Annotated in this window: 161 protein-coding genes and 2 pseudogenes; 100 read left to right on the top strand and 63 right to left on the bottom strand. The window is 69.5% G+C overall.

Translation table 11 applies throughout. The annotated features are described in order from the left end of the window. Positions 1 to 454 precede the first annotated feature (454 nt). Both BCD48_RS27170 and BCD48_RS27175 read right to left on the bottom strand, forming a co-directional pair. Positions 455 to 1,630 carry an acyl-CoA dehydrogenase family protein gene (locus BCD48_RS27170; RefSeq protein WP_071051227.1) on the bottom strand — a complete coding sequence of 392 codons (1,176 nt, stop codon included), beginning with the start codon at positions 1,628 to 1,630 and terminating at the stop codon, positions 455 to 457. Positions 1,631 to 1,679: 49 nt separating this feature from the next. After that, positions 1,680 to 2,576 (bottom strand): SDR family NAD(P)-dependent oxidoreductase, encoded by an 897-nt coding sequence (locus tag BCD48_RS27175; RefSeq protein WP_241842029.1) that lies wholly within the window; start codon positions 2,574 to 2,576, stop codon positions 1,680 to 1,682. Between the two features lie 128 nt (positions 2,577 to 2,704). Between BCD48_RS27175 and BCD48_RS27180 the strand changes: the two genes are divergently transcribed. After that, positions 2,705 to 3,817, top strand: coding sequence for an acyl-CoA dehydrogenase family protein (locus tag BCD48_RS27180; RefSeq protein WP_071051229.1), 1,113 nt, complete (start codon positions 2,705 to 2,707; stop codon positions 3,815 to 3,817). A gap of 225 nt (positions 3,818 to 4,042) precedes the next feature. Beyond that, the gene (locus BCD48_RS27185) at positions 4,043 to 4,807 is read left to right on the top strand and encodes a FadR/GntR family transcriptional regulator (protein ID WP_071051230.1); all 765 of its coding nucleotides are present in this window, start codon (positions 4,043 to 4,045) and stop codon (positions 4,805 to 4,807) included. A 52-nt stretch (positions 4,808 to 4,859) separates the two neighbouring features. On the opposite strand, the gene BCD48_RS27190 is transcribed toward BCD48_RS27185, so the two are convergent. From BCD48_RS27190 to BCD48_RS27225, 8 genes are all read right to left on the bottom strand, one after another. Beyond that, entirely contained in the window at positions 4,860 to 7,184 is a 2,325-nt protein-coding gene (locus BCD48_RS27190) for a CaiB/BaiF CoA-transferase family protein (protein WP_198543414.1), read from the bottom strand. A gap of 107 nt (positions 7,185 to 7,291) precedes the next feature. Further along, on the bottom strand, positions 7,292 to 7,936 hold the full coding sequence (locus BCD48_RS27195) for a TetR family transcriptional regulator (RefSeq protein WP_131804111.1): 645 nt from the start codon (positions 7,934 to 7,936) through the stop codon (positions 7,292 to 7,294). Positions 7,937 to 8,122: 186 nt separating this feature from the next. Then, positions 8,123 to 8,902 (bottom strand): SDR family NAD(P)-dependent oxidoreductase, encoded by a 780-nt coding sequence (locus tag BCD48_RS27200; RefSeq protein ID WP_071051232.1) that lies wholly within the window; start codon positions 8,900 to 8,902, stop codon positions 8,123 to 8,125. A gap of 67 nt (positions 8,903 to 8,969) precedes the next feature. After that, the gene (locus BCD48_RS27205) at positions 8,970 to 9,731 is read right to left on the bottom strand and encodes an ABC transporter ATP-binding protein (protein ID WP_116271683.1); all 762 of its coding nucleotides are present in this window, start codon (positions 9,729 to 9,731) and stop codon (positions 8,970 to 8,972) included. Continuing rightward, complete coding sequence (locus tag BCD48_RS27210; RefSeq protein WP_241842019.1) at positions 9,728 to 12,502, bottom strand: branched-chain amino acid ABC transporter permease/ATP-binding protein; 2,775 nt, start codon at positions 12,500 to 12,502, stop codon at positions 9,728 to 9,730. Before BCD48_RS27210 ends, BCD48_RS27205 begins: the two co-directional genes overlap by 4 nt. Positions 12,503 to 12,575: 73 nt before the next feature. Then, the gene (locus tag BCD48_RS27215) at positions 12,576 to 13,808 is read right to left on the bottom strand and encodes an ABC transporter substrate-binding protein (protein ID WP_071051233.1); all 1,233 of its coding nucleotides are present in this window, start codon (positions 13,806 to 13,808) and stop codon (positions 12,576 to 12,578) included. 367 nt (positions 13,809 to 14,175) lie between these two features. Next, the gene (locus BCD48_RS27220) at positions 14,176 to 15,444 is read right to left on the bottom strand and encodes an amidohydrolase family protein (protein WP_071051234.1); all 1,269 of its coding nucleotides are present in this window, start codon (positions 15,442 to 15,444) and stop codon (positions 14,176 to 14,178) included. A 135-nt stretch (positions 15,445 to 15,579) separates the two neighbouring features. Next, positions 15,580 to 16,365, bottom strand: a complete 786-nt coding sequence (locus tag BCD48_RS27225; RefSeq protein WP_071051235.1) for an IclR family transcriptional regulator — start codon at positions 16,363 to 16,365, stop codon at positions 15,580 to 15,582. 100 nt (positions 16,366 to 16,465) lie between these two features. On the opposite strand from BCD48_RS27225, the gene hutH reads away from it, so the two are divergent. The 5 genes from hutH to hutI all read left to right on the top strand — a co-directional run bounded on the left by hutH (position 16,466) and on the right by hutI (position 23,466). Beyond that, entirely contained in the window at positions 16,466 to 17,995 is a 1,530-nt protein-coding gene (gene hutH / locus BCD48_RS27230; protein ID WP_241842020.1) for a histidine ammonia-lyase, read from the top strand. Positions 17,996 to 18,031: 36 nt separating this feature from the next. Beyond that, positions 18,032 to 19,690, top strand: coding sequence for a urocanate hydratase (gene hutU, locus BCD48_RS27235; RefSeq protein ID WP_071051237.1), 1,659 nt, complete (start codon positions 18,032 to 18,034; stop codon positions 19,688 to 19,690). Further along, complete coding sequence (locus BCD48_RS27240) at positions 19,687 to 20,889, top strand: allantoate amidohydrolase (RefSeq protein WP_198543416.1); 1,203 nt, start codon at positions 19,687 to 19,689, stop codon at positions 20,887 to 20,889. The genes hutU and BCD48_RS27240 overlap by 4 nt, the downstream gene beginning before the upstream one ends. A 91-nt stretch (positions 20,890 to 20,980) precedes the next feature. Next, positions 20,981 to 22,294 (top strand): formimidoylglutamate deiminase, encoded by a 1,314-nt coding sequence (locus BCD48_RS27245; RefSeq protein ID WP_071051238.1) that lies wholly within the window; start codon positions 20,981 to 20,983, stop codon positions 22,292 to 22,294. After that, complete coding sequence (gene hutI / locus BCD48_RS27250; protein WP_071051239.1) at positions 22,291 to 23,466, top strand: imidazolonepropionase; 1,176 nt, start codon at positions 22,291 to 22,293, stop codon at positions 23,464 to 23,466. The genes BCD48_RS27245 and hutI overlap by 4 nt, the downstream gene beginning before the upstream one ends. A gap of 188 nt (positions 23,467 to 23,654) precedes the next feature. On the opposite strand, the gene BCD48_RS27255 is transcribed toward hutI, so the two are convergent. Beyond that, the gene (locus BCD48_RS27255) at positions 23,655 to 25,076 is read right to left on the bottom strand and encodes an aromatic amino acid lyase (protein WP_071051240.1); all 1,422 of its coding nucleotides are present in this window, start codon (positions 25,074 to 25,076) and stop codon (positions 23,655 to 23,657) included. 170 nt (positions 25,077 to 25,246) lie between these two features. On the opposite strand from BCD48_RS27255, the gene BCD48_RS27260 reads away from it, so the two are divergent. The 5 genes from BCD48_RS27260 to BCD48_RS51585 are packed head-to-tail and all read left to right on the top strand — an operon-like array spanning position 25,247 to position 29,532. Beyond that, positions 25,247 to 25,969 (top strand): IclR family transcriptional regulator, encoded by a 723-nt coding sequence (locus BCD48_RS27260; protein ID WP_071051241.1) that lies wholly within the window; start codon positions 25,247 to 25,249, stop codon positions 25,967 to 25,969. Next, positions 25,966 to 27,066: an ABC transporter ATP-binding protein gene (locus BCD48_RS27265; protein WP_071051242.1), complete on the top strand. Its 1,101-nt coding sequence runs from the start codon at positions 25,966 to 25,968 to the stop codon at positions 27,064 to 27,066. Before BCD48_RS27260 ends, BCD48_RS27265 begins: the two co-directional genes overlap by 4 nt. After that, complete coding sequence (locus tag BCD48_RS27270; RefSeq protein ID WP_241842021.1) at positions 27,063 to 27,761, top strand: ABC transporter permease; 699 nt, start codon at positions 27,063 to 27,065, stop codon at positions 27,759 to 27,761. The genes BCD48_RS27265 and BCD48_RS27270 overlap by 4 nt, the downstream gene beginning before the upstream one ends. Beyond that, on the top strand, positions 27,758 to 28,528 hold the full coding sequence (locus tag BCD48_RS27275) for an ABC transporter permease (protein ID WP_071051243.1): 771 nt from the start codon (positions 27,758 to 27,760) through the stop codon (positions 28,526 to 28,528). Before BCD48_RS27270 ends, BCD48_RS27275 begins: the two co-directional genes overlap by 4 nt. 56 nt (positions 28,529 to 28,584) lie before the next feature. Then, on the top strand, positions 28,585 to 29,532 hold the full coding sequence (locus BCD48_RS51585; RefSeq protein ID WP_071051244.1) for a glycine betaine ABC transporter substrate-binding protein: 948 nt from the start codon (positions 28,585 to 28,587) through the stop codon (positions 29,530 to 29,532). A gap of 392 nt (positions 29,533 to 29,924) precedes the next feature. On the opposite strand, the gene BCD48_RS27285 is transcribed toward BCD48_RS51585, so the two are convergent. Genes BCD48_RS27285 through BCD48_RS54130 form a run of 3 tightly spaced genes read right to left on the bottom strand, consistent with a single transcriptional unit; the run spans position 29,925 to position 32,095 of the window. After that, complete coding sequence (locus tag BCD48_RS27285) at positions 29,925 to 30,338, bottom strand: Zn-ribbon domain-containing OB-fold protein (RefSeq protein WP_131804112.1); 414 nt, start codon at positions 30,336 to 30,338, stop codon at positions 29,925 to 29,927. Positions 30,339 to 30,340: 2 nt separating this feature from the next. Further along, positions 30,341 to 31,561 (bottom strand): thiolase family protein, encoded by a 1,221-nt coding sequence (locus BCD48_RS50820; protein WP_131804113.1) that lies wholly within the window; start codon positions 31,559 to 31,561, stop codon positions 30,341 to 30,343. A 21-nt stretch (positions 31,562 to 31,582) separates the two neighbouring features. Beyond that, entirely contained in the window at positions 31,583 to 32,095 is a 513-nt protein-coding gene (locus BCD48_RS54130) for a hypothetical protein (protein ID WP_241842022.1), read from the bottom strand. Between the two features lie 47 nt (positions 32,096 to 32,142). On the opposite strand from BCD48_RS54130, the gene BCD48_RS54135 reads away from it, so the two are divergent. Next, on the top strand, positions 32,143 to 32,526 hold the full coding sequence (locus BCD48_RS54135; RefSeq protein WP_241842023.1) for a helix-turn-helix domain-containing protein: 384 nt from the start codon (positions 32,143 to 32,145) through the stop codon (positions 32,524 to 32,526). On the opposite strand, the gene BCD48_RS27295 is transcribed toward BCD48_RS54135, so the two are convergent. Continuing rightward, entirely contained in the window at positions 32,447 to 33,031 is a 585-nt protein-coding gene (locus tag BCD48_RS27295) for a TetR/AcrR family transcriptional regulator (RefSeq protein ID WP_071051247.1), read from the bottom strand. The genes BCD48_RS54135 and BCD48_RS27295 overlap by 80 nt on opposite strands. Positions 33,032 to 33,380: 349 nt before the next feature. Continuing rightward, positions 33,381 to 34,949 (bottom strand): class I adenylate-forming enzyme family protein, encoded by a 1,569-nt coding sequence (locus BCD48_RS27300; protein WP_083419276.1) that lies wholly within the window; start codon positions 34,947 to 34,949, stop codon positions 33,381 to 33,383. 431 nt (positions 34,950 to 35,380) lie between these two features. Between BCD48_RS27300 and BCD48_RS27305 the strand changes: the two genes are divergently transcribed. After that, complete coding sequence (locus tag BCD48_RS27305) at positions 35,381 to 36,559, top strand: CaiB/BaiF CoA transferase family protein (protein ID WP_071051249.1); 1,179 nt, start codon at positions 35,381 to 35,383, stop codon at positions 36,557 to 36,559. Between the two features lie 179 nt (positions 36,560 to 36,738). Here the strand turns inward: BCD48_RS27305 and BCD48_RS27310 are convergent, their stop codons facing one another. Both BCD48_RS27310 and BCD48_RS27315 read right to left on the bottom strand, forming a co-directional pair. Further along, complete coding sequence (locus BCD48_RS27310; protein WP_071051250.1) at positions 36,739 to 37,506, bottom strand: enoyl-CoA hydratase-related protein; 768 nt, start codon at positions 37,504 to 37,506, stop codon at positions 36,739 to 36,741. Continuing rightward, entirely contained in the window at positions 37,506 to 38,906 is a 1,401-nt protein-coding gene (locus BCD48_RS27315; protein ID WP_491677176.1) for an acetyl-CoA hydrolase/transferase family protein, read from the bottom strand. The genes BCD48_RS27310 and BCD48_RS27315 overlap by 1 nt, the downstream gene beginning before the upstream one ends. A gap of 355 nt (positions 38,907 to 39,261) precedes the next feature. On the opposite strand from BCD48_RS27315, the gene BCD48_RS27320 reads away from it, so the two are divergent. From BCD48_RS27320 to BCD48_RS27380, 13 genes are all read left to right on the top strand, one after another. After that, complete coding sequence (locus tag BCD48_RS27320) at positions 39,262 to 40,872, top strand: SMP-30/gluconolactonase/LRE family protein (RefSeq protein ID WP_071051252.1); 1,611 nt, start codon at positions 39,262 to 39,264, stop codon at positions 40,870 to 40,872. 8 nt (positions 40,873 to 40,880) lie between these two features. Continuing rightward, positions 40,881 to 41,726 carry an SDR family NAD(P)-dependent oxidoreductase gene (locus BCD48_RS27325; protein ID WP_071051371.1) on the top strand — a complete coding sequence of 282 codons (846 nt, stop codon included), beginning with the start codon at positions 40,881 to 40,883 and terminating at the stop codon, positions 41,724 to 41,726. Positions 41,727 to 41,826: 100 nt separating this feature from the next. Beyond that, positions 41,827 to 43,209, top strand: coding sequence for an aromatic ring-hydroxylating oxygenase subunit alpha (locus BCD48_RS27330; protein WP_071051253.1), 1,383 nt, complete (start codon positions 41,827 to 41,829; stop codon positions 43,207 to 43,209). A 63-nt stretch (positions 43,210 to 43,272) separates the two neighbouring features. Further along, the gene (locus BCD48_RS27335; RefSeq protein WP_071051254.1) at positions 43,273 to 45,099 is read left to right on the top strand and encodes a flavin-containing monooxygenase; all 1,827 of its coding nucleotides are present in this window, start codon (positions 43,273 to 43,275) and stop codon (positions 45,097 to 45,099) included. A 42-nt stretch (positions 45,100 to 45,141) separates the two neighbouring features. After that, positions 45,142 to 46,065: an SDR family NAD(P)-dependent oxidoreductase gene (locus BCD48_RS27340; protein WP_071051255.1), complete on the top strand. Its 924-nt coding sequence runs from the start codon at positions 45,142 to 45,144 to the stop codon at positions 46,063 to 46,065. Then, on the top strand, positions 46,062 to 47,768 hold the full coding sequence (locus BCD48_RS27345; protein WP_071051256.1) for a thiamine pyrophosphate-binding protein: 1,707 nt from the start codon (positions 46,062 to 46,064) through the stop codon (positions 47,766 to 47,768). The genes BCD48_RS27340 and BCD48_RS27345 overlap by 4 nt, the downstream gene beginning before the upstream one ends. 133 nt (positions 47,769 to 47,901) lie before the next feature. After that, positions 47,902 to 49,335, top strand: coding sequence for an aldehyde dehydrogenase family protein (locus BCD48_RS27350; protein WP_071051257.1), 1,434 nt, complete (start codon positions 47,902 to 47,904; stop codon positions 49,333 to 49,335). Positions 49,336 to 49,664: 329 nt separating this feature from the next. Next, the gene (acuI, locus tag BCD48_RS27355) at positions 49,665 to 50,648 is read left to right on the top strand and encodes an acrylyl-CoA reductase (NADPH) (RefSeq protein ID WP_071051258.1); all 984 of its coding nucleotides are present in this window, start codon (positions 49,665 to 49,667) and stop codon (positions 50,646 to 50,648) included. A 13-nt stretch (positions 50,649 to 50,661) separates the two neighbouring features. Then, positions 50,662 to 51,885 carry an FAS1-like dehydratase domain-containing protein gene (locus BCD48_RS27360; RefSeq protein ID WP_071051259.1) on the top strand — a complete coding sequence of 408 codons (1,224 nt, stop codon included), beginning with the start codon at positions 50,662 to 50,664 and terminating at the stop codon, positions 51,883 to 51,885. A gap of 3 nt (positions 51,886 to 51,888) precedes the next feature. Next, positions 51,889 to 53,607: a class I adenylate-forming enzyme family protein gene (locus BCD48_RS27365; protein WP_071051260.1), complete on the top strand. Its 1,719-nt coding sequence runs from the start codon at positions 51,889 to 51,891 to the stop codon at positions 53,605 to 53,607. Positions 53,608 to 53,721: 114 nt separating this feature from the next. After that, positions 53,722 to 54,558, top strand: a complete 837-nt coding sequence (locus tag BCD48_RS27370; RefSeq protein ID WP_071051261.1) for a TauD/TfdA dioxygenase family protein — start codon at positions 53,722 to 53,724, stop codon at positions 54,556 to 54,558. Beyond that, complete coding sequence (locus tag BCD48_RS27375; RefSeq protein ID WP_071051262.1) at positions 54,555 to 55,298, top strand: SDR family NAD(P)-dependent oxidoreductase; 744 nt, start codon at positions 54,555 to 54,557, stop codon at positions 55,296 to 55,298. Before BCD48_RS27370 ends, BCD48_RS27375 begins: the two co-directional genes overlap by 4 nt. Before the next feature lie 191 nt (positions 55,299 to 55,489). Continuing rightward, entirely contained in the window at positions 55,490 to 56,086 is a 597-nt protein-coding gene (locus BCD48_RS27380; protein ID WP_071051263.1) for a carboxymuconolactone decarboxylase family protein, read from the top strand. 167 nt (positions 56,087 to 56,253) lie between these two features. On the opposite strand, the gene BCD48_RS27385 is transcribed toward BCD48_RS27380, so the two are convergent. From BCD48_RS27385 to BCD48_RS27410, 6 genes are all read right to left on the bottom strand, one after another. Beyond that, the gene (locus BCD48_RS27385) at positions 56,254 to 56,679 is read right to left on the bottom strand and encodes a hypothetical protein (RefSeq protein ID WP_071051264.1); all 426 of its coding nucleotides are present in this window, start codon (positions 56,677 to 56,679) and stop codon (positions 56,254 to 56,256) included. A gap of 388 nt (positions 56,680 to 57,067) precedes the next feature. Continuing rightward, complete coding sequence (locus tag BCD48_RS27390) at positions 57,068 to 57,874, bottom strand: NAD(P)-dependent oxidoreductase (RefSeq protein ID WP_071051372.1); 807 nt, start codon at positions 57,872 to 57,874, stop codon at positions 57,068 to 57,070. A gap of 203 nt (positions 57,875 to 58,077) precedes the next feature. Continuing rightward, on the bottom strand, positions 58,078 to 58,902 hold the full coding sequence (locus BCD48_RS27395) for an SDR family oxidoreductase (protein ID WP_071051265.1): 825 nt from the start codon (positions 58,900 to 58,902) through the stop codon (positions 58,078 to 58,080). After that, positions 58,892 to 59,917, bottom strand: coding sequence for an alpha/beta hydrolase (locus tag BCD48_RS27400; protein ID WP_071051266.1), 1,026 nt, complete (start codon positions 59,915 to 59,917; stop codon positions 58,892 to 58,894). Before BCD48_RS27400 ends, BCD48_RS27395 begins: the two co-directional genes overlap by 11 nt. Positions 59,918 to 60,229: 312 nt before the next feature. Further along, positions 60,230 to 61,015 carry an SDR family oxidoreductase gene (locus tag BCD48_RS27405; protein ID WP_071051267.1) on the bottom strand — a complete coding sequence of 262 codons (786 nt, stop codon included), beginning with the start codon at positions 61,013 to 61,015 and terminating at the stop codon, positions 60,230 to 60,232. A gap of 32 nt (positions 61,016 to 61,047) precedes the next feature. After that, positions 61,048 to 61,719 carry a TetR/AcrR family transcriptional regulator gene (locus BCD48_RS27410; protein WP_071051373.1) on the bottom strand — a complete coding sequence of 224 codons (672 nt, stop codon included), beginning with the start codon at positions 61,717 to 61,719 and terminating at the stop codon, positions 61,048 to 61,050. 89 nt (positions 61,720 to 61,808) lie between these two features. On the opposite strand from BCD48_RS27410, the gene BCD48_RS27415 reads away from it, so the two are divergent. From BCD48_RS27415 to BCD48_RS27425, 3 genes are all read left to right on the top strand, one after another. Further along, complete coding sequence (locus tag BCD48_RS27415; RefSeq protein ID WP_071051268.1) at positions 61,809 to 62,573, top strand: carboxymuconolactone decarboxylase family protein; 765 nt, start codon at positions 61,809 to 61,811, stop codon at positions 62,571 to 62,573. A 113-nt stretch (positions 62,574 to 62,686) separates the two neighbouring features. Next, on the top strand, positions 62,687 to 63,091 hold the full coding sequence (locus BCD48_RS55030; protein WP_083419277.1) for an MBL fold metallo-hydrolase: 405 nt from the start codon (positions 62,687 to 62,689) through the stop codon (positions 63,089 to 63,091). Positions 63,092 to 63,457: 366 nt separating this feature from the next. Continuing rightward, the gene (locus tag BCD48_RS27425) at positions 63,458 to 64,807 is read left to right on the top strand and encodes an ABC transporter substrate-binding protein (protein ID WP_071051270.1); all 1,350 of its coding nucleotides are present in this window, start codon (positions 63,458 to 63,460) and stop codon (positions 64,805 to 64,807) included. 179 nt (positions 64,808 to 64,986) lie between these two features. Here BCD48_RS27425 and BCD48_RS54140 read toward each other — a convergent pair. The 5 genes and pseudogenes from BCD48_RS54140 to BCD48_RS27445 form a co-directional block, all read right to left on the bottom strand. Next, a pseudogene (locus BCD48_RS54140) lies at positions 64,987 to 65,143 on the bottom strand (acyl-CoA dehydrogenase family protein); the annotation flags it as partial. A gap of 286 nt (positions 65,144 to 65,429) precedes the next feature. Continuing rightward, positions 65,430 to 65,990 (bottom strand): dihydrofolate reductase family protein, encoded by a 561-nt coding sequence (locus BCD48_RS27430; RefSeq protein WP_071051271.1) that lies wholly within the window; start codon positions 65,988 to 65,990, stop codon positions 65,430 to 65,432. A 450-nt stretch (positions 65,991 to 66,440) separates the two neighbouring features. Continuing rightward, positions 66,441 to 66,809 carry a nuclear transport factor 2 family protein gene (locus BCD48_RS27435; RefSeq protein WP_198543417.1) on the bottom strand — a complete coding sequence of 123 codons (369 nt, stop codon included), beginning with the start codon at positions 66,807 to 66,809 and terminating at the stop codon, positions 66,441 to 66,443. A 455-nt stretch (positions 66,810 to 67,264) separates the two neighbouring features. Continuing rightward, positions 67,265 to 67,549 carry a hypothetical protein gene (locus BCD48_RS56870; RefSeq protein ID WP_071051272.1) on the bottom strand — a complete coding sequence of 95 codons (285 nt, stop codon included), beginning with the start codon at positions 67,547 to 67,549 and terminating at the stop codon, positions 67,265 to 67,267. 41 nt (positions 67,550 to 67,590) lie between these two features. Continuing rightward, positions 67,591 to 68,787, bottom strand: a complete 1,197-nt coding sequence (locus BCD48_RS27445) for a cytochrome P450 (protein ID WP_241842024.1) — start codon at positions 68,785 to 68,787, stop codon at positions 67,591 to 67,593. Between the two features lie 439 nt (positions 68,788 to 69,226). Between BCD48_RS27445 and BCD48_RS27450 the strand changes: the two genes are divergently transcribed. Further along, on the top strand, positions 69,227 to 70,810 hold the full coding sequence (locus tag BCD48_RS27450; RefSeq protein WP_071051274.1) for a sulfatase family protein: 1,584 nt from the start codon (positions 69,227 to 69,229) through the stop codon (positions 70,808 to 70,810). Positions 70,811 to 71,031: 221 nt separating this feature from the next. On the opposite strand, the gene BCD48_RS51590 is transcribed toward BCD48_RS27450, so the two are convergent. After that, positions 71,032 to 71,205, bottom strand: a complete 174-nt coding sequence (locus BCD48_RS51590; RefSeq protein ID WP_157910573.1) for a hypothetical protein — start codon at positions 71,203 to 71,205, stop codon at positions 71,032 to 71,034. 157 nt (positions 71,206 to 71,362) lie between these two features. Here BCD48_RS51590 and BCD48_RS54145 point away from each other — a divergent pair, with 157 nt between their 5' ends. From BCD48_RS54145 to BCD48_RS27470, 4 genes are all read left to right on the top strand, one after another. Beyond that, a complete protein-coding gene (locus BCD48_RS54145; RefSeq protein ID WP_071051275.1) occupies positions 71,363 to 75,160 on the top strand; it encodes a DUF2309 domain-containing protein in 3,798 nt (1,265 codons plus the stop codon). Between the two features lie 47 nt (positions 75,161 to 75,207). Beyond that, a complete protein-coding gene (locus BCD48_RS27460) occupies positions 75,208 to 76,743 on the top strand; it encodes a proton-conducting transporter transmembrane domain-containing protein (protein WP_071051276.1) in 1,536 nt (511 codons plus the stop codon). Between the two features lie 5 nt (positions 76,744 to 76,748). Next, positions 76,749 to 78,134 (top strand): proton-conducting transporter transmembrane domain-containing protein, encoded by a 1,386-nt coding sequence (locus BCD48_RS27465; RefSeq protein ID WP_157910574.1) that lies wholly within the window; start codon positions 76,749 to 76,751, stop codon positions 78,132 to 78,134. A 426-nt stretch (positions 78,135 to 78,560) separates the two neighbouring features. Next, complete coding sequence (locus tag BCD48_RS27470) at positions 78,561 to 79,796, top strand: cytochrome P450 (RefSeq protein ID WP_071051278.1); 1,236 nt, start codon at positions 78,561 to 78,563, stop codon at positions 79,794 to 79,796. A 158-nt stretch (positions 79,797 to 79,954) separates the two neighbouring features. Here the strand turns inward: BCD48_RS27470 and BCD48_RS27475 are convergent, their stop codons facing one another. Then, entirely contained in the window at positions 79,955 to 81,049 is a 1,095-nt protein-coding gene (locus tag BCD48_RS27475) for a phosphotransferase family protein (RefSeq protein ID WP_071051279.1), read from the bottom strand. Positions 81,050 to 81,222: 173 nt separating this feature from the next. Next, a complete protein-coding gene (locus BCD48_RS27480; RefSeq protein ID WP_157910575.1) occupies positions 81,223 to 82,224 on the bottom strand; it encodes an SDR family oxidoreductase in 1,002 nt (333 codons plus the stop codon). A gap of 267 nt (positions 82,225 to 82,491) precedes the next feature. Here BCD48_RS27480 and BCD48_RS27485 point away from each other — a divergent pair, with 267 nt between their 5' ends. From BCD48_RS27485 to hrpB, 3 genes are all read left to right on the top strand, one after another. Next, on the top strand, positions 82,492 to 83,505 hold the full coding sequence (locus BCD48_RS27485) for an LLM class F420-dependent oxidoreductase (RefSeq protein WP_071051280.1): 1,014 nt from the start codon (positions 82,492 to 82,494) through the stop codon (positions 83,503 to 83,505). Positions 83,506 to 83,850: 345 nt separating this feature from the next. Beyond that, complete coding sequence (locus BCD48_RS27490) at positions 83,851 to 85,944, top strand: molybdopterin-containing oxidoreductase family protein (protein WP_071051281.1); 2,094 nt, start codon at positions 83,851 to 83,853, stop codon at positions 85,942 to 85,944. A gap of 183 nt (positions 85,945 to 86,127) precedes the next feature. Beyond that, on the top strand, positions 86,128 to 88,836 hold the full coding sequence (gene hrpB, locus BCD48_RS27495) for an ATP-dependent helicase HrpB (RefSeq protein WP_071051282.1): 2,709 nt from the start codon (positions 86,128 to 86,130) through the stop codon (positions 88,834 to 88,836). A 490-nt stretch (positions 88,837 to 89,326) separates the two neighbouring features. Here hrpB and BCD48_RS27500 read toward each other — a convergent pair whose 3' ends face one another. After that, the gene (locus BCD48_RS27500) at positions 89,327 to 90,226 is read right to left on the bottom strand and encodes an NmrA/HSCARG family protein (protein WP_071051283.1); all 900 of its coding nucleotides are present in this window, start codon (positions 90,224 to 90,226) and stop codon (positions 89,327 to 89,329) included. 118 nt (positions 90,227 to 90,344) lie between these two features. On the opposite strand from BCD48_RS27500, the gene BCD48_RS27505 reads away from it, so the two are divergent. From BCD48_RS27505 to BCD48_RS27515, 3 genes are all read left to right on the top strand, one after another. After that, positions 90,345 to 91,058, top strand: coding sequence for a TetR/AcrR family transcriptional regulator (locus tag BCD48_RS27505; protein ID WP_071051376.1), 714 nt, complete (start codon positions 90,345 to 90,347; stop codon positions 91,056 to 91,058). Between the two features lie 670 nt (positions 91,059 to 91,728). Continuing rightward, the gene (locus BCD48_RS27510) at positions 91,729 to 94,032 is read left to right on the top strand and encodes a molybdopterin guanine dinucleotide-containing S/N-oxide reductase (RefSeq protein WP_071051284.1); all 2,304 of its coding nucleotides are present in this window, start codon (positions 91,729 to 91,731) and stop codon (positions 94,030 to 94,032) included. Between the two features lie 470 nt (positions 94,033 to 94,502). Further along, positions 94,503 to 95,102, top strand: coding sequence for an ATP-binding protein (locus tag BCD48_RS27515; protein WP_241842025.1), 600 nt, complete (start codon positions 94,503 to 94,505; stop codon positions 95,100 to 95,102). A gap of 145 nt (positions 95,103 to 95,247) precedes the next feature. Here the strand turns inward: BCD48_RS27515 and BCD48_RS27520 are convergent, their stop codons facing one another. The 3 genes from BCD48_RS27520 to BCD48_RS27530 are packed head-to-tail and all read right to left on the bottom strand — an operon-like array spanning position 95,248 to position 97,056. Then, positions 95,248 to 95,493, bottom strand: a complete 246-nt coding sequence (locus BCD48_RS27520; protein ID WP_071051286.1) for a MoaD/ThiS family protein — start codon at positions 95,491 to 95,493, stop codon at positions 95,248 to 95,250. A 19-nt stretch (positions 95,494 to 95,512) separates the two neighbouring features. After that, positions 95,513 to 96,526 carry a GTP 3',8-cyclase MoaA gene (moaA, locus tag BCD48_RS27525; protein ID WP_083419282.1) on the bottom strand — a complete coding sequence of 338 codons (1,014 nt, stop codon included), beginning with the start codon at positions 96,524 to 96,526 and terminating at the stop codon, positions 95,513 to 95,515. Continuing rightward, positions 96,523 to 97,056 (bottom strand): molybdenum cofactor biosynthesis protein MoaE, encoded by a 534-nt coding sequence (locus BCD48_RS27530; RefSeq protein ID WP_071051287.1) that lies wholly within the window; start codon positions 97,054 to 97,056, stop codon positions 96,523 to 96,525. The genes moaA and BCD48_RS27530 overlap by 4 nt, the downstream gene beginning before the upstream one ends. Before the next feature lie 306 nt (positions 97,057 to 97,362). Between BCD48_RS27530 and BCD48_RS27535 the strand changes: the two genes are divergently transcribed. Further along, positions 97,363 to 98,334, top strand: coding sequence for a helix-turn-helix domain-containing protein (locus BCD48_RS27535; protein WP_071051378.1), 972 nt, complete (start codon positions 97,363 to 97,365; stop codon positions 98,332 to 98,334). Here the strand turns inward: BCD48_RS27535 and BCD48_RS27540 are convergent. After that, positions 98,313 to 101,147, bottom strand: coding sequence for an MFS transporter (locus tag BCD48_RS27540; RefSeq protein WP_083419284.1), 2,835 nt, complete (start codon positions 101,145 to 101,147; stop codon positions 98,313 to 98,315). The two genes, BCD48_RS27535 and BCD48_RS27540, sit on opposite strands and share 22 nt — an antisense overlap. Positions 101,148 to 101,539: 392 nt before the next feature. Between BCD48_RS27540 and BCD48_RS27545 the strand changes: the two genes are divergently transcribed. Further along, positions 101,540 to 102,007, top strand: a complete 468-nt coding sequence (locus tag BCD48_RS27545; protein WP_071051288.1) for a hypothetical protein — start codon at positions 101,540 to 101,542, stop codon at positions 102,005 to 102,007. Positions 102,008 to 102,360: 353 nt separating this feature from the next. Here BCD48_RS27545 and BCD48_RS27550 read toward each other — a convergent pair whose 3' ends face one another. Continuing rightward, the gene (locus tag BCD48_RS27550; protein WP_071051289.1) at positions 102,361 to 103,497 is read right to left on the bottom strand and encodes a Fic family protein; all 1,137 of its coding nucleotides are present in this window, start codon (positions 103,495 to 103,497) and stop codon (positions 102,361 to 102,363) included. Between the two features lie 652 nt (positions 103,498 to 104,149). Further along, entirely contained in the window at positions 104,150 to 104,779 is a 630-nt protein-coding gene (locus tag BCD48_RS27560) for a TetR/AcrR family transcriptional regulator (protein ID WP_071051291.1), read from the bottom strand. Between the two features lie 50 nt (positions 104,780 to 104,829). Between BCD48_RS27560 and BCD48_RS27565 the strand changes: the two genes are divergently transcribed. Further along, the gene (locus BCD48_RS27565) at positions 104,830 to 106,344 is read left to right on the top strand and encodes an MDR family MFS transporter (RefSeq protein ID WP_071051292.1); all 1,515 of its coding nucleotides are present in this window, start codon (positions 104,830 to 104,832) and stop codon (positions 106,342 to 106,344) included. 309 nt (positions 106,345 to 106,653) lie between these two features. Here BCD48_RS27565 and BCD48_RS27570 read toward each other — a convergent pair whose 3' ends face one another. Next, positions 106,654 to 107,217: a TetR/AcrR family transcriptional regulator gene (locus tag BCD48_RS27570; protein ID WP_157910576.1), complete on the bottom strand. Its 564-nt coding sequence runs from the start codon at positions 107,215 to 107,217 to the stop codon at positions 106,654 to 106,656. 109 nt (positions 107,218 to 107,326) lie between these two features. On the opposite strand from BCD48_RS27570, the gene BCD48_RS27575 reads away from it, so the two are divergent. Together BCD48_RS27575 and BCD48_RS27580 are read left to right on the top strand one after the other, a co-directional pair. After that, a complete protein-coding gene (locus BCD48_RS27575; RefSeq protein WP_071051380.1) occupies positions 107,327 to 108,157 on the top strand; it encodes an SDR family NAD(P)-dependent oxidoreductase in 831 nt (276 codons plus the stop codon). A 700-nt stretch (positions 108,158 to 108,857) separates the two neighbouring features. Next, positions 108,858 to 110,432, top strand: coding sequence for a diguanylate cyclase domain-containing protein (locus tag BCD48_RS27580; protein WP_349308053.1), 1,575 nt, complete (start codon positions 108,858 to 108,860; stop codon positions 110,430 to 110,432). 359 nt (positions 110,433 to 110,791) lie between these two features. Here the strand turns inward: BCD48_RS27580 and BCD48_RS27585 are convergent, their stop codons facing one another. The 3 genes from BCD48_RS27585 to BCD48_RS27595 form a co-directional block, all read right to left on the bottom strand. Beyond that, complete coding sequence (locus BCD48_RS27585; protein ID WP_071051295.1) at positions 110,792 to 111,214, bottom strand: SRPBCC family protein; 423 nt, start codon at positions 111,212 to 111,214, stop codon at positions 110,792 to 110,794. A gap of 328 nt (positions 111,215 to 111,542) precedes the next feature. Beyond that, the gene (locus BCD48_RS27590) at positions 111,543 to 112,832 is read right to left on the bottom strand and encodes an ABC transporter substrate-binding protein (protein ID WP_083419287.1); all 1,290 of its coding nucleotides are present in this window, start codon (positions 112,830 to 112,832) and stop codon (positions 111,543 to 111,545) included. Between the two features lie 47 nt (positions 112,833 to 112,879). After that, positions 112,880 to 113,641, bottom strand: a complete 762-nt coding sequence (locus tag BCD48_RS27595) for an SDR family oxidoreductase (RefSeq protein WP_071051296.1) — start codon at positions 113,639 to 113,641, stop codon at positions 112,880 to 112,882. Positions 113,642 to 114,367: 726 nt separating this feature from the next. Here BCD48_RS27595 and BCD48_RS27600 point away from each other — a divergent pair. The 22 genes from BCD48_RS27600 to BCD48_RS27705 all read left to right on the top strand — a co-directional run bounded on the left by BCD48_RS27600 (position 114,368) and on the right by BCD48_RS27705 (position 140,122). After that, complete coding sequence (locus BCD48_RS27600) at positions 114,368 to 115,063, top strand: TetR/AcrR family transcriptional regulator (protein WP_071051297.1); 696 nt, start codon at positions 114,368 to 114,370, stop codon at positions 115,061 to 115,063. A 397-nt stretch (positions 115,064 to 115,460) separates the two neighbouring features. Beyond that, on the top strand, positions 115,461 to 117,203 hold the full coding sequence (locus BCD48_RS27605; protein ID WP_241842026.1) for a diguanylate cyclase domain-containing protein: 1,743 nt from the start codon (positions 115,461 to 115,463) through the stop codon (positions 117,201 to 117,203). Positions 117,204 to 117,809: 606 nt separating this feature from the next. Further along, the gene (locus BCD48_RS27610) at positions 117,810 to 119,831 is read left to right on the top strand and encodes an ABC transporter permease (protein ID WP_071051298.1); all 2,022 of its coding nucleotides are present in this window, start codon (positions 117,810 to 117,812) and stop codon (positions 119,829 to 119,831) included. Continuing rightward, positions 119,828 to 120,679: an ABC transporter ATP-binding protein gene (locus tag BCD48_RS49730; protein WP_071051299.1), complete on the top strand. Its 852-nt coding sequence runs from the start codon at positions 119,828 to 119,830 to the stop codon at positions 120,677 to 120,679. The genes BCD48_RS27610 and BCD48_RS49730 overlap by 4 nt, the downstream gene beginning before the upstream one ends. Further along, positions 120,676 to 121,410, top strand: a complete 735-nt coding sequence (locus BCD48_RS49735; RefSeq protein ID WP_071051300.1) for an ABC transporter ATP-binding protein — start codon at positions 120,676 to 120,678, stop codon at positions 121,408 to 121,410. The genes BCD48_RS49730 and BCD48_RS49735 overlap by 4 nt, the downstream gene beginning before the upstream one ends. Positions 121,411 to 121,584: 174 nt before the next feature. After that, positions 121,585 to 122,295: a TetR/AcrR family transcriptional regulator gene (locus BCD48_RS27625; protein ID WP_071051301.1), complete on the top strand. Its 711-nt coding sequence runs from the start codon at positions 121,585 to 121,587 to the stop codon at positions 122,293 to 122,295. A gap of 570 nt (positions 122,296 to 122,865) precedes the next feature. Further along, positions 122,866 to 124,116, top strand: coding sequence for an amidohydrolase family protein (locus BCD48_RS27630; protein ID WP_071051302.1), 1,251 nt, complete (start codon positions 122,866 to 122,868; stop codon positions 124,114 to 124,116). Further along, entirely contained in the window at positions 124,116 to 125,324 is a 1,209-nt protein-coding gene (locus BCD48_RS27635) for a CaiB/BaiF CoA transferase family protein (RefSeq protein ID WP_071051303.1), read from the top strand. Before BCD48_RS27630 ends, BCD48_RS27635 begins: the two co-directional genes overlap by 1 nt. 29 nt (positions 125,325 to 125,353) lie before the next feature. Next, positions 125,354 to 126,655, top strand: coding sequence for an acyl-CoA dehydrogenase family protein (locus BCD48_RS27640; protein ID WP_071051304.1), 1,302 nt, complete (start codon positions 125,354 to 125,356; stop codon positions 126,653 to 126,655). Between the two features lie 56 nt (positions 126,656 to 126,711). Continuing rightward, positions 126,712 to 127,701, top strand: a complete 990-nt coding sequence (locus BCD48_RS27645) for a phosphotransferase family protein (RefSeq protein WP_071051383.1) — start codon at positions 126,712 to 126,714, stop codon at positions 127,699 to 127,701. A 235-nt stretch (positions 127,702 to 127,936) separates the two neighbouring features. Then, positions 127,937 to 128,785, top strand: coding sequence for an LLM class F420-dependent oxidoreductase (locus tag BCD48_RS27650; RefSeq protein ID WP_071051305.1), 849 nt, complete (start codon positions 127,937 to 127,939; stop codon positions 128,783 to 128,785). Positions 128,786 to 128,900: 115 nt separating this feature from the next. Further along, positions 128,901 to 129,347 (top strand): Zn-ribbon domain-containing OB-fold protein, encoded by a 447-nt coding sequence (locus BCD48_RS27655; protein ID WP_083419290.1) that lies wholly within the window; start codon positions 128,901 to 128,903, stop codon positions 129,345 to 129,347. Then, on the top strand, positions 129,344 to 130,501 hold the full coding sequence (locus BCD48_RS27660; protein WP_071051306.1) for a thiolase C-terminal domain-containing protein: 1,158 nt from the start codon (positions 129,344 to 129,346) through the stop codon (positions 130,499 to 130,501). Before BCD48_RS27655 ends, BCD48_RS27660 begins: the two co-directional genes overlap by 4 nt. 190 nt (positions 130,502 to 130,691) lie before the next feature. Continuing rightward, a complete protein-coding gene (locus BCD48_RS27665; RefSeq protein ID WP_071051307.1) occupies positions 130,692 to 131,930 on the top strand; it encodes an ABC transporter substrate-binding protein in 1,239 nt (412 codons plus the stop codon). 256 nt (positions 131,931 to 132,186) lie between these two features. Continuing rightward, a complete protein-coding gene (locus BCD48_RS27670; protein ID WP_071051308.1) occupies positions 132,187 to 133,011 on the top strand; it encodes an SDR family oxidoreductase in 825 nt (274 codons plus the stop codon). Positions 133,012 to 133,198: 187 nt separating this feature from the next. Continuing rightward, positions 133,199 to 133,963 carry an SDR family NAD(P)-dependent oxidoreductase gene (locus tag BCD48_RS27675; RefSeq protein ID WP_071051309.1) on the top strand — a complete coding sequence of 255 codons (765 nt, stop codon included), beginning with the start codon at positions 133,199 to 133,201 and terminating at the stop codon, positions 133,961 to 133,963. Next, positions 133,963 to 134,943 carry an NADPH:quinone oxidoreductase family protein gene (locus tag BCD48_RS27680; protein WP_071051310.1) on the top strand — a complete coding sequence of 327 codons (981 nt, stop codon included), beginning with the start codon at positions 133,963 to 133,965 and terminating at the stop codon, positions 134,941 to 134,943. The genes BCD48_RS27675 and BCD48_RS27680 overlap by 1 nt, the downstream gene beginning before the upstream one ends. 453 nt (positions 134,944 to 135,396) lie before the next feature. Further along, a complete protein-coding gene (locus BCD48_RS27685; RefSeq protein WP_071051311.1) occupies positions 135,397 to 136,344 on the top strand; it encodes an ABC transporter ATP-binding protein in 948 nt (315 codons plus the stop codon). Then, entirely contained in the window at positions 136,341 to 137,174 is an 834-nt protein-coding gene (locus BCD48_RS27690) for an ABC-2 transporter permease family protein (protein ID WP_083419291.1), read from the top strand. The genes BCD48_RS27685 and BCD48_RS27690 overlap by 4 nt, the downstream gene beginning before the upstream one ends. A gap of 73 nt (positions 137,175 to 137,247) precedes the next feature. Beyond that, positions 137,248 to 138,414, top strand: coding sequence for a sensor histidine kinase (locus tag BCD48_RS27695; RefSeq protein ID WP_491677178.1), 1,167 nt, complete (start codon positions 137,248 to 137,250; stop codon positions 138,412 to 138,414). Beyond that, a complete protein-coding gene (locus tag BCD48_RS27700) occupies positions 138,411 to 139,112 on the top strand; it encodes a response regulator (protein WP_071051313.1) in 702 nt (233 codons plus the stop codon). Before BCD48_RS27695 ends, BCD48_RS27700 begins: the two co-directional genes overlap by 4 nt. 68 nt (positions 139,113 to 139,180) lie before the next feature. Continuing rightward, positions 139,181 to 140,122, top strand: coding sequence for an MBL fold metallo-hydrolase (locus tag BCD48_RS27705; protein ID WP_071051315.1), 942 nt, complete (start codon positions 139,181 to 139,183; stop codon positions 140,120 to 140,122). 74 nt (positions 140,123 to 140,196) lie between these two features. Here the strand turns inward: BCD48_RS27705 and BCD48_RS27710 are convergent, their stop codons facing one another. From BCD48_RS27710 to BCD48_RS27720, 3 genes are all read right to left on the bottom strand, one after another. Further along, entirely contained in the window at positions 140,197 to 140,949 is a 753-nt protein-coding gene (locus BCD48_RS27710) for an LmeA family phospholipid-binding protein (RefSeq protein ID WP_071051317.1), read from the bottom strand. 481 nt (positions 140,950 to 141,430) lie between these two features. After that, a complete protein-coding gene (locus BCD48_RS27715; protein WP_071051319.1) occupies positions 141,431 to 141,871 on the bottom strand; it encodes a VOC family protein in 441 nt (146 codons plus the stop codon). Positions 141,872 to 141,917: 46 nt separating this feature from the next. Beyond that, positions 141,918 to 143,174, bottom strand: a complete 1,257-nt coding sequence (locus tag BCD48_RS27720; RefSeq protein WP_071051321.1) for an amidohydrolase family protein — start codon at positions 143,172 to 143,174, stop codon at positions 141,918 to 141,920. A 277-nt stretch (positions 143,175 to 143,451) separates the two neighbouring features. Here BCD48_RS27720 and BCD48_RS27725 point away from each other — a divergent pair, with 277 nt between their 5' ends. The 8 genes from BCD48_RS27725 (at position 143,452) to BCD48_RS27765 (ending at position 154,313) form a co-directional block, all read left to right on the top strand. Beyond that, positions 143,452 to 144,072 carry a TetR/AcrR family transcriptional regulator gene (locus tag BCD48_RS27725; RefSeq protein ID WP_071051323.1) on the top strand — a complete coding sequence of 207 codons (621 nt, stop codon included), beginning with the start codon at positions 143,452 to 143,454 and terminating at the stop codon, positions 144,070 to 144,072. 857 nt (positions 144,073 to 144,929) lie between these two features. Continuing rightward, positions 144,930 to 146,150, top strand: coding sequence for an ABC transporter substrate-binding protein (locus tag BCD48_RS27735; RefSeq protein ID WP_071051326.1), 1,221 nt, complete (start codon positions 144,930 to 144,932; stop codon positions 146,148 to 146,150). Between the two features lie 214 nt (positions 146,151 to 146,364). Next, entirely contained in the window at positions 146,365 to 148,647 is a 2,283-nt protein-coding gene (locus tag BCD48_RS27740) for an MFS transporter (RefSeq protein ID WP_071051328.1), read from the top strand. Beyond that, positions 148,644 to 151,511 carry an ABC transporter permease subunit gene (locus BCD48_RS27745; RefSeq protein WP_071051329.1) on the top strand — a complete coding sequence of 956 codons (2,868 nt, stop codon included), beginning with the start codon at positions 148,644 to 148,646 and terminating at the stop codon, positions 151,509 to 151,511. Before BCD48_RS27740 ends, BCD48_RS27745 begins: the two co-directional genes overlap by 4 nt. Positions 151,512 to 151,595: 84 nt before the next feature. Next, positions 151,596 to 152,132, top strand: coding sequence for a hypothetical protein (locus tag BCD48_RS27750; protein WP_131804115.1), 537 nt, complete (start codon positions 151,596 to 151,598; stop codon positions 152,130 to 152,132). A gap of 399 nt (positions 152,133 to 152,531) precedes the next feature. Beyond that, the gene (locus BCD48_RS27755) at positions 152,532 to 153,122 is read left to right on the top strand and encodes a TetR/AcrR family transcriptional regulator (protein ID WP_071051331.1); all 591 of its coding nucleotides are present in this window, start codon (positions 152,532 to 152,534) and stop codon (positions 153,120 to 153,122) included. A 148-nt stretch (positions 153,123 to 153,270) separates the two neighbouring features. Then, a complete protein-coding gene (locus BCD48_RS27760) occupies positions 153,271 to 153,981 on the top strand; it encodes a type 1 glutamine amidotransferase domain-containing protein (RefSeq protein WP_071051332.1) in 711 nt (236 codons plus the stop codon). Further along, positions 153,978 to 154,313: a TfoX/Sxy family protein gene (locus tag BCD48_RS27765; RefSeq protein ID WP_071051333.1), complete on the top strand. Its 336-nt coding sequence runs from the start codon at positions 153,978 to 153,980 to the stop codon at positions 154,311 to 154,313. Before BCD48_RS27760 ends, BCD48_RS27765 begins: the two co-directional genes overlap by 4 nt. 145 nt (positions 154,314 to 154,458) lie before the next feature. Here BCD48_RS27765 and BCD48_RS27770 read toward each other — a convergent pair whose 3' ends face one another. After that, positions 154,459 to 155,388, bottom strand: a complete 930-nt coding sequence (locus BCD48_RS27770) for a TetR/AcrR family transcriptional regulator C-terminal domain-containing protein (RefSeq protein WP_071051334.1) — start codon at positions 155,386 to 155,388, stop codon at positions 154,459 to 154,461. Positions 155,389 to 155,490: 102 nt separating this feature from the next. Here BCD48_RS27770 and BCD48_RS27775 point away from each other — a divergent pair, with 102 nt between their 5' ends. After that, positions 155,491 to 156,678: an FAD-dependent monooxygenase gene (locus BCD48_RS27775; protein ID WP_071051335.1), complete on the top strand. Its 1,188-nt coding sequence runs from the start codon at positions 155,491 to 155,493 to the stop codon at positions 156,676 to 156,678. Positions 156,679 to 157,277: 599 nt separating this feature from the next. Here BCD48_RS27775 and BCD48_RS27785 read toward each other — a convergent pair. Together BCD48_RS27785 and BCD48_RS27790 are read right to left on the bottom strand one after the other, a co-directional pair. After that, entirely contained in the window at positions 157,278 to 157,832 is a 555-nt protein-coding gene (locus tag BCD48_RS27785; RefSeq protein WP_071051337.1) for a Uma2 family endonuclease, read from the bottom strand. A gap of 481 nt (positions 157,833 to 158,313) precedes the next feature. Beyond that, the gene (locus BCD48_RS27790; protein WP_198543418.1) at positions 158,314 to 159,714 is read right to left on the bottom strand and encodes a CdaR family transcriptional regulator; all 1,401 of its coding nucleotides are present in this window, start codon (positions 159,712 to 159,714) and stop codon (positions 158,314 to 158,316) included. 25 nt (positions 159,715 to 159,739) lie between these two features. Here BCD48_RS27790 and BCD48_RS27795 point away from each other — a divergent pair, with 25 nt between their 5' ends. From BCD48_RS27795 to BCD48_RS27840, 9 genes are all read left to right on the top strand, one after another. Continuing rightward, positions 159,740 to 160,681 carry a substrate-binding periplasmic protein gene (locus BCD48_RS27795; RefSeq protein WP_198543419.1) on the top strand — a complete coding sequence of 314 codons (942 nt, stop codon included), beginning with the start codon at positions 159,740 to 159,742 and terminating at the stop codon, positions 160,679 to 160,681. 36 nt (positions 160,682 to 160,717) lie between these two features. Further along, complete coding sequence (locus tag BCD48_RS27800) at positions 160,718 to 161,458, top strand: amino acid ABC transporter permease (protein ID WP_071051339.1); 741 nt, start codon at positions 160,718 to 160,720, stop codon at positions 161,456 to 161,458. Next, on the top strand, positions 161,455 to 162,345 hold the full coding sequence (locus tag BCD48_RS27805) for an amino acid ABC transporter ATP-binding protein (protein ID WP_283240620.1): 891 nt from the start codon (positions 161,455 to 161,457) through the stop codon (positions 162,343 to 162,345). Before BCD48_RS27800 ends, BCD48_RS27805 begins: the two co-directional genes overlap by 4 nt. Then, positions 162,338 to 163,681 (top strand): NAD(P)/FAD-dependent oxidoreductase, encoded by a 1,344-nt coding sequence (locus tag BCD48_RS27810; RefSeq protein WP_198543420.1) that lies wholly within the window; start codon positions 162,338 to 162,340, stop codon positions 163,679 to 163,681. The genes BCD48_RS27805 and BCD48_RS27810 overlap by 8 nt, the downstream gene beginning before the upstream one ends. A 60-nt stretch (positions 163,682 to 163,741) precedes the next feature. Continuing rightward, positions 163,742 to 165,202 carry an ethanolamine ammonia-lyase subunit EutB gene (gene eutB / locus BCD48_RS27815; RefSeq protein WP_071051340.1) on the top strand — a complete coding sequence of 487 codons (1,461 nt, stop codon included), beginning with the start codon at positions 163,742 to 163,744 and terminating at the stop codon, positions 165,200 to 165,202. 101 nt (positions 165,203 to 165,303) lie between these two features. After that, positions 165,304 to 166,074 carry an ethanolamine ammonia-lyase subunit EutC gene (gene eutC / locus BCD48_RS27820; RefSeq protein ID WP_071051341.1) on the top strand — a complete coding sequence of 257 codons (771 nt, stop codon included), beginning with the start codon at positions 165,304 to 165,306 and terminating at the stop codon, positions 166,072 to 166,074. Between the two features lie 739 nt (positions 166,075 to 166,813). Continuing rightward, positions 166,814 to 167,239 carry a hypothetical protein gene (locus BCD48_RS27830; RefSeq protein WP_071051343.1) on the top strand — a complete coding sequence of 142 codons (426 nt, stop codon included), beginning with the start codon at positions 166,814 to 166,816 and terminating at the stop codon, positions 167,237 to 167,239. Between the two features lie 330 nt (positions 167,240 to 167,569). Further along, entirely contained in the window at positions 167,570 to 168,871 is a 1,302-nt protein-coding gene (locus BCD48_RS27835; protein WP_116271686.1) for a Dyp-type peroxidase, read from the top strand. A gap of 78 nt (positions 168,872 to 168,949) precedes the next feature. After that, positions 168,950 to 170,026, top strand: a complete 1,077-nt coding sequence (locus BCD48_RS27840; protein WP_071051344.1) for a YVTN family beta-propeller repeat protein — start codon at positions 168,950 to 168,952, stop codon at positions 170,024 to 170,026. A 217-nt stretch (positions 170,027 to 170,243) separates the two neighbouring features. On the opposite strand, the gene BCD48_RS27845 is transcribed toward BCD48_RS27840, so the two are convergent. Continuing rightward, on the bottom strand, positions 170,244 to 171,092 hold the full coding sequence (locus tag BCD48_RS27845; RefSeq protein WP_071051345.1) for an LLM class flavin-dependent oxidoreductase: 849 nt from the start codon (positions 171,090 to 171,092) through the stop codon (positions 170,244 to 170,246). Positions 171,093 to 171,167: 75 nt separating this feature from the next. Continuing rightward, positions 171,168 to 171,935, bottom strand: coding sequence for an SDR family NAD(P)-dependent oxidoreductase (locus BCD48_RS27850; RefSeq protein WP_071051346.1), 768 nt, complete (start codon positions 171,933 to 171,935; stop codon positions 171,168 to 171,170). Between the two features lie 387 nt (positions 171,936 to 172,322). Here BCD48_RS27850 and BCD48_RS27855 point away from each other — a divergent pair, with 387 nt between their 5' ends. Continuing rightward, positions 172,323 to 172,616 (top strand): hypothetical protein, encoded by a 294-nt coding sequence (locus BCD48_RS27855; protein WP_241842028.1) that lies wholly within the window; start codon positions 172,323 to 172,325, stop codon positions 172,614 to 172,616. 92 nt (positions 172,617 to 172,708) lie between these two features. Continuing rightward, positions 172,709 to 173,158, top strand: coding sequence for a DUF1931 family protein (locus BCD48_RS27860; RefSeq protein ID WP_071051347.1), 450 nt, complete (start codon positions 172,709 to 172,711; stop codon positions 173,156 to 173,158). Between the two features lie 490 nt (positions 173,159 to 173,648). Here the strand turns inward: BCD48_RS27860 and BCD48_RS27865 are convergent, their stop codons facing one another. Then, on the bottom strand, positions 173,649 to 173,846 hold the full coding sequence (locus BCD48_RS27865; protein ID WP_198543421.1) for a BON domain-containing protein: 198 nt from the start codon (positions 173,844 to 173,846) through the stop codon (positions 173,649 to 173,651). A 121-nt stretch (positions 173,847 to 173,967) separates the two neighbouring features. Then, on the bottom strand, positions 173,968 to 174,336 hold the full coding sequence (locus BCD48_RS27870) for a hypothetical protein (protein ID WP_071051348.1): 369 nt from the start codon (positions 174,334 to 174,336) through the stop codon (positions 173,968 to 173,970). Positions 174,337 to 174,737: 401 nt separating this feature from the next. On the opposite strand from BCD48_RS27870, the gene BCD48_RS27875 reads away from it, so the two are divergent. The 12 genes and pseudogenes from BCD48_RS27875 to BCD48_RS27920 all read left to right on the top strand — a co-directional run bounded on the left by BCD48_RS27875 (position 174,738) and on the right by BCD48_RS27920 (position 188,153). Further along, positions 174,738 to 176,747, top strand: coding sequence for an erythromycin esterase family protein (locus tag BCD48_RS27875; RefSeq protein WP_071051349.1), 2,010 nt, complete (start codon positions 174,738 to 174,740; stop codon positions 176,745 to 176,747). A 63-nt stretch (positions 176,748 to 176,810) separates the two neighbouring features. After that, positions 176,811 to 176,981, top strand: a pseudogene (gene ligD, locus BCD48_RS56875) (non-homologous end-joining DNA ligase LigD); the annotation flags it as partial. Next, the gene (gene ligD, locus BCD48_RS56880) at positions 176,899 to 177,570 is read left to right on the top strand and encodes a non-homologous end-joining DNA ligase LigD (protein ID WP_491677177.1); all 672 of its coding nucleotides are present in this window, start codon (positions 176,899 to 176,901) and stop codon (positions 177,568 to 177,570) included. The pseudogene ligD (BCD48_RS56875) and the gene ligD (BCD48_RS56880), both read left to right, overlap by 83 nt. Continuing rightward, on the top strand, positions 177,525 to 179,438 hold the full coding sequence (dnaK, locus tag BCD48_RS27880) for a molecular chaperone DnaK (RefSeq protein ID WP_071051350.1): 1,914 nt from the start codon (positions 177,525 to 177,527) through the stop codon (positions 179,436 to 179,438). The genes ligD (BCD48_RS56880) and dnaK overlap by 46 nt, the downstream gene beginning before the upstream one ends. A 7-nt stretch (positions 179,439 to 179,445) precedes the next feature. Further along, a complete protein-coding gene (locus BCD48_RS47360) occupies positions 179,446 to 180,120 on the top strand; it encodes a nucleotide exchange factor GrpE (RefSeq protein ID WP_083419302.1) in 675 nt (224 codons plus the stop codon). Between the two features lie 6 nt (positions 180,121 to 180,126). Next, complete coding sequence (locus BCD48_RS27890) at positions 180,127 to 181,080, top strand: DnaJ C-terminal domain-containing protein (RefSeq protein WP_071051351.1); 954 nt, start codon at positions 180,127 to 180,129, stop codon at positions 181,078 to 181,080. Then, entirely contained in the window at positions 181,077 to 181,463 is a 387-nt protein-coding gene (locus tag BCD48_RS27895; protein WP_071051352.1) for a chaperone modulator CbpM, read from the top strand. Before BCD48_RS27890 ends, BCD48_RS27895 begins: the two co-directional genes overlap by 4 nt. Continuing rightward, the gene (clpB, locus tag BCD48_RS27900) at positions 181,454 to 184,090 is read left to right on the top strand and encodes an ATP-dependent chaperone ClpB (protein WP_071051353.1); all 2,637 of its coding nucleotides are present in this window, start codon (positions 181,454 to 181,456) and stop codon (positions 184,088 to 184,090) included. Before BCD48_RS27895 ends, clpB begins: the two co-directional genes overlap by 10 nt. A gap of 88 nt (positions 184,091 to 184,178) precedes the next feature. Continuing rightward, entirely contained in the window at positions 184,179 to 185,045 is an 867-nt protein-coding gene (locus BCD48_RS27905) for an LLM class F420-dependent oxidoreductase (protein WP_071051391.1), read from the top strand. A 128-nt stretch (positions 185,046 to 185,173) separates the two neighbouring features. Beyond that, positions 185,174 to 185,704, top strand: coding sequence for a phosphate-starvation-inducible PsiE family protein (locus BCD48_RS27910; RefSeq protein WP_071051354.1), 531 nt, complete (start codon positions 185,174 to 185,176; stop codon positions 185,702 to 185,704). A 273-nt stretch (positions 185,705 to 185,977) separates the two neighbouring features. Then, positions 185,978 to 186,427, top strand: a complete 450-nt coding sequence (locus tag BCD48_RS27915) for a thioredoxin family protein (protein WP_198543422.1) — start codon at positions 185,978 to 185,980, stop codon at positions 186,425 to 186,427. A 13-nt stretch (positions 186,428 to 186,440) separates the two neighbouring features. Further along, the gene (locus BCD48_RS27920) at positions 186,441 to 188,153 is read left to right on the top strand and encodes an FAD-dependent oxidoreductase (RefSeq protein ID WP_071051355.1); all 1,713 of its coding nucleotides are present in this window, start codon (positions 186,441 to 186,443) and stop codon (positions 188,151 to 188,153) included. An 824-nt stretch (positions 188,154 to 188,977) separates the two neighbouring features. Here BCD48_RS27920 and BCD48_RS27930 read toward each other — a convergent pair. From BCD48_RS27930 to BCD48_RS27975, 10 genes are all read right to left on the bottom strand, one after another. Further along, entirely contained in the window at positions 188,978 to 189,625 is a 648-nt protein-coding gene (locus tag BCD48_RS27930; RefSeq protein WP_071051357.1) for a TetR/AcrR family transcriptional regulator, read from the bottom strand. A 71-nt stretch (positions 189,626 to 189,696) separates the two neighbouring features. Further along, positions 189,697 to 190,434: an ABC transporter ATP-binding protein gene (locus tag BCD48_RS27935; RefSeq protein WP_071051358.1), complete on the bottom strand. Its 738-nt coding sequence runs from the start codon at positions 190,432 to 190,434 to the stop codon at positions 189,697 to 189,699. Next, complete coding sequence (locus BCD48_RS27940) at positions 190,431 to 193,394, bottom strand: branched-chain amino acid ABC transporter permease/ATP-binding protein (RefSeq protein WP_071051359.1); 2,964 nt, start codon at positions 193,392 to 193,394, stop codon at positions 190,431 to 190,433. The genes BCD48_RS27935 and BCD48_RS27940 overlap by 4 nt, the downstream gene beginning before the upstream one ends. Before the next feature lie 69 nt (positions 193,395 to 193,463). Then, positions 193,464 to 194,096: a hypothetical protein gene (locus BCD48_RS27945; RefSeq protein ID WP_071051360.1), complete on the bottom strand. Its 633-nt coding sequence runs from the start codon at positions 194,094 to 194,096 to the stop codon at positions 193,464 to 193,466. A 92-nt stretch (positions 194,097 to 194,188) separates the two neighbouring features. Then, complete coding sequence (locus BCD48_RS27950) at positions 194,189 to 195,439, bottom strand: ABC transporter substrate-binding protein (protein ID WP_071051361.1); 1,251 nt, start codon at positions 195,437 to 195,439, stop codon at positions 194,189 to 194,191. Positions 195,440 to 195,747: 308 nt separating this feature from the next. Beyond that, positions 195,748 to 196,983 (bottom strand): crotonyl-CoA carboxylase/reductase, encoded by a 1,236-nt coding sequence (ccrA, locus tag BCD48_RS27955; protein WP_071051362.1) that lies wholly within the window; start codon positions 196,981 to 196,983, stop codon positions 195,748 to 195,750. 269 nt (positions 196,984 to 197,252) lie between these two features. Continuing rightward, complete coding sequence (locus BCD48_RS27960; protein ID WP_071051363.1) at positions 197,253 to 197,729, bottom strand: allene oxide cyclase barrel-like domain-containing protein; 477 nt, start codon at positions 197,727 to 197,729, stop codon at positions 197,253 to 197,255. 116 nt (positions 197,730 to 197,845) lie between these two features. Continuing rightward, positions 197,846 to 198,718 (bottom strand): LLM class F420-dependent oxidoreductase, encoded by an 873-nt coding sequence (locus BCD48_RS27965; RefSeq protein WP_071051364.1) that lies wholly within the window; start codon positions 198,716 to 198,718, stop codon positions 197,846 to 197,848. A 35-nt stretch (positions 198,719 to 198,753) separates the two neighbouring features. Beyond that, complete coding sequence (locus tag BCD48_RS27970) at positions 198,754 to 200,271, bottom strand: acyl-CoA carboxylase subunit beta (protein ID WP_083419297.1); 1,518 nt, start codon at positions 200,269 to 200,271, stop codon at positions 198,754 to 198,756. 25 nt (positions 200,272 to 200,296) lie between these two features. After that, positions 200,297 to 202,663, bottom strand: a 2,367-nt coding sequence (locus tag BCD48_RS27975) for an acyltransferase domain-containing protein (RefSeq protein ID WP_131804116.1), incomplete at its 5' end; no start/stop codon positions are given.

Genomic DNA, 202,663 nt, shown 5'->3' on the forward strand with positions numbered 1-202,663 from the left:
CTCGGACGCCCGCCCGGGACGATCAGCGGGCCGACGTCTGGAGTCCCGTGCCGGATCGGCCTAGCCGATCCGGCAGGTCCGGGAGGCATAGTCCAGAGACGGAAGAGCAGCGACGATGGCTAAATGATCACCAGGACTGGTTGAACCTGGCGTAGTGAGCTTGGCCCCTGAGCACGGACACCGCACCTGAAGCGACCCTTGGCCGCCAGGGAAGGTGTCGACCATGGCCGCACCACTCCCGCCAGCGCGCGGTCGAGCTCGCCCGCCGTCTGTACGATCAGTCATGAATATCGGGTTCAGGGAGCCCGATCAGGCCTGTGACCTGCAGCGACAGGGGCCACGGGTGTTGGGGATGTTTGTCGCGTACACCCAAGCGCGGGTCGAGCATCCCCAACACAAGCGGCGAGTTGCGTCGGCTTTCCCGACAGTCCCGCTGGCCCCGCCAGGTCAGAGCTCAGGCGGGTTCCTTGGGGAGGCCGAGGGCGCGTTCGGCGAGGATGGTGCGCTGGATCTCGTTGGCGCCGCCGTAGATGGTCTCGGCGCGGCTGTTGAGGAAACCGCGCTGGAAGGCGTCAAGGGCGTAGCCGTCGCCGACGATCTCCGCCGACGGGCCGAGCAGCTGCATCGAGAGCTCGCCGAGCCGCTGGTGCCAGGTGGCCCACTGCAGCTTGGAGACGGACGACTCCGAGCCGAGGTCGCCGGTCCGGGTGAGCGTGCTGATCATCCGCAGGTTGGTGTAACGGACCACCTCGAGACCGATCCAGGCATCCGCGAGCCGCTGCCGGACCAGCGGGTCGGCGGTGCGGCCCCGGTCGCGCAGCACGTCGACGAGCGAGCGCAGCTCGCGGGCGAACATGTACTGGTAAGGCAGGGTGGTGAGCAGCCGTTCCGCGCCTACGGTGCCCATCGCGACCTTCCAGCCGCCCTCGACCCCGCCGACCACCAGGTCAGCGGCGGTCCGCGCGCCGGTGAGGAACACCTCGCAGAACTCCCGGCTGCCGACGATGTTGCGGATCGGCCGGATGTCGACGCCGGGCTGGTCGGCGGGGACCAGCAGCATCGAGATGCCGCGGTGCTTCGGCACGTCCGGGTTGGTCCGGCACAGCACGTACAGCCAGTCGGCGGTGTCGCCGAACGTCGTCCAGATCTTCTGACCGTCGATCACCCACTCGCCGCCGTCGCGCACGGCGCGGGTGCGCAGCCCGGCGAGGTCGGAGCCGGCGCCGGGCTCGGAGAACCCCTGGCCCCAGAACTGTTCGACGCGGGTGATCGCGGGCAGGAAGCGGGCCTTCTGGGCGGGGGTGCCGTGGCGCAGCAGCGTCGGGCCGAACAGGTCGCGGCCCTGGACGCCGACCCAGTAGGGCGCGGCCGCGGCCGCGTGCTCCTGGAGGAAGACGATCTCCTGGTCGACGGTGCCGCCGCGGCCGCCGTACTCCTCGGGCCAGCTGATGTTGAGCAGCCGGGCGTCGGCCAGCTCGTGCTCCCAGGCCAGCCGCAGGTCCCAGTGCTCGTCGTCCGTCGGCCCCCCGACGCCGCGGTGGCGGGCGAACTCGCCGACCAGATGGTCGGCGAGCCAGTCGCGCACCTCGGCCCGAAACTCGGCGTCCGCGGGGCTGTCCTTCATGTCCATGGGGTCTCCTGTCCGTCGCCGCCGGCACCGCGCGGGTGGGCCGCGTGCGTCACGCGAACGCGACCCGCCCGGTCGGGGCGACGCCGAGCACGGGCGGCAGCCCGTCGACCAGTTCCTGCGCGCTCACCGCCGCGCCGGCGGTGCCGACGTACTCGCCGGCGACGGCCCAGCCGCGCAGGCGCTGCACCCGGTTGCCGTCGACGCGGAACACCTGGCCGGTGATCCAGGCCGACGCCTCGGAAGCGAGGTAGACGACGACGCCGGAGGCGTTCTCCGGGGCGCGCGGGTCGAAGCCGCTGGCCGTCGCCTCGGCGCCGAGCGGGATGCCGGCCGTCATTCGGGTCGCGGCCAGCGGGGAGATCGCATTGACCGTGACGCCGTAGCGGCGCATCTCCATGGCGGCGATGGTGGTGAGGCTGACGATGCCGGCCTTGGCAGCGCCGTAGTTGGCCTGGCCGACCGTGCCGAACAGGCCGGTACCGGAGGTGGTGTTGATGATGCGGCCGCTGACCGGCTCGCCGCGCTTGGCGGCGGCCCGCCAGTAGGCGCAGGCGTGCCGGGTGAGCGCGAAGGAGCCCTTGAGGTGGACGGCGACGACGGCGTCGAAGTCTGACTCGGTCATCGCGAACAGCATCCGATCGCGGATGATGCCGGCGTTGTTGACGACGACGTCGAGCCGGCCGAACTCCTTCACGGTGCGCTCGACCAGCGCCTCGGTCGCGGCCCAGTCGGTGACCGACCCGTGGTCGGCGATGGCCCGCCCGCCGCTGGCGGTGATCTCTGTGGCGACCTCCTGGGCCGGGGACTCGGCGGTCTGTTCGCCGTGCAGGCCGGCCCCGAGGTCGTTGACCACGACCGTCGCGCCGGCCGCCGCCAGTGCCAGGCAGTGTGACCGGCCGAGGCCGCGCCCGCCGCCGGTCACGATCGCCACCCTGCCGTCGAGCATGCCCACGGGCAACCCTCCCAGATCGCGGGTTAATCAGTTAACTTATCTATCTAGACTAAGCATAGGAGGCGGCATGGGCTGGGGCCAGCGGCCCGCCCGTTGCCCCGACTGACGGCGGAGGAGAACCCGTGAACTTCGCGTTCAGCGAGGAACATGACCAGCTGCGCCAGATGGTCCGTGACCTGCTGGGCGACGCCTCGCCGGAGACCGAGGTCCGCCGCCTGATGGAGACCGAGACCGGACTCGACCCGGCCGTCTGGGGGCAGCTCGGCGAGCTCGGCCTGCTCGGGCTCGCGGTGCCCGAGGAGTTCGGTGGCGCGGGCTACGGCTTCGTCGAGGTCGGCATCGTGCTGGAGGAGGCCGGGCGGGCGCTGCTGTGCGCGCCCTACCTGTCGAGCGTGGTGCTGGCGACGTCGGCGCTGCTGCTCGCGGACGACGACTCCGCGAAGAAGGACTACCTGCCAGGCCTGGCAGCGGGCACCCTGCGCGGCACCCTGGCTCTGACTGAGGACCCGGGGCGGTGGGACGAGGGCGGTGTGACGGTGTCCGCCCGTCCCCGCGACGGCGGTTGGTCGCTGTCCGGGTCCAAGACCTACGTCCTGGACGGCCACACCGCCGACCTGATCGTCGTCGCCGCCCGGACCGGTGCCGGCGTCAGCCTGTTCACCGTGGCCGGCGACGCGCCGGGTCTACGACGCGAGGCGTTGCCCACCATGGACATGACCCGCAAGCAGGCCCGGCTCACCTTCGACGAGACGCCGGCTCGGCTGCTCGGCGCGGAGGGCGCCGGCTGGCCGGTGCTGGCGCGGGTCCTCGACCTGGCGGCCGTGGGGCTGGCCGCGGAGCAGGTGGGCGGTGCCGCCCGGGTGCTGGAGATGGCCGTCGACTACGCGAAGGTCCGCGTCCAGTTCGGCCGTCCGATCGGCTCGTTCCAGGCCATCAAGCACAAGTGCGCCGACATGCTCGTCGACGTCGAGTCGGCGCGGTCGGCGGCCTACTACGGTCTGTGGGCCGCCGGGGAGCGCAGCGAGGAGCTCGCCGCCGTCGCCTGCGTCGCCAAGTCCTTCTGCTCCGACGCCTACTTCCGCTGCGCGGGCGAGAACATCCAGATCCACGGCGGCATCGGGTTCACGTGGGAGCACCCGGCCCACCTGTACTTCAAGCGGGCGAAAGGCTCCCAGCTGCTGTTCGGCGACCCGACCTACCACCGGGAGCTGCTGGCCCAGCGCGTCGGCATCTAGCGCCAGGACGGTCCGTCAGGCGGGAAGCCAGCCCGTGGCGCGCCTATCGGTGGCGGCCTGGTATGACCAACACCCGCGCCGGCCCGATGCGCCGGGACGCCGCTCCGGTGGTGGCCCGGCGTGCCGGATAGACTTCTACTTGTACACCTCATTTAGAGAACCATTCCGGGAACAGAGCGTCCCACCGGCCGTGCCCGCGGGTGGGCCAGGCGATCGGAGGACGGCGTGGCGAAGGCCAGCCAGGTCCGGGCTCCCAAGGCCGGCGAGCTCATCGCGGGCCAGCTGCGGCAGCAGATCATCCGCGGCACCCTGGAGCCCGGCGCGGTACTGCCGAGCGAGACCGTCCTGTCGACCCAGTTCGGGGTGTCGAAGCCGACGATGCGCGAGGCGTTCCGCATCCTGGAGGCCGAGCGGCTCATCGAGGTCCGCCGGGGCGCCAACGGAGGGGCCCGGGTGCAGGTGCCGGACACCGGGGCGGCCGCCCGCTACGCCGGCGCGATCCTGCAGCACCGGCGCGCCACGCTCAGCGATGTCTACGCGGTCCGCGCGCTGTTGGAGTCCAAGTCCGCGGGGATGCTCGCCGGCGCGCGTCGGGACGACGCCGTGGCGCGGCTAGAGAAGCTGCTCGGCGCGGAGGAGGCGGCGCTCGGCGCCGGCCAGGACGACGAGTTCCTCGCCGCCGACGAGGCGTTCCACCTCGGCGTCGTCGAGCTGACCGGCAGCGAGACACTCAGCCTGCTGGTCCAGATGCTCTACAACATCGTCAAGGCGGCGGTGGCCTCGTCGAGCGAGGTCCACCGGCGCAAGGCCGACTCCGAGGCTCAGCGGGCACGGACGCACCGCAGCCACGTCCGGCTCGTCGAGATCCTCAAGGACGGCGGTGAGCCGGCCGAGGTCGAGGCCTACTGGAACCGCCACCTGACCACGGTGGCCGCGTTCCTGCTGGCGGACCTGCCCGCCGAGACGGCGCTCGACCTGCTGCTGACCTGACCCTCCGACGGGCCGTCACGGCCCGGGCGCGGCCGCGCCGCGCGATCAGCCGTCAGGGGCCCATGACCCGCGGCGCGAGGTCCCAGCGCCGCTCGATCTCGTCCGTGTGCTCGCCCAGCAACGGCGGACGCGGGTAGACGGGGTCCGGGCAGGAGCGCAGCCGGAACGGTGAGCCGACCAGGGTGAGCTGGCCCAGCCGAGGGTGCTCGACTCCGCGCAGCGCACCCCGAGTCACGAGATCGTCGTCCGCGGCGAGGTCACTCGCGGCCGCCGACAGGCCCGCCGGCACCCCGGCGGCCGTCATACGGGCGACGAGGGACGCCGCGTCGTGGCGGCTGGTGTAGGCGGCGACCAGGGCATCGACCTCGGCCCTGCGAGCCACCCGGGCTCTCGACGCCCGCAGGGCCGGGTCCGCGGCGGCCGGGCCGAGCAGGTCCGCGAGGGCGGCCCATTCCTCGTCGGTGCGGGCGGCCACCGCCACCCACCTGCGGTCCAGGGTCGGGAAGCAGTCATACGGGGCGGCGAACTCGACGGTGTTGCCGGCGCGCAGCGGCCGGCCGCCCCGGGAGGCCGCCAGCACCAGGTGGCCCTGCAGCACGACGAGCGCGTCACGGGCGGCCGCGTCGACGGTGACCCCACCGCCACCGTCCCACGCGTGCAGCAGCCCGGCGAGGACACCGAGGGCGCCGTTGGTGCCCGCGCGCAGGTCGTTGGTGTCGCGGATGTCCGACGGGGGCGCGTCGGGGTAGCCGGTCATCGCGCCGAGACCGCCCTCGGCGTTGAACACCGACGCGTAGCCGGGCCGGTCAGCGTCGAGGGCGTCCGCGCCGAAGCCGGACAGTGACAGGATGACCAGGTCCGGCCGGTGGACGCGCAGCGTCTCGTCGCACAGGCCCAGCCTGTCGCGCACACCCGGGCGATAATTCTCGACCAGCACGTCGGCGGCCTCCACGAGCCGCAGGACACGCTCACGGCCGGCGGGCGACTTGAGGTCGGCGAGCACCGAGCTCTTCGCCTGGTTGAGGTCCATGAACCGAATCGACGAGTCGAGGTCGGCGCCCGCGTTGGCCATGTCCCGGCGGAAGAGGTCCGGCGCGGTCGGGGACTCGACCCGCACGACGTCGGCGCCGAGGAACGCGAGCAGCTCGGTGGCGTACGGCCCGGCGGCGACCCAGGTCAGGTCGACGACCCGCAGCCCGCTCAGCGGCAGCCGCCCGGCCGACAGCGCGGGCGGCGTCGCGCCCTCCCCCGCCCTGGCGGCGTGCTTCTCAGCGGGCCGGACGAGGAAGGAGCGCGTGGGCGCCACCCCGCCGCCGACGACCGGGCCGAACAGACCGCGGGAGGCGATCGCCGGGTCGGCGGCGAGCTCCCCGGGCTCGAGGAACGGGCCGCCGGGACAGCCGGCTTCCAGCAGGACACGCCGGACCGCCTCGCGGGTCACCGTCGACGTCCACGACTCCAGCTCGTGGGTCAGCACGGTGGCGTTGTCGTAGCGGCGGCCGCGGTCGGCGAACCGCGGGTCGTCGGCCAGCTCGGGCCGGCCAAGGACCTGGCAGAAGGAGCGCCAGTGCCGTTCCTCGACCGGGCGGATCGCGACCCAGCCGTCGAGGCAGCGCAGCGCGCCGGCGTAGTCGTAGCCACGGTAGGTGCGGTCGTAGTCGCGGCCTTCGAACCACGCCCGGGACAGCGTCGTGCGGTTCAGGCCACGCTCGACCTGGTCACCGGCGACCTCGACGACGTCACCTGTGCCCCGGCGGCGCCGGCCGGCGAGGGCCGCGAGGGCGCCGACCGCGGCGGTGAGGCCCGCGTCGTGGTCGGCGAGGAAACGGCCCGCCCGGACCGGCGGGCGGTCGGGGAACAGCCGGTAGACGTTCTCGCTCGGCAGCGTCGCACCCTCGCCGCCGGCGTGGTACGCGGTCAGCTCGCTGGCCGGACGGTCCGCGGCGGAACCGGTCAGGCCGTGGCCGGTGACCGAGACGATCACGAGTGCCGGGTGCCGCCGGGTCAGGTCGGCCAGGTCGACGCCGAGCGCGGCGAGCTCGGCCGGGGTGTGGTCGTCGACGAGGACGTCGACAGCGGCGGCGCCGGCCCGCAGCAGCCGCGCGTACTCCTCGGGTGTGCTCGCCGTGCGCGCGTGCTTGCCGCGGTTGGCGTCGTCGTACAGGCATCGGGCGGTGGACGCCGGGCCGTCGGCGAGGGCCAGCAACGGGTCACCGCCCGGCGGTTCGAGCCGCGACACGTCCGCGCCCAGCCAGGACAGCACCTGCGCGCACCACGGCGCCGCGACCCAGCGGCCGGTGTCGAGCGCCCGGACGCGGGCCAGCGGCCGAAACCACTCGTCACGCGCCGCCACGGCCGGCTTCGTCTCCACCACCACGACCCCCAACATCGCACAATTAGTTAGCTAAATAATAGCCTTCTCTGTGCGAGCGGGCGGCGCCAAACCGGCCGTGCCGGAGGACGAGCGCCGTCGGTGCGGTGTCGCTACGGGAGCTGTCGCGGCGCCGCGGCGGCGGAGCCGCGTACCGGCCCGAAACCGGCCTCGAGGACGTCGAACGCCTCGGTCAGCAGCGCGGTCAGGCTCCGCTCACCGCGGGCGGCGAGCCAGCTGGCGAAGACCGCCTGCGCGGTGGCCAGCATGCTGACCGCCACGACCTGGGAGGTCACCCCGTCGTCGGCGCCGCCGGGCAGACGGCTCGCGACGAACGCGGCCAGCTCGCCTGCGCAGCGGGTCTCGTACGCGACGTCGCGCGCGGCGGCGCCGGCGCTGCCGGTGAGGACCTGGCCGATCCGCACCACACGATCGACCTGGGCCGGGTCCATGTCGGCGGTCCGCAGGAAGGCCGCCCGCAGCGCGCGCACGCCGTCCTCGTCGGCCGGACGCGCCAGGGCGGCGCGGATCAGCCGGTCGAGCAGCCGGCGGTGGAAGCCGCGGACCACGTCCACCTTCGTCGGGAAGTAGCGGAAGAAGGTCCGTGACGAGGTCCCTGCCGCCGCCGCGATCTCCTGGACGGTCACCGCGTCGAAGCCGCGCTCGACGAAGAGCGCCATCGCTGCGTCCTCGATCTGGCTCTCGGCGAAGCGCCGCTGCCGGTCGACGAGCCTGGAGGCCGCCAGATCGTCGGCCACCAGCCACCCCCAGTCCGACTCGCGACCCTGGCCGCGTGCGGAGAATCCGGCCCACGCGTCCCCGGCGCGGATCGGCCGCCGCGGCCGCCGGGACGCGCGGGCACGCCAGGGTCGACGGACGTCCACCGTAGCGGACCAGACGCGGGTGGCCGGCCGGCCCCACGCCGGCGGCCTCGCAGCAGCCCATCAGTCCAGGTGCGGTTGGTGCAGGGCGGCGGTGGCGCCGCCGTCGACCGGGAGGGCGATGCCGGTGACGTAGGACGACTCGTCAGAGGCGAGCCAGAGCGCGGCGTCGGCGATGTCTCCCGGCTGGGCCGTCCGGCCGAGTGGTATCTGCCGTCCGTAGGCCGCGAGCCGCTCCTCGGTACCAATCCAGTGCCGGAACGCGGGGGTCGCCACCGACCCCGGCACGATCGCGTTGACCCGCACCCCGTACATGCCGTACTCGACGGCGGCGGAGCGGACGAGGGCGAGGATCCCGGCCTTCGCCGATCCGTACGGCGCGGTCCCCGGGACCGCGCCGACCCCCGCGGCCGACGACGTGCAGATGATCGAGCCACGGCCGGCCGGCACCATGACCCGCAGCGCCTCCCGGACACAGGCGAACATCGAGGTCAGGTTGAGTTCCAGGTCCGCACGCCAGCCCTCGTCGGCGATCGTCAGCAGCGGACCCTGGGCCAGGCCGTTGCCGGCGTTGCTGTGGAAGACGTCGAGCCGGCCGGTGTCGGCGACCGTGGCATCGACGAGCGCGGCGACGAACCCCGCGGCGGTGACGTCACCCGGGTGTACCCGCGCGCCGCCACCATCCTTGGTGACCAGCGCCGCGGTCTGTTCGGCCCGGTCGGCCGCGAGGTCGTTGACGACCACGTACGCGCCCTCAGCGGCAAACCGCAGCGCCGTCGCCCGGCCGATCCCGGAACCGGCGCCGGTGACGACCGCCGTGCGGCCCCCGAGACGTTCTCCCATTGCCTGCCTCCTCTGGCCTCGGTCCCCCGCGGGTGACCCGGCATCGGCCGGGTCCCGTCTCGCGCGCTCAGGACCCCGCGTAGTGCTGGAACAGGTCCGCGTCACTGAGCGCCGCGGCCGGCCCGAAGTAGGCGATCTGGCCGCGGCGCATAACGTAGGCGGTGGTGGCGAGCTCCAGCGCCCGGGTGACGAACTGGTCGACCACCAGCAGCGCGGCGCCGGCCGCAGGCAGCGTGGCCAGGAACACGAACACCTCGTCGACGACCTTGGGCGCAAGGCCCAGCGAGGCCTCGTCGACGAGCACCAGCCGTGGGTCGCGCACGTAGGCGCTTACCAGGGCGAGCATCTGCTGCTCGCCGCCGCTGAGGGTGCCGGCGGTCTGCGCCAGGCGGCGGCCGAGCACGGGGAACGCCCCGACCGCGCGGTCCACGGCTGCGGCCTCCTGGCCGCGAGGTGCCTGCATCCGCAGGTTCTCGCGGACCGAGAGGGAACGGAAGACACCCCTGCCCTCCGGCACGTGGCACAGGCCGGCGGCGAACCGCCGGTGCGTGGCCAGCGTCGTCACGTCCCGACCCAGCAGGGTGACCGTGCCGCGGCTCGCCGGCAGGAAGCCGCACACCGCGCGCAGCAGCGTGCTCTTCCCCGCGCCGTTCGGGCCGACGAGCGCCGTCACCTCGCCGGCCGGCACGGTCAGCGACACGTCGCGCAGCACGGTGGTCCGGTCATAGCCGGTCGTCAGGCCGCTCACGACAAGGGCCGGCTCAGGCCGCGACGGCTCCGTGGGGACCTGGCCGCCCACGGAGGCGACCTCGGGGCTCGCGGTGCTCACGCGTTCTCCCGTTCGGGCACGGCCGGCACGACCACCGCGTCGGATCCGAGGTAGGCGGCCTGCACGAGCGGGCTGGCGGCCACCACCGCCGGCTCCCCCTCGAACAGCAGCCGGCCGAAGTCCAGCACGTAGACGTACTCGCAGATCGTGAGGACGAGGGACATGTCGTGCTCGACGAGGAGGATCCCGCAGCCGCGCTCGGCGACCACCCTGCGCAGGACCTCGTCCAACGCCGCCGTCTCGGCGCGGTCGAGGCCGGAGGAGGGCTCGTCGAGAAGCAGGACGTCGAAGGGGCCGGCGAGGCCGCGGGCGAGCTCGACCAGGCGGCGCTGACCGGTGGACAGCGCCCCGGCCTGCTGTCCGGCGAGATCGGCGATGCCGCACAGGTCGAGCGCGCCGAGCGCGGCGGCCCGGCTCTCGCGGCGCTGACGCGGAGTCGCCGCCAGCTGCGCCCAGACGTGGCCGCCGGCCAGGCTGGCCTCCCGCCCGAGGGCGACGTTGTCGGCGACCGTGAGCGAGTCACCGAGCTGCATCCGCTGGAAGGTGCGGCCGAGGCCGGCCCGGCCGCGGGCAGCCGGGCCGAGCCCGGTGATGTCCTGGCCGTGCAGGCCGATCCGGCCGGACACCCGGCGGTTCAGCCCACTGCAGGCGTCGAACGTCGTCGTCTTCCCCGCGCCGTTCGGGCCGATCAGGCCGGTGATCCGGCCCAGCGGCGCGGCGAACGACAGCCCGTCGACGGCGACCAGCCCACCGAACCGGACCCCGAGGCCGGCCACCTCGAGCCCGGCCCGCGGTGCGCCGTCCTGCTCGCGGGCCGGGGCGGCAGGCTCCCGAACGACCGGCCCGGCCGTCACGGCGGCCGCCGTGGCGGCCGCGGGCGCCAGCGCCGGGCCGGCCAGCGCCCGCGCGGGCCGGCTGAACCGGTCGAGGACGGCCCGCAGCCGTTCCGGCATCGCCGGGTGGCCGCCCTGGACCGCGATCTGGACGGCGAAGAAGCCGAAGATGACGTTGAGCCAGCTGGTGGTGTCGGCCCCGGTGAGGTAGGCCGGGATCGCCGACGTGATGCCGATGAAGATCGCGTACCAGGGCTCGCCGAACGGGGCGAGCGCGAGCACCGCCACCAGGACCAGGGAGTAGAAGGCGGTGTAGTTCGTGTCGTTGGAGACCGCGAAGTGCACGGAGCCGCCGTACAGGATGCCGCCGATGGCCGCGAAGAACGCGGAGACACAGAAGACGATGACCCGGGTGGTGTTCGTCGACAGGCCCATCGTCATCACCGCGACCGGGGCCTCGGCCAGGCCGCGCAGCATCCGCCCGAGCCGGGAGGCGTGCAGCGCGACCATGACGAGGGCCGTGACGACGACGAACGCCAGCACGACGTAGTAGTAGGCCCGGTCCCCCGTCGCCACCGAGGGCCGGGGCATCGCGCGGCCGTCCTGCAGGACGGTGAACATGAAACCCCGGGCGTAGGCCAGTCGTTCGACGAGGATCCCGAAGCCGAACGTCGCGAGGGCGAGGAACAGCCCGGACAGCCGGATGGCCGGGATCGCGACGATCGCGCCCACGGGCACGGCGACCAGGGCGCCGAGGAGCACGGCCACCAGCCAGGGCACCCCGTGGCCGACGGCGAACTGGGAGAACGCGACCGCGCCGATCGCGGCGAAGACCGACTGGCACAGCGAGACCTGGCCGGAGGTGCGCACCAGCAGGCCCAGCGCCAGGACGATGACCATCTGGGTCAGGCCGATGGTGTAGAACCCGAGCTTGTCGGCGCCGACGACCAGCGGGACGAGCGCCAGCACCGCGAGGACGACCACCGCGGTCGCCGCCCGGACGGGCGTCGGCGCGTGGTAACGCAGCCGCGGTCGTGCCTCGGCGGCCGGACCCGTCGCGAGCCTGTTCTTCGGGGTGACCAGCAGGACGACGAACAGGACGATGAACGGCAGGCTGGCGGGCAGCCCCGACAGCCAGCTCACGTCGAGGATGTACTTCTTCGACAGGTCGGAGCCGACGCCGAGGAGCAGGCCGCCGGCGAACGTCAGCGGGATGTTCGAGAAGCCGCCGATGGCGGCGGCGCCGAACGCCTGCACGACCAGGAACGTCAGGCTGATCGCGTTGAGCCCGATGAACGGCAGGACGAGGACCCCGGACAGCGCGGCGAACGTGGTGCCGACCGCCCAGGAGATCCGTCGGACCCGGACGGGGCTCGTGGCCTGCATCGACAGCAGGTCCGGGTCGTCGACGACGGCGCGCATCGCGAGGCCCGTCCGCGACCAGCGGAAGACCGCGAACAGGAGGGCCACGGCGAGGACCGCCACGAGGGTGACCCACAGCTGCGGGTACTGGACGTTGACCCCGCCGACCCGGAAGCTGCGGCTGGCCATCGGCAGGAAGTGCCGCACCCGGATCGTGTCGGCGCCGTACCAGATGGTTGCCAGGCCCTGGACGACGAGGATCATCCCCACCGTTCCGACGATCTTCATTGCGGTGCCGCGCGACGCGAGGCCGCGCGCGATCCGCTCCATGCCCAGCCCGAGGACGGGCCCGGCGACGAGAACGGACACCGCCAGGGCCGGCCAGACGCCGAGGCCGAGGTCCAGGTGCAGCCAGTAGAAGAGGTAGGCGGCGGCGGTCGCCATGGCGCCATAGCCGAAGTTGAAGATGCCCGACGTCTTGTAGGTCAGGACGAGGCCGGTGCCGGCGAGCCCGTAGATGGAGCCGGTGGCAATACCGCTGATGATGAACGGTAAGAACGCGTTCAGGGGAATCACCTCTCGCGAGCGAACACCCGGAGGGAGGGCCGGCGCGACGGTCCCCGGCCCTCCCTCGGACGGCTCGTCGGGATCAGCTGCTGGCGTTGGCGCAGACGGTTTCGGCGCCGGCGGGGGCGGTCGTCTTGCCGTCCGCGATGCCGATGACGAAGGCGCACGGGTGGGCGCCGAAGCTGACGGGCTTGCCGGCGGTGAAGGTCACCGGGTTGGCGAGCAGCCCGCCGAGGGTCTCACCGTTGAAGGTGTTCAGGCCGGTCGTGACGTCCTTCGCGGTGACGGTCGCGCCGGGCGTCCCGAGCGCCTTGTGGATGGCCTCCAGCCCGCTCCAGGTGTACGACGCCGTGCCCTCCGCCCAGTTGTCATCCTTGGCGAACCGCTTCATCGCCGCGACGAAGGCGGTCGCGCCCGGGGTGTTCAGCGCCGACGGGAAGACGTGGGCCGGGCCGAAGGCGGTGAAGTCGGGGATGCCGAGCAGGTCCTTGCCGACGGCCTGGGCCGAGGTGCCGAAGGTCGGGTTGTAGCCCTGCGACTGGCAGTCCTCGACGAACTTGGCCGCGGCCGCGGTGGTGAAGTTCAGCTGGGCGTAGTCCACCTTCTCCTGCTGGAGTTTGAGGCATTCCGCGGTGTAGCTCGTGGCGGTGGAGCTGATCGCCAGGGAGGTGAAGCCGACACCCGCCTTGGCGGCGGCGGCCTCCAGTGGCGCGTTCGCCTGCTGGCAGGCGGCGACCTCGCTGCAGTAGAGGTCCGCGAACTTGGTCGCCTTGCCGTACTTCTTGGCGACGAAGACCTGGTCGCTCAGACCGGACAGCACGTCGGTCACGGTGGGGTACATGCCGGCCTTGGTGTACCAGTCGGTCGCGTTGGCAGCGCCGCTGACCAGCGGGATCCCGGCGGCGATGACCGCGTCGGCGAAGGCACTGACCTCGTTGTCGGACGAGACGACGATGGCGACCGCCTTGTCGTCGATCAGTCGTTTGGCCGCTGCCTGCGCCTGCGCGGGGTCGCCCTTGTCATCCTCGACGAGGATCTTCACCGGGTGGCCGTTGATGCCGCCCAGCTGCTCGTTGACGTAGCGCTCCCAGGCCGGGCCGACGGTCGCGCCCTGGCTGCTGGAGCTCGCCTGCGCCCCGGTGAGCGAGCCGATGACGCCGATGTTGATCGGCGACCCGGTGGGTGCCGGCGCCGTCGTCTCGCTGGCCGCGGGACCCTTCGAGTCGTCGGACCCGCCGCACGCCGCGAGCAGGGTGGTGGCGCCGACGGCGACGACCGCTAGCCGGGCCCCGATGCCTAACTTCCCGTACCTCACTGTTACCCAGCCTCCTCTGACCAGCGCGATCCCCCGCGCCGCTCCCCAGCTCAGCCCGCCGTCTCGACATCACGCCAGGTGGTGCGAAGGACGGTAGGGGCCATGCGATCACATAGCAAGACATCAGACAGATTATTTATCTTTTTAAACGATGTTGCGATATGGGTTGGCTTTGGGTGCCGGGGACAGCCAGCCACCAGACGGGTGGGTCAGAAGCACACGGGCGACAAGACAAGACGCGGCGGCCGCTCCGGCGTGGCGGCCGCCGCGCCGGCACATGGGCGAGGGCGGTGACACGCGCCTCGTGGGCCTCTCGCGGGCGTGTTGACGCGCTCGCATCGCGCCAACACGGCTCACTCGGTGGTTCTCAGCGCACGGCCACACCCTCATCGAGGTGGCCAGCGGCCGACTCAGGGCCGTCGATGTCGCGGCCGTCGGTGAGGCCGAAGCGCTCCAGGCCGTAACACCGGATCGCGTTTCCTCGCGCCAGCAGCCAGGTCTCCTCGTCGGACAGACCGGCCTGGGCCACCGTCTTCTCCAGGACCGCGAGCGAGTGGGGCCAGGTCGAGTCGCCGTGCGGGTAGTCGACCTCGAACATGATCTGCCGGATGCCGATCACGTCCCGTTGCAGCAGCCCGGCCACGTCGTCGTAGACGCAGCCGTAGAGCCGGTCGGCCAGGTAGCTGCTCGGCGGCCGGGTGATCAGGTTCTCGACATTGCCGTAGACGGGACGCTCGTTCCACACCTGGTCGAGGCGTTCGAGCAGGTAGGGCATCCAGCCGACCTGGCCCTCGGACAGCGCGACCTTCAGCGTCGCGAACCGCTCCAGCAGGCCGCTGGTCAGCCAGTCGCAGAACGCGTGCGCGGCGCCCTGGTAGGTGAGCGCCAGCGACACCGCCCGCGGCGCGTCGGGAGAGGTCACCGGGAAGGTCGAGGACGACCCGATGTGCAGGTTCACCACCGTTCCGGACTCCTCGCAGGCCGCGAACAGCGGGTCCCAGTGACCGGTGTGGATACTCGGCAGCCGCAGTCGGGTCGGGTTCTCGGAGAACGCGACGGCGTAGGAGCCCTTGGCCGCGCACCGGCGGACCTCGGCGGCGGCGAGCTCGGGGTCCCACAGCGGGATCAGGGTCAGCGGGATGAGCCGGCCGTGGCCCGCGCCGCCGCACCACTCGTCGATCATCCAGTCGTTGTAGACCCGGATGCAGGCCAGGCCCAGTTCGCGGTCGGCGCACTCGTGGAAGGTCTGGCCGCAGAACCGCGGGAACGTCGGGAAGGCCAGGGACGCCTCGGTGTGGTTGGCGTCCATGTCCGCCAGCCGCGCGGACTGCTCGAAGCAGCCCGGACGGATGTCGTCGTAGAGCATCGGGTCCCAGTGGGCGCCCAGCCAGTTCTGGTCCTTGCCCGCGGCGGCGAAGCCTGGCAGGATCGCCGCCTGCTTCCCGTCGAAGTGCCACACGTCGGCCCAGCCGCCGTCATCGGTCTGCTCCCACGCGCCGCGCGGCCCCGTGCCAAACCGGCCTCGGACGCGCTGGAGCACGGGCGCGGCCGCGGCGAAGCGGGCCGGAAGCCTGCTGGTCCACAGGTCACCCGGCTCCAGGACATGGTCGTCCACCGAAATGATCTTTGGCGTCATGCGAGCAGAACCTCCGTCCCCGCGGCCAACCCGCATCGTCAAGGTAGAACAATAAGCTAATTGATTAGACGATACAAGTCCGCGATCGTCCAGCGACCGCACGCCGGAGCACACCGCTGGTCGGGCGTCCCCGCCTCAACGGCTCATCCGCCGTGGAACAGCGCGTTCGCCGGTGAGCCGGGAGGCGACAAGGTCAGCCGTCTCGGCGACGAGGCCGACGATCCTGTCCCGAGCGGCGTCTGTGACCTCCGCCATGGGGTAGGTAACGGCGACGGCGGCAGCCGGCCGCCCGTCGCGGGTGAGCACGGGTACCGCCACGGAAGCAAAACCGGGCGTAACCTCACCGTCCTCCTCCGCGTGACCGCGCCGGCGAACGTCAACGAGCACCCGCCGTAGAGCGGACAGAGTCCATGGCCCCACGTCGTGGCGCAGCACGAAGGCGTCCCGGTCGGGGAACAGCGCCCGCACCTGGGCCGCCGGCAGGACCGCGAGCATGGCACGGCCGCTTGCGGTGAGGTGGGCGGGGAGCCGGACCCCGACATCGGTGATCAGCGGAGGGCGTCGCGGTGCCCGCTCTTCGATGACGTATACGACCTCCCGCCCGTGAAGCACCGCCAGGTGGGCCGTGTGCCCCGCCCGGTCGACGAGGTTGGCCAGAGGGACCCGGGCAAAGCGCTGAAGCGGAACCTGCCGCGAGTAGCCGCTTCCGAGCTCGTAGGCGCTCAGCCCCAGGCTGTATCGACGTTCATCAGGAAGGCGCACGACGAAGCCCTCGGCCATCAGCGTGGAGAGCAGATGGTAGGTGGTGGAGCGCGGGAGCTTCAGGTCCCGGCTGATCGTGGCGGCGGCCACCGGTTGGGGCTGACGGCTCAGGTGGCGCAGGATCGCGAGCACCTGCGCTGCGGCCGGAACGTTGCTCACCTTGCGCCCGGGCGTCGACTGTCTGGGATCACAGACACATTGTGCTCTCCGGGTATGGCGCCCGGAGGGCAGGAGCGTGTGGACTCGTGGTGTGGAGGACGTGACTATCGGTGTGGGGGGGCTGACCGAGGACGACGTCGTGTCCGTGGCCCGCGGCAACGCCCGAGTCCGCCTCTCCCCCGAGGCGCTCGAGGCGATCGCTCAGGGCCGCGTGGTGATCGATGCCCTGGCCGCCGGCGCTGAACCCCACTACGGCGTTTCCACTGGCTTCGGCGCACTGGCCACCCGGCACATCCCGGTGGGATTGCGCGCCCAGCTGCAACGCAGCCTGGTCCGCTCGCACGCCGCCACCTCGGGACCCGAGGTCGAGCGGGAGGCCGTCCGGGCGATGATGCTGCTGCGGCTCTCCACCCTGGCCACGGGCCGGACCGGCGTCCGCCCGGCGGTGGCGCAGACCTACGCGGACCTCATCAACGCCAGCATCACGCCCATCGTCCGCGAGTACGGCTCTCTCGGCTGCTCCGGGGATCTCGCGCCGCTCGCGCACTGCGCTCTGGCGGCTACCGGCGAGGGCGAGGTCCGCGACGCCGACGGTGCGGCGGTTCCCGCCGCCGCCGCTCTCGCGGCGGCCGGGATCGAGCCATTGGTGCTGCGGGAGAAGGAGGGCCTCGCCCTCATCAACGGCACCGACGGGATGCTCGGCATGCTGGCCCTGGCCTGCCACGACCTCGCCCTCCTGCTGCGCACCGCGGACATCTCCGCGGCGATGAGCATCGAGGCGCTTCTCGGGACCGATGCCGTGTTTGTCCCCGAGCTGCAGGCACTACGACCGCATCCCGGCCAGGCTGAGAGCGCCAAGAACCTCCGCGCCCTGTTGTCCGGGTCGCCGATCATGGCCAGCCACCGGAGCCCGGACTGCGCCCAGGTGCAGGACGCCTACTCGCTTCGGTGCACCCCGCAGGTGCACGGCGCGGCCCGGGACACCGTGACCCACGCACGGCTCGTCGCCTCCCGCGAACTCGCCAGCGCCGTCGACAACCCCGTACTCACGCTCGACGGCCGCCTGGAGAGCAACGGAAACTTCCACGGAGCGCCCGTGGCGTACGTCCTCGACTTCCTCGCCATCGTCACCGCCGACGTCGCGTCGATGTCCGAGCGCAGGACGGACCGCATGCTCGATGTGCATCGCAGCCAGGGCCTTCCGGCGTTCCTTGCCGACGATCCCGGCGTCGACTCCGGACTGATGCTCGCCCAGTACACCCAGGCCGGCATCGTCTCCGAGCTGAAGCGTCTGGCCGCGCCGGCATCGGTCGACTCGATCCCCTCGAGCGCCATGCAGGAGGACCACGTCTCGATGGGGTGGTCGGCCGCGCGCAAGCTGCGCCGTTCGCTCGACGGCCTGACCCGGGTGGTCGCCATCGAGATCCTGACGGCGAGCCGGGCACTCGACCTGCGCGCCCCGCTGGCTCCCGCCGCCGGTACCCACGCTGTCCGGGACCTCGTGCGGACCGTCACCGGGGGACCCGGTCCGGACCGCTACCTCTCCCCCGAGATCGAGGCTGTCGGGGGCCTGGTGGCGTCCGGCAGCGCCCTGGGCGCGGCTGATGCCGCCTGCGGCCCTCTCACCTGACCCACCACCGTCCAGCCCGTCCCAAAGGAGTCCCCGATGTCCGGCCCCCGCCCCGTACGGTCTCCTCGCGGGACTACATTGACCGCCCGGTCCTGGCAGACCGAGGCGCCGCTGCGGATGCTGCAGAACAACCTCGACCCCGAGGTCGCGGAGCGACCCGACGATCTCGTCGTCTACGGCGGCACCGGACGGGCCGCGCGAAGCTGGGACGCCTTCGACGCCATGATCCGGACGCTGACGACGCTGCGCGAGGATGAGACGATGCTCGTCCAGTCGGGCAAGCCGGTGGGCGTGCTGCGGACCCACGAGTGGGCCCCTCGAGTGCTGATCGCCAACTCCAACCTCGTGGGCGACTGGTCCACCTGGCCGGAGTTCCGGCGGTTGGAAGCGCTGGGCCTCACCATGTACGGGCAGATGACCGCGGGATCCTGGATGTATATCGGGACCCAGGGCATCCTGCAGGGCACCTACGAGACGTTTGCCGCGGTGGCTGACAAGCGGTTCAACGGGACCCTCACCGGGACGCTGACCCTCACCGGTGGCTGCGGCGGGATGGGTGGCGCGCAGCCGCTCGCCGTCACCCTCAACGGGGGCGTCTGCCTCATCGTCGACGTCGACCACTCCCGGCTCCAGCGCCGGGTGGAGCACCGTTACCTCGACGAGGTCGCGCCGGATCTCGACACCGCCATCGCCACTGTCCTGCGGGCGAAAGCGGACCGCCGGGCGCTGTCCGTCGGGGTCACCGGCAACTGCGCCGAGGTCTTCCCGGAACTGCTGCGCCGCGGGCTCGCCGTCGACATTGTCACCGACCAGACCAGCGCGCACGACCCACTCGCCTACCTCCCCGAGGGCGTCGCCGTCGAGGACTGGCACGACCTCGCCGAGCGCAAGCCCGAGGAGTTCACCAACCGGGCCCGGGCAGCGATGGCCAAGCACGTGCAGGCGATGGTCGAGTTCCAGGACGCCGGCGCGGAGGTGTTCGACTACGGCAACTCGATCCGGGAGGAGGCCCGCCTCGGCGGGTACTCCCGGGCCTTCGAGTTCCCCGGCTTCGTGCCCGCCTACATCCGGCCGCTGTTCTGCGAGGGCAAGGGGCCGTTCCGCTGGGTTGCCCTGTCCGGCGACCCGGCCGACATCCACGCCACCGACGAGGCCGTCATGAAGCTCTTCCCCGACGACGACCGGCTCCAGCGGTGGATGCGTGGAGCGCGGGAACACATTGCCTTCCAAGGACTCCCGGCGCGCATCTGCTGGCTCGGCTACGGCGACCGCGATCGCGCCGGGGCGAGGTTCAACGAGATGGTGGCCTCCGGGGAGCTCACGGCCCCCATCGTCATCGGCCGGGACCACCTCGACACCGGCTCGGTCGCCTCCCCCTACCGCGAGACCGAATCGATGCTCGACGGCTCGGACGCCATCGCCGACTGGCCGCTCCTCAACGCGCTGGTGAACACCTCCTCGGGAGCCACCTGGGTCTCGATCCACCACGGCGGCGGGGTCGGCATCGGCCGGTCCCTGCACGCCGGCCAGGTCACCGTGGCCGACGGCACGGAACTGGCCCGGCAGAAGCTCGAGCGGGTCCTGAGCAACGACCCGGCGACGGGCATCCTCCGCCACGCCGATGCCGGTTACGGCAGAGCCGACGACGTCGCCCGCGCCACCGGGGTGCGGATGCCCATGCGGGAGGGCTCGTGACCTTCGAGGCCATGTGGGGCGACCTCTCGCCGGTCGGCCGCGCGGCGGCCACCGGCGGATACCGGAGGTTCGCCTGGACGTCCGAGGACAGCACGCTGCGGCACTGGTTCACCGGAGAGGCGGCGGCCCGCGGTCTCGATGTCGTCACCGACCGCGCCGGCAACCTATGGGCCTGGTGGGGAAACCCCGACGCCGGAACCCCGGGGGTCGTGATCGGTTCTCATCTCGACTCGGTGCCCGACGGCGGCGCGTTCGACGGGCCGCTCGGCGTGGTATCCGCCTTCGCCGCCGTGGACCAACTGCGGGCCAGCGGCTTCCGACCAGCAGCCCCGGTGGGTATCGCCTGCTTCTCCGACGAGGAAGGTGCCCGGTTCGGCATCCCCTGCACCGGCTCGCGCCTCATCACCGGAGCCCTTCATGCCGACAGAGCCCGCGCGCTGCGCGACGGCGACGGCATCACGCTGGCAGAGGCGATGGCGCTTTCGGGCCACGACCCGCGGCAGGTCGGACCGGACCCGGAAGCGCTGCGGCGCATCGGGATGTTCGTCGAGCTGCACGTCGAGCAGGGACGCGGCCTCGCCGATCTCGGCCGCCCGGTGGCGGTGGGCTCGTCGATCTGGCCGCATGGCCGGTGGCGCCTGGATCTGGAGGGTGAGGCCAACCACGCCGGCACCACCCGGCTCGCCGACCGCCGGGACCCGATGCTCGACCTCGCGCACGTCGTCACGACCGCACGGACATCCGCCAGCATCGTCGGGTGCGTGGCCACCGTCGGGAAGGTGCAGGTGATCCCGAACGGGGTCAACGCGATCCCGTCCCGGATCACCGCGTGGCTCGACGCCCGCGGCCCGCAGGAGGATCACGTCCGTTCCGTCGTCGGTGCCGTCGCCACGGCCGCGGGCTCCGATCCGGTCGAGGAGTCCTTCACCGCGGCGACGGATTTCGATGCCGTGCTCGTCGGCCGGCTGGCGAAGCTGCTCGGCGACGCCCCCGTACTCGGGACAGGCGCCGGTCACGACGCCGGGATCCTGGCCCGGGCGGGAATCCCCACGGCGATGCTCTTCGTGCGCAACCCCACCGGGGTCTCGCACTCCCCGGCCGAGCACGCGGAGACCGCCGACTGCCTCGCGGGGGTCGACGCCCTGGCTCAGGTCCTCGAAGACATAGCCGCTAGAGGGCCAAAGGGTGTGCGAAAATGATCTTTCTTCGCACACCCGGCCGGGGTTCCTGCCGGATCGCGAAGCGATCTGGTAGGTCCGCATCATCCCCAGGATCACTGAGGCGCGCGGGATGAGGTGGTTCGCCGCCGACGCCGTGCTGGCCACCGGCCCGGCGCGGAACGTCACTTTCGAGGCCGCTGACGGCCGGTTCACCAGCATTCGACCCGGCACCGAGCCGGGCGACGCCGTCCGACTGCCCGGCGTCGTGCTGCCCGGCTTCGCCAACGGCCACAGCCACGCCTTTCACCGCGCTCTGCGGGGGCGGACCCACGACGGCCCCGGCGACTTCTGGAGCTGGCGGCACGCGATGTACACCGTCGCCGGGCGCCTGGACCCGGACAGCTACCTGACCCTCGCCCGCGCGACCTACGCCGAGATGGCGCTGGCGGGAATCACGTCGGTCGGCGAGTTCCACTACCTGCATCACGCCTGCGGCGGCACCCCCTACGCCGACCCGAACGCGATGGCGGAGGCCCTGCGCCAGGCCGCCACCGACGCCGGCATCCGGCTCACCCTCGTCGACACCTGCTACCTCGCGGGCGGTCTTGGAAGCGACGGCCACACGCCGCTTTCGGGACCGCAACTGCGGTTCGGTGACGGCACCGTCGACGCCTGGGCGGAGCGGGTCGACCTGCTCCGCCCGTCGGAGCGGATGCGGGTGGGGGTGGCGGCGCACTCGGTGCGGGCAGTACCTCGGGAGGCGCTCCCCACCGTGGTCTCGCAGGCGCGGGGGCGGCCGCTGCACGTCCACCTGTCCGAGCAGCCCGCCGAGAACGAGGCCTGCGCCGGGTTCTACGGATGCACCCCGACCGCTCTGCTCGCGGAGGCCGGCGCGCTCGGGCACACCACCACGGCGGTCCACGCCACCCACCTGACCTCCGGCGACGTCGGCCTCCTGGGCCGCTCCGGGACCACGGTCTGCCTGTGCCCTGGTACCGAGCGCGACCTCGCCGACGGCATTGGGCCGGGCGGGGCGCTGCGCGACGCGGGTGCGCCGCTGAGTGTCGGCAGCGACCAGAACGCCTCCATCGACCTCTTCGGAGAGATCCGCGGGGTGGAGGAGCACGAGCGACTGACCTCGTTGCGGCGCGGCCGCTTCGGACATGACCAGCTCCTGGGCTTCCTCACCGACCACGCGGCGATCGGCTGGGATGCCGGCCGGCTCGAGGTGGGTGGCCGGGCCGATCTCGTGGCCGTGCGGCTCGACACGCCGCGTACCGCGGGGGTGGCGGCCGAGCGGGTCCTGATGGCCGCGACCGCCGCGGACGTCGACACCGTCGTGGTGGACGGCCGGACCGTGGTGACGGGCGGACAGCATGTCCTCGGCGACGTCGGCCGGCTACTCGGAGAGGCGATTTCAGCTGTGTGGGAGCAGGAACGATGAGCAGCACCCTCGTCGGCGGAATCGGCGAGCTGGTCACCAACGACCCTTCGGTCGGTGACAGATCCACCCTTGGCATCCTGACGGACGCCGCCGTCGTGGTTTCGGACGGCCGGGTCCGCTGGGTGGGTCGCGAGGCGGAGGCGCCGGCGGCGGACCGTCGCGTGGATCTCGGTGGGCGCGCGGTGATCCCCGGCTTCGTGGACTCCCATGCGCATCTCGTGTTCGCCGGCGACCGGTCCGCCGAGTTCGCCGCCCGGATGGCCGGAGCCCGCTACAGCGGCGGCGGCATAGCCACCACGGTGGCGGCCACCCGTAGGGCGACCGACGAGCAGTTGCGGACCTTGCTCGCCACGCGGATGACGGAGATGCACACGCAGGGAACCACGACGGTGGAGGTCAAGAGCGGTTACGGCCTCACCATCGCGGACGAGGTCCGGGCGCTGCGGCTGGCGCGGGAGGTCACCCCCGAGACCACGTTCCTGGGGGCGCACGTCGTGCCCCCAGGGACCGATCGAGCGGACTACGTGAGGCTGGTGTGCGGGGAGATGCTCACCGCCTGCGCCCCCTACGCCCGGTGGATCGACGTCTTCTGCGAGCCGGCCAGCCCAACCGCGTTCGATGGCGACGAGGCACGCGCGATCCTGCTGGCGGGCCGGAGGACCGGACTCGGCCTCCGGGTCCACGGCAACCAGCTCTCAGCCGGGCCCGGGGTGCAACTGGCTGTCGAGCTGGGATGCGCGAGCGTCGACCATTGCACGCATCTGACCGACGCCGACGTCGACGCGCTGGCCGGCGGGTCCACAGTGGCGACGCTGCTGCCTGGCGTCGAGTTCTCCACCCGTTCCCCCTACCCCGACGCCCGGCGGCTGCTGGCAGCCGGCGTGACCGTGGCGCTGGCCACCGACTGCAACCCCGGCAGCTGCTACACGTCGTCGATGCCGCTGATGATCGCGCTGGCCGTCCGGGAGATGTCCATGACCCCGGCCGAGGCCCTGTCCGCGGCCACAGTAGGTGGGGCACAAGCCCTGAGGCGCAACGATATCGGAGTCCTTGCTCCCGGCTACACGGCCGATCTTACGGTGCTGGACGCCCCCAGCTATCTGCACCTGGCCTACCGCCCCGGCGTCCCTATCGCCCGCGCCCTCGCTCTTCCCGGTCGGTCCCACCAGTGATCCTGGGGACAACCGGACCTACCAGCAGACCTCCCAGATCACGACCTCCCAGATCGCTGACCTCCCAGATCGACTGCGTCGATCCGGCGGGGACCCTGTCGCCGATCTGGCAGGGACCCCGTTCGGCGATCCGGCAGGAACCCCGGCCGGGTATGCGAAGAAAGATCATTTTCGCATACCCTTTGGCCCTATAGGAAGCTGAGGAGCCGTTCGGCCATCTCGAGGTCGACGGTGAGATCGCGGTCCTCGGCGCCGCGGGGGAGGTCCGCCACCGCCGACCATGCGGCGTGCAGTCCCGTCGGCAGCGCGGCCTCGGCGGCAGCCGACCGGGCCTGGAGCCGGAGGCACCGGACCGCCGCGACCAGCTCTCCCGCAAGCACAGTGCGCAGCCGGATCGCTGTCTGGGCAGCCTGGGAGGCAGCCAGGGAGGCGAAGCTCGCGTCCTCCTCCACCCCGCGGGACAGTGTGACCGACTGCAGGCTGGCCGGGCTGGCGAGGGCCCGCATCTCCGCCAGCGCCGAGGCGACCACGTACTCCGCAATCATGATCCCCGACGCCGCCGGGGTGCCCTCGCCGAGGAACGGCGCGAGGCCGGTGTAGGCCGGCTCGGCCAGCATGGTGAGCCGGGTGAGCGAGAGGTGCGCCGACTGGGACGCCGCCAGGACGACAGCGTCCAGTGCTTGACCGAGGTAGGAGGCGTGGAAGCCGCCGTGGTGGGCGATGCCATGGGCGGCCGAGACGATCGGGTTCTCCGAGCCGGTGTTCACCATCCGTGTCACCACGTCCGAGAGCGTGGCAAGGCTGTCAAGGAAGACGCCGTGCACCTGGGGCAGGCTGCGCAAACCGAACGGGTCCTGGATCCGCGCCCCAGCCGGGGTGCCGGCAACGAGCTCACGCATGCGGACACAGACATGCCGCGCGCCAGGGAAAGGCGTGGCCACCTCTACCGCGGGAGCGAACGCCTCGATGTTCCCGGTCACGCCGACGAAGGTCAGTGCCGCGACGACGTGAGCCGCCTCGGCCAGCGCAAGCAGGTCGGCACACGCGAGCGCGGCATCGGCGAGAGTGGCCGCGCTACTGGACAGGAACGGGACGGCGTCCCCGCTGCCGACGACGACCGGGCGGCGGATCGGATTTGTCGTCATTACCTGCCCGCTGATGGCCAGGGCGGTGACGGCGAGCGCCGAGAGATCACCCGTACCAATGCTTCCCAGCTCTCGTACCGGTGGAAGCGCATCCAGCTGGAGCAGGTCGGCCAGGGCATCGAGGAGATCCGGTGACGCACCGTTGCCGTCCGCGGCCAACTGGTTCAACCGCACGACCAGCATCGCCCGGACCCGCTCGGCGGAGCGCAGCGAACCGCCCGACGTGGCGTGGCTGAGGATCAGACTCCGGGCCCCGGCCTCGGGGTCCGAGACCGTTTGGACGCGGTTGGCTCCGACCCCGGTCGTACGCCCGTAGATCGGCCTCTCGGACGAGGCGGCGTTCGCAAACGCCTGGGATCGCCGAACACGTTCGCGCGCTTCCTCTCCCACGCGCACCGGCGTGAGCCGCCGCGCGACCGCGACGATGTCGTCGATCCGGAGACTGCTGCCGTCAATCTCGATCATGGCGTTGCTCCTGAGCCGCCGCGGCGACAGATCGTTCTGTTTCATTCGCGAAAACTGTCTGGCGACCCTCTTGGACCCAGAGGCCCTACATGGCATCTTATCGTCCAATGGCAGGCTACTTCCACCAGATGGAAGCAGCCAGGGCTTCGGACGGGAGGGCGTGAGGCTGCATGCCACTCGACGCCGAGGAGGAGTTCGCCATCGCCACCGGCAGCACTTCGACTCGCACGGTGGATCGCGCCTTGCTCCTGCTCTCCGAGGTGTGCGAACAGGAGTCACTCTCCTTGTCCGAGTGCGCCCGACGGGCCCACCTACCGGCCAGCACGGCACTGCGGCTCCTGCGCACGCTCGAACGTGCCGGGTTCGTGTCGCGCAACGGCGAGGGAAGTTTCGGAGCCGGCCCGCGACTGATCCAACTGGGTGCGACCGCCATCGGGCGCAACACCTTGGTGAGGATCGCCACGCCTGCGCTGCACCGCATCGTGGCCGCCACGGGCGAGTCGGCCTACCTTTCGATGCGCGCGGCCCGCGACAGCGCCATCTACGTCGCGATGGTGGAGGGCACCCACTCTGTGCGGCACACGAGCTGGATCGGCCGAACGGTGCCGATGGCCGGGCTCGCGGTGGGGCGCGCTCTGATGGACGACGTCCCGCCGTCGGGCTACGTCGCCGAGCGCGACCGCCTCGAGCCCGACGTGACCGCCATCGCGGCACCCGTCCGGCATCCGGGAGGGGTCGCAGGGGCCTTCAGCGTCCTCGGCCCGAGCTACCGCATCGACGACAACACGATGCACGACTACGGGCGAATCGTTGCCCAGGAAGCGCGGCTACTGAGTGCCCAGCTCGGAACGCCCAATCCCCCACCGACGGCGGAACAGGACACAGGGACATGATCAGATTTGACACAGTGTCGAAGCACTACCCCGATGGAACCGTCGCCGTCGACGAGCTGAACCTGGTAGCGCCGTCTGGGCAGATCACAGTGCTCGTCGGACCGTCCGGCTGCGGGAAGACCACCAGCCTGCGAATGATCAACCGGATGATCGAGCCGACCTCCGGCTCGATCTGGATAGACGATGTCGACACGGCTGGTATGGCCACCCACGAGCTGCGCCGCCGGATCGGCTACGTCATCCAGCACGCCGGGCTCTTTCCGCATCGCACGATCGTCGACAACGTCGCCGCTGTCCCGTTGCTGCTCGGGCACAACAAGAAGCAGGCGCGAACCCGTGCTGTCGAGCTCCTCGAACGGGTAGGGCTACCGGCCCACTTCGCCAAGCGGTACCCCGCGCAGCTGTCGGGCGGCCAGCAGCAACGTGTCGGGGTGGCCCGAGCCCTCGCCGCCGATCCACCGGTGATGCTCATGGACGAGCCGTTCTCCGCGGTCGACCCCGTCGTGCGCGAGCAGTTGCAGGACGAGTTCCTCCGACTGCAGGGAGACCTCGGCAAGACCATCGTGTTCGTCACCCACGACATCGACGAAGCGATCAAACTGGGCGACCAGGTCGCGGTGCTGAGGGTCGGCGGGCGGCTCGCGCAGCTCGCTCCCCCGCAAGAGCTGTTGAGTCGACCCGTCGATGCCTTTGTGGCGGGATTCGTGGGGCGGGACCGCGGCTATCGCGCGCTCGCCTTTACCAGCGCCGGAACGCTCTCTACCCACGCCGAGCAGACCGTCGCGCTGGGCGGCCCCGTGCCCTCGGGCTCCGACGACGGCACCTGGATCCTCGTGGTCGACGCCGCGGGCACGCCGCACGGCTGGCTGAATCTCGAACACCTGCGCGCCGGCGAAGAGACGGTGACCGAGGAGATGCTCTACCGCGGAGGCACCCTCGCCACCCAGGGAGGAACCCTGCGGGCGGCGCTCGACGCCTGCCTCTCGTCGCCGTCCGGGCGCGGCGTCGTCGTCGACGCCAGTGGTTGCCTGATCGGCTCCGTCACGGCACGCGAAGTCCTCGATCTCATTGAGGCCCGGACGGCGATGGCATCGTGATCTCCGCGGCCGGCACAAGCTCCAGCTCTTCCCCGCTGCACTTCATCGGGTATTTTATGGACCATCGCCACGAGGACCTCGGGTGGCTGTGGTCGCACACGTGGCTCTCGGTGCTCCCGGTGGTGATCGGGCTCGCGATCGCGCTCCCTCTCGGCTGGCTCGCGCGACGCCACCGGTTCGTCTACCCACCGCTGATCTCGATCACCGGTCTTCTCTACACGATCCCTTCGATCGCGTTGTTTGTCATGATCCCGCCGATTCTCGGCTTGAGTTCACTCGACCCGATCCAGGTGCCGATCGCTCTCACCGTCTACTCGGTGGCCCTGCTGGTGCGGGTCGTGGCCGACGGGCTCGCCTCGGTGCCCGAGGAGACGCTGCAGGCCGCCAGCGCCATCGGATACAAGGATCTGGGTCGCTTCTTCAAGGTGGAGCTCCCCATCGCCGTACCCGTCATCACGGCGGGCGTGCGGGTGGCTCTGGTGGCCAACGTCAGCATCGTCGCCGTCGCCGGGACGATCGGAATGTCAAACCTCGGGCAGCTGTTCACGACCGGTTTCCAGCTCTCGACCCCCACGCCGTACTACCCGCCGATCGTTCTCGGGATCGTGCTGTGTGTTCTGCTCGCCCTCGTGCTCGACGGCCTGGTCCTGCTGCTGAACCGGATACTCGTCCCGTGGCGGAGGGTTGCCCGATGATCATCACAAGGGTCTTCAACTGGCTCACCGACGGCGACAACTGGAAAGACAGCCATCTGAACACCGGCATTCTCACCCAGCTCGAGGCGCATATCCGGTTCACGGGGATCGCTCTCGCCGTCGCCATCCTGATCGCGCTTCCCCTGGGCATGCTCATCGGCCACACCGGACGCGGCACCTGGTTGGTCTCGGCGGCCAACGCGGTCCGTGCCCTTCCCACGGTGGGCGTGCTGGTGCTGCTGACCGTGATCATCGCTCCACACTTCCACGGCCGTACGGACACCGGGTACCTGATCCCCACCGAGATCGTCCTGGTTCTGCTCGCCGTTCCACCCATCCTGGCGAACACCTACGCCGGGATCGACAACGTCTCCCCGGCGGTGCGCGACGCCGCGGCCGGCATGGGCATGACCGGTCCACAGGTTCTCTTCCAGGTCGAGCTGCCGTGCAGCCTCCCTCTCATCTTCTCCGGACTCCGGTCGGCAACCCTCCAGGTGATCGCGACCGCGACCATCGCCTCCTACGTTCCTCTCGGCGGTCTCGGGCGATTCATCTACGACGGCCTCGCGCAGCAGGACTATCCGCAGATGATCGGCGGAGGCGTGCTGGTGGCCGCTCTCGCGCTGACCACGGATCTCATTTTCGCGACAATCCAACGCTACGCGGTCTCGCGAGGAATCACCGGACGGTTCCCCCGCGGGAGGCCGGCCGTGGCCTCGGAAGTCCAGTCGGCCGTCCTGACAGGGCCGGAAGTATCCCACGCCTGATCTCTTCCGGAACCACATCCGAATGAGTCGTACCTCGACGCAACCAGGGAGAAAAGATGAAGCGGAAATTCCTTAGATCAGTCACGGCCGTCGCCGCCGTCGCCGCGGTCGCCGCCGTCGGCCTGGCGGCCTGCGGGTCGAGCGACTCGCCCACCGCGAGCGGCAAGAGCGTCGCGAGCGGGTTGATCCTCGGCGGTCCGCCGGAGTTCAAGACGCGGGCCGACGGCGTGCCCGGCCTGGAGAAGAACTACGGCGTCACCTTTGGTAAGTTCACCGTTACCGACACCGGTGGCCCGGTCACCGTGACGGCTCTGAAGAACGGGCAGATCGACGCGGCCGACCTGTTCACCACTGACCCCTCGATCGCGGCCAACGACTTCGTGATTCTCACCGACCCGAAGAGCAACTTCGCGGCCCAGAACATCGTGCCGGTAATCAACAAGGCCAAGGCGACGGACGGCGTCAAGACGACTCTCAACGCCATCCAGGCCAAGCTCACGACGTCCGGGCTCTCGGCGCTGCTCACCAAGGTGCAGACGGACAAGCAGGACCCGGATGCGGTGGCCAGGCAGTGGCTGTCCGACAACGGTCTTGCCGCCACCGGCACCGCGGCCTCGGGCGTCAGCCTGACCATCGGTTCCGCCAACTTCCCGGAGAACGTGATCCTCGCCGAGATCTACGCGGAGGCGCTCAAGGCGCAGGGCGCCTCAGTCAAGACCACGCTGAACATAGGCAGCCGGGAGAAGTACTACGCGGCGCTCAAGGACGGCTCGCTCGACCTGTTCGCCGAGTACACCGGCACGCTCCTGCAGTTCATCGACGCGTCCGCCACGGCCACCAGCTCCGCCGACGTGTACGCCGCGCTGGCAAAAGCCCTGCCCGCCAACCTGATCGAGCTCGACCAGGCGACCGCCCAGGACAGCGACGCCATCGTCGTCACCAAGGCGACGGCGGACAAGTACCACCTCGTCTCCATCGCCGACCTGGCCAAACTGGCCAGCTGAACCCCGCGGCCGCGCTCCAGCCCGTCCAGTACCGACCGCTCTGGTTCGGTCGGTACTGGACGGTGGTTGCACACAGCTACCCAGCCCGTCGAGCGAGACCGCACGACCTCCCAGCATGACGCGGCAAGGTCACCCACCGCGCCCCTGGGGCCGGTCGGACGGGCGCTCACAGCCGGGTTGGCGGCGGGGCCTCCTGCTCGGGCCCCGGGAATCGGATCGGCACCGTCGCACGCTCGACACCGTCCCGTGCGGCGGTCGCCTGGTCGGGTGCCCCGCCGACCAGCGACTGCGTCCGGTGCGAGCGCCAACCCTGCCCCCTTGGGCCCGCCGCCGGTAGACCCGCGGGGCCGTGGACGGCGCTGCGCCGCGGGTTGTCGACGTGCACAGCCACACTAGCGGGCGTGCTTGCGGAAGACCGGGAGGCGGAAGGCGCCGGCGTCGTCTTCGCACTCGATGAACTCGACCTCGACGGGCATGGCCGGCGTCATCTCGTCTCTGGTGAAGCCGACCGGATTGCTGACGAAGAGCGGGCCTTCGTCAAGCTCGACGAGGATGGTGTCCCAGGGCAGCGGGATCTCCCAATGGTACCGGTGCTCGAACGTGGCCCAGCTCACGAGCTCGCCGGTACCGGCGACACGTCGCCAGTCCAACTCGTCACCGCCGCAGTGCGCGCACCGCGTGACCGGGGGCCAAGCGAAGGAGCTACAGCCAGTACACCGCTGCAGCCGCAGCTCGCCCCTGTTGCAGAACTGCCAGAACTCGTCGTGGACACCCCCGAGAAACCGGTTCGGTCTGCGCTCGGGCACGGTCACCCTCCCCGCGTGAACAGGAGCGGGTGCGCGGACTCGGTCGTCGCCATCGAGAACAACGACGTCGTCACGTCGTCGACCTGACGGCCACCCGCCTCGTGGCGCAGCTGGCGGACCGCCTCCACGACATGGTTCCACCCGTGCATGTACGCCTCGGACAGCAAGCCGCCGCTCGTGTTCGTCGGCAGCGCGCCACCGAGGTCCATCTGGCCGTCCTTGCAGAACTCCAGGCCGGTACCGGCCTCGGCGAAGCCGTAGCCCTCAAGCTGCTCCACGAGGTGGATGCTGGATGCGTCGTAGCCCTGGAAATGACCCACGTCGGAACGGGCGAGGCCGGCCATCTCGAACGCCTGCCGCCCAGCCTCGGCGAAGTGGAGGCGAAGGCGCTCGCGCACCAGTTGGTGCATCTTCGCCGGGCCAGTCCTGGCGTGACCCCAGCCAGCCACCTCGACGGGGACATGCGGGAGGTCGGTCGTCATGCCCGTCCTGCGCATGATCAGGCAGACGGCCCCGTTGTTCACAAGACAGATGTCGAAAAGGCGCAACGGCCGGACGATGTAACGAGACGTGAGGTAGTCGTCGATCGTGAGCCGCGCCCGCATGATCGCGTTCTCGTTCCGCCCCGCGTGGCGCCGCAACGTCATGGCGACGCTGCCCAGGTCTGCCTCGGTCGCGCCGAAGGTGTTCATGTAGTGCTGGAAGATGAAGGCCCAGTGGGCAGCCTGGGAACTCCAGCCCCAGGGCGTGAAGTAGTAGTACGAGACCGGCGTCGCGCCCTCGTCACCGTAGGTCGCTCCGCCGTACACCCGTTGGGACGCCCTCGGCGCGGCGGCGTAGACGAGGGCGATCGTGTCGCATCTCCCCTCGGCGAGCGCCACCACGGCCGGCGGGATGACATGATCCATGATGTTGCCCTTGGCAACGGCGTACCGCGGCCGGATCCCCAACGCCTCCGCCACCTCCCGCGGCGCAGGGCCCCCGTACATGAAGCAGGCGTTCACGCCGTCGATGTCGTCACGCCCCAACCCCGAATCCGCCAGCGCCCGCTCGAAGGCCACCGCGGCAAGAGACAAACCGTCGGGTGCGACATACGTCGCTTCCTTCTGCCGGCCCGCCCGGTAGTCCTTGGCGTAGTCCGACTCGCCGACGCCGACGATGGCGGCCACCCGGGAAAGCTCCCGAGCGGGCTCCGTGAAACCCTCCGTAATCACCACTCCCACTTCTTCACCTTGATGCCGAGCTCACAGCTGAACGTCCGCCAGTCCTGAGCGATGGCCAGTCCTTCCTATTCCGGTGAACCCTCGGTGACGGCGCGGGCGGCGGCGATCAGGTGCGAGGGTCACGTCGCTTCGCGTCCGGCTGTTGCCTGCCACTGTGCCGCCGGCTGTTCGATCCGGTAGAGCCGTGCCGCGTTCTCCCCACAGGATCTTCCGGCGCGCTCCGGTCTCGACCTGCCTGAGCCCCGCGGTGATGGTCTCCTGGATGTTCTCGAACAGGCAGGTGGTGCGCGGGAAGTCGGTCTCGAACAGGATGCTGTCAACCGGCAGCAGCTCGAGGAAGTTCTTTGGCGCCGCCGACTTGCGCCGACGGACTCTGCTTGCAAACCGGACCCGGCCGCGTCCTGTCGGCTCATCATCGGTGAGTCGACCCGTGGCCGTCCTTGCAGGTTCGGCCAAGTGTCTGCCAATTTCGGCCAGACCTGTGTGCGCTGCCACCGCCGCCCCGGTGATCCGTGAGATGATCCAGTAAGCCAAGCGGTGGCCGATCAGCCGGACGTCGAACGACCCGATGCGCGGCCGGCATGTCCTGGCGCCGGTACCTCTTGGAAAGCCGGCTGCTGAAAGCCATAGCTCTGCTGGCCCAGGACGGCCAGAACGAGAACGTCAGCACCGTCGCACTCGCCGTCGGCCTCCAGAGCGTGAGCGCCTTCACCCGCGCGTTCGGCCAGTACACCGGGAGACGCCGACCGGCTACCGCGAGCGCGTCCACTCCAGCTGAACCCGTTCAGGCGGCGAACCGGATGGTGGAACCCCACCCCGGCGTGGCAGAAAGGGGCAAGCACTTGACCGTAGGCGCAAACCGGCGCTCCTGGACGGAGGACACCGTCAGGCCGGCGCCCTCATGCCCTGGAGAACGAACAAAGTCATTTCCCGGTGCAGCTCCGACACCGCGTCCTTTCCGTTGATCGGCAACGTCCGCTCCGCTGCGATGGTCATCGCCCCGAGGATGGCCGCCGCCACTGCGCGCGGCCTGGCGACCGGACGCAACGATCCGTCTGCCGCGCCCTCCTCCAGCAGCTTCACCACGGGCCGCAGGTAGGCACGCGACGCCCGCTCGATGAGTTCGGGACGTCGCGTGGCTCGACCAAGATCAAGCTGGAGCGCCCGAAGCGCGACCGGATAGGTCGCGTATATGTCGATCTGCGCGTAAATGACTCGGTCCAGCCGCTCCGCAGCGTTCCCCGGCCCGTTCAACGCGGTCGAAATAGCTTCCTCGAACGCATCGAAAACGACGCCGCACATGTGCGAGAAAACTGCTTCCTTGCCTTCGAAATGATAGTACAACGTCGCCCTCGGAATACCGGTGGCGGCCGAGATCTCGCTCATCTTCGCCCCGTCGAGGCCACGTTCGGCGAACAGTTCGGCGGCCGCCATCACCTTGGCCGAGATCGAATCCGGAACTGGTCGCATCGGACGTGTACCTCCCGGCTGGGGCAGCTCCTCGACAGAGCGTTTAAAATCCGATTCTATACGGCCGTCCTTGCGGCCGAGCAGGTTGGTCGCTGACGGTCACGTCACGCGCCGACGCGCCGCCCGCCGATCAGCCAGGTCAGGGCCCCGACAACGGGCGCCAGGACGACCCCGACCCGACCTGTCGTCAGCGCCCGGTCACCCGCCGTCGACAACGACGGTCCGCCCCGGTGACGTACTTCCGGGGTCGCCGGCGAGCCACCGGAGGGCGCCGACCACGTCGGCGGCGGTGCCTTCCTGTGGCAGCGGCCTCGCGGATCGCGACGTCGCAGGCCGCGGCGCCGACTGGTCAGGTAGCGCTGGGACTCCGGTGCCGGTCGACGAGCTCAGGCAGCCCGGCGCGTTGCACCTTGCCCATGGCGTTCACCGGCAGAGCGTCCACCTGCGACCAGATCTCCGGAACCTTGTACGGCGAGAGCTCGCGCCGGCACAGCTCGTCGAGCGCCACGAGGTCGAGCGGCGGGCCGGCACTCTCGACCACGGCGGCCACCCGCTGCCCGAGGCGCTCGTCGGGCACCGCATACACGGCGACCCTGGCGACGTCCGGATGCGTCGCGATGACCCGTTCCACCTCGAGCGGGTAGACGTTCGCGCCGCCCCGGATGATGACCAGCTTCTTGCGGTCCAGCACCGTCAGCCATCCGGCGGCGTCGACGGTCCCGATGTCGCCGGTGGGGACAGGGCCTGGCTCGATGGGTCGGACGCCGCCGCGCTCCCAGTAGCCGAGCAGCGGCGTCCATCTGCCCGCCCAGGCGCCGGCGGTGGTTCCGCTCAGCCGCAGCTCGCCGAGGTCACCCGCCGGCAGGCGGCGGCCCTCGTCGTCGTAGGCCGCGACGTCATAGTGCCCCAGCACCTGCCCGCTCGCGCGCGGACGCCACTCGTCTCCGGGCGGGTCGATCGACACCACGGTCGGCGCCTCGGTCAGGCCGTAGGTGACCCGGGGAACCAGCCCGTGCGCCGCGGCGAACGCCTCGCGCAGCGCGTCCGGGGTGTCGCTGCCGCCGCTCCACACCTCCCGCAGCGAGCCGAGGTCGAGGTCAGGGCGCCCGGCGAGGTCATAGAGCTGCGCGGGCGCGCCGTTCCACACCGTGACGCGCCGCGTGGAGATCCATTCCGCTACCCCTTCGAGGTCGCGCCGGTTCATGATGACGGCGCACCCGCCGGCCTGCGCGGTGAGCAGTGTGGACAGCACCATCAGGTTGAGGATCGTCAACGGGAAGCTGTCGCCCTTGCGCAGCTCGGGTCCCCAGCCTCGGGTCGCGACGAGGACCGCACCCGGAAGGAGCAGGTTGCGCTGGCTGTGCACGACCGCCTTGGGGCGGCCCGATGTCCCACTGGTGAACGCGATCCCGGCCGGCGCATCGAGGTCCAGCTCGACCGCGGGGGCCGCCTCGTCGTGGGCGAGGAGCTCCGCCCACCGATCGGGGTCGACACAGTCCGGCGAGGTCAGCCGGCAACGCGGTCCGGCCAGCACGACCGTTGGCTCGCAGAGGTCGTACAGATCCTCCTGCTCGGTCGCGGCGAGCGCCTCGCCGACCCCCGCCCAGACGGCCCCGATCCGTTGCGCGCCGTGGAAGGCCGCGACGATGTCCAGATCGTTGGGCAGGCAGGCGGCGACACGGTGACCGGGGCGTACCCCCAGCGACCACAGAGCGCCGGCCGCCCGTCGCGCCTGGCCGCCGAGCTCGGCGTACGACCACATGCCGGAGAACGCCTCGATCGCGGTGGCATCCGGGCGCGACGCGAGCGCCGCGTCCAGCACCTCGGCGATCGTGCCAGGGGCAGCCGCCCCCCGGCCAGCCGTCGCGGCCCCGGGGGCGCGATCCGGGCGCTGCGCTGAGTCGCGTGTGCTGTTCACGACATCTTGATACAACTATTCTTACAGGGATTCATCCGACACCCTCGATGGGCCCCTCTGAGGGACCGTCCGCCACCCGGATGCGGCTCGCGCCGGGAGCGACGACGGCGGTGCGCCGGTGCGCGCACCGGTCGGAGTCGATGATGCCTCAAAGCGCGTCAGATCCCTCTGGACGAGCCACGGGGCTAGCCAGCAGCGGGCGTCAGGACGCGCGGCACCGATAAAGCAACGCGAGCTGCGAGGAGTTCGCCTCGTTCCGGCTCCGATGGTCCGGCGAGCGCAAAACAGACGACCACCACAGCGATGGCGGTCTCTTCATCTAGGAGTGGTCGACACGTGACGGAAAATCGCTCCTGTGCTTCATACACCGGCTCGCGGCTGGTCACCGACCGCCGTAAGCGCCACGGCACGATACGTCGAGGCGCCGCGGCATGACGCACTCAGGTCCGCTGTCCGGAGTACGTGTCGTCGATCTGACCTCGATGGTCATGGGCCCCTACTGCACCCAGATCATGGCTGACATGGGCGCCGACGTCATCAAGATCGAGATTCCCGCCGGCGATAACACCCGCTACATCTCGGTCGGGCCGGAGCCGGGAATGGCGGGTGTCTTCGTCAACGTGAACCGCGGCAAGCGCAGCGTCGTCCTGGACCTTCGGTCCGACGAGGCCAGGGAAACGCTACGTGCCCTCATCCGACGCGGCGACGTGTTCATCCACTCGATGCGCGCGAAGGCGATCAACAAACTCGGGTTCGGTTACGAGGACGTGGCCACGCTCAACCCGTCGATCATCTACACCAACTGCTACGGCTACGGCCGCCGCGGCCAGGACGCGAATCTGACCGCCTACGACGACACCATCCAGGCGGAATGCGGCCTGCCGTCAGTACAGGAGCAGCTCACCGGCGAGGCCAGCTACGTCGGCACCATCATGGCCGACAAGATAGGCGGACTAACTGCCCTGTACGCCACCATGATGGCGCTGTTCCACCGCGAGCGGACCGGCGAGGGCCAGGAGGTCGAGGTCAGCATGTTCGAGACCATGGCCGCGTTCATGCTGGTCGAACATGCCAACGGCGCGATGTTCAGCCCTCCCCTGGGCCCAGCGGTGTACCCCCGCGCGGTCACCCCCAACCGGAAGCCCTACCGCACCAAGGACGGCTACATCTCCGCGCTGGTCTACAACGACAAGCAGTGGGTCGCGTTCGTCAATGCCGTGCGGCCGAGCTGGGCGGGCGAGCACTTCGCGACCCTGGAGCAACGAGCACGCCAGATCGACACCGTCTATGCCCGGCTGGCGGAGACCTTCCTGGAGCACACGACGCAGGACTGGCTCGATCTGCTCCGGTCCCTTGACATTCCCGCCGCACCCGTCCGCACCCTCGACGAGCTGTTCGACAACCCGCATCTGAATCAGGCGGGATTCTTCGAGACGGTGGATTCCCCGAATGGACCGGTGCGTTTCCCTGGCACACCGACGTGGTTCTCCCGGACCCCCGGCTTCATCGCCGGCCCTGCTCCCCGGCTCGGCGCCCACACCCAGGAGGTGATCGACGAGCTTGGTGCCACCGCGGAAGGGGCGGTCATCACCGGGCGGGCCGAGAGCTGACGGCGGTGGGCGACGCGGTCCCCCACCGCCCTTCGGTCACCCGCGGCCGTGCGGTCATCTCCCGGGTGGAGAGCGACCGCGGCGAGGTCGCGCGATGCGCCGCGTATCCGTCGCTGTCCGCGGCCGAGTGGAGCCGGCGCGGTCAGGGCGACGTCGCGGCAGTTGCTCGTACTGCCTGTTCAGTGTCCGATCCACCGGGGGGCACGCTTCTCCGCGAACGCCCTGGGCCCTTCCTGGGCGTCCTCGCTGTTGTAGCAGTGCTCGGAGGCGTACCTGGCGGCCTTCAGGGCCGCCGAACGCCCCATTTCGGTAGCGATCATCACCGTTTCCCGCGCGGCCCGCACCGAGAGCGGAGCGCCGGCGAGAATCTCACCGGCCAGCCCGAGCGCGGTGTCCATCAGCGCCACGGGTTCGGCGAGGCGGTTGACGAGCCCGATCTCGTGGGCCCGCCGCGCGGTGATCGGCCGGCCGGTGAGCAGGATCTCCATCATGATCCGCTGCGGAATCATGTGTATCAGCGGCGAGGCCCAGGGCGAGCTTCTGCCGACCTTGACCTCGGTGACCGCGAACCGCGCGCTGGTGCTGGCGACACAGAGGTCGCAGGCCTGCGCGATCATCCAGCCGCCGGCGAAGGCGACTCCGTTGACCGCCGCGATGGTGGGCTTCGACAGTTCGACCGTGTCGTACGGGAGGGCAAACATGTCGCGCGGCGGCACTCGCATTCCGGTCGCCACCATCTCCGTGAGGTCTCCGCCGGCGCAGAACGCCTGCTCGCCCGCGCCGGTGAGAATCGCGACGCGCAGCGCCGCCTCGCGCTCAAAGCGATACCAGGCGGCATCCAGGCCCTCGCGGACGTCGCGTGCCAGGCAGTTCCGGGTCTCGGGCCGGTTCAGGGTGATGACAGCGATGCCGTCGTCGCGGGCCTCGAACAGCACGGCCTCACTCATCAGAAACCTCTCCGCTGAATCGTGTCGGCTTCCCGGGCCAGCTCCTCCTGAAAGGAGGGATGAGCGACGGCGATCAGCCGGCGGGTCCGCTCGGCGAGGGTCTGGCCCCTGAGCTCGGCCGCACCGAACTCGGTGACGATCACGTCGACGTCGCTGCGCGCGGTGGTGACTGGCCCGGAGAGCCGGGCGGTGATCCTGCTGACCGTGCCGTTCTTGGCGGTGGCAGGCAGGGCGATGATGGCGTGGCCGCCCGGCGAGCGTGCGCCGGCGCGCACGAAGTCCACCTGGCCGCCGGTGCCGCCGAGGTACGCCGAGCCGTTCTGCTCGGCGTTCACCTGGCCGGTCAGGTCGACCTCCATCGCCGAGTTGATGGTCACCAGCCTGTCCAGCTGCGCGAGCACGCCGGCGTCGTGGGTGTAGGACGTCGCGCACATGCGGATCCGCGGGTTGTGGTCGGCGAACTCGTAGAGGCGTCTGGTGCCGATCAGCGCGCCGTTGATCGAGACCCCGGTGTCGATCCGCTTGCGCGCGTTGGTGACGACACCCGCTTCGACCAGTTCGATCAGACCATCGCCGAGCATGCCGGAGTGCACGCCCAGATCCGTGCGATCGTGCAGTTGGCGGAGGATGGCATCCGGCACGGCGCCGACCCCGGTCTGAATGACCGAGCCGTCCTCGATGTAGGTGGCGGCGTGCTTCGCGATGGCCTCATCGATCTCGCCGATCTTCGCCGCCGGCACCTCGACCGGGGGCCGCGAGACCGGCACGGCGTAGTCGATCTCGGATGCGGACACGTGCTCGCCGTGGGTGAACGGCACCTGGTCGTTCACCTCCGCCACGACGACGCGCGCATTCGCGACGGCCGCCCGCACGTAGTCGCTGATCAGGCCGAGACTGTGGTGCCCGTTCGCGTCGGCCGGGCTCACCTGGACGAAGGCGACCTCACACCCGATCAGCCCGGTCTCGATCATCGGCCCGACCTGGCTGACGTGACAGGGGATGACGCTGAGCCTGTGCGCCTTCGTCAGCGAGCGCAACACGCCGATCGCACCCATGCTGGACAGCGAGAAGCTGTTGGTCGCCGCCGGCGTGAACAGACCGGAGAAGCTGGTGGCGATGAAGGCCGAGAGCCCGTCGATGCCGCGGCCCTGCTCTATCAACGCCTCGACCAGCGAGGTCGGCTCACCGCAGGCCTGGCCCATCACGATGCGGTCGCCGGGGCGCAGGACCTGGCTGAGGTCGAGGTCGCCGGCGGCGGAGATCACCTTCATACGTCTCCAGTTCTCGGTTCGGTCCTTCTCCGACGCAGTAGGGCCTGGGTAGACCGGGTCCGCGCTGGCCTGACCGACCCGGCTGCCCGCGCTCGACGAGGCGCCACCGCGGCGGTCGGATATGGACACTTGGACCCCAAGTATGGAATGGTAGTCCAACTTCTGGTCGTCGAGCGTCGGGAGAGGTGAGGATGATGGGCTGGCCCGCCGCAGGTGACCGAGGCGGCGCCGCGCCGGTGCTCGGTTCCGACCGCGCCGCCCGGGTCAGCGCGGGATCTGGCCCTACCGTTGGACCGGGCGGGCAGCCCCACCCGGCGGTCATTTCCACCGTCACGCGACCGTTCGGCGCGCCTGCTCTTCACAGTCCGCCGCGAAAAAGCTCCTCGTATTCAGATCCACCAGACCCGGGCCTTGCTGAGCGAGTTTCTCGTACACCCACGCCAATAGTCTTCCTTAACGACGATGTTTCTGGGAGCCCGTCGCCATGTTGCTGCAAGGGGGGCGCTACACCAGCCCCACGTCCACCAGCCTCGCTGAGGGATGGAGCCTGGAAAGACTCACCCCACCGAGCCGATTATTCGGTGCGAACGGGCTGCGTACCGGTCCCGACGGCCGTATCTACGTAGCCCAGGTCGCCGGCAGCCAGATCAGCGCGCTCAACGTCGACACCGGCGAGTTAGCCACGGTAAGCGCGCAGGGCGGCGACATCGTCGCGCCCGACGATGTCGCCTTCGACGCCCAAGGCAACCTCTACGCCACGGAGTACTACGACGGGCGCGTGGCCGTGCGCGAGACCGACGGCAGCACTAGGGTGCTGCGCGACGACGTGCCGGGCGCGAACGGCATCACCATCCACCAGGGCCGGCTGTTCATCGACGAATGCCGCATCGGCGGCCGCCTGCTGGAGATGTACGCCGACGGCAGCGCTCCCCGGGTGCTGGTGGAGAACCTGCCGATGCCCAACGCCATGGAGTTCGGTCCGGACGGCAAGCTCTACTATCCGGTGCTGGGCACCAACGACATCTGGCGGATCGACGTCGACGGCGGCGAGCCCGAGCGGGTCGTGGGCGACCTGGGCGTCCCGGACGCGGTGAAGTTCGACGCCGAGGGCTACATCATCTCCACCCAGGTCGGCACTGGCGAGGTGCTGCGGATCAACCCCCGCAACGGTGAGCGCACCACCCTGGCCAGCATCGCTCCTGGGCTGGACAACCTGACCTTCGTCGGGGACCGGCTGTTCGTGTCGAGCTTCACCGGGCAGATCACCGAGATCCTCGGCGGCGGTGGCGGAACCCGACAGGTGCTGCCCGGCGGGCTGACCTGGCCGCTGGACCTCACCGTGGGGCCCGACGGCATCCTGTACGTCTCCGATGGCACCTACTTCTACTTCCTGCCGCCCGGCGGCGACCTGCGGATGATGGGCTTCCTGTTCAGCCCCGGCTGGCCGGGATACATCCGCGGGGTAACCGCCGTCGGTGAAGGCGAGTTCATCGTCTCCACCTCGAACGGCCAGCTCGCGCGGTGGCGGCCAGCGGCCATGGAACACGACATTCTGGCCGGCGAAACCGAGCCGTTCGACCAGCTCTACGGCGTGGCGATCGGGCCGGACGGCGGCGTGGCGGCCGCCGAGCTCGGCGCCGGCCGCGTGGTGTCCGTGCGGGGCGGGCAGGTCGCGACCCTGGCCTCCGGGCTGGACCGGCCGATGGGCGTGGCGTTCGCCGGGGACGGCACCTGCCTGGTCTCCGAGTCCGGCGCCGGTCGGGTCGTCTCGGTCGCCAGCTCCGGCGTCGACACGGTGGTGGACGGCCTGGAGACACCGCAGGGCATCCTCGTCCGCGACGGGAAGCTCCTGATCGTGGATGCGGGCGCCAAGTCGCTGGTCAAGGTCGACCTCGGCAGCAAGTCCCGGGCCACGATCGCCCGCGATCTGCCGGTCGGTCCCCCGCTCGGGGTCGAGCCCAAGCCGCTGAAGGGGCTGCAGCCGTTCTCCGGTCCGCAGGGCCTCTTCGCCGGAATCGCCGCCGGGCCGGACGGCACGATCTACCTGTCCGCTGACGCCGAGGGCAGCGTCCTGGCCTTTCGCCAGGACGGGTGAGCGCCCTCATGGCCAACGACCTCATCGACCTCGGCGGACGTGTCGTCATCGTCTCCGGCGCGGCCGGCGGTGGCATCGGTACCTCGGTGGTGAGCCTGGTCGCCCGCGCCGGAGCGACCGTCATCGCGGTGAGCCGGTCCCCGGTGAACCTCGACACCCACATCAAGCCCCTGGTGGCCCAAGGGCTCGCCGTCGTCCCGGTCGCGGCCGACGCCGCCACCGACGAGGGCGTCGCGACCGCGATGGCGGCCGCGGCAGAGGCGGACGGCGAGCTGTACGGGCTGGTCAACGTGGCCGGCGGCGCCGCGACGTCGACCTGGATGCCCTCGACCCGGGTCACCCGGGACGACTGGCGCGACCTGTTCACGTGGAACCTCGAGACGATGTTCTTCATGAGCCAGGCCGTCGCCGCCGAGCTGAAGCAGCGGGGCCGGCCGGGATCGATCGTCTCGATCTCCTCGATCAGCGGCCTGAACACCGCGCCGTTCCACATCGGCTACGGAACCGCCAAGGCCGCGCTGGTGGCGGCGACCCGCACCATGGCCGTCGAGCTGGCCCTGGACGACATCCGGGTCAACGCGGTCGCCCCCGGTGTGACCGCGACCCCAGCCTCGCGCACCTACGTCGACGAGGACCCCGAACGCGACGCCCGCGCCATCGCCATGGGCCGGCGCGCCCGCCCGGAGGAACAGGCCGGAGCGATCCTCTTCCTGCTGTCCGACCTGTCCTCCTACATCACCGGGCAGACGATCCTGGTCGACGGCGGTCTCAATCTGAAATGGACCCACCTCGGCGCCGACAACACCTCGCTCTTCCTCAAGGACGAGGGATTTCGCGCCGCTGTCACGCGCTGACCCAGGACGATCTCACCAGCGTTTCCTCCGACACCAGTCGTAACCGAGGCGCCGACCCACCCATGTACCGATTATCTCCCGGCGCGGGTTGGAGAATGTCATGACCGAAACTGTCGACAACGTCCAGCGGGCGGTTTCCGCGCCGGCGGAGGCGCTGGCACGACCGATGACAATCGGCGTCGAGGCCTATCTCTCCGAGGAGTACGCCCGGGCCGAGCGAGACAAGCTGTGGACCAATGTCTGGCAGCAGGTCGGCCGGGTCGAGGAGATTCCCGGGGTCGGCGACTTCCTGACCTACGAGATCCTCGACGACTCGCTCATCATCGTACGCACGGCGGCGGACAGGATCCGCGCGTACCACAACGTCTGCTCGCACCGTGGCCGCCGGCTGGTGGACACCCCGGACGGCGCTCGTAACGCACACGGGCAGCGCCGGCAGTTCGTCTGCGGCTTCCACGGCTGGCGGTACAGCCTGGAGGGCGAGAACACCTTCGCGGCCGAACGCGAGGACTGGCCGTGCGGGCTGACCGACGAGGTCATCAGCCTCAAGCAGGTCCAGGTCGACACCTGGGGCGGCTGGGTCTGGATCAACCTCGACCCGGACTGTGAGCCGCTGCGGCAGTATCTCGAGCCCGCGGCCACCCTGCTCGACCCCTTCCAGCTGGAGAACATGCGCTATCGCTGGCGGAAGTGGCTGGTCTTCGACTGCAACTGGAAGGTCGCCCTCGAGGCCTTCATGGAGACCTACCACGTGCCGTACACCCACCCGGAGTTCATGAACTTCGGGAACTTCCTCGGGTGGGCCCGGGCGCAGGGCAAGCACAGCAACATCGGCTACGACGCGCCCAAGGGCATGGACGAGAACCAGGCAAAGCTGCGGGTCGGCAGCGGCCCCGACGCCCGGCGCTCGACGATCGAGCTGCAGAACTTCACCTGGGAGAACTCGAACACCAACACCACTCGGACCCTTGTCGACGCCGCGCGGCGGCTGACCGAGGAGCTGCCGGAGGGAACGCCGCCCGGTGAGGTCCTGGCGCACTGGTTGGCCTCGGCGCGCCGCGACGACGCCGCGCGCGGAGTGATCTGGCCGACCGTCGACCCGCGGGACGTCGCCCAGGCTGGCACGGCGTGGCAGATCTTCCCGAACTTCCAGATCGGCCACGCGCTGAACAACATGCTGTGCTACAGCGCCCGGCCGTTCGGCTACGACCCCGACAAGTGCATCTTCGAGGCCGCGGTGTACGAACTCTTCCCTGCCGGCGAGGAGCCGGCGACCGAGTGGGAGTTCACGCCCGCGGACGACCCGCGCTGGCGCACCGTCCTGCCGCAGGACTTCTCCAACATGGCCGCCGTCCAGCAGGGGATGAAGTCGCGCGGCTTCTCCGGCCCGAAGCCGAACCCGTACCGCGAGCGCAGCGTGGTGAACCTGCATCACAACCTGGCCACGTACATGGGAACGGGTGCGCCGAGCGATCTCGCCTGATCGCCGGAAACGCCGTCCCCACGACGAACGACCCGCACAAGAGCCCTGAGGCGAGGACTTCGCATGCAGAACTGCGCACCCACGCAGACGCCAGAGATCGACCATGACGCGCTGCGGACCAGGTACCTGGCGGAGCGGGACAAGCGGATCCGCCCCGAGGGGCAGAAGCAGTACCTCGTGGCCGAGGGCGACTTCGAGGAGTTCTTCGAGGCCGACCCGTACACGCCGACCGTGCCGCGCCCGCCGATCTCGGAGAGCATCGACGTCGCGATTCTCGGCGGCGGCTGGGCGGGGCTCACCGCCGGCGTCCGGCTCAAGGAGGCCGGTGTCACCGACTTCCGGATCCTCGAGCACGCCGGTGACTTCGGCGGCGCGTGGTACTGGAACCGCTACCCCGGCATCCAGTGCGACACCGAGAGCTACTGCTACCTGCCGCTACTCGAGGAGACCGGCTACATCCCGAAGGAGAAGTACGCGCGCGGGGACGAGTGCTTCGAGCACGCGCAGCGCATCGGGAAGCATTTCGGCCTGTACGACAAGGCCATCTTCAGCACGCGGATCACGTCGCTGGAGTGGGATGGGTCGATCAAGCGGTGGCGTATCGGGACCAACCGGAACGACGACATCCGCGCCCGCTTCGTCGTCATGTGCCAGGGCCCTTTCAACAAGCCGAAGCTCCCCGGCGTCCCCGGCATCGAGGAGTTCAAGGGCCACACGATCCACACCGCTCGCTGGGACTACCAGTACACCGGCGGCGACCTGTTCGGCGGCCTCGACAAGCTCGCCGGCAAGAAGGTCGCCGTGATCGGCACGGGCGCGAGCGGTATCCAGGCGATCCCGCACATCGCCGAGACCGCCGAGCACCTCTACGTCTTCCAGCGCACAGCGTCCTCCATCGCCGAGCGCGGCGACGTCCCCACCGACCCCGAATGGGTCAGGACCCTGCGGCCGGGGTGGCAGAAGGAGCGGCAGCGCAACTTCCACACCGCGGCGTACGAGGCCTTCGCCCCAGGCCAGCCCGACCTCATCTGCGACAACTGGACCGAGATCAGCCGCAATCTGCAGGCGCATCTGGACGCCACCAACGGCTGGGCCGCGCTGGCGGACCCGGTGACGTTCATGGAGCTTCGGGAGATCGTCGACTACCAGGTGATGGAGCGGCTTCGTCAGCGCATCGACGCCGCCGTCGACGACCCGGCGACCGCGGAGGCGCTGAAGCCCTACTACCGGTTCCTGTGCAAGCGGCCGTGCTTCAACGACGCCTACCTGCCGACCTTCAACCGCCCGAACGTCTCCCTCATCGACGTATCGAGGTCGAAGGGCGTCGAGAGGATCACCACGGGCGGCATCATCGCCGACGGCGTGGAGCACGAGGTCGACTGCATCGTCTTCGCCAGCGGTTTCGAGATCACCACGGATCTCGACCGCAGGCTCGCCATCCACCCCTTCACCGGCCGCGACGCCCTCTCGCTTTACGACAACTGGGCCAAGGGCTACCGCACCCTGCACGGCACGATGACGCACGGCTTCCCCAACCAGTTCTTCACGGGGTACATCCAGGGTGGTATCACGGCGGCCGTGCCGGCGATGTTCGAACAGCAGGCCGTCCACATCGCCTACATCATCAAGGAGACGCTGACTCGCGGCGCCTCCGTCGTGGAGCCCACCGCGGAAGCCCAGGACGAGTGGGTCGCGACGATCCGGGCGTCCGCGATCGACAACACCAACTACGCCCGGGAGTGCACCCCCGGCTACTACAACAACGAGGGCGAGCAGGAGATCCGCTCGGTTCTCGGCGACCCCTACTGGCCCGGCTTCTACGCCATGGAGGAGCTCCTTCAGAGCTGGCGCGACGCGGGCGACCTGGCAGGCCTCGAGCTGGACAAGTGACGAACACCGGGCCGGTGGCTCCTGTCGTGAGAGGAATCTCCCGTGGCTGAACTGAGATTCGACGACCGCGTGGCCGTGGTGACCGGTGCCGGTCGGGGCCTGGGCCGTGCCTATGCCCTGTTACTCGCCGCGAAGGGGGCGAAGGTCGTCGTCAACGACCCGGGCGTGAGCACGCGCGGCGACGGCGTCGACGCGGGTCCCGCGCAGGAGGTCGTCAAGGAGGTCGCGGCGGCCGGCGGAGAGGCCGTCGTCTCCACCGACTCGGTGGCGACCCCGGCGGGCGGCCAGGCGATCATCCAGGCGGCACTGGACCACTTCGGCCGGCTCGACGTCCTCATCCACAACGCCGGGACCCACCGCCCGGCGTCGCTGTCGGAGATGGCATACGAGGACTTCGAGGCCGTCGTGGACGTCCACCTGCGGGGTGGCTTCCACGTGGTCCGGGCCGCGTTCCCGCTGATGTCCCAGGCGGGCTACGGCCGGGTGGTGCTGACCTCGTCGATCGGCGGCCTGTACGGCAACCACGGGATCGCCAACTACGCCACGTCGAAGGCGGGCATGATCGGACTTTCCAACGTGGTCGCGCTGGAGGGGGCGGCCTCGGGCGTGAAGTGCAACGTCATCGTCCCCGCCGCGGTCACCAGGCTGGCCGAGGGGATCGACACCTCGGCCTACCCACCCATGGGACCGGAGCTGACGGCGCCGGCGGTGGGCTGGCTGGCGCACGAGTCCTGCTCGATCACCGGCGAGATCCTGGTGTCGATCGCCGGCCGGCTGGCCCGGGCCTTCGTCGGCGAGAGCCCGGGGGTCTACCGGCCCTCCTGGACGGTCGAGCAGGTCGCGGCGGACATCGAGCGCATCCGCGACGTCCGGGACCCCTGGGTGCTGCCGGTCGTCCCCTCGGCCCACGTCGACCACATCGTCAACAGCTTCGCGATGGCCACGAAGGGGTCTGACCACCAATGAAGGTGAAAGTCTACGAGCGCATCCTGCACCTGTTCGAGGCCGAGGGAATCAACACGATCTTCGGCATTCCGGACCCGAACTTCGTGCACATGTTCCACCTGGCCGAGGAACGCGGCTGGAACGTGGTCGCCCCGCACCACGAGGAGGCCGCCGGCTTCATGGCGGAAGCGGTCTCCCGGATGACCGGCAAGGCCGCCGTGTGCGTCGGCACGCTGGGCCCGGGTGTCGCCAACCTGGCCGGCGCGATGATGTGCGCGAAGGTCGAGAACTCGCCGGTCATCTTCCTGGGCGGCCAGCGTGCCCGGATCACCGAGCAGCGGGTCCGGCGCGGCCGTATCCAGTTCGTGCGGCAGGCCGAGCTCTTCGAGCCCTCGGTCAAGTACTGCGCCAGCATCGAGTACCCGGACCAGACCGACGAGGTCGTCCGCGAGGGCCTGCGCAGGGCGCTGTCGGGAACTCCCGGCCCGGTCTACATCGAGTACCCCTCCCACATCATCCAGGAGGAGCTCGACGTACCTCCGGCGGCGGAGCCCAGGAAGTACCGCCTGGTCAACCAGACGGCCGGCGCGGATGTGATCGCCGAGGCGGCGGAGCTCATCCGCGCGGCCAGGCAGCCGATCATCCTTGTCGGCCACGGCGTGCACACCGCCCGGGCCGGGGAGTCGGTCAGGGCCCTCGCGGACCTGATGGCCTGCCCGGCAATCCAGACGTCCGGCGGCACCTCGTTCATCAAGGGGCTCGAGGACCGTACCTTCCCCTACGGCTTCTCGTCGGCGTCGATCGACGCCGTCGTGAAGTCCGACCTGTGCCTCGCCATCGGCACGGAGCTCGGCGAGCCGGCCCACTACGGCCGGGGACGGCACTGGGTCGCGAACGAGGCCAACCGCAAGTGGATCCTCGTCGAGCAGGACCCCGCGGCGATCGGCGTCAACCGGTCGATCGACGTGCCGCTCGTCGGTGACCTGCGCGCGATCGTCCCGCAGCTCGTCGAGGCGCTGAGGGACACGCCGCGGACCGCGACGCCGGAGCTCGCGGCCTGGATCAGGCAGGACGCGGACCAGCTGGCGGAACTGGCGGAGACGGCGCCCTCGGGGATGTCCCCCGTGCACCCGGCCCGACTGATCGTCGAGGCGACCAAGGACTTCCCGGCGGATGGCATCATGATCCGCGACGGCGGCGCCACCACGATCTTCGGCTGGACCTACTCGCAGGCGAAGCCGCATGACGTGATCTGGAACCAGAACTTCGGGCACCTCGGCACCGGGCTTCCCTACGCCATCGGCGCCTCGGTGGCGGACGACGGCAGGCGCCCCGTGATGCTGGTCACCGGCGACTCGTCGTTCCAGTTCCAGATCGCGGAGCTGGAGACGGCCGCCCGCCTGAACCTGCCGCTGGTCTGCGTCGTGGCCGTCGACTACGCCTGGGGTCTCGAGGTGGGCGTCTACAAGCGGACCTTCGGCCAGGGTTCGCTGGAGACGGGCACGCACTGGAGCACGGCGACGCGCTTCGACAAGGTCGCCGAGGGCTTCGGCTGCTACGGCGAGTACGTCGACCGCGACGAGGACATCGCCCCCGCCATCAAGCGGGCCTGGGCCAGTGGCAAGCCTGGCGTCATCCACGTGGTGGTCGACCCGAAGGCGAACTCGGAGGAGATGCCGAGTTACGACGAGTTCCGTACCTGGTACGCGGAGGGAACGCAGTGACCCGCCGCGCCATCCGGTCGTTCGACAGTTCAGCGGGACGAACGGGGAGCGATCAGGATTTTCCGTCGCGCCGCCGGCGGCCTCAGTCCCCGGAGACACGGTTGGGCCTCTCACGAGCGGAAGCGGCGGAGACATGCGCGAATATCTGAAGTTCTACATCGGCGGACAGTGGGTCGACCCGGCCGAGTCGCGGACGTTCGACGTCGTGAACCCCGCGACCGAACAGGTCGCCGGGAAGGTCGCCGCCGGCTCGGCCGCCGACGTGGACCGGGCGGTCGTGGCCGCCCGCGCGGCCTTTCCCGGTTACGCGGCGACGAGCGTCCAAGAACGGGTCGAGCTGCTCCAGAACATCCTCGACGTGTACCAGAAGCGCGCGGCCGACCTCGGCGTGGCACTGACGGAGGAAATGGGTGCGCCGGCCACGCTCGCGGGCGGGTTCCAGGTCGGTCTCGGCGCCGGGCACCTGACGACGGCGATCGAGAACCTCAGGAACTTCGCGTTCGAGGAGCAGCGTGGCGCCACGCTGGTCGTCAGGGAGCCGATCGGGGTCTGCGGCCTGATCACGCCGTGGAACTGGCCGATGAACCAGATCGCGGTGAAACTCTTCCCGGCGCTTGCCACCGGCTGCACCGTGGTGCTCAAACCGTCGGAGCGCTCGCCGTTCACCGGGCAGATCTTCGCCGAGATCCTGGCGGCGGCCGGCATCCCCGCCGGTGTCTTCAACCTGGTCCAGGGCGACGGGCCGGGCGTCGGTGTGCCGCTGTCGTCGCACCCCGATGTCGACATGGTGTCCTTCACCGGTTCGACTCGGGCTGGCGTCGAGATCGCCCGCAACGCCGCGCCCACCGTCAAGCGGGTGACTCAGGAGCTGGGCGGCAAGGGCCCGAACATCCTGCTCGACGACGAGACCTTCGTCGAGAACGTCGTCAAGGGCGTCGGCGGCGTGATGGGCAACTCCGGCCAGACCTGCAGCGCGCCGACCCGGATGCTGGTGCCGAGCGCGCGGATGGACGAGGCCATCGCCATCGCGCGGACGGCGGCCGAGAACACCACGGTCGGCGACCCCAACACCGAGGTCGCGATCGGGCCGGTGTCGTCGGGCTCCGCGTTCGACAGGATCCAGACGCTGATCCAGAAGGGCATCGACGAGGGCGCCACGCTGGTGGCCGGCGGCACCGGACGTCCGGACGGGCTGACGAAGGGCTTCTACGTCAGGCCCACCGTCTTCGCCAACGTCACGAACGACATGACCGTCGCTCGGGAGGAGATCTTCGGGCCGATACTGGTGATCATCGGCTACGACAGCCTCGACCAGGCCGTCGAGATCGCCAACGACACCGAGTACGGCCTGTCCTCCCAGGTCGCCGGCAAGGACCTCGCGCAGGCCCGGGCGGTGGCGCGGCGGATCCGCTCGGGCTGGGTGGTGGTCAACGACGCGTTCGACTTCCAGGCCCCGTTCGGGGGCTACAAGAAGAGCGGTAACGGGCGCGAGTGGGGCGACCTCTCCTTCCACGAGTACCTCGAGACGAAGGCCATTCTCGGATACTCGCCGGAGGAGGCCGGCTGATAGAATGAAAGATGGTCCGACTACTGTCCGACCGCGGCACCAGGTGTTAACCAGGCCCGCCCAAGGGAAGATCCTCCGCATTCTTCGCCTCGTTTTCCGACCTGAGACGCTGACTGCGCCGTAGTTTTTGTTTAAACCCGGAGAAGTGGCAGCCAGGGCGCCGTACGAACAGCCGTCCACGCTCACGGCGTGGGTACCCGCGGACCTGGTTTCACTGGGCCGAGCCGCGCCTCCAAGTCGGCTCCACAAACCTGGTTCGATCGCAGGTGGCACGGGATCGCCGAGTTTGGCGCGCGCTTTTGACAGACCGAGGAGGGACAGAATCTCCGATGTTTTCCGCGATTCTGATCGAGAAGGGCCACGCGGGGCAGACGGCCACGGTCACGAACCTCGACGAGGCAGCGCTCCCCGATGGGGACGTCACCATCGACGTGGAGTATTCCACGCTGAACTACAAGGACGGCCTCGCGATCACCGCGAAGTCGCCCGTGGTTCGAAAGTTCCCGATGGTGCCGGGCATCGACCTCGCCGGCGTCGTCACCGACAGCACCCACGCGGACTGGAAGAAGGGCGACCTCGTGGTGCTCAACGGCTGGGGCGTAGGTGAGACCCACTGGGGCGGCCTCTCCCAGCGCGCCCGCCTCAACGGGGACTGGCTCGTGCCGCTGCCGTCCGTCTTCACCTCCCGGCAGGCGATGGCGATCGGCACCGCCGGATACACGGCGAGCCTCTGCGTGGACGCCCTCCTGAACCACGGTGTGCGCCCGGAGCAGGGCGAGGTCCTCGTGACCGGGGCGACGGGTGGTGTCGGCAGCGTGGCTGTCGCGCTCCTGGCGAAGGCCGGGTTCAAGGTCGCCGCCGCGACCGGGAAGGCGACGGAGGCCGAGTACCTCCGGCGGCTCGGCGCGGCGACGGTCATCGACCGCTCCGAGCTGGGCAGCGCCGGGCGCCCCATGCAGAAGGAGCGGTGGGCGGGCGTCGTCGATTCCGTCGGCAGCCACACGCTGGCGAACGCCTGTGCGCAGACGCGGTACGGCGGCGCGGTCGCCGCGTGCGGTCTGGCCCAGGGCATGGACTTCCCGGCGTCGGTCGCCCCGTTCATCCTGCGTGGCGTGTCGCTGCTCGGCGTCGACAGCGTGATGGCGCCCGCGGGGCCTCGGCTCGCCGCCTGGGACCGCCTGGCGCGAGACCTGGGTGTACAGGCGCTCGACGTGATTGCCGAGGAGATCGCGCTGGCGGACGCGATCGCCGCGGCGGACCGGTTCCTGGACGGCAAGGTGCGGGGCCGCATCGTCGTCGACGTCAATCGATAGTCGGGAGTGCAAGATGACCAAGAAGGCCACCAAGCCGGAGATCGTCGAGCTCGACCTCTCCGATGTCGATCACCGGTTGGGTAAGCCGGTCGGCGGCGGGCAGTTGTGGGATCCGTGCAGCTCCTCGGACATCCGCCGCTGGGCGATGGCGATGGACTACCCCAACCCGTTGCACTGGGATGAGGAGTTCGCCCGCAGGTCCAGGTTCGGTGGACTCGTCGCGCCACAGTCCATCGCGGTCGGCCTGGACTTCGGGCACGGCGTGGCGCCCGCCTGCGTGGGATACATCCCCGGCAGCCACCTGATCTTCGGGGGCGAGGAGTGGTGGTTCTACGGCTGTCCCGTCCGGGCCGGGGACAAGCTCTTCCAGGAGCGGCGCTTCCACGACTACAAGGTCGCTGAGACCAGGTTTGCCGGGCCCACGATGTTCTCCCGCGGAGACACCGTCCACACCAACCAGCACGGCGCGTTGGTGGCCCGCGAGCGTTCGACCGCGATCCGGTACCTCGCCTCCGAGGCCGGGAAGCGCGGGATGTACGAGAACCAGCTCGGCGAGAAGAAGAGCTGGACGTCCACCGAGTTGGCGCAGATCGAGAAGGCGCGTCACGGCTGGCTCCTGTCGAACCGCCTCGGCGTGTCGCCGCACTTCGACGAGGTGAAGGTCGGCGACACGCTGCCGCGGCGTGTGATCGGCCCGCACAGCATCGCAAGCTTCACCACCGAGTACCGCGCGTTTCTGTTCAACATCTGGGGCGCGTTCCACTGGACCACGCCGCCCGGCATCGAGGATCCGTGGGTAAACCAGGACCCGGGCTGGGTGGAGGGCTTCAGCTTCGACGAGGAAGGCGCCCGGATCGACCCGCGCCTGCGTGACGGCCTGTACGTCGGTCCCTCGCGCGGCCACATCGACGCCGACAAGGCCAGCGAGGTCGGCATGGTGCGCGCCTACGGCTACGGCGCCACGATGGGCGCCTGGTGCACCGACTACCTCAGCTACTGGGCCGGCCACAACGGCATGGTGCGCCACTCCAAGGCGAGTTTCCGGCTGCCCGCCTTCGAGGGTGACGTGACCTACTTCGATGCCGAGGTCGTCGGCAAGGAGACGGACTCGGTCTGGGGCATGCCGCTCGTCCAGGTGAAGCTGCGCCTCACCAACCAGGACGGCGGCGTGCTGGTGGACTGCACGGCCGAGGTCGAGCTTCCGTTCGGCAGCGACCGGGAAGCGACAGAGGCCTAGACGATGGGTGCACAGACGGACGGCCCGCCTGCCGGCACGCCCTCGCTCGTGTGGGGCCTCCCACTGAGCGAGGAGCCGGGGCTCGGGCCGCTCACGCTTCCCGGCTTCCTGCGCGAGGTCACCACGAGGTACCCGGAGCGCGAGGCGCTCGTTCTGCGCGCGGCCCGGGGCGTCGAACGCTGGACGTACGCCGAGCTTTGGGAACGCGCCATCGAGGTGGCGAGCGCCCTGCGGGCGTGCGGCGTGGGCAGGGATACCCGGGTGGGCGTCCTGATGACCAACCGTCCCGAATGGATCTCCGCGGTGTTCGGCACGGCACTCGCGGGCGGTGTGGCGGTCGCGCTCAGCACGTTCTCGACGCCTGCCGAGCTCGATCACCTCCTGCGGGCTTCGGCAGTCTCCGTGCTCCTCGTCGAGCGCAAGGTGCTGACGAAGGACTTCGTCAGCGTCCTGTTCGAGCTGGAATCGGAGATCGCCAAGGCCGCTCCCGGCACGTTGCAGTCGGCGAGGTTCCCCTTCCTGCGCCGTCTCGTGGCGCTCGGCGAGTCCGCGCCGGGCGAGACGGTCGAAACCTGGGACGGGTTCCTGGCCCGTGGCCGCGACCAGCCGCGCGAACTGGTCGAGGCGACCGGCGCCGCGACGAACCCGTGCGACGCCGCCCTGATCTTCTTCTCGTCGGGCACCACCAGCAGGCCGAAAGGCATCCTGAACTCCCATCGCGGGGTCGCCGCGCAGTTGTGGCGATTCGGGCGCCTGTACGGGTTCACCCCGGCGGACCACGTCCGCTGCTGGACCGCGAACGGGTTCTTCTGGTCCGGCAACTTCGGCATGGCACTGGGCGGAGCCTTCTCCAGCGGCGGCAGCCTGGTGCTGCAGCCCACCTTCGTCCCCGGTGAGGCGCTCGAGCTCATGCAGGCGGAGCGGGTGAACTTCCCGTTCGCCTGGCCGCACCAGTGGGCGCAGCTCGAATCGGCGCCCAACTGGGATCAGGCGGACCTCAGCAGCATGCGGTTCGCGGACGTCAACACCGCGATCGCGCGGCACCCGACGGTGTCGACCACGTGGACCGAGCCGGGCCACGCCTACGGGAACACCGAGACGTTCACGATCTCGACCTGCTTTCCGGCCAACACCCCGCACGAGACGCACCAGAACAGCAGTGGCCCGCCACTGCCGGGAAACACGCTCAAGGTCGTCGATCCGCTCACCGGTGCCGTCGTTCCGCGCGGCGAACGGGGCGAGATCTGCGTGAAGGGGCCCACGCTCATGCTGGGCTACCTCGGCACGCCGCTCGACGAGACGCTCGATGCCGAGGGCTTCTTCCGCACCGGTGACGGCGGCTATCTGGACGACGCCGGGCTGCTCTTCTGGGAAGGCAGGCTGACGGACATCATCAAGACCGGCGGCGCGAACGTCTCACCGCGCGAGGTGGACGAGGTGCTCGCCGGCTGTCCCGGCGTCAAGGTGGGGCGCACCGTCGGCGTGCCGCACGAGACGCTCGGTGAGATCGTCGTCGCCTGCGTCGTCCGCCATGAGGGCGCGACCGTCGACACCGGGGAGATTCGCGGGTTCCTGCGGGACCGCCTGGCGAGTTACAAGGTCCCGCGGCACGTTCTCGTGTTCGACGAGGACGACATCGTCCTCACCGGCAGCGCGAAGATCAAGATCGGCGATCTCCGCCAGTTGGCCACCCAGCGGCTACAGAGCTCGGGCTCGGGCTGACGTACGCCGGATGAAGACCGTCCGTCTCAGGCCGTTATCCGGCACAGTCCAGAAACCGCGCCCCCTGATCATTCCATGACGAGTCGACCGTTCGAGGCAAGGAAGGAGCGACGAATGGCCACGATTGCGACGGAGAAGCTGGGCGCGTTTGTCGGCGCCGAGGTGGTGGGCATCGATGTCGACCGCCTGCTGAACGACGAGGACGTGCCGCGGGCGGTCATGGCGGCGCTAGAGGAGAACGGCGTCCTGCTGTTCCGCGAGCTGCACATCGACGACGCGGCGCAGGTCGCGTTCTGCCGGCGGCTGGGCGAGCCCGTGCGCTTCAAGGGCTACCGGATCCCGGAGATCATGGAGATCAGTTTCGATCCGGGAAACCCGAACGTCGAGTACTTCCGGAGCAATGACCTCTGGCACATGGACGGAGCCCTGGACGGAAGTGCGCCGCCGAAGGCCTCGGTGATGAGCGGGCACGTCGTGACGTCAGAGGGCGGCGAGACGGAGTTCGCCAGCGCGTACGCCGCCTATGACGACCTCTCCGCCAAGGAGAAGGAGCGGTTCGCGAAGCTGCGGGTGATCCACACGTTCGAGGCGGTCCAGCGGCTCAGCTATCCGAACCCGACCCCCGAGCAGCTGGCGGAGTGGAACTCTCCGTCGCGGCCACCGCGTGAGCACCCGCTGGTGTGGGAGCACCGCTCGGGGCGGCGTTCACTGGTGTTCGGGGCGACGACGGCGCACGTGGTCGGCATGGACCCCGAAGAGAGCCGGGCCCTGCTGGATGATCTGGAGCACCGGGCCACCACGCCAGACCGGGTGCTCCGGCACACCTGGTCGGTCGGGGACATGGTGATCTGGGACAACCTGGGCCTCGTCCACCGGGCCTGCCCGTTCGACCGCGGCACGCCGCGTGAGATGCACCGCAGCACGCTCCTCGGCGACGAGCCGATCCAGTGAGCGGGCGCACGGCCATCGTCACCGGTGGCGCCTCGGGCATCGGTGCGRCCATCGGCCGGCGGCTCGCGGCCGACGGAGCCCTGGTGGCGCTCCTCGACCGCGACGGTGCGGCCGCCAAGGCGTTGGCCGCCTCGATCCAGGCCGCGGGTGGCAAGGCCATCGGGGTGGCCGTCGACGTGGCGGACCGCGCGACGATCGACGCGGGGGCCGAGGAGGTACGGTCGCGGCTGGGCCGGTCGACCATCCTGATCAACAGCGCCGGGATCTCTCCGCACGGCCCGTTCCTCGAGACCACCGCCGACCTGTGGAACCTGACCCTCGCCGTCAACCTCACCGGCACCTTCCACTGCTGTCAGGCGGTCCTCCCCGACATGATCGAGGAGGGCTGGGGCCGCATCGTCAACATCTCCTCGTCGAGCGTCCACAGCGGCGCGCCCCAGATGGCCTCGTACGTCGCCGCCAAGTCAGGCGTCGTCGGCCTCACCAAGGTTCTCGCTCGCGAGTTCGGCCGCATGGGCATCACCGTCAACACCATTCCGCCCGGCTTCATCGACAGTCCCATGCTGCGCCAGACCGAGAAGGACGGCCTCATGAACGTCGAGCAGCAGACCAGCGCCACCCCGGTCGGCCGCATCGGACGACCCGAGGACATCGCCGCCGCGTGTGCGTTCCTGGTGAGCGAGGAAGCCAGCTACATCACCGGCCAGACCATCGGCGTCAACGGCGGTCGCAACACCTGACGACGCCGGGCTGAATTTCATGTCCTCAGCGAGCCGCCGCAGAAGGCTGCGCGGGCCCAGCTCGCCGGCTCGCTGAGGCCTGCCAGCAGGTCGGGCCACGAGTCCGCGTTCTCGGCTTCAGATCAGCGGAGCCGACTCCGTGTCCGCCCCGCGCGTGACGGATTGACACAACACTACAGAGGGTGGGGACGATGGCTCGGATTTCACCTCAGCCAAGTTCGGACTGGTCCCAGGAACTGAAGACCTTCGTCGAGGAGTTTCGCGCTTCCACCGCCGCCAAGCGCACCACTCCGACCGCCAGAGGGGGCATCCGCCCTGCCGGAGCCAACGTGATCGGCACGTTCGCGCGCCACCCGGATCTGGCGAAGGCGTTTCTCGTCCTCAACGGCCACGTCCTCTATGGGTCCACACTATCGAGCCGGCAGCGAGAGCTGCTCATCCTCCGCGTCGCCGCGCTGCGGAAATGTGACTACGAATGGGCCCAGCACGTGGTCCTTGCCGAGGACGCCGGCATGACCGCCGACGAGATCTCCCGGATCATCGAAGGTCCAGGAGCGCCCGGATGGGCGCCGGCCGACCAGATCCTGCTCGAAGCGGTCGACGAGCTGATCGACACGGCCGAGGTGAGCGCTGACACCTGGAAGGTGCTGGCCCAGGACCTCGACGAGCGCCAACTCATGGACCTCGTGTTCACCGTCGGCACGTACGAGCTCGTCGCCATGGCCTTTCGGTCGTTCGGCCTGGGCCCCGAGCCCGAACTCGTTCCGTACCTGCCCACCGGCTGGTAGCCGGCCACCCCATCCAACACGACGGGCGGGTGCGGGCGATCGGCGTGTCCAACTTCAGCGCCGAGCACCTCGACAACCTCATCGGACGCACCGATGTGGTCCCCTGACCTCACCCCACAGCGCGGGCAATGACCACAGACCCTGAGATCATGGCCGCGATCCCGGCGTCACCGATCGGCGCGAAACAACCCTGTGACGCAGGCTCTACGACGGCGGGGCCGGACCAGGCCATCGAGCGCGACGTGTATCTCGTTGCGGAGCTGGACGGCCAGCCCGCGGGCCGTGGCAGCGGCCACGTGGAGCCGATTCCGTAGCGTCTCCGCGGAGATCGGGCGCTGCTGGTATTGCGGCCAGTGCAGCACGTCCTCCGCGCGCGCCCGGTGAAGCAGGCCCTGCCTGCGGGCCTCGCCACCGGCTTCGCGCAATGACGGGCTAACCACCCGCATTTCGCCGCACGTCGTTCGGTCCTCGGTCGCGGATTCCAACGGCTGATCTTCCAAAGCCTGCGCGGCAGAAAAGTCGGCCGTCCGCGTATTGGAACAGTGCGCGGCGGCCTTCGTAATCTGCACGGCGTGCAGGAGGCCGGCGCCCATGGTCTTCGAGAACGTCGCGGCCGACGGTGAGCTGGTTCGGCTGCGAGCCCGGACGCGGGACGCGCCGGTGGCCTGGCCGGTCTGCGGGGCCGTGTCATCGCGGGTACACGACCATGCCGACTGGACATTGGGTGACATACCGGGCGTCGGGCGGTCGTGGTCGTGCGGGTCCGACGCCTCGTGTCGCACGCGGGGTTGCCGCTAGACGTTCCGGGAGGAGGTCTCGGGCGTGCTGGAGCGTTACCAGCGGCGTACCAGGCGTCTGGCCGGGCAGGTCGGGGCGGTGGTCCGGGAGTTGGCCGGCCGGCCGAGCGGCCAGGTCCTGTCCGCGGTGGCTGTCCGCCTGTCCTGGCATTCCGCGGCGAGGGCGACGGGTGGCGGAGGTGGCTCATGGATGGGCGGCGGTGGTGAATCGGTGCGCGACGTCGAGGAGTTCGTGGCCGGGGGCGTTGCCGAGTAGTTCGGTCATCAGGTGGACGTCTTTGACCAGCGGGGGGCCGGCGGGTGAGGCGGCGACATTGGCGGTGGAGCCGGCGCGTAGCCGCAGTCCGGAGGCGATGCAGGCTGAGCTGCTGGTCATGAGGACCGCGGCGAGGCCGGCGGGGTCGACGCCGAGGGACGTGCCGGCTTGCAGGGCGTCGTCCGTGAGTGTGATCTGGGCGGCGAACAGGGTGTTGTTGATGAGCTTGGCGTGGGAGCCCGCACCGATCGCGCCGAGGTGGATGACGTGGTTGGACAGGGCTGACAGGAGGTCGTTGACGTCGGTGAGGGCGGCGGCGTCTCCGCCAATCATGATGGTCAGCTCGCCGGTCTGGGCTCGTGGGGCGCCGCCGCTGACGGGCGCGTCGAGGACGCGTACGTGGTGTGTCGCGGCGCGTTCGGCGATGGCGCGGATCTGGGTGGGCGACACGGTGCTGTGCACGAGCACGACGGCGCCTGGGCGCAGTGTCTCGGCCAGGCCGGCCGGCCCGAACATGACCTCCTCGACTCCCGCGGCGTCGAAGACGCACATGCCGACGGCGTCGACCGCTGCGCCCATGGCGGCCGGGGTCGCCGCGATGGTGGCGCTCGTGCCTCGGAACGGTTCGATCGAGGCAGCGCGGCGGGCGTAGACCGTGAGGTCGTGCCCCGCGGCCTGGAGCCGTTGCGCCATGGGCAGTCCCATGCTGCCGAGACCGATGAACCCGACCTTCACCATGTCCTCCTGGTCTGGGTAGCCGCTGGCCGTTCGCCGTGTTCCCACGGGGTCTGTGGCTTGTTCGGGCCGGCTGGGTCTTCAGGTGTGGCTGGTCTGGAGCCCTGCCACCCATGATGACCGGTCGCGGCTGGCGGTGGCGGATGGCTACGTTGGTCCCCCGTGGGCATCGTGGCCGGGGGCCGTGGTGCCTCACACCTCAGTTAGCCGAGCTGTCCTGTCTGGATGGCGGCGACGGTGCCGCCGTCGACGAGCAGGTCGGTGCCGGAGAGGAAGCTGGCGGCGGGGCTGAGGAGGAACTCGGTGGCTGCGGCGATGTCGGCGGGTGTTCCGAGCCGCTTCGCGCTGGAGATGTTGATCATCATCTGCATGTGGCCGCCGTGGTCGGTCGCGAGTTCCGCGGTGCTCATCGGGGTGGCGATGACGCCGGGGCTGATGGAGTTGATCCGGGCGCCGTGGGCGCCCCAGGTGGTGCTGGCGGCCTGTACGCGGATCTGGTTCGCGCGCTTGGCGAAGGTGTATGCCTGGCCGCTGTCGGGAAACTGGTCCGGGCTCGCCGCCGGGAGTGCCAGCAGCTCGCTGGCCGGGGCCGTGGCGAGGGCGCGAGCCACGTCCGGCGCGAGGGGTGGGGCGAGGTGGCCGGCCATGCTGGCGATCACGACGCCCGCCGCGCCTGGGGCGACGACGTGGGCGAACTCCTCCAGGACCAGGGCGACGCCGAGCAGGTCGACGGCCAGGACCGCTCGTACCGGAGCCTGGGCGGGGGACAGCCCGGCGGTGTGGACCACGGACCGGACCGGGCCCAGGGAGGCCGCGTGCTTGGCGAGGGCCACCACCGACTCACGGGAGGTGACATCGACGACGGCGGTGGCCGCCGCGTAGCCCTCGGCCTCCAACTGCCCGGCGACCGTGTGCAGGATCGCCTCGTTGACGTCGGCGATCAGAACCTGGGTGCCGGGACCGATACGTCGGGCGATCGCCTGTCCCATCGCCCCGATACCGATCACCACCGTGACGTCACGTTCCATTGTCTGTGTCCCTGAAGGACGTCCGGCCGCGGCCGGCGGTAGCGACTGGCAGCGTTCGGACCCACCGTGCGAGGCGGTTCCAGAGGTCGTGGCGGGTGCCGGCGGTGTTGTGGCAGTGCGCGGACCTCGGGAGCCGGAACAGGGTGATGTCGTCGGAGGAGCTGTAGGCGCGGGCTTCGTCGTGGTGGTCCGGGGTCGAGTCCCGTTCTCCGAGGCCGATGAAGACCGGGCAGCGGATTCGGCCGGCGTGGTCGGAGGCGATGTACGGGACGATCGACAGCGGCCCGGTCACGCCGGGAAGGTGGGTGCTGGTGAGGTCGTCGGCGGCGATGACGTCCGCGGGGACGTCGTCCCAGTAGAAGTGGCGGCGGATCGCGGGATCGGTGCGGTCGGACAGGAACGGTTCGTCGAAGGCACCGGCCCGGGCCGGGACCATGATGGCCTCCAGGCTGGGGATCCTGGTGCGGTCGTTTCCGACGAGATGGGCGGCGAAGGGGCCCACCGTGCCGTAGCCGAGCGGAGCGATCGCATCGAAGCTGCCATGCAGTGACTGTTGGAAGATGGCGAGCATGCCGCCCATGGAGTGACCGACCGCGACGACCGGGCCGATGTCGATCGGACCGAGGCCGGGCAGGAGCGTGCCTTTCGCCGCGCGTTCGACCAGGTCGGTCAGCGCCGCGTTGTTCGCCGCGGCAACGACGTCGGGGGTGAGCTCGGCGGCTCGCGGGTGGCGGGAGCTCTCGCCGGTGGCGAGGTGGTCGACGGCGATGACGAGCATGCCCTGGGCAGCGAGGTGCTCGCCGAAGCTGTAGCCGGTGCGGCCGGGGACGTCGAGATGCCAGTAGGCCTTCGTGTAGCCACCGCCGGGAAGGCAGAACAGCAGCGGCACCGGGCCATCCGTCGACGCCCGCGGTGGGAAGATCCACGTCGCGATGTAGTGGTCGCCGTCGATCGGCACGCGGCCGGTCACGTCGACGACGACGGTCGGCGGGGCGGACGCGGCCGGCGCGCTCATCGGGCGCCCCCTCGCGTCAGCGGCTCCATGCCCCCGGCCCGGCCCCGCACCGCCGTAGACGGCGCAGTGGCCTGCGGGCGGTGCGCCCAGGCGGTGAGCTCGTAGTCGTCCCCGACGGTCCGCGGTAATAGCCCGTCGCGCCGCATTTCGACTCCCACGTATTCGTTTCCTGCCATCGGACAACCTCCTCGGATGCTGCTGTTGCTGCGTGCGTGCAGTGGTCGTGAAAAGGCACCGCAGCTGACACCGTTCACGGTCACGCCGGGAACAGATCGACAGACGCCCGGTCCGGGTATTGGAGCAGGGCCGGCGTTAGGCGTGTTCCGCGATGATCTTGTCCAGGTAGGCGTCGATGTCGGCGGCATGTTCGCGTAGCTCGTGTGCGGCCTCGGGGGCGGTGAGGACCAGGAACCGGTTCGTCGCGACGGCGTCGGCGACCAGTTCACCGACCATGTCGGCGTCGACGACGGGGAAGCTCGGGCCGCGGGGTGGCGTGGGGGTGCCGAAGAAGCTGACCTGTTCGATGATGTTGGTGGCGACCCCCGCGGGGCACAGGCAGGTCACTCCGATGCCCCGAGGCCGCAGACTGATGGCCAGTCCCTCGGAAAGGCCGACGATGGCGTGTTTGGTCGCCGTGTAGGGGAGGCGGTCGTAGCCGTAGGGCAGCAGCCCGGCGGTGGACGCGGTGTTGACGATGTGTCCGGATCCCTGCGCGAGCAGCACCGGCAGGAACACCAGGTTGCTGCGTACGACGCTGAGAAGGTTGACGTCCACGACGCGTTGCCACGCCTCGAAGGGAATCTCCTCGACGGCGCCGACCGCGAGGATGCCCACGTTGTTCATTACGACGTCGACCCGACCGAACCGGTCGACGGCAAGATCACGGACGGCTTCCAGGTCGCCGAGGCTGGTGACGTCGCACCGGGCGGCGGCGGCCTGGGCGCCGATCTCGGCGGCCACGGAGTCCGCGCGGTCAGCGTCGATGTCGGTGACCACCACGCGGGCGCCGCGGCGGGCGAGGGCGCGTGCCGCGGCACGTCCGATGCCGCTACCACCGCCGGTGATCACGGCCACGGCACTGCTCAGATCAACACTCACGAGTCACTCATCGCGCAGGGTCACCTGTCTCGTCAGAGGAACGGCGGCCAGATCAGGCTGGCCGGGTCGGTGTCGTCGAGGGCGGCGAGGGTCGCTGGGGACACCGGCGCCGAGAGGAAACCGACCAGGCCGTCGAGCAGGTCGGTGACCGCGACGGCAAAAGGGACCACCGGCCGGTCCGCGGCGCGCGCCAGCTCCCGGTCCGCGGCGGCCTGGACCATGAACGTCATCGCCCAGGAGATGCGATGGGGCCGCAGCGGCTCCGCGATGTGCGGAAGAATCCCCGACAGGCGCTCCTGGAAGCGCACCGCCGACTGGCGGATCTCGTCCGGCAGCTGCTCGAACACGTCCCGGCGACCGTACTGGCGGAGCATCCCGACAAAACTCAGGTAGTGGCTGCCCGGCCGTTCGCTCTGTTCCATCACCACGCGTAGCTGGCACTCCAGCCATGAGCGCAGATCGTCCGGACGGCGTTCCGCGATCAGCAGCATCCGTCGTTCATGCAGCCACGCCAGCCGGTACTCGAAGATCGCCCGGATCAGCTCGTCCTTCGAGCCGAAGTGGTACTGCACCGCCGAGTTGTTGCCACTCCCGGCCGCCGCCCCGATCTGGCGCAGCGAAACCCCCTCGATCCCGTGCAGAGCAAACAACTGCTCGGCCACGCGGACGATCTGCTCTTTCGTCGACGGAGCTACCACCGGCATGGCGCCATCGAAGCATCTGGACATCTGACAGTCAAGCGCCTTAGAGTCCAGACGTCCGTCTTAATCAGCGCTGATGTGGAGGCTCGTCCATGAGCGACTCAGTCACCGACCAGACCTACCGGGAGGTCATGACCGTCGACCCACCGGCGGCGAGCACACCCTTCGAGCAGGCGACCCGTGAGTTCGTCTTCGGCCAGGTGTGGTCGCGCCCTGCGCTTAGCCGCCGCGACCGGCGCTTAGTCACGCTGACCTGCGTCGCGGCGGCGGACGCCCCCCAGCCGATCGACGACCACGTCTACGCCGCGCTCGGCAGCGGTGATCTCACGCTGCCCGAGCTCCTGGAGTTCGTCCTGCACTTCGCCGTGTACTGCGGATGGCCCAAGGCGTCCCACGTCGAAGGGGTGATCCGCCGGCAGTGGGCCCGCCTCCAGACCGAACGCGGCGAGCCGGTGACGCCCTGGCCCGCGCTGGACAACGCCACCCTCGGCCCGAACGACTGGGATGCCCGGCTCGAACGCGGCGTCAAGGAGTTCATCGACGTCAACCTGCTCCCAGCCCCTCCGCCCGACACGCCCTACACCCACGCCGGCATCCTCAGCTACGTCTTCGGCCACCTCTGGCAGCGCCCGGGGCTGACCCGCCGCGACCGCCGGATCATCACCGTCGCCTGCGTCGCCATCGACGACTCCCCCATGCCCCTGCAGACACACGTCGGGTCGGCGCTCGGATCAGGCGACATCACCAAGCCGGAGATGAACGAGATCGCCCTGCACTTCTCCGTCTACTACGGTTTCGCCAAGGGCGAGGCCCTCCAGGCCAGCGCCGATGCCGGCTGGGCCCGGCTACAAAGCTGAACCGACCCGGCACACGTCCACCGCGGCCACCGCGGCCACCGCAAAGCAGAAGCCGCTGATTGCCTGGCGGCAGAGCAGCCGCGTCGCCCTGGCGACCGGCGTCGCCCTGATGGTTGGTCCCGTGCCGACGCCGTCGGGCACTGTCTCGTCGCACGCTGCAAGAAATCGGAGGCGGGTTCGGTGAACGTCGGTGCCGCGGTGGTGGACCGGGTGGAAGAGCAGGCGAGCCGGGCGCGGGACACACCACCGGGCACGCCATGATGCGCCTGGCGTCCGAGGGCGTACGCGCCTACTTCACCGGCGACGCCTTCCACCACCCGGTCCAGTTCACCCAGCCAGAATTGCACCTTCCGGGCTGCGACGACCTGGCCACGGCGATCGAAACCCGCAGATCCCTGGTGCGACGCCTCCAAGAAGAGGCAGCGTTCGTCCTGCCAGCCCACTTCCCGTCACCACACTACGGCCGGCTAGGTCTCGACGGCAGCGAGGTCTGCTTCCTACCCGGCGGCGCGACGTGAACCATCGCCAGTGGCCGTAACCTTGCCACCCCGTTCCGAAATCGCCCCGAATCTTCCCGCGCCAGCCTGCGACGGTCTTCTTCGCGACCCTCAAAAGGGAATCGACCGGCGCCGGGAAAACTCGCAGGAACGCGACTGCGAGCCACCTGTCGATTTCCTCGCAGACGCTCCGTGACCACAGGGCTCACCCAGCGGCCCAGGCGATCGGGAACAAACCTGCGCAGGTCCTCCGCTGCCGACCTGTGCGCGAACCGCCGCGGGTGGACAGGCATCCAGGGATGCAACACCCCAAAGAGTCGCCAGCCAACTCGGGCCAACACCACGGCCACCTCCGCAAGCACTGGCCGTCCGACGAAAGGTGACGAGATGTCGCACACCCGCCAAACGACCAGCCGACGGGCGGGAGCCCATCCGCCCTCAGCCTTCGCACGCGTACGACCATCCACCCGCACGGCCCGGTTACGGCTCGCCGGCGTCGCCGTGCTGGCCGCCAGCCTGGCCTTCGTCTCGGCCTGCGGCAGCGGCTCCGACGACAACGGCCCCACCCCCACGGCCAGCGGCTCAGCGGGCGCCACGGGCCCCGCGGACGTTCTTGGCCCGATCGACAAGGCGACCGGCGCCCCGGTCAAGATCGGTGTGATCACGGAGGGCGCCAGCCCGACCGCCGACCACACCAACGACAAACGGGTAATCCCGGCCGTCGTCGAGTACCTCAACGAGCACAAGGGCGGGATCGGCGGCCGGCCCATCGAGGTGACGGTCTGCGAGACCCTCAGCGACCTGTCCAAGGCCACCGACTGCGGCAACCAGCTGGTCGACGACGGCGTCTCCGCGGTCCTCATCGGCACGTCCGCCGTCGTCGAGGCCGCGTGGAAGCCGCTGAACGACGCCAAGATCCCCGTCATGCTCTACAGCTCGGGCGAACCAGCCCTGCTGGCCAGCCCGACGACCTTCGTCCTGGGCAACCCGACCTTCGGCTTCGTCGACCTGGCGATCCAGGTCGCCAAGGACGCGGGCAACAAGAAGGTCTCCGCGATCGTCGTCGACGTCCCAGCGGCCCTGCACTCCGCGCAGGAGGTCGCCCCGCCCCTGTTCCAGAAGGCCGGCATCGGCTACGAGCTCGTCCGCGTCGCCCCCGGCACCGCCGACATGACGCCCCAGATGCAGCAGATCGTCGCGAACGGCTCGGACCAGGTGTTCATCATCGGCAACGACGCGTTCTGCATCAGCGCCATGAACGGCCTCAAGGCCGTCGGCTTCACCGGCACCATCAGCGGCATCTCCCAGTGCATCACCGACGCCACCCGCAAGTCGGTCGACGGCGGCACCCTCAAGGGCATGGTCATCAGCGCCAGCGCGCCAGTCGGCCCCGACAGCCCCTCGATGCGGCTCTTCACCACGGTCGCCGAGACCTACGGCAAGGACATCGACCTCAGCAACCAGGACGGCATGATCATGTTCATGCTCCTCGCCGGCCTCCAGACAGCGACACAGGGCATCACCGGCGACATCACCCCGGAGACCATCACCTCGGCCATCAAGGCCATGAAGGAGACCGAGCTGCCCGGCGGAGGCGGTATCAGGTTCCGCTGCAACGGCAAGGCCGTCACCGATTCCCAGGCCGTCTGCGTCCGCGGCGGACTGTCGACCACCCTCGACGACAAGGGCCAGCCCGCCGCATACAAGGTCCTCGGCAGCACCCCCATCCCCGACTGACATCCCACGCGGGCCGGAGGGCGGGCACCACTCGACCAGCCGCCCTCCGCCCGCCGTGACCCACCATCCCCGACCGCATCACCCGCGACATTCCGGCAGCGAGACCTCAGGCTGCCCCCTTGCCAGCTCGCTCTGGCGCGAGGTGTCGAACGTGGCCTTGGTGTCGCTGCGCAACTGCATTCCTTCATCGCGTCGACGATCTGGTCAGGAAACTCGTCCTTGCGCTCGAGATCCGTCGCGTAGGGAAGGATCTCCTTGTCCACGAAACTGCGCACGCCGGGCCAGGATGTCGGCCTGAACGTCGGTCAGGCCCTCGGTCCGCGCGATCCTGCCCATGGGATCTCCGTGCCCCTCTCACCCGTGTGTCCGAACGGCGGGCGACGACGCAACGCGGCGCCCCGCGCAACCCCGCCGATCGAGAGCGCGCGCCGAACCACGGACCGTCACACCCGGCCGGCAGCCCGACCCGGCACCGGCAGCGCCGGCACCAGCCCGCGGACGGTTCAGGTGGTCAGCCGGTCGATCGAAGTTCTTGATCACGAAAAGATTTGCGACCAAGATTTCTTGGCCTCGCTCGATACAACAGTGCCGCTACGACCGAATCACCTGGATCTTCATCCACTTAGAGGCTGATCCCGTAGTGGAGGTGTACGACACCGCTCTTGAAACGGCGCTCGTTGAGCAGTCGGAGCGACACCCGCACGTTGTCTGGTAGCGCCCGCTTGCCGCCACCCACCAGGATCGGGCCGAGGAAGAGGTGGCACTCATTGACCAGGCCAGCCGCAATCGCCCTGCCAGCGAGCCCGGCACCACCGACGGAAATGTCGTGTCGTGAGTTCTCCTTGAGCCACTGGATAGCCTCAGGGTCGAACTCGCGCTCGATCCGGGTGCTCGCGCTCGAGACGGTCTCAAGAGTGCGAGAGTACACGATCTTATCGGCAGCCCGCCAGATCGTCGCGAAGTCCCTGACCGCAGCCGGCTGATCGACACCGGTATCCACGGTCTCCCAGAAGACCATCGTCTCGTACATCCGGCGTCCGTACAGATAGGTCCCGATCGGCCGTTCAAGATCATTGACGAACGCGTGCACCTCGGGATCCGGAGCCGCCCAGTCGAAACTGCCCTGTTCGTCCTCGACATAGCCGTCGAGCGAGGCGATCGCCGAATAGATCAGGCTGGCCATGTGCGCCTCCTGTCACCGTTGCGCAAGGGAGTCCTCCTGATCGGTGGTCATGGGTGGTGGCGGCCCTGGCCGCACACTCCTGAGACCGCGACACAGAGCGAAACTCATCGGTCGTGGCTCTGACCGCCCGATCACCGGATCTTGCCCGCCAGCCCCCCGCCATGGCGCCACGCCACGTGCGCGACCCGCCGCAGGGCACACCGCCCACAACCACAATCACCTCCTCGCCGAGGCAGGCCCACGGTAGAAACGACACCGTTTCGTTTACCGTGGGGCTGATCGGCGCTAGCGTTGGTCCACCAGACCGGCGCCCGCCGCGCAGCCTCCAACGTGTGCGGTCCACCCGGACATCTCACGTCCATGACCTCGCCTGCCGCGTCATCTACCGCCATCGCGGAGGTCGCATGGCCCGCCTTTGTCACTGCAGGTCACGGGCCTGGCCGTGGACCGTTAAACGATCTCCATCCGGGCGAACAGGTTCTCGCGGACGGTATAGAGGTGATGGACCTCGCGGCTGTCGAGAACGTTGCCGTCGAGGTCACGCACAGTCTGGCCGACGGTGACATCGACGCGCCCATCCGGCGAGACGCCGACCGTGCGCGGTTCGACGCGTGGGTCGACCACGGCCCACTGCCTGGCCCAGTAGTCGCGGACCGCGGCGTGCCCGACGACCTCCCCGCCTTCCCACCCGTTCGCCCACCGCACATCGTCGGTAAGCGCGGCGAGCACGCTGTCGACGTCACGAGCGTTGAATGCCGCATACAGATCACCGATCCGGGCGGCCAGCTCCGGCGTGCCTGTCGGGCCGGGCTCAGCCACGTCACGTCTCCTCACGTGTTCGTCCGCGACGCGCTCGACCCGGTCCAGCGCGACGTTCGCCAGATGCGGAAGCCAGACCCCAAGGTCATGGAGGTCACACACCAGGCTCGTCAATGTTCCCATTCGTCCCCCATCTCCGAGTCGGACGGCGCGCCGGGAGCGGAGCGCGGGTCCGCGTCGTCGGTCGCGCGACAGTCACCGGATCCTGCGGTGATTTGTCAGGGGAGCCTGATCAAGGATGGGTAGGACGTCGGCCAAGGCGGTCGTGGCAGTGGTCGTCCTGTACGTGAGAAGCGAGCACGCGTGGCGGTCCGGACGACGCTCTCCGCTGTCATGAGCGGTCGCGAGTGCCGCCGGCACGGTCGCAGATGCGCGCCGCCGGTGGCGTCGGGGGCCGCCAGCTCGGCGGGGAGCGGGAAGGCCCGATCGTCGGCCAGCACCGACACGCTTGCCCGCTACACCGGCGCGGTGCTGCAGGGCATGTCACAGCAGGCGCGCGACGGCGCCAGCGCCGAGGACCTGCTCGCGGTGGCCGAGGCCGCGATGGCGGCATGGCCCTCCGAACGGCTGCGCCCGCCTGACCTGGCCGTCTCCCGGCCGGTCAACCGGCGGTCCTCGGCGCGATCAAGTGAGGTCCGCACGCGGGCGTCCAGGCCCTGCGCGACGCCGCCCTCGGCCGTCCGGGCCACCCGACCTCCCACGATCACGGACGGGAAGGCCAGCGCACTGGCGACAATCATGGCCCGCCCGCCGGTCTCCTCGTCGTCCGGTGGCGCTCGATCTACCGTATTGGGCGTATGGCCGTCCCGAGGGAGATCGGTAGGGTCTCGTAGCCGCGTAGTACGCGGGTCGGGCGACGGCGGGGCGTTCCGGCCAGCGTCAGGTTGGGATACCGCTCGAACAGGGAACGCAGGCCGATCTCGCCTTCGAGGCGGGCGAGGGCGGCGCCGAGGCAGTAGTGGATGCCACTGGAGAAGGCAAGGTGGTCTCGAGCGTTTGGCCGTTCGATGTCGAACACGTGTGGGTCGGTGAAAAGGGCGGGGTCCCGGTTGGCGCCCGCGAGCAGGGAGACGACGAGTCTGCCGGCGGGAACCGCCGTGTCGAGGATGTAAGTGTCGGTACGGGCGACTCGGGCGGTCAGCTGCACGGGTGTCTCGTAGCGCAGGACCTCTTCGACCGCGTTCGGCCATCGGCCTGGGTCGTCCCGCAGCAGATTCAGCTGCTCGGGATGCTCGAGGAGCAGCTTTGTGCCGTTGCCGAGCAGGTTGACGGTCGTCTCGAAACCGGCCGCGAGCAGCAGCTGGGCGGTGGCGGTCAGCTCCGTCTCGGTCAGTTGGTCGCCGTCGTCGACGAGTCCGACGAGTCGGCTGAAAATGTCCTCGCCCGGATTGCGCCGCAACCGTTCGAAATGCCCGCCGAGCCACGCGTTGATGGCCCCCTGCGCGCTCTCGACCTGTCGGAAGGTGCCGTAGGGCAGTCCGACGTCGAGCGTGGCCGCGGCCGCGGTGCCCCAGGCGAGGAACTGGGCGCGCATGTCCGCGGGAACGCCGAGAACGGCGGCGATGACGGTCACCGGCAGCTGGGCCGCGTAGCAGTCGACGAGGTCGACGGTGTTCTCACCAGCCATCGCGTCGAGCAGCTCGTCGGCGGTGCGTTCCACTTGGCCGCGGAGCCCTTCGATCGCGCGGGCGGTGAACACCCTCGACACGAGCCGGCGCAGGCGCGTGTGATCTGGAGGGTCGACCGCGAGAAGCGACGGCGGGTCGATCGGTCCGTTCGCCGTGGAGTCCTGGGACAGCCGGGTCATCAGCCGCAGCGGCAGCGGCAGCCTCGACACGTCGACGGATGCGCCGAAGGCGTCGCTGCGTAGCACGGCCGCCGCGGCCGGGTGACTCGCGGTCACCAACGCCAAGCGGCCCGAGACGAATGATCCACGGGAGCGGATGTCGTCATAGGCCGGGTAGGGATCCGTCGCCATCGTCGGATGCGCCATCGCCAGCGTCGCCGTATCGCCACGTCGCTCGGCCCGCCCCAGTACCCAACGTACCGCGCCATGCCGCGCCGCCCAGCGCATTCTGCTTCGGACAGACACCGCCACCACCACCGTTGTCGTCACCTCCACGATCACGCCCATGCGACCAGACCAGCATGTGAGGCTCGTGAGAACCGCGGTGGCGGCCCCGCCCTCGACAGGCACCGCCGGCCGGCCCACGCCAGCAAACCCCGCCGGCAGTCCAGGGACTCCGGGCTCCCCGGCCGGCTATCTCGCTTCGCAGATTTCACGCATCCGGATCGCACCTCACTCACATGATCATTCGGTGTGGTTGCCGTATGTGGAAGCAGACACCGAACAGTGGTCCAAACAGTGGTCCAACCACAGCGCGTCCCATGTCCAGCGACCGGGCGGGAGATCGGTGATGGCACGGCACCGCCGTCTAAGCCCGCGGGTTCGTTTCGGTGCCGCGGGGATGGTGGGCTGCCTCGCGCTGGCCGCGATGACCGCCGCGGCGTTGACCGGCCAGGCCGAGGAGCCTACGGCGGGCCGGTCGGCCGCGGCCAACGCGGCGGGCACGGCCGAGCAACCGAACTTCGTGCTCATCCTCGCCGACGACCTCGACCAGACGACATCTCCCTACTGGGAGGCCATGCCGCAGACCGCCGCCCTGATCAAGGACTCCGGGCTGACCTTCACCGACGGGTTCGCCCCGACCCCGATCTGCTGCCCGGCCCGCGGCACGATCCTGACCGGGAAGTACGGCCACAACACCGGCGTGCTCACCAACGCCGGCGACGTCGGCGGCTGGGCGACGTTCGCCCGCAACGGCAACGAGGACCACACGTTCGCCAAGTACCTGCACGACGCCGGATACCGGACCGGCCTGGCCGGCAAGTACATGAACGGCATCGAGGACGAGCCGACACACATCCCGCCGGGCTGGTCGGAGTGGTACGGCAGCGTCGACAACAACTTCTACACCGGCTACAACTACACGCTGAACGAGAACGGCGCACTCGTCCAGTACGGGGGAACGGAAGATCCGGCCAACTACTCCACCGACGTGGTCGCCGCGAAGTCCACCGACTTCATCCGCCACGCGGCGGCGGATGACGCCCCCTTCTTCTGGTACGCGGCCTCAACAGCGCCCCACCTGCCACTCCCCCCGGCACCGCGACACGCGAACAACCCCTTCACCAACGCGACCGCGCCGCGCACACCCAACTACAACGAGACCGACGTCTCCGACAAGCCATGGTGGCTCCAGCAAAGCGCCCAGGAACGCTCCGCCCGAGTCGCGGCGATCAACGACCCGGACTACCAGGACAGAATGGGCTCGCTGTACGCGCTCGACGAGATGGTGTCAGGCATCGTGCAGACCCTGCAGGACACCGGCGAACTGGACAACACCTACCTCGTCTTCACCTCTGACAACGGTTACAACCTCGGCTCCCACCGGCTGACCCAGAAGATGGCCCCCTACGAGGAATCCATGCGGATCCCGCTGGTGGTCGCGGGACCGGGCATCGCCAAGGGCACGGACGACCACATGGTCGCACTCATCGACCTCGCACCGACCTTCCTGGACCTCGCCGGCGTACCGATCCCGGCAGACGTCGACGGCCAGTCGCTGGCGCCCCTGCTGCGCGGCGAGACCCCGACGTCCTGGCGCACCGACCTGCTGGGGCAGTACGCCGGGCCGGGAATCGACGGACAGGACGGGGTCGTCCAGGAACAGGTAGAAAACGTCACTGGCGTATTCCTGGACCTGCCGCCGTGGAGCGCCCTGCGAACCGCAGACTATCTCTACGTCCGCTGGTACGACGTCGACCGCTCTCCCCGCATCCACGAAAGGGAGCTCTACAACCTGGCCACCGACCCCTACCAGCTCACCAACCTACTGGCGACGCCCCAGGGCAAGGCCGAGAACGCCACACTCGTCACCGAGCTCGACGCGCGCCTCGACACCCTGGCCACCTGCTCCGGAGCATCCTGCCGAACCTGACGTCCAGTCCACCAGCCCGGCGGCCAGCCCCTCCAGAGGCCAGCGATGTGGACGCCGTCGAAGGTGGCGCCGCGGAACGATGAACGGACGCTCGCAGCTCCGGGAGACGAACAGTGTCGGAGATGCGGGCGCGGTGGTCCCCCCCGCCTGGTGTGGCGGTGCTGCCTACGCCAGGCGGGGGAACCACGGGATCTGCGCGAGTGCTCGCGGCGGGTCTCGGGTCAGCTGGCCTCGTCCCGTCGAGGCCGGTTGGAACGGGGGACGAGGCGGGCGACGTTTTCGGCGATCTCGCGGGCGAGTTCGGGCAGGACGTCGGCTCGGAGCGGGTATTGCTCCTGACCGGTGATGCGGCGGGTGATCTGAGCAAGTGTGATGACGGTCCCATCATGGCCCATCACCGCTGCCTCCATCGCTAGTGGCAGGTCAGCGCCGACTACTCTCGGCGGAGGACCAAGACTCGGTGTGGCCACCGTTGCGGACGATTCGTCGGCGTCCGGCTAGCGATCCGCGGTCGGGCGGACCCGTCGTGCCCGAAGGCAGGCCGCGGCAGGAATGGAGACGACGACGGAGACGACAGCGACGCCGGCGACCGCAGCGGGTCCGGCGGTACCGGTCCCCGCCCAGCCGGAGAGCGAATCGCGGACCGATCCGGAGTCCCTGGTCGCCAGCATCCTGGACGACGTCGCGCACCTTCTGCCCGAGCAGGCACCACTGAGCTTCTTCGTGCATCACAACACGCTGCATGCATTCGAGGATCTCCCCTTCCAGGACGCCGTCGTCCACGCCTCCGAGTTGCTGGGCACGCAGCCTTTCCAGACCGAGCGGGCGTTCGCCGAGCACCTGCGCAGCGGCCGGATCCGTGAGGACGACGTACGCGCCGTACTTGCCCCCCACGACGAGGTTGACGGCGACGTCGAGGTGGTGCCCGGCGGGCCGACCCTGGCCGAGTTCCGGCTTCGGCGTCTCACCACCCTGTTTGAGATCCCGCAGGGCGCCGGGCTGCGCTGGCTGCTGGAGGACGACGACGCCCGTCGTCGCTGCCACCCCTGGGTGGACGACGCCCGCCGGGCCGCGCTTCGGCGCCAGGCCGGACGGATCTTTGAGCCGCACGGCGGCGGCGGCCAGGACACCCCCGGATTCCCCGACACCTCTGACTCCCCTGCGTCCGGCCGTCCGGATAGTCAGGCCGAGGTCCGCCGCCCCGCGACGGGTAGTCGCGGGGCGCGCCACAACAGCCCCGGCCGCCATGAAGCAGCGCTGAGCGCGTCCCGGCGAGGTGCTGCCCGGACCCCCGGGCGCGGGGGACGCCCGGGTTGGACAGGAAACGGTCGGGCCCTGTCCGGTCAGCGGACACCCAAGGCTCGGCTCCTGGCCGAGGTCTGGGAGACCCTGGAACGCCAACGCCCACCGGCACCCGCCATCGCGGTCCCGGCCCGGCGCCGCGACCAGATTCTGCGCCTGCTGGGTGTGGACACGGATGAGTTCGCGCATCCGGTGCTGATTCGGTTGTGCTCCGCTTTTCTCGATCAAGGTATCGCGTACTGGCAGATGCCGGAACGCGAGGACGGCCTGCTGGGCGTTTTCCGGCGACTGTTCGGCCTGCCCGGCGGTCGGCCCGACCCGGTCTGGCGTGGGCTCGATGTAGTTCTTCGCGAGCAGGCGGCGCAGGGATGGACGGCGACGCGGACCGTGGTGTGGGCGCTTCGTGCGTTGCAGCTACCCGAGTCGGTCTGGCCGGCGACGATCCGGGCGAACCTGCTGTCCCTGCGCGGCTGGGCGGGCATGGTACGCCAGTTCGAGATTCGCCCCGACCGGGTTCCGGTGCAGCCGTCCCCCGCACGGCTCGTCGACTTCCTCGCCGTGCAACTCCTGCTCAAGGTGTTCGCCACCCGGTACGTGCTGACCGAACGCATCGGCCCCGGGGCGGAACCGGCCGATCTCGGTCCCCTTGGCTCGGTCTCGTCGCCCGCAACGTTCGACTCGCCCACGCTGTCGGATGTGACCGGCACGCCGGCCACATACGACTCCCCCGCCGCAGTGAGCACTCCCACCGCGCCGAACGCCGCAACGGTGGCAAGCGCCTCGGCCGCTTTCGGTGCCCAACCCGGGTTCGGAGGATCCAGTAGCGAGCCGCTCGCCATCCAGCCGCGTGCTGTCCACGCCGTCGACGAGGCGAGCATCGACACGGCGTTGGTGTACGAGGCGTTCGTGCTGGCCCAGCTGGTGGACGTCGATCTTGGTCTGCTCACCGAGGACCGGTGGGCCAGCGCCTGGCTGCGGGCGGTCGCCGATTTCGACGAGCAGCGCCGACGCTGGCTCCTGCACCAGGCGTACGAGCGCCGGTATCGGATGATCATCCTGGATGCGCTGTGCGCGCACGGCCGGAACTCCACTCCGGCCGCCGAGGTCGATGCCCCGCCCACGGACTTCCTCGCGGTCTTCTGTATGGACGAGCGGGAGGAATCGCTGCGTCGGCATCTCGAGGAGCACTGCCCGGCGGTGCGCACCTACGGTGCCGCCGGCTTCTTCGGTGTGACCATGGCCTACCAGGGCCTGGACGACATCCGGCCGCGAGCGCTGTGCCCGGTCACGACGACCCCGCGACATCTCGTCATGGAGCGGGCTGTGGACGAGACCGAACATGCGGCCTACCGCCGGGCGATGCGCCGCTATGGACACGTCGGACACGCCGTGTCGAGGGCCCGCGGAACCCTCGGCCGCGGTGCGGCCCTGACCGCGCTCGCCGGCCTGGCATCGACCGTGCCGCTCGTCAGCCGGTGTCTGTTCCCGCGGACGGCCGAACACTGGGCGCGTCACGTCCACCACCGGGTGGCGCCGCGCCCGCGCACCAGACTCGTCCTCGAATGCCCCGACGACGTCGAGCATCTCGAGGACACCCCGGCCTCGGCGACGATGTCCGCAACACCGGGCACGGCATCCGGTGCGCTGGTGCCCGGGGTCGGGTCGGCGCCGCTGCGGTTGGGTTACACGGTCGCGGAGATGACCGACATCGTCGACGCGATGCTGACCAACATCGGCCTGACCGGCACCGCCGCGACAGCCGTCACAGCCGCTCCAGACGCCGTGACGTCACGGTCGACGACCGAAAGCGCCACGATGCCTGGAGCGACGACCGCTGGGCGGGCGGGTTCACGCGCCGAGCGGCTCGTTCTGATCGTCGGTCACGGATCGTCCAGCCTGAACAATCCACACGAAGCGGCCCACGACTGCGGTGCCACCGGTGGCGGCCAGGGTGGACCGAACGCCCGGGTGTTCGCCGCGATGGCGAACCACCCCCGAGTTCGCGACAGTCTCGCCCAGCGGGGCATCCGCCTGGATCCGAGCATCTGGTTCATCGGCGCCTATCACAACACGTGCGACGAGTCGATCGACTACTTCGACACCGATCTCGTGCCAGACCGCTTCCGCCCCGCGTTGGACCGGGTCCGGGCGGCCATGGACGCGGCCTGCCGGCTGGACGCGCATGAACGGTGCCGGCGGTTCGAGTCCGCGCCCACCGACCTCGACGCGGAACAGGCGTTGGCGCATGTCCAGGAGCACGCCCGGGACATCGGCCAGCCACGGCCGGAGTACGGGCACGCCACGAACGCCGTCTGTGTGATCGGACGGCGCTCCCGCACCCGCGGGTTGTATCTGGACCGCCGCGCCTTCCTCGTCTCCTACGATCCGACGACGGACCCGGACGGCGAGGTGCTCACCCGGTTGCTGCTGTCGGCCGGCCCGGTCGGCGCGGGGATCAACCTGGAGTACTACTTCAGCTTCATCGATCCGGTGGGTTACGGCAGCGGCACGAAGCTGCCCCACAACATCACCGCGCTGGTCGGCGTCATGGACGGGCATGCCTCCGACCTGCGCACCGGGTTGCCCTGGCAGATGGTAGAGATCCACGAGCCAATGCGCCTGCTCGTGATCGCCGAGGCCGAGCCGGAACTCCTCTCCCGCCTGCTGCGCGACAATCCGGGACTCGATCGGCTCGCCTCGGGCGGGTGGATTCAGCTCGCCGCCTGGGATCCGCAGGGACCCGACATCCACCTGTATGTCGACGGCACGTTCCGCCAGCACCACCCGAACGATCTCACGCTGCCGGTGGTGACCCGTTCGGTGGAGTTCTACGCCGGCCGTCGCGACCATCTCGGATGCGCCGAGGTACTCGGCACACCGCCGCCGGCCGCCGCGGACGAGACCGCCGCGGCCCGACGGCCGGGCCCAGGCCCGGACCGTGCCCGGTGGCCCACCGCCAGCCCGCCCGGAGCCGGCCTTGCGGTCGACGACCACGCGGTCAACGACCACGCTGGCGGTCAGCCGGTCAACCCGCGGCCAGCGGGATGAGGCACGCCCTCACGACCAACCTGTCCGGGAGTGCGTATGGCGGGGTGATGACCGTGTTGCTGCTGGCCCCGGTCGTGCTGCCGGCCGCCGGGGTCGCCGTGCAGGCTGTCGCCTTGTGGTTTGGTCACCACTGGTCGGAACGGGCCGCGGTCACGATCGTGGCCATCGTGTTCGGCACCGTCGTCCTCGCGACGGCCGCTCTCGGTGTCGCTCTCCTGGTGACCAGGCGCGACATGATCGACGTTCAGGTCGGTACCTGGTTCGCCACACCCGACCATGCCTGGCGCTGGCACCTGGTGGCCGATCGGCTGTCCATCCCGTTTGCGCTGTCCGCGGCGACGCTGATCGGGCTGATCGGCGCGCTGTCGAGCCGGTACCTGCACCGGGAGCCGGGGTTCTTCCGCTTCTACCTGCTGCTCACGCTGTTCGGCACCGGGGTCGAACTGGTCGTGCTCGCCGGCAGCCTGGCTGTCGTGTTCGTCGGCTGGGAGCTGGTTGGGATGTCCTCAGCCCTGCTGATCGCCTTCTTCCACGAACGGCCTGGACCGGTGCGGCACGGGCTGCGCGCGTTCCTGACCTACCGTGCCTGCGATGTCGGGCTGCTGGCCGGGACCGCTCTGCTGGCCGGCACGGCCGGATCGGTGGACCTCGTCAGCCCGCCCGCGCCGACGACCGGCTGGCCGGGCCAGGTGGGCTGGATGGACTGGGCGGACTGGGCGCAGGTCCCCGTGCCGGCCTCCGCGGTGAGCGCGACGATCGTGGCGCTGCTCCTGGTCCTGGCCGTGGTCGGCAAGTCCGCGCTGGTGCCGGCGAGTGGCTGGCTGCCACGGGCGATGGAGGGTCCCACCCCGTCCAGCGCGATCTTCTACGGCGCGATCTCGGTGCACCTCGGACCGTACCTACTGCTACGCACCCACGCCCTGTTCGACGCGACACCCGCCGCCCGGGTGGTCGTCGTCCTGATCGGTCTCGCGACCGCCCTGCACGCCACCGTGGTCGGCCGCGTGCAGTCAGACATCAAAAGCGCCCTGGCCTACGCTTCCATGACGCAGGTCGGCCTGATCGTCGCCGAGATCGGTCTGGGCCTGTACCTGCTGGCCATCCCGCACATCCTGGGACATGCGGCGGTGCGCAGCGCGCAGATCCTGCGCTCACCGAGCCTGCTGCACGACCGGCACCATCTCGAACAGGCGATGGGGCGGACGCTGCCGCACGCCGGCCGGCATCTCGAACGGCTCGTCCCGGCCCGCTGGCAGCCACGGCTGTATCGGTATGCGCTCGAACGCGGCCATCTGGACGTCTGGCTGCGAGACCTGTGCGCCCCGATCGCGCGGCTGCTGCGGGCCATCGACCACGGGCAGCGCCGCGCGGCCGACCGCATCGGCGGCGCGCGCAGCGGCACGACCCCCGACGTGGCCGCCCTCGCCCTGACCCTCGGCAACCCCACCATCAGCATCCCCGCCGTCCGCCGCGCGGCGGCGCGCGGCACGGCGGCCGGCAGCCCGGCCAGCGGGAGTGCGCCTGCCCGCGAAGGGGCCGGCCGGAATGCGCCAGCGCACGACATCGCTCCCAGGGGGCGATGATGACGGTGTCGCTAGGCCCGCTGCTGGCCGCCTGCCTCCTGCTGCTCGGCGCGGGCGATCTAGCCCGCCGACGGCTCGATGCCCGGCGAGCACGGGCGGCGGCAACGGCCTGGACAGGCACAGCGCTCGCGATGATCGTCATCTGTGTCCCGCTGGCCGGACTCGTCGACGACGCGCTGGCCGGCGTCGGCGGCGAGACGGTGACCACCCTGACGACGGGATGGGCCCGTTGGACGCCGGTGGCCACGGGGCTGGCCGGCCTGGTCGCGGTCGCGCTGGCGCCGGTGCGCACGCACACCCCGCGCACGTTCATCCACGTCCTAGTGGTGCTCGCCACCGGGCTGGCGGCCACCGCGACCGGCGAACCGGCCGTGATCGTGGCACTGTGGGCGTTGGCATCCGCCGCGATGTGGCATGACCTGCGCCATCGCCTCGGTTCGCGAGGACCGGCCCGGCTTTTCGCCCTACACCAAGCGTTCGGTGTCACGCTGGCCGCCCTCGGTGTGATGGTCCTGGCCATCGGCGATGCGTCGGGATGGGCGGGCACGATCGGCGCCGCGGCGATCATCGCCGCCGCCACGGCCCGGCTAGGCCTGCTGCCCCTGCACCTGTGGGTCTCCGGGCTGGTGGAATCAGCGCCGATGGGTCTGGTCGTTGTGTTCCTCACGGGTCCGACCGCGCCGATGCTGCTCCTCGCCGACGGCATACCGGCGCCCGGGACCGGACTGCTCGTGGTCGCAGCGGTGTCCGCCCTGCTCGGCGGCCTGCTCGGGCTCGTCCAGCCCGACGCCCGGCGCGGGCTGAGCGCCGTCACGGTCAGCGTGTCCGGGATCGTCGCGTGCGGCATCGCGGAGGCGTCACCGACCACCGTGGCCGGGGCGATACTGGCCTGGCAGGCCTACGCCATTGGGATGGCCGGCGCCCTGATGGTCCTGTCGACCACCGAGGCACGCCGGGGGCCCATCACCCTCACCGGAGCCGGTGGCAGTTTCGCCCGCACCCCGAAACTCGCCGTCGCGTTCCTGCTGCTCGGGCTGGCCGTCGTCGGATTCCCGGCCACCCTGGGATTCGTCGGCGAGGATCTCCTGATCGAGGGAACCCGGGAATCGTCATCGCTGCTGATGGTGGCGCTCGCCGTCGCGACAGCGGCCAACGGGGCGACGGTCGTACGCTGGTTCTTCACCGGATTCACCGGACGGCGCGATCACGCCGGCGAGCCCGACCTCACCACACGCGAACAGTGGGCGGTCACCGCCGCCCTCGCGGTGCTGCTGGTCGGCGGCCTGACGCCGGGCCGGCTGGTACCGGACGGCCCGAACCCGGCCTTCGGGCCGCGATCAGCCGGCAGCTCGGCCCACACAGACGCGACCGCCGCTGGACACGCCCAATAGACGCGCCGACTCCACGTGCGCAGCGGGTGCAATCGGCCGGACTCACCGGTCGACATGACCAGTCGACGCGGTCAGTCAACCCGGCCAGTCGGCCACGCTGGCTCGTCCTGCCCGCGCTCGACCACGTCCCGATGCTGCCACCGGCAAGGTCGACACCCCTGCCCTGGCGCGGCTGCTCGCCCTGCAAGGCCAGCCGGTGGCCGGCTCGAAGGGCGCGGGTCAGGCCGACGGCGGCGCCAGGACCTGACGGCGGCCGGGAGGCCGCCGCGGGCGCTCGGGCCTGGGGCACCCCAGGGCTTGAGGCGCCGACCGCCGATAACGTACCTTCCGCACATCCACGAAAGAAGACATCTACATCTTTAAGAGGGCACGTCCTCGGAGGCTCCACGTAAGCCCGCCTCCGCCGGCGCGAGGTTGGGGAGAAGCATGACAGCGGCGAGCACCGCCACCGCCCCGAAGATCGACCTGCTGGACGCGGCGTCGTTCGCGAACGGCCAGCCCCACGACCAGTTCACCTGGCTGCGCGAGCACGACCCGGTGCACCGCCACGACGAGCCCGACGGCCCCGGGTTCTGGGCGGTCACCCGCTACGAGGACGTCCGACACGTCGGGCGCGACCCGGGCACGTTCTCCAACTCGCCGTCCGTGCAGATCGTCGACGTCCACGGCGACGGCGCCTCCATGGGCGACCACCAGATGATGCTGATGATGGACCCCCCGCGGCACAGCAAGTACCGCAAGCTCGTCAGCCCCGACTTCGTCCCCAGGTCGGTACGGCCACTCATCCACCGGGTCGACGCCCTCGCCCGCCAGATCGTCGACGCGGTCATCGAACGCGGCGAATGCGACCTGGTCGACGACCTCGCCGGCGAGATGCCCTCGCTCGTCATCGCCGACCTGCTCGGCATGCCACTGGAAGACGGCCGCGAACTCTACAAACTGACCGAGCAGATGCACGCGGTCCCCGACACCGTGCCGGAGGGCACCCAGCTCAACGCGGCGCTCAAGATGTTCACCTACGCGAGCGAGCTGCAGGCGGCCAAGCGCAGGAACCCGGGCGACGACCTGTCGAGCCGGCTGCTGGCCGCCGAGGTCGAGGGCCACCGCCTCGACGAGATGGACTTCAACCTCTTCTTCATGCTCCTCATCGACGCCGGCGGCGACACCACCCGCCAACTCGTCGGCGGCGGCCTGCACGCACTGTTCGAGCGCCCGGACCAGCGGGCCGCGCTGATGGCTGACCTCGACGGCCGGCTCGACACGGCGATCGAGGAGATGCTGCGCTGGGTCAGCCCGGTCGTCTACATGCGCCGGACCGTCACGACGGACACCGAGCTGCGCGGCCGGCAGATCGGCGCCGGCGACAAGGTCGTCATGTACTACGGCTCGGCCAACCGCGACGAGCGGGTGTTCGCGAACCCACAGACGTTCGATATCACCCGCTCCCCGAACGACCACATCGCCTTCGGCAGTGGCGGCCCGCACTTCTGCCTCGGCTCACACCTCGCCCGCGTCGAGATCACCGCGCTGCTGCGCGAGATCCTCACCCGGATGCCCGACATCGAGCCCGCAGGCCCCACCACCTGGCTGCAGTCGAACTTCATCTCCGGCCCCCGCCACCTACCAGTCCGTTTCACCCCCGGCCCGAAGCTCGGCTCCTGACCTTCGACACCTCGTCAGGTGGCCAGGCGCGTGGACCGCCCACGGGACGGTCCACGCGCCTGGCCACCTGTGGCTACCGGCGGGGTCGACCCGCAGACCTGAAATAGCGACGCTCTGTTGTGGACAGTGGGTCGTCGATGCCGCGGTCGCGGTCGTCGTCACCACTCCTGGTCGTTCTCGACGGCGGCGAGGGCGTCGTGGTCGGTGACCGCGGTTCCGATGCGCGTCAGGAGCAGGCTGGTGATGGCCGGATCGACCTTCAGCGTGATGCCCCACATGAAGAAGCCGTGGACCATGCCGCGGCGCACGCCGAGCCAGGCGTCGTCCCAGGAGGGGACGTCCACGCCGCCGGCGCGCAGCTGGTCGAGGTAATGGCGGACCAGGTCTCGCTCGGCGCGCCGCCGGTCGTCGACGGACAGCGCGGACGCGATGTGGTACCCGACGTCGAGGTACCACGGCCCGCGCTGCGCCGTCTGCCAGTCGACGAACGACGGCCGGCCGGCACCGTCGAGGTAGACGTTGCCGACGTGCGCGTCGCCGTGGACCACCGTCCACCGCGACACCGACTTGGCCCGGGCGGCCAGCACCTGGTAGGCGGCGGCGAGCCGTTCGGCGTCACGTACCTCGACCGGCACCCCCGCGCCGATCGGCCCTGCGAAGTTGTCCCGGATCTCCCGGACGCCACGCACCCGCAGGTAGCCGTCCATCCGGCCGGCGAGCCAGCGGGCGTCCGCGAGTGCCGGGTCACCCCAGGTCGCCGCGTGCAGGCGGGCGAGCTCGGTGAGGCTCTCGGCCGCCTGATCCGGGGTGTAGTCGCTGCGGGCGTCGAGGAAGGTCGCCCCCTCGGCGACGACGTCCTCGGTGATGACGACCCCGTGGTGGGTCAGCGGGTCGACGTCGGCGTAGACGGCACGCAGGGTACGCATGCCGGTCGACGCGGCCACGTCCCGATAGAACCAGGCCTCGTGCTCCCCCGTCGCCCGAGCCGCGTGGCCGACCTCGGTGAAGTAGCCCTTGACGCAGAGGTTCGCCGATAGTCCCGGCGGAACGCCGCCCACGCACTCGATCCGGAACCTGGCGTTCGTCGCCACCCGGCTGATGACCGGGCCGGGCGTCACGGTGCTGACCTCCAGGCCGGGGAACCGGCGACCGAGCGCCGCGGTGAGCCACGCGGACGACAGCACGTCCTCCAGGGTGTCCGGCACTCGAAGCGAGCCGGCGTCGGCCGCATCGCGGTGTGGAGCGGAAGTCATAGCCCGGTCCCGAGGTTCCCAGGCGTGGACACGGCGGCGTCGGGCTCCGGCGCGGCGCAGGTTTGCGGTCCGCTCTCACACAGCCGCGGTGCGATCTTCGGCCGAGGTCGTAACTGCAAGGTTCTGTCCTCCGTCTCGGACTGCTGACCCAACGAGCACCCGGCCCAGCGCGGTCAAGGAGTGAAGAGGTGTCCGGCGTTCACGTCGAGCACAGCCCCGGTGATCCCCGACGCCAGGTCCGACGCGAGGAACAGGACCGCGTTCGCGACCTCGTCCTCGGTCACGGGGCGGCGCAGCGCCATCTCACTCGCATACCCGGCGAGCACGACCTCGTATTCGACCCCGCGCTGCATCGCCAGCGACCGGTAGTACCCCTCGAGCCGGGCACTCCAGATGTGGCCCGGCGCGACACAGTTCACCCGCACACCGTGCGGGCCGAGCTCCGCGGCGAGCGACTGCGCGATCTTGTGGGCCTGGGCCTTGCCGGCGCTGTACTCGCTGCGGCCGGCCAGGCCGATCCGGCTCGACATCGACGTCACGTTGACGATGGAGCCGGCACCACGCTCGACCATGTGCGGCGCCACGTACCGGCAGGTGAGCAGCGTCCCGAACCCGCCGATCTCCACCGCCCGCCGCCACTCCTCGAGCTCCGGGGCGTCCATGTCCACGACGGCGCGCTTGGCGGTGTTCGGGAAGGCCGCGTTCACGAGCACGTCGATGCGGCCGAAGCGGTCCATCACCGCCATGGCCATCCGCTCGGCGTCGGGTGGCGAGGCGATGTCCGCAGCCACGGTGAGCACCTCACCGCCAGCCGCCCGCGCCGCCTCGCCCGAGGCGTCGAGCGACGCCGTCGATCGGGCGACCAGGGCGACTGACGCACCCGCGGACGAGAAACGGCGGGCGAGCGTCGCCCCCAGCCCGGCACCCGCGCCGACCACGACGGCGACCCGACCGTGGAAGGAGAGGAGATTTTGACCTTCGCTCATGAAGCCTTCCGAGTACAGGCCGGTATCGCGCGCCGCGGCCGTCTCGAAGTAGGCCGCGCCCGGTCGGTCACCGACCTCGGCGAGCTCACGGACCGTCGACAGCGGGCATGTCTCGGCGATGAACCGCGCACTCGTGTCGAGGAGCATCTCCTGCTCGGGCGTCGCGGCCGCCACCAACCGGACGCTCATGCGCCTGGGGCCTTCCTCGTACGCCGGTGGGCGAACGCGGCGCGGTGATCGCCGGCCCGCCGCGCGGGTGCAGAGACCATCAGGGTTTCCTCCCGGATACAGTCGCCACAATATATATAGATATTTGTGTACCGTCGAGAAGTGACGCCCTTCGCGGAGCATGCGCGCGAAGGGCGAGGTGGCTGCCCACACGCTGGTCGACGATCCACGCGGCGACCGGGCACAAGCGGAAAACTGACCCAAAAGATTAGACAGTTAGGATCTGACATGCCGCCAAGGCCTTCGCTCGGACTGAGTCTCGCCGGATTCGGCGGGGACCCGCGGTCGCTCGCGGACGTCGCGCTGCGGGCTGAGCGGGCCGGATACGACTCCGTGTGGTCGGCCGAGGCGTGGGGCAGCGACGCGTTCACCCCGCTCGCGTACCTCGCCGCACGGACCAGCCGTCTGCGGCTGGGCACCGCCATCGCCCAGATGGCGGCGCGCACGCCGGCGGCGACCGCCATGACGGTCCTGACGCTGCAGCAGTTGTCCGAAGGACGCCTCGTCCTCGGGCTGGGCGCGTCGGGGCCGCAGGTTGTCGAGGGCTGGCACGGCGTGCCGTACCACGCTCCGGTGCGGATGACCCGCGAGTACCTGGCCGTGCTGCGCACGGCGCTCGCCGGCACCGAGAAGCTGGAGTTCTCCGGCTCCGTCTACCAGATCCCGAACACCGGCGCCGGCACCACCGGGCAGGGGCGCCCGCTGCGCACGACCATGCCGCCGGCGCCGGGCACTCCCATCCTGGTCGCCGCGATGGGCCCGAAGAACGTGGCCATGGCTGTCGAGAACGCCGACGGCCTGCTCCCCTACCTGTGGAGCCCGACCCGGTGGCGCGAGACCTGGGGCGAGGCCCTCGCGAAGGCGCCCGAAGGGTTCCAGGTCGCGCCCACGGTGCTCGTCTGCGTCGGCGACGACCTCGCCGCCTGCCGCGACCGGGTACGCCCCCGCATCGCGCTGCACATCGGCGGCATGGGCTCACGGACGAAGAACTTCTACGCCTCGCTGGTCTCCCGCTACGGCTACGCCGACGAGGTCGCCCGCATCCAGGACCTCTATCTGGGCGGCCAGCGCGCCGCCGCCTGCGCAGCCGTCCCCGACGAGCTCGTCGACGACCTGGCCCTCGTCGGCCCCGTCCCCCGGATCTCCGAGCAGCTCGCGGTCTGGCGCGACGGCCCGGTCACCACGATGATCCTCGAACCGACGCACCCCGACATGCTCGAGGACATCGCGAAGATCTGGTGAGGCCCGACGGGGACGGCCCGCGGCCGCCGGATACGACGGCGGCCGCGGGACCGATGACCACGAGCCGCATGTCAGACATCCTCACCCGCCGGACCGATCGGCGACCGGAGGTGGCAGACGCCGTTGACCGGGCTGTCTGCTTGCCTGGTCTCCAGGGTCGCACGCACCTGCGACCAGGCCCGTTCGGCGAGCGCGCGGCCCGACCGGTCGGTGACCAAGGAATCTGAGGCTTGTATTCCTGCCCCGCGGCTGCGGCCTCTCCCAGCCAACCATCTCTAACATCTAGATGTTTTGCGTCGTCCGTATTACGGTTCCGCCAGACTCGACGATGGGAGGGCAAGGTCCATGGCCGACTCCATCCGCACCTTCTGCCGCCTCTGCGAGGCCGGCTGCGGCCTCACGGCCACGGTGGAACACGGGCGGCTCACCCGGCTTCGGGCCGACCGGGACCACCCCGTCACCAAGGGGTTCGCCTGTGGCAAGGGCCTGCGCGCGGTGGAGGTGCATGACGATCCGGACCGGGTCCGGCGGCCGCAGCGACGGGTCGGCGACACGTTCGTCTCCGTCACCTGGGACGAGGCGTTCGCCGACATCGCCGAGCGCCTCGAGGCCGTAATCGCCAGGCACGGTCCCCGGTCCGTCGGCCTCTACCTCGGGAACCCGAACGCCTTCAACGCCCTCGGCGGCGCGATGGGGGTCTCCTTCACCGCCGCTCTCGGCTCCGACCGGCTGTTCTCGGCGACGACGCAGGACTGCGCGAACAAGTACACCGTGGCCGAGCTGCTCTACGGCACGATGAAGGCCCATCCCATCCCGGATCTCGAGCGCACCGACTTCCTGTTGTGGATCGGGTCGAACGTGCGGGTGAGCAAGTCGTCGTTCCTGAGCGTCGCCAATCCGCTCCAGGCCCTGCGTCGTGTCCGGCAGCGAGGTGGCCGGGTCGTGTTCGTCGACCCGCTGCAGATCGAGCCGGACGTCGGGGAGACGCTGCAGCTGCGTCCGGACTCCGACCCCTACCTGCTCGCCGCGATGCTCCACGAGATTCATCGGACCGTCGGGTTCCGTCCCGGCGTGTTCGAGGGCCGGATCGACGGGCTGGACGAGGTCGCGGCGTTCGTGACCCCCTACTCACCTGAGGCGGTGGCCGACGTCGTCGGACTGCCGGCGGGCACCATCGCCGCGCTGGCGCGGGACTTCGCCGCCGCCGAGCGGGCCTCGATCCACGCCTCGACCGGCCTGAACATGGGCCGTCAGGGGGCGCTCGCGTACTGGCTCGTCCAGATGCTGCTCCTCGCGACGGGCAACCTCGACCAGCCGGGCGGCAACTACTTCGCCACCGGCGGACTGGCGAAGCCCAGGGCGTCGGCGGACCGCACCGCGGCGTCGTTCGAGCAGTCCACCTGGGGACCGTTCCGCCGGACCGTCGGGATGTTGCCGGGCGCGCTCCTGTCCGACCTTGTCGAGGACTCCGCCGAGCCGTTGCGCGCGCTCGTCGTCCTGGCGGGCAACCCGGTGCTGTCCATGGGCGGCGGCGAGCAGCTCGCGGACGCTATGAGGTCACTGGATCTCCTCGTCAGCATCGACCTGTACCGGAACGCGACCGGCGAGCTGGCGCACTACGTGCTCCCAGCGACGGACCAGTTCGAACGGGAGGACCTCAATACCTTCGTGCAGGGCGTGCAGGGCGTGCCGTTCGTGCAGTGGACGCCGCGAGTGGTCGAGCCCGACGCCGAGCAGCGCCAGGAATGGCAGATCTTCGGCGGTCTGCTCGAGGCGATGGGCCGCCGGCCGCCGCTCCCTCTCGACACCGCCGACCCGATGGCGTTGCTCGATGGCGCGCTCGCCCCGAGCGGCGTGAGCATCGCCGCCTTGCGCCAGGCCGGCGGCATCCTGCCGCTGGCGGAGCCGGGGCCAGGCGGGTCACTCGAACGACTCGGCGTGGAAGGCGTCCTGAACCTGGTCCCCGATGCCCTGCGCCCGGCGCTGGAGCGTGGCCATGCCCTGTTCCGTGAGCTGGACGGGGAACCGGCGGACGGGTTCAAGCTCATCACCCGCCGGACGAAGAACACGATCAACTCCTGGTTGCAGAACCTGCCGTCGGCGGTGGCGGACGATGGTGAGCCGAATCCGCTGTGGATGAACCCACGGGACGGCGACCGGCTTGGGGTGGCACCAGGCGACCGCGTGCGGATCAGCAACGACTACGGCGCCATCGAGGCCGGCATCCGTTTCGATCCTCGGCTGCGGGTCGGCGTCGTCGCCATGACGCACGGATTCGGGAACGCCTCGACGTCTGGGATGACGCGGGCGCGGGACCGACCCGGAGTGAACGTGAACGCCCTGGCCCCCCACGGACCGGGGACCTTCGACCCGGTCGGCGGCATGTCCCATGTGACCGGGATCCCGGTCGATGTCCGCCCACTGGCCAGGGCGACGTGACGGACCCTGCCGGCGCGGCCCGACGACCGTCCAGGGCCTGTCGCCGACGACCCGGCCGGCGCCGGCGCTGTCGGGTCGCGGCACCCGGCCGGCAGCGCCGGTCGTCGCCGCACCGTCAGCAGAGGAGCATTGGGCCGAATGCCGCGCCGCCCTCAGTCGCGTTGATCCGAGGAGACTGGGCGCATGTTGCCCGATCTCACGGTCGCCGGGGCGGACCTGCCCGTCCGGGCCGCCCTGCCAGCGCTCGTCGCCGCGCTGACCGCCCGCGACCAGCACGGTTCGGGCCGCGCCGGCGGGGCAGCGGTGCTGGTGGCCCCGCCCGGCACGGGCAAGACAACGCTCGTCCCGCTCGCGCTCGCCGACCACGTCCCCGGCCGGGTGCTGGTCGTCGAGCCGCGGCGGATCGCCGTCCGCGCCGCGGCACGGCGGATGGCCAGCCTCGCCGGCGGTGGCGTGGCGGGCGGTGCCGGGGCTCGTGCGGATGCGGCGGGTCGCGGCGGTGTGGGCGGCGGCGGTGTGGGCGGCGGCGAGGTGGGCGGCGCAGTCGGCTACACGATCCGCGGCGAGCGCATGGTCGGGCCGTCCACCAGGGTCGAGGTGGTCACGACGGGAGTGCTCGTCCGGCGGCTGCAACGCGACCCCGAGCTGCCCGGTACCAACGCGGTCATCCTCGACGAGTGCCACGAGCGCCACCTCGACGCCGACCTGGCGCTCGCGTTCATGCTCGACGTCCGCGCCGCGCTGCGCCCCGACCTGCTCCTGCTCGCCGCCTCCGCGACAGCCGACACCCGGCGGCTGGCCGCGATGCTGGGCGCGCCCGGCCAGCCCGCGCCGGTCATCGGGACGGACGCCTCGATGTTCGACGTCGAGGTGGTCTGGGCGCCCCCGCCCGGGGTGATCACCCCGGCGCACGGCCTGCGGGTCGACCCGAGGCTGCTCGACCACGTCGCCGCGACCGTCGGGCGCGCGCTGCGGGAGACGTCCGGGGATGTGCTCGTCTTCCTGCCCGGGGCCGGTGAGATCGCCGCCGTCGCCGGTCGGCTCGCCGGGCACCGGAACGCGGTCGACGTGCTCACCCTGCACGGCCGCCAGACCGGCGGGGCGCAGGACGCGGTGCTGCGCGCCGGCCCGCGTCGCCGGGTGGTGTTGGCGACCGCGGTCGCGGAGAGCAGCCTCACGGTGCCCGGTGTGCGGGTCGTCGTCGACGCCGGCCTGGCCCGCTCCCCGCGGATGGACCACGCCCGCGGGCTGGGCTCGCTGGTCACCGTACGGGTGTCGCGGTCGTCCGCCGGGCAGCGCGCGGGCCGGGCCGGCCGGGAGGCGCCGGGCCGGGTGTACCGCTGCTGGTCCGCTACCGAGCACGACCGGCTGCCCGCCCAGCCGGAACCGGAGATCGCCGTCGCCGACCTCACCGCCTTCGCACTGGAGCTGGCGGTCTGGGGCCATCCCGGCGGCGTGGGCCTGCCGCTGCTCAGCGACCCTCCCGCCGGCGCGATGGAGGCCGCCGGGGTCTCGCTGCGGGCCCTCGGCGCCGTCGACGAGACCGGCCGGGTCACCCCACGAGGACGTTCGATCGCCCAGGTCGGGGCCCATCCGCGGCTCGCGCGGGCGCTACTCGACGGCACCCGGGCCGTCGGCGCCCGCCGCGCGGCGGATGTCGTGGCGATGCTCTCCGGGGACGGCCCCGCGGGCGGCCCCTCCGACGACCTCGTCGCCGCGTGGCGCCGCCTGCGGGGCGACACCGACCGGGCCTCGTCCGCCCGCTGGCGGGAGGAGGCCCGCCGGCTGCGCTCGGCCGCGGAAGCCGCACCCGCCCGGCCCGGTGAACCCACCGGGCCAGCCGGGCCTGCCGGGCCCGCCGGGCCCGCGGCGCGGGGAACGGGTGGGATGACCGACGATCTTGCGGCGGGGCTGGTGGTCGGCCTCGCCTTCCCCGAGCGGCTCGCGCGGGCCCGCGACCCCGGCAGCTCGAACTACCTGATGGCCGGCGGGACAGGTGCCGAGCTCACCGCGGGCTCGGCGTTGACCGGGGCGGAATGGCTCGCCATCGCGGTCGCCGACCGCGGGTCCGGCCGGACGTCCGCCCGTGTGCGCCTGGCCGTCGCCCTCGACGCGGCCACCGCGCGGGAGGCGGGCGCGGCACTGCTGCACACCGAGGACGAGGTCGCCTGGTCCGGTGGCGACATCGTCGCCCGCCGGCTCGAGCGCCTCGGCGCGATCATCCTCGCCGAACGCCCGGTGACCAGGCCCGACCCGTCCAAGCTGCGGGCCGCCGTGCTCGACGGGCTGCGCGACGCCGGACTCCCCGTGCTGCACTGGAACGCCGACGCGCTCGCCCTGCGGGACAGACTCGCGTTCTGCCACCGGGTGCTCGGCGCCCCCTGGCCCGACGTCACCGACGCCGCCCTGCTGGCCCGCGCCCCCGACTGGCTCGGGCCGGACCTCGACGGTGTGCGGCGCCGCGCCGACCTCGAGCGCGTCGACGCCGGCCGCGCGCTGCGCCGGCTGCTGCCCTGGCCACAGGCCGCCCGGCTGGACGAGCTGGCGCCCGAGCGGGTGACGGTGCCGAGCGGCTCCCGGGTGCGCCTCGACTACAGCGGCACCAGCGGCGCGGCCGGCCCCGTCCTGGCCGTGAAGATCGCCGAGGTGTTCGGCTGGGAGCGGGTACCCGTCGTCGCCGACAGCCGCGCCCCGCTGGTGCTGCACCTGCTGTCACCGGCGGGTCGCCCGGTTGCGGTGACCAGCGACCTCGCGTCGTTCTGGCGGACGGGCTACCCGCAGGTCCGCTCGGAACTGCGCGGCCGTTACCCCCGCCACCCCTGGCCGGACGACCCGACCACAGCCCCGCCGACCCGCCGCGTCGCCCCCCGCACCCGCACCCGCGGCCGCTGACATGTCGGACGGCGCCCCCCACGGGCCGGTGTCATGGGCTGGCGGTTGTTGATGCTGGGCCACAGCTGGGAGCAGAGCACTTCACCAAACACGATCCCCGAACGCACCCCGCGCCGCATGACCAAAGAAGCCAACCGTCCCGGCCTGGCCGTCCGCTTCGAACCGATCATGGCTGCCTGAACGCGTCGGTCACCCGACCGCCAGCGAGGCCGCCCGCCAAATACACACCGCGGCCGTGTCACAGGGCGGTTCGTCGCCGAGGGTGCGCGGATGCGCGCTTCGGCACACGCGGTCAACGATCGCCCGGGCTCGTCGACGCCGGCGAGACCGCGCCCGACCGAACCGCGGATCCCGAGCTCAGCCCCGACGACGTCGCCTGCATGATCCTGTTCGCGCTCCAGCAACCCGACACCGCCGACATCAGCGAGATCGTCGTCCTGCCGACCGGCCAACAGCCCTACCGCTAAGCGCGCCGCGCGGTTCAGTGCGGTTATGCCGGCAGCCCGTCCAGTTGTGCCAGGAGGCGCGCCTTGCCCGATCGGTCCAGCCAGGTACTGAAGTCCATGAGGCCGGCCTTGGCCTTCCGCAGGGGTATGAGGTCGGTGTCGTAGTAGGTCTCGTTCGCCCAGGCGAAGACCTTCGCGGTCTCGGGGGCATGGTCCCAGAGTGCCTTGAGTGGAATCTGGGTGTGTGGAACCTGGCGACCGGCCGCCGTGCTCAGCGCGTCGGCGATCTGCGGGGCGGTCAGCCTGTCGCCGGTGATCTCCATGGCCTTGCCCAGGTAGGCGTCCGGTTGCGCGAAGGCCAGTGCGGCGAACGCCCCGATGTCATCTATGGCGACCAGCTGCATGACTAGGTCGTCGTGCCAGGGCACGTTGAGCGAACCGTTCTGGAAGAACCGTGCCGGGCTGGTGAAATCCTCCATGAACCCGGCGGGGCGCAGGATCGTCGCGGGAACACCCAGGTCGTGGATGTGCCGCTCGATCTGCCACTTGTCAATGGATCCCCAGCCGTGTTCCAGGTAGAAGCGGTTCTGGCTCTCGACGCCGCCGACCGACGAGTACACGAGGTGCTGCACATTCGCGGCCTTGGCCGCGTCCGCGACGTTCTTGCCTTGGGCGATCTCGTTGTCGTTGGCGGACTGGACGCTGTAGATGCCGTACGCGCCGCGTGCCGCCGCGTCGAGGGAGGCGCGGTCGTCCAGGTCGCCGCGGACAAGCTCGGCGCCAGCGGCGGCGAGCCTGGCGGCCGCGGGTGCGGTGTCGTCTCGGACAAGGGCGCGGACCCGCCAGCCGTCGGCGAGCAGGTGGCGGGCGGTGGACCCGCCCTGGTTCCCGGTGGCGCCGATGACGAGGACGGCCTTGTCGTGTGTGTCGATGGTGGTGTTCATGACTCGCTCCTGTCGCAGTGTCCGGCTTGCACGACATGACTGTATGACGAATTTCGAAAGTTAGTCAACCTATGGTAGAGGGATGGCCGAGTCTGATATTTGGTCATACGATGGCTACGTGAGCAGCAGCGCCGAACGACTCCGGGACCCTCGGCAGCGAGCCGAACGGGCGGCGCGGATCCTCGATGTGGCGGCGGACCTGCTGCTGCGGCACGGCTACCGGCGGGTGACCATCGACGATGTGGCCGCCGGGGTGGGTATCGGCAAGGGCACCGTCTATCTGCATTGGAAGACGCGCGAGCAGATGTTCGGCGCGGTCTTCGCGCGCGAGGTGCTCTACGCGATGGACGAGCTTCGGCAGGCACTGCGGAAGGAGCCACAGGCATGCCTGCTGCACAACTTCGCGAGCGCCTACTTCCTGGCCGTCGTGAACCGCCCGCTCCTGCGCGGGTTCCTCCTGGACGACCCCCACCTGCTCGGCAAACTGACCAACTCCGCCGATACCGCCCGTGACGACCGGCACAGCGTCATGGCGCGCGACTACCTCGGACTACTTGCCGAGCACGGACTGCTCCGCGACGACATGCGTGTCGATGAGATCGGCTACGCCTACCAGGCGACCTTCGAGGGCTTCCTGCGAGCCGAAGGCGCCGCCACCGCGGGCGGCCAGGAACAGCGGGCGGATCTGCTCGCACGAACCATCCAGCGCGCGTTCGAGAGCGAGCAGGCGATCCCCGAGACCGCGCTGCGCGACCTCGCCGCCACCACGGTCGCCTTGATCGGCGGCCTGATCGACGCCGATCGCACCGTCTCCGGCATCCCCGAGGCCTGACGACCGCGGTCGTCGGCCAAGCCGATCGCCACGCGGCCGAGGAAGAACAGCAACAGACCGGTCAGCAAGACTGTCGAGGCACCGACGTCACCCCAGAGCGGGCCTTGACGACGAGGGCCGGGCCAGCACTCTGCGAGCGTTCTGGCGACACTCGTGGGTGGAGGACCCGCAAGGACGCCGCGGTGGTGCGCGAGGTCGCCGAGGCAGCAGGTGCGGACCTCGGGTCATCGGAACGGTGCTGGCCTCCGACGCCGTCGAGACGAAGTGCTCCGCCAGACCGGTACGCCCGCCCGGAGACCATGACCGAACCGCAGGCGCAGGTTACGGGTGCGAAGGGCGGTTCGGATGGAACGAAGGTTCGCGGGTAGCCGACGCAAATGGTGACAGCGAGTGGACATCCGGGCTGTCGATCTTGCGGCTTCGGCCGAGTCGCTGCTTGTACCACTGTCTGCGGCGCCAGGCGGCATCCCGCCGTTGCTAGGCTGCTGGGCGCAGGTGGTTCGAGCTCACGTCTCCCCCCGCGTCCTCACCCACCGGAGTGACGAGCGGCGCCGGCCGTGCCGACCCTGGTCCACCGCCGTGGCATCCAACCGGGTCAGCGGCAGGGCGCCGCGGCGTCCCGCGGAAAATCTCTTGAACTTGATTGCCATGCCGGGAGACGCTCGATGGTATGACCGTGCACCTGACGCACTGGGGGACATTCGAGGCCGTCAGCGATGGTGAGCGGCTGACCGACGTACGTCCGTGGCGCGGGGACCCGGAGCCGACGCCACTGATCGGCAATGTCGCGTCCGCACAGCATCACCCCGCCCGCATCGCCCGGCCGCACGTGCGCAAGGGCTGGCTGGACCATGGACCCGGCGCGCCGGGGCGCGGTGACGAGCCGTTCGTGCCCGTGTCGTGGGGCACCGCGCTTGACCTCCTGTCCGGGGAGTTGCGGCGGGTCTACCGGGACCACGGGGCCGAAGCCGTGTACGGCGGCTCCTACGGCTGGGCCAGCGCCGGCCGGTTCCACCATGCGCAGAGCCAGGTGCACCGATTCCTCAACTGCCTCGGCGGCTATGTGCGGCACGTCAACAGCTACAGTCTCGGCACCTCCACCGTGCTGCTGCCCTACGTGATCGCCGACATGAACACGCTGCAGACCTACGCCACGGCGAAGTCCGTGATCGCGGAGCACAGTGAGCTGGTGGTGGCCTTCGGCGGGGTGTCACCGAAGAACGCGGCGGTGTCTCCGGGCGGGGTGTCCCGGCACCATGCCCGCGGCTGGATGAGCGCCGCCCGGGCCCGCGGCTGCCGGTTCGTCTCCGTGAGCCCGCTGCGCGACGACACGCCTCCCGAGGCGGAGGCCGAATGGATCGCGCCGCGGCCCGGCACGGACGCCGCGCTGATGCTCGCGCTCGCCCAGGTCCTCGACGCCGACGGGCTGGCCGACACCGGCTTCCTCGACCGGTACACCGTCGGGTTCGCGCGGTTCGCCCGGTACCTGCGCGGCGAGGCGGACGGGGTCGTCAAGGATCCCGCGTGGGCTTCGGCGATCACTGGGGTGCCGGCGGCGCGCATCCGGGAACTCGCCCACGAGATGGCCGCGGCCCGGACCATGGTGAGCGTCAGCTGGTCGCTGCAGCGGGCCCGGCACGGGGAGCAGCCGCTGTGGCTCGGCGTCGTGCTCGCCGCGATGCTGGGCCAGATCGGGCTGCCGGGCGGCGGCTTCGGCCACGGGTACGGGTCCGCGGCCCTGGTCGGCGAGCCTGCGCCGCAGCTTCCGGTACCGGCGCTGCGGCAGGGGCGGAACGCGGTGTCCGCGTTCATCCCTGTAGCGCGGATCGCCGACATGCTGTTGAATCCCGGTGTTTCCTATGACTACAACGGGCAGCGGCTGACCTACCCCGACATCCGGCTCGTGTACTGGGCCGGCGGCAACCCGTTCCATCACCACCAGGACCTCGCCCGGCTGCGCGAGGCGTTCACCCGCCCGGAGACGGTCGTGGTGCACGACCCGTTCTGGACGGCGACCGCCCGCCACGCCGACATCGTGCTGCCGGCAACGATGAGCATCGAGCGGGATGACTTCGGCTCGGGGCAGAATGACCGGATGTTCTTCCCGATGCCAGCCTTGACCCGGCCGCATCGCGAGGCCCGGGACGACTACGCGATCTTCTCTGACCTGGCGGAGAGGCTGGGTGTGGGGAAGGACTTCACCGAGGGCCGCACCGCGATGGAGTGGCTGCGGTACCTGTATGACGAGTGGCGGGATTCGCTCGCTTCACGGGGTTCGCTCGCGGAGCGGGGGCGGGTTTCGGTTCCGGATTTTGACTCGTTCTGGGCGGGCGACGGCATCGAACTGCCGGTGGCCAGCGAGCCACAGGTGGCGTTCACCGAGTTCCGTCTTGACCCGGAGAAGCATCCGCTCAGCACGCCCACCGGGAAGATCGAGATCTTCTCCTCGACCATCGACGGTTACGGGTACCCGGACTGCCCGGGCCACCCGGTCTGGCTTGAGCCGGAGGAGTGGCTCGGCTCGGTCGCCGCTGGGCGCTTCGGCCTGCAGCTGGTCGCCAACCAGCCGAAGGCGCGGCTACACAGCCAGCTGGATGTGGGCGCGCACAGCCAGTCGGTCAAGATCGCCGGGCGTGAGCCGGTGCGGATGCACCCTTCCGACGCGGACGCCCGCGGGCTTCGCGGCGGGGACCTCGTGCGGATCTTCAATGACCGAGGTGCCTGCCTGGCTGGGCTGGCGGTGGATGATGCGGTGCGTCCCGGGGTCGCGCAGTTGTCCACCGGGGCCTGGTACGACCCCGACCCGGCCGATCCGGGCTTCTGCCGGCACGGCAATCCGAACGTGCTCACCGCCGACCTTCCCTCGTCTCACCTCAGCCAGGGGTGCACGGGGCAGTTGGCGCTCGTGGAGGTTGAGGCGTACCGGGGTGTGCCGCCGGAGGTTGCGGTCACCCGGCCGCCTGTGACCGCCTGAAGCGCGAGCTTCGAGCGAAGCCAGAGTGGCCCACTGCCGCCGGCGGCGCTTCGTTATCGGAGGCCAACGGGATATCCGTTGAAAATTTCCTCAGTGCGACCGGAATCCCGAACTCCGCAAGGCGCTCCGGGACGCTTCCTCACACGATCTGGACAGAGATGAAGGGGACGGCCGCGTCCAGATGCCGTCCACCATTGTCGTGGCCTCGGCCGGGCACCGCCGTTCACGTGAGCCGGCAGGACCGTGAGCCGGCAGGACATGCATCGCCGACGAGATCGAGCGTGTGCGGCGCCTGCTCGATAGCGTCCTGGGCATAGGCGGCCTGCTCGTACCGCGGTGCGTGGAGACCGCCACTGCATGAAGGCCACACAGGCTGGCCGAGCCCCCGAGCCGTTCCGTCAACCGCGGGCGTCCGTCGTGGCGTGTAGTGGACGACGGTGGTCTGCCCGAGCCTGACTATTCTTCGGCTGGTGTCGACCCTCATCTGGATCAACGGTCCGAACGCCGTCGGGAAGACCCAGGTCGCCCACAACCTGCACCGCAGACTGCCCGGAAGCTTCATCAGCGACCCCGAGCACCTCGGCTTCGCCATGCGCCGGATGCTCCCGAAGCCCCGCCGCATGGACTTTCGCGACATCCCCCTGTGGCGCGATGCGGTCAGCGAGATGCTCCACCTTGCTCTCCAAGGGCCCGAGGACCCGGTGATCGCACCGATGACCATCCTCGATCCCGGCCTGCTCTCCGGCCTGACGGCCTCGGCCCGCGCCGCCGGACACCACGTCGATCACGTCACGCTCCTCGCCGACCGCACGACGATGATCCGCCGCGTCCACCGACGGTGTGAGACATCCCGCAGCTACAGCGCCCGCCACCTCGACCACGCCCTCGACGTCCTGCAAGCCCCCGAGTTCGCCCGCCATCTCCCCACCGACACCCTGTCGATCTCCGCCGTAGCGGACGACATCGCAAGCCACGCCGGGTTCACGCCCGGTCCCGACACATCAGGGCGACTGGTGCAACATGGACGCCAACTCGCCGTCCAGCTACGCCACATCCGCCTCAACGCTTGAAGATCCTTGGACTTGTCGCTGGCCGTCGACGCCGAAAGCGCGCCAGATCCGCTGGCCGGCGGCCCGGCAGGTCCTGCTCCCGCGCGCCCGGACCGTCCCGACCAGATGAGACGACCCGTGCCGTGGACGACCAGAGTTGAGCTAATCATCCGCCGCTGATCGGTGGTAGCACGGCGATTTCGTCGTCCGCGCGGCAGGGAGTGCGGCGAACGTCGCCGTGGAGTATCTCTCCGTTGATCCAGACCCGCGAGGTGGCCAGCACCCGCGCGAAATCGGCACCGAAGCGCAGGCGAGCCTCATCCAGCACCTCCCCGAGCGTGCTGCCGGGAATCACGTGCGCGGCTTGGCCCGCGGCCTCCCGCGCGGACGCGAACAGCAGGACGGTGGGCATGTCGCCCTCCTTCGTTTCGTCAGCCGCCGATGTAGGACATCTCCACACGCTCGCTGCCGGACGGGATGCGGCGCCCCCGCAATTCCGAGTAGCGATCCTCCCGGGTACTCCACAGCTCTCGGATGGCCGACAGCAGGTCTTCGTCTCCCGCTCCGGTGCGCAGCAACGCCCGTAGGTCGGTGCCTCCGGACGAGAACAGGCATGTGTGGACCCTCCCGTCGGCTGACAGCCGGGCGCGGGTGCATCCCCCGCAGAACGGTCGAGTGACCGACGCGATGACGCCGATCTCGCCCGCGCCGTCCCGGAAGCGGTACCGGGTGGCCACCTCCCCGTGGTGGTCGGGCGGGAGCGGTTCGAGCGGGTAGCGACTGTCGATCAAGCTCACGATCTCGGCGGCTGGTACGACCTCGTCCAGCTTCCACTCGTTCGTCGCGCCGACATCCATGTACTCGATGAACCGCGGGATGTGGCCAGTTCCCCGAAACAGGTCGACCATCGGTAGTACAGACAGGTCGTTGATCCCTCGTTTGATGACCATGTTCACCTTGATCGGCGACAGGCCAGCACACGACGCGGCGTCGATCCCGGCTAGCACCCGCCGCACCGGCATCTTGGTGTCGGCGAGCGCACCGAACACGTCGTCGTCGAGTGTGTCGAGGCTCACCGTCACCCGCCGCAGCCCGGCGGCGGCAAGGGGCGCCGCCTTGCTCGGCAAGAGCACACCGTTGGTCGTCATCGTGAGGTCGATCCCGGGAATCGCGGCGAGCAACCGGACGAGGTCTTCGACGCCGCGGCGCAGCAGCGGTTCACCGCCGGTGAGCCGCAGCTTGCGCACTCCCAGTGAGACGAACAACCTTCCCAGGCGGGCGATCTCGTCGAAAGTCAGCAGGTCGGCCGACTCGAGGTAGCGGTGCCCGGGGCCGAAGTGTTCCCGTGGCATGCAGTACCGGCACCGGAGGTTGCACCGGTCGGTGACGGAGATGCGGAGGTCACGCAGAGGACGGTCGCGACGGTCGATGGTCGGCGGGATCATCGGGTCACCGCTTCCGGTTCGTCCGCGGGGCGCCAACGGCGTGCCGCGGTGGTGACGTCCTCGATCAGTTGCCCGGTCGGAACCCAGGCGCTCGTGCCATCGGCTCCACGTTCGCGCTTCCATACCGGCACGCATTCCTTGATGACGTCGATGCAGAACCGACCTGCGCTGAACGCTTCGCCGCGGTGGGGCGCGGAAACCACGACCAGCACGCTCGCCTCCCCCAGCGGCACCTGCCCGACCCGGTGCAACAGTGCCAAGCGTCCCAAACTGGGCCACCGCTCACGCGCGCTGATGGCAATCTGACGAAGGCGCGGCTCGACAAGGCGGTCGAATGCCTCGTAGTCGATGTCGACAATGCCGACGCGGTCGCCGTTGTGGTCCCGGACCGTACCCGTGAACATCACGACGGCGCCGCACGTTGGAACGGTGGCCCACTCGATCATCTCGGAGACCGGGACGCGGCCATGGGTCAGGCCAACCCGGAAATCCTCGACCAGTTCTTCCGGACCGCAGATCTGACCATTCATGACGGAATCACTATCCGCTTCCCCGGCTCGGCGGGCCGGCATCGAACTTAGTCTTGGGGTGATTAAGCACCAGCATCTCGCTCCGCGCGACGAACTTTTTACAGATGGTGACGAAGGGGCATGCCCAAGCCTCCATTTACCGACGTTTTACACGAGGAAAACCATCGGCGCACCTTGGCGGCTAAAATCTCGTCCAACCAGCGTTCGCCGCCCGGTTTCAGACGGTGGGCGCGCCGCCGCGGTACGCCAAGTTCGATGTCGCACCAGCGGGACGAGACGGCACAGACACGAGTGAGGTCGGTCACCATGTCGGTGGACTCGGGCGAAGTGAGTACGAACCGGCACAACGTCTGGCGCGACCTGCTCCGGGATCACTTCGTCACCTTGGACGTTGCCACCGAACGGGACGACGCTTCGTTCGGCGGAGCGGTGCGCAGTGACCTCCTCGGCCACCTGAGGGTGTCCGACGTCAGCTCCGTTGATCAGGACATCATCCGGACCGGCGAGCTGCTGCGCCGCGACCGCGAACGGTATTTCCAGGTCGGCCTGGTCCGGCGCGGCGAAGCCCGGGTGGTGCAGGACGGCCGCGAATCGGTCCTGCGCCCCGGCGACTTCGTCGTCTACGAAACCGAACGCCCCTTTCAGTGGTGGCTCCGCTCGGACCAGCGATCGCCGCGATGGGACCTCGGCGTCTTCACCTGGCCGCGGGACACGATCCGGCTCAGCGACTGCGAATCCGCGGCGCTGACCTGCCACGCGTTGGACGGCGCCAAAGGCATCACCGGCATCCTGAGCCGGATGCTGACCGACCTGCTCTCCGCAAAACCGGTCGTCGGTGACACGAGCGCCATCCGGCTTGCGGACGAAATTGGGGAGTTGGTTGCCACCGTGGCCGCGGAGGCCTGTGGCCTCGCCGGAGACAGCGATCAGCATTCGAGCCTCCTTCGGCAGATCGACGCCTACATCGATTCGCACCTCGATGACCCTGCACTGTCCTCCACGACGATCGCGCAGGCGCATTTCGTGTCGACGCGCCAGCTCCAGCGGATGTTCGCCCGCCGGGGACTGACGGTCTCCCAGGCGATCCGGCGCCGACGGCTGGATCGCTGCCGGCGCGATCTTATGACCGGCCGGGGAAGCCAACACACCCTCACCGAGATCTGCTTCCGCTGGGGGTTCACCGATCTGGCCACCTTCAGCCGGGCCTTCCGCGACGTCTACGGGATTTCCCCCTCCGCGTACCGGCAAGCCCGATCTCAGACGGCATCACTGGAGTGATGCGGCGCCTTCTCGATCTGTACCAGGGTGTCGGAGAAGGTGGGCGCATTACCCAGGTCGGCGAAGACTGTCGGATTCACCGAGGCCACGGTGGACCACGACGTCGCGTGCTTGCGCCAGCCGCCATAGCTCGACACGGTGACGCCGGACAACACGGAGCCGTCAACCTTCGCCTGTACGACGAAAGAACCTCGATCGTTGAACACCCGCACATAATCACCCGTCACGATTCGGCGCTCGCTGGCGTCCTGCGGGCTTATGAGGATCGTCGGCTCTCCCTGCACCCGGCGTTGGAAGGGCATATTTCCACCGCTGGAGTTCAAGTAAGCGTGCGCCTTCGGCGTGAGCAGATTGAGCGGATACTTCGCAGCCAACCCACCGTTAGAACGTGTTGACTCGCGAGGCGGGATGTAGTGCGGCAGTGGATCGACGCGACCGCCTGGCTGGTAGTCGTTGGACCCCTGCCGGAACAGCGGCACCACGAAATTGCCGGCGGCCGCCGCGGAGGAGAGAAACTCGACCTTGCCCGACGCCGTGGGAAAATTGCCCTCCGCATGCGGGGCGTACTCGTCCGGGAGCGGCACATTGAGACGCTGCCAGCCCCTCTCCTTCAACGACTCGACCGTGATGCCCTGCATAGCGGGGGCCGACCAGTCGAAGGCTTCGGCGATCATCTCCGCATCTGTGCGGCGGAACACTGGATCGGTGAAGCCCATCCGCGCAGCGAGGCGCCGGAACAGTTCCGTATTCGGTACCGCCTCACCCAGCGGCTCGATCGAACGCTGATTGTACGTGGCGTACAGGTGGCCCCAGGAGAACATGATGTCGTCCTGTTCCAGCTGGGTAGTGGCCGGCAGCACGATGTCGGCGAACTCGGCCGTGTCCGTCATGAACTGCTCACTCACCACAGTGAACAGGTCCTCCCGCCGCAGGCCCTCGAGCAGCTTGCCCTGGTCCGGACACACCACCACCGGATTGGAGTTGTAGACCATCAACGCCTTAATGGGCGGATCCAGGTCGAGGCCGCCGGTGAGCGCCCGACCCAGGAGATACTGGTTGACAACCCGCTTTCCGGGCTCGAGCAACTCCGGATGCATCATGGCGCCCCAGTTCACCGGGAACGCCCACAGAGGCAGCTGGAGAATCCCACCGCCTGGCTTACGCCAAGCGCCGACCAGTGCGGGCAGGCAGGACAGCGCGCGTACGGCCTGACCGCCGCCGGCATGTCGTTCCACCGCCACGCCGATGCGGATCACCGACGGTTGCGAGCCGGCGTAAGCGCGCGCGAGCCGGCGAATGTCCTCGGCGGGTACGCCGGTCTCCTCAGCCGCCCATTCCGGCGTGTACTGCTGAACCCGCGCGACCAGCTCGTCGTAGCCGACGGTGTAACGAGCGATGTAGTCCTCGTCCGTGAGCCCCTCGCTGATGATCACATGCATCATCGCGAGCGCCAGCGCGCCGTCAGTACCTGGACGGATCGGGATATGCCAGTCGGCCGCATTCGCGGTCCGGGTCTTCACCGGGTCCACCACCACGACCGTGGCGCCGCGCCTGCGTGCTTCAGCGATGAACGGCCACAGATGCAGGTTCGTGCTCATCACATTGCAAGCCCAGATCAGAATGAACTTCGAGTGGACCAGGCTTTCCGGATCTACACCCGCGCTGTCACCGATCGTCATCATGTAGGCCGTACACGAACCGGAGTCGCAGTAGGTCCGTTCCGCGATCGTCGCGCCGAGCTTGGCAAAGAACGGATCGCCGACATTGAGCCCGTTGAGGATTCCCTGAGTCCCCAGGTAGCTGCACGGCATGATCGACTCGGGACCGAACTCCGCCGAGATCGCCCGGAACCGCTCCGCGATCTCGTCCAGTGCCTCGTCCCAGCTGATCCGCTCGAACCTGCCACTGCCCTTCGGCCCCGTACGCCGCAGCGGATACAGCACCCGGTCAGGGCTGTACACCCGGTCAAGGTAGTTGTCGACCTTCACGCACAGGCCCCCACGAGTGAACGGGTGCTGGCGGTCACCGGCCACCTTCACAGCCTTGCCGTCGGTGACCGTGATCACCATCGCACACGTGTCGGGGCAGTCATGCGGACACGCACCCCGCACCACGGCAGTACCACTCGCCACGTCGGTTGCCCCCGCAGCTCCCATGAGCATCTCCTCGGATCGTGCCTGCCTCGATCGTGGAAGACCCGGGCCGAATACCGTGAGGCACCAGACGACAAGTTCTTGACCTGGCGCGACGGGACCCACCTCGGACCACCGACAACGTGCCCGAGCGCGCGCGCTGGCAGCATCGCCCTGCCCGGACACCCCAACCACACAGACGATCACTCCGACCGGCAGGTTCATGAAAAAGATCACCCGCCAACCCAGGCCGAGCACGTTCGCGTCCAGCAGCAGTCCGCCGAGTACCTGGCCGAGCAGGCCGCTAAGCGAGGCGGTCACGGAGAACCAGGCCAGTGCTCTCGTGCGTTCCTCGACCGGAAAGACATGCGTGATCAGGGCGAGGACCTGCGGAACCATCGCCGCGGCGGTCAGTCCTTGGACCAGCCGCGCGGCGACCAGCTCACCCGGCGTCCCCGCCATACCGCACGCCACCGACGCCACCGTGAAGCCGGCCACGCCGACGAGGAACATCGTCCGGTAGCCGAACAGGTCCCCGAGTCTTCCGCCGGTGACCAGACCCGTGGCGTAGGCGAAGGCGTACCCGCCGACGATCAGTTCCAGGCTCGCCGTCCCAGCGTTCAGGTCGTGCCGGACCGACGGGATCGCCACGTTGACCACGTTGAAGTCGAAGCCGTACATGAGCCGGCTGGCCCAAGGCCATGGAATGCCTGATGTTGGGCTGATGGTCGTTTCGTAGGCGCAGCGGATCTTCGGGTGCGGCTGGATGAGATCGGCCGAACGCCGCCGCGGCTGTCCGGCGCCGCGGCCGACGGCGACGCGCGCGAGGCACTTTCCTGGATCGAGGACACGACGATCTGGAACCGGGTGGATCTCGAGGACCTGCCCCCGGGGGCACGCCGCCCTGTTCCTCGGCTGCACCGACGCCTAACGGTTCGTCGGGCCAGCGCGGGATTGGCGGGCGGGCCTGGTTGGCCGGTCGAATCCGGCGATGTCCTGCGTCCACGGATCGGGGGCGAGACGATGGACGTCAAGCATCCGAGGTTCACGGGCGTGGAGGGAGCTGGTCTGCGATGGACGTCACGGGTTCCGCGGGAGGCGGTCGGCGCGCCGAGCGGATGGCGCAGGCCCGCCGGCTGGTCGGCCGGGCCCGACAGGACCGCACCGTGCCCTGGTACCTCGCGTTCGTCTGTACCGCGGTCGGGGCCGGCGCGTCGTTCGACGCGTTCGGCGGCGCCATCGGTTTCCTCTACGCCCTCGGGCTGTCCGCCGCGTTCGCCGCGCTGTCCTGGGGGACGCTGCGGCTGGTCCCGGCCGTGCTGGCGGACCTGAGCCAGGAAGGGTACGGCGCGTCGAGGACGTGGCTGACGCTGCTCCGCGCTCCGGTCACCGCCCGGGGCTTCCTCGTCCTGGCCGCCACCATCCCGGTCGCGGTGGCGCTGCTGAAGACGGTCGGGTTCTTCTTTCTCGGCGGGGTGGCGCTGGTGCTGGTCGCCACGGGTCTGGCCCTGGCCGTCGCGTGGGCGCTCAACCGCCCCTGACGACGGCGCGCCGCTCGACCGGGAGCCTTTGTCTCTCCGGAGATCGATCAGGAGCGACCTGGTGGACGGGCGCCGCGGCCGGCCACGTGGCGTGGCACACGCGCTCCGTCGCGACCCGGTTAGCCGTGCCAGGCCGGCAGGTCCATGTGGTGGAGGTACGAGTATGCGTTGTTGGGAGCCTTGATCGTGTAGCAGTGGGCGATGAAGTGCCAGCCGCCGGCATCCCGCTAACCCATGCAGAATGCCTGGTAGGGGATGGCGGCGCTGGTACAGACGAACACTTTCAAGATTGCGGGGCCCACGTATGCTGGGCGGCGGGTATCGCAAACTGTCGCGGTCGCCCCTGATTCCGGTCAGTTTGTGTATGGATTCCTCAGGCTCATCGGGGTACGTGCGATGTCGAGTGCTGGCTGAGGGAAGCGGGGGCCCGCCGTGTAGTAGCGGGCCCGGGTTCGGCCGACCGGCACCAGGACTTGAGCGGTGGTGAGGTCACGGAGATCGCGTTGCGCCTGCTGCAGGCTCAGACCCTCGGCGTGCTCGTACCGTGAGCGGCGGACGCGTCCAGCCATGGCCACGTCGTGCAGGGCGGTCACCACTCGCTCGTCCAGGTCGTTGCCGTCGGCGAACTCCGAGAGCGCGCCCCATACCCGTCCGGAGCGGTCGAGTCGGCCTTGCACGGTCTGGGCCTGCTGGTGATAGGCGGTCAGGTTGAAGCGGATCCAGCTCGAGACGTCCTGGTCGGGAGCGTATTTCGGGCCCCGGTCGGCAAGTTCGCGGTAGTAGTCCCAGGTGTTGCCGGGGCGGCCGAGCCATGCCTCGATGGACGAGAACTCCGGGGCGAGGACACCTTCGCGGGCGATCATGAGTGTCTGCAGCGAGCGGGACATCCGGCCGTTCCCGTCGGTCCAAGGGTGGATGGAGACAAGGTGCAGATGCGCCATAGCTGCCCGTACCAGCAGGTGGGTGTCGTTCTCGGTGTTGAGCCAGTCGACGAGTTCTTTCATCAGCGTGGGGACGGCATCGGCGTCTGGGGCGGTGTAGGCCGCGATGCTGGGGTCGCGGGCGTCCGTGACGTAGACGGGACCCCGGCGCCACTGTCCGGATGGCTTGCGCGCGGTGTGACGGTGGCCTTGCAATATCCAGTGCAGAGCGTTAAATAGGCCCTTGCTGTAGTTGAAGTCTTGGGCATCGTGGAGCGTCTGTATGTAGGTCATCATCCGCTGGTAGGCGAGGGTCTCCTCGCGGTTTTCGTCCGAGACCTCGACATCCCGCTCGCCATCTATTAGATCCTCGACATCGATCGTGGATACCTTGAAACCCTCGATGGAGTTTGAGGCCGCGACCGCATCGGCGGTCAGGAAATTCCGGAGCCCAGCAGTCCATTTCGACGGCATGGTCTGGACTTGGTGCCGCAGCGCCTGCCGCATGGCGTCGATCTCGTCAAGCACCCGATCATCGGCAGGTGTGAGGAACGGCGTGGGGTAGAGCATGCACAGATGATACTATGACGCAGTCATCACGTCAATCAGGTTTCAGTTCGGCCCAGGTCACCCGGCGGATCTCAGGGTGTGTTCGCCGCGGTGCGAACCGCGCCCGGCGCGCCCCGGGGCTCCAACCTGCCGCACGGTCCCCACTGAGCCGCAGACGGACGCCTAGGAGGATTACCCTCCCTGCATGCGAGATCCACCACGCGGACCACCTCGAACCGGCCGTCGAACGGCCGCGATACAGAAGAGTATTCGGTACCTCACAGTGCCGCGCGACGTGCATTGATGCAGCTCAGCACACCGCTAAGCCGAATAGTCCTCATAATCCTCCGGCCGTGGGTTCGAGCCCAATTCCGCTTAGTTAGGCCAAGACCAACCGGCATCACCGCGGGTCAGCGGTTAACGTGAAGATCGCGAAGGATCCAACTAAGTGGCATTGGGTTCGATCCCCACCCGCCCCACAACCAGGTAGTTCGTCCACGCTGAGCCCTGAGCATGCTCGTACGCGGGCCGGTCCAGGCCGACTGCCTCCGCGATCGACCAGCAGTTGCCCGCAACGCCCGGCATCAGCAACCCGCGCAGGTACAACACGCCGCTAGCCCGCAGACCGCGGGTCTGGCGATCGCGTTCGTCGACCAGCTGGGCAACGAGGAGGTCAACCGTCCCCACGGGAGGGGGGGTGGGTCGCGAAGCCGTGTAGGAGGAGGTCGGCGACCTGGGCGCCGAGTTGGTCGGTGTCGGCATGCAGGCTGCGGGCGAAGCGGGTGACGATGTGGAGGGTGCCGGTGATCGCCTGGGGGAGGAGCTCGGCGGGCAGGTCTGATCGCAGTGCCCCGTCGCGCTGGCCGCGGGTGACCAGGCCGAAGACGGCCTGGTGCATGCGTCGTGAGGCCGGTGGCGGAGACGGCCGGCGGGTGTCGGTCGGTAGCGGTTGCCAGTCCGTGGACACCGCGAGTAGCGGGTAGCGCTGGATGATCTCGGCCATCGCGGTGATCAGGGCTCGCAGGGCGGAGACCGGATCGAGGTCGGTCGCGAGCGCGTCGTCGATGACCTGCTGGGCTTCGGCCGCCGCGGCGTCGAAGATCGCGCGGCGCAGCGCGTCCCGGTTGCGGTATCGGCGGTAGACAGTGACCCGGACGACGCCGGCCTCGTCGGCGATGCGCTGGACCGTGGCGCGAGAGTCCTCGGCCAGTACGCGGGCGGCGGTGCGCAGGATGTGCTCGTCGTTGCGCTGCGCGTCGCTGCGGGGCCCGCGCTGCCTGGACCCGACCGGAGCCGTACTCACCGCCTAAGTGTTACACATCAGACCCACTTAGCGACCTACCGTCCGTCGGTATGACCTCCTCGTCATCGCCGGACTCGCCCGCCGGCCCACCCGCCAGCAGTGATCGGCTCGACCCCGCGCTGGTCCGCCTCGGCCTGGTCCTCGTGCTGGGCATCATCATGAGCCAGCTGGACACCACGATCGTCAACGTCGCGCTGCAGACGCTCAGCCACCGGCTGTCCGCAGGGCTCTCCACCATCCAATGGGTCGTCACCGGCTACCTGCTGGCCCTGGCCGTTGTCATCCCGACCACCGGGTGGGCCGTCGACCGGATCGGGGCCAAGCGCCTGTTCGTCACCGGCACGGCCCTGTTCGCGGCCAGCTCGGCACTGTGCGCCGCGGCCTGGAACGTCGGCAGCCTCATCGGGTTCCGGGTGCTGCAAGGCGCCGCCGGAGCGCTGCTGCTCCCCGTCGCGCAGACCGTACTGGCCCGGGCCGCGGGCCCGAAGCGCATGGGCCGCGTGATGATGGTCGTCGGCGTCCCCGCGCTGCTCGCGCCGATCTGCGGACCTATTCTTGGCGGCCTGATCGTCGACCACCTCTCCTGGCGCTGGATCTTCCTCGTCAACGTTCCCGTCGGCGCCGTCTCAGTGCTGGTCAGCCTCTGGCAGCTGCCCGCCGACCAGCCCACCACCGGCGAACGACGACCATTTGACTTCCCGGGGCTTGCGCTACTCGGCCCAGGACTCGCCTTGGTGATCTACGGTCTGTCGCGGGCCGGCGCCGCCGGAAGCTTCGCCCGACCCCAGGCCTGGACCTTCCTGCTCGCCGGGGTCCTGCTGGTCGCCGGCTTCCTGGGCTACGCCGCCCGCCGCGGCGAGAAAGCGCTGATCCCACTGGCCTTCTTCCGAGACCGCGCCTTCGCCGCCTCCTGCGTCGTCACCCCGCTCATCGGCGTCAGCGTGTTCGGCGTGATGCTGCTGCTCCCGCTCTACTACCAGGAGGTCCGGCACGAGGACGCCCTGCACGCCGGGCTGCTGCTCGCCCCGCAGGGCCTCGGAGCGGCGCTGGCGATGCCGACAGCCGGGCGGCTCACCGACCGGATCGGCGCCCGCTGGGTCGTGGTCGCCGGCATGACGCTGATCACCGCCGGTACCGCGATCCTCACACAGGCCTCCACCCACACCTCGTACGCCCTGCTCGCGGTGGCCCTGGTCGTGCGGGGGCTGGGATTCGGCGCCACGATGATGCCGACCATGGCCGCCGGCTTCCGGAACCTACCGACGTCCGCCGCCGGCCACGCCAGCTCGGTGCTACAGATCTTCTCCCGATTCGGCGGAACCTTCGGCGCCGCGCTCATGGCGGTCATCCTCGCCCAGCGCATCCTCACCGAGACCGCCCACGACGGCCACACACCCGACCAGCTCGCCAACGCCTTCGACACCACGTTCTGGTGGGCAACCGGCATCACCGCCATCGGCATCGCCGCCGCGGTCCTGCTACCCGGCCGACCCGTGAACGTCGAGGCCGACAGCGCCGATCCCCCACTCGCCCACCCACAGCCAGCACCCGAATCGTCCATCTGACCCCCGCATCTCCCAGCCAGCAGACGCGACAGCGGCCAGGCGCAGCAATGCGCCTGGCCTACCGGACTGGCTGCTCGCGCCGCCGCCGCAGCAGTTCAACGCGACGCTGCGCGTGCCCCAGTCCGCCAAACAGCCGGGCCGATCTGATCTTCTTCGGAACGCCGAACAACATTTACCACATGGGTATCTACGCGGTGCGAGGACCAGCAGGCGGCGGCTTTCGCGGGCGTAGGCGAGCGGCTCGAGAGGCCGTCCGGTGAGCGCGTCCGCGGTGGTGAGCAGCGGTAGACCGGCGGCGGGCGGAGGCGTCTAGGAATGTCGCCGCAGCGCTCGGAGGGTGAGCTCGACGTGGTGCCCGATGTCCGCAATATCCGGTTGTGGGACGAGTTGGAGTATTCGCACCGTGCCGAGGAACTGGTAGGCGATGTCGGTGGCCGTGATGTCGTCGGCAAGCGTGTGGTCGGTGCGGGAGCGTTCGACGGCGTCGTGTCCGACGCCGGTCAGGTGGGTGAGGCACCGCTGGAGGTCGGCGCCTGCGGGTTCGGCGTTCGCGAGCAGGTCGACCGCCGCCCGGTTACGGACCAGAGGGGTCAGCGCCGTGGTGAAGAACGCCCGGAGGGCCTCGATCGCGGGCTGATCCGGGGACAGACCGGACGTCGCCAGGCCGGCCAGATCGGTGCCGGTGACCTCGTGCACCAGGTCCTGGCGTGTCGGGAAGTGCCGGTAGAGCGTGCCGACGCCCACGCCCGCTTCCTTGGCGATCGCGCGCATGTCGACGTTCAGGCCGCACTCCCGCAACATCGTGGTGGCCGCGGCGACGATACGGGCCCGGTTGGCGGCCACGTCGCGTCGCGGGCCCTGCGTGCGCTCCACGACGACAAGCCTAGCGGCCCGCCACGCCGCACCGGAACGCATGTTCCGATGTGCTATCTTCGCCAAAACGGAACATTCGTTCCGATGCGGTGGGAGTGTGGGAGTGGCGATGAAGACGATCGTGATCACTGGAGGAACCGACGGGATGGGAGCGGCACTCGCGCGTCACTACCTGCGGGAGGGCGACCGGGTCGTCGTGGTGGGCCGCAGCCGAGCCAAGTTCGAGGCGCTGCTCGCCTCGTCGACTGCCGACGGCGTCGCCGCGACCGGTCGCGCGTCGTTCATCGCGGCCGATCTGTCGCTCGTCGCCGAGAGCGAACGGGTGGTCGAGCAGATAAGGCCGTCACACGAGCGCATCGATGTACTCGTGCTGGCCGCGTCGTTCATCCGCCAGAAGCGCCACGAGACCGCGGAGGGTCATGAGGCATCGTGGGTGCTGTTCTTCGTCTCCAAGTACATCTTGGTCGCCGGGCTGGCGTCGCTGCTCGCGAACAGCGATCGCCCGATAGTCGTGAACACGTCGGTGCCGGGCGCGAAGGCCGGGGCGATCGATTTCGACGATCTCGAATCCGCGCAGCGCTTCAGCTTCGCCCGGTCCAATGCCCAGCAGCGGCGGGCCAACGAGCTGCTCGGAGTCCTCGTGACCAGTAACAACCCGGCGCTCACCTACCTCACGTGGGGACCCAGGCGGCTGGTCAGGACCAGCCTCGCCGGCGACGTCGGGCGAGGGATGAAGATCGCCTCCGTCGTTCTGGGGGCTGTCGCCGGGCAACGGCCGGACGATGCGATAGCGCCGATCATCGCACTCGTCGCCGACCCGCCCGCTGGCCGCGCCGCCTACCGCGGCGCCACGCAGGTCGCGCTCGTCCAAGGCCCGGACGATACCGACGATGCTCGCCGGCTCGAGGCGCAGACCGCCGCCCTCGTCACCGGCCGCTGAGCAGTCTGCACGGAAACTGACAAACCTGGCCGAGCGGCGCGGATCGTCCGTTCGGCTTCAGCGGCGGGGCCCGCAGCGATGTAACGCTGGGTACGGCCGTGTCCGATCTCCTCGATCAATCTGGCGGCCTTGAGGCCCTGCAGGACTCGGATCGTCTGGTCGGGCATCAGACCCTCGTCGCGGGCGTAGGTCGCCCGGCGGGCGCCTTCTGGGCGGTAGCGGCACAGAGCACGGCGACCGACCGCTCCCACCCCGGCCGGACGCTCCTGCAGTTGGGCGAAGCGGCCCGAGCTAGGCTCGGGACAACCTCGACGACCTCCTGTGGGCCCGCCGGCGTACGACGACGTACTTCTCCACGGTCACGAGACCATCGCCCTCGCCGTGGAGACAGCCGAGCGCGCCTGGCCTGACCTGCCGAGCCCGACCTGGCCGACGGGCTACCGACCGGGCCGCCGGGGCTGGTCGGGGAAGCCTCACCGTGGGCACACAGCGTTCCCCGCCTGTCACCCGGTCCAGGTTCCACTCATAGTGAGTAATCAGGCCCTCATCTGGTCCCGCGCCTGCGCAGATCGTCGCGATTCGCAGTCGAAGGACTGCGGTACGCTCCAGTGAGGGTGGAGAGATGTCCGGAGTTCGCGGCGGTGCACTAGGCCCGCGGCGGCCGGCCGTTCGGGGTCGCGCGCCGCGGTCGTTTCAGTACGTGATCGTAGGATCCGCGGCCATCGTCGGTTGCGCCCTAGCTTGCGCGCTATTCCTAGACCGGCAGACGGCCGGGGCCGCCATCAACGCCATGTCTGCCGCCGCCCTGCTGGCCACGGCCGTCGCATGCTTCTGGACCGCCCGCCTGGCGCGCGGTACCGAGCGGCGCTGGCGGCTTCTCATCGGTCTCGCCGCGGCCGGCGCGGTTGGCCCCAGCATCGGAACGGCGCAGGCGATGATGGCCGGCGGCTCTACGATGGGTCGGTATTCTCCGGCGCAGGCGGGTTTTCTCGTCCTCTATGCGGTGGCGCTGGCGGGCCTGCTGTCGCTGCCCACGGACTCCAAAGAAAAAATGGCCGGAGGTGCCGGGTCGCCGCGGCGCGGCGGATATCGCTGGTACGCCGTAACCTTGCTGGACTGCGTGCTGATCGTCGGTTCGATCGTCCTGCTCGAATGGGTCACGATGCTCGGCGCGATTTTCCGCGCGGGGGCGCCCGACCTCACGCAGTTTCTGGTGGTTGCGGGTACCCCCATTGGGGGCCTGACGCTCACCACGGCTGTCGCGCTCATCGCATTCTTCCGCCGGTCTCCCTCGCCGCTGACGCTAGCGTTTCTCGGCGCGGGCCTGCTGTTTATCGCAATCTTCGGCAGCATCTTCGCCTACCTTACCGCGAGCAAAATCTACAACCCCCCGGCGGCGGCCTACGTCGGATTCACGGTCGGCGATCTGCTGTTGTTTCTTTCGGCGCTAGTGCCAGCCCGGGCAGCCACGCCGGACGACGAACTAACGTCACTGTCCGGCCCGCGATCGATGTGGGCGCATGCCGTACTACCATACGTCGCGCTCGTCGCCGCGGGCCTGGTGGTCGGTGTCAAAATGCTCGCTGACCGGTCGCTGGATTGGTTCGAGACCTACAGCATGGTGGGGCTGCTGCTGGTCGCGCTGGTCCGGCAGATGCTCACGCTCGCGGAGAACACCCAACTGCTCGCCGAGATCCGGAAAGGCGAAAAGCAGCTCCATTACCAGGCGTACCACGATCCGCTAACAGGATTAGCGAACAGGGCCCTGTTCACTCGACGGCTGCAACGGGCACTCGACCACGGGGCCAACGGCTCCAAATCACCCACCACCGGATCCGTCATTTTCATGGATCTTGACAAGTTCAAGTACGTAAACGACACTTTCGGGCATGCCGCCGGGGATGAGCTACTCAAGATCAGCGCGGAACGGATCCGGGCGGGAACCCGCGCGGGAGACACGGTCGCACGACTCGGCGGCGACGAGTTCGCCGTCATCCTGAATGGCGGCGACCCGGACACTAGGAGTATGGGTGAGCGGCTCACGAAGGCCATGCAGGAGCCGTGCCTATTAGGCGGTCAGCCTTACGTCCCCCGAGTCAGCGTCGGCTTGGTCACCCTCGATTCCTCCGCTCAGCCAGCCACTCCCGACCTTCTGCTCCACCAAGCCGACCAGGCGATGTACGCGGCCAAACGAGAGGGCACGGGCGGGCTGATCATCTACCATCCCGATTGCCCACTCTCCAAGGTCAGCGCGACCGCGGCGCACAGCGAGTGATCAGCTGAGCGTCTCTACAGGTGTGTGAGCGCGATCTCAGCGGGGGGCAAGCGCCTGCAACGGCTGCTCGCCCGGGCTGTCTGGGTACGCCGACGAGGTCCGCGACGACCTGCGCGGCTATGTCGTCGAGCGGCTCGGCACCCTCTCGCTGGCCCGGCTCCTCCCCCGCCCGCGCTGGTCGACGTTTCTCGTCACGCCGGCAACTCCGGTCCAGGCTCCGTGCGCGAACGCCTACACCGAACGCTGGGTCCGCACCGTCCGCGCCGAGTGCCTCGACTGGGCCATGATGTACTTGGACCCTGCAGGTCCGATGCTTTCGCTGTCYCCGGTCACCATGGTCGCTCGGTTGGCGCAGACGGTCAGGAGTCGGCCCCGGCACGCCCGGTGGCGTGCGCGGTCACCGCGGCGACGAGTTCGTCGAACATTACCTGGTATATCTCGGCCCGCTGCTCGGCAAGGTCGTGCGGCAGGTAGTCGGTCACCCAGATGAGGCGCGCCGCGTTGTCGCCGACGACGTCGACCCGCATCTCCGCGTGGTGATACTCGGCGTCGCTCAGCTCGGGGACCGTGTAGGAGGCCCGGCGACGCACTGGGTCCACGGTGAGGTTGCGCTCCCAGACCTCCTCTCCACCGGGAAGCGTGACGACGCGGTACTCCCCCTCCTGGCGCTCCGCGACGCAGGCCGAGAAGACGTGCACCTCGGAGCGGGTGTAACGGTCCACGAAGTCCCATACCAGCTTGGCCGGCACGTCGACCACTGCCTCGAAGTAGATGCTTCCCATCGGATCTCTCCCTGGCTCACCTAGGTGGAAATACAGCTGAACGCCGCCGCCGGCCCACGACTCGTCGCCGGGCACGTCCGGCGTGGCGGCGGGCGCGGAACTGCCGGGACGCCGTGCCGGAGGGAGCCGCGCCCGGAGCCGGCGGTGACACCGACCGGTCAGGGTCATGGACGTTGCCGCCCAGCGGCGACCGAGAAAGTCGCGGGCCACGTGCCGATCACGCCCGCGGGCCGGCGCCGTCTCGGTGGGCGCGCGAATTTCCCGGTCAGGAGAGATCACGAGCCACCCCGTGACGTGACTGGTCGCGCCCGGGTCGCTGACACATCGGTCAGGACCGTTGGTTCAGGGCGGCCATCTGCTCCGGGGTGATGACGTCTCCGCAGGTGGCTGTGGAGCTGGTCGGCTCGAACCGGGAGCCGTCCTTGCTGATCTTGATGGCCGAGTAGCAGGTCGAGGTCTGTCGGAAGTTCGTGGACAGGTCGTTGCTGGCATCGGGGGTCATGCCGGCGCCGTCGTAGTCCCTGACGGCACGCAGGCCGGTGATGAAGGACTCCCGGGTGGGGCATGTCCCGGCGGCTTCGAGGCCACGGAGGAACAGGTCGGCGGAGATCCAGCCATCCGCCGCTGCGTCCTGGGTGGGCGGCTGAATCTCGGGGGCGAAGTCGCTCATCGCCTGCTTGAACTTCCGCTGGTCCGCGGTGTCGAGTTCGAAGGGCTGGATGTCGGTGAAGATCGACACGCCGGCGAGTGCCCGGCCGAGCTGGGTGAGGTTGCTGTTGTCGTAGCCCAAGGGCATCAGGGCGACCTTGAGGCCGTCCCCGAGGGTGACGCCGATCTTCGCGAGTTCGGGCAGCAGCTCCGCGGCGCCCGCGGGCATCAGCACGCCCGCGAGGGCGTCGATGCCGTTCGCCTTGATCTGTTGAGCGACCGTCTGCCAGCTGGTGATCTCTCCGATGTAGAAGGTCTTGACGACCCGGACGTCGTTCGCCTTCAGACTCGCCGCGGTCTGCTGGGCGAAGTCCCCGCTCGAGGCGATCGCGTCGACCGCGAAGACGGCGGCGCGGGTGCCGCCCTGGTCACGGACGTACCTCCCGGTGGTGGTGCTGGAGCCGTTCCCGAGATAGAACCAGGAGAACATGTTGTTCATCCCCAGCCAGACCGGGTCGCTGGCGATACCCGTGACCGGGACACTGCGCTCCTGCAGGAGCTTGGCGGACTGGGTGCCGGCGCCGGGAGCGTAGATGAGCCCGAAGATCTTCTCCTGGTCGAGCAGCTCCTGGACGGCGCTCAGGTTGAGCTGCTGGTCCGCCTGGTCGTCCCGCCAGGCGTAGGTGACCTTGCGGCCGTACACACCGCCGTCCTCCTCGTTGGCCACGTGGAAACGGGCGTCCACCCCGGCGCGGAACGAGCGCATGGTCGCGGCCCCCGGCCCGGTGTCGCTCCAGACCATGCCCGCCTTGACCTCCGTGGGCGTGATGCCGGGCACCGTCGTCGAGCACGCCCCACCCACACCGCTGGCACCGCCTCCACCGCAGGCTACGAGCGAGACGGCCAGGCTGCTGGCGCTGGCCGCGAGCGTGACGGTTCTGGTTAATCGTCTGTTGACCGGGAACAGCACTCTGTGACTCCTTTCGGGGTCCTGGACCGGCTGCATCGCGAGAGGTCTCATCTGAAAGGGGCCGCCGCCTGGTCAAGCCAGCCGTCGAAGTCCGTCGCCTTGGCCATCAAGGCCTCGGGCCCCCAGGGAGAATCGACGATGAGGAATTTTTCGCGGTCGATGGCCTGAACGAGCCGATCGGCGACCTCGTCGGGCTTGAGCGCGGTCCGCAGCACCGGGTGGTCTTCCGGGAATTCGTCGTTCAGGAGCATAGGTGTCAGCATCGCGCCGGGGCAGAAGCAGGAGACCTTGATTCCCCGCCCGCGATACGTCATCGCCAGCCATTCGGAAAACGCGAGCGCCGCGTGCTTCGTCACCGAATAGGTCACCTTCTCCGGATGGGCCGAAAGCGCGACGATCGACGCTGTCTGGAGAAGGTAGCCGTCGCCTCGTTCGAGCATCGCCGGCAGCACCTCGCGGGCCGCATACACGTGAGCGAGCACGTGTAGTCTCCAGGCTGCCTCCCAGAGGAAGTTCTCCTGGATCTCACCGGGCTGGCTGGGGCCGGCGACGCCGGCATTGCTGAACCAGATGTCGATCTCACCGTAGGTCCGGCGAGCCAGGTTGGCCACCGCGCGCACGTTCTCTTCCACCGTGATGTCCGTCGCCAGGCCGACGCCGCCGATGGCGTTCGACACACGCTCGACACCGGCCGGGTTGATGTCCGTGACGACGACCTTTGCCCCCTCAGCGGCGAATCGATGCGCGCAGGCCTCACCGATGCCCCCGCCAGCCCCGGTGATCACGACGACCTTGTCGTTGAGTCTCATTGCCGATGATCATCCTTTCGATGGCCCACGCCGTGCGACGCTTGTCGCCCGTTCGATCTCTCGAGCCATCTCGGCTCGTGATCCCGGGCCGGGAAGCAGAGGATCTCCGGACTACCTTCCCGCCCGCTGTCCCCAACGAGAGCAGGGTTAGCCAGAGATGCCGGGGCCCGGGTGGTCGCTCTCGCGCCGGGAAAGATTCGGCCATCGGCCCAGGTGACCGTGCGCGCACCAGCCTCTTCACCGGCGTGCGGATCGGCATGGAACAGCCAGCCGCCGTCGGCCGCGCACCCGCCGCGGGGAGCGAATCGTTTCCAGGATTTCCTCGGACACCGACTCTCCCACCGCACAGCGCCCGGCCGGCCCCGCACATCTATTCCGCCGCATTCGGCCGAAGCGGCGTGCGCCTCAACCAGAAGCAGGGTCGTCGCCAGCGGCCGTCGACCCGACGGTTCAGACTCTAGACATCGTCACCGGGCGTGTCAACGACTTTTAAGTCTTGAGCCTTAAGAAGGTCCCAGTGGCGGGTAATTCACAACGCCACAACAATGAAAGCTAGATATCAACTCCGCGCTGCTCGACCTGGGCCACCCGGGCGGCTTCCGTACACCAACTCTCACCAGAAGTAATCACGCGAGCACCATCGGTACTCATTGGCGCGCCGATCGCCGACATTTTGATACACTGCATGCCGAGTCTTACGGCCCGCTGTCAACAATAGGATCGTGCATGTCGGTACGCCAGAATAGAATTTCGGGCGAGGATCACCCAGGGGGCCGAGATCGCCTCAATTCCAAGGGCTCCGCAACCCGTCAGCTCATTCTGGAGACGGCCGAGCGACTGTTCGCGGAGCGCGGCATCGCGGCCGTGCCCCTACGCGACATCAGCGTTGCTGCGGGCCAGCGGAACAACACGGCCGTCCAGTACTATTTCGGCGACCGCGAGAGCCTACTGAGAGAGATTACCTCCTATCGTGCTTCGACGAGTGAGCGGGTTCGAGCCGAAGCACTCACGGAACTCCTTGCCAGCGGCGAGCCGCGGGTCCACGACGTCGTCGGAGCATTCGTCCGGTCCCTTGCCGGCCACGTAGAGGACGGAAACTACTACCTGGCGTTCCTGTCACGCTACATAGTTGAGCACGGAGGGTACATCGGCCTGGAAGGAGCGGTGTCCTCCACCACGATGGAAACGTTCACAAGCCTGCTGTACCAGCTTCTTCCCGGCCACCAGCGATCCATCCTCGATGAGCGCTGGATGGTAATGATGACCACCACGGTCCACACGTTGTCCCGGTACCAGACCGCAAGGCGTGCGGGCGCGCTGTCCACGCCGTTCCGTGAGCTTCTCGACGATCTTATCGACTTCCTGGCGGGCGGCGTCGAAGCCACGCCCTGGCAGCACACGGCGCCCACGGCTCCAGAGTGACGAGGAGACACCCGGCATCGGGTGTGGACGAGTCAGGGCGCCACGGACGCCCGGTCGCAGGTCAGTGTCGCAGGTCAGTGTTGCCATGGCCCACGTCAAGGATGGCGACGTCCGTGCCGGTCAAACCTTCGGCGCTCACGATCTTGAGTTTCGTGCTGCGCCACGACGTCGCGGCGCTTCGCGGCCAGATCTGTCGGCGCATCCTCACTCGGCCGGACGGTGCCGACCATTCCCGACATAGCTCGCTCCATGCGACCTTCCGATACCAGAATCGCCATCCTGGACAATCATCGCCCGGCTGATTCAAGGGAAACGAAATGGGCAGGTAGATCTCGAGTAGCAGGACGTTGGGGATGTACTGGGGCATTCCGTCGGGACTGACCTGTGGCGGGCGCTCATGGTGAAGATCGATACAGAGGGTCAGGACAGTCAGAAGCCGCCCGCGAGACTGGAAGCGCGCTTCGACAAGGCCGGCTGGTCCATGACCGTGCAGACCATGCCGTTCGCGCAGCGACCGGTGGTCAGCCGCCGCGCGTTCTGGCTGCTGCTGGCTGTCGCCGGCGCCTCGGTTCTGATCGTTCTGGTGGTCGATCTCATCGCTTCGAGGCCTGCGGCGATCCTGGCGGAATGCATCGCGGGGGCGGTGGCCGCCGCGGCCGCGGCGGTGTGCTGCGCGATCGGAGGCTGGCGTCGCCGGGGCGCCGAGCGCAGATGGCGATGGCTGACCGGCGCGGGCGCGATCCTTACAACGATCGGCCTGGCTGTGTCCGCGCACACGGCTCCTGCCCGCGGAACCAACGTGCCGGCACTGCATCCGCCTGACCTCGCCTATCTGATCTGCTACGCCCTAGCGTTCGCCGGGCTTCTCACGGTGCCGACAGAACCGCAGGACCGAGGGCCCGACCACCATGTTGATCACAGTGTCGACCTGGGTGATCATCATCTGGTCGGGGCCGGCCGACGGTGGCTGGCGGTGACCATCTTGGACAGCCTGCTCATGGTCAGCGCACTCGCACTGCTCACGTGGGAGCTGGTCCTGGCCCCCGCTGTGCTGCACGGTCAGTACAGCCTGGACTCTGTCCTGACCTTGTGGAGCTTCTCGCTGAGCGCCTTGGCCTTGTTGGTACTTGTGTTCCTGCTCGGTGCCTTCCGGCGTCCTCACTGCTGGCCCGCGTTCGGCCTGCTCGCGGCCGGCATGGCTCTGCTCACGCTCGTGGCCGTTGTCTACGTCGCAGCCGCCGTCCGGCATTGGGCGGTCGTGCCACCACCCATCCCAACGGGTTTTGTAGCGGCGATGCTGCTGATCGGGCTGGCCGCGGTCGCACCTCCTCGACGCGCCGGACCGACCGCCGCCGATCCGAACGAGGGCGGAGCAGACGACCGGCCAGGTCGCCTGCAGCTATTGCACATCGTGCTGCCTTATCTGCCCTTGGGTGGGCTTGGCCTGCTCACCGTGGTGCAGTTGGCGACCGCGGCGCCGATACCACGCGCAGAGATGGTCGCGCTCGTCAGCATCCTGGTACTGGCGTTGGTGCGGCAGGTGTTGACGCTGTGGGACAACGCAAGCCTGCTGGCTCGCTATCGGACCAGCCAACGTCAGCTGTTGTACCAGGCGTTCCATGACCCGCTGACCGGGCTGGCGAACCGGGCTCTGTTCAACGACCGGCTGCGGCATGCCGTCGACCGGCGCGCTCGCGACCCCGGTCCGCAGCCACTGATTCTACTGTTTTGCGATCTCGACGACTTCAAGAAGGTCAACGACGTGCTCGGGCATGCAGCCGGCGACGAGCTCCTGAGGCTGACCTCGTCCCGACTCGTGCGCGCTGTCCGCCGCGTGGACACCGTGGCTCGGCTGGGCGGCGATGAGTTCGCGATCCTGTTCGACGGCAGCGCCGAGGACCCGAAGCAGCTCGGATGCCGGATCGCCGAGGCCGTTGCAACTACCTGGCTGCTGGCCGGAGCACCGCACTCGGTACGCGGAAGTGTCGGGCTGACCGTGGTTGAGCCCGATGTGGCAGCCGATCCGGAGATGGTGCTGCACCAGGCGGATCTGGCGATGTACGAGGCGAAGCGGGCTGGTGGCACGGTCACGGTCCACGCATCAGGATCGCCTGGTTCCGGCGGATCGATCCAATCGTGAAGCGGCCCGACCGACACGGCAGGCGGCGACATTATCCGGCGTTCGGCCCGATTACGGCCTCGGCAATTCCTTGGCTCTACGGAATTCAGCCGTAATTTCGTAATACGGCCTCGCGGACCCGCCGGCCAGTTCGTCGTCTCCATGGTCACCGACGCCCTGATGTCGCCCGACATGGCACCTCGCGACTCGACTCCTGGCCGTTCGCAGGCGCCCGGCCACGGCCGCCATGGCAGCCAATGCCCGTCATCCACCCGGCAGCGTCTCCACACTCGTGTCGCGAAACCGGACCGCAGGCCCGCGGGTTCGGTGAGCCACGGGCCACGACCGAAACGACCAGGCCCCTCAGAGCCGCCCTTCCCTCCGTCCGGCGGGCGTCCAGGCCGTCCGGGCGCACGGGCGCAAGCCCTGACCAGCCTCGACGGTCGCCCTCGCCGGCGGTCCCCGTCCCGATGTGGCCCAGTTGACACCCACTTCGGGCGTCCCTATAGTCCTCACACCAGACCATCCCGGATCGCCTACTGTTGGAGGTACAGTATCCAGCTCCGGCGAATTTGTTCGCTCGCGGGAGCCATGTAGGACAACACGCCGACAGACCGAGGACCTGGGGTGCTTGCTTACATCTACGCCGGGGTCGCGCTGGGCTCCATCTATGCGATCTCGGTATCCGGAATCGTTGTCACATACGTATCGTCTGGCGTCCTCAACTTCGCATTCGGATCCTTAGCCTATTTTCTTGCGCGGTTCTACTACTACCTGAACACCGAACACGGGTGGAGCCAGATTCCGGCCGTCGTCGTCGCCGTCTTCCTGGCAGGGCCGGCCCTGGGGGCGTTCCTCTATCTCGCACTGTTCCGCCATCTGCGGCTGGCGAGTCAGCTAATCAAGATCGTGACCTGCATCGGCGTGTCGGTGGCCCTGCCGGCCCTCGCTCTGATGGTGTTCGGCAACGCCACGATCGACTCGGCGCCGGGTCTGGCCTCGGAGCCGGTGCGCGTGTACAGAGTCTTCGGCGCCCCGCTCAACCTCAATGAGGTCATCGCGCTCGTCAGCGTCCTGGTCGTCGTCGTTCTCGGCACGCTGGTACTTCAGTTCACCGATGTCGGCCTGAGGGTGCGGGCCATGGTCGACAGCGAGGCGCTCACCTCGCTGTCGGGGGTGAGCCCGACGCGAATCTCGCTGTGCGTCTGGATGGTGACGACCACGCTGGCTGGCTTCGCCGGTGTCCTCGTCGCTCCGTCGAAGGGCCTCACGCCGGACGGCATGACCCAGTTGATGGCCGCGGCCTTCGCCGCGGTCGTCGCGGCCAGGCTTCGCAACCTGCCGGTGGCCGTCGGGGTCGCCATGGCGATGGGCATCGTCACCGACGTGATCCAGAAGTACCTGCCGGCCAACAGCTCGCTGACGCACGCGATCCTCGTCAGCATCCCGACGTTCGTCATGGCCGCCTTCCTGCTGGCCTACATCCTGGCAAGCGGAAAGATCCACGATGGGTCCGCCACCGGAGGCGCGCTGGACCAGGCGATCCGGCCGACGGGAGGTGACTCCGCCAGCGCCTCGGCCGCAGCGGCGGTGGTCAAGAGCCGCACCGGGTGGTCGCTCTACATGCTCGGGCCGGTGATCATCATCGGGATCGTCGCGCTGCTCCCGCTCGTCCTCGAGGGCTACTGGCTGACCCTGCTCGCGGGCGGTCTCGCGTTCGGCGTGGTGTTCCTGTCGTTCACCGTCGTGGTCGGTGAGGGCGGCATGATCTGGCTCTGTCAGGCCGCCTTCGCCGGATGCGGGGCCGTGGTCACGGCGCAGTTCGCCACCAACCATGGCATGCACCCGTTGCTCGCGGCCCTGCTCGGCGCCGTGATCGCGACACCGATCGGCGTCGTGGTGGGCTTGCTGACGATCCGCCTGGGCAACCTCTACGTCGCCCTGGTCTCCCTGACCGTGGGCATGCTGGCGGACAACCTGATCTTCACCCGCCAGACCTTCTACCAGGACGGCGTCGGTGTGCCCGTGAGCCGGCCGGGCTTCGCGGTCGACGACCGGGCATTCGCGTATCTGACGCTCGCCGTCTTCGTCATCATCGCCATCTTCGTGGTCAATTTGCGGCGCTCGACCACCGGTCAGGCACTTGCCGCCGTCCGGTACAGCGAGCCCGGGGCGCGGACCGTCGGGTTGAGCCTGCTCGGCATGAAGCTGCTGGTCTCGGCGATCAGCACCTTCATCGCGGCTGTGGGGGGCAGCCTCGTGGCGCTGAACTACCAGTCCGCGCTGCCCACCACCTATGCCACCTTTGGTGGGCTCGTCTGGCTTGCCGTCCTTGTGACCGTCGGACTGCGGTCGATCACGGCGGCGCTGCTGGCCGGTCTGATGTTCACCCTGACGCCCGGCATCTTCCAGACGTACCTGCCGACAAGCTGGGGCAATGTGCCGACCCTGCTTTTTGGCCTCGGTGCGGTCGGTCTGGCGATCGACCCCGACGGCGTGGTGGCGCAGTATGCCCGCCATATCCAAGCGCTCATCGGCAAGGTGGCCAGTCGACGAGGATCCACCGAGCCCGATCCGCCCGGCGGCGGCGACGGACCGACGACGGATACCTCCGGTGTCGCCCAACACGCACTGGGGGCAACCCGATGACAGCCACCACGCGCAGCCCGGCCCCCGTACTGGAATGCCGCGACGTGACGGTCAGGTTCGGCGCCGTGGTCGCGGTGAACTCCGTCTCGGTAGACGTCCCCCCGTCCACGATCATCGGACTGGTCGGGCCGAACGGGGCCGGCAAGAGCACGCTGTTCTCTGTGCTCTCCGGCCTGCACCGCCCGAACGCCGGCCGCGTGCGTTTCGAAGGCAGGGACATCACGGGCCTGCCGGCGGCCCGTCGGGCCCGGCTCGGCCTGGCCCGAACTTTCCAACGCCCCGAGGTGTTCGCCGGCCTGACCGTGCGCGAGCACATCCAGCTCGCCTACCGGGTCGCCACCCGGCGCCGGCGGATCTGGACCGACATGGTCACCGCCCGTGGGTTCCGCCCCGCCGACAGAGCCGAGACCGAGCAGGTCGCGCTCCTGCTCGACGCCTTGAACCTGGGCGATCTCGCCGATCGCCCGGTGGCCGGGCTGTCGCTGGGAATGCTGCGCCTCGTCGAGATCGCGCGCGCCCTCGCCACGAACCCGAAGGTCCTCTTGCTCGACGAGCCGTCGTCCGGACTCGACGACCAGGAGACCGAGCAGGTCGTCCAGGTCTTCCGCATGGCGGTCGAACGCCAAGGGGTGTCGCTGTTGCTGGTGGAGCACGACGTGGCCATGGTGATGGGCCTGTGCAGCCGCATCCACGTGCTCGACTTCGGAACCAAGATCGGGGAGGGCACCCCCGCGGAGATACGCAGCAACAAGGCGGTTCGTGCGGCCTACCTCGGCGACGAAGGAGCGATCGGCCGCGGGCCAGCCGAGATCACGGTCCAGCCCCAAGCGCCGGAGGTGGTGTCATGACCACGTCCTCAGCCTTGCTATCGGTCAAGGACCTACGGGTCACATACGGTCCCGCCCTGGCCTTGCAGAACGTCAGCATCGACGTTCCGAACGGCTCGGCCCTGGCTGTGCTCGGCCCAAACGGCGCAGGCAAGAGCACGCTGGCCCGGGCGGTCAGTGGCCTGGTTCCGGCAGCCGCGGGGACTGTCGCGTTCGACGGTGTCGACATCGTCAAACGGCCGCCGCACCGCATCCGCCAGGGCGGTCTGGTGTACCTGCCCGAGGGTCGCGGCATCTTCCCGACGCTGTCCGTCCTCGAGAACCTGCGCCTCGCCTCCGGGTTGCTCCCCCGCTCGGCGCGCCGCGAGGCGATTGCTCGGGGGATGGAGATCTTCCCGCCTCTGGCGGCCCGGCGCGGCATGAAGGCCGGAATGCTCTCCGGCGGCGAGCAGCAGATGCTGTCGCTGTGCCGAGCTCTGATCGTCGAACCAAAGGTGATCATCGCCGACGAGCTGTCCCTCGGATTGGCACCTCGAGCCGTGGAACTGGTCTTCGAATCACTCGACCGGCTCAAGCAGCAGGACGTCACGATCGTCATCATCGAGCAGTTCGTGCACCGCGCATTGAAGTTCGCCGACCGTGCCGTACTGCTGTCCCGCGGGCAGGTCGCCTGGCAGGGTGCGAGCGTCGAGGCCAAGAACGAGGTACTCGCGCGCTACCTCGGTGATGCCGCCACGGCCGACGTCGCGTAACCATCCACGCGGCGTAGGTGCGATCGGAGCGCAACGGTCCCGCCATTGCGTCAGGCCGCGGGCGTGACCCGTTCGTCACAATCGTCTGGGTCGACAGTGAACCTTATTGTAGGCCTATACTGTTGGTGTTACGAGACGGCTCACGCCCGCGTCCACCCGAGAGGAAGAGTACCGGTGCCCAAGACTGCCCCGCGCCGACGCCGTCAGCGCGGGTCGATCCAGCCTGACGACATCGTTGCCGGTGCGTTCGAGATCGCGCGCGAGACCTCACTCGATCAGCTCAGCATGCCGGCCCTCGCGGAGCACCTCGACGTCGGAGTGACCAGTCTCTACTGGCATTTCCGTAAGAAAGAGGAGCTGCTCAACCGGATGACTGACGTCGCTGCGGAGACCTACCTCGCGCAGCTCCCACCAATCAGCGGCAACCAGCCGTGGCAGGACATGCTGCTCGAACACTTCCGGAACGAACGCAAGATCTACGCGAACGACCACCTGCTCGCGGACCTGTTGCTGGTTCGGACCTCCACCTGGACCCGCGATACAGCGCGACGCCTGTTCCAGGTGATCGAGGCCATCGTTTCCCGGCTCGTCGAGGCCGGCTTCACCACCGAGGACGCGCTCCTTATACACAACGCGGCGTCGGTCTACACGCGGGGCATCACCCTGCACGACCGGATTCTTCGGCTCAGCAACTCACCGACGCTGGACATCGGCCAGCGGCGCATCATGAGTGACTGGTCCTCGATGCCACTGCTCGACAGCCAGCTCGACCGGCACCCTCTGGCCGGTACGACCAACGAGGATTTCGAGTTCGGCATGGCCAGACTCGTCTGCGGTTTCGAGGCTCTCCTCGCGGAAAAGACCGGTGGGACCGCCGCATCCTGACGCGGAACATGTCGACGTCGGTCGGTTCCCATCGAGCCGCGCGCGGTACCACTGTGTCGTGTCAAGCGGGCACCCTCGGTGGCCAGGTGAGATCCGTCTTGGCAGGTCCCGCCGTCGAATGCCGGACCACCTCGGCCGGATCACCGCGACCGCACCGGTGATCGTCGGCAGGTTGGCCCGGTGAACCGGGCCAACCTGCCGAAGCCAGTCAGGCAGTATCCGCGCGATGGGCACCAAAACGTCTCGCGCAACCGGACGAACCCGGCCTAGAGGTTGAAGCGCTGCGCCCCGTCGATGCGGATCGTCGTGGCGTTGAGGTAGTCGTTCCTGGCTACCTCCAGCGCCAAGCTCGCATACTCGTCGGCCCCACTGGATTGACAGCGAGCCACCCCACGGCCAGGATGTCAACAGTAAGCCATACGGTAACGACGATCGTATAGTTCTCGGCAACGTCTCGCCATGGAGCCGACGGTCGTCGGAGCCGGACCGCACGTGCCTGACGTGGCCTCCTCGGCCGAGGCGCACGCATGACTCGCGCAGTGCCCGGTGGAACAACGCTAGGAGCGCGCAATGGATGCAGATGATCTCATTCTCGTGAGTGTCGACGATCACGTAGTCGAGCCGGCGCACCTCTTCAAAGGGCGGTTACCGGCCAAGTACGCGGACAAGGCGCCGCTGTTCGTGCGTCGAGATGACGGCACGATGGCGTGGCGCTACGAGGGCCAGGAGATCCCGAACGTCGCACTCAACGCGGTCGCTGGCCGTCCCATGGACGAATACGGATGGGAACCCACGTCGATCGAGGAAATCCGGCCCGGCTGTTACGACATCCACGCGCGCGTGATGGACATGAACGCGAACGGGGTGCTCAGCTCGATGTGCTTTCCCTCGTTCCCGCGATTCTGCGGTCAGCTCTTTGCCGAGGCCGGCTCGGACCGCGAGCAGGCCGCGGCCATGGTACGCGCCTACAACGACTGGCACATCGACGAGTGGGCTGGAACCTACCCCGGCCGCATCGTTCCCCTGGCACTGCCCATGATGTGGGATGCGGTGGCGTCGGCCGAGGAAGTCCGCCGGGTCGCCCGCAAGGGCTGCCACGCGGTCACGTTCTCGTCGAACCCCTACGCCCTCGGCCTGCCGAGCATCTACACCGATTACTGGGACCCGTTCTTCGCCGCCTGCGCCGACGAGGGCACCGTGGTGTGCATGCACCTGGGTTCGTCCTCAACGGTGCCCACGACGTCGCCCGAAGCGCCGATCGAGTGCATCTACTCGCTGTCGCCGGTGAACCTGATCGAAGCCGCGGCCGACCTCATCTGGAGCCCGCTGTTCCGGCGGTTCCCCACGCTCAAGGTTGCGCTCTCCGAGGGCGGGATCGGCTGGATCCCGTACTTCACCGAGCGGGTCGACTACATCTATCGACACACCAAGCACTGGTCGGGGATGGACCTGGGTGGCAAATTGCCATCGGAAGTGTTCAACGAGCACGTCATCCTCTGCTTCATCGACGACTACGTCGGCGTCGAGAACCGCCACCACATGAACCTCGACAACATCACGTGGGAGTGTGACTACCCGCATTCGGACACGACCTGGCCGCACTCACCCGAACGCGTCGCGGACCAGCTGACCGGCCTGTCCGACGAGGAGATCAACAAGATCACCCACCTGAACGCCCTGCGGCATTTCAGCTTCGACCCGTTCGCTCACATCCCGCGCGACCGCGCGACCGTAGGCGCACTGCGAACGGAGGCCGAACGCTGGGACGTCAGCATTCGGTCGACCAAGCACCTGCGGGCCGCCGCGGGGAGCGGGTCGTAGTGCGAGACGTCCTGCGCGGCGTCAAGGTCGTCGAGGTTGCGCAATGGTGGCTCGCGCCGTCCGCGGCGACGTTGCTCGGTGAATGGGGCGCCGACGTCGTCAAGATCGAGCATCCGCTCCATGGTGATCCCCTGCGCGGGCTGACGACCTCGGGTGTTTTGCCCGGCGAGTTCGGGATCAACTTCATGTTCGAGCAGGCGAACCATGGCAAACGCAGTCTGGGTGTCGACCTGGCCAGGCCGGAGGGACGGGAGGTCCTGGATCGCCTGATCCGCGAGGCGGACGTCTTCGTCACGAGTTTCCTGCCACAGGTGCGGGCGCGCCTGCGGCTGGACGTCGACGATGTCCGCGCGATCAACCCGAACATCATCTATGCCCGGTCGCACGGCGCCGGCGACCGAGGCCCAGAACGCGATCGAGGCGGCTACGACTCCGCGCTGTTCTGGGCACGAGGAGCCGTCGCGCACCACCTCACCCCGCCGGAGGCAACGTCGCCGGTCGGCCCGCGCCCGTCGATCGGTGACGGCATCAGCGGGCTGTCACTGGCAGGCGCCATCGCCGCGGCCCTGTTCGGCCGGGAGCGGCACGGCGAACCTTCGGTCATCGACGTCTCTCTCCTCGGGACGGCGGCGTGGGTCATGGGACCGGACGTCTGCGCCGCGGCGCTGACTCCCGACGGTCTGCCACAACTACGCCGAGAAACACAGGTCAACCCGCTCACCAGCTGCTTCCGGACAGCCGACGGACGATGGATATGGTTCGCGATGCTTCAAGCGGACCGCCACTGGCCCGAGTTCTGCGCGCACATCGACCGCCCCGACCTCGTCGACGACAGCCGTTTCGCGACGGCCGTCGACCGCGCGGCCAATCTGAAGGCGTGCATGGCGGAGCTGGACGCCGTCTTCGCGGCCCGGCCCCTCACCGAATGGCGCAGGAAGCTCGACGGTCTGGACGGTGTGTGGGCGGTCGTACAGTCCGCCCGAGAACTCCTCAATGACCCCCAAGTCGTCGCCAACGGCTATATCCCGGAAATCGACCACGGCGGGAGCACCCACCGGCTCGTCATCGGTCCCGCCCAGTTCGACGGGCAGCCGCCGGCGGTCTCGCCAGCGCCGTCGGCCGGTGAGCACACGGACGAGGTCCTCCAGGAGCTCGGAGCCGACTGGGACCAGATCATCGACCTAAAGATCAGCGGCGTCGTCAGCTGAGCTGCCGCGAGTAGACGGGTTGAAGACATATGGCATGGGACTTCGAAACCGACCCGGAATACCAGAAGAAACTGGACTGGGCCGACGAGTTCGTCCGGGAGGAGGTGGAACCGCTCGACCACGTCTTTCCGCACCAGCAGTTCGACCCGGCGACGGACGAGATGCGCCGCGTCATCGACCCGCTGAAGGAGGAGGTCCGGCGCCAGGGGTTGTGGGCCACGCACCTCTCCCCCGAGCTCGGCGGTCAAGGGTTCGGCCAGTTGAAGCTGGCGCTGCTCAACGAGATCCTGGGCCGCACGCTCTGGGCCTCGGTCGTCTTCGGCACCCAGGCGCCCGACACCGGCAACGCCGAGATCATCGCCCACTACGGCACCCAGGAGCAGAAGGACAAATACCTGCAACCGCTCCTGAACGGCGAGTGCTTCTCTAGCTACTCGATGACCGAGCCGCACGGCGGCGCGGACCCGACCCAGTTCACCTGCCGCGCCGTCCAGGACGGCGACGAGTGGATCATCAACGGCTGGAAGTACTTCTCGTCCAACGCCAAGACGGCGTCGTTCCTGATCGTCATGGTGGTGACGAACCCGGACGTCAGCCCCTACCGGGGAATGTCGATGTTCCTGGTTCCCACGGACACCCCCGGCGTCAACATCGTCCGCAACGTCGGCCTCTACGGCGAGCCCATGAACGAGGGCTACCACGCACTGATCCACTACGAGGACGCGCGCGTTCCGGCAGACGCCCTCCTCGGCGAGGAGGGCCAGGCCTTCGCGGTCGCGCAGACCCGGCTCGGCGGCGGCCGGATCCACCACGCGATGCGCACCATCGGTCTGGCCAAGAAGGCCTTCGACATGATGTGCGAGCGGGCACTCAGCCGCAGGACCCAGGGCAGCCCGCTGGCGGACAAGCAGTTCGTGCAGGGCTTCATCGCCGACTCGTACGCCCAGCTCACCCAGTTTCGACTGTTCGTTCTGTACACGGCCTGGGAGATCGACCGGTACAACGACTACAACCGGGTGCGTAAGGACATCGCAACGGCGAAGGTCGTCATGCCCGCGGTGCTGCACGACATCGCATGGCGGGCGATGCAGGTCCACGGCGCGCTCGGCACGACCAACGAGATGTCGCTGTTCCACTACATCCACGCCGCCGCCATGATGGGGCTGGCTGACGGCCCGACCGAGGTCCACAAGGTGACCGTCGCGCGCCAGGTCCTGCGCGACTACAGCCCCGCCAGCGGCATGTGGCCCAGCGAGTGGATCCCCGGAAAGATCGACGCGGCCCAGCGGAAGTTCGCCGATCTACTCGAGCTCGAGGTGGGGAACCTGTGACCACCACCGACGAGACCACGCTGACGCAGGACACCGCCAAGGCACTCGCCTCGTGGATGGACTCCCAGGGCTTCGGGACCGGGGCTCCCCTGGAGTTCCGCTACATCTCCGGCGGCAGCCAGAACGAGATCTACGAGATCCGGCGGGGTGACCAGCACTGCGCGATGCGCATCCCGCCGCCGACCGCCTCGGCCGACCGCGACAACGGAATCCTGCGCGAATGGCGCATCATCGCGGCTCTCGATGGCAGCGACGTCGCGCACACCAGGGCCGTCGGCGTGTGCACCGACCCGACAGTCCTCGGTCGGACGTTCTATCTGATGGAGTTCGTCGACGGCTGGTCGCCCATGCAGCTCGACGGGGCCTGGCCGGCACCGTTCGCCGACGACCTCGAGGCACGCAAGGACCTTGCGTACGAGCTGGTCGAGGGCGCCGCCCGCATGTCGATGTTCGACTGGAAGGCGCGCGGGCTGGACGATCTGGGCCGCCCCGACGGCTTCCACGAGCGTCAGGTCGACCGGTGGACGGCGTTCCTGAACCGGATCAAGGTTCGCGACATCCCCGGGTTCGGGGAGGCGTCGGCGTGGCTGCGCACGCACAAGCCGTTGGACTACATCCCGGGCCTCATGCATGGCGACTACCAGTTCGCCAACGTGATGTTCCGGCACGGCGCACCCGCGCGTCTCGCCGCCATCGTCGACTGGGAGATGGGCACGATCGGTGACCCCAAGCTCGACCTGGCCTGGGTGGTCCACTCCTGGCCGGAGGACACCAGCAGCGGTGCCGGGAGCGTAGGCGGCTACGTCGACACCACGGGCATGCCGTCACGCACCCAGCTGCTGGAGCGCTACGTGGAGGTGTCAGGCCGGCAGGTCGACGACATCGACTACTACCGCGTCCTCGCCCAGTGGAAGCTCGCGATCATTTTGGAGCAGGGCTATCAGCGTGCCGGGGACGACCCGAAGCTGCTCGCCTTCGGACCGGTCATTCTCGATTCCATGCGGGGCGCCGCCGAGCTTGCCGCCACAAGCGACTACGGATCCTAGTTCTCGATCTCGGTATGCCGATCTGCCCGGCTGATTCCAGCCCGGGGAATCTCGTGTCCCGCGCGGCACCGTCCTTCTTTCCGCGCCCCTGACCTCAGGACCCGCCGCGACGGGCTCGCGATACGTGCAACACGGCCGCCGATCGGCCACGCCGACCGGCCACGCGCAAACTGATAGACCACAGACGGCAGAGGTGTAAACGATGTCCAGCCCGAAACGACCGAGTCCGCCCGACATGGGTGTGGGTCTGCACTATGGCGGCACGGACCTCTCGATGCCCGTGCTCGACCTCGCTATGGCGGCCGAGCAGCGCGGGCTGGACTCGCTTTTCCTGCCCGAGCACACGCACATCCCGACTGCGAGAACGACTCCGTATCCCGGCGGCGGCCCGATGCCGGATCGCTACATGCGGCTGTGGGACCCGTACATGGCGCTGGCCTTTGTCGCCGCGCGTACCGGGCTCGTCGTCGGCACCTGCGTCGGCCTTCCGGGCGATCACGACCCGATCGCGCTGGCAAAAGCGATTGCGACCCTGGACGTCATTTCCGGGGGGCGCTTCGTCATGGGAGTCGGTTTCGGCTGGAATGTCGAGGAGTTCGAGGACCACGGCTTCCCCCGCAAGGTTCGCCACGACGTCGTCATGGAAAAGATCCGCGTCATGAAGTCGCTGTGGACCGACGACATCGCGTCGTTCGAGGGCGAGCACGTCCGCCTGCCGCCTAGCTGGTCCTGGCCAAAGCCGGCGCAGAGGCCCCATCCACCGGTGCTTCTGGGCGGCAGGGCGGTGGACGTGACCTTCAGGCGGATCGCCGACTGGGCCGACGGGTGGATACCGATGTCCATGGGTTCGCTGCCGACGCTCGAAGATGACCTGGCCTGGCTGCGGACCATGTGGACGGAAAAGGGGCGCGACGCCGATCCCCAGATCGTCGCGATGCAGGCCCCAGTTCCGCCTGACGAGCTGCGCGACCTGTTCGCCGGATATCGAGAGCTCGGCGTGCACCGCGTCCTCGTCGACGTGCCGACCGCGCCCAGCTCGGAGATACTTCCGCTCCTCGACGAGATAGCGCTGGCGATGGAATGACTCCGCCGGCTCGTCTCCGAGCATGTCCCGGCCCGTGGTCGGCCGCCGAACCAGACACGTGACCCGGTCGCGGATCCCGCGGTTTCCTTTTCCCTGATCGAAAGAGTGGCGACCCGTGACGCACTTGACTTCCTCGACTGCGGACGACCGCCGCCCGGTCCCGCAACCCGATGAGATAACCCGTTTCTACTGGGACGGGGCGGCGGCGGGAAGGCTCCTCATGCAGAAATGCCTCTCCTGCGGGAAGTTGCAGTTCCCGCCGGATGTGTGCTGTCTGAGCTGCCAGTCCGAGCACTTCGGCCACGCAGAGGTGAGCGGTCGCGGCTCGATCTACTCCTATGCGGTGGTCGAGCGCCCCCTGCACGCGGGGTTCGTCGACGCGCTCCCCTACGTCATCGCGCTCGTCGAGCTGGACGAACAGTCCGGTCTGCGTCTGGTCGCCAACCTCCTCGACGCGACACCAGGAACCCGGCTCTCGTGCGGGCAGCCGGTCGAGGTCGTCTACGAGAAGCGTGAGGGGATCACGCTGCCGCAGTTCCGGCTTGTGGAGGTTTCGCGATGACCTCGCTCGCACGCGACGTCGCCGTCGTCGGTGTCGGCTATTCCCAGCTGTCGAGGGCCGGTGAGCCCGAGCCCCTGGTACTGCTGCTCGAAGCCGTGAAGGGCGCCCTCACCGACGCGGGGCTGTCCGGCACGGATGTGGACGGGATCTTCGAGTACAAGTTCGGGCCCGAGTCCCCGGGGGCTCAGGATGTCGCCCGCGTGCTGGGCGTTCCCGATCTCGCGGCCTTCGCCGACATCCTCCCGACGAACCCGTCCGGGCTGGGCGGCGTGCTGGCCGGTGTCATGGCCGTTGCCTCCGGGGCATGCGAGACGGCGCTGGTCTTCCGGTGCCTGACCCGGGCCGCTGGGCACACGGGCGGCGTGGTCGACGGCCCGAGTACCGTCGCGGGCCGCAACCAGTTCCTCACCCCCTATGGGTACCTCGGCGGGATCCTGGTCGAGATGGCGCTCAAGAAGCGTCGCTGGATGGCCGAATACTCGCGGGCCGAGGAGGACTTCGGCCACATCGCGGTCAACGCCCGACGGTGGTCGGCGCTCAATCCGCGGGCGGTCCTGCGGGAGCCGGTCACGATGGACGACTACCTGTCGTCTCGCGTCGTCGTCGAGCCGCTCCGCCTCCTGGACTGCGACTACCCGATCAACGGCGCGGTCGCCACGGTGATCACAACCGCCGAGCGCGCCGCGGACCTCCGTCAGCCCCCGGTGCTGGTCGACGCCATGTCCTATGGAAGCGGGCGCGGGGCGGACTGGACGTTCAACAACGACTACCTCTATGGCGGCACCTTCGACTGCGCCGACCGGCTGTGGCGCCGTTCGTCCGTCACGCTGGAGAACGTCGACGTCGCCCAGGTGTACGACGGCTTCACCTCGGTGACCATGTCCTGGATCGAGGCGCTCGGGGCCTGCGGGCGCGGCGAGTTCGGCGACTGGATCGGTGACGGCTCGCGCATCGGGCCCGGCGGCGACTTCCCCATGAACACCGCCGGCGGCCAGCTCGCCGAAGGGCGCCTACACGGCGTCAGCTTCCTCAACGAGGCCGCGCTGCAACTGCGCGGGCAGTGCGGCGACCGCCAGGTGCCCGGCGCCCGGGTCGCCGTCGTGGCCAGCGGCCTGTACCCGCAGTGCGGCGCCGTGGTCCTCACCTCCGGGTGAGGACCACGGCCACGCGAGCGGAATCCGTTGCCCCGAGCTTCCCTGCCCCGAACTCCCTGACCGACTCCCAGCAATGTTCGGCTGAGAGGGATGAAATGCGAGAGGCGTCTATCGAGCTACTCCTGTCTCACCACACCGGAAAATACAACACCGAATCACCGTACTTACCAAGAAACTGAGGGCTGCATACATGAGATCTCGAATTCTTGCCGGCTTAGCGGCGATAGCCGTCTCCGCGACACTCGCGGCCTGTGGATCCTCCGACTCAGGTTCGTCCGGGAACGGCGGCGGCTCGGCCACCGCCGGCGCCGGCAACAGCGACCCCATCAAGATCGGTGTCGTCGCCGACGTCACCGGACCCGCCTCGTCGAGCTTCAAGACGACCGAGAAGGGCGTCGAGGCGTACTTCAAGCGCATCAACGCCGCCGGTGGGGTGAACGGCCACCAGGTCGACTACATCATGGGCGACACCACGTCGACGCCGGCCGGCGCGCTCACAGCGACGCAGAAGCTGTGGCAGAACGACCATGTGATCGCGATCATGCAGGCGTCGTCCGTGTTCGACGGCGTCGTCCCTTACACCGCGCAGCAGCACATCCCGGTCATCGCCGGAACCACGGCCGGCAGCGTGTGGAGCAATTCAAAGTACTCGAACACGTTCGTCGCGGCCGGCGTGCTGAACTCCGGCAACTACCCGAAGGCGCAAGGCCAGTACATGAAGGCACAGGGCGTCAAGAACTGCGCTGTCCTCGGGGTGAGCGACGCCAGCTCGAAGACCGCCGCCGAGTCCTGGGCAGCCTCATGTAAGGCGGCCGGCCTCCAGGTCACCTATATCAATACACAGCTCACGTATGCCACGACCGACCTCGGTCCGGTCGCCATCGCAATCAAGAACGCCCAGGCCGACGGGGTCCTCTCCGCGCTGGCGACCTCGCAGTCCTTCAAGCTGGTCGCGAACCTGCGCGAACAGGGCGTCAGTCCGAAGTCGATCCTCCTCACCACGGGCTACGGCAGTGACCTGCTGCAGTCCAGTGCATCCATCCAGGCCGCTCAGGGCGTCGACTTCTACACGGCAGGCGAACCGGCCGAAGCCAACACGGCGGCGACGAAGCAGCGGGCGGACGACCTGGCGGCCGTCGGGGTCACCGGGCCGCCCAGCTACGGCCAGCAGAACGGCTACCTCATGGCCTCGGCCGCGACGGCAGGACTGAAGGCCGCGGGCGCCAACCCCACCTCGGGCTCGCTCATGAACGCACTGGCCGGGATCAAGGACTTCGACGCGGACGGGCTGCTCGCCCCGCTGAAGGTCAACTTCCGCAACTATGCGCCGTCACAGACATGCATCTGGGCGGCCCGGCTAAGCGGCCAGGAGTTCCACGTCATCGAGGGAACCCCCGTGTGCGCACCGACCGCGAAGCTCGACAGCTGACGCTGTGACCGTTGGCGCCCGCGCGTTTGACCGCGCGGGCGCCAACTCGGTTCCGGCTCCGGCCCGGGCCGCCCGGCGCCGGACACCGCCGCACCGGCACCGGCACCGGCATCGGCATCGGCATCGGCATCGGCATCGAGCAGTTGAACGTCTGGTCGGCGGCGGCTACGACCGTCGCCGACCAGACAGATGATCATCAAAAAGGTGATCCCCGGGGCAGTCGCGCATCCCCGAGGTCGACCAGGGAGGTGTTGGGATGGACGTGGCAGGCAAGGTCGCGGTCGTGACCGGTTCGGGCAACGGCATCGGGGAGGCGATCGCGAAACGGCTGGCCGCCGAGGGGGCCTCGGTCGTCGTCACCGACATCGAACGCGACAACGTCACGCGGGTGGCCAACGAGATCGGAACGGTCGGTCTCGAGGCGGACGTCACGAAGGAGGACGAGGTCAAGGCGGTAGCTCGACTCGCACGCGAGACATACGGGCGCATCGACATCTGGCACTCCAATGCTGGCCTCGCCGGGCCACGGCAGCCCGACAGCCTGCAGGACGACGATCTGTGGAACGGGATGTGGCGGCTCCACGTGCTAGCGCACCTGTACGCCGCGCGCGAGGTGCTGCCCGAGATGGTCGCCCGCGGCGACGGTTACCTGCTGCAGACGGCGTCGTCCGTCGCCCTGGCCACCCAGCCCGAGAAGGTCGGCTACGCGGTCACCAAGCACGCCGCGCTCGCGTTCTCGGAGTGGCTGGCCGTCCGGTACCGCCCGCGGGGTGTGAAGGTCTCGTGCTTCTGCCCCGGGCCCATGCTCACGCGGATGCTGCTCAGCAACGGCTTCGCCGCGGACGATCCGGCGATCAGCGGTGCGCTCACACCCGAGCAGGTCGCCGACCTCGTGGTGCGGGCTCTGGCCGACGAGCGGTTCCTCATCCTGACGCAGCCCGACGACGTTCGTGCGCTCGTCGGCAAGGGCACCGACTATGACGCCTGGGTGGACGACTACTCGCGGCTCCTCTCGACATCGAGTGTGGGGGCCGCTGGCGCGGCTGACGCCCAGGAATCTCGACCGTCATCGACAGCCTGACAATCGCCGCTGTCAACCTGCCGGTATCCAGTACAGGCAAGAATGAAGGGTACGGAATGATGATCGATCGACCGCGGTGCCTGGGTTGCGCGAACCGTGAGGCGCTGACGCACCTCGCCGGCGGTACAGCCCGCGCACTGAACCGCGATGCCGACCCCTGCCTGGCGCCCGCCCGCCTGGTGAACCGATGAGCCTGAACCTGGATCTTACCGGGAAGGTGGCCATCGTTACCGGCGGTAGCCGAGGCATCGGGCGCGCGATCGTCCTCGGACTGGCGAGGGCGGGCGCCGATGTCGTGGTCACCAGCCGCAAGCTCGACAACTGCAAGGCCGTGGCCGACGAGGTGGCCACGGAGACGGGGCGGCGAGCCCTCCCGGTGCAGGTCAACGTGAGCGACTGGGATGACTGTGGGCGCCTGTACGACACGGTCTACGCGAACTTCGACCAGTGCCATGTGCTCATCAACAACGCCGGCTTGGCGCTGTTGTACGGCGACGACCCCGCTCAGGTGACTGAGTCCATGTACGACAAGACGCACAACGTCAATTCTCGTGGGCCGTTCCGCCTCTCCGCGCTGTTCGGATCGCGGATGAGCCAGAATACCGGGGGCTCCATCATCAACATCTCCACGGCCGGATCGTGGCGTCCTGACGGCAACGACCTTCCCTATGCGATGGCCAAGGCCGGCCTCAATGCCATGGCGCTGGGGCTGGCCGGCGTCTGGGCGCCGAAGGTTCGTGTCAACACGGTCCTGCCCGGCGCGGTCGACACCGACATGAGCTCGGTATGGAGCCCGGAGCTAAGGGCGCGCGCGGCCGAGATGAATCCGATGAAGCGGATCGGAAACCCCGAGGACTACATCGGCGTCTGCGTCTTCCTCGCGTCCGACGCGTCCAGCTACATCAACGGCGCGCAGATTCTGGCCGACGGCGGCCTGTTCCGGACCCTCTGATGCTGGCCGCCTACAGCTCCGACTACGGCTCGATCGAGGACCTGCGAGTCGAGGAACTGCCAGACCCGGTCGCCGGCGACGGCGAGGTGGTCGTCGACATCACCGCGGCGGCCGTGAACTTTCCCGACATCCTCATCCTGAACGGCAGCTATCAGGTGCCCTATCCGCCGCCGATCATCCCCGGCTCGGAGTTCGCCGGCACGGTGCGGTCCACTGGCCCAGGAGTCGAAGACTTCCAGGTGGGCGATCGGGTGGCCGGCTCCACTCCGGTCGGCGCCTTCGCGCAGCAGATCGCGGTGCCGGCGGGAAGCCTGTGGCGCGTCCCGGCGGAGGTCGACCTCGCCGACGCCGCGGCCTTCCGGGTAACGTATCTGACCGCCTATCACTCGCTACGCAGCGTGGCCGCGGTGCAACCGGGTGAATGGGTCGTCGTGCTAGGCGCTGCGGGTGGAGTGGGCCTGTCCTGTATCGATGTCGCCAAACTGCTCGGCGCACGGGTTCTGGCCGCGGCATCCGGCCCCGACAAGCTCGCGGTCTGTCAGGGGCGAGGCGCCGACGCCGTCGTCGACTACCACGCCGAAAAGCTGCGCGACCGGGTCAAGGAACTCACCGATGGCGGGGCGAGCGTGGTCATCGATCCGGTCGGCGGCGACCACGCCGAAGCAGCGTTGCGTGCCATGCGGTATGGCGGCCGGTTTGTATGCGTCGGGTTCGCCTCGGGGCAGATCCCGAAGATCCCCCTCAACCTGGTCCTGTTGAAGGGCGTGGCGATCCTCGGCATGGAGATGCGCTCGTTCATAGTCCAGCGGCCGGCCGACTTCGCCCGGGACGAGTCCGAAGCGCTGGAGGCCCTCCGTTCCGGCAGGCTCCGGCCGCTCATCGGGGCACGCTTCACTCTCGAGGACGTGGCCGAGGCGCTGCGGACAGTCGGCGAGCGTCGAGCGGTCGGGAAGGTGGTCATATTCCCGCACGGCGGGTAGTCGCCGTGCACGCGGCGGTCCGCCCCTCCGGGGGCGGGCCCCCGGACAACCCCAGCAACCGCACCGGTTTCCCGTCACGTCACGACCTATCGCCAGGGACAGAGTGACTACGCCGCGTCGAACGTGCAGCGAAGATCTGATCATCGGGCTCGGCGACGGACTCCGAGGTGGCGAGTGTCGGGTGACGGCCGGACAGCGGCGCGGCGGAGGCACTGCCGTCGGCAGCTCGGGCGATACGTGCCGGGACCGTGCTCGGCGCGGCCCAAGCCATCGTTCGAGCGCGTCGTTCAGGTGCCCGATCCCGCACGGCGCCTGGCCAGGCATCGTCCTGGCCCGCATCCACCGCAGGTCGTACCCGGGCCCGACAAGTCAACCTTCGGCCTCATGCGCCTGCGTGCGGTCCTCGGGATTAATGACTCCGTCAGCGGAACGCGTCTAGCGCAGGAAGTGCGAATGATCGAGGCCAATGGGCTGAGCAAACACTACGGCGAGAAGATCGCCGTCGACGATCTTTCGTTCGTCGTCCGGCCCGGACGGGTGACGGGGTTCCTCGGCCCCAACGGCGCGGGAAAGTCGACGACGATGCGTCTCATTCTCGGCCTCGACAGGCCGACGGCCGGCACAGTGACGGTCAACGGCCGCCCATACGCCGAGCACGCCATGCCGCTGAAGCAGCTCGGCGCACTGCTGGAGGCGAAGGCCGTGCACACCTCGCGGTCGGCCTACAACCATCTCCGGGCACTTGCCGCGACACATGCCATCCCCAACTGGCGGGTAGACGAAGTGATCGACATGGTCGGGTTGCGTGAGGTGGCCCGCAAGAAGGCAGGGTCCTTCTCCCTGGGCATGGGGCAGCGGCTGGGCATCGCGTCGGCACTGCTGGCCGATCCCGCTGTGGTAATGCTCGACGAGCCGGTCAACGGTCTGGACCCCGAAGGTGTTCGGTGGGTGCGGAAACTGCTGCGCGACCTCGCCCACGAGGGCCGGACGGTGCTGCTGTCGAGCCATCTCATGAGCGAGATGGAGCTCACCGCGGATCATCTGCTGATCGTCGGCCGTGGCCGGCTGCTGGCCGACATGTCGATGGAGGAGATGCACGAGTCGGCCACGACCGATCGCGTCCTCGTCCGAAGCCCAGAAGCCGAGCGGCTACGCGCCGCGGTGGCGGGACCGGGCGTGACCGTGACCTCGACAGAGCCACAGCTCATGGAGATCACTGGAGTGGGCGCGCACCACCTCGGGAAGATCGCGGCCGGTCTCGGCCTGGTGCTCTACGAACTGACGCCGCAACGCGTCACGCTGGAGGACGTGTTCATGAAGTTGACGGCGGAGGCCACCGAGTACCGCACCGCGGCGCGGACGGTTACGAACGTCGGCAGCGCTCAGGAGGTGACGACGTGAGCACCGTGGCCGCTGCGATCTCGCGGGACCCGGCGGTACGCCGTGAGGTGCCGGCCAAGCCGGTCCGCCTGCGACAAGTGATCTACTCCGAGTGGATCAAAATCACCACGCTGCGCTCAACCTGGTACGTCCTCGTCTTCACCATCCTCGGGATGGTGGGGATCGGGGCGATCGCCTCGGCCGTCTCCGCCGCCCACTGGGACTCGATGCGCGCGACCAGTCGGGCGACGTTCAGCCCGGTGGACACCAGCCTGACCGGCGTGGCGCTCGCACAGATGATCATCGCCGTGCTGGGAGTGCTGCTGACGACCGGCGAGTACACCACCGGGATGGTGCGGTCCTCGCTGTCCGCGGTGCCGCGCCGGCTACCAGTGCTGTGGGCCAAACTGGCGGTGTCGGCGGCGTTGTCGTTGATCGTCAGCGTCGTCGGCGGCCTTATGGCGTTCTTGGTTGGTCAGGCCCTGCTCGGCTCCCACAGCACCACCCTGAACGAGTCACACGCGATGCCGGCGATCCTGGGCGCCGCGTTCTATCTGATGACCATTACCGTGGTCGCCTCCGCCGTCGGCTTCATCCTTCGTTCGACGGCCGGCGGCATCGCCACGGTGCTCGGGGTGCTACTGGTAGTACCAGTCATCGGCAACGTGCTGCCGGCGAGTTGGCAGCATCACCTGATGCCCTATCTGCCAAGCAATGCCGGAAATGCCGTCTACGCGGTGCACCCATACAATGACGCACTGTCCACGGGCGGCGGTCTCATCGCCCTCTGCATTTGGATCGTTGCAACATCGACAATCGCTGCCGTACTGCTGCGCCGCCGCGATGCATAGGCTCCCAAGCAGGTACAGCCGATAGCCGATAGCCGTCCAATATCCAACACGGAAACGAGGTTCCCCGGTGGAGGTGGGATGGTGGGCTCGCGCCAGGCGACGGTGGCCGTGGCTGGCCGACCTCCCCGCCCCCCTCGCTCTAGAGGCGCTGACCGTCGGTGATGCGATCCGCCCCGGGATTCCCTGGTGGGGGTGGCTGTTGGCGCAGTGTATGGTTCTGCCGCTCTTCCTGCGCCGCCACGATCCGCAGGCGGTGTTCGTCGTTGTCGCGGTGGCCGTGGTCGTTCAGGAGTCTGTCGGCGTCCGGCTCGCTGCCGCCTCCGCGCTACTGGTAGCCATATACACGATCGCCGCCCACGGTCGACGTCGTCACAGGGCCCTGAACGCGACGCTGATCGAGGCCGTGGCTGTGGTGGCCTCGATCAGGCTTGCCCCGCTCGCCAACAGCGTCCTCGGCTCGTTCATCTTCGTGAACAGCCTCGTCGCGGCGGCGATCTTTCTGGGTATGGCGGTTCACTCCCGCCGCCAGTACCTGGCATCGCTGGAGGACAGGGCCAGGCGAGCCGAGCGGGAGCGCGATCATCAGGCGCAGCTCGCGGCCACCGCGGAGCGGGCTCGGATCGCCCGCGAGATGCATGACGTCATCGCCCATAGTCTCTCGGTGGTGATCCGTCTCGCGGATGGTGCCGTGGTCGTTGGCCGTACTGAGCCGGACACCGCGACGGAGGCGATGGAGCAGGTCGCGTCGACCAGTCGTCAGGCGCTCGCCGAGATGCGTCGCCTCCTCGGCGTCCTGCGGGAGGTCCAAGGGCCCATGGACGTACCGGCCCTTGAGATGGCCCCGCAGCCAGGATTCGACCAGCTGGACACGCTGCTCGACGATGTCCGCGCCACCGGTCTGCCCGTCCGCTTCACTGTCCGTGGCGCCCCACGGCCGCTCCCCACCACCGCCGAGTCCACGATTTTCCGTCTGGTGCAGGAGAGCATCACCAACGTGCTCAAGCACGCGGTACGCCCGACGCGGGTCGATGTCGAGCTGAGCTGGCAGGGTGACGAAATCGCTATTACTGTTCGCGACGATGGCATCACGACCCGCCGCACGCCCACCCCGGGTGGCCACGGCCTGCGGGGCATGCTCGAGCGGATAGCCCTGTACGACGGCGACCTGTCCTGGGGCCCGGCGTCGCCGGGTGGCTGGGAGTTGCGCGCCACCATGCGGCTGCACGAAGTGGTCGCATGACCATCAGCATCGTCGTCGTGGACGACCAGCCGCTGGTGCGGATGGGGTTTCGGATGGTGCTGAACGCCACCGACGAATTCCGCGTCGTCGGCGAGGCGGGCGACGGGGCCACGGGTGTCCGCGTCGCCGAGCAGCTCAGCCCCGACGTGGTGCTGATGGACGTCCGCATGCCCGGCATGGACGGGGTCGAGGCCACTCGGCGTATCTGCGCGAACCGCGCCGCCGGCCGCGTACTGGTGCTCACCACCTTCGACCTCGACGAGTACGCCTTCGCCGCGCTGAGAGCAGGAGCGAGCGGGTTTCTTCTCAAGGACGTACGCCCGGAGGAGCTCGTCGACGCCGTGCGCGCGGTCGCGGCCGGCGACGCCGTCGTGTCTCCTCGCATCACCCGCGAGTTGCTCAACCGCCACGCCGCGAGCCTCCAGACCGCCAGCGAACGCGCACACGAGCCGGACCCGGCCGCGGCGCTGACGCGACGCGAGCGCGAGGTCCTCCTCGAGGTCGCGGCCGGCCTGACCAATGCGGAGATCGCGGAGCGTCTCTTTCTCTCCGAGGCGACCGTCAAGACGCACATCACCCGCATCCTGGCCAAGCTCGAACTTCGCGACCGCGTACAGGCGGTCATCTTCGCCTACCAGAACGGCCTGATAGTCGACGGCCAACCGAGCCGCGACACGTTCGGTGAGCCAACCCGCTGAACGTCCAGCATCGTCGCTCCGTCCGCCGGCACCCATTGCGCGTCGCGTCTCGTTGATAACCTGACGGCATGCCTGCGATCAGACTGGGTAGCGCGCTCGTCGACCGGGTGGAGGAACAGACGCTGCCGGTCTCGCTTCGTCTTCTCACCGACGACGACGCCCTTCTTGCCCGCCGGGTATCCCCGCTGCCTGACGGATTCCTGGGCGGCAGGTCCAGGACGTTCCAGTTCTCCAACCACAGCTGGGTCGTCCGGGTTGACGGCCTCACGGTTCTCGTCGATCCCTGCACCGGCAACGGCCGGAAGGGCAGGGGGCATTTTTTCGACGACCTGGACGTCCCGTATCTGGAGTACCTCGCCCGCACCGGCGTGACGGTCGAGACGGTCGACGTCGTGTTCTGCACCCATCTCCACCACGACCACTGCGGTTGGAACACGAGGCAGGTCGACGGTGCATGGGTGCCGACCTTCCCCAACGCCAGCTACCTGTTCGTCGACCGGGAGTACCGGCGGTGGGACACCGCGAATCCGGACCGGCATGCCAACGAGTTCAATCCCAACGTCTTCGATGAATGTGTGCGCCCGGTCGTCGACGCGGGACTGGCTCGGATCGTGTCCGCCCCCTACGAGGTCTCGCCGAGCCTGCGGGTCGAGCCGGCGCCGGGCCACACGACCGGGCACGCGATGCTGAGCCTTGCCTCCGGCGGCGCCCGGGCGTACTTCAGCGGGGATGTCTTCCACCACCCGGTCCAGCTGACCCGGCCGGACCTCCATCTACCCGGGTGCGACGATCTGGCCACTGCCGTCGAGACCCGGCAGCGACTGGTGCGCAGAGCCCTCGACGAGGGAGCCTTCCTGTTTCCGGCGCACTTCCCGGCACCCCACTACGGCCGTCTCGCCGCCGACGGCGACGAGGTGTACTTCGTACCCGGAGGCGCTCCGTTCGATGATCAGGAGTCGGCGTCCGGCGATGCCCAGGGCACCGAGGAGCGTGGGTCGCGAGCCACCTGAGCGCGCGACACCAGCGGAAGCCGTGACAAGCCAACCGACCGCGACGCACTGCCGGCGCCGTGCCGCCGCCCGGATCATCCCTGAGCGGCGGACGGCGTGCAGTTCTGCTCGGGCAGCTTCCCGGACGGGGGGACGATGTGCTCGGCGGTCGCGGTGAGCAGCAGTCCGGAGGCGTTCGTGGACGCTGAGACGACGTTCAGGTCGAACGGCAGGCCGCCGACCGGAATCGGGATCGACGGAAGTAGCTGGCCCAGCGGGATCGGGATACTGAGGTTGATCGTTCCGCTGAGCGTCAGGTGTGATGGCACCAGGGTGATCTTGTTGTCGCGGACCTCGAAGGTGGTGACACCGTCGACCTGCTGGGTTCCGAGCACTGGCAGGTCGGCCGTGCCGGAGATCTCGACGCTGCGGCCGCCATCCTCCGGATTCACCTGGATCTTGCCGGGCATGCTCGCGAGGAAGGCGTTCAGATCGTCGTAGGTCATCCCGACGGTGGCGCGAACCTCGTCGATCGAGATCTGTCCGTCACGGCCGGTGAGCATGCTGAAAATCGGAACATGAATCCCCTTGATGTCCGCGTCCAGCGAGGAGATCCGGGGGCCGGGCGTCGCCAGGCCATCGACCGCGAGACTGATGTCCTTGAACTTCCCGAACGCAATCTGAGTCAGGAACGGGAAGCCGCCAATATGAACCCGCCGCACGGTCGGCGGGGGCAGGCCGCAGTCGAGGGTGGCCGCGACGCTCGTCTCGAGCTGCTTCGCCATCTGTTTCTCGGCCAACGCCACCGTGACACGGTCGACGATCGGGAAGAGCACGATCAGTACCACGACGATGATCGCGATGATCCGCGTCCACCGGCGTCGGAACTGGCGTCGAAGCCAGTGGCGAGACCGAGGAATGATGATCGGAACTGTCGTGTCAGCACCAGTATCGTCAAGGCTAGTACTCGGCCCGTGGGCGTCGGTCATCGGCACGTCCCGTCCTCGTCGCGCTCTCCTGACGCCTCATTTATGCCGATGGCGGTATGCACTCGCATGAGTCCGCGGGCTGATTCTTCCGGCCAGGGTAAGACCTGCGATGTATGCCGCAGGCCGGCCGATCGTCAGGCGTTCGAGGTCCTTCGGGGCGTGTGCATGCCTCGCCCGGCCGATCCAGCGAAGTGGCTTGATCCGCTGCCGTGGGCCAGTCACCGGGACGGTGCGGCGCTCACCAGGATGAGACTCGCGGAGGTCGATCCAGCGATCTCCCCTCACCGCCCAGGGCTGCGAGGTGGCGGGACAGATCTGTGCTCGGTGGCGTGGTGCCGGACTACGCGAACAACTCGGCCACTCGTTGCTGACCGTCGAGGAACTCCTGCAGCTGGATGGGGGTCCCATCTGGATCGGCGATGAAGAAGAACGCCGAAACTCGGGTGGTCGTGACGGGGCACATCGGGGTGATGCCCGCGTCGATCAGTTTCTGGTAGGTCGCCGCGGCGTCGGCGACGGTCAGCGCGATCTTGGGACGCCCGAGATCCTTCGGGTAGAAGGGGTCGATGCCGCGCCCGAGGGCGTCCGTGACATGGGGGCTGAACAGTTCGACGATCGTGCCGTTCATCTCTAGCCCGACCCGGGTCCATCCGTCCCGCTCGTCCGTGAACCGGCGGACGAACCCGAGGACCCGGGTGTAGAAGTCGACCGAGGCGGAGATGTCCGCGACCGTTATCCCCAGGTGTGAGAAGCAGATGACCTCGACGGGTGTCTGATTCACCGGGTTCCCCTCGCCACATCGCTCCCGACCTCGGCCGACGCTGACGCTACGCCACCAGGGCTGGGGGCTCCGACGGGACGAAGTCGAAGACCCGCTCGGCGTTCCCGCGAATGATCTTGTGCTGTACGTCGGCGGGCAGGCCGGCGACGCACTCACGGACGCGGTCCAGTGAGTGCGGCCAGTTGGTCGCGGTGTGGGGGAAGTCGGTCTCCACCATGATGTTGTCGGCGCCGATCTCGTCGATGAGCTTCGACGTGATCGGCTCGTGGATGAAGCAGCCGAAGATGTGCTCCCGGAAGATGTCGCTCGGCAGCGGGCCCTCCTTGGGCTCGGCCGTTCGGTTCAGCGTCTCCGTCCAGTCGGCGAGGGAGAGCACGGAAGGAATCCAGCCGACGCCGTTCTCCGACAGCACGAGCTTGAGGTTCGGGTAACGCTCGAAGTTGTCGCTCTCCAGCCAGTCGGTCAGGCTCGCCGAGCCCATGCGCGCACCGAGGAGCGAGGTGCTGGTGCCCGGCAGCATCTTGCGCTTCCGGTTCATCTCTTCGGTGCTGATGCCGGCCCGCTTGGCGACCTCACTGAGGTCGTTGTTCTTGATCGCATCCCGCATGCGCGTCGTCCAGTCGGCGCTGGAGTCCTCCTCGACCGCGCTCATGCCACTGCCGAGGTGCATGCACAGCGACAGGCGCGCGTCGTTCATCACCGAGAGGAGGGGATCCCAGTGCGGGTCGGTGACCGACGGGAAGCCGATCTTGTGTGGCGCCTGGCTGATCGAGAGCGCTCGGGCACCCTTCTCGATGACCCGCTCCGCCTCGGCCGCGGCGAGGTCGCCGTCCCAGAAGGGCACCAGGCCCATGCCGATGAACCGGCCGGGGTAGGCGGCCACCCACTCGTCGAGGTACCAGTCGTTGTAGGCCTGGATACAGAGGAGAGCCAGGTCCTTGTCCTTCGCGCGCTGGAACAGGCTTCCGGCGAAGCCGGCCATGTTGGGGAAGCACAACGCCGCCAGCTCGCGGTCGGTGTTCATGGCCTCGACGCGGGCCTTGGGGTCGTAGCACGCCGGCGCAACCTCGCTCCAGGACAGCGGAGTGAACATCTGCGGCCGGTTTTCCTTCGGCCAGATGGCCCCCCCGGTGCCCATGGCGTCCAGGGGAATCCGCCTGGTCTCCTCGAACAGCCACGACTCCCCGTGCTCGTCACTGACCCACCGGGGGCCGGTGTCGCGGTACTTGGCGGGCAGCCGATCCGTCCAGACGTTCGGCGGCTCGATCAGGTGGTCGTCCACCGAGATGATCCACTCGTCCACCGGCGTTCTCCAAACCTCGGCGTGAATCGGGGAAGGTCGTCCGTAGGTTACGAGTGAGAACTCACTCGGTCAACCGTGCCTCCTCCGCGGCACCCACCTGGAGCCGGCCCAGGGCCGCTGGCGGCCCGACAGGCGAGCCCATGCCGAGGCCGGTCTGTCGCCGCTGCTCCGCCCCGGCCGCGGCGCTGGCGACGGCCCGCGCTCCGCCTCGCCCGTTCCCGCGCGCCGGCCGGATCATGAACGGCGTGGATCGCTCGGCGGCAGTACACTCACGCGAATGAGTCAGCACTCACACGCATCCGCTGCCTCCGGCAGGCGCAGGGCCAGCCCGAAGACACCGGAGGAGCGGCGTGCCGCCATCATCAAGGCGACCATTCCGCTCCTGCGTACGCGAGGCTGGTCTGTAACGACCAAGGAGATCGTCGCCGCCTCCGGCGTGTCCGACGGGACGGTCTTCAGCGTCTTCAAGAACAAGGAAGAGATCCTGCTGGCGACTCTTCAGGTCGCGCTCGACGCCGCCCCCGCGCTGGAGCGGCTGTCTCAGATCGACCGGTCGCTCCCGCTGGAGGACCGGCTGGCCCAGGCGGCCGAGATTCTCACCGGTCTGATGGCGACGCTCTGGGAGTTCTCGGGCACACTGCAGCTCGAGGCGGTCCGGGGGCGGCTTCCTCAGCGCTATTCGGGTGACTTCATCGCGCGGGAGATCCTGCCGGCGCTGTTCGAGCCGTCCAGAGATGATCTACGCATTGATCCCGCGGTCGCCAGTCAGGCCTTCCTGGTCCTGACGATGACCGGTTCGAATCAGCTCTTCTTCCAGCGGCCCCTGCAGGCGCCCGAGATTGTTTCGTTGATGCTGCACGGCATCCGCCGGTCGGATTCGGATTCGGACGACTCCTGACTGACGCGGTCCGACCGTGGCCACGATTCTCGCCGCGGCCGGACGGCAGCCGCCCACGGCGCCCAGCACCGGCCCGACAGCCCTGGTGGTCCACATACCGCCGCCGCCACTCAGCGCGATCTGTTCGGTGGCTGTCAGCGCGGCGATGGACGACGCAGACTCGTGCGACATAGCCTCCCCGATCTGCCCACGGCACCTGACCATACAAGTGAGAACTCACTCGGTCGAGGACGTGCCGCCCGGTCCCGCACGGACTGTGCGTGGCCGGGCCCCGGCCACGCGGACGTGGACAGGCCGCAGGTCGCGTCGCCGCTCGCCGGTCAGATACTCGACGGTCAGGTAGACGTAACACGCGGTTACCAGCTGCCGGGAGAAGCGCTCGAAGGTACCCTGGCGCCAGAGGACGGCACGCCGGCTTCATAGCCCGACCGCTCGATACCGTCCGTAGCGCTCACAACACTTACAGTTGCCGGTTGGGCACTTGCCGGGTAGGTTCCACCGAAAATTTGATCATGAGGTTCTCGCGCTTCTTGACCGAGTGAGTTCTCACTTGTAGTGTCCCGCATCACATTGACAGAGGTCGGCCGACACAAGGACGGAATGCAATGGCTGATCAGGGCAACAATGTCGAGGCCAAGAGGCGCCTTGGCCGATGGCGCGGCCCGGTCCGCCGGTCTCCGATCGGGAGCGGTACCCGGGGGCCGTGGTCTCGGCGGACGCGTGGCCGGCGGGCCGGCGCGCTCGCCATCGTGGTGACGGCCGCGGTGACCATGGCCGCCTGCGGCTCGTCGGGGAACGGCTCCTCAGCCTCGAGCGGGACGGCGTCGGCGGCCTCGGGTGCGCCTGTCGAGATCGGCATGCCTTTCCCATCCAACCTCCAGGCATTAGCCAAGCTTCTGGGCGGCTCGCTGGGGTCGAGTGGCGCGGCGCCACCCACGGACGAGGAGACGAAGGCCTACTACCAGGCGCTCGCCGACTATGTGAACAACCACGGCGGGTTGTTAGGTCGCAAGATCCAGCCGGTGTTCTACCCTCTCGACGCGACCAGGGCGGCGGGCGACTCGTCCGAGCAGGAGATGTGCACGCAGTTCACCCAGGACCATCACGTGTTCGCCGTGATGGACCTGCCGAACCACAGCGACACCATCGTCTCCTGCCTGCAGTCCGCGAACGTCATCGCCTTTGACGCGGCCGGCGGAAGCCTCGCCGCGGACGACACCTACTTCCAACAGCGTCCGCTGTACGCCACGGCGGGCGCGCTCAGCCTCACCCGGGCGGCGGCTCTCCAGGTGAACGGCCTGTTCCAGGGCGGCTTCTTCGGGCAGAACCCCAAGATCGGCCTCGTCGGCTACAACACCGACCCGTTCACGCGCGCCATCGACGAGTCGCTGAAGCCGGCGCTCGCCAGCCACGGTCTCACGATCACCGACCAGCAGCTGGTGAAGCCCGTGTCGGGAGTCAACGACATCGGCCCCACCCAGCAGGCGATCAGCAGCGCCGTGCTTCGCTTCAAGCAGCAGGGAATCGACCACGTCCTCTTCCTGGACACGCAGGGCGGCACGCTACGGCCGTTCACCCAGGCCGCGTCGACCCAGAAGTACTTCCCGAAGCTGGGCTTCACGACCAATGAGCTGCCCGCGCAGCGGGCATACGCCGGGAACAAGACCGACCCGGACCAGGAAGTCCGATACGCGAACTCGATGGCGGTGGGTTGGTACCCGTCGGCCGACGCGGTCAACCCGCCGGTCAACGCCACGGGCGCCCTGTGCAACAAGATCATGGAGGCCTCGGGCGCCAGCCCGTCACAGGCCCAGTTCTTCTGGAACATGTGCGACCAGCTGCTGGTCTTCACGGCCGGGGTGAACGCGGGCGGAAAGCTGACGCCGCAGGACGCCATCACGGGACTCGGAAAGGCCAAGAACATCCCGAGCGCGGAGCTGCTCGGACCGCCCGACTACTCCGGCGGCCGCCGCGACGGGGTCACCATCGCCAAGCTCCTGAAGTACACGCCCAGTTGCACGTGCTTCCAGTACAGCGGGGGCCCGCTACCAGCCAGCGCGTTCACGACAACCAGTTGACAAACAGGGAGGCGGCGGTCGTTCGGCCCGTTCCGGGGCTGGCGACCGCCGCCGTGCTGATGCCCGCGACACCCAGGAGCGACAGAGCGTCCGGGAGAGTCTTGATGAGTAACAGCTGGTATCTAAGCACCGCCCTTTTCACCCCGGCGCCATCACCCTGGATCGCCAAGGTCGGGTTCCGTCCGGCGCTGGCGGCGTCGCGAGGAGCCTGTTCATGATGACGGGCGGCGACGCCGGCGTCGTGAGCGTGGCCCGCGCAGAGAGCGCCTCCGCCGACGCGGACACGGCGCTGGACGACGGCGGGCTCGACGTCATGTCGGGCGTCATCGCTCGGGTGCGGCAGCGGCGAGCCGAAGGAAGGCGCCTGCTCCTCACCGGAGCCAGCGGTGAGGCCGGGCAGATCCGGTCCCTGGGAGCCGACATTGCCGCTTCGGGCACCGGCTGGTACCTGCTGATCGCGCTGAGCCTGTTCGCGGCGCTGGATGAGGCGACGGCGTACCTGGTCACCGCGCTCGGCCCTGACATCAGCAGTTCGCTGGGCGTCGATGCCAGCACCTACGCGATGCTGGCCACCCAGCGCCAGACCTTTGTCGGGCTGACGGCCCTGCAGTTCGCGGCGATCTTCTACAAGCGCAGTCAGCGCGTCATGATCTCCAAAAACCTGGGATTCCAGTACGGCCCGTCGCTGGTGCTGGGCAGCATCGTGACGTGGGTGCCGGCGATGACGACCGTGATCGGCAGCTCGGGCGCCGGGGCCGCGGTGGTCTACTCCGCGCACCGCCCAATGATCATGGACTCCTATCCGCCCGCCGCCAGGCTGCGGGCGCTGAGCTTCCACCGCGGCGCCGGCGTCATCGGCGCGATTCTCGGCCCGGCCCTGGTCGCGATCCTGGCCGGGCCAGTGGGGCTGTCCTGGCGCGGCGTCCTGTTGGTGGCCGGAGTCGTCTTCCTCGCGGCGTCGCTGATTGGCCTGTGCCTTCGCGAGCCCGGCTACGGACGCCACGACTCCGACCAGGTGGCCGGTCTGATGCGGACGGACCAGTCCGGCCCGCCGCCGCGTCGGGAAGACGCCACCGAGCTGACGTTCTGGGAGGCGCTGCGACGGGTGTGGACGATCCGCACGGTGCGGCGGCTGCTGTCGGTGTGGGCCGTGCTGGGGGTGGCAGTCAACCCGGTCGTCACCTACCAGGGGTTCTGGCTGAAGGAGCAGTTCAGCCTGACCACCTCCGAGCGCGCGACCTTCTTCGCCGCGAGCTGGCTGTTGGCGCTGCCAGCGCTGTGGTACTACTCGCGTCGAGGGGAGAAGATCTGGCGGCGGGAGCCGGCCCAGCTGGTCAGGATGGTCGCCTGGGCGTTGGTGTTCCTCGCGGGCGGTCTCGTCCTCGCCGTGATCCCCGTTCTGGGAGTGAGCCTCGCCGGCTTCTCCATCGTGTTCGCCTCTGAGGCCGTCGCCGTCGCGGCGCTGAGCCTGGTCATGATGTCGATCGTCCGGCCACGGGCCAGGTCGATTGCCGTGTCGCTGGGGGCGGTCTACTTCGGGCTGGTGGGCGGGGAGGGCGGCACCATCCTCCTTGGCGACATCGAGTCCAGGTACTCGGCCGCCGCGGCGATCGCCACGCTGGTCGTGCCCGCGCTGGGCGCCGCCGCTCTGCTGGGGCGGGGCGCGAAGAGCGTGACCGGGGACCTGGACTCGGTCGTCAGCGAGATCCTCGAGGACGAGGGGGTCCGCGATCTGGCCGTCAGCGGCCAGCCGGAACTGCCGCTGCTCGCGTGCCGCGGGATCGACTTCTCCTACGGTCAGCTCCAGGTGCTGTTCGGGGTCGACTTCACCGTGCGCGACGGCGAGATGCTGGCGCTGCTCGGCGTCAACGGCGCGGGGAAGTCGAGCCTGCTGAAGGTGATCTCCGGGCTCGGAATGCCCAGCGCCGGCTCCGTGCGGCTACGAGGCGACGACATCACCTTTGTCGACGCTGAGAAGCGGGTCAGCCGTGGGATCACACAGATACCGGGCGGTCGGGCCGTGTTCGGGCCGCTGACCGTGGCCGAAAACCTGCGGGGCCTGGGTTTCAGCCTGGGCCGGGACAAGAAACGCCTCGACGCGGCCATCGAAGAATGTTTCGAGATGTTCCCCAGGCTGGCCGAGCGACGTAACCAGCCGGCGCTGACGCTGTCCGGCGGCGAACAACAGATGCTGGCACTCTCGAAGGCGTTCATCCTGAAACCACGGCTGTTGCTGATCGACGAGCTGTCGCTCGGGCTGGCGCCTATCGTCGTCGACCGTCTGCTGGACATGGTTCGCCAGATCAATGCGGCGGGCACCGCGGTGGTGCTGGTCGAACAGTCCATATCGCTCGCGCTGGGTGTCGTGAACCATGCGTACTTCATGGAGAAGGGCCAGGTCCGGTTCGACGGCTCATCGGCGGATCTGCTGGCCCGTGACGACCTGCTCCGCGCGGTGTTTCTCGGAGCGGCCTCTCAAGGCGGGAACGGCGCATGACATCGCTCTCTGCACTGCCGGACGTGGCGGTCCACGGGTTCCACGTGCCGCTGTCGGCCGTGGTGCTCGGCATGCTTTCCGGACTGACGTTCGGCCTCCTGGCCGTCGGGTTGGTCCTCATCTACCGGACGAGCCGCATCATCAACTTTGCGCACGGCCAGATGGGCGCCTTCGGGGTCGCGGTCCTGAGCCTGCTCACCCACAAATTCCATATTCCCTACTACGTGGCGCTGATCCCCGGCCTGGCCGCCGGCGGCCTGGCCGCCGGGGCCACCGAGCTCGTGGTCATACGCCGTCTACGGAATACCACTCCGGTCATGAGCATCGTCGCGACGCTGGGCGTCGGCGCGTTCCTGACCGAGGTTGCCTCGGTGGTGGACTCCAGCGCCTTCAGCGGGGTGACTCTGCCGAGCCCTCCCGGGATGCCGGTGATCAACCTGGGCGACCTGCGCATCGACGAGGCCTACACGGCCATGCTCATCCTCGGTCCGGCGACGGTGGCGGCGCTCACCCTCTTCCTGCGCTACAGCCGCTTCGGGCTCGGTATCCGGTGCTCGTCCGCGAACCCGGAATCGGCCCGGCTGGCCGGCATTTCCGTACAGAACATGTCCAGCCTGTCCTGGGTCCTGGCCGGTGTCCTGTCCGCGCTGACCGCGCTGCTGGTGATTCCCGCCTCCGGTTTCTCCTCGTCCACCGACTTCGGGCCGCCGCTGTTGCTGCGGGCGCTCACCGCCGGCGTCATCGCCCGGATGTACAGCCTGCCGATCGCATTCGGCGCCGGCGTGCTCATCGGAGTCGTGCAGCAGGTCGTCCTGTTCAACTACCCCAACTCCGACGGTCTGCCCGACCTGGTGTTCTACGTTCTGATCCTCGTCGTTCTCCTGAGCCAGCGGAGCGCGCGCGGACGGGCGGAGGAGAAGGGTAGCTGGGCCTCGGTCGCGTCATGGAAGCCGCTTCCGGCCAGGGTCGCCCGGCTGCCCGAGGTCCGGGGCTTCCGCTGGGGACTTACCGGGATCGGCCTGGTGGTGGCACTGCTCCTCCCGCTGATGGTGTCGAACGCGAGCGCGGTCTCCCTCTCGACGGTGATCACGTATGCCATCGTGGGCGTGTCGGTCGGCATCGGAACGGGACTGAGCGGTCAGTTGAGCCTGGGCCAGTTCGCGGTGGCCGGCGTCGGCGCCGTCGTGTCGTTCAAACTCGACTCGAGCGTGCCGTTCCCGCTGGCCCTGGTCATCGCGGCCCTGGGCGGGGCCGCGATATCCCTGGTCATCGGGGTTCCCGCACTCCGACTCAAAGGCCTCATGCTGACCGTCACCACACTCGGCTTCGCTCTCATGGCGAACGGCTGGGGGCTGGAGCAGAACTGGGCCCTCGGCGGCGGGGTGCGGCCGCCGCGCCCCGCTGTGTTCGGGAAGGTCCTCGACACGGGCCGGTCCTACTATTACGTGGCGCTGGCGGCTTTCCTCATCGTCCTGCTGATCGCCTGGAACGTCCGCCGTCTCGCCTTTGGCCGGGCTCTGCTCGCGGTCAGGGACAACGAGAGCAACGCGCGCGGCTTCACCGTGCGGGTCACGCGGCTCAAGATCCAGGGGTTCGCGCTGGCCGGATTCATCGCTGGCTTCGGCGGTGCCGTCTATGGACATCTGCTGAGCAGCGTCGACGCGTCGACGTTCTCGGTGCAGGCGAGCATCGACACCGTCGCCATGACGGTCATCGGTGGTGTCGGGCTTCTGATCGGACCGTTGATCGGGGCGTTCTACGTCATCGGCCTGCCACGCTTCCTCCCGTTGGACGCGGCGGGCATCGCCGCGACCGACCTCGGCTGGCTGATCCTCATCCTCTACCTTCCGGGCGGCATCGCGCAGGGGCTCGAACCGTTGCGGACGCGCTACGTCCGGTGGGCCGCGGCCCGGCACGGCCTCGACATCGACACCGAGGAACCGATCCTCTCCGAGAGCGCGCGCGCCGGGAGGCTGTCCGTGGTGGCGGAGCCTCGGCGGGTCCCGGTCAGGCCGGAGACCGCGCTGCTGGACGTCCGCGGCCTGCGGAAGAGCTTCGGGGGCATCGCCGCCGTGCGGGACGTGTCGCTCTCGGTCCACAAGGGAGAGGTGGTCGGCCTCATCGGCCCCAACGGTGCAGGCAAGACGACCACCTTCGAGCTGATCAGCGGATTCACCCGCCCCAACCAGGGCGAGGTCCTCTTCAACGGCGACGACGTGTCGTCGTTGAGCCCCGAGCGGCGGGGCCGGCTGGGACTCATCCGGTCCTTCCAGGACGCCGCGCTGTTCCCGACGCTCACGGTCACCGAGACGGTGCGGCTGGCGTTCGAACCACGCCTGGCCACCAGCTTCTCCCTCTCGGTTCTCGGCCTGCCCGGGACGGAGAAGGAGAAGGCCCGGCGCGCGAGCGACCTGGTGGACATCATGGGGCTCGGGTCCTATCGGGCCAAGCAGATCCAGGAGCTGTCGACCGGTACCCGGCGGATCACCGAGCTGGCCTGCATGATCGCCCTGGCGCCGACGCTGTTGCTGCTGGACGAGCCGTCCTCCGGGGTGGCCCAGCGGGAGACCGAGGCGCTCGGCGTCCTCCTCCGCCGGCTCAAGGACGAACTGGACCTGACCATGCTGGTCATCGAGCACGACATCCCGCTCATCATGGGCATGGCTGACCGGGTCATCGTCATGGACGTCGGAACGGTCATCGCGGACGGATCGCCGGACGAGGTCCAAGCCGATCCGCTGGTGATCGACGCCTATCTCGGGGCCAGCGCGACCGTGCTCCACCGCTCATCGTCGGTACCCCGGCCGGCTTCCGTCGGGACCGCGTCCGAGCAGCCCTCCACGGCGATCACCCCGACCGTCTAGATGAACACGAAACCCGACGAAAGGGCGTATCCGCCCGGTGGCGGCGCAGTGCGACAGGACCTCCAGGCGCGGGAGTGCGACGGCATGACGGCACGACAGCAGACGGATATCCACTGGAATGTACGGCCGGTCATCAGGGCTTCCGCCCTGGCTCTCGCGCTGGCCGTGGCGGCCGGCGTCCTCACCGGCTGCCGTGTCACCGGTCTGGTCTTCACCGGAGGGCAGATCCGCATCACCAGCCCGGGCGCCTCGTCGACGGTGTCGGAGCTGCCCATGAAGATCACTTGGACCGCGGGGAGCCTGGCCCGGCCGGGAGACCAGTTCGCGGTATTCCTGGACCAGCCGACCATCCGGCCGGGCCAGAACGTGCTGAAGCTCGTCCCGGAGTCCTGCCGGAACCTGCCCACGTGCTCCCGCGAGCAGTTCCTGAAGCAGGTGAAGGTGTGGATCACGAAAAGCCCGGCGCTGGTCCTGGACAGCATTCCGCGGGCGAACCCGATCGGGAACGACCGCGAGTACCACTCGGTGACCGTGGTGGTCGTGGACAAGTCCCTGAAACGGGTCGGGGAGCAGTTCGCCTCGATCGACTTCATCTACCAACGAGGGGTCATTGACTTCTGACCGCGGTGCTCGCGTCCCGAGGTCACGTTTCCTGGCTCTCCCCTGCCCGGAGAAAGGATCACGGCCGACCGCGTCACGCGTGAGGAAGGCTGAGCTCCGGTTCCCGCGCGCCGCCCTCGCTGGCAGAGCCCGCGGTGCTCAGCCGCCGGCGGTGCCTGTGACGCGCAGGACGGCGTCGGCCATGGCGCGTTCACCGAGCTCATTGGGGGTGGACCGCCGCGGCCGAGCGCGTGGGGAACAGTGGCTCGATCCAGCCGACGCGACCGGCTCGGCGGCATCCTGCACGAGTACGAACATGCGGCCTGACCTGCCCGGACGTATTTTTCGGCAGGTACAGGGTTGACAGGTCCAGCCATGCCGCTAGATTTGTGGTCGATCGACCAACTATGGAGTGTGGCGATGGGCCGGCGGCAGCTGTTCGACTCGGACGAGGTCCTGCTGACGATGATGCAGCTGTTCCGCCGCCAGGGTTTTCACGCCACGTCGCTGCGGGATCTGGAGACCGCCACCGGGCTGCACCCGGGCAGCCTGCACCGCACGTTCGGGAACAAGGACGAGATCTTCCGCTCCGCGCTGGACGCCTATATCGACCGGGTGGTTCGCCGCCGGATCGCCGAGCACCTCGACGGGGTCGACGACCCGCTCGCCGGCATCCGGAGCTACTTCACCTCGACGTTCGAGACCGGCCTAGACCGTGACCCGGGCTGTCTGGTGACGAACAGCGCGGTGGAGTCCTACGCCCTCGACGAGCTCACGAACCGCGGCGTGCGGCGAGGGCTGGACGAGATTGAACGGGGCCTCGCCGGCGCGGTCGAACGCGCCCAAGCGGCCGGCCAGATCCCGGCGGCCCGGCGCGCGGACCGTCTCGGGCTGCGGCTGCTGGTCGACTACCAGGGCGTGCTGGTCCTGGTGCGCTCCGGCGCCGAACCGGCACGGCTGCGGCAGGTCACCAACGACATCGTCACCGCGCTACGCGAAAAACCAGGCTGACCCCGCCACCCACCGAACCCGTCTACCCCCGGCGGCGTCGTGGACCCACGACTACGTATGCCTGGCAGGCCGGCTGCGGCCACCCCGCCAGTTGATCAACTCTGTCGCCGTCCGCTTCAGCGCGCCCGCGTCCGCTTGGAGGCACCCCGTGTCCAGTTCCCGAACCGTCCTCGTCCTCACCTCGCACGCCCGCTTCGGCGACACCGACCGTCCCACCGGCTTCTGGTATGAGGAACTCGCCGCCCCGTACTACGTCCTCGCCGACACCGGTATCCAGGTCACGTTGGCCTCGCCCGCAGGCGGCCAGCCGCCGGCCGATCCCGCCAGCCTTGCCCCGGCAGCCGTGACCCCCGCGGTCGACCGCTTCCGCGCCGACTCCGACGCCCTTGCCCAGCTGGGCGCGACCGTGCCGCTGGACGACTTGGACCCCCGTGACGTCGACAGCGTGTTCCTGGCCGGCGGCCACGGGACCATGTGGGACTTCCCCGACAACCCGCTGCTGGCCGCCCTTCTGACGGATGTCCTCGCCCGCGGCGGGACGATTGGGGCGGTCTGCCATGGTGCCGCCGCGCTCGTCGGCCTCACCATCGCGGGACGTCCGCTCGTCGACGGCCGTGCCCTCACCGCGTTCAGCGACACCGAGGAAGACCTCGTCGCCGCGACCGACCTCGTCCCCTTCTCCCTGGAACAGCGGCTACGCGCCCGCGGCGCCCGCTACACCGCCGGCCTACCGTTCGTCGCGCATGCCCTCCGGGACGGCCAGCTCGTCACTGGGCAGAACCCCGCCTCCTCTGCCCAGGTCGCCGAACTCCTGATCGAGACGCCGCGGCCGGCACGGACAGCCCCGACCCGGCCGTGAGCGGGCACCACAACCTCGCCCAGCACGTCCTCGATCAGGTCGAGTCCCTGGGCGGGATGACGCTGCGCCGGTTCTTCGGCGGCTGGGCGCTGTGCCACACCGGCCGCCAGGTCGCCATGATCATGGACGCTCTCTACGTCAAAATCCCGCCCGGCGACCGGCCAGCATGGGAGGCAGCAGGCAGCCGGCCGTTCACCTACCAGGCTGCCGGCAAAACCGTCACCGTCCGCGCCTACTACAGCGTCCCCGACGACACGCTCGACGACCGCGACGCCCTGACCACCCTCATCCGCCACACGATCAGCAAGCTCCCCGCACAGGCCCGGACGTGACTGCCGCCGCCGTCGCCGCCAGCCCGATATCTCCAACACATGCCCGCGGACCAGCCAGTCCCGTTCCCGGGGCCACGGGAACATCCGTTGCAGATCTGGGACTGCACCGGCGGCGCGGACCAGCGGTGGAACGTGCCGAGCTGAGTCACCGTCCGGCCAGGTGCCGCTCCAGCCCGTCCAGCAGGAGGCCCAGGCCGAACTCGAACAACTGATCCAGGTCCAGCTCCATCTCGCTGTTGACCAACCGATTCAGCAGCGGGAAGTCGCCGGTACCGGCGATGACGCGGAAGCCGTGCTCCTGGGTCTGCATCCACTCGTCGCTCGTCAGCCCCGAGTCCTGCTCGGCCTGGGCCTCAGCCTCAAGGTTGAGGGCCAGGCCGCGCACGTGGCTGAACAGCGTCGTGTGGACGTGCATCATCTCCTGGATCGTCAGGCCCAACCCGTCCAGCGCGCGCAGCGCCCACTCGGTGTGTCGCATCCCGTTGGGGATCAGCTGCGGGCGGGTGACGGACAGCGCCAGGGCGAGCCACGGGTGGCGGCGGAACCCTTGCCACTGCACGCGGGAGGACAGTTCCAGCTGGGCTCGCCAACCCTTGGGCGGTCGGGCCGGCAGGGGGTCCTCGCCGAGCACGCTGTCCATCATGGACACCAGCAACTCGTCCTTGCCGTTGACGTGGCGGTAGAGGGACATCGGGGCCGCGCCCAGCTCGGTCGCGATGCGCCGCATGGACAACTGCGCCAGGCCCTCGGCGTCGGCGACCCGGATAGCTGCCGCCACGATCCGCTCGCGGGTCAAGTCGGAATCGCCCTCGTGTCGGCGCGCGCCGCGCGCCGACACGCTCGCCGGCTGGGCGGGTACGGCCGAGCCGGCGACCACCGTGCCCCGACCCGGTAGCGACCGGGTCACCCCCTCGGCGTTCAGGGTCGCGAGCACCTTCGTCGCGGTGGCCAGGGCCACGCCCCACTCGCGGGTGATGCCGCGTGCCGATGGCACCGGGTCGCCAGGTCGCAGTTCGCCATCGGCGATCCGGGCGCGGATCTCTTCGGCGATGCGCCGGTACGGAGGCTGAGTCATCGATCGCTCCCCCCTCCCGTACTAGTACACCAAGTGGTTTGACTAGCACACGTACGGTGTGCGCAAAGGTTGGTACAGCGTACGCAACGAGGAGGCACAGCAATGGTCAACCGGACGGTACTGATCTCGGGCGCAGGCATCGGCGGGCCGGCGCTCGCGTTCTGGCTGCGGCGGCATGGCTTCGCACCGACGGTCGTGGAGGTCGCGCCCGCGCCCCGACCCGGCGGGCACGCCGTGGACCTGCGCGGAGCCGGGCGCGAGGTGGTCGAGCGGATGGGGCTTCTCGACACGGTACGGGCGGAGCGCGTCGACGAGCGCGGATTCGCCTATGTGGACGGTCGCGGCCGGTGGACCGCGAGGATGCCAGCCGACCTGTTCGACGGCGAGGGCATGGTCGCGGAGATCGAGATCATGCGTGGCAACCTGACCCGCATCCTGTACGACGCCACTCGCGACGGCACCGAATACGTGTTCGACGACCGGATCACCGGGCTGACCGAGGACGGGGACGGCGTCAAGGTGGCGTTCGCCAGCGGTGCCGTGCGGCGGTTCGACATTGTGGTCGGCGCGGACGGGCTGCACTCCGGGATACGCCGGCTCGCCTTCGGGCCCGAGCAGGAGTTCGTGCGGCACCTCGGTGGGTACATGGCCTACTTCACGGTCCCGAACCCGGGCAACCTGGACCACTGGTTCCTCATGCACGGCGCGCCGGGCGGGCTGGTCGCCGGCATCCGGCCGGAGAACGGCGGCACGGCCAAGGCGATGCTCAGCTTCACCTCCCCGCCGCTGGACTACGACTGGCGCGATGCGCTTGCCCAGCAGGAGATCCTGCGCGCCAAGTTCACCGGAGTGGGCTGGCTGGTACCGCAGATCCTCGCCGCGATGCCCGGCGCCGGGGATTTCTACTTCGACTCGCTGAGTCAGGTCCACATGGGACAGTGGTACCGAGGGCGGACGGTGCTGCTCGGCGACGCCGGGTACTGCGGCTCGCCGCTGGCAGGGCTCGGTACCGCGATGGCGCTCGTCGCCGCCTACGTGCTCGCCGGTGAACTGTCCGCGACACCGGACGACCACGAGGCGGCGTTCGCCCGGTACCAGGATGAGATGCGCGTCTATGTGAAGCAGTGCCAGACCCTGCCACCCGGTGGCATGAAGGGCTTCGCGCCGAACAGCGCGCTGATGATCCGCATGCGCAACCTCTCGATGACCATGATGACCCGCTGGCCGATGCGCACGCTCGCCGCCAAGCAATTCCAGAAGGCCGACGCGATCGCACTGAAGGACTACTGACGGTGATCTATTGACAACAAGCCGATCGCAAGCGCTCGATGGGCGAACAGTTCCACTCTTTCCCACCCGCCCGTCCACCGTTTCTGGCGGAAAAGGGGAGGTTGATCAACTCCCACACCCGACCCGGCCACACCAACCGCCCACACCGGTCCGACACCCACACCCATCCCGATCATCAGCCTGACACCACGACCAACCACTCCCGCGACCACACCCCCGAGCTGCCCGCGGCCTCGCTCCCGTCCTCGACCTGCACGAGGGCACCGCCCGCCGCTACATCGCCGAACCTCGCAAGGCCGCCGACTCGTCCGCGGCCGCGGCCTGAATCGCGAGGATCAGCCCTCCGGGGGTCGGCGGCGCATCCGCGCGGCCGGAACTCACCAGCCCACGTGACTTCCAGCCGCTGCCACGGTCCCGTCGACCGGGAGGCCGGTCGGCGGACAGCCCTTCTTCGCCGCCCATGCGCGCCTGACAACGCCCGTCTCCGCATGGGCCAAGCGTCGCGGTCCTCGCCCTCGCCGGCGGCGGTGGCAATGACGGTCGGGGTGCGCATCGCCGCGGTCTTGCCGGCTGCCTTGTCCGGACGTCCGCACATGTGGCTACAGCCGGGTGAGATCGACCTTGACCGGGAAGGGCGCGGCGGCGTCGACGACGCCCGTGAAGACCTCACCGTCGCGGTAGGTCCCGGACGCCGGGTCGAGGACGTAGGTGTAGACGACCGGGACGCTGGCCGGAGGCTGCTCAACCCGCCAGTAGTACGAGATCCCAGCTCGCGCGTACTGCTCGGCTTTGACAATCCGGTCGGTCGTCTCAGAACCAGGCGAGACGACCTCGACGACAAGCAGGATGTGCCCGGGGCGGGCCGGCATGATGTCGATCGTGTCGGCACGGTACACGACGACATCCGGACGTCGATTTGTCAGCGGCACGTCCTGAAGCCGGACGTCGAAGTCGAAGTCCGCGTTCCAGTCCGGCCCCGCAGCGGCCTCCAACGCGACCGCGAGGACCTTGATCAGCCTGTTGTGGCGCTTGGACGCGCTGGGACTCACGACGACCATCCCGTCCACGATCTCGATGCCCGCGCACTGCTCATCGGACCAGGAGTCGTACTGCTCCGCCGTGATCTGCTGGTGCATCCAGGCAGGAGCGATCATCTCCGCAGTGATGGCGCGCCTCCTTCCCGAAGAACCAGACAGGCCCGATCCCTACGCACCAGCCTAGCGCCGTCAGGCCCGAGCACCGACGAACATCGTCCGCACCGACAGCACCGGCTACGGGCAGCACCTCACTGCTCCTGGTGGAGCTGTAGGCAGTAGTCGACCGCGCGCCGGGCGCCATCGGGTACGGACCGGATCAAGGTCCATAGATGACAAACAGCGGCAGCGGGACAGGTGCCGAGGACTCCCTCGCGAGTGCCAGCGGGGGTCAGTGGCCGTCGTCGAGGACGACGATCCGGTCGCATGCGCGCACGGTGGACATACGGCCGGCGATGACGAGCAAGACCGGTTTGATTTGTCGGCACCCGCAGCACCGACACAGCTGGCCATCATGCCGACCGCCCAGTCGTCGAATCAGGCCAGGTCACAGGCCCAGGTCGAGTTCTGGCACCCCACGCCCAGCCGACGGGCAACTTTGTCAACGGTCCTCATCTATCTCGTCGACCAGGCACGCGAGGTAAAGACGGATTCCAGCGCGCGGATCGCGGATGGCGACCCCCAGCTGTTTTTCGATCTTGTCGAGGCGGTACACGAGGGTATTGCGGTGAACGTGCAGAGCGGCGGCGGCGCGGACCAGGTTGAAGCCCGACTCGCACCATGCCGCGATGGTATTTCGGATTGTGCGCCATTCGGCGTGATCCGGCAGCGGACCGGCGACAGCACGCACATACCTGTTTCGCGCGGCCGGCGGAACGGTCGCCAACAGGTCGGGGACGCGGACGTCGTCGATGTGCGCGACCCGGTCGTGGCGGCCAAGTCGACGCATGAGGTACAGGGTGTTTGTGGCGTCGCGATACGAGTCGTGGAGCCCGGACACCGAGGTCGCGTACCCTCCGACGCCGATCCTGCAGGTAACGGAGGAACTCGTCAGATCGCTGGCGAGGGCGCGGCAGGTCACCAGGAGACGTCGCGGCGGGTCCTCGGCGACGTTGCAGGGTCCGTCCCACGCTGGGGCGGTGGCGGGAAGTCGGTGGAGTACGACGAAGCGCCCTGAGGCAGTGGTGCCAATCAGGTCCTGGGCGTCGGGGAATGCCCGGTGCGCCGTTCTCAGGATAGCGGCCTGCAGCGTCGTGGGTTCCGGCGCCAGGGGGTCGTCGCCATGCGCGTCGACGTGGCTGGGATTACCAGCCACGTCGACGTCGATGACCACGACGGCCCGCGTCAACCGGAGGTCGTATCCCAGCTCGCTGGCCTTGAACGCGATGAAGTCCGGTTCGGTGACCTGGGGGTCGTAGTGAGCGAGATCGCGTATCAGGTCCTCGATCGCGCTCTTCCGCAGCAATCGTGACCGCAGCAGTAGGGACTCGCGCAGCAGGATCTCGGTCTGGTGACGCACAAGGCGGCCGAACCGCTCGACCTGGTCCGGCTCGCCGGTGATCCCGACGGTGCCGACGGGTTCTCGGTTGAGCATGATCGGAAGGGTTACGCCCGGCTGCACTCCCACGAGTTGGACCGCCGCGTCGGGACCGTGGCTGGTGGGTCGCAAGGTCCGCACGACCTCGAGGGACGCCTCGTGGAAGGAGCCGATCCGGTCGACGTCGCCGCTGCCGATAACGATCCCATCGTTGTCTGTGATCAGGACGTTAAAACCAATGACCGCGCTTGTTTCGCGCGCGATCTCCTGGGCGACCGAGGGTGTCAACATCGTCACTTCCGTGGACAGGCGCATCACAACTGTACGAACCATACATCCACCGACCTGATGGAAGGCGGTGGTTCGTTGGGTACGTCCAGTGACACCTGGACGACGGCCCTCTAGGGTGCCTCTAACACACGTCCCGTTGATTCCATCTGTGTCTTCCTGTGCGTCGTTCGTCAATAATCACTGAAAGGTGAAGATGCCCGTGCGCCCTCTTCGCGCCGCCCGGCTACGGCTGGCGGCCCTCGCCTGCGGACTGGCCACGACCGTGCTCATCACAGCCTGCTCGTCTTCGGACGGGAGCACTTCAACTGGGAGTTCTCCAGCCGCGAGCAACAGCCTTCCCACGATCAAGTCCGGAGTCCTTACGGTCGCTATCGAACCCTACGCTCCCTACACGGAGGCGAAGGGCGACACAATGGTCGGCTTCGACGCCGACATCATCAACGCCGTTGCCGCTCGACTCGGCTTGAAAGTGAAGGTCGAGGTCACCGACTTCGCGGGCATGCTCGCCGGGGTGCAGGCCGGCCGGTATGACATCACCGTGGGCGGCGTGGCCTGGACCAAGAAAAGGCAGGAGTCCGGCCTGTTTACGGATCCGCCGTACTATTCACCGCCGGCGATGGCGGTACGGTCCAGCAAGACCTACAAGAACGTCCAGGATCTCGAAGGGCTCAACCTCGGCACCGTCGAGGGCTACGTCTGGGTTCAGGCCATTCAGCAGGTGCCCGGCGCGAAGCTACACGTCTACCCGGACGCCAACGGGGTTCTCGACGACCTCGCGGCCGGCCGGATCGACGTGGGCTTTCTTGACCCGCTGATAATCCTGGCCGCCCAGAAGGCCCGGCCCGGAATGAATGTCACCACGGAGTACCTGACCCCGCCCAGCGACGCCGACGTGGCCGAGCATCCCGCATACGACTACTTCCGCCCCTACATGACCGGCTTCTACCTGCCGAAGAAAGCTTCGACCCTGGAAAAGGCCATCTCGGCGCAGATCCGGACGATGTACAGCGACGGCGAGCTGACGACGTTGGCGAAGAAGTACGGCGCGGACCCGGACCAGTTCCTCAAGCCGTCGCCGGGGATGGCCTCAGCTCGTACCGCCGTCGACCGCCCGGACGGCTGGGCACCACCATCCATCTGAGCCGTACAAGCGCGGCTGACTATCGAAGGAGATCCGATGCACCTGGCGTCCGGCCCATTCAAGGTCCCGTGGTCCGACTATTACGGAACGCTGTTCGACGGGTTGCAGCGGACCGTCGAGTACACTGTCGTCGGCTTCGCCGGAGCGGCCGCGCTCGGCCTGCTCGTAGCGCTCATGCGGGTGAGCACCGTGCGGCTGGTTCGGCTGCCGGCGACGGTGTACACGGAAGTCTTCAAGAACGTTCCGCTGCTTGCCATCATCTTCCTGACCTACTTCGGTCTCGGGTCGGTCGGCGTGCGGCTCAACGTGTTCGAGGCCGGGACGACCAGTCTCATCCTCTTCTACGCCGCCTACCTGTCCGAGACCTTCAGATCGGCAATCAGAGGCGTCCACCATGGGCAACGGGAGGCGGCCCAGGCGCTCGGGCTCCGGCGAGTGGACTCCTTCACCAGAGTGATCTTTCCGCAGGCGCTTCGGCTCGCCCTGCCGGGCACGAACACGATGCTCGTCGACCTGCTCAAGTCGACCTCCCTGTTGGTCACCATCTCCGCCGCGGAACTGATGTCCCAGGCCAGACTGATCACCTCGGCCACCTTTCGGGCGCTCGAGGTGTACCTGGTCATCGCGGGGGTCTACTTCGCGCTGTGCTACCCGCTGTCCCAGGGCCTGCTGTGGATTGAGCGGCGAGTGCACGCGGGCCTGCCGATCTCGCCGCGCAGACGGCGACTGCTACGCACCGCCGCGGCGCTGCTGACCGAGGAGGAGGCACTGGCGTGAACCGCATCGAAGCAGCGCTCGAAGCGCGCAAGGAGACCGGCGTCGCGACGAGCCCGTCAACCGAGGTAGCCGAACCCGCATCCAAAACCTTTGCCGACGCCGTGCCCGAGGAGAGCCAGTCCGCTGGCGCGACCCCCGTCGTGAGGATCGAGCACCTGTGCAAGTCGTTCGACGGGCGCGTGGTGCTCGACGCCATCGATCTGACCGTGCCCCGCGGCAAGATCCTTAGCATCATCGGTCAGAGCGGGGGTGGGAAGACCACGCTGCTGCGCTGTATCAACCTGCTGGAACGACCCGACCACGGGTCGATTCAGGTCAACGGCGAGGCGGTCTTCGCCGACGGCCGGGTGGTCTGTCCGGACCTGGCCGCGCTGCGGCGATCCGTGGGCATGGTGTTCCAGCGATTCAACCTGTTCCCGCACCTCACCGCGGTCGAGAACGTGATGCTCGCGCAGGTGCGGGCCGGGACACCCTCGCGGACGGCGCTGGAACGGTCCGTGAGTCTGCTGCGCCGGGTGCGTCTCGCCCACCGCGGGCTCGCCTACCCCGACCAGATGTCCGGCGGCGAACAGCAGCGGGTGGCGATCGCCCGTGCCCTGGCGCTCCGGCCATCCATCCTTCTCTTCGACGAGCCCACCTCCTCACTCGACCCGGAGTCGACGGTCGAGGTCCTGCAGGTCATGCGCGCACTCGCCCAGGACGGGATGACCATGATCCTGGTGACCCACGAACTCCCGTTCGCCCGCGGCGTGGCCGACTGGGTGGTGTTCGTCGACGGCGGCCGGATCGTCGAGCAGGGTCCGCCCGAGGAGATCTTCGACCGTCCTGGCCAGGAGAGGACGCGGGCATTCCTGTCCAACGAAGCCGCGGCCCAGCCCGATGCCTGAGATGGCCGCGCCGGCTCCGGGACTCGCGACGGACCAGTTCGACCAGGCAGATCCGGCCTCGGCCGCGCACAAGCGGATCCGGCAGGACAAGCCGGTCGTCGTGATCGGCGGCGGTGTCGTCGGCCTGTGTACGGCTCACTACCTGGCCGACGCCGGGGTGCCGGTCGTCGTGACCGAACGGGTCAAGCTGGCCTCCGGCGCGTCCTGGGCCAATGCCGGCTGGGTATGCCTGAGCCATTCCGCGCCGGTGCCCGCCCCCGGCGTGACCCGCTACGGGCTGCGGTCACTGGGACGCCCCGAATCACCTCTTTACCTGCGTCCCTCCGCCGACCCCAGGTTCCTCGCGTGGCTGTGGCGGTTCTGGCGTAGCACCGACGAACGCACGTTCCGGCGCGGCTACGCGGCGATCGCCGAGCTGAACCGGACGACGTTCGACCTGTTCGGCGGTCTCGCCGACGCCGGCGTCGAAACCACGCTGCGGCGTCCCGGGCTCGTGCACGCCTTCCTGTCCGCACAGGAAGCGTCGCGGTACCTCGAGATGCAACGGATGATGGCGGCCGGCCGGTATGAGGTGCCAGACGAGATCGTGCTCGGCGACGAAGCACACCGCCTCGACCCCGCACTGTCGCCGCAGGTGCAGGCGGCGTACCTGGTACGCGGTGAAGGCGTGCTCGACCCGCGCCGGCTGGTCGGGTCGCTCGCCACTGTCGTCCGCAAGGCCGGCGGCCAGATCCACGAAGGCGCCACCGTCGCCGGATTTCGCCGCTTGGCCGGCCGGGTCGCCGCCGTCCAGACCAGCATCGGCGAGATCGCCTGCAGCGCGGTCGTGATCGCGGCAGGCATGTGGTCCCACCGGCTGTTGCGGCAGTTGGGTCACCGACTCCCTTTGCAGGCGGGCAAGGGCTACAGTTTCGGCGTCGACCTCGACCCCGCCCCCCGGCACGCGCTGTACTTCGCCGACCGTCGGATCGTCGCGTCGCCGTTCGGGGCGGCGACCCGGCTTGCGGGAACGATGGAACTGTCGGGCGACAACCGGCAGCTGAACTGGCGGCGGATTATCGCGATCGCTCGCGGCAGCCGCCATTACCTCGGCCGCTGGTTCGACGATCACGAGGAGCTGCCCAGGCTGATCCACGACCCTTGGGTCGGCGGTCGCCCGCTGCTCCCCGACGGCCTCCCGGTGCTCGACCGGGTACCGGGTTACGACAATGCGTATGTCGCGACCGGGCACGGCATGTTGGGCGTCACCTTGGCACCGGCCAGCGGCCGGGCCTTGGCCGACTTCCTGCTCACCGGCCGGCGGCCCCAGGAGCTCGCGCCGTTCCGGTTCCGGTGACGCCGCGGACGCGCGCGGCGGTGCGCGCAAGGGTCGCCATCCACGCCGAAGGGAGGCAACGTGGCCTACCGCGCGACCGTGCGAGGTGAACGGTTCGTCTTCGCCGATCTTCGGGAGGTGATGGCGAAGGCGAACGAGGAGAAGTCAGGTGATCAACTAGCGGAGATCGCCGCGGGCTCCGCCCGGGAGCGCGTGGCGGCCAAGCTGGCATTGGCGGACGTACCACTATCCGAGATCGTGGCGAACCCGCTCGTCGACGACGCTGTCACCGACCTGATTCTGGCCAGTCACGACACGGTCGGCTTCCAGGCGATCGCCGCCTGTACCATCGGAGAGTTCCGAGAGATGATCCTCGCGCCCGGGTTCCCGGAAACCTGGGCCGCCGGCGGTTTGGCGCGGGCGGTCACTCCGGAGATCGCGGCCGCCGTCGCGAAAATCATGAGCGACAGGGACCTGATCACCGGGGCAAAACCATTGCGTACGGCCACCCGATGCCGCAACACGATGGGCGGGCCGGGGGTATTGGGGGTGCGGACTCAACCGAACCACCCCACCGACGACGTCGAAGGCATCCTGCTATCCGCCGTCGACGGGCTGCTCTACGGCTGCGGCGACGCGATGATCGGCGTGAACCCCGCCGCCGAGTCCGTCACGGGGACCGCCGCGATCCTGCGCGGCCTCGCCGGCCTGATCGACCACCTACATCTACCGACCCAGACCTGCGTGCTCGCCCACCTCACCACCCAACTCGCCGCTTTGGACGCAGGCGCCCCGGTCGACCTGCTGTTCCAGTCCGTCGCCGGAACCGAGGAAGCCAATCGCAGCTTCGGCATCAGCCTGGACCTGCTGGCCGAAGGCCGCGAGGCCGTACTCGCCCACCACCGCACCAGAGCGGGACAGTTCGTCGGCGAACAGGTCATGTACTTCGAGACCGGCCAGGGCAGCGCGTTGTCCGCGGACGCGCACCACAGCATCGACCAACTCACTGTCGAAGCCCGTGCGCACGGAGTCGCCCGCGCCTACGATCCGTTCCTCGTCAACTCGGTGGTCGGCTTCATCGGCCCGGAATACCTCGCGGACGCCCGGCAAATCATCCGGGCGGGATTGGAGGACCATTTCGTGGGCAAACTGCTCGGGCTTCCGATGGGGATCGATGTCTGCTACACCAACCACGTCGAGGCCGATCAGAACACCAACGACGATCTGTTCATCCTGCTTGCCGCCGCCGGATGCACCTTCGTCATGGGCGTCCCCGCCTCCGACGACGTGATGCTTGGTTACCAGTCCACCAGCTACCATGACGCCGCCGGGATACGGGAGTTGTTCGGCCTGTCGCCCGCGCCTGAGTTCACCACCTGGCTCACGGAGAAGGGACTACTACGCGACGGCCGGCTCACCGACCCCGCGGGCCAGCTCGCCGCCACCCTGGCCGGCGGCCTCGACGCCGCCCTGCTACAGGCCACACCCTCGGCGGCCATCGGCACTCACCACCCGAGGCGTCAACCGGGCGGAGCGATGTGACGACCCCCAGCCCATCTCGACCCCAGCCCCGGACTCCAGCTCCATCTCCGCCAGGCGCGGCGACCCCCACCAACATCGAGCCGGCTACCGGTAGTGCTGGCGTGGATGTCACCCAACTGGCGCGGCGCGTCCGCGCCGTCACCCCCGCCCGGATCTTCGTCGGACGCATCGGCACCTCCTACGGAACCGCCCAGCTGCTCGCTCTGCGCGCCGACCACGCCGCCGCTCGCGACGCCGTCACCGCCAACCTCACTCTCACCAGCGGCCCCCTCGCCCCGCTCGCCGAACGATATGGCCTGTTCGCCGTCGATTCCGCCGCGGACGACCGCACCCAATACCTTCGTCGCCCCGACAGGGGTCGACGGCTGTCCTCCATCGCACGCGACACCATCACCGCACGCTGCCCCCACGACACTGATCTACAGGTCGTCATTGGCGACGGGCTGTCCGCCGCCGCGATCGAGGCCCAGGTGCCCGGCCTGCTTCCACTCCTGCTGGACGCCGCGGACCAGGCCGGATGGTCGATCGGACAGACCTTCGCGGTCAACCACTGCCGCGTGGGGATCATGAACGACGTCGGTGAAATCCTCCATCCCAAAGCCGTCGTCCTACTCATAGGCGAGCGTCCTGGGCTGGCGACCGCGCAGAGCATGTCCGCCTACCTCGCCTGGCGGCCTCGCGCCCACCACACCGACGCCGACCGCAACCTCCTCTCGAACATCCACCCCCGCGGTATCGCCCACCCCGATGCGGTCAGCCGCATCATCGCGCTCATCCGGGCAATGCGCGCCACCGGCGCCAGCGGCATCACCCTCAAAGAACCAGACCGGCGCGGACCCCTCGATTCCGATTCGGTGGGGACCGCGCCGTGAACGGTATTGGGCCTCCGCCGCCAAGCGCCCGACCCCGAGCAGGCCGCCGCGGCTGTCCAGGACGCCCCGCGCGCGCCGCGCACCGCGAAGGCCATCGTCAGCAACATCACGCAGGACCGACGCATCGTGCGGCGCATCGCGGACGCCATGACCCCGTCCGGGTTGAGCGCGCGTGGTCGGCGATCGAACCGAAGAACCCCGACGGGACCGGCCAAGGCCCTGGCGGCCCTCCCGTCGCGGCCAGCCCGCCGCCGAAACCCACGGCAGCGGTGATCCGACGGGACCGGCCCGGCGGCCCGATCCACGAATACTGGCAGGAATCCTGATAGAGCCCTATTTCGGGCACCCATAGCCGCAGTATAGAGATCCCCGGTCAGACCGTGATCGGATATCGGCGGATAGGCATTTTTGGGTGCCCTGTCCTGGGTTCGGCCCTGATATGCGGTGCCGGGCCGGCACGGTCACCGCCGCGGGCATCCCACTGTTCCGCCGCATTGGGGCCGGGCACCGCACCAGCGGTGCACCCGAACGCCGACGGCCAGCGTGCGCTCGCGAAGTTCGCCAAACGGCGCGGGCTGTCGGCCAGTCAAGGTCAAAAGGCCTCCAGGAAATCGCGTATATGAGGATAAAGGCCGCGCCAGTCCCCCGGGCGCGGGTCGACGCGCGCCGCGTCGAGCCTGGCGTTATGATTGTTGCCATCCGAATTAAGCAGGAAGGGTCAGAGGAAAGAGGGAGCGCTATGACTCGATTGTCCGAGCAGCTGGCCGACCTCGCCACGCGCGCCAAGGCTGCCGAGGAGGCCGCGGACGCGGCTGAGAAGCAGGCCCGCGAGGAGCTGGAAACCAGAGTCGACCAAGCTCGTGCGAATGCCGAGCGGCACGCGAGCGAGCTTCGCGAAAAGGCCGCCGGCGCCGCCAGGGAGGCCTCCGACCGGTGGGGCGAGATCCAGGGCCGCTGGAAGGACCACGTGAGCGCCCTGCGCGCTGAGGCCCAAGAGAAGCGGGCCGAGCGCGACACCAACCGCGCCGAGCGGCGAGCGGAAAACTCCGAGGACGACGCTGTCTACGCGATCGACTTCGCCATGGCGGCCGTGGAAGAAGCCGAGTTCGCCGTCCTGGACGCGACCTTGGCCCGTGCCGACGCCGCCGCCGCTCAGGCCAGTTAGCCGCAGCCAGCTAGCCGCGACCATTCATGCCCGGACCAAGCGCCGGAGGTGAGGCGGCCCGGACTGCCGTTCGTTGACGCTCGTTCCCGAGCCCGCACCGGCGCCGACCGGACCCACATCTCACCCGCCATGGGTGACGAGTCGTTCCCCGTACGTGGCTACCATCCGTCAGAGCCGGCTTGTTCCCCCGCGAATGATGCCGCCACGTCGCGGAGCAGATGTTATGTGTGAATCATCGCCAATGGCTCGCATCATCAAGTCGGGTCGTCCCAAAATCCTCGACAACGGCTTCGGCGCGGTGCACGGACGGATGGTTCCGGGAGGGAATCCTTGACCGACAAGTGGACCGCCGTGCCGTATGAGGGATGGAGCGGGGGTGGATGTCCGGCGGGTGGTCTTGCGCGGCGGTCGTTCTTTCGGGGTGCCCTCGCCGCGGGCATCGTGGGAGCGGCGGGCGGGACCCTGGGCGGTCTCGACCTCGCCCGGACGGAGGCATCGGGCGGCGCCCAGCCGGGTGCCGGCACGATTCCGTTTCACGGCGACCATCAGGCGGGCATCGCCACTGATCCGCAGACGGTGGGAGCGTTCGCGTCCTTCGATGTGACCGCCGCCGACCGCAGCGAACTCGCGGATCTGTTTCGTGCCCTGACCGCCCGGGCCCGGTTCCTCACCGCGGGCGGAACGGGGCCTAAGCCGTCTCCAGGTGCACCCCCGCCGGACAACGGCATCCTGGGACCCGGTGTCGTGCCGGACGACCTCACCATCACCGTGGCCGTCGGCGCGACCCTGTTCGACAGCCGCTACGGACTCGGCGGGCGCAAACCAGTCCAACTCGTCTCGATGCGGCCTTTCCTCCACGACGACCTGGATCCGGCGCTATCCCAGGGCGACCTGCTGATACAGATATGCGCCAAGCACCGCGACACCACGGTGCACGCCACCCTCGACATCCTGGCCCACACCACAGGCGCCATGAAGCCGCGCTGGCGCCTGCACTGCCAGCGCAACCCGCCGCGTCCGGTCGGTATCCCGCGGGACTGGTTCGGCTTCAAAGACGGCATCACCAATCCCGACAGAACAAACACCGCCACGATGAACAAGGTGGTCTGGGTGCAGCCGAACACCGCCGAGCCCGCCTGGACGGCGGGCGGTACCTACCAGGTGGTGCGGATCGTCCACTTCGACCTCGAAGCCTGGCAGAAGGTGCCCGTGGCCCAGCAGGAGCGGATCTTCGGACGGCGCAAGGTCAGCGGCGCACCGATGTACGCCGTGTCCGACGACGCGTCGGACACCCTCGATCCCATCTACACCAACGACCCACAAGGCCTGATCACTGCCCTGAACTCGCATGTACGGCTGGCAAATCCGCAGACCCCCGAGACCGCGTCGACCAGCTCCATCCTGCGTCGCAGCTACGACTACGAGCGCAGTCCGGACGAGCAGGGTGGCCTCGATCTGGGACACGCGTTCTGCTGCTTCCAGCGTGAGCTCGACACCTACATCGCCATGCAGACCCGGCTGGAAGCCGAGGCCCTGGTGCCCTACATCAGCCCGAGGGGAGGGGGCTACTTCTTCGCCCTTCCGGGGGTGCGCGACGAACACGACTATTTCGCCCGCGGCCTCCTGGCCTGACCCCCGTCTCCCGCCGTGCCGGTCTCCCGCGCAGCCGGCCGCCCGGACCGAGTCGCCGCGACGCGAACAGGAGGTCGGATGCGTTCCCGTCCGCCAGCCCGAACCGCCACGACCGACCGGCACGCCGGCGATCGGCGCCGCCGCCGCACGGCGCTCCGCCCGGTCCTGGCGGCCGGCGTCAGCCTCCTGATCACATCGTGTAGCCCCGCCGGGTCAGCCGGTCCCTCCTCGGCTGGGACCTCGGTCGCGGACGCGGCCGCCAGCGGCCGCGTGTACGTCACCAACCAGCTCGACAACACCGTCTCGGTGATCGACGCCGGAACGAACAAGGTCGTCGCGACCGTGGCGGCTGGCGTCGGGCCCGAGGGGATCGCCCTCGCCCCGGACGGCCGGCACGCGTACATCGCCAATAGCGGATCGGCTCTGGTATCGGTCCTCGACACCCGCACCAACACGATCGTGGCGACCGTGCCTGTCGGCGCCAGTCCCTCCGGCGTGGCGCTGAGCCCGAACGGCTTGACCCTCTACGTCACCAACGGCGGGTCGAACAGCGTCTCGATCCTCGACACCCGCACCAACCGCGTAGCCGCCACCGTCGCGGTCGGCATCTCCCCGGTCAGCGTGGCGACCAGCCGCGACGGCGCCGTGGCCCTCGTCGCCAACAGCGGCTCGGGCACCGTATCGGTCATCGACACCCATACCCGTCGGGTCACCCGCACCCTGCCCGCCGGACGCTCCCCGGTCGGCGTCGCCGTGAACGCGGCCGCCTCGTTGGCATACGTCGCCAACGAGGCGACCGCAGGCGTCTCTGTCCTCGCACCCGGCACCAGCACGATCACTACCACCATCTCGCTCGGCGAAGGCCCCTTCGACGTCGCGCTCGCACCGGACGACCGCACCGCCTACGTGACAGTCCTCGGCCCCGGCGCCGTCGCTGTGATCGACACCCACAGCAACCGCGTCTCGGCGACTGTTCCCGTGGGTTCGCCGGGGACCGACCCGTTCAACCTTGACGTCACCTCCCACGCGATCTACGTCACCGAACAGGGCGCGGGCACCCTCACGGTCATCGACCAGAAGACCCTCAAGGTCATTGCAACGGTCACCGTCGGCAACAGTCCATACGGCGTAGCGGTGAGCCCTCAGCGCACGTAGAACCGAGCCCTCACCGGGACGACGAGCCGGGCCAGCCACGCTCGCAGCGCTGGGACAGCAGCGCCGTCTGGGCGCGGCGGACCGACGGTGCGGGTCGGCCACCTGGATCCGTTTGCGCTGGGCTTGCTGGCGATCAGGCCGTCCGCGTCGGGCAGCCGTCATCCAGCGTCGCCGGCTCGACGATCACGAGCCCGGCGCGCGCCCGCTTCGGTCAGGATCAGTTGACGATGTCGGCGAGGCGGTCGACCTGATCGGGGTCGGGGGACCAGCAGTAGACGATGGTCTCGTCGGCGCCGAGGTCGGCGAACCCCGCGATGGCGCCACGGATCTGTTGGGGGGTGGTGAGCCATGCCTCCAGGACCTGGCGGGCGTACTGGCTGGACCCGTAGTAGTGGGCGATGGCCGCTCGCCCTTCTTCGAGCACGGTGTCCGGCCCGAGCGCGGCGTTGACTTGGCCGACCATCCGAGGCCGACCCGCCCGGCCGGCCTGGTCCCATTCCTTTTCGACGGTGCGCAGCAGGCCGTCGGCGTGGGCCGGCGGGGTGGCGCAGAGAAAGCCGTCGCCCCACCGGGCAATCCGGGCGAGGGCAGCGGCGGTGAACCCGCCGAACAGCACCTGCGGGCCGCCGCGACGGGTGGGCGCCGGGCCGACGAAACCGAGCCCCGGCCGGGCGGCCTCGCCGGCCCAGATGCTCCGCAGGATCGGCATCTGTTCGTCGAGTCGCCGTCCGCGCCGGTGGAAATCGGCACCTATAGCGCAGTAGTCATCCTCCCACGCACCCAGTCCGATACCGAGGGTGAGCCGGCCGCCGGAAATGCGGTCAAGGGTCGCCGCCTGCTTCGCCAGCAGGACGGGCTCCCGCAACGGCGCGAGCAGTACCTCGGTCTGGACGCGGATCCGCGTCGTGGCCCCGATGATCGCGGCGAGCGTCACCAATGGCTCCGGGTTGTCGTACACGACCCGGTCAAGGAGCCCGACGGTGCTGAAGGGGCCGGCATCGGCGCGCCGAGCCCAGTCCAACAGGGACGGCGGATCGCCGATCGGCAGGCCGAGACCTACATCCATGAGTTCTACCTCCACCCGCGGAACCAGGAACCGGCGGCGTACCCTTCCGCGGCGCTCGTTCCGGCGATCCCGGGCTCACGAGTCCGGGAAAAGGGGCCAGCCCGCCATAAGGCCGCCGTCGACCGTGAGGACATGACCGGTGATATAGCCCGCCTTGTCCGAGCCTAGGAACTGGACGGCCTCGGCGATCTCCTCCGGCGTGCCCGCCCGGTGCAGCGGCAGCACCGAGTCGACCGCGTCACGCGCGCTGTCAGTGCCGGTGAACCGCTCGTACATCCCGGTCCTGGTAAACCCTGGGGCGATGGCATTGACCCGGATACCGTGAGCGGCGCCTTCGAGGGCAGCCGCCTTCGTGATGCCGACGACCGCGTGTTTGCTGCCGACGTACACGGCCGCATCGGGGTAACCCATCAGACCAAATGCGGAGCTGGCGTTGACGATACTGCCTCCGCCCTGCTCCCTCATGGCCCGGAACTCGTGCTTCAAACACTGCAGGGTACCCTTGACGTTCGTATCGAAGACCGACTGGTAACTCTCGTCGGTCATCTCGGTCACCGAGCCGGGTGTTCCTTCGATGCCGGCGTTGTTGAAGGCAACATCGATCCGTCCGAACCTGACGATCGCGCGGTCGGCGATGTTCTTCACCTCCGCGTCGCAACGAACGTCGGCACACACGAACTCGACCTGGGCACCAAGATCGCCGAGCTCTCCGGCAAGCTGCTCGCCGGCGTCCATGTGGCGGCCTGAGACGACAAGATTTGCACCCTCACGGGCATACGCGAATGCGGCGGCGCGGCCGATACCCGTGAGCGCACCCGTAATAACGACAACGGGAACAGACAACCTCAAGACCCCTTTCCAATCACCTGACAGTCCGTTCCCGCTGGCGAAGGATCTAAGCGCACAACTCCGTCTGCCGAGCTCGTTTCTCGGCAGGACCTCGGCCTGTGGATGAGCGCCTTCGCCCACACCGAGTTCGAGGCGGTCCAGCTCATCCCGGCCGTCCTGCTTACGCAGTTCATGCCGTGTGGCATCCTGACCCCCAACACGAGATGATCCCCGTCCTCTATGAGATCAGCATCGTCATGCCCATGTCCTACGTGGTCGACGCCTCGACGGAGATCCCGAGGGCGGTGACGTAGTCACGCGAACTCACCGGGAGTGGTCATGACAGTGAAACTGAACCGGAGGTCCTACGAGCACGCTCGAGCCCTGATCGAGAATCGGCGGGTGGTGCTGGACGACGGGGACGACTGGAGCGAGCACCGGCCGTCAGTGCGGCGGGAGAACGAGTTCCTCGATGAACACGGTTTCGAGGAGTACCAGAAGTGGTTCCTGGGCATCGACGACGAGGCTGGCGAAAATCGGAAGGCCCGGTACAGGTTCTCTTGCGGAGACTTCGAGAACGTCGACCGGTGCGGCGTCCTGTCAGCCGAGTCGAGGGCCGGACAGTGCGGTCATCTCGACATCGAACACGCCGCGGCCCACCTTCATGGAATGCTCGACATGGCACGCGCCGGATAGGCGGCGACGTCGGGGCAGGCGCCGGGACGGCCGGTGGCTCGCCACTTCGTGCGGCTCGCCACGTGAAAAACGATCCTCACAGGAGGCCCGCTATGCCGGTGATCGGTGTGACCAGGTTCGTGCGCTTTTTCCGGATCGCCGCCGGACTGGACATCGACAAGAACGACCTGAAGCGCTACAGCGACTTCGTCAACGACAAGATCTACGATCTCCTCCTCATGGCGCAGGCCACCGCGAAGGCCAACAGCCGAGATGTCATCCAGCCGTGGGACCTGCCCATCACCAAAGGTCTCCAGGAGAGCACCCACCGGTTCCGCGATCTCGATGAGGAGATCGAGCTGCGTCCCATCCTGGAAATGATCGCGGCTCGGCCCCCGCTGGACGCGGCCCTGAGCGACGAGACGACCGACCGCCTTCCCCTGATCGTCGGTGGACTCAGCCTCGCGCTCGCCAAGGCCTTCACGATCATCGAGCCCGGCGTCAAGCAGCCCGCGACCGAGGAATGGGAACGAGCCCGCCGGACCTTCGACCTCCTGCTCTGAGGTAACGGTCGGTCTGACGTGGCGGTCGTCGGGGTGGCCAGAAGGCCCGTCTGGTCGGCAGAGCGAGGTTCGGCGGAAACCCGGCGACCCGCCGATCGCGCCCCGATCTTGTGGGTGGCGAGCGTGCCTCGTTGCAGCTCAGGGGCAGCTCCCTCGGTGATGCCCCCGGTGGGGACCTTTCGTAAACGCATTGCCACTTTCGTAAACGCATTGCCAGCAGCGGCGGTCGTGGCACCGCCTCCTGCGGGGGACGCCTCGGCGACGGCGTGGCCTGCGGGAACGCCCGCAGTGTCGATCGCCCGACCGAGGGCACGCCACGCGAACGCTGTGCCCGGGAGGCGGCCCACAGCGACCATGTCAGATATCCCCTGGGCTGGGCTGTCAAGCGGGCTGGGACAGGTAGATCTCGGCGTCCGGGCCGCGGCGATATCGGCGTCCGTCCGTTCGCCGGAGGTCGGCAGGCGAACCTCGATGTCGTTGGCGACCGCCGTCACCCCGCGTACCCGCTTACCGCGTTCTCGGCTAGCCACTTCTTCGTGTAGGTGTCCACCCAGCCAGTCAGCGTCACCACGCCGCCCTTGACGATGACGCCGATCTCGTTGGGCTGCACCGGGGCGTCCCACTTCAGCTCTTCGAGAACATCCTGCTGTATTTGCTCGTCAGTTCGAGCTGCCGCTGCGGTGGTCACCTGTCCTCGCTCTCCGTCACCGCGCCGGCCGGACATCATCGCAAGGAGTTGATCTGACACTATCCGGTCGCAGCCGTGGGTCGGTTCAGGAAACCGGGGCGGCGACTGGCCGTGTACTGGCTCAGATGCCAGGCTTTGTCGCATATATCAGGTCCAGCATTCCATGCAGGTGGGCAGCGGCCTGCTCGATGTCGAGGTACTTGTACTGCCCGGCTCTGGACTCGGCGGTCAGGACGCCGCAGCGGTGCACGTTCTCGAAGTCACCGTACGGGAACTTGTAACGACCCTTCCGATCTTCACCGACCTCGTCATCGATCCCTAGATACCACTTCTTATATTCACCGAAGCCGTGCTCGTCAATGAATCTGTTCTCCTGCGCGGCGGACGGCTGGTGCTCGCTCCAGTCATCCCTGCCGTCCAGCACCACCTTCCGATCTTCGACCAGTTTCCGGGCGTGCTCGTAGGATCTACGATTCAGCTTCACCGACATGATTATGATCTTCCTTCACCGACATGAGTATGATCTTCCTTGCGTCCAAGGTCAGCGGATGACCACCCGCCGCCGGTTCGCAGGGCCGGGGTAGTGGGACGCCCGATCTTTCGACGCGTGGTTGGCGGCGAATCGTCCCGGTGGCCAGTGTGAAACAGTCACCCCCGCTGCGCAACAGGTGGAGGTTCCCGAGATCATCCGATCGGTCGGGATTAAGATGCGGGCGCATCGGTACCAGCACCGGCAGGGAAGCGTGTCGGATATCGAGGCATAACATTGATAACGGGGTCGTATCCAGAGTTTTAGACGTCGGCCGCCAGCGGACTGTGGGAGTGTTGTTTCCTTCAGTCGGTGGTGGGCATCAACCGAATCTTGCCGCCGAGTGGGCAGGGGGCAGCGTCGTGTCGAATCGTCTGTTCCGTGACCGCCGGGACGCCGGCCGATATCTGGCTGGTTTGCTGGCGCAGTACCGGGGCCGTCCCGATGTGCTGGTCCTGGGGCTCCCCCGCGGTGGGGTGCCGGTCGCCTACGAGGTTGCCAACGATCTCGGCGCGCCGCTCGACGTGTTCGTTGTGCGCAAGCTGGGGGTCCCGGACCACGAAGAAGTGGCGATGGGCGCGATGGCCAGCGGTGGGGTACTGGTCCTCAACGACGACGTTGTCCGCGGTCTGAACCTCTCCCCGGAGGTGATCCAGCGGGCGGCGGAGGAGGAGGGCCGGGAGGTGCTGCGCCGGGAACAGGCCTACCGGGAAGGCCGGCCGATGCCGGACGTGGCGGCCAAGACCGTCATCCTCGTCGACGACGGCCTGGCCACGGGCGCGAGTATGCGCGCCGCCGTCCAGGCTCTGCGGCAGCACCAGCCGGCCCGGATCGTCGTCGCCGTGCCGGCGGCACCCTCCTCCACCTGCCGCGAGCTGGAGGCGCTGGCGGACGAGGTGGTGTGCGCGACAACGCCGTCGCCGTTCTTCGCGGTCGGGCAGTCCTACTGGGACTTCACCCAGACCACCGACGAGGCGGTGCGCGGCCTGTTGCGCGCGGCGGCGACGTCCCGGCTTCCCGAGGGAGCCGGGGTGTATCGCACGGAGGCGGCCGTCGTCCGGTCCGAGATTGTGCCGGTCCAGGACGGCGTCCCGGCCGACGACGTCCTGTTCGACCTGGTCGGTGATGCCGATGTGGTGTTGATCGGGGAAGCGTCGCACGGCACCTACGAGTTCTACGCCGCCCGCGCCGCGATGACTCGGCGGCTGATCGAGGAGAAGGGGTTCTGCGCGGTGGCGGCCGAGGCGGACTGGCCGGACGCCTACCGGGTGAACCGGTTCGTCCGCGGTCACAGCGAGGATGTGACCGCCGCGGAGGCGTTGCGTGGCTTCGAACTTTTCCCGACCTGGATGTGGCGTAACACCGTCGTACTCGACTTCGTCGGCTGGCTCCGTGAGCGCAACGACCGGTTCGGCGCCGAAGAACGAGCCAAGGCCGGTTTCTACGGACTCGACCTGTACAGCCTCTACCGTTCCATCCAGGAGGTCGTCGCCTATCTGGACCGGGTCGACCCGGCCGCCGCCAGGCGTGCCCGCGAGCGGTACGCCTGCCTCGACCACTACGGCGGTGACGGTCAGGTCTACGGCTACGCCGCCGCATTCGGCGCCGGCGACACCTGCGAGCGGCAACTGGTCGACCAGCTCGTCGACCTGCAGCGGCACGCCGCCGATTACACCGTGCACGACGGACCGCTCGCCGCGGACGACTTCTTCTACGCGCAGCAGAACGCCCGCACTGTCAGGTCCGCGGCCGACTACTACCGATCCATGTTCACCGGCCGGGTCTCCTCCTGGAACCTGCGCGACTGGCACATGGCCGACACCCTGGACGCGCTGCGCGCCCACCTAGGCCGGCAACGCACCACCCCAGCAAAGATCGTCGTATGGGCGCACAACTCCCACGTCGGGGACGCCACCGCGACCGAGGTCGCGACCCGCGGCGAACTCACCCTCGGCCAGATCGCCCGCGCCCGCCACCCCGGCGACTGCCGGCTGGTCGGCTTCACCACCTACACCGGCACCGTGACCGCCGCCAGCGACTGGGACGCCCCGGCCGACCGTAAACGGGTCCGCCCAGCGCTTCCCGACAGCCTGGAGGAACTGTTCCACGAGGTCGGCGAGAAGGAGTTCCTCGTACCGCTCGGCTCCGCCGAATGGGCCGCCAAAGTACTGACCTCGGCCCGGTTGGAACGCGCCATCGGCGTGATCTACCGCCCCGACACCGAACGGTCCAGCCACTACTTCCGCGCCCGGGCCGCCGACCAGTTCGACGCCATCATCCATATCGACGAGACCCGCGCGGTCGAACCGCTCGAACGCACCGCCCGCTGGGACAGCGGCGAACCGTCGGAGACCTACCCGTTCGCCGCGTGACAGCTGACCGCGTCGGACGGCGCACCGTGGAGATCCCCCGGCCGGGCAAGCCGCTGTTCCCGGGTGGCATCACGAAGGCGCAGCTGGCCGGCTACTACGCGCAGGATCGCCGAGGTGATGCTGCCGCATCTCGCCGGCCGACCGCTCAACCTTGAACGCTACCCGGACGGCATCCACGGTCAGCGGATCATCCAGCAGCGCGCCGGCACCCACTTCCCCGCCTGGATCTGCCGGGTCACCGTCCCGAAGGAGCTGGGCACCGTCCGGTTCGCGCGGCAACCACGTTGTGGTCCCGCTGTGCCGCCGAGCCGGGTTCGATGTGGTCCGCCGGTTCGCGCGGGACGTGGCACGGGTCGCGGCGGCGCACGACCCCTGGCGGCTTACCGTCGAGCAGCGTAAGACGGCCCTGCCCGGCCGGCTGCAGCGTGGCGGCGATCCCTGGCAGGCCATCTTCTCCCACGTCGGCGCGGCCCGTCGCGGACTGGACGAGATCCTCAGGGACACCAAGTCCACCTGCTCCGCAACGGCGATGGACGGGCCGGGACCCCTTCCGATCGGCCGGGATCCCTCCGCGCGGTTTTGCGCCGCGCCCGCAGCGGGAACGGGATTTAGTGGCGAAACGCTCGACGGGCCGAACCGGTTGGGCCGATATCGGGCAGTGTGGCGGACTGCGTCTGGCTCACACCAGGGCGACCCTGCTGACCCGGACAATCGCGGGCCCTCGGCGTCGAAACATTCGACCCGGCCCGTTCAGCTCGTTCCCCGAAGGGGCACGCAATGGCGAAGGCAGTCGGTATTGATCTGGGTACGACCAACTCGGTGATCGCCGCGTGGGAGGGCGGTGCGGCAAGAGTCATTCCGAACGCGGAGGGTTCGCGGACGACTCCGTCGGTGGTGGCGTTCGCGGAGAGCGGTGAGCGGCTGGTCGGGCAGCTGGCCAGGCGGCAGGCGATCCTCAACCCGAAGGCGACGATCTACTCGGCGAAGCGGTTCATCGGCCGGCACTACGACGAGATCAGCGAAGAGGCCAAGGCGGTCACCTTCGACGTCGTCGCGGGCCCCGGTGGCGCGGTCCGCTTCACGGTGCGGGACAAGCTGTACTCGCCGGAGGAGATCAGCGCGCTGGTGCTGCGCAAGCTCGCCGATGACGCCGCGAAGAACCTTGGCGAGAAGGTCACCGAGGCGGTCGTCACCGTGCCCGCCTACTTCAACGACGCGCAACGCACCGCCACCAGGGACGCGGGCCGGATCGCCGGTCTGGAGGTACTGCGGATCATCAACGAGCCGACCGCGGCTGCGTTGGCGTACGGGCTGGACAAGCGCGGCCACGAGACCGTGCTGGTCTTCGACCTCGGCGGGGGCACCTTCGACGTCAGCATCCTGGACGTCGGCGACGGCGTGGTCGAGGTCCGGGCCACGGCCGGCGACAGCCACCTGGGTGGCGACGACTTCGACCGCCGTCTGGTCGACCATCTCGCCGACGAGTTCCAGCGGGACCAGGGCGTCGATGTGCGCCGGGATCCGCAGGCGTTGCAACGCCTGTTCGAGGCTGCGGAGAAGGCGAAGGTCGAGCTGAGCTCGGTGACGCAGACCCAGGTGAACCTGCCGTTCATCACCGCGGACGCGTCCGGGCCGAGGCACCTGACCACCGCGGTCATGCGGTCGACGTTCGAGCAGATCACCGTCGATCTGGTGGAGCGGACGATGGGACCGGTCACCCAGGCGATGGAGGACGCCAAGGTGACCGCCGACGACCTCGACGAGGTAATCCTCGTCGGTGGCGCGACCCGGATGCCGGCGGTGCAGACACGGGTCCGTCGGCTGACCGGCGGCAAGGAACCGAACATGAGCGTCAACCCCGACGAGGTCGTCGCGCTGGGCGCGGCGATCCAGGCTGGGGTGCTCAAGGGCGAGGTCTCCGACGTGCTCCTGCTCGACGTCACCCCGCTGTCGCTGGGCGTCGAAACCCGCGGCGGCCTCATGACGAAGATCGTCGAACGGAACACGACGATCCCGGTTCGGCGCTCAGAGGTGTTCTCGACCGCGGAGGACAACCAGCCGGCTGTGGACATTGTGGTGCTGCAGGGGGAGCGGGAGCGGGCCGCGGACAACCGGGTGCTCGGCCGGTTCCGCTTGGAGAACATCCGGCCGGCGCCCCGGGGCGAGCCGCAGATCGAGGTCACGTTCGACATCGACGCGAACGGCATCCTCAATGTCACCGCCCGCGACTCCGACACCGGCGCGCAGCAGTCCATCACGATCAGCGAGACCTCCAACCTGCCCAAGGACGAGGTCGAACGGATGATTTCCGAAGCGGAGCGGCACCGGAACGAGGACCAGGCCCTGCGGGCGGCGATCGACGCCCGCAACGAACTGGACTCGGTCGCCTACCAGGTCGAGCGGCTGCTGGCCGACCTCGGCGACGCCGCACCGCCGCACGAGAAGGCCCGCGCCGGGATGCTCGTCGCCGACGCCCGGCAGGCCGTCAAGGAGGAGGCGCCGCTGGACCGGGTCCGGTCGCTGAGTTCGGACCTGCAGCAGGTCTACCACGGCCTCGCGGCCAGCCGAACCGGCCCGACCGGCCCCGGCCCGACCGGCCCCGCTCCTGGCGCCCCCGGAAAGCAGCCTCCGCCCGCCGGCGGACCGACCGACGCGGACGATGTCATCGACGCCGACTTCGACCGTGGCTGATCGCGTGATGTCGACCGAGGGGCAGCAGCGCCCGCAGGACGCCTCCACCGAGGTGCCCACCGTCGCAACCGAAGCACGCGCCGCCGAGGCTCCGGCCGGCGACGCGGCCCGCGACGCTGGCTCGGCCGCCGCCGGCCGGGTGGGCGAGTTGGAGGACCGCTGGCGCCGGGCTGCCGCCGACCTGGAGAACCTGCGCAAACGGTTCGCCCGGGAGGTGGAGCGGGACCGTGAGGCCGAGAAGGCCCGCATCGCCCGCGCCTGGCTGCCGGTGCTCGACCACCTCGAACTCGCGCTCGCCAACGCCGACGCCGACCCCCGCTCGATCGTGGCGGGCGTCCGGGCCGTGCGGGACCAGGCCGTCGACGTGCTGGACCGGCTCGGCTATCCACGCCACGACGAGGTAGGGGTGCCGTTCGACCCGGCCCGGCACGACGCGCTGAGCGTGGTCGAGGAGCCCGGCATGCCGCCCGGCACGGTGGTGGACGTGGTGCGCCCCGGCTACGGCGACGGCGGCCGGCAGTTGCGCCCCGTCGGCGTCGCCGTCAGCCGACCACCAGCCGACGATGCCGACGGCGGGCAACGGTCCCCGGCCCGGCCCGGCTCCCCGCAGGAGCGGGCGCCAGGCCCGCAGGGCCGGGAGCCGGGCCGCGGAGGGCGTGACGCCAGCGGATCCGCGGAGTGACCGGCGGTGGCCCGCGACTACTACGAGATTCTCGGTGTCGGCCGGGACTCGAGCGCCGAGGAGATACAGCAGGCTTACCGCAGGCTCGCCCGCCGCTACCACCCGGACGTGAACTCCGATCCGGCCGCGGAGGAGCGGTTCAAGGAGATCGGTGAGGCCTACCACGTGCTGTCCGACCCGAAGACGAGGGCGCGCTACGACCGGTTCGGCCCGGACTTCCGACGGATCCCCGAGGACTATGAGGAGCGGGTGGCCGCCGGGGCGGGCGGGGGCTGGGTAGGCGGCGGTCCGGCCCGGCCCCGGGGTGTCCGGGTCGAACCCGGCTTCGGCACGGACTTCGGCGCCCGCGCCGGCGGCGCCGGCTTCGAAGACATCTTCGGCGACATCTTCGGCGCCCGCGGCGCGGCCGGGCCGATCCCCGGCGCCGATCAGGAAGCCGAGCTCGAGCTGACGGTCGAGGAGGCATACCGGGGTGGCCGCCGCCGGGTGACCCTGGCCGGCCCCGACGGGCCTCGCAGCTACCAGGTCACCATCCCGGCCGGGGTGGTGGACGGGCAGCGGATCCGGCTGGCCGGGCAGGGTGGCCGGTCAGCCGGCGGCGGGCAGCCCGGCGACCTGTACCTGCGGGCGCGGATAGCGCCGCACCCCCGCTACCGGCCGGACGGCCGGGACATCCACGTCACGTTGCCGGTCACCCCGTGGGAGGCGGCGCTCGGCGCGACGGTCCCGGTGATCACTCCCGGCGGCGAGGTCAAGGTGCACGTGCCGGCCGGGTCGTCGAGCGGCCGGCGGCTGCGCCTGCGGGGCGAGGGACTACCGAACCCCGCCGGACGGCCGGGCGACCTGTACGCCGAGGTCAGTGTGGCGGTGCCGGCGAGGCTGACCGATCGGGAGCGCGCACTGTTCCAGGAACTGGCGGCCGTGTCGACCTTCGACCCGAGGAGGGGGTCCCGAGGATGAGCATCCGATCCCCGTCCCAGCGGCGGGCAGTGCCGTCGGCACCGGCCGGCCGGCCTCGCTATCCGCTGGCGCCGATCCGCAGGTTGACGCTGGAGACGGTCGTCCACCGCAGTGGCCTGCACCCCGACCTGCTCCGCCGGTTCGTGACGCTCGGCTTGCTGAACGCCACCCGGGACGCCCGCGGAGAGCTCTGGTTCCCGCTGGACACGCTGGCAACGATCGCCAGGATCCAGCGGCTGCGGGCCGGGCTCTGCCTGAACTACGCCGCGATCGGCCTCGTCCTGGACCTGCTCGACCGCATCGATGCACTGGAAGCCGCGCTGCGCAGCAGCACACCCGCTCGACCGCCGACAGCCGCGAGGAGCACACCACCATGGACATGAACCGGCTGACCCAGAAGTCACAGGAGGCGTTGCAGGCCGCCCAGTCCGCAGCCACGCGGCTGGGGCATACCGAGGTCGACGGCGAGCACCTGCTGCTCGCCCTGCTCGACGCACCCGAGGGGCTGGTACCGAAGCTGCTCGGGCAGGCCGGCGCCGACACCGCGGCGCTGCGCGCCGCTGTCGAGACGGACCTGGCCCGCCGGCCGAAGGTGACCGGGCCTGGCGCCCAGCCGGGACAGGTCTTCGTCACCCAGCGGCTGGCCCGGCTGCTGGACGCGGCCGAACGTGAGGCCAAGCGCCTCAAGGACGAGTACGTGTCGGTGGAGCATCTCCTTCTTGCGCTGGCCGAGGAGGGCACCGGCACCACGGCCGGCCGCCGGCTGACGGAGCACGGGATCACCCGGGAGTCGTTCCTGGCCGCGCTCAGCGGAGTCCGCGGCCACCAGCGGGTCACCTCGGCAACGCCGGAAGGCGCCTACGAGGCCCTGGAGAAGTACGGCCGGGACCTGGTCGAGCAGGCGCGAACGGGCACCCTCGACCCGGTGGTGGGCCGAGACGCCGAGATCCGCCGGGTGATCCAGATCCTGAGCCGCAAGACGAAGAACAACCCGGTACTGCTCGGCGACCCGGGTGTCGGGAAGACCGCGATCGTGGAGGGCCTGGCCCAGCGGATCGTGCGCCGCGACGTGCCGGAGGGGCTGCGCGACAAGACCATCTTCGCGTTGGACATGGGCTCGCTGGTGGCCGGTGCCAAGTACCGCGGCGAGTTCGAGGAGCGGCTGAAGGCCGTGCTCGCCGAGGTGAAGGCCGCCGAGGGGCGGGTCCTGCTGTTCGTCGACGAGCTGCACACGGTGGTCGGCGCCGGCGCGGCCGAAGGTGCGATGGACGCCGGCAACATGCTCAAGCCGATGCTGGCCCGCGGCGAGCTGCACATGATCGGCGCGACCACGCTGGACGAGTACCGCAAGCGGGTCGAGTCCGACGCCGCGCTGGAACGCCGGTTCCAGCCGGTGATGGTCGACGAGCCGAGCGTCGAGGACACCATCTCGATCCTGCGTGGCCTGCGCGAGCGGTTCGAGGTCTTCCACGGGGTGAAGATCTCCGACCGGGCGCTGGTCGCCGCCGCGACACTGAGCCACCGATACATCACCGACCGGTTCCTGCCGGACAAGGCGATCGACCTGGTCGACGAGGCCTGCGCCCGGCTGCGGACCGAGATCGACTCGATGCCCGCCGAGCTCGACGAGATCACCCGCCGGGTGACCCGGCTGGAGATCGAGGAGGCCGCGCTGGCCACCGAGACCGACCCGGCCAGCAAGGTACGGCTCGACGAGCTGCGCCGCGAACTCGCCGACCTGCGCGCCGAGGCGGACGCCAAGCGTGCCCAGTGGGAGGCCGAACGCCACGCGATCAAGCGGGTCCAGGAGCTGCGCGAGGAACTGGAACGAGTCCGCCGCGAAGCAGATGAAGCCGAACGGGCGTACGACCTGAACCGGGCCGCCGAACTGCGCTACGGCCGGCTGCGCGAACTGGAACGGCGGCTGTCGGCGGAAGAGGAGCAGCTCGCCGCCAAGCAGGGCGACCACCGGCTGCTGCGCGAGGTCGTCACCGCCGACGAGATCGCCGAGATCGTCGCCGTCTGGACCGGTATCCCGGTCGCCCGGCTGCAGGAGACCGAACGGGACAAGCTGCTGCGCCTGGACGAGATCCTGCGGGAGCGGGTGGTCGGTCAGGACGAGGCGGTCGGGCTCGTCGCGGACGCGATCATCCGGGCGCGGTCCGGGATCCGGGACCCGCGCCGGCCCATCGGCTCCTTCGTCTTCCTCGGGCCCACCGGCGTCGGCAAGACCGAGCTGGCCAGGACCCTGGCGGCGGCGCTGTTCGACACCGAGGAGAGCATGATCCGGCTCGACATGAGCGAGTACCAGGAACGGCACACGGTCAGCCGGCTGGTCGGCGCTCCGCCCGGCTACGTCGGGTACGAGGAAGGCGGTCAGCTCAGCGAGGCGGTCCGGCGCAAGCCGTACTCGGTGGTGCTCTTCGACGAGATCGAGAAAGCGCACCCGGACGTGTTCAACATCCTGCTGCAGGTCCTGGACGACGGCCGGATCACCGACGCCCAGGGCCACCGGGTCGACTTCCGCAACACCGTCGTCATCATGACCTCGAACATCGGCTCCGGATACCTGCTCGACGGGCTCGACGACACCGGCCAGATCAGGCCCGAGACCGAGGCCCGGGTGATGGCCGAACTACGCGGCCACTTCCGCCCCGAGTTCCTCAACCGGATCGACGACATCATCCTGTTCCGGCCGTTGACTCTCCCCGACCTCGAAAAGATCGTCGACCTGCAGTTCTCCGACCTGCGCCAGCGGCTCACCGAACGGCGCATCACGCTGGAGCTGACCGAGGCCGGTCGCCGCCTGATCGCCGAACGGGGGTTCGACCCGGTCTACGGCGCCCGGCCGCTGCGCCGGTACATCTCGCACGAGGTGGAGACCCGGATCGGCCGGGCGCTGCTGCGCGGCGAGGTCACCGAAGGCAGCGCAGTGCGGCTCGACGCCCACGACGGCGAACTGGCCGTCACCTACGAGAAGGCCGCGGCCCGGCACGGACTCGCCGCCTGAGGACCCGCCCTCGGCCGTTGGCTCCCGGCTGCCGCCCTCGGCCGCTGGCCGGCGGGACGAGAGGCGGCGCGGAAAGAAGGACGACGTGGTGGCGGTGAACATCGGCAGGTTCGGACTCTGGACCACCAGCGCGAGATGGCCAGACGATCCGCGGGAGCGCGCGGACGCCGCCGCCGACGTCGACGCGCTCGGCTTCGGCGCGGTCTGGCTTGGCGACGCGACCGCGGACCTCGGACTGCCGGCGGCCCTGCTGGACGCCACCCGCCACCTCGGCGCAGTGACCGCCATCCTCAACGTCTGGACCGAACCCACGGACATCGTGGCCGCCAGCTACGCCCGGGTGACGAAGTCCCGCCCGAACCGGCTGCTGCTCGGGTTCGGCACCGGCTACCCGGCGTTCGCCGGCGAAGGCTACTGGTACCCCTACCAGGCCGTGGTCGACCACCTCGACCGGCTCGACGTCGAGCGGCCCACGGTCCCCAGGGACGTACGAGTGCTCGCCGCGCTGGGCCCGCAGATGCTGAGATTCGCCGCCACGCACACCGCCGGGGCCCACCCGTACCTGGTGACCCCGCAGCACACCTCATGGGCCCGGGACATCCTCGGCGCCGGCCCGCTGCTCGCCCCGGAGCAGAAAGTCATCCTGACCACCGATCCGGCCCAGGCGCGGACGATCGCCCGCCGCGTCCTGTCTATCTACCTGGCGTTGCCGAACTACACCGACAACCTGGCGCGATTCGGGTTCAGCGCGGACGACTTCGCCAGCGGTGGCAGCGACCGCCTGGTCGACAGCCTGGTCGCCTGGGGAGACCTGGACCGGATCCGGAGCCGAGTCGACGAGCACCACCAGGCGGGCGCCGACCACGTCGCCCTTCAGGTCCTCACCGACTCTCCGGACACCCTGCCCAGAGCGCAGTGGCGCAGCCTCGCCACCGGCCTGGGCCTACGGCCCTGACCAAGGAAAGGTGTCAACCAACGTCGGTGGCCCCAGCGCGGATCGCCGGCACCGCCGGTCCCGACATGCGGTTGCTTCAGCCAGCGGCGAGTCTCGGAGGGTGCACGCGCTGCAGAACGGTCACGATCATGGCTGAATCGAGCGGGCAGGATGCCGCTGCCTCGCCGGCCTCGCCGGGCGGGCCGTCGGCGCTGGGCAACCTGAATCGGCCCGAGTCCCCACCGCTGCGGCTGCTGCTCGGCGCGCAGTATGTGCTGCTCTACCTGATTTCGGTCGTGCTGTTGGCCGTGGGCGCCGGCGTGCTGTATCTCACGCTGGCCACCGTGCTGCACGGCAGCGGTTCCTGGACGGCACGTTTCGTCGTCGCCATCGAGGAACTGCTTCTCATTCTCATCATCGTGGAAATTCTGGTGACCATCGAAACGAGACTCGAGGGCGGGCGGCTGCAACTCGAGCCGTTCATCATCGTCGGTATCATCGCGTTGGTGCGCCACGTACTGTCGGTCGTAGTCGTCCTGACCATCCCGGAGACACCGGCGGAGAGTCGGCAGCGGCTGATTGAGTTGGCGGTCGACGCGGGGGCGGTCTTCGTCCTGATTGCCGCGCTGGCATTGGCTCGCTGGTCGCAGCGGCGATTCGACACCGGTGAGCCCGGGTAACCGGGAGCGATTCCGGACCACCGATTTCACCCTGGGCCGCAAACCGCATATAGCGGGATGACCTACCCCAGGGCAACGACAGCACGACCCGGCGGCCACGTTCCACGCCGCCGGTTCGCGGGCATATCCGTAGCGCATGGGCCGACTGCCAAGCGGGAAGGGGGCACCAGCCGTGGTCTGGACCGGGATCCGGACCCGAAACAGCGGACCGGGACGCGGACGGTTGACGACGGCCACGACGAGGACCGCCGGCGGCGAGCTGGCGGTGGTGCGGTGCGAGCGTTGCGGCCGGGCCAACCGGGTGCCTGCGGCCAGCGAGGGAATCCCGCGGCGCGGTCACTGCCACGCCCGCTACCCTGGGTCGTGGAGGCCGGCGAGCGGAAATTTCCTGAGCTCGCGGAGCAGGCGACCATTCCCATCCTGGTCGACCTGCGGGCGCCGTGGTACGGGCCGTGCAGGATCGTCGGCCCGGCGCTGGAACAGGTCACTCGGAACCTCGCCGGCCGGCCGAAACTCGTCAAGGTGAATGTGGACGAGAACCCCCGCATCACGCAGCGATTCTCGGCGCAGGCGATCCCAACCCTGCTGGTGTTGAACCGGGCCGCCGTCGTCGGCCGAAGGGCAGGTGCGGCACCGGCACCGGCATCGCGGGACCGGGTGGAAACGGTGATCGCCGCCGCGACCTCGACCGGGCCTCCTCGACCATCGGGAAGCGCTGCTTGATCGGAGTACCGCCGTGCTAATACCGGACCCGACCCAGCTGACCGAAACTCCGGATCTGCACGGCGCGTATCCACGGCTGTCGGCCGACCAGGTCAAGATCCTGGCCACCCGGGGTGAACGTCGCCACGTGCGCCGCGGACAAGTACTGATCCGGGAGGGCGAGCGGACCGACCAGTTCCTGGTCGTCCTGCGGGGCAAGGTGCTGGTGATCACGGGCTACGGCGGCGACGACGCGCGGGTAATCCGCGTGCACGGCCCAGGCCGCTTCCTCGGCGAACTCGGTCTCCTGGCGGGACAGGTCGCGTTCTCCACCGCGATGCCCGGCGAGGATGCAGAAGTCCTCGCGGTGCCGCTGGAGGCACTGACAGAAGTGGTGCAACGGGACACCGCGCTCGGCGATCTGATCGTACGTGCCTACTTCCTGCGCCGCGAGTTGCTCATCGGCATGGAAGCCGGTTTCCGGATCATCGGCTCCCACTACTGCGCGGACACCCGGCGGCTGCGAGAGTTCGCCGGCCGCAACCGGCTGCCGCACCGGTTCGTGGACCTGGAGCAGGACAGCGACGCGGACAAGGTCCTGCGAAGCCTTGGCCTCGGGCCAGCGGACACCCCGGTGGTGATCTGGCGGAAGGGACCGCAGGGGCTGGTGCTGCGTAACCCCAGCAACGCCGAACTGGCCCGGGCGATCGGCGTGACGGTGCTGCGTCCGGAGACGTCAGTGCGGGATCTGCTCGTGATCGGGGCGGGACCGGCCGGGCTCGCAGCAGCCGTGTACGGGGCGTCGGAAGGTCTGGCCACGACGGCGCTGGACGCGATCGCCACCGGCGGTCAGGCGGGAACGTCCTCCCGGATCGAGAACTACCTGGGCTTCCCGGCCGGGATCTCCGGAGCGGAACTGGCCGAGCGGGCGGCCATCCAGGCACGAAGGTTCGGGGCGGAGATCAGCGTGCCGGCCGAGGCGGTTGCGCTGGTACCGGACGGTGAGCTGTACGTCGTCCCGGTGGACTGCGGCGGCCGGCGGATGGAGGTCGTCAGCCGGACCGTGGTGATCGCCACCGGTGCCCGGTACCGCAGGTTGGACGCGCCCGGCATCGGGGAGTTCGAGGGCACGTGCGTGCACTACGCGGCGACCCTGATCGAGGCCAAGCTCTGCGCCCAGCGCCCGGTCGCGGTCGTCGGCGGCGGCAACTCCGCCGGGCAGGCCACAGTCTTCCTGGCGGAGATCGCACCGGTGGTTCACCTGGTGGCCCGCGAAGACGACCTCGGCGAAAACATGTCGCGCTACCTGGTGGACCGGATCAGGCGCCATCCCCGGGTCGTCGTCCACCCCCACAGCCGGGTAAGGCGGGCCGTGGGACACGGCTCGTTGGAGGCACTCGTCATCGAGGACGACCACTCCGGCGGACGGCGCTCGATACCCGCCGAGGTCCTCTTCGTCTTCATCGGCGCACAGCCGTGCACCCGCTGGCTCGCCGACACGGTCGCGCTGGACGACAGCGGCTTCATTCTGACCGGGGTGGACGCGGAGCCGGCCGCACGTGGGGAGGTCTGGCAGCACCTCGACCGCCCGCCGCGCATATTGGAAACCAGCCGGCCCGGCGTCTTCGCCGTCGGAGACGTTCGACACGGCGCCGTCCGACGGGTCGCCTCAGCCGTCGGCGACGGTGCCACCGCCATCCGCATGCTGCACGAACACCTCGAACACACCGGAAGTCGGGCCTCCTGACGCCCTGTACGGAACGTTGCGGGTGTCGTCGACAGTGTGCGGGAGGGTGGTTGGTGGCTTCGGCGACGAGGTCGGGATCGACGGCGTCCATGAGTCTGGCGCCGAGGACCCGGGCGGCGGAGCGTAGGACCCGCAGGATCGCGACGGTGATGGCCAGGCCGACGACGGGATCAGCCCAGGGCCACTCGCTGGGTTCGACACGTCCCATAACCGCACGGCGCCCTCGCCACTGCCGACCGCGAGGGTGCGGCTGTCGGACGAGAACACGACCGCGTTCACCAGGTCGATGGGGCCGGTCAGCGGCTTGCCAAGCGGCATGGCTGTGGTGATCGCACCGCCAGGTCCCGCCGAGGCCGTCGCCGAGTGGCCAGCCGGCTGCCTGGCCGTGGGGGTCGCGTCACCCGCGCCCGGTGAAGCCGTCAGCGCGTGGGCGGCTGGCGTTTCACCCCCCGTGCCGCCGCCGCTGGTCAGGACGACCGTCGTCACCACGGTGGCGAGCACGACGGTGACAGCGGCGGCGAGGGGCGGCGGTAAGCCCTCGGCGGCGGCTGCGTCGTGGCCGGGCCGTGGGCACAGAAGCCGGCGACGAGGGGTGGTCCAGCGCCGGTCCCTGCGCGGCGAGCCGCGTCATGACCGTGTCGGTCGGCGTCGGCCCGTGCGCCTCGACAGGCGCCCGCTCCGCGTGAAGGGGTGGCGACGGCGGCGCCCAGGCCGTGTCCAGCGGCGCGCGGCGCGTCCCGAGCGGCGGTGTCGGTCCCGACCCGCCTGGAGTCGGCGGAAGGGATCCGCCGGAGGCCGGCCGCGTCATGACGACGTGTCGACGTTCAGGCCTCGGGCGGGGCGCCGCCGGTCGTTTCCTCCGGTTCGGTCAGCGCCGCCCGCCAGCCGCGGACGAACCCGTCGACGACCAGGTCGATGCCGCCGGGAATGCCATACAGACGTAGGTAGGAGAGCATCTCGAACTCGGCGATCAGGCGGCACGCCCGGACCCGCGCCGAAAGCTGACCCAGCATCGGGTTCTGGCGACGCAGATAGCCGGCCAGCGCGTCCAGGCTCGCCACCATGTAGTCGCCGCCGCGGCTGTCCACCGCCGGCTCCAGGGCCATGACCTGCTGTACGACGACCCGCTCGGGGCTCGCCGGGTACCAGATCTCGATCGCCCGCCGAATCCACGCGCGCAGCTCAGAGGCGGTCGGCTCCTCGAGCGCGAACAAGGCGCCGAACAGCTCGTCGACCTCGGCCTGCTTGCGCTCGACCAGCTCCAGCACCACGTCGGCCTTCGACGGGAAGTACTGGTAGAACGTCTGTCGACTGGCGCCCGCGGCCTGGGCGATGTCCTCGACGGTCGCCGACGCGTAGCCGAGGTCGACGATCACCTGGACCGCGGCGTCGAGAAGAAGCTGGCGAGTGAGCTGCTTCTGGCGCGCCCGCAGGCTCCCGGCCCCCGGAGCCTCCCGGTCCGTGCCTGGCATCGCACCTCGACTGTCGTCCAAAGCCGCCGTCGGGGAAGGACCTGCTCCGGTCGTCCCACGCCGGCAGAACCCTACCCGACCGCGCTCGCCGGTGCGGAGCGCGTGCCGCTTAGATAGGCCCGCGCCAGACGGGCAGGGTCGTCGAGCAAAGCGGCCGCCGCCCCGGCCATGACGATCTCCCCGTGCACCATGACGACCGCACGGTCGGCCGCGCCGAGTGCCAGCGCGACGTGCTGCTCGACCAGGATGACGCTCGCGGCGGTGCCGATGACGATGCGGCGGATCGTCGTCAGCAGCCGCTCGGTCACCAGCGGGGCGAGCCCCAGGCTCAGCTCGTCGATCAGCAGGACCTTCGGGCGCTGCGCCAGCGCTCGGCCGATCGCGAGCATCTGCTGCTCCCCACCCGAGAGCATGCCCGCGGCGACGTCGAGGCGGGGGCTCAGCTCCGGGAAGTAGCCGAGGACCTCCTCCAGGCCGAGGCCACCCCGCCGCGCCGCGAGGCGAAGGTGCTGCCGGGCGGTCAGGCCGCCGAACAGTGCCCGGTCGTCCGGCACGAGCACGAGTCCGCGCCGGGACCGGGCCGCCGGGCCGAGCCGGCTGACGTCCTCGCCGGGGTCGCCCAGCCGGACGGTGCCGCCGAGGCCGGGCAGCAGCCCGGCCAGCGTGGCCAGGGTCGTAGTCTTCCCCGCGCCGTTCGGCCCGAGGACGGCGAGGATCTCGCCCGTGCCGACCTCCAGCGACACCCGGTGAACGACGGGCCGGCCGGCGTGGCCGGCGGACAGGTCCCGGCAGGACAGCGCGCTGCTCACGGCGTCTCCGCCTCCCGGGCGCCGGGCACGGACCCGCCGGCCGTGAACCCGACCGGTGCCGGCTCGTCGTCGGCCGTCGGCCGGCCCGCGTCCCGCGGCTCGTCGCCGGCCGGTGAGCCGCCGCTGGCCGAGGGATGGCCGACGGCCGGCGGCAGGTCGCCGCCGCCGTGGTCCGGCGCGCCGAGATAGGCGGCCGCGACCCGCGGGTCGCGCTGGATCTCGGCCGGCGTGCCCACGGCGATCAGCTCGCCGAGGTCCAGGACGCAGACACGGTCGCAGAGGCTCATCACGAAGCTCATGTCGTGGTCGACCAGGAGCATCGCGACCCCTGCCGCGCGGACCACCCGCAGCCGGTCGGCGAGCCAGTCGCTCTCCCCGCTGTCGAGCCCGGCCGCCGGCTCGTCCAGCAACAGCAGATCCGGAGCGCCGGCCAGCGCCCGGGCCACGGCGACGAGCTGGCGCCGGCCCTGAGACAGCTCCGCGACGGGCCGGTGCCGGACATCCCCGAGGTCCAGCAGGGCGAGCACGCGGCCCACAGCGGACGTGCCGTCGGCGGCGGTGACGCGCGCCGGGTCGTGGCCGCGCCGGTCGGCCTCGGTCCCGACCAGGACGTTCTCCTCCACGGTCAGGTCCGGGTAGAGCTCCTGGTGCTGGAAGGTCCGCCCGAGGCCGAGGCGGGCCCGGCGGAAGGGCGGTTGACGGTCGAGGGGCCGACCGCCCAGCCGAACCGAGCCGACCGAGCGGGAGAACCCGGTGACCGCGTCGATCAGCGAGGTCTTGCCCGCCCCGTTGGAGCCGATGAGGCCGACGATCTCGCCCGTCCGGACCGCCAGCGAGACGCCACGCACGGCGGCGACCCCGCCGTAACGAACGGTGATCCCGTCGATGGCCATGACCATCGTCCGCTCGGCCGGAGCCGGCGCGGGGGGTGGCGCCGCCGCCGGCGGCCGGGCGGGACCGTCGAGGCCCGCGGTCGCGGCCCGCCGGGGCGCATCGGCGTCGCCGGCCCGGCGCCGGACGACGGGCAGGGCGGCCAGCGCCCGGTGCCAACCGTCGTGCAGGCCGCCCGCGAGGCCCTCGGGATTGCGTACCACCGTCACCAGCACACCGATCGCACTGAGCGTGTAGTACCACTCGCCGAGCGAGATCACCTGGTCGAGGGCGACGTAGAGCACGCCGCCGGCGGCCATGACCCCGGCGAGCAGGCCGCCGGTGATCGACGAGACTCCCGCCAGGTAGACGGTGGCGAACAGCGCCAGCCCGGTGAGAGGGTCGAACGAGGCGGGGCTCGCCATCGAGTACTGGTAGGCCAGCAGCGCGCCACCGAGGCCGGCGATGAAGGCGCCGATCCCGAACGCCACCATCTTCGTACGGGCCACGTCGATGCCGGAGGCCGCGGCCGAGCGCTCGTTGGCCCGAACGGCGAGCATGGCCGCGCCGAGGCGGCTGGTCCGCAGCCGTGCGACGCCCAGGGCCACGACGAGCAGCGCGACGACGCAAACGATCCCGAAGGCCACCGTCGGATAGGCGCGGCCGGTGCCGGCGCCGAGGTCGAGGCCGAGAAGGGTCGGCTCGGCGACCGGGGGCTGGCCCTGCGGATCGCGCGCCAGTGTCGGGTTCTGGAACCAGACCGCCTCCAGCACGACGGCGAGCGCCAGGGTGACCGCCGCGACGGGCAGGCCGCGCACGCGCAGCGCCGGCAGGCCGACGACGACGCCGACGACGGCCGCCATGGCGGCGGCGAGCAGCGGCGCGACCGGGAACGGCACGTGCCAGCTGGTGGTGGCCAGGCTCACCCCGTAGGCACCGCCGCCGGCCAGCGTGAGCTGGGCCAGCGAGACCTGGCCGGCGTAGCCCATGACCACCACCAGCGACAGGGCGATCAGGGCGTAGATCAGGCTGGTGATCACCGAGGCCCGCGTCCCGCCGTTCGTGAAGACGAGCAGGACCAGCGCGGCGACGACGCCGACGGCGGCCGCCGGCAGCGGGCTGCGCGGGCGCGGCGCGCGGCCCAGAGTTCGCTGTGCCAGGGCGCCCCGCGTCGGTAGCGGCCGGCCCCGGACCAGCAGGTAGCCGAGGATGACGACGAGAGGCACCAGCTCGGCCGGCCCGCGCTGCAGCGCCCAGGAGTGCTGAGCCTGCAGGAACGTGAGCTCGGACTGCACCATGCCGATGCCGAGCCCGGCGAGGATGGCCGGCGGGATCAGCGAGAATCCGCCGACCATCGCGGCGGCGAGCGCCGGGACGATGAACAGCGTGTAGGACACGGCGGACAGCGGCACGATCGGCGCGATCAGGATGCCGCCCAGACCGGCGACGACCGCGCTGATCATTGCGCTTGCCAGCGCGATCCGGTCCGGCGACAGGCCCGTGACCAGTGCGCCCTTCTCGGACTCGGCGCTGGCCCTGGCGGCCAGGCCGAAGATCGTGTACCGGAAGCCGGCGACGACCGTGCCCGCGATCAGACACACGGCGACGGCGAACGCGATCCGGTCCTGCGGGATCGAGACCCCGCCAACCACGAAGCGCCCGCGCGGCAGGATCGGATCGACCCGGACGGGCTCGTTGCCGACGCGGGCGGCCAGCACCGCCTGGATGAGCACCATCGCGCCGATCGAAGCGACCATCGTCGTCGTCGCGGGGGCGGCGCGCAGCGGCCGGAAGACCGCCAGGTGCAGCAGGCCGCCGAGCACGGCCGCGACGAGCAGCGCCACCGCCATGCTCGCGGCCACCGGCAGGCCGCGGCCGAAGCCGACCGTGGCATCGACCCCCGGTATCGGCACCAGAAGACTGCCCTGGCGGAGGAACGCATAGGTGTAGGCGGCGTAGAGCCCGATGGCGGCGACGGCGAAGTTCACCACGCCGGAGCTGCGGTAGGTGACGACCAGGGCCAACGCGACGGCGGCGAAGACCGCCCCGTTCCCCACGCCCAACAACAGGAACCCGAGATGATTCACCATCGCCCCCGGTCGGCTGCCGGTGCCCGGGGGCAGCGCGGGCGGGACGGTTCGGTCGCCACGGCCTGCGCCCTAGCCTTCCCGTACTTCCCGGTGGATCACGTCGCAGCTCCAGAACCTCGGCACGCCGATGATCAGCGGGGCGATCGCGGCGGAGAGCTCCTCGCTGGTCGACGTCGCCATCGTCGCCACCATCGACTCGTACGAATCGAACTCGAGGATCGTGAAGAAATGCTCGGGATCATCGCGGTCGACGATCGTGTGACCGGTGCGGAAGAGGACGTCCCGCTCGCTTGGGTCGAGCTTCTCGAGGTAGTCGGTGTCCAGGCGCCGCAGCTCCTCGATGTCCCTGGTCCGGATCTCGATGATCTGCGTGAACGTGCGCTCCACCGTTTGGTCGCCGATCGACTCGCGGTGCAGGACGTCCCCGTTGCAGAACTTCGGCTCGCCGATGATGAGCGGTGCTATGGCGGCCGACAGCTGGTGACTGGTCTCGGTGGCCATCGTGACCACCATCGACTCGTAGGAGTCGAATTCGAGGATCGTGAAGAAGTGCGTGGGGTCATCGCGGTCCACGGCGGTGTGCCCGCGGCGGAACAGGGTGGTGCGTTCCTCCGGCCCGAGGCTCTCCAGATAGTCGGCGTCCAGCCTGGTCAGTTCCTCGATGTGCTCCGTGTGTATTTCTATGAGCTGCGTGAAGCGCATTCATACTCCCAGCGGCCGCGCGATAAGGAGAGCTCGTCAGAAGGGCGTTGCCCGAAGGGCGTCGTTCGAGGTGCCAGCCCGCCCGGGCCCGGTCAGGAGGCGCGGAACGACCTGGCGATGAGGTCGGTCGCGTCGATGACGTCGAAGCTCGACGGCCTGGCGTCGACCAGGGTGGCCGAGACCAGCTGGCCGGAGCACATCGCCCGGAACGTCGGGATGGCCTTCCCGTCACAGGTGAAGGTCGCCCCATTCCCCAGGGGCAGACGCACGTCCCGTGCCTTGCGCAGCGCCGCGCTCAGCGTGTCGGAGGTGAGGTCGCCGGTGACTCCCGCGCCGTTCAGTGCTCGGATCATCGCCAGGGTGACGACATAGCCGTGGGACGTGTCGCCGTCGAGGACGTTGAGTTTGGGGGCGTACTTGTGGAGGACGGCGTCGTACAGCCTGGTCTCGCCGTCGCTCCCGGTCGGGCCGACGTAGGCGGGGAGCTGCACACCCTCGAAGTCCGCCGCCGGCACGGTCTGGAGCACCGACTGGCCGACGCAGACGTTCGTGATGAAGACGACCGGCTTTTTGCCGTCGGGCGCGCTGCCGTCAGCCAGCGCCGGAATGACGCCACGGCAGGTCGGCGCGTCGGCATAGACGATGACGGCCTGCGGGCTCGCGCTGAGCGCGGCGGTGACCTGCGGCGTTGGGTCGGGCGTGCCGGGCGGAATCAGCGTGAGCTTCAGCTTGATGCCGGCCGCGTTGAAGATCGGCGTGCCGAAGCTGTTCATCACGGCGGTGACCCCGGGCACGTTGACGCCGATGACCCCGACGTTCGTGAACTTGTGGTCGACGGCGTACTTCGCGATCCCGCCGAGCTGGCCGAGGATACCGGCGGTCCACAGGAAGACCCGCTCACCGGTGAACTCGGCCGGGGTGAGGCCGCTCATCGCCATCCAGGGAATGTGCGCCGCCCCCAGCGCGGAGACGTAGGGCTGGGTGTCGGTCACCGAGCCGTGCAGCACGCCGACCACGCCGGAGTTCACGAACTTCGTCGCGCACTGCGCCGCCGACACGCCGTCGCTGCGATCGTCGCAGGTCACCAGCTGGAGCGGATGACCGCCGATGCCGCCCAGATAGTCGTTGGCATACGCCGCTGCCGCCTGCGCGGACTGGCCTATGGTCGGGAAGTTTGCTCCGGCGCCACCGTCGGCATTGGCGAACCCAATGCGCACGGGCGTGCCGGTCGCTTTGTTCGGCGTGCCGAGAAGATGCGCGTCGGCCGGGTCGCCAGCCGACGGGCCGTCGCCGCCGGAGCCGCACGCGGCCGTGACCGCCAGGACAGCGGACAGCAAGAGCACCCCGAATCCCGTACGGCGCGAAGCGGGGAAACCTCTCCCCACCCACCGCGGAGGTTCCCACCTGTTCCTCATTGTCAGCCTTTCCCGCAGCCTGACCAGGAAATTTTACGTCTGTCTCGCAGTCAGTAGACCTTACAGTCTGTCTGGTGAGATGTCTTCACGTCCATCAATTCGCAGCAGGATGTTTACGGCGACGCAACGACGCGTCACTTCTCGGGATGTCTCGGGCCCGGCCGGGTCGGGGCGGTCGGCGGGGCCGGCGTCTCATCCGTCGAACCGCCGGCGGCGGGTAGCCGAACGACCCCCGTTCAGATGCTGCCCGGCGCGGCATTGACCAGGACGGCGAGGTTGCCCGGGGGCTGGCGGTTCTCGTAGAGGAGCTGGTGGGCCGTTCCGACGTCGCCCAGCGTGCCGCACACGGTCAGGCAGGGATCCAGGCGCCGCTGGCCGACGAGTGTGGTCACCTGCCGACATTCGCGGAGGTTGGCGTAGTGGGAGCCCTGGAGCCGCTTCTGCCGCATCCAGAGATACCGCAGGTCGACGTCGCCGTTGAATCCGGAGGTACCTCCGCAGATCACCACCATCCCGCCGGTGTCGCAGACGAACATGGAGGTGGGGAGCGTGGCCTGGCCCGAGTGCTCGAGCACGATCCGAGGAGCGAGACGAGCGCCCAGGATGTCCCAGATCTGTGCGCCGAACCGCCGCGCCTCCGTCATCCAGGCGTCCGAGGCCACGGCGTCCTCGACCCCCGGAAGCCTCCCCCAGTGGCCGAACTCCAGCCGATTGATCGTGCCGGCCGCGCCCAGCCGCAGGCAGTGCTCGACGCGGGAGTCGTCCGAGACCACAGCCACCGGGACTCCCCCGCGCAGCCGCGTGATCTGGATGGCCATCGAGCCGAGCCCGCCCGCTCCTCCCCAGATGAGAACGGGATCGCCGGGCTGCACGACGTTGGGATGCCAGCCGCACAGCTGGCGGTACGCCGTCGGGCCGGTGAGCATGAACGCGGCCGCCTCGGCCCAGCCCAGCTCGGCGGGCTTGGGGTGGCACTGGTACTCGTCGACGACCGCGAACTGGGCGAAGGAGCCGAAGTTGCTCTCGTAGCCCCACGCCATCGTCGACGACGACATCACGGTGTCGGCACCGAGCCTGATGTCGGAGGACGACTCGTCCCACTGCACGCTCGACACGATGACGTGGTCGCCGACGGCGACCTGGCGGACACCCTCGCCGAGTGACCAGACGACGCCCGACGCCTCCGAACCACCGATGTGACAGCCGATGGTCTCGCCGAGCCGCCGGCGGCGCATCGCGACGACGTCGACCGGCTGACCGAGTGACGCCCACACGTTGTTGTAGTTGATGCCCGCCGCCATGATGAGAACCAGCACCTGGCCGCGCCCGACCGGCGGAACGGGGACCACCTCGGTACGGAATGCCTTCCGCGGCTCGCCGTAGCGATCGGGACGTATCACGGACGCGTACATCTGGTCGGGGACGACCCCAACCGGTGGTGTCGTCCCAAGCTCGTAGAGATCCGTCTTCATGTCATTCTCCGAGTCGCGCCGAGAAGCGGTTCCAGGCTGGTGACGTCAATTTTTCCGGTTGTCACGGATACTTCCGCAGGTAACCTGTCAGACGAGATGTCGCTGCCTCCGCCATTCCGCGGCAAATTGTTCGCGACGGCGCCATGACGCGCCTCACCTCCGGATATCGCGGCCCGGTCCGTGGCGGGCGGTCGGGGTCCCGGGGCCGATGACGCCCCCGGAACCCCGCCGCGTCCGCCGACCTCGGGCGCGCCCGCCGGACGGGTTCGTCAGCCGCAGAGGATGTAGGTGCCCAGCGGCAAGGTCGCTCCTGCCGGCAGGACATAGGAGCGGAGGCCGATCTTGCCCTTGAGCGACCCGGTGAGGCCGGCCGCGAAGGTAGTCTGCCGGGCCCCGGTGGCGGTCGCGGTGTGGTCGACGACCCCGACCGCGTGGAGGCTGCCCTCGGGGATGTTGATGGTCTCGTCCAGCAGGATGATCACGTGGTTCTCGGCCGGCGGCGGGCCGGCAAGCACGGTGATGGAACCCGTTCCATCACCGAACCGCGAGCCGTCGGGGTTGGTCAGTGCGATCTTGAAGGTGCCGGTGTCACCGGCCGAGAACCCCGGGGCCCCGGTGTCGTTGAAGGTCGCCCCGGCCGGGGTCTCGGTGATGTCGTCGTGGAACACGCAGCCGGCGGACGTGCCGGCCGCCGGCGTGGCCGAGGCCGATCCGGGCGCCAGCAGGACGAGGCCGGTGGCCGCCATCGGAACGACCAACCACGCCCGCCGCAGGTGTTGACGGAATGATGACATGAACAGCCCTCTCTTTGTCGGCAAGCAAATACACGAAGAACAACGGCCGTCGAATAGGCAGAGCACGGTTACAGATCCTCGACGGCCGGTATTACCAGTTTTCCGACGGCCTCAAGGCCACGCAGCCGCCAGATATCCGGAACGCTTCCGATCACCGTCTGGACACCCAGGCCGGCGAGCCGTTCGAGAAACGGCAGAAGATCCGCCGCGCGCTCACCGTCCGGGCCGATGTCGAATGGCAGGAAACAGGTCTTCTCGATCTCGTCGTACGAGCGCCCCTCCCGCTCGCAGTGCTCCCGCAGCACGGCCAGCTTGCGCGGCAGGGCCGGGGTCGGGAAGAAGTTGCACGCCTGGGCGTAACGGGCCACGAGCCGCAGCGTCTTCTTCTCCCCCGAGCCGCCGATCATGATCGGCGGATGCGGCACCGCGAGGGGCTGCGGCGAGTTCAGCGGCCGCTCCAGCCGGTAGTGCCGGCCGTCGTACGGCGAGTCGTCACCCTCCCACATCCGCAGGATGATCTGGACGCTCTCCTCCAGCATCTCGAACCGCTCCGCCAACGGCGGGAACGGCAGGCCGAGCCCGAGCGACTCCTCCTCGTCCCAGGCGGCCCCGATCCCCAGCCACGTCCGGCCGCCGGACAGCACGTCGAGCGTCGACACGATCTTGGCGAGGAGACCGGGCGGGCGGTAGACGACCCCGGTCACCAGCGCGAGCAGCGCCGCCCGGCTGGTGTGCGCGGCCAGGAAGGTGAGCGCCGTGTACGCCTCCAACATCTCGTCGGTGGGCGGACCGAGCTGCGGTATCTGAAAGAAATGGTCCATGACGGTGATGTGCGAGAAGCCCACGTCGTCCGCCGTGCGGCCGACGGCGGCGAGCGTCGGCCCTATCTTCTCGGGACCGCCGGGCCAGGTGAACTCCGGGATCTGCAGGCCAATTCTCACGAAATCGCTCCGTCCGGAGAAGAGCCGGGACGTCGTTACAGCGGGATGTTGTCGTGCTGCCCCCGGGCCGCCGGGGTGGCCGCCACCGCGGCTATCAGCCGCGCTCGGGTGTCGGCCGGCTCGATGATGGCGTCGACCGCGCCGGACGCGATTCCGCGCCGAACCCCTCCGGACTCGGCCTCCTGGTGCTCGACCAGGGACGCCAGCAGGGCCGGACGCTCGGACTCGCCGGCGGCGGCCAACGCGGACCGGTGCAGGATCTCGACGGCCGCCGACGCGCCCATCACCGCCACGTCGGCCTGCGGCCAGGCCAGGACCGTGTCGGCGCCCAGGGAACGGGAGTTCATCGCGATGTAGGCGCCGCCGTGGGACTTCCGGAGCACCAGTGTCACCCGCGGCACGGTCGCCGCCGCGAACGCGTGCACCAGCTTCGCGCCCCGCCGGATCACGCCGTCCCACTCCTGGCGCACCCCCGGCAGGTAGCCCGGCACGTCCACCAGCACGACCAGCGGCAGGCCGAGCGCATCGCACATCCGGACGAACCGGGCGCCCTTCTCCGCGCTGAGCGAGTCCAGGCAGCCGGCCTTGCGGATCGGGTTGTTGGCGACGACGCCCACCGTCCGTCCGCCCAGCCGCGCCAGGCCGACGATGATGTTCGCCGCCCAGTCCCGCTGGAACTCCTCGAACACCGGCCCACCGGTCTCGTGGTCGACGATGGCCTGGATGACCGGCCTCATGTCGTATGCGCGGCGGGCGGCGGCCGGCAGCAGGCTGCCCGGGTCCACACCGGAGCCCGCCCGCTCCTGGTCGGCGAGGCCGGGGTGGCTGAGCAGCGCGGCCACCCGGCGCGCGCGGCCGTACGCGTCCGCCTCCGACGCGGCGACGATGTGCGCGACCCCCGACTTGCGGCCATGGGCAAGGGGCCCGCCCAGACCGGTCATGTCGATGTGCTCCCCGGTCACCTTGCGGACCACGTCCGGACCGGTGACGAAGAGCCGCCCGCCCGGCGCCATGATGATCACGTCGGTGAGCGCCGGCCCGTAGGCCGCCCCGCCGGCGGCCGGGCCGACCACCACCGAGATCTGCGGCACCCGGCCTGAGGCCCGGACGATCGCCGAGAAGACCCGACCGAAGCCCTCCAGCGCCTCGATACCGTCCGACAGCTTCGCGCCGCCCGAGTGCCACAGGCCGACGACCGGGCAGCCGTCGCGGACGGCGGTGTCGATCGCGGCCACGATCGCGTCGCAGTCGGCCGGGCCGAGCGCGCCGCCGCGTCGCGAGCCGTCGGTGCAGAAGGCGACCACCGGACGGCCGTCGATCCGCCCTCGCACGGCCGTCGCCACCAGGCCCGGACCGTCGCTGTGGCCACCGGGCGTGCGCAGCGGGAGGACCGGTCCACGGTCGAGGAGGGCGGCCAGGCGCCGCCGCGGAGCGCGGGGGTCACCCTCGGCCGCGGCGCGCGGGTCGCTCTCACCGGTACGGGGCCGGGCGATCACCGGACCCCCGCCGGAGTCCGGGTTTCGAGTGTCGGTCGCGTCGGTCGCGTCGGTCATAGCGGGAGGCTCCAGCTCACGTCGGTCATCCCCCTGCGACCGGAGCGACCGCGTCCCAGCGCGCCGTGCTCGACTCGGCGCCGATGAGGTGATCCGCAAGCGATCGGGATGACGGGTTGTCGAAGATCACCTCGGCGGGGACCGTGAGACCGGTGGTCTCGGCCAGCCGGGTACCCAGCTCTCGGATGGTCAGGGAGGAGAAGCCGAGGTCGAGGAACGCGACGTCCGGATCGACCTCGGCGACGTCGGCGTGCCCGAGCGCCTGGGCGACGGCGACCAGGACGGTCTCCAGCAGGAGGTCCGCGCGGTCGGCGTCGGACGCGCCGGCGAGCCGGCGGGCCGGCTCGGACTGCCCGGCCCCCGCCGGCTCGGTTGGCGCGCCGCGGGCCTCGACCGGCACCGTGCCGGCGGCGCCGGCGACGTCCGCCGGACCTGCTGGGGCGGCACCCGTCCCTGCCGCCGTCGCGGCGACGGCGCCGACCCCGTCCGTCAGGCGCGCCCCCGCCGGCAGCCGCGCTCCGGCCGCGTCGGTCCTCGCGCCGGTGGTCGACACCGCCGGGTCGTTGTCGAGCCAGTATCGCTGTCGCTGGAAGGCATAGCGCGGAAGGGCGACAGCGTCGGCCGGCCGGGGACGCCGGCCGAGCAGCAGGCTCCAGTCCACGGGCACGCCGTCGGCGTACAGGGCGCCGACCGTATCCACCAGACTCGTCGCCTCGTCCCGGTCCCGGCGGGCCGCCGCCACGACCAGCGCTCCGCCGCCAGGCCCCCGCCCGGCCGGTGCCGACCCCCGGCCGGCGGTCCCGGACGCGGCGGCCGGGCGCGCCGAGTCGAGGGTGTCCCGGACCAGCGGAGCGAGGATCGCGTCCGGCCCGATCTCCACGAAACGCCGCACGCCGGCCTCCCGGGCGGCGGTCACGCCGTCGGCGAACCGCACCGCCGCGCGGACCTGGCGCACCCAGTAGCCGGGCTCCAGGATCTCGGCGCCCGCCAGCGCCCCCGACACGTTCGACACCAACGGCACCGACGGCCGCCGGAGGTCGATGCCCCGGACGACCTCGGCGAGCTCGTCCAGGACGTCGTCCATGTGCGCCGAGTGGAACGCGTGACTCACCCGCAGCCGGCGGGTCATCCGACGGCGGGAGCGCCAGAACCTCTCGATCCGCCCGATCGCCTCCGCGTCCCCGGAGACCACCACCGACGTCGGCCCGTTCACCGCCGCGATAGCCACTCCGGCCCGGCCCACGAGCACCGCCGCCATCTCCGCCTCGGACACCCCGACCGCGAGCATCAGCCCGCCCGGCCGCGCCGCCTGCATCAGACGGCCGCGCGTCGCGACCAGGCGGCATCCGTCGGGCAGGTCGAAGACCCCCGCCACGTGCGCCGCCGCCAGCTCGCCCACCGAATGCCCCATGACCACGTCCGGCGCCACCCCGAGCTCCGCCAGCAACCGGGCCAACGCCACCTCGAACGCGAACAATGCCGGCTGCGTGTACGCCGTGGCGTCGATGTCGCCGGCCGTCCCCGCCATCACTTCGTTGACGGACGGGTCCACCGAACCCGAGAAGCCGTCCACCACCTCCGCGAGCGCCTCCCGGAACACCGGGAAGGTCTCCGCCAGGCGGACCCCCATCCCCGCCCGCTGCGCGCCCTGACCCGAGAAGACGAAACCCACGCCGCCCGACGGGCCCGCCACTCCGAGTGCCACGCCGGGCGGCGCCGATCCGGACGCCAACGCGTCCAGACCCGCCAGCAGCTCCTCCCGCGATCGCCCGATCGCCACCCCCCGCCGGTCGAACGACGACCGCGCGAGCAGCCCGAGCGCGACGTCCCGGTCAGGGATCGCCGCGCCCCCGGCCCGCAGGAATCCCGCCAGCTTCCCGGCCTGCCCGGCGAGCCCGGCCGCGGTCCGGCCAGACAGCACGAAGGGCACCGGGACCGACGCGGCGACCCCGGCGGTACCCGCCGCGTCCGCCGAGCGCACCCCGGTGGGAGCGGCCCGACCGGCCGCGACCGGCTCGGCCGGCGACGGTTCCGCCGGCGACGGTTCCGCTGGGAACGCCTCGGCCGGAGATCCCACGGCCGAGGTCGGCGCCACCGGCGACGGGTCGCGCGGCGGTGCCTCCGAGACGACGACGTGGGCGTTCGTGCCGCTCACACCGAACGAGGACACGCCCGCTCGGCGCGGCCGCTCGCCCCGGGGCCAGGGCCGGGCCTCGGTCACCAGCTCGACCGCCCCGGACTCCCACTCCACATGTGAGGACGGCGCGTCCACGTGCAAGGTCGCCGGCACGATTCCATGCCGCATCGCCAACACCATCTTGATGACCCCGGCCACCCCGGCCGCCGCCTGAGAATGACCGATGTTCGACTTCACCGAACCCAACAACAACGG

It is taken from the genome of Pseudofrankia coriaricola, from assembly GCF_001854805.1.
Lineage (GTDB): Bacteria > Actinomycetota > Actinomycetes > Frankiales > Frankiaceae > Pseudofrankia.

Coding starts and splice junctions, on each gene's coding strand:
- BCD48_RS27530 (WP_071051287.1), bottom strand. CDS start 97,056: ATGAATGGTCAGATCTGCGGTCCGGAAGAACTGGTCGAGGATTTCCGG.
- BCD48_RS54135 (WP_241842023.1), top strand. CDS start 32,143: ATGTCCTGGCGCCGGTACCTCTTGGAAAGCCGGCTGCTGAAAGCCATA.
- BCD48_RS27510 (WP_071051284.1), top strand. CDS start 91,729: ATGACCGTGCACCTGACGCACTGGGGGACATTCGAGGCCGTCAGCGAT.
- BCD48_RS27565 (WP_071051292.1), top strand. CDS start 104,830: ATGACCTCCTCGTCATCGCCGGACTCGCCCGCCGGCCCACCCGCCAGC.
- BCD48_RS27940 (WP_071051359.1), bottom strand. CDS start 193,394: ATGGTGAATCATCTCGGGTTCCTGTTGTTGGGCGTGGGGAACGGGGCG.
- BCD48_RS27485 (WP_071051280.1), top strand. CDS start 82,492: ATGCCGCCAAGGCCTTCGCTCGGACTGAGTCTCGCCGGATTCGGCGGG.
- BCD48_RS56870 (WP_071051272.1), bottom strand. CDS start 67,549: ATGATTGTCGCCAGTGCGCTGGCCTTCCCGTCCGTGATCGTGGGAGGT.
- BCD48_RS27175 (WP_241842029.1), bottom strand. CDS start 2,576: ATGCTCGACGGCAGGGTGGCGATCGTGACCGGCGGCGGGCGCGGCCTC.
- BCD48_RS27725 (WP_071051323.1), top strand. CDS start 143,452: ATGAGTCAGCACTCACACGCATCCGCTGCCTCCGGCAGGCGCAGGGCC.
- BCD48_RS27265 (WP_071051242.1), top strand. CDS start 25,966: ATGATCAGATTTGACACAGTGTCGAAGCACTACCCCGATGGAACCGTC.
- acuI (WP_071051258.1), top strand. CDS start 49,665: ATGTTTTCCGCGATTCTGATCGAGAAGGGCCACGCGGGGCAGACGGCC.
- BCD48_RS51590 (WP_157910573.1), bottom strand. CDS start 71,205: ATGGGCCATGATGGGACCGTCATCACACTTGCTCAGATCACCCGCCGC.
- BCD48_RS27535 (WP_071051378.1), top strand. CDS start 97,363: ATGTCGGTGGACTCGGGCGAAGTGAGTACGAACCGGCACAACGTCTGG.
- BCD48_RS51585 (WP_071051244.1), top strand. CDS start 28,585: ATGAAGCGGAAATTCCTTAGATCAGTCACGGCCGTCGCCGCCGTCGCC.
- BCD48_RS27365 (WP_071051260.1), top strand. CDS start 51,889: ATGGGTGCACAGACGGACGGCCCGCCTGCCGGCACGCCCTCGCTCGTG.
- BCD48_RS27870 (WP_071051348.1), bottom strand. CDS start 174,336: ATGTCGGTGAAGCTGAATCGTAGATCCTACGAGCACGCCCGGAAACTG.
- BCD48_RS27350 (WP_071051257.1), top strand. CDS start 47,902: ATGCGCGAATATCTGAAGTTCTACATCGGCGGACAGTGGGTCGACCCG.
- BCD48_RS27945 (WP_071051360.1), bottom strand. CDS start 194,096: ATGCGCTTCACGCAGCTCATAGAAATACACACGGAGCACATCGAGGAA.
- dnaK (WP_071051350.1), top strand. CDS start 177,525: ATGGCGAAGGCAGTCGGTATTGATCTGGGTACGACCAACTCGGTGATC.
- BCD48_RS27650 (WP_071051305.1), top strand. CDS start 127,937: ATGGGTGTGGGTCTGCACTATGGCGGCACGGACCTCTCGATGCCCGTG.
- BCD48_RS27770 (WP_071051334.1), bottom strand. CDS start 155,388: ATGACTCAGCCTCCGTACCGGCGCATCGCCGAAGAGATCCGCGCCCGG.
- BCD48_RS27700 (WP_071051313.1), top strand. CDS start 138,411: ATGACCATCAGCATCGTCGTCGTGGACGACCAGCCGCTGGTGCGGATG.
- BCD48_RS27200 (WP_071051232.1), bottom strand. CDS start 8,902: ATGGGAGAACGTCTCGGGGGCCGCACGGCGGTCGTCACCGGCGCCGGT.
- ccrA (WP_071051362.1), bottom strand. CDS start 196,983: ATGAAGACGGATCTCTACGAGCTTGGGACGACACCACCGGTTGGGGTC.
- BCD48_RS27810 (WP_198543420.1), top strand. CDS start 162,338: ATGCCTGAGATGGCCGCGCCGGCTCCGGGACTCGCGACGGACCAGTTC.
- BCD48_RS27370 (WP_071051261.1), top strand. CDS start 53,722: ATGGCCACGATTGCGACGGAGAAGCTGGGCGCGTTTGTCGGCGCCGAG.
- BCD48_RS27480 (WP_157910575.1), bottom strand. CDS start 82,224: ATGAGCGTCCGGTTGGTGGCGGCCGCGACGCCCGAGCAGGAGATGCTC.
- BCD48_RS27170 (WP_071051227.1), bottom strand. CDS start 1,630: ATGGACATGAAGGACAGCCCCGCGGACGCCGAGTTTCGGGCCGAGGTG.
- BCD48_RS27895 (WP_071051352.1), top strand. CDS start 181,077: ATGAGCATCCGATCCCCGTCCCAGCGGCGGGCAGTGCCGTCGGCACCG.
- BCD48_RS27500 (WP_071051283.1), bottom strand. CDS start 90,226: ATGAACACCACCATCGACACACACGACAAGGCCGTCCTCGTCATCGGC.
- moaA (WP_083419282.1), bottom strand. CDS start 96,526: ATGATCCCGCCGACCATCGACCGTCGCGACCGTCCTCTGCGTGACCTC.
- BCD48_RS27450 (WP_071051274.1), top strand. CDS start 69,227: ATGGCACGGCACCGCCGTCTAAGCCCGCGGGTTCGTTTCGGTGCCGCG.
- BCD48_RS47360 (WP_083419302.1), top strand. CDS start 179,446: ATGTCGACCGAGGGGCAGCAGCGCCCGCAGGACGCCTCCACCGAGGTG.
- BCD48_RS27475 (WP_071051279.1), bottom strand. CDS start 81,049: ATGACTTCCGCTCCACACCGCGATGCGGCCGACGCCGGCTCGCTTCGA.
- BCD48_RS27470 (WP_071051278.1), top strand. CDS start 78,561: ATGACAGCGGCGAGCACCGCCACCGCCCCGAAGATCGACCTGCTGGAC.
- clpB (WP_071051353.1), top strand. CDS start 181,454: ATGGACATGAACCGGCTGACCCAGAAGTCACAGGAGGCGTTGCAGGCC.
- BCD48_RS27665 (WP_071051307.1), top strand. CDS start 130,692: ATGAGATCTCGAATTCTTGCCGGCTTAGCGGCGATAGCCGTCTCCGCG.
- BCD48_RS27360 (WP_071051259.1), top strand. CDS start 50,662: ATGACCAAGAAGGCCACCAAGCCGGAGATCGTCGAGCTCGACCTCTCC.
- BCD48_RS27595 (WP_071051296.1), bottom strand. CDS start 113,641: ATGAGACTCAACGACAAGGTCGTCGTGATCACCGGGGCTGGCGGGGGC.
- BCD48_RS27830 (WP_071051343.1), top strand. CDS start 166,814: ATGACTCGATTGTCCGAGCAGCTGGCCGACCTCGCCACGCGCGCCAAG.
- BCD48_RS27750 (WP_131804115.1), top strand. CDS start 151,596: ATGACGGCACGACAGCAGACGGATATCCACTGGAATGTACGGCCGGTC.
- BCD48_RS27605 (WP_241842026.1), top strand. CDS start 115,461: ATGGTGAAGATCGATACAGAGGGTCAGGACAGTCAGAAGCCGCCCGCG.
- BCD48_RS27220 (WP_071051234.1), bottom strand. CDS start 15,444: ATGACGCCAAAGATCATTTCGGTGGACGACCATGTCCTGGAGCCGGGT.
- BCD48_RS27755 (WP_071051331.1), top strand. CDS start 152,532: ATGGGCCGGCGGCAGCTGTTCGACTCGGACGAGGTCCTGCTGACGATG.
- BCD48_RS27325 (WP_071051371.1), top strand. CDS start 40,881: ATGGCCAACGACCTCATCGACCTCGGCGGACGTGTCGTCATCGTCTCC.
- BCD48_RS27305 (WP_071051249.1), top strand. CDS start 35,381: ATGACGCACTCAGGTCCGCTGTCCGGAGTACGTGTCGTCGATCTGACC.
- BCD48_RS27930 (WP_071051357.1), bottom strand. CDS start 189,625: ATGCCAGGCACGGACCGGGAGGCTCCGGGGGCCGGGAGCCTGCGGGCG.
- BCD48_RS49735 (WP_071051300.1), top strand. CDS start 120,676: ATGACCACGTCCTCAGCCTTGCTATCGGTCAAGGACCTACGGGTCACA.
- BCD48_RS27705 (WP_071051315.1), top strand. CDS start 139,181: ATGCCTGCGATCAGACTGGGTAGCGCGCTCGTCGACCGGGTGGAGGAA.
- BCD48_RS27675 (WP_071051309.1), top strand. CDS start 133,199: ATGAGCCTGAACCTGGATCTTACCGGGAAGGTGGCCATCGTTACCGGC.
- BCD48_RS27575 (WP_071051380.1), top strand. CDS start 107,327: ATGAAGACGATCGTGATCACTGGAGGAACCGACGGGATGGGAGCGGCA.
- hutU (WP_071051237.1), top strand. CDS start 18,032: ATGTCCGGCCCCCGCCCCGTACGGTCTCCTCGCGGGACTACATTGACC.
- BCD48_RS27860 (WP_071051347.1), top strand. CDS start 172,709: ATGCCGGTGATCGGTGTGACCAGGTTCGTGCGCTTTTTCCGGATCGCC.
- BCD48_RS27460 (WP_071051276.1), top strand. CDS start 75,208: ATGACCGTGTTGCTGCTGGCCCCGGTCGTGCTGCCGGCCGCCGGGGTC.
- BCD48_RS27745 (WP_071051329.1), top strand. CDS start 148,644: ATGACATCGCTCTCTGCACTGCCGGACGTGGCGGTCCACGGGTTCCAC.
- BCD48_RS49730 (WP_071051299.1), top strand. CDS start 119,828: ATGACAGCCACCACGCGCAGCCCGGCCCCCGTACTGGAATGCCGCGAC.
- BCD48_RS27585 (WP_071051295.1), bottom strand. CDS start 111,214: ATGGGAAGCATCTACTTCGAGGCAGTGGTCGACGTGCCGGCCAAGCTG.
- BCD48_RS27970 (WP_083419297.1), bottom strand. CDS start 200,271: ATGACCGACGCGACCGACGCGACCGACACTCGAAACCCGGACTCCGGC.
- BCD48_RS27380 (WP_071051263.1), top strand. CDS start 55,490: ATGGCTCGGATTTCACCTCAGCCAAGTTCGGACTGGTCCCAGGAACTG.
- BCD48_RS27410 (WP_071051373.1), bottom strand. CDS start 61,719: ATGCCGGTGGTAGCTCCGTCGACGAAAGAGCAGATCGTCCGCGTGGCC.
- BCD48_RS27255 (WP_071051240.1), bottom strand. CDS start 25,076: ATGATCGAGATTGACGGCAGCAGTCTCCGGATCGACGACATCGTCGCG.
- BCD48_RS27960 (WP_071051363.1), bottom strand. CDS start 197,729: ATGGCGGCCACCGGCCTCGTCCTGCTGGCGCCCGGATCGGCCTCGGCC.
- BCD48_RS27775 (WP_071051335.1), top strand. CDS start 155,491: ATGGTCAACCGGACGGTACTGATCTCGGGCGCAGGCATCGGCGGGCCG.
- BCD48_RS27245 (WP_071051238.1), top strand. CDS start 20,981: ATGAGGTGGTTCGCCGCCGACGCCGTGCTGGCCACCGGCCCGGCGCGG.
- BCD48_RS27275 (WP_071051243.1), top strand. CDS start 27,758: ATGATCATCACAAGGGTCTTCAACTGGCTCACCGACGGCGACAACTGG.
- hutI (WP_071051239.1), top strand. CDS start 22,291: ATGAGCAGCACCCTCGTCGGCGGAATCGGCGAGCTGGTCACCAACGAC.
- BCD48_RS27445 (WP_241842024.1), bottom strand. CDS start 68,787: ATGGCGACGGATCCCTACCCGGCCTATGACGACATCCGCTCCCGTGGA.
- BCD48_RS27330 (WP_071051253.1), top strand. CDS start 41,827: ATGACCGAAACTGTCGACAACGTCCAGCGGGCGGTTTCCGCGCCGGCG.
- BCD48_RS27785 (WP_071051337.1), bottom strand. CDS start 157,832: ATGATCGCTCCTGCCTGGATGCACCAGCAGATCACGGCGGAGCAGTAC.
- BCD48_RS27800 (WP_071051339.1), top strand. CDS start 160,718: ATGCACCTGGCGTCCGGCCCATTCAAGGTCCCGTGGTCCGACTATTAC.
- BCD48_RS27550 (WP_071051289.1), bottom strand. CDS start 103,497: ATGCTCTACCCCACGCCGTTCCTCACACCTGCCGATGATCGGGTGCTT.
- BCD48_RS54145 (WP_071051275.1), top strand. CDS start 71,363: ATGGAGACGACGACGGAGACGACAGCGACGCCGGCGACCGCAGCGGGT.
- BCD48_RS27430 (WP_071051271.1), bottom strand. CDS start 65,990: ATGGCCAGCCTGATCTATTCGGCGATCGCCTCGCTCGACGGCTATGTC.
- BCD48_RS27685 (WP_071051311.1), top strand. CDS start 135,397: ATGATCGAGGCCAATGGGCTGAGCAAACACTACGGCGAGAAGATCGCC.
- BCD48_RS27520 (WP_071051286.1), bottom strand. CDS start 95,493: ATGCCCACCGTCCTGCTGTTCGCGTCCGCGCGGGAGGCCGCGGGCCAA.
- BCD48_RS27670 (WP_071051308.1), top strand. CDS start 132,187: ATGGACGTGGCAGGCAAGGTCGCGGTCGTGACCGGTTCGGGCAACGGC.
- BCD48_RS27415 (WP_071051268.1), top strand. CDS start 61,809: ATGAGCGACTCAGTCACCGACCAGACCTACCGGGAGGTCATGACCGTC.
- BCD48_RS27640 (WP_071051304.1), top strand. CDS start 125,354: ATGGCATGGGACTTCGAAACCGACCCGGAATACCAGAAGAAACTGGAC.
- BCD48_RS27540 (WP_083419284.1), bottom strand. CDS start 101,147: ATGTACGGCTTCGACTTCAACGTGGTCAACGTGGCGATCCCGTCGGTC.
- BCD48_RS27310 (WP_071051250.1), bottom strand. CDS start 37,506: ATGAGTGAGGCCGTGCTGTTCGAGGCCCGCGACGACGGCATCGCTGTC.
- BCD48_RS27395 (WP_071051265.1), bottom strand. CDS start 58,902: ATGGAACGTGACGTCACGGTGGTGATCGGTATCGGGGCGATGGGACAG.
- BCD48_RS27660 (WP_071051306.1), top strand. CDS start 129,344: ATGACCTCGCTCGCACGCGACGTCGCCGTCGTCGGTGTCGGCTATTCC.
- BCD48_RS27740 (WP_071051328.1), top strand. CDS start 146,365: ATGATGACGGGCGGCGACGCCGGCGTCGTGAGCGTGGCCCGCGCAGAG.
- BCD48_RS27490 (WP_071051281.1), top strand. CDS start 83,851: ATGGCCGACTCCATCCGCACCTTCTGCCGCCTCTGCGAGGCCGGCTGC.
- BCD48_RS27735 (WP_071051326.1), top strand. CDS start 144,930: ATGCCTTTCCCATCCAACCTCCAGGCATTAGCCAAGCTTCTGGGCGGC.
- BCD48_RS27600 (WP_071051297.1), top strand. CDS start 114,368: ATGTCGGTACGCCAGAATAGAATTTCGGGCGAGGATCACCCAGGGGGC.
- BCD48_RS27260 (WP_071051241.1), top strand. CDS start 25,247: ATGCCACTCGACGCCGAGGAGGAGTTCGCCATCGCCACCGGCAGCACT.
- hrpB (WP_071051282.1), top strand. CDS start 86,128: ATGTTGCCCGATCTCACGGTCGCCGGGGCGGACCTGCCCGTCCGGGCC.
- BCD48_RS27630 (WP_071051302.1), top strand. CDS start 122,866: ATGGATGCAGATGATCTCATTCTCGTGAGTGTCGACGATCACGTAGTC.
- BCD48_RS27400 (WP_071051266.1), bottom strand. CDS start 59,917: ATGAGCGCGCCGGCCGCGTCCGCCCCGCCGACCGTCGTCGTCGACGTG.
- BCD48_RS27680 (WP_071051310.1), top strand. CDS start 133,963: ATGCTGGCCGCCTACAGCTCCGACTACGGCTCGATCGAGGACCTGCGA.
- BCD48_RS27910 (WP_071051354.1), top strand. CDS start 185,174: ATGGCTGAATCGAGCGGGCAGGATGCCGCTGCCTCGCCGGCCTCGCCG.
- BCD48_RS27840 (WP_071051344.1), top strand. CDS start 168,950: ATGCGTTCCCGTCCGCCAGCCCGAACCGCCACGACCGACCGGCACGCC.
- BCD48_RS27545 (WP_071051288.1), top strand. CDS start 101,540: ATGGACGTCACGGGTTCCGCGGGAGGCGGTCGGCGCGCCGAGCGGATG.
- BCD48_RS27425 (WP_071051270.1), top strand. CDS start 63,458: ATGTCGCACACCCGCCAAACGACCAGCCGACGGGCGGGAGCCCATCCG.
- BCD48_RS27345 (WP_071051256.1), top strand. CDS start 46,062: ATGAAGGTGAAAGTCTACGAGCGCATCCTGCACCTGTTCGAGGCCGAG.
- BCD48_RS27645 (WP_071051383.1), top strand. CDS start 126,712: ATGGACTCCCAGGGCTTCGGGACCGGGGCTCCCCTGGAGTTCCGCTAC.
- BCD48_RS27295 (WP_071051247.1), bottom strand. CDS start 33,031: ATGCGACCAGTTCCGGATTCGATCTCGGCCAAGGTGATGGCGGCCGCC.
- BCD48_RS27320 (WP_071051252.1), top strand. CDS start 39,262: ATGTTGCTGCAAGGGGGGCGCTACACCAGCCCCACGTCCACCAGCCTC.
- BCD48_RS27845 (WP_071051345.1), bottom strand. CDS start 171,092: ATGGATGTAGGTCTCGGCCTGCCGATCGGCGATCCGCCGTCCCTGTTG.
- BCD48_RS27335 (WP_071051254.1), top strand. CDS start 43,273: ATGCAGAACTGCGCACCCACGCAGACGCCAGAGATCGACCATGACGCG.
- BCD48_RS27385 (WP_071051264.1), bottom strand. CDS start 56,679: ATGGGCGCCGGCCTCCTGCACGCCGTGCAGATTACGAAGGCCGCCGCG.